Source organism: Marivita lacus (assembly GCF_014637725.1).
GTDB classification, from domain to species: domain Bacteria; phylum Pseudomonadota; class Alphaproteobacteria; order Rhodobacterales; family Rhodobacteraceae; genus Marivita; species Marivita lacus.
Genome location: NZ_BMFC01000002.1, coordinates 113,714 through 336,145 on the forward strand (window position 1 = coordinate 113,714; position 222,432 = coordinate 336,145).

225 protein-coding genes, 4 tRNA genes and 1 pseudogene (2 of these 230 only partly in view) are annotated in these 222,432 nt (G+C 63.1%); 138 read left to right on the forward strand and 92 right to left on the reverse strand.

Annotation, left to right across the window (positions count from 1 at the left end):
* Both IEV82_RS05200 and IEV82_RS05205 read left to right on the forward strand, forming a co-directional pair.
* Positions 1–237: the 3' portion of a hypothetical protein gene (locus IEV82_RS05200; RefSeq protein WP_188480917.1), read on the forward strand. 471 nt of this gene lie to the left of the window's left edge; only the last 237 of its 708 coding nucleotides appear in the window; the start codon falls outside the window, past its left edge; it ends in the stop codon at positions 235–237.
* A complete protein-coding gene (locus IEV82_RS05205) occupies positions 201–896 on the forward strand; it encodes an N-acetylmuramoyl-L-alanine amidase (RefSeq protein ID WP_188481408.1) in 696 nt (231 codons plus the stop codon). The genes IEV82_RS05200 and IEV82_RS05205 overlap by 37 nt, the downstream gene beginning before the upstream one ends.
* Positions 897–984: 88 nt before the next feature.
* Here IEV82_RS05205 and IEV82_RS05210 read toward each other — a convergent pair whose 3' ends face one another.
* Together IEV82_RS05210 and IEV82_RS05215 are read right to left on the reverse strand one after the other, a co-directional pair.
* Positions 985–2,382 carry a helix-turn-helix domain-containing protein gene (locus IEV82_RS05210; protein ID WP_188480918.1) on the reverse strand — a complete coding sequence of 466 codons (1,398 nt, stop codon included), beginning with the start codon at positions 2,380–2,382 and terminating at the stop codon, positions 985–987.
* A gap of 52 nt (positions 2,383–2,434) precedes the next feature.
* The gene (locus IEV82_RS05215) at positions 2,435–3,664 is read right to left on the reverse strand and encodes a multidrug effflux MFS transporter (RefSeq protein WP_188480919.1); all 1,230 of its coding nucleotides are present in this window, start codon (positions 3,662–3,664) and stop codon (positions 2,435–2,437) included.
* A 176-nt stretch (positions 3,665–3,840) separates the two neighbouring features.
* Here IEV82_RS05215 and IEV82_RS05220 point away from each other — a divergent pair, with 176 nt between their 5' ends.
* The 6 genes from IEV82_RS05220 to IEV82_RS05245 all read left to right on the forward strand — a co-directional run bounded on the left by IEV82_RS05220 (position 3,841) and on the right by IEV82_RS05245 (position 9,600).
* The gene (locus tag IEV82_RS05220) at positions 3,841–5,373 is read left to right on the forward strand and encodes an acyl-CoA carboxylase subunit beta (protein ID WP_188480920.1); all 1,533 of its coding nucleotides are present in this window, start codon (positions 3,841–3,843) and stop codon (positions 5,371–5,373) included.
* A gap of 40 nt (positions 5,374–5,413) precedes the next feature.
* Positions 5,414–6,133, forward strand: coding sequence for a DUF6497 family protein (locus tag IEV82_RS23535; RefSeq protein ID WP_229747687.1), 720 nt, complete (start codon positions 5,414–5,416; stop codon positions 6,131–6,133).
* A 214-nt stretch (positions 6,134–6,347) separates the two neighbouring features.
* Positions 6,348–6,494 (forward strand): lipoprotein, encoded by a 147-nt coding sequence (locus IEV82_RS05230; RefSeq protein WP_188480921.1) that lies wholly within the window; start codon positions 6,348–6,350, stop codon positions 6,492–6,494.
* Between the two features lie 63 nt (positions 6,495–6,557).
* Positions 6,558–6,920 (forward strand): hypothetical protein, encoded by a 363-nt coding sequence (locus IEV82_RS05235; protein WP_188480922.1) that lies wholly within the window; start codon positions 6,558–6,560, stop codon positions 6,918–6,920.
* A gap of 337 nt (positions 6,921–7,257) precedes the next feature.
* Entirely contained in the window at positions 7,258–7,473 is a 216-nt protein-coding gene (locus IEV82_RS05240; protein ID WP_188480923.1) for a hypothetical protein, read from the forward strand.
* Positions 7,474–7,599: 126 nt separating this feature from the next.
* A complete protein-coding gene (locus IEV82_RS05245) occupies positions 7,600–9,600 on the forward strand; it encodes an acetyl-CoA carboxylase biotin carboxylase subunit (RefSeq protein WP_188480924.1) in 2,001 nt (666 codons plus the stop codon).
* A gap of 75 nt (positions 9,601–9,675) precedes the next feature.
* Here the strand turns inward: IEV82_RS05245 and IEV82_RS05250 are convergent, their stop codons facing one another.
* Positions 9,676–10,152, reverse strand: a complete 477-nt coding sequence (locus tag IEV82_RS05250; RefSeq protein ID WP_188480925.1) for a DUF4174 domain-containing protein — start codon at positions 10,150–10,152, stop codon at positions 9,676–9,678.
* Between the two features lie 195 nt (positions 10,153–10,347).
* On the opposite strand from IEV82_RS05250, the gene scpA reads away from it, so the two are divergent.
* From scpA to IEV82_RS05280, 6 genes are all read left to right on the forward strand, one after another.
* Positions 10,348–12,477: a methylmalonyl-CoA mutase gene (gene scpA / locus IEV82_RS05255; protein ID WP_188480926.1), complete on the forward strand. Its 2,130-nt coding sequence runs from the start codon at positions 10,348–10,350 to the stop codon at positions 12,475–12,477.
* Between the two features lie 69 nt (positions 12,478–12,546).
* Positions 12,547–13,164: a VOC family protein gene (locus tag IEV82_RS05260; RefSeq protein WP_188480927.1), complete on the forward strand. Its 618-nt coding sequence runs from the start codon at positions 12,547–12,549 to the stop codon at positions 13,162–13,164.
* On the forward strand, positions 13,161–13,640 hold the full coding sequence (locus IEV82_RS05265; RefSeq protein WP_188480928.1) for a GNAT family N-acetyltransferase: 480 nt from the start codon (positions 13,161–13,163) through the stop codon (positions 13,638–13,640). Before IEV82_RS05260 ends, IEV82_RS05265 begins: the two co-directional genes overlap by 4 nt.
* A gap of 42 nt (positions 13,641–13,682) precedes the next feature.
* Positions 13,683–14,366, forward strand: a complete 684-nt coding sequence (locus IEV82_RS05270; RefSeq protein ID WP_188480929.1) for a molecular chaperone DjiA — start codon at positions 13,683–13,685, stop codon at positions 14,364–14,366.
* A gap of 10 nt (positions 14,367–14,376) precedes the next feature.
* The gene (locus tag IEV82_RS05275) at positions 14,377–15,408 is read left to right on the forward strand and encodes an endonuclease/exonuclease/phosphatase family protein (protein WP_188481410.1); all 1,032 of its coding nucleotides are present in this window, start codon (positions 14,377–14,379) and stop codon (positions 15,406–15,408) included.
* Positions 15,409–15,445: 37 nt separating this feature from the next.
* Complete coding sequence (locus tag IEV82_RS05280) at positions 15,446–15,811, forward strand: hypothetical protein (protein ID WP_188480930.1); 366 nt, start codon at positions 15,446–15,448, stop codon at positions 15,809–15,811.
* Between the two features lie 3 nt (positions 15,812–15,814).
* On the opposite strand, the gene IEV82_RS05285 is transcribed toward IEV82_RS05280, so the two are convergent.
* The 4 genes from IEV82_RS05285 to IEV82_RS05300 all read right to left on the reverse strand — a co-directional run bounded on the left by IEV82_RS05285 (position 15,815) and on the right by IEV82_RS05300 (position 20,896).
* Complete coding sequence (locus IEV82_RS05285; RefSeq protein ID WP_188480931.1) at positions 15,815–16,867, reverse strand: YeeE/YedE family protein; 1,053 nt, start codon at positions 16,865–16,867, stop codon at positions 15,815–15,817.
* A gap of 211 nt (positions 16,868–17,078) precedes the next feature.
* Entirely contained in the window at positions 17,079–18,059 is a 981-nt protein-coding gene (locus IEV82_RS05290; protein ID WP_188480932.1) for an ABC transporter permease, read from the reverse strand.
* Positions 18,052–19,089, reverse strand: a complete 1,038-nt coding sequence (locus IEV82_RS05295) for an ABC transporter permease (RefSeq protein ID WP_188480933.1) — start codon at positions 19,087–19,089, stop codon at positions 18,052–18,054. Before IEV82_RS05295 ends, IEV82_RS05290 begins: the two co-directional genes overlap by 8 nt.
* Positions 19,090–19,195: 106 nt before the next feature.
* Complete coding sequence (locus IEV82_RS05300; RefSeq protein ID WP_188480934.1) at positions 19,196–20,896, reverse strand: peptide ABC transporter substrate-binding protein; 1,701 nt, start codon at positions 20,894–20,896, stop codon at positions 19,196–19,198.
* A gap of 264 nt (positions 20,897–21,160) precedes the next feature.
* On the opposite strand from IEV82_RS05300, the gene IEV82_RS05305 reads away from it, so the two are divergent.
* The 5 genes from IEV82_RS05305 (at position 21,161) to IEV82_RS05325 (ending at position 27,712) form a co-directional block, all read left to right on the forward strand.
* Positions 21,161–22,981, forward strand: coding sequence for an ABC transporter ATP-binding protein (locus IEV82_RS05305; protein ID WP_188480935.1), 1,821 nt, complete (start codon positions 21,161–21,163; stop codon positions 22,979–22,981).
* Positions 22,982–23,011: 30 nt separating this feature from the next.
* A complete protein-coding gene (locus IEV82_RS05310) occupies positions 23,012–23,941 on the forward strand; it encodes an endonuclease/exonuclease/phosphatase family protein (protein WP_188480936.1) in 930 nt (309 codons plus the stop codon).
* Positions 23,942–23,950: 9 nt separating this feature from the next.
* Complete coding sequence (gene argE, locus IEV82_RS05315) at positions 23,951–25,117, forward strand: acetylornithine deacetylase (RefSeq protein WP_188480937.1); 1,167 nt, start codon at positions 23,951–23,953, stop codon at positions 25,115–25,117.
* Complete coding sequence (locus IEV82_RS05320; protein WP_188480938.1) at positions 25,114–26,463, forward strand: NAD(P)/FAD-dependent oxidoreductase; 1,350 nt, start codon at positions 25,114–25,116, stop codon at positions 26,461–26,463. Before argE ends, IEV82_RS05320 begins: the two co-directional genes overlap by 4 nt.
* Before the next feature lie 85 nt (positions 26,464–26,548).
* Entirely contained in the window at positions 26,549–27,712 is a 1,164-nt protein-coding gene (locus IEV82_RS05325) for a M20 aminoacylase family protein (RefSeq protein WP_188480939.1), read from the forward strand.
* Positions 27,713–27,980: 268 nt separating this feature from the next.
* On the opposite strand, the gene rsgA is transcribed toward IEV82_RS05325, so the two are convergent.
* Positions 27,981–29,015 (reverse strand): ribosome small subunit-dependent GTPase A, encoded by a 1,035-nt coding sequence (rsgA, locus tag IEV82_RS05330; RefSeq protein WP_188480940.1) that lies wholly within the window; start codon positions 29,013–29,015, stop codon positions 27,981–27,983.
* Between the two features lie 214 nt (positions 29,016–29,229).
* On the opposite strand from rsgA, the gene IEV82_RS05335 reads away from it, so the two are divergent.
* The 23 genes from IEV82_RS05335 (at position 29,230) to cysE (ending at position 48,852) form a co-directional block, all read left to right on the forward strand.
* Positions 29,230–30,036: a glycosyl transferase gene (locus IEV82_RS05335; RefSeq protein ID WP_188480941.1), complete on the forward strand. Its 807-nt coding sequence runs from the start codon at positions 29,230–29,232 to the stop codon at positions 30,034–30,036.
* Positions 30,037–30,249: 213 nt separating this feature from the next.
* Complete coding sequence (fabF, locus tag IEV82_RS05340; protein ID WP_188480942.1) at positions 30,250–31,512, forward strand: beta-ketoacyl-ACP synthase II; 1,263 nt, start codon at positions 30,250–30,252, stop codon at positions 31,510–31,512.
* Between the two features lie 3 nt (positions 31,513–31,515).
* Positions 31,516–32,676, forward strand: a complete 1,161-nt coding sequence (mltG, locus tag IEV82_RS05345) for an endolytic transglycosylase MltG (RefSeq protein WP_188480943.1) — start codon at positions 31,516–31,518, stop codon at positions 32,674–32,676.
* Positions 32,677–32,707: 31 nt separating this feature from the next.
* Positions 32,708–33,451 (forward strand): sulfite exporter TauE/SafE family protein, encoded by a 744-nt coding sequence (locus IEV82_RS05350; RefSeq protein ID WP_188480944.1) that lies wholly within the window; start codon positions 32,708–32,710, stop codon positions 33,449–33,451.
* A 245-nt stretch (positions 33,452–33,696) separates the two neighbouring features.
* A complete protein-coding gene (locus IEV82_RS05355) occupies positions 33,697–34,044 on the forward strand; it encodes a hypothetical protein (RefSeq protein ID WP_188480945.1) in 348 nt (115 codons plus the stop codon).
* Positions 33,926–35,329: a DNA-packaging protein gene (locus tag IEV82_RS05360; RefSeq protein ID WP_188481411.1), complete on the forward strand. Its 1,404-nt coding sequence runs from the start codon at positions 33,926–33,928 to the stop codon at positions 35,327–35,329. The genes IEV82_RS05355 and IEV82_RS05360 overlap by 119 nt, the downstream gene beginning before the upstream one ends.
* A gap of 147 nt (positions 35,330–35,476) precedes the next feature.
* Positions 35,477–36,652: a phage portal protein gene (locus tag IEV82_RS05365; protein WP_188480946.1), complete on the forward strand. Its 1,176-nt coding sequence runs from the start codon at positions 35,477–35,479 to the stop codon at positions 36,650–36,652.
* On the forward strand, positions 36,645–36,872 hold the full coding sequence (locus IEV82_RS05370) for a GTA head formation protein, RCAP_rcc01685 family (protein WP_188480947.1): 228 nt from the start codon (positions 36,645–36,647) through the stop codon (positions 36,870–36,872). The genes IEV82_RS05365 and IEV82_RS05370 overlap by 8 nt, the downstream gene beginning before the upstream one ends.
* A gap of 11 nt (positions 36,873–36,883) precedes the next feature.
* Complete coding sequence (locus IEV82_RS05375; protein ID WP_188480948.1) at positions 36,884–37,432, forward strand: HK97 family phage prohead protease; 549 nt, start codon at positions 36,884–36,886, stop codon at positions 37,430–37,432.
* Between the two features lie 29 nt (positions 37,433–37,461).
* Positions 37,462–38,643 carry a phage major capsid protein gene (locus IEV82_RS05380; protein ID WP_188480949.1) on the forward strand — a complete coding sequence of 394 codons (1,182 nt, stop codon included), beginning with the start codon at positions 37,462–37,464 and terminating at the stop codon, positions 38,641–38,643.
* A 167-nt stretch (positions 38,644–38,810) separates the two neighbouring features.
* Positions 38,811–39,404 carry a head-tail connector protein gene (locus IEV82_RS05385; protein ID WP_188480950.1) on the forward strand — a complete coding sequence of 198 codons (594 nt, stop codon included), beginning with the start codon at positions 38,811–38,813 and terminating at the stop codon, positions 39,402–39,404.
* Positions 39,401–39,739, forward strand: a complete 339-nt coding sequence (locus IEV82_RS05390; protein ID WP_188480951.1) for a head-tail adaptor protein — start codon at positions 39,401–39,403, stop codon at positions 39,737–39,739. Before IEV82_RS05385 ends, IEV82_RS05390 begins: the two co-directional genes overlap by 4 nt.
* On the forward strand, positions 39,736–40,146 hold the full coding sequence (locus tag IEV82_RS05395; protein WP_188480952.1) for a DUF3168 domain-containing protein: 411 nt from the start codon (positions 39,736–39,738) through the stop codon (positions 40,144–40,146). Before IEV82_RS05390 ends, IEV82_RS05395 begins: the two co-directional genes overlap by 4 nt.
* A gap of 46 nt (positions 40,147–40,192) precedes the next feature.
* Positions 40,193–40,609 (forward strand): phage major tail protein, TP901-1 family, encoded by a 417-nt coding sequence (locus IEV82_RS05400; RefSeq protein WP_188480953.1) that lies wholly within the window; start codon positions 40,193–40,195, stop codon positions 40,607–40,609.
* Between the two features lie 2 nt (positions 40,610–40,611).
* Complete coding sequence (locus IEV82_RS05405; RefSeq protein ID WP_188480954.1) at positions 40,612–40,932, forward strand: gene transfer agent family protein; 321 nt, start codon at positions 40,612–40,614, stop codon at positions 40,930–40,932.
* Positions 40,929–41,123, forward strand: a complete 195-nt coding sequence (locus IEV82_RS05410; RefSeq protein ID WP_188480955.1) for a rcc01693 family protein — start codon at positions 40,929–40,931, stop codon at positions 41,121–41,123. Before IEV82_RS05405 ends, IEV82_RS05410 begins: the two co-directional genes overlap by 4 nt.
* Entirely contained in the window at positions 41,116–41,766 is a 651-nt protein-coding gene (locus tag IEV82_RS05415; protein WP_188480956.1) for an RcGTA-type gene transfer agent tail tape measure protein, read from the forward strand. The genes IEV82_RS05410 and IEV82_RS05415 overlap by 8 nt, the downstream gene beginning before the upstream one ends.
* 12 nt (positions 41,767–41,778) lie before the next feature.
* Positions 41,779–42,411, forward strand: a complete 633-nt coding sequence (locus tag IEV82_RS05420; protein WP_188480957.1) for a DUF2460 domain-containing protein — start codon at positions 41,779–41,781, stop codon at positions 42,409–42,411.
* The gene (locus IEV82_RS05425) at positions 42,408–43,295 is read left to right on the forward strand and encodes a phage/gene transfer agent baseplate hub protein (RefSeq protein WP_188480958.1); all 888 of its coding nucleotides are present in this window, start codon (positions 42,408–42,410) and stop codon (positions 43,293–43,295) included. Before IEV82_RS05420 ends, IEV82_RS05425 begins: the two co-directional genes overlap by 4 nt.
* The gene (locus IEV82_RS05430) at positions 43,292–43,735 is read left to right on the forward strand and encodes an NlpC/P60 family protein (RefSeq protein WP_188480959.1); all 444 of its coding nucleotides are present in this window, start codon (positions 43,292–43,294) and stop codon (positions 43,733–43,735) included. Before IEV82_RS05425 ends, IEV82_RS05430 begins: the two co-directional genes overlap by 4 nt.
* 4 nt (positions 43,736–43,739) lie before the next feature.
* Positions 43,740–47,645, forward strand: a complete 3,906-nt coding sequence (locus tag IEV82_RS05435; RefSeq protein WP_188480960.1) for a baseplate multidomain protein megatron — start codon at positions 43,740–43,742, stop codon at positions 47,643–47,645.
* A complete protein-coding gene (locus IEV82_RS05440; RefSeq protein WP_188480961.1) occupies positions 47,642–47,968 on the forward strand; it encodes a DUF7742 family protein in 327 nt (108 codons plus the stop codon). The genes IEV82_RS05435 and IEV82_RS05440 overlap by 4 nt, the downstream gene beginning before the upstream one ends.
* Positions 47,969–48,042: 74 nt before the next feature.
* The gene (gene cysE, locus IEV82_RS05445; RefSeq protein ID WP_188480962.1) at positions 48,043–48,852 is read left to right on the forward strand and encodes a serine O-acetyltransferase; all 810 of its coding nucleotides are present in this window, start codon (positions 48,043–48,045) and stop codon (positions 48,850–48,852) included.
* A gap of 118 nt (positions 48,853–48,970) precedes the next feature.
* Here the strand turns inward: cysE and IEV82_RS05450 are convergent, their stop codons facing one another.
* The 4 genes from IEV82_RS05450 to pdhA all read right to left on the reverse strand — a co-directional run bounded on the left by IEV82_RS05450 (position 48,971) and on the right by pdhA (position 52,970).
* Positions 48,971–50,275 carry a pyruvate dehydrogenase complex dihydrolipoamide acetyltransferase gene (locus IEV82_RS05450; protein ID WP_188480963.1) on the reverse strand — a complete coding sequence of 435 codons (1,305 nt, stop codon included), beginning with the start codon at positions 50,273–50,275 and terminating at the stop codon, positions 48,971–48,973.
* A gap of 72 nt (positions 50,276–50,347) precedes the next feature.
* Positions 50,348–51,730 carry a pyruvate dehydrogenase complex E1 component subunit beta gene (locus IEV82_RS05455; RefSeq protein ID WP_188480964.1) on the reverse strand — a complete coding sequence of 461 codons (1,383 nt, stop codon included), beginning with the start codon at positions 51,728–51,730 and terminating at the stop codon, positions 50,348–50,350.
* Positions 51,730–51,957 carry a hypothetical protein gene (locus IEV82_RS05460; protein WP_188480965.1) on the reverse strand — a complete coding sequence of 76 codons (228 nt, stop codon included), beginning with the start codon at positions 51,955–51,957 and terminating at the stop codon, positions 51,730–51,732. The genes IEV82_RS05455 and IEV82_RS05460 overlap by 1 nt, the downstream gene beginning before the upstream one ends.
* The gene (pdhA, locus tag IEV82_RS05465; RefSeq protein WP_188480966.1) at positions 51,957–52,970 is read right to left on the reverse strand and encodes a pyruvate dehydrogenase (acetyl-transferring) E1 component subunit alpha; all 1,014 of its coding nucleotides are present in this window, start codon (positions 52,968–52,970) and stop codon (positions 51,957–51,959) included. The genes IEV82_RS05460 and pdhA overlap by 1 nt, the downstream gene beginning before the upstream one ends.
* Positions 52,971–53,261: 291 nt before the next feature.
* On the opposite strand from pdhA, the gene IEV82_RS05470 reads away from it, so the two are divergent.
* On the forward strand, positions 53,262–55,031 hold the full coding sequence (locus IEV82_RS05470) for a hypothetical protein (protein ID WP_229747688.1): 1,770 nt from the start codon (positions 53,262–53,264) through the stop codon (positions 55,029–55,031).
* A 51-nt stretch (positions 55,032–55,082) separates the two neighbouring features.
* Here the strand turns inward: IEV82_RS05470 and IEV82_RS05475 are convergent, their stop codons facing one another.
* Together IEV82_RS05475 and IEV82_RS05480 are read right to left on the reverse strand one after the other, a co-directional pair.
* Positions 55,083–55,385, reverse strand: a complete 303-nt coding sequence (locus tag IEV82_RS05475; protein ID WP_188480968.1) for an FtsB family cell division protein — start codon at positions 55,383–55,385, stop codon at positions 55,083–55,085.
* Between the two features lie 147 nt (positions 55,386–55,532).
* Positions 55,533–56,708 carry a phosphoglycerate kinase gene (locus tag IEV82_RS05480; protein ID WP_188480969.1) on the reverse strand — a complete coding sequence of 392 codons (1,176 nt, stop codon included), beginning with the start codon at positions 56,706–56,708 and terminating at the stop codon, positions 55,533–55,535.
* Positions 56,709–56,833: 125 nt separating this feature from the next.
* Between IEV82_RS05480 and IEV82_RS05485 the strand changes: the two genes are divergently transcribed.
* The 3 genes from IEV82_RS05485 to IEV82_RS05495 all read left to right on the forward strand — a co-directional run bounded on the left by IEV82_RS05485 (position 56,834) and on the right by IEV82_RS05495 (position 59,087).
* On the forward strand, positions 56,834–57,340 hold the full coding sequence (locus IEV82_RS05485; RefSeq protein ID WP_188480970.1) for a peptidylprolyl isomerase: 507 nt from the start codon (positions 56,834–56,836) through the stop codon (positions 57,338–57,340).
* Positions 57,333–57,881 carry a peptidylprolyl isomerase gene (locus IEV82_RS05490; RefSeq protein WP_188480971.1) on the forward strand — a complete coding sequence of 183 codons (549 nt, stop codon included), beginning with the start codon at positions 57,333–57,335 and terminating at the stop codon, positions 57,879–57,881. Before IEV82_RS05485 ends, IEV82_RS05490 begins: the two co-directional genes overlap by 8 nt.
* Positions 57,882–58,124: 243 nt before the next feature.
* A complete protein-coding gene (locus tag IEV82_RS05495; protein ID WP_188480972.1) occupies positions 58,125–59,087 on the forward strand; it encodes a DUF3179 domain-containing protein in 963 nt (320 codons plus the stop codon).
* A gap of 27 nt (positions 59,088–59,114) precedes the next feature.
* Here the strand turns inward: IEV82_RS05495 and tyrS are convergent, their stop codons facing one another.
* Positions 59,115–60,365: a tyrosine--tRNA ligase gene (tyrS, locus tag IEV82_RS05500; RefSeq protein ID WP_188480973.1), complete on the reverse strand. Its 1,251-nt coding sequence runs from the start codon at positions 60,363–60,365 to the stop codon at positions 59,115–59,117.
* A 97-nt stretch (positions 60,366–60,462) separates the two neighbouring features.
* On the opposite strand from tyrS, the gene IEV82_RS05505 reads away from it, so the two are divergent.
* Positions 60,463–61,515, forward strand: a complete 1,053-nt coding sequence (locus IEV82_RS05505; RefSeq protein ID WP_229747713.1) for an anhydro-N-acetylmuramic acid kinase — start codon at positions 60,463–60,465, stop codon at positions 61,513–61,515.
* A gap of 219 nt (positions 61,516–61,734) precedes the next feature.
* Here the strand turns inward: IEV82_RS05505 and moaA are convergent, their stop codons facing one another.
* A complete protein-coding gene (moaA, locus tag IEV82_RS05510; protein ID WP_188480975.1) occupies positions 61,735–62,739 on the reverse strand; it encodes a GTP 3',8-cyclase MoaA in 1,005 nt (334 codons plus the stop codon).
* Between the two features lie 80 nt (positions 62,740–62,819).
* On the opposite strand from moaA, the gene IEV82_RS05515 reads away from it, so the two are divergent.
* Complete coding sequence (locus IEV82_RS05515; protein ID WP_188480976.1) at positions 62,820–63,305, forward strand: hypothetical protein; 486 nt, start codon at positions 62,820–62,822, stop codon at positions 63,303–63,305.
* Here the strand turns inward: IEV82_RS05515 and IEV82_RS05520 are convergent.
* The 3 genes from IEV82_RS05520 to glmU are packed head-to-tail and all read right to left on the reverse strand — an operon-like array spanning position 63,294 to position 67,146.
* On the reverse strand, positions 63,294–63,977 hold the full coding sequence (locus IEV82_RS05520) for a DNA alkylation repair protein (RefSeq protein ID WP_188480977.1): 684 nt from the start codon (positions 63,975–63,977) through the stop codon (positions 63,294–63,296). The two genes, IEV82_RS05515 and IEV82_RS05520, sit on opposite strands and share 12 nt — an antisense overlap.
* Positions 63,974–65,791, reverse strand: coding sequence for a glutamine--fructose-6-phosphate transaminase (isomerizing) (gene glmS / locus IEV82_RS05525; RefSeq protein WP_188480978.1), 1,818 nt, complete (start codon positions 65,789–65,791; stop codon positions 63,974–63,976). The genes IEV82_RS05520 and glmS overlap by 4 nt, the downstream gene beginning before the upstream one ends.
* Before the next feature lie 5 nt (positions 65,792–65,796).
* Positions 65,797–67,146 (reverse strand): bifunctional UDP-N-acetylglucosamine diphosphorylase/glucosamine-1-phosphate N-acetyltransferase GlmU, encoded by a 1,350-nt coding sequence (gene glmU / locus IEV82_RS05530; RefSeq protein WP_188480979.1) that lies wholly within the window; start codon positions 67,144–67,146, stop codon positions 65,797–65,799.
* Between the two features lie 105 nt (positions 67,147–67,251).
* Here glmU and IEV82_RS05535 point away from each other — a divergent pair, with 105 nt between their 5' ends.
* Positions 67,252–67,914 carry an HAD-IA family hydrolase gene (locus IEV82_RS05535; protein WP_188480980.1) on the forward strand — a complete coding sequence of 221 codons (663 nt, stop codon included), beginning with the start codon at positions 67,252–67,254 and terminating at the stop codon, positions 67,912–67,914.
* A 48-nt stretch (positions 67,915–67,962) separates the two neighbouring features.
* Here the strand turns inward: IEV82_RS05535 and IEV82_RS05540 are convergent, their stop codons facing one another.
* Complete coding sequence (locus tag IEV82_RS05540) at positions 67,963–68,433, reverse strand: pyridoxamine 5'-phosphate oxidase family protein (protein ID WP_188480981.1); 471 nt, start codon at positions 68,431–68,433, stop codon at positions 67,963–67,965.
* Between the two features lie 138 nt (positions 68,434–68,571).
* Here IEV82_RS05540 and IEV82_RS05545 point away from each other — a divergent pair, with 138 nt between their 5' ends.
* The 35 genes from IEV82_RS05545 (at position 68,572) to gph (ending at position 101,195) form a co-directional block, all read left to right on the forward strand.
* On the forward strand, positions 68,572–69,735 hold the full coding sequence (locus IEV82_RS05545) for an isovaleryl-CoA dehydrogenase (protein ID WP_188480982.1): 1,164 nt from the start codon (positions 68,572–68,574) through the stop codon (positions 69,733–69,735).
* Between the two features lie 4 nt (positions 69,736–69,739).
* Positions 69,740–70,045, forward strand: coding sequence for a hypothetical protein (locus tag IEV82_RS05550; RefSeq protein ID WP_188480983.1), 306 nt, complete (start codon positions 69,740–69,742; stop codon positions 70,043–70,045).
* Positions 70,042–71,604: an AMP-binding protein gene (locus tag IEV82_RS05555; RefSeq protein WP_229747689.1), complete on the forward strand. Its 1,563-nt coding sequence runs from the start codon at positions 70,042–70,044 to the stop codon at positions 71,602–71,604. The genes IEV82_RS05550 and IEV82_RS05555 overlap by 4 nt, the downstream gene beginning before the upstream one ends.
* A gap of 8 nt (positions 71,605–71,612) precedes the next feature.
* Positions 71,613–72,089 (forward strand): lysozyme inhibitor LprI family protein, encoded by a 477-nt coding sequence (locus IEV82_RS05560; RefSeq protein WP_188480984.1) that lies wholly within the window; start codon positions 71,613–71,615, stop codon positions 72,087–72,089.
* A gap of 1 nt (position 72,090) precedes the next feature.
* Complete coding sequence (locus IEV82_RS05565; RefSeq protein ID WP_188480985.1) at positions 72,091–73,695, forward strand: carboxyl transferase domain-containing protein; 1,605 nt, start codon at positions 72,091–72,093, stop codon at positions 73,693–73,695.
* An 86-nt stretch (positions 73,696–73,781) separates the two neighbouring features.
* Positions 73,782–75,725: an acetyl/propionyl/methylcrotonyl-CoA carboxylase subunit alpha gene (locus IEV82_RS05570; protein ID WP_188480986.1), complete on the forward strand. Its 1,944-nt coding sequence runs from the start codon at positions 73,782–73,784 to the stop codon at positions 75,723–75,725.
* Positions 75,722–76,396 carry a glutathione S-transferase family protein gene (locus tag IEV82_RS05575; RefSeq protein WP_188480987.1) on the forward strand — a complete coding sequence of 225 codons (675 nt, stop codon included), beginning with the start codon at positions 75,722–75,724 and terminating at the stop codon, positions 76,394–76,396. The genes IEV82_RS05570 and IEV82_RS05575 overlap by 4 nt, the downstream gene beginning before the upstream one ends.
* Positions 76,397–76,444: 48 nt before the next feature.
* Positions 76,445–77,296: a hydroxymethylglutaryl-CoA lyase gene (locus tag IEV82_RS05580; protein ID WP_188480988.1), complete on the forward strand. Its 852-nt coding sequence runs from the start codon at positions 76,445–76,447 to the stop codon at positions 77,294–77,296.
* A complete protein-coding gene (locus IEV82_RS05585; protein ID WP_188480989.1) occupies positions 77,293–78,069 on the forward strand; it encodes a crotonase/enoyl-CoA hydratase family protein in 777 nt (258 codons plus the stop codon). Before IEV82_RS05580 ends, IEV82_RS05585 begins: the two co-directional genes overlap by 4 nt.
* A gap of 31 nt (positions 78,070–78,100) precedes the next feature.
* Positions 78,101–78,436 carry a hypothetical protein gene (locus tag IEV82_RS05590; protein WP_229747690.1) on the forward strand — a complete coding sequence of 112 codons (336 nt, stop codon included), beginning with the start codon at positions 78,101–78,103 and terminating at the stop codon, positions 78,434–78,436.
* Positions 78,437–78,798: 362 nt separating this feature from the next.
* On the forward strand, positions 78,799–79,164 hold the full coding sequence (locus tag IEV82_RS05595) for an NADH-quinone oxidoreductase subunit A (protein ID WP_188480990.1): 366 nt from the start codon (positions 78,799–78,801) through the stop codon (positions 79,162–79,164).
* Entirely contained in the window at positions 79,164–79,688 is a 525-nt protein-coding gene (locus tag IEV82_RS05600) for a NuoB/complex I 20 kDa subunit family protein (protein WP_085629851.1), read from the forward strand. The genes IEV82_RS05595 and IEV82_RS05600 overlap by 1 nt, the downstream gene beginning before the upstream one ends.
* Positions 79,685–80,290, forward strand: a complete 606-nt coding sequence (locus tag IEV82_RS05605; protein WP_188480991.1) for an NADH-quinone oxidoreductase subunit C — start codon at positions 79,685–79,687, stop codon at positions 80,288–80,290. The genes IEV82_RS05600 and IEV82_RS05605 overlap by 4 nt, the downstream gene beginning before the upstream one ends.
* Positions 80,290–81,519: an NADH-quinone oxidoreductase subunit D gene (locus IEV82_RS05610; protein WP_188481413.1), complete on the forward strand. Its 1,230-nt coding sequence runs from the start codon at positions 80,290–80,292 to the stop codon at positions 81,517–81,519. The genes IEV82_RS05605 and IEV82_RS05610 overlap by 1 nt, the downstream gene beginning before the upstream one ends.
* Positions 81,516–81,803: a hypothetical protein gene (locus IEV82_RS05615; RefSeq protein ID WP_188480992.1), complete on the forward strand. Its 288-nt coding sequence runs from the start codon at positions 81,516–81,518 to the stop codon at positions 81,801–81,803. The genes IEV82_RS05610 and IEV82_RS05615 overlap by 4 nt, the downstream gene beginning before the upstream one ends.
* 55 nt (positions 81,804–81,858) lie before the next feature.
* A complete protein-coding gene (locus IEV82_RS05620; protein WP_188480993.1) occupies positions 81,859–83,112 on the forward strand; it encodes an NADH-quinone oxidoreductase subunit E in 1,254 nt (417 codons plus the stop codon).
* A gap of 28 nt (positions 83,113–83,140) precedes the next feature.
* Positions 83,141–84,049, forward strand: a complete 909-nt coding sequence (locus tag IEV82_RS05625; protein ID WP_188480994.1) for a helix-hairpin-helix domain-containing protein — start codon at positions 83,141–83,143, stop codon at positions 84,047–84,049.
* Positions 84,050–84,068: 19 nt separating this feature from the next.
* A complete protein-coding gene (locus tag IEV82_RS05630; RefSeq protein WP_188480995.1) occupies positions 84,069–84,287 on the forward strand; it encodes a DUF5337 domain-containing protein in 219 nt (72 codons plus the stop codon).
* Positions 84,288–84,290: 3 nt separating this feature from the next.
* On the forward strand, positions 84,291–85,589 hold the full coding sequence (gene nuoF, locus IEV82_RS05635) for an NADH-quinone oxidoreductase subunit NuoF (RefSeq protein WP_188480996.1): 1,299 nt from the start codon (positions 84,291–84,293) through the stop codon (positions 85,587–85,589).
* Between the two features lie 173 nt (positions 85,590–85,762).
* Positions 85,763–86,095: a hypothetical protein gene (locus tag IEV82_RS05640; protein ID WP_188480997.1), complete on the forward strand. Its 333-nt coding sequence runs from the start codon at positions 85,763–85,765 to the stop codon at positions 86,093–86,095.
* Positions 86,096–86,196: 101 nt separating this feature from the next.
* Complete coding sequence (locus IEV82_RS05645; RefSeq protein WP_188480998.1) at positions 86,197–86,592, forward strand: DUF5333 domain-containing protein; 396 nt, start codon at positions 86,197–86,199, stop codon at positions 86,590–86,592.
* Between the two features lie 196 nt (positions 86,593–86,788).
* Positions 86,789–88,813: an NADH-quinone oxidoreductase subunit NuoG gene (nuoG, locus tag IEV82_RS05650; RefSeq protein WP_188480999.1), complete on the forward strand. Its 2,025-nt coding sequence runs from the start codon at positions 86,789–86,791 to the stop codon at positions 88,811–88,813.
* 14 nt (positions 88,814–88,827) lie between these two features.
* Positions 88,828–89,223, forward strand: coding sequence for a YNQ4 family lipoprotein (locus IEV82_RS05655; protein ID WP_188481000.1), 396 nt, complete (start codon positions 88,828–88,830; stop codon positions 89,221–89,223).
* A 7-nt stretch (positions 89,224–89,230) separates the two neighbouring features.
* Positions 89,231–90,259 (forward strand): NADH-quinone oxidoreductase subunit NuoH, encoded by a 1,029-nt coding sequence (nuoH, locus tag IEV82_RS05660; protein WP_188481001.1) that lies wholly within the window; start codon positions 89,231–89,233, stop codon positions 90,257–90,259.
* 11 nt (positions 90,260–90,270) lie between these two features.
* A complete protein-coding gene (nuoI, locus tag IEV82_RS05665; RefSeq protein ID WP_188481002.1) occupies positions 90,271–90,765 on the forward strand; it encodes an NADH-quinone oxidoreductase subunit NuoI in 495 nt (164 codons plus the stop codon).
* Positions 90,762–91,172, forward strand: a complete 411-nt coding sequence (locus IEV82_RS05670; RefSeq protein WP_188481003.1) for a carboxymuconolactone decarboxylase family protein — start codon at positions 90,762–90,764, stop codon at positions 91,170–91,172. Before nuoI ends, IEV82_RS05670 begins: the two co-directional genes overlap by 4 nt.
* A complete protein-coding gene (locus IEV82_RS05675) occupies positions 91,169–91,771 on the forward strand; it encodes an NADH-quinone oxidoreductase subunit J (RefSeq protein WP_188481004.1) in 603 nt (200 codons plus the stop codon). The genes IEV82_RS05670 and IEV82_RS05675 overlap by 4 nt, the downstream gene beginning before the upstream one ends.
* Positions 91,772–91,843: 72 nt before the next feature.
* Entirely contained in the window at positions 91,844–92,149 is a 306-nt protein-coding gene (gene nuoK, locus IEV82_RS05680; RefSeq protein WP_072777106.1) for an NADH-quinone oxidoreductase subunit NuoK, read from the forward strand.
* A 5-nt stretch (positions 92,150–92,154) separates the two neighbouring features.
* Complete coding sequence (gene nuoL / locus IEV82_RS05685; RefSeq protein ID WP_188481005.1) at positions 92,155–94,227, forward strand: NADH-quinone oxidoreductase subunit L; 2,073 nt, start codon at positions 92,155–92,157, stop codon at positions 94,225–94,227.
* Positions 94,227–95,771, forward strand: coding sequence for an NADH-quinone oxidoreductase subunit M (locus IEV82_RS05690; protein WP_188481006.1), 1,545 nt, complete (start codon positions 94,227–94,229; stop codon positions 95,769–95,771). The genes nuoL and IEV82_RS05690 overlap by 1 nt, the downstream gene beginning before the upstream one ends.
* 12 nt (positions 95,772–95,783) lie before the next feature.
* Positions 95,784–97,226 (forward strand): NADH-quinone oxidoreductase subunit NuoN, encoded by a 1,443-nt coding sequence (gene nuoN, locus IEV82_RS05695; RefSeq protein ID WP_188481007.1) that lies wholly within the window; start codon positions 95,784–95,786, stop codon positions 97,224–97,226.
* Between the two features lie 125 nt (positions 97,227–97,351).
* Positions 97,352–98,086, forward strand: coding sequence for a biotin--[acetyl-CoA-carboxylase] ligase (locus tag IEV82_RS05700; protein WP_188481008.1), 735 nt, complete (start codon positions 97,352–97,354; stop codon positions 98,084–98,086).
* 11 nt (positions 98,087–98,097) lie between these two features.
* Complete coding sequence (locus IEV82_RS05705; protein WP_188481009.1) at positions 98,098–98,871, forward strand: type III pantothenate kinase; 774 nt, start codon at positions 98,098–98,100, stop codon at positions 98,869–98,871.
* A gap of 3 nt (positions 98,872–98,874) precedes the next feature.
* Positions 98,875–100,542, forward strand: a complete 1,668-nt coding sequence (locus IEV82_RS05710; RefSeq protein WP_188481010.1) for a ribonuclease J — start codon at positions 98,875–98,877, stop codon at positions 100,540–100,542.
* The gene (gene gph / locus IEV82_RS05715; RefSeq protein WP_188481011.1) at positions 100,539–101,195 is read left to right on the forward strand and encodes a phosphoglycolate phosphatase; all 657 of its coding nucleotides are present in this window, start codon (positions 100,539–100,541) and stop codon (positions 101,193–101,195) included. The genes IEV82_RS05710 and gph overlap by 4 nt, the downstream gene beginning before the upstream one ends.
* 58 nt (positions 101,196–101,253) lie before the next feature.
* Here gph and IEV82_RS05720 read toward each other — a convergent pair whose 3' ends face one another.
* From IEV82_RS05720 to IEV82_RS05735, 4 genes are all read right to left on the reverse strand, one after another.
* A complete protein-coding gene (locus tag IEV82_RS05720; RefSeq protein WP_188481012.1) occupies positions 101,254–102,771 on the reverse strand; it encodes a DEAD/DEAH box helicase in 1,518 nt (505 codons plus the stop codon).
* A 222-nt stretch (positions 102,772–102,993) separates the two neighbouring features.
* Positions 102,994–104,748: a glycosyltransferase family 2 protein gene (locus tag IEV82_RS05725; RefSeq protein ID WP_188481013.1), complete on the reverse strand. Its 1,755-nt coding sequence runs from the start codon at positions 104,746–104,748 to the stop codon at positions 102,994–102,996.
* Positions 104,749–104,861: 113 nt separating this feature from the next.
* On the reverse strand, positions 104,862–106,469 hold the full coding sequence (locus tag IEV82_RS05730) for a peptide chain release factor 3 (protein WP_188481014.1): 1,608 nt from the start codon (positions 106,467–106,469) through the stop codon (positions 104,862–104,864).
* Positions 106,470–106,531: 62 nt separating this feature from the next.
* Complete coding sequence (locus tag IEV82_RS05735; protein ID WP_188481015.1) at positions 106,532–107,023, reverse strand: hypothetical protein; 492 nt, start codon at positions 107,021–107,023, stop codon at positions 106,532–106,534.
* Between the two features lie 137 nt (positions 107,024–107,160).
* Between IEV82_RS05735 and IEV82_RS05740 the strand changes: the two genes are divergently transcribed.
* Together IEV82_RS05740 and IEV82_RS05745 are read left to right on the forward strand one after the other, a co-directional pair.
* Positions 107,161–107,940, forward strand: a complete 780-nt coding sequence (locus IEV82_RS05740) for an SDR family oxidoreductase (protein ID WP_188481016.1) — start codon at positions 107,161–107,163, stop codon at positions 107,938–107,940.
* A 3-nt stretch (positions 107,941–107,943) separates the two neighbouring features.
* On the forward strand, positions 107,944–109,086 hold the full coding sequence (locus tag IEV82_RS05745; RefSeq protein ID WP_188481017.1) for a YhaZ family DNA alkylation repair protein: 1,143 nt from the start codon (positions 107,944–107,946) through the stop codon (positions 109,084–109,086).
* Positions 109,087–109,194: 108 nt separating this feature from the next.
* Here the strand turns inward: IEV82_RS05745 and IEV82_RS05750 are convergent, their stop codons facing one another.
* From IEV82_RS05750 to IEV82_RS05785, 8 genes are all read right to left on the reverse strand, one after another.
* The gene (locus IEV82_RS05750) at positions 109,195–109,887 is read right to left on the reverse strand and encodes a M48 family metalloprotease (protein WP_188481414.1); all 693 of its coding nucleotides are present in this window, start codon (positions 109,885–109,887) and stop codon (positions 109,195–109,197) included.
* A gap of 80 nt (positions 109,888–109,967) precedes the next feature.
* Positions 109,968–110,399 (reverse strand): OsmC family protein, encoded by a 432-nt coding sequence (locus IEV82_RS05755; protein ID WP_188481018.1) that lies wholly within the window; start codon positions 110,397–110,399, stop codon positions 109,968–109,970.
* A gap of 74 nt (positions 110,400–110,473) precedes the next feature.
* A complete protein-coding gene (locus IEV82_RS05760) occupies positions 110,474–111,067 on the reverse strand; it encodes a DedA family protein (protein WP_188481019.1) in 594 nt (197 codons plus the stop codon).
* Positions 111,064–111,408 (reverse strand): hypothetical protein, encoded by a 345-nt coding sequence (locus IEV82_RS05765; RefSeq protein WP_188481020.1) that lies wholly within the window; start codon positions 111,406–111,408, stop codon positions 111,064–111,066. The genes IEV82_RS05760 and IEV82_RS05765 overlap by 4 nt, the downstream gene beginning before the upstream one ends.
* The gene (locus tag IEV82_RS05770; RefSeq protein WP_188481021.1) at positions 111,405–112,589 is read right to left on the reverse strand and encodes a vWA domain-containing protein; all 1,185 of its coding nucleotides are present in this window, start codon (positions 112,587–112,589) and stop codon (positions 111,405–111,407) included. Before IEV82_RS05770 ends, IEV82_RS05765 begins: the two co-directional genes overlap by 4 nt.
* Before the next feature lie 85 nt (positions 112,590–112,674).
* Complete coding sequence (locus tag IEV82_RS05775; protein WP_188481022.1) at positions 112,675–112,842, reverse strand: hypothetical protein; 168 nt, start codon at positions 112,840–112,842, stop codon at positions 112,675–112,677.
* Entirely contained in the window at positions 112,839–114,209 is a 1,371-nt protein-coding gene (locus tag IEV82_RS05780) for a DUF2927 domain-containing protein (RefSeq protein ID WP_188481023.1), read from the reverse strand. The genes IEV82_RS05775 and IEV82_RS05780 overlap by 4 nt, the downstream gene beginning before the upstream one ends.
* Before the next feature lie 2 nt (positions 114,210–114,211).
* Positions 114,212–114,664 (reverse strand): GNAT family N-acetyltransferase, encoded by a 453-nt coding sequence (locus IEV82_RS05785; RefSeq protein ID WP_188481024.1) that lies wholly within the window; start codon positions 114,662–114,664, stop codon positions 114,212–114,214.
* A 287-nt stretch (positions 114,665–114,951) separates the two neighbouring features.
* Here IEV82_RS05785 and IEV82_RS05790 point away from each other — a divergent pair, with 287 nt between their 5' ends.
* Positions 114,952–116,070, forward strand: a complete 1,119-nt coding sequence (locus IEV82_RS05790) for a THUMP domain-containing class I SAM-dependent RNA methyltransferase (protein ID WP_188481025.1) — start codon at positions 114,952–114,954, stop codon at positions 116,068–116,070.
* A gap of 126 nt (positions 116,071–116,196) precedes the next feature.
* Here IEV82_RS05790 and IEV82_RS05795 read toward each other — a convergent pair whose 3' ends face one another.
* Positions 116,197–117,039, reverse strand: coding sequence for an AAA family ATPase (locus IEV82_RS05795; protein WP_188481026.1), 843 nt, complete (start codon positions 117,037–117,039; stop codon positions 116,197–116,199).
* 167 nt (positions 117,040–117,206) lie between these two features.
* Here IEV82_RS05795 and dksA point away from each other — a divergent pair, with 167 nt between their 5' ends.
* The 4 genes from dksA (at position 117,207) to IEV82_RS05815 (ending at position 120,936) form a co-directional block, all read left to right on the forward strand.
* The gene (dksA, locus tag IEV82_RS05800; protein WP_188481027.1) at positions 117,207–117,629 is read left to right on the forward strand and encodes an RNA polymerase-binding protein DksA; all 423 of its coding nucleotides are present in this window, start codon (positions 117,207–117,209) and stop codon (positions 117,627–117,629) included.
* 74 nt (positions 117,630–117,703) lie between these two features.
* Positions 117,704–118,891 carry an FAD-dependent oxidoreductase gene (locus IEV82_RS05805; RefSeq protein ID WP_229747691.1) on the forward strand — a complete coding sequence of 396 codons (1,188 nt, stop codon included), beginning with the start codon at positions 117,704–117,706 and terminating at the stop codon, positions 118,889–118,891.
* Positions 118,892–118,969: 78 nt separating this feature from the next.
* Entirely contained in the window at positions 118,970–119,938 is a 969-nt protein-coding gene (locus IEV82_RS05810) for an XdhC family protein (RefSeq protein ID WP_188481028.1), read from the forward strand.
* Entirely contained in the window at positions 119,935–120,936 is a 1,002-nt protein-coding gene (locus tag IEV82_RS05815; protein WP_188481029.1) for a molybdopterin-binding protein, read from the forward strand. Before IEV82_RS05810 ends, IEV82_RS05815 begins: the two co-directional genes overlap by 4 nt.
* A gap of 62 nt (positions 120,937–120,998) precedes the next feature.
* Here the strand turns inward: IEV82_RS05815 and infC are convergent, their stop codons facing one another.
* The gene (gene infC, locus IEV82_RS05820; RefSeq protein ID WP_444543188.1) at positions 120,999–121,565 is read right to left on the reverse strand and encodes a translation initiation factor IF-3; all 567 of its coding nucleotides are present in this window, start codon (positions 121,563–121,565) and stop codon (positions 120,999–121,001) included.
* Positions 121,566–121,737: 172 nt separating this feature from the next.
* On the opposite strand from infC, the gene IEV82_RS05825 reads away from it, so the two are divergent.
* Positions 121,738–122,097 (forward strand): hypothetical protein, encoded by a 360-nt coding sequence (locus IEV82_RS05825; RefSeq protein ID WP_188481030.1) that lies wholly within the window; start codon positions 121,738–121,740, stop codon positions 122,095–122,097.
* A gap of 77 nt (positions 122,098–122,174) precedes the next feature.
* Here IEV82_RS05825 and IEV82_RS05830 read toward each other — a convergent pair whose 3' ends face one another.
* The 6 genes from IEV82_RS05830 to cobA all read right to left on the reverse strand — a co-directional run bounded on the left by IEV82_RS05830 (position 122,175) and on the right by cobA (position 127,112).
* Positions 122,175–123,035: a ferredoxin--NADP reductase gene (locus IEV82_RS05830; protein ID WP_188481031.1), complete on the reverse strand. Its 861-nt coding sequence runs from the start codon at positions 123,033–123,035 to the stop codon at positions 122,175–122,177.
* A 117-nt stretch (positions 123,036–123,152) separates the two neighbouring features.
* Complete coding sequence (locus tag IEV82_RS05835; RefSeq protein WP_188481032.1) at positions 123,153–123,548, reverse strand: DUF934 domain-containing protein; 396 nt, start codon at positions 123,546–123,548, stop codon at positions 123,153–123,155.
* The gene (locus tag IEV82_RS05840; RefSeq protein WP_188481033.1) at positions 123,545–124,321 is read right to left on the reverse strand and encodes a phosphoadenylyl-sulfate reductase; all 777 of its coding nucleotides are present in this window, start codon (positions 124,319–124,321) and stop codon (positions 123,545–123,547) included. Before IEV82_RS05840 ends, IEV82_RS05835 begins: the two co-directional genes overlap by 4 nt.
* The gene (locus IEV82_RS05845) at positions 124,321–125,994 is read right to left on the reverse strand and encodes a nitrite/sulfite reductase (RefSeq protein WP_188481034.1); all 1,674 of its coding nucleotides are present in this window, start codon (positions 125,992–125,994) and stop codon (positions 124,321–124,323) included. The genes IEV82_RS05840 and IEV82_RS05845 overlap by 1 nt, the downstream gene beginning before the upstream one ends.
* 24 nt (positions 125,995–126,018) lie before the next feature.
* Complete coding sequence (locus IEV82_RS05850; protein ID WP_188481035.1) at positions 126,019–126,336, reverse strand: DUF2849 domain-containing protein; 318 nt, start codon at positions 126,334–126,336, stop codon at positions 126,019–126,021.
* On the reverse strand, positions 126,336–127,112 hold the full coding sequence (gene cobA, locus IEV82_RS05855; protein WP_188481036.1) for a uroporphyrinogen-III C-methyltransferase: 777 nt from the start codon (positions 127,110–127,112) through the stop codon (positions 126,336–126,338). Before cobA ends, IEV82_RS05850 begins: the two co-directional genes overlap by 1 nt.
* Positions 127,113–127,262: 150 nt before the next feature.
* Here cobA and IEV82_RS05860 point away from each other — a divergent pair, with 150 nt between their 5' ends.
* Positions 127,263–127,718, forward strand: a complete 456-nt coding sequence (locus IEV82_RS05860) for an Lrp/AsnC family transcriptional regulator (RefSeq protein WP_188481037.1) — start codon at positions 127,263–127,265, stop codon at positions 127,716–127,718.
* A gap of 135 nt (positions 127,719–127,853) precedes the next feature.
* Here IEV82_RS05860 and IEV82_RS05865 read toward each other — a convergent pair whose 3' ends face one another.
* Together IEV82_RS05865 and tpiA are read right to left on the reverse strand one after the other, a co-directional pair.
* Entirely contained in the window at positions 127,854–129,023 is a 1,170-nt protein-coding gene (locus IEV82_RS05865; RefSeq protein WP_188481038.1) for a cytochrome P450, read from the reverse strand.
* Between the two features lie 18 nt (positions 129,024–129,041).
* Entirely contained in the window at positions 129,042–129,779 is a 738-nt protein-coding gene (gene tpiA / locus IEV82_RS05870) for a triose-phosphate isomerase (RefSeq protein WP_188481039.1), read from the reverse strand.
* Between the two features lie 128 nt (positions 129,780–129,907).
* Between tpiA and IEV82_RS05875 the strand changes: the two genes are divergently transcribed.
* Positions 129,908–130,819 carry an isopenicillin N synthase family dioxygenase gene (locus IEV82_RS05875; RefSeq protein WP_188481040.1) on the forward strand — a complete coding sequence of 304 codons (912 nt, stop codon included), beginning with the start codon at positions 129,908–129,910 and terminating at the stop codon, positions 130,817–130,819.
* A 22-nt stretch (positions 130,820–130,841) separates the two neighbouring features.
* Here the strand turns inward: IEV82_RS05875 and IEV82_RS05880 are convergent, their stop codons facing one another.
* From IEV82_RS05880 to rimK, 8 genes are all read right to left on the reverse strand, one after another.
* The gene (locus IEV82_RS05880; protein WP_188481041.1) at positions 130,842–131,240 is read right to left on the reverse strand and encodes a HesB/IscA family protein; all 399 of its coding nucleotides are present in this window, start codon (positions 131,238–131,240) and stop codon (positions 130,842–130,844) included.
* 31 nt (positions 131,241–131,271) lie between these two features.
* Positions 131,272–132,006 (reverse strand): DUF3307 domain-containing protein, encoded by a 735-nt coding sequence (locus IEV82_RS05885; protein ID WP_188481042.1) that lies wholly within the window; start codon positions 132,004–132,006, stop codon positions 131,272–131,274.
* Between the two features lie 49 nt (positions 132,007–132,055).
* Positions 132,056–132,679 carry a MarR family transcriptional regulator gene (locus IEV82_RS05890; protein WP_188481043.1) on the reverse strand — a complete coding sequence of 208 codons (624 nt, stop codon included), beginning with the start codon at positions 132,677–132,679 and terminating at the stop codon, positions 132,056–132,058.
* 208 nt (positions 132,680–132,887) lie between these two features.
* Positions 132,888–132,998, reverse strand: a complete 111-nt coding sequence (locus IEV82_RS23540; RefSeq protein WP_229747692.1) for a TfoX/Sxy family protein — start codon at positions 132,996–132,998, stop codon at positions 132,888–132,890.
* 67 nt (positions 132,999–133,065) lie between these two features.
* Positions 133,066–133,428 carry an SUF system Fe-S cluster assembly protein gene (locus tag IEV82_RS05895; RefSeq protein WP_188481044.1) on the reverse strand — a complete coding sequence of 121 codons (363 nt, stop codon included), beginning with the start codon at positions 133,426–133,428 and terminating at the stop codon, positions 133,066–133,068.
* 124 nt (positions 133,429–133,552) lie between these two features.
* The gene (locus IEV82_RS05900) at positions 133,553–134,260 is read right to left on the reverse strand and encodes a methyl-accepting chemotaxis protein (protein ID WP_188481045.1); all 708 of its coding nucleotides are present in this window, start codon (positions 134,258–134,260) and stop codon (positions 133,553–133,555) included.
* Positions 134,257–134,694 carry a globin domain-containing protein gene (locus IEV82_RS05905; RefSeq protein ID WP_188481046.1) on the reverse strand — a complete coding sequence of 146 codons (438 nt, stop codon included), beginning with the start codon at positions 134,692–134,694 and terminating at the stop codon, positions 134,257–134,259. Before IEV82_RS05905 ends, IEV82_RS05900 begins: the two co-directional genes overlap by 4 nt.
* 114 nt (positions 134,695–134,808) lie before the next feature.
* Positions 134,809–136,242 (reverse strand): 30S ribosomal protein S6--L-glutamate ligase, encoded by a 1,434-nt coding sequence (gene rimK, locus IEV82_RS05910; protein WP_188481047.1) that lies wholly within the window; start codon positions 136,240–136,242, stop codon positions 134,809–134,811.
* Positions 136,243–136,312: 70 nt separating this feature from the next.
* On the opposite strand from rimK, the gene tgt reads away from it, so the two are divergent.
* From tgt to IEV82_RS05945, 7 genes are all read left to right on the forward strand, one after another.
* Entirely contained in the window at positions 136,313–137,443 is a 1,131-nt protein-coding gene (gene tgt / locus IEV82_RS05915; RefSeq protein ID WP_188481048.1) for a tRNA guanosine(34) transglycosylase Tgt, read from the forward strand.
* A gap of 72 nt (positions 137,444–137,515) precedes the next feature.
* A complete protein-coding gene (locus IEV82_RS05920) occupies positions 137,516–138,070 on the forward strand; it encodes a hypothetical protein (protein ID WP_229747693.1) in 555 nt (184 codons plus the stop codon).
* Between the two features lie 67 nt (positions 138,071–138,137).
* Positions 138,138–138,290, forward strand: a complete 153-nt coding sequence (locus IEV82_RS05925) for a hypothetical protein (protein WP_188481049.1) — start codon at positions 138,138–138,140, stop codon at positions 138,288–138,290.
* Positions 138,291–138,526: 236 nt separating this feature from the next.
* Complete coding sequence (gene lon, locus IEV82_RS05930) at positions 138,527–140,932, forward strand: endopeptidase La (protein ID WP_188481050.1); 2,406 nt, start codon at positions 138,527–138,529, stop codon at positions 140,930–140,932.
* Positions 140,933–141,122: 190 nt separating this feature from the next.
* The gene (locus IEV82_RS05935; RefSeq protein WP_229747694.1) at positions 141,123–141,530 is read left to right on the forward strand and encodes an HU family DNA-binding protein; all 408 of its coding nucleotides are present in this window, start codon (positions 141,123–141,125) and stop codon (positions 141,528–141,530) included.
* Positions 141,531–141,549: 19 nt separating this feature from the next.
* Positions 141,550–141,624: transfer RNA gene (locus IEV82_RS05940), tRNA-Val, on the forward strand.
* A gap of 114 nt (positions 141,625–141,738) precedes the next feature.
* Positions 141,739–141,814: transfer RNA gene (locus tag IEV82_RS05945), tRNA-Val, on the forward strand.
* A 31-nt stretch (positions 141,815–141,845) separates the two neighbouring features.
* Here IEV82_RS05945 and IEV82_RS05950 read toward each other — a convergent pair.
* Positions 141,846–142,658 (reverse strand): LytTR family DNA-binding domain-containing protein, encoded by an 813-nt coding sequence (locus IEV82_RS05950; protein ID WP_229747695.1) that lies wholly within the window; start codon positions 142,656–142,658, stop codon positions 141,846–141,848.
* Between the two features lie 443 nt (positions 142,659–143,101).
* Here IEV82_RS05950 and IEV82_RS05955 point away from each other — a divergent pair.
* Together IEV82_RS05955 and IEV82_RS05960 are read left to right on the forward strand one after the other, a co-directional pair.
* Positions 143,102–143,178, forward strand: a tRNA-Asp gene (locus tag IEV82_RS05955).
* 29 nt (positions 143,179–143,207) lie between these two features.
* Positions 143,208–143,284, forward strand: a tRNA-Asp gene (locus IEV82_RS05960).
* 14 nt (positions 143,285–143,298) lie between these two features.
* Here the strand turns inward: IEV82_RS05960 and IEV82_RS05965 are convergent.
* The 3 genes from IEV82_RS05965 to IEV82_RS05975 all read right to left on the reverse strand — a co-directional run bounded on the left by IEV82_RS05965 (position 143,299) and on the right by IEV82_RS05975 (position 146,210).
* Positions 143,299–144,159, reverse strand: a complete 861-nt coding sequence (locus tag IEV82_RS05965; RefSeq protein WP_188481052.1) for an alpha/beta fold hydrolase — start codon at positions 144,157–144,159, stop codon at positions 143,299–143,301.
* Positions 144,156–144,722 (reverse strand): hypothetical protein, encoded by a 567-nt coding sequence (locus IEV82_RS05970; protein ID WP_188481053.1) that lies wholly within the window; start codon positions 144,720–144,722, stop codon positions 144,156–144,158. Before IEV82_RS05970 ends, IEV82_RS05965 begins: the two co-directional genes overlap by 4 nt.
* 111 nt (positions 144,723–144,833) lie before the next feature.
* Positions 144,834–146,210 carry a M20/M25/M40 family metallo-hydrolase gene (locus IEV82_RS05975; protein ID WP_188481054.1) on the reverse strand — a complete coding sequence of 459 codons (1,377 nt, stop codon included), beginning with the start codon at positions 146,208–146,210 and terminating at the stop codon, positions 144,834–144,836.
* A gap of 283 nt (positions 146,211–146,493) precedes the next feature.
* Here IEV82_RS05975 and hemA point away from each other — a divergent pair, with 283 nt between their 5' ends.
* The 3 genes from hemA to ispG all read left to right on the forward strand — a co-directional run bounded on the left by hemA (position 146,494) and on the right by ispG (position 150,667).
* Positions 146,494–147,717 carry a 5-aminolevulinate synthase gene (hemA, locus tag IEV82_RS05980; protein WP_188481055.1) on the forward strand — a complete coding sequence of 408 codons (1,224 nt, stop codon included), beginning with the start codon at positions 146,494–146,496 and terminating at the stop codon, positions 147,715–147,717.
* 221 nt (positions 147,718–147,938) lie between these two features.
* A complete protein-coding gene (locus IEV82_RS05985; protein ID WP_308420404.1) occupies positions 147,939–149,432 on the forward strand; it encodes a helix-turn-helix domain-containing protein in 1,494 nt (497 codons plus the stop codon).
* Between the two features lie 107 nt (positions 149,433–149,539).
* Positions 149,540–150,667, forward strand: coding sequence for a flavodoxin-dependent (E)-4-hydroxy-3-methylbut-2-enyl-diphosphate synthase (gene ispG / locus IEV82_RS05990; RefSeq protein ID WP_188481057.1), 1,128 nt, complete (start codon positions 149,540–149,542; stop codon positions 150,665–150,667).
* Between the two features lie 102 nt (positions 150,668–150,769).
* Here the strand turns inward: ispG and IEV82_RS05995 are convergent, their stop codons facing one another.
* Positions 150,770–151,525: a DsbA family protein gene (locus IEV82_RS05995; protein WP_188481058.1), complete on the reverse strand. Its 756-nt coding sequence runs from the start codon at positions 151,523–151,525 to the stop codon at positions 150,770–150,772.
* A 19-nt stretch (positions 151,526–151,544) separates the two neighbouring features.
* Entirely contained in the window at positions 151,545–152,882 is a 1,338-nt protein-coding gene (locus IEV82_RS06000) for a M48 family metalloprotease (RefSeq protein WP_188481059.1), read from the reverse strand.
* Between the two features lie 56 nt (positions 152,883–152,938).
* On the opposite strand from IEV82_RS06000, the gene IEV82_RS06005 reads away from it, so the two are divergent.
* From IEV82_RS06005 to IEV82_RS06025, 5 genes are all read left to right on the forward strand, one after another.
* Positions 152,939–154,093 (forward strand): pyridoxal phosphate-dependent aminotransferase, encoded by a 1,155-nt coding sequence (locus IEV82_RS06005; RefSeq protein WP_188481060.1) that lies wholly within the window; start codon positions 152,939–152,941, stop codon positions 154,091–154,093.
* Between the two features lie 77 nt (positions 154,094–154,170).
* Positions 154,171–155,388, forward strand: coding sequence for an N-acetylmuramoyl-L-alanine amidase (locus IEV82_RS06010; RefSeq protein ID WP_188481061.1), 1,218 nt, complete (start codon positions 154,171–154,173; stop codon positions 155,386–155,388).
* 112 nt (positions 155,389–155,500) lie between these two features.
* Complete coding sequence (locus IEV82_RS06015) at positions 155,501–158,053, forward strand: penicillin-binding protein 1A (protein ID WP_188481062.1); 2,553 nt, start codon at positions 155,501–155,503, stop codon at positions 158,051–158,053.
* 98 nt (positions 158,054–158,151) lie between these two features.
* A complete protein-coding gene (prfB, locus tag IEV82_RS06020; RefSeq protein WP_188481063.1) occupies positions 158,152–159,276 on the forward strand; it encodes a peptide chain release factor 2 in 1,125 nt (374 codons plus the stop codon).
* A 159-nt stretch (positions 159,277–159,435) separates the two neighbouring features.
* A complete protein-coding gene (locus IEV82_RS06025) occupies positions 159,436–160,227 on the forward strand; it encodes a DUF2189 domain-containing protein (RefSeq protein ID WP_188481064.1) in 792 nt (263 codons plus the stop codon).
* 13 nt (positions 160,228–160,240) lie between these two features.
* Here the strand turns inward: IEV82_RS06025 and IEV82_RS06030 are convergent, their stop codons facing one another.
* The 3 genes from IEV82_RS06030 to IEV82_RS06040 form a co-directional block, all read right to left on the reverse strand.
* Entirely contained in the window at positions 160,241–160,474 is a 234-nt protein-coding gene (locus IEV82_RS06030) for a hypothetical protein (protein WP_188481065.1), read from the reverse strand.
* Positions 160,471–161,619, reverse strand: a complete 1,149-nt coding sequence (locus tag IEV82_RS06035; RefSeq protein WP_188481066.1) for an aromatic ring-hydroxylating oxygenase subunit alpha — start codon at positions 161,617–161,619, stop codon at positions 160,471–160,473. Before IEV82_RS06035 ends, IEV82_RS06030 begins: the two co-directional genes overlap by 4 nt.
* Positions 161,620–161,721: 102 nt before the next feature.
* Positions 161,722–162,516, reverse strand: a complete 795-nt coding sequence (locus IEV82_RS06040; protein WP_188481067.1) for a helix-turn-helix domain-containing protein — start codon at positions 162,514–162,516, stop codon at positions 161,722–161,724.
* 270 nt (positions 162,517–162,786) lie between these two features.
* Here IEV82_RS06040 and IEV82_RS06045 point away from each other — a divergent pair, with 270 nt between their 5' ends.
* Positions 162,787–163,152 (forward strand): hypothetical protein, encoded by a 366-nt coding sequence (locus IEV82_RS06045; RefSeq protein ID WP_188481068.1) that lies wholly within the window; start codon positions 162,787–162,789, stop codon positions 163,150–163,152.
* A gap of 58 nt (positions 163,153–163,210) precedes the next feature.
* Here IEV82_RS06045 and ilvN read toward each other — a convergent pair whose 3' ends face one another.
* The gene (gene ilvN / locus IEV82_RS06050; protein WP_188481069.1) at positions 163,211–163,771 is read right to left on the reverse strand and encodes an acetolactate synthase small subunit; all 561 of its coding nucleotides are present in this window, start codon (positions 163,769–163,771) and stop codon (positions 163,211–163,213) included.
* Positions 163,772–163,886: 115 nt separating this feature from the next.
* A complete protein-coding gene (locus IEV82_RS06055) occupies positions 163,887–165,641 on the reverse strand; it encodes an acetolactate synthase 3 large subunit (protein ID WP_188481070.1) in 1,755 nt (584 codons plus the stop codon).
* Positions 165,642–166,074: 433 nt separating this feature from the next.
* On the opposite strand from IEV82_RS06055, the gene IEV82_RS06060 reads away from it, so the two are divergent.
* From IEV82_RS06060 to IEV82_RS06075, 4 genes are all read left to right on the forward strand, one after another.
* A complete protein-coding gene (locus IEV82_RS06060; protein ID WP_188481071.1) occupies positions 166,075–166,356 on the forward strand; it encodes a hypothetical protein in 282 nt (93 codons plus the stop codon).
* A 290-nt stretch (positions 166,357–166,646) separates the two neighbouring features.
* On the forward strand, positions 166,647–167,732 hold the full coding sequence (locus IEV82_RS06065) for a TRAP transporter substrate-binding protein (RefSeq protein WP_188481072.1): 1,086 nt from the start codon (positions 166,647–166,649) through the stop codon (positions 167,730–167,732).
* Positions 167,733–167,839: 107 nt separating this feature from the next.
* Positions 167,840–168,751: a TRAP transporter small permease subunit gene (locus tag IEV82_RS06070; RefSeq protein ID WP_188481073.1), complete on the forward strand. Its 912-nt coding sequence runs from the start codon at positions 167,840–167,842 to the stop codon at positions 168,749–168,751.
* Positions 168,752–168,831: 80 nt separating this feature from the next.
* Positions 168,832–171,186, forward strand: coding sequence for a TRAP transporter large permease (locus IEV82_RS06075; RefSeq protein WP_188481074.1), 2,355 nt, complete (start codon positions 168,832–168,834; stop codon positions 171,184–171,186).
* 73 nt (positions 171,187–171,259) lie between these two features.
* Here IEV82_RS06075 and IEV82_RS06080 read toward each other — a convergent pair whose 3' ends face one another.
* The 5 genes from IEV82_RS06080 to IEV82_RS06100 all read right to left on the reverse strand — a co-directional run bounded on the left by IEV82_RS06080 (position 171,260) and on the right by IEV82_RS06100 (position 175,828).
* The gene (locus IEV82_RS06080) at positions 171,260–171,646 is read right to left on the reverse strand and encodes a cupin domain-containing protein (protein WP_229747696.1); all 387 of its coding nucleotides are present in this window, start codon (positions 171,644–171,646) and stop codon (positions 171,260–171,262) included.
* A gap of 86 nt (positions 171,647–171,732) precedes the next feature.
* Positions 171,733–172,545: an arginyltransferase gene (locus tag IEV82_RS06085; protein ID WP_188481075.1), complete on the reverse strand. Its 813-nt coding sequence runs from the start codon at positions 172,543–172,545 to the stop codon at positions 171,733–171,735.
* A gap of 74 nt (positions 172,546–172,619) precedes the next feature.
* Positions 172,620–173,201: a retropepsin-like aspartic protease family protein gene (locus IEV82_RS06090; RefSeq protein ID WP_188481076.1), complete on the reverse strand. Its 582-nt coding sequence runs from the start codon at positions 173,199–173,201 to the stop codon at positions 172,620–172,622.
* Between the two features lie 78 nt (positions 173,202–173,279).
* A complete protein-coding gene (locus IEV82_RS06095; protein WP_188481077.1) occupies positions 173,280–173,906 on the reverse strand; it encodes a MarC family protein in 627 nt (208 codons plus the stop codon).
* 68 nt (positions 173,907–173,974) lie between these two features.
* On the reverse strand, positions 173,975–175,828 hold the full coding sequence (locus IEV82_RS06100; protein ID WP_188481078.1) for an ABC-F family ATP-binding cassette domain-containing protein: 1,854 nt from the start codon (positions 175,826–175,828) through the stop codon (positions 173,975–173,977).
* 198 nt (positions 175,829–176,026) lie between these two features.
* Here IEV82_RS06100 and ndk point away from each other — a divergent pair, with 198 nt between their 5' ends.
* Positions 176,027–176,449, forward strand: coding sequence for a nucleoside-diphosphate kinase (ndk, locus tag IEV82_RS06105; RefSeq protein ID WP_188481079.1), 423 nt, complete (start codon positions 176,027–176,029; stop codon positions 176,447–176,449).
* A 49-nt stretch (positions 176,450–176,498) separates the two neighbouring features.
* On the opposite strand, the gene IEV82_RS06110 is transcribed toward ndk, so the two are convergent.
* Positions 176,499–176,837, reverse strand: coding sequence for a TfoX/Sxy family protein (locus tag IEV82_RS06110; protein ID WP_188481080.1), 339 nt, complete (start codon positions 176,835–176,837; stop codon positions 176,499–176,501).
* Positions 176,837–178,018 carry a pyridoxal phosphate-dependent aminotransferase gene (locus tag IEV82_RS06115; RefSeq protein WP_188481081.1) on the reverse strand — a complete coding sequence of 394 codons (1,182 nt, stop codon included), beginning with the start codon at positions 178,016–178,018 and terminating at the stop codon, positions 176,837–176,839. Before IEV82_RS06115 ends, IEV82_RS06110 begins: the two co-directional genes overlap by 1 nt.
* Before the next feature lie 235 nt (positions 178,019–178,253).
* Between IEV82_RS06115 and cysS the strand changes: the two genes are divergently transcribed.
* The 3 genes from cysS to IEV82_RS06130 all read left to right on the forward strand — a co-directional run bounded on the left by cysS (position 178,254) and on the right by IEV82_RS06130 (position 182,273).
* Entirely contained in the window at positions 178,254–179,732 is a 1,479-nt protein-coding gene (cysS, locus tag IEV82_RS06120; RefSeq protein ID WP_188481082.1) for a cysteine--tRNA ligase, read from the forward strand.
* 148 nt (positions 179,733–179,880) lie between these two features.
* Positions 179,881–181,500, forward strand: coding sequence for a citramalate synthase (gene cimA, locus IEV82_RS06125; protein WP_188481083.1), 1,620 nt, complete (start codon positions 179,881–179,883; stop codon positions 181,498–181,500).
* Complete coding sequence (locus IEV82_RS06130; protein ID WP_188481084.1) at positions 181,497–182,273, forward strand: squalene/phytoene synthase family protein; 777 nt, start codon at positions 181,497–181,499, stop codon at positions 182,271–182,273. The genes cimA and IEV82_RS06130 overlap by 4 nt, the downstream gene beginning before the upstream one ends.
* A gap of 1 nt (position 182,274) precedes the next feature.
* On the opposite strand, the gene IEV82_RS06135 is transcribed toward IEV82_RS06130, so the two are convergent.
* Together IEV82_RS06135 and IEV82_RS06140 are read right to left on the reverse strand one after the other, a co-directional pair.
* Positions 182,275–182,517: a YfiM family lipoprotein gene (locus IEV82_RS06135; protein WP_188481085.1), complete on the reverse strand. Its 243-nt coding sequence runs from the start codon at positions 182,515–182,517 to the stop codon at positions 182,275–182,277.
* A 97-nt stretch (positions 182,518–182,614) separates the two neighbouring features.
* On the reverse strand, positions 182,615–183,853 hold the full coding sequence (locus IEV82_RS06140; protein WP_188481086.1) for an MFS transporter: 1,239 nt from the start codon (positions 183,851–183,853) through the stop codon (positions 182,615–182,617).
* 76 nt (positions 183,854–183,929) lie between these two features.
* Here IEV82_RS06140 and IEV82_RS06145 point away from each other — a divergent pair, with 76 nt between their 5' ends.
* From IEV82_RS06145 to IEV82_RS06155, 3 genes are read left to right on the forward strand one after another with little or no spacing between them, the layout of a single operon-like run.
* Positions 183,930–184,670 (forward strand): precorrin-6A/cobalt-precorrin-6A reductase, encoded by a 741-nt coding sequence (locus IEV82_RS06145; RefSeq protein WP_188481087.1) that lies wholly within the window; start codon positions 183,930–183,932, stop codon positions 184,668–184,670.
* On the forward strand, positions 184,655–185,284 hold the full coding sequence (locus IEV82_RS06150) for a DNA-3-methyladenine glycosylase family protein (RefSeq protein WP_188481088.1): 630 nt from the start codon (positions 184,655–184,657) through the stop codon (positions 185,282–185,284). Before IEV82_RS06145 ends, IEV82_RS06150 begins: the two co-directional genes overlap by 16 nt.
* Positions 185,281–185,946 (forward strand): alpha/beta hydrolase, encoded by a 666-nt coding sequence (locus IEV82_RS06155; protein ID WP_188481089.1) that lies wholly within the window; start codon positions 185,281–185,283, stop codon positions 185,944–185,946. Before IEV82_RS06150 ends, IEV82_RS06155 begins: the two co-directional genes overlap by 4 nt.
* 6 nt (positions 185,947–185,952) lie before the next feature.
* Here the strand turns inward: IEV82_RS06155 and IEV82_RS06160 are convergent, their stop codons facing one another.
* A complete protein-coding gene (locus tag IEV82_RS06160) occupies positions 185,953–187,743 on the reverse strand; it encodes a glycosyltransferase (RefSeq protein WP_188481090.1) in 1,791 nt (596 codons plus the stop codon).
* Between the two features lie 83 nt (positions 187,744–187,826).
* Complete coding sequence (mnmA, locus tag IEV82_RS06165) at positions 187,827–188,966, reverse strand: tRNA 2-thiouridine(34) synthase MnmA (protein WP_188481091.1); 1,140 nt, start codon at positions 188,964–188,966, stop codon at positions 187,827–187,829.
* 144 nt (positions 188,967–189,110) lie between these two features.
* On the opposite strand from mnmA, the gene sciP reads away from it, so the two are divergent.
* From sciP to IEV82_RS23885, 5 genes are all read left to right on the forward strand, one after another.
* Entirely contained in the window at positions 189,111–189,383 is a 273-nt protein-coding gene (gene sciP / locus IEV82_RS06170) for a CtrA inhibitor SciP (RefSeq protein WP_188481092.1), read from the forward strand.
* Between the two features lie 117 nt (positions 189,384–189,500).
* Complete coding sequence (gene ctrA, locus IEV82_RS06175) at positions 189,501–190,211, forward strand: response regulator transcription factor CtrA (protein ID WP_188481093.1); 711 nt, start codon at positions 189,501–189,503, stop codon at positions 190,209–190,211.
* 183 nt (positions 190,212–190,394) lie between these two features.
* A complete protein-coding gene (gene ligA / locus IEV82_RS06180; protein WP_188481094.1) occupies positions 190,395–192,518 on the forward strand; it encodes an NAD-dependent DNA ligase LigA in 2,124 nt (707 codons plus the stop codon).
* A complete protein-coding gene (gene recG, locus IEV82_RS06185; RefSeq protein WP_188481095.1) occupies positions 192,515–194,605 on the forward strand; it encodes an ATP-dependent DNA helicase RecG in 2,091 nt (696 codons plus the stop codon). The genes ligA and recG overlap by 4 nt, the downstream gene beginning before the upstream one ends.
* Before the next feature lie 86 nt (positions 194,606–194,691).
* The gene (locus IEV82_RS23885) at positions 194,692–194,826 is read left to right on the forward strand and encodes a hypothetical protein (RefSeq protein ID WP_268236108.1); all 135 of its coding nucleotides are present in this window, start codon (positions 194,692–194,694) and stop codon (positions 194,824–194,826) included.
* Between the two features lie 207 nt (positions 194,827–195,033).
* Here IEV82_RS23885 and IEV82_RS06190 read toward each other — a convergent pair whose 3' ends face one another.
* Positions 195,034–195,486, reverse strand: coding sequence for an iron-sulfur cluster assembly scaffold protein (locus IEV82_RS06190; protein ID WP_188481096.1), 453 nt, complete (start codon positions 195,484–195,486; stop codon positions 195,034–195,036).
* Positions 195,487–195,554: 68 nt separating this feature from the next.
* Here IEV82_RS06190 and hisI point away from each other — a divergent pair, with 68 nt between their 5' ends.
* Complete coding sequence (gene hisI / locus IEV82_RS06195) at positions 195,555–195,917, forward strand: phosphoribosyl-AMP cyclohydrolase (RefSeq protein WP_188481097.1); 363 nt, start codon at positions 195,555–195,557, stop codon at positions 195,915–195,917.
* Positions 195,918–195,958: 41 nt separating this feature from the next.
* On the opposite strand, the gene gluQRS is transcribed toward hisI, so the two are convergent.
* The 12 genes from gluQRS to IEV82_RS06255 form a co-directional block, all read right to left on the reverse strand.
* Positions 195,959–196,804, reverse strand: a complete 846-nt coding sequence (gene gluQRS / locus IEV82_RS06200; protein WP_188481420.1) for a tRNA glutamyl-Q(34) synthetase GluQRS — start codon at positions 196,802–196,804, stop codon at positions 195,959–195,961.
* Positions 196,804–198,168, reverse strand: coding sequence for a methylenetetrahydrofolate--tRNA-(uracil(54)-C(5))-methyltransferase (FADH(2)-oxidizing) TrmFO (gene trmFO, locus IEV82_RS06205; RefSeq protein ID WP_188481098.1), 1,365 nt, complete (start codon positions 198,166–198,168; stop codon positions 196,804–196,806). The genes gluQRS and trmFO overlap by 1 nt, the downstream gene beginning before the upstream one ends.
* 36 nt (positions 198,169–198,204) lie before the next feature.
* Positions 198,205–198,822: a TetR/AcrR family transcriptional regulator gene (locus IEV82_RS06210; RefSeq protein WP_188481099.1), complete on the reverse strand. Its 618-nt coding sequence runs from the start codon at positions 198,820–198,822 to the stop codon at positions 198,205–198,207.
* Positions 198,815–199,684 carry a polyphosphate kinase 2 gene (gene ppk2 / locus IEV82_RS06215; protein WP_188481100.1) on the reverse strand — a complete coding sequence of 290 codons (870 nt, stop codon included), beginning with the start codon at positions 199,682–199,684 and terminating at the stop codon, positions 198,815–198,817. Before ppk2 ends, IEV82_RS06210 begins: the two co-directional genes overlap by 8 nt.
* Positions 199,685–199,734: 50 nt before the next feature.
* A complete protein-coding gene (locus IEV82_RS06220; protein WP_188481101.1) occupies positions 199,735–200,688 on the reverse strand; it encodes an alpha/beta fold hydrolase in 954 nt (317 codons plus the stop codon).
* Between the two features lie 9 nt (positions 200,689–200,697).
* Entirely contained in the window at positions 200,698–201,642 is a 945-nt protein-coding gene (locus IEV82_RS06225) for a homoserine O-succinyltransferase (protein WP_188481102.1), read from the reverse strand.
* A 3-nt stretch (positions 201,643–201,645) separates the two neighbouring features.
* Positions 201,646–202,512, reverse strand: a complete 867-nt coding sequence (locus IEV82_RS06230; RefSeq protein WP_188481103.1) for an ATPase — start codon at positions 202,510–202,512, stop codon at positions 201,646–201,648.
* Between the two features lie 134 nt (positions 202,513–202,646).
* Positions 202,647–203,972 carry an outer membrane protein transport protein gene (locus IEV82_RS06235; protein ID WP_188481104.1) on the reverse strand — a complete coding sequence of 442 codons (1,326 nt, stop codon included), beginning with the start codon at positions 203,970–203,972 and terminating at the stop codon, positions 202,647–202,649.
* 122 nt (positions 203,973–204,094) lie between these two features.
* The gene (locus IEV82_RS06240; RefSeq protein WP_229747697.1) at positions 204,095–204,991 is read right to left on the reverse strand and encodes a DMT family transporter; all 897 of its coding nucleotides are present in this window, start codon (positions 204,989–204,991) and stop codon (positions 204,095–204,097) included.
* A gap of 5 nt (positions 204,992–204,996) precedes the next feature.
* Positions 204,997–205,611, reverse strand: coding sequence for an SH3 domain-containing protein (locus IEV82_RS06245; protein ID WP_188481105.1), 615 nt, complete (start codon positions 205,609–205,611; stop codon positions 204,997–204,999).
* Entirely contained in the window at positions 205,611–207,182 is a 1,572-nt protein-coding gene (gene guaA, locus IEV82_RS06250; protein WP_188481106.1) for a glutamine-hydrolyzing GMP synthase, read from the reverse strand. The genes IEV82_RS06245 and guaA overlap by 1 nt, the downstream gene beginning before the upstream one ends.
* 75 nt (positions 207,183–207,257) lie before the next feature.
* Positions 207,258–207,434 (reverse strand): hypothetical protein, encoded by a 177-nt coding sequence (locus IEV82_RS06255; protein ID WP_188481107.1) that lies wholly within the window; start codon positions 207,432–207,434, stop codon positions 207,258–207,260.
* Between the two features lie 203 nt (positions 207,435–207,637).
* On the opposite strand from IEV82_RS06255, the gene IEV82_RS06260 reads away from it, so the two are divergent.
* Positions 207,638–209,182, forward strand: coding sequence for a trimethylamine methyltransferase family protein (locus tag IEV82_RS06260; RefSeq protein ID WP_188481108.1), 1,545 nt, complete (start codon positions 207,638–207,640; stop codon positions 209,180–209,182).
* Here IEV82_RS06260 and IEV82_RS06265 read toward each other — a convergent pair.
* Positions 209,175–209,486 (reverse strand): DUF6477 family protein, encoded by a 312-nt coding sequence (locus IEV82_RS06265; RefSeq protein ID WP_188481109.1) that lies wholly within the window; start codon positions 209,484–209,486, stop codon positions 209,175–209,177. The genes IEV82_RS06260 and IEV82_RS06265 overlap by 8 nt on opposite strands.
* A gap of 247 nt (positions 209,487–209,733) precedes the next feature.
* Between IEV82_RS06265 and IEV82_RS06270 the strand changes: the two genes are divergently transcribed.
* Positions 209,734–210,774 carry a DUF6456 domain-containing protein gene (locus IEV82_RS06270; RefSeq protein ID WP_188481110.1) on the forward strand — a complete coding sequence of 347 codons (1,041 nt, stop codon included), beginning with the start codon at positions 209,734–209,736 and terminating at the stop codon, positions 210,772–210,774.
* Positions 210,775–210,966: 192 nt separating this feature from the next.
* A complete protein-coding gene (gene lipA / locus IEV82_RS06275) occupies positions 210,967–211,917 on the forward strand; it encodes a lipoyl synthase (RefSeq protein ID WP_188481111.1) in 951 nt (316 codons plus the stop codon).
* Positions 211,918–211,944: 27 nt separating this feature from the next.
* Here lipA and IEV82_RS06280 read toward each other — a convergent pair whose 3' ends face one another.
* Positions 211,945–212,826 (reverse strand): c-type cytochrome, encoded by an 882-nt coding sequence (locus tag IEV82_RS06280; RefSeq protein ID WP_188481112.1) that lies wholly within the window; start codon positions 212,824–212,826, stop codon positions 211,945–211,947.
* Between the two features lie 8 nt (positions 212,827–212,834).
* Positions 212,835–213,299, reverse strand: a complete 465-nt coding sequence (locus IEV82_RS06285; protein WP_188481113.1) for a c-type cytochrome — start codon at positions 213,297–213,299, stop codon at positions 212,835–212,837.
* A gap of 97 nt (positions 213,300–213,396) precedes the next feature.
* On the opposite strand from IEV82_RS06285, the gene IEV82_RS06290 reads away from it, so the two are divergent.
* Complete coding sequence (locus IEV82_RS06290) at positions 213,397–214,272, forward strand: LysR family transcriptional regulator (protein ID WP_188481114.1); 876 nt, start codon at positions 213,397–213,399, stop codon at positions 214,270–214,272.
* A gap of 56 nt (positions 214,273–214,328) precedes the next feature.
* Here the strand turns inward: IEV82_RS06290 and hpt are convergent, their stop codons facing one another.
* The gene (gene hpt, locus IEV82_RS06295; protein WP_188481115.1) at positions 214,329–214,871 is read right to left on the reverse strand and encodes a hypoxanthine phosphoribosyltransferase; all 543 of its coding nucleotides are present in this window, start codon (positions 214,869–214,871) and stop codon (positions 214,329–214,331) included.
* A gap of 72 nt (positions 214,872–214,943) precedes the next feature.
* Between hpt and IEV82_RS06300 the strand changes: the two genes are divergently transcribed.
* Entirely contained in the window at positions 214,944–215,387 is a 444-nt protein-coding gene (locus IEV82_RS06300) for a type II toxin-antitoxin system RatA family toxin (protein ID WP_188481116.1), read from the forward strand.
* On the opposite strand, the gene IEV82_RS06305 is transcribed toward IEV82_RS06300, so the two are convergent.
* The 3 genes and pseudogenes from IEV82_RS06305 to ispF form a co-directional block, all read right to left on the reverse strand.
* The gene (locus tag IEV82_RS06305; RefSeq protein WP_188481422.1) at positions 215,378–215,854 is read right to left on the reverse strand and encodes a CinA family protein; all 477 of its coding nucleotides are present in this window, start codon (positions 215,852–215,854) and stop codon (positions 215,378–215,380) included. The genes IEV82_RS06300 and IEV82_RS06305 overlap by 10 nt on opposite strands.
* A 5-nt stretch (positions 215,855–215,859) precedes the next feature.
* Positions 215,860–216,348: a phosphatidylglycerophosphatase A family protein gene (locus tag IEV82_RS06310; RefSeq protein ID WP_188481423.1), complete on the reverse strand. Its 489-nt coding sequence runs from the start codon at positions 216,346–216,348 to the stop codon at positions 215,860–215,862.
* A pseudogene (ispF, locus tag IEV82_RS06315) lies at positions 216,348–216,827 on the reverse strand (2-C-methyl-D-erythritol 2,4-cyclodiphosphate synthase); the annotation flags it as partial. The pseudogene ispF and the gene IEV82_RS06310, both read right to left, overlap by 1 nt.
* Positions 216,828–217,007: 180 nt before the next feature.
* Between ispF and dusB the strand changes: the two are divergent.
* The 4 genes from dusB to IEV82_RS06335 form a co-directional block, all read left to right on the forward strand.
* On the forward strand, positions 217,008–217,991 hold the full coding sequence (dusB, locus tag IEV82_RS06320) for a tRNA dihydrouridine synthase DusB (protein WP_229747698.1): 984 nt from the start codon (positions 217,008–217,010) through the stop codon (positions 217,989–217,991).
* Positions 217,988–219,094: a two-component system sensor histidine kinase NtrB gene (locus IEV82_RS06325; protein ID WP_373285185.1), complete on the forward strand. Its 1,107-nt coding sequence runs from the start codon at positions 217,988–217,990 to the stop codon at positions 219,092–219,094. The genes dusB and IEV82_RS06325 overlap by 4 nt, the downstream gene beginning before the upstream one ends.
* On the forward strand, positions 219,094–220,464 hold the full coding sequence (locus IEV82_RS06330; RefSeq protein ID WP_188481118.1) for a response regulator: 1,371 nt from the start codon (positions 219,094–219,096) through the stop codon (positions 220,462–220,464). The genes IEV82_RS06325 and IEV82_RS06330 overlap by 1 nt, the downstream gene beginning before the upstream one ends.
* Positions 220,465–220,639: 175 nt before the next feature.
* Positions 220,640–222,432 carry the 5' portion of a sensor histidine kinase NtrY-like gene (locus IEV82_RS06335; protein ID WP_188481119.1) on the forward strand. The gene runs 430 nt beyond the window's last position, so the window shows 1,793 of its 2,223 coding nt (coding positions 1–1,793); the start codon lies at positions 220,640–220,642; the stop codon falls past the right edge of the window.

Below are 222,432 nucleotides of genomic sequence, written 5' to 3' on the forward strand. Positions count from 1 at the left end.
GTGGCCTACGCGCTGCAAACCACCAATCCCAAGGGCGCGCCGATCTATCGACGGTCGTCCTTCGCCACGGAAAATCGCCACCTGCGCAACTGCGCGGCATTTACCTCGGCGGATCTCGCGCAAGAGGCGTTTCTTGCGGGCGGCGGGCCTGATCGGGACCGTCAAAACCTCGATCCCGATGGCGACGGGTTCGCCTGCACCTGGGATCCGGCACCGTTCCGCGCGGTGCGCAACTGACGCCGATCTGGCATCCCTCCCCGAATTGCGGCCCGCGCCGCGGCGGCGCGCGGCCTGACCTGATCGTCCTGCATTACACCGCGATGGGCTGCGCGCAAAAGGCGCGCGACTGGCTCTGCCACGACGACGCGCAAGTCTCGGCCCATTACGTGCTCGCCCCCGATGGCACGACCTGGCACCTGGTGGACGAGGCGGACCGTGCCTGGCACGCGGGGGCAGGGGCCTGGGGCCCGATCGAGGATGTGAACTCGCGCTCCATCGGCATCGAGATCGCCAATACTGGCAGCACGCCCTTTGCGGCAAGGCAGATGGACGCGCTCGACAGCCTCGTGGCGGGCATCATGGAGCGACACGCGATCCCGCCCGAACGGGTGATCGGCCATTCCGACATGGCTCCGGGCCGCAAGATCGACCCCGGCGCGCGGTTCGACTGGCGGCGGCTGGCACGGCAGGGCCTGTCGATCTGGCCAGAAGCAAACGGCGCCGGCGATTTCACCGCCAACGCGCGCCGTTTCGGCTACACCGCAGATGTCCCCCTCGACACATTGCTGCACAGTTTCCGCCTGCGCTTTCGCCCCGCAGCGACAGGCCCGCTCGACGACACCGACCGCGCGATCATGGCAAATCTCGCAGACCGCTGGCCGGTCGCCGCGTCCTGAGCTTCTCTGGTTTCCAAATATCTCGGGGGTTTGGGGGCAGAGCCCCCAAGCGGTTCAACAGGCGATGCGTCGACGCATCGCCGCGCGCTCAATTCAACTCATAGGGCAAAATTCCACGCCGATGCGTCTGGATCGTCAGCTTGCGCTCCAGCGGTGGCACAGAGCGTTGATGACAATTCGACCGCTCGCAGATGCGGCAGGAAATCCCGATCGGCTCGAACGCGCCGTCGCGGGTCAGGTCCAGCCCGTCGGCATAGACCAGCGCGCCCGCGTGCTTGACCTCGCATCCCAGCGCAATCGCGTAGCGCCGTACAGGCGCGCCGAAATGCCCGCCGGTTTTCGACACGTCGCGGGCCAGCGAGATATAGCGCACCCCGTCCGGCGTTTCGGCCAGCTGCCGCAGGAACCGCCCCGGCGTCTCGAACGCCCGGTGCACGTTCCAGAGTGGGCAAGCCCCGCCGAAGCGCGCGAATTGCAACCGCGTGGCGGAATGGCGCTTGGTGATCGTACCCGCCTGATCGACGCGCACGAAAAAGAACGGGATGCCTTTCGCGCCGGGCCGTTGCAGCGTCGACAGGCGGTGGGCCACCTGCTCGATGGACGCGCCGAACCGCCGCGCCATCAGTTCCAGATCATGCCGCGTGTCATGCGCCGCCTGCAGGAACTGGCGGTAGGGCATGACCGCCGCCCCGGCAAAGTAGTTCGCCAGCCCCAGCCGGGCGATGTCGCGCGCGGAATCCGACTGGAACCGCCCCAGATCGAGCGTCGCATCCAGCAGCTTGCCATGCCGCGTCAGCGCCAGTTGCAGCATCATCTGGAAGGTCTGGGTCTCGGGTGCCGCAAGTGACGAGAGGGTCAGTTCCTGCCGCAGCTCGTCAAAGCGGCGCAGGTCGGGTACGTTGGCAAAGCGCACTTGCAGCCCTTCGTTCTCCAGACCCCGGATCGCGGCGCGCACGCGGTCGGTGCCGGTCAGCTTGGTCGCAACATGCTCGGCGGCCTTGTCCACCGCGTCGATGTAATTGTCGCAATAGTGGAAGAAATCGCGCACCTCTTCCCAGGGAGAGGGCTGCAATTGCGCGCCTTCACGGCCCAACGCCTCGTCCAGGGACGCCAGCCGTTCGTGGGTCTGGCGATAGGCGCGGTGCAGTTCGAGGAAGGCGCGCGCCAGCCCCGGCGCGTTCGAGGCGGTCAGGCGCAGATCGGCGATGGGGGGGGCTGCATCGGCAAAGACCGGATCGGCCAGCGCCTCGCGCATGTCCGAGATCATCCGTTCCGCATCGCCCTGACCCAGTTCCGTGACGTCGATGCCGAATTCCTGCGCCAGCGCCAGCACCACCGTGGTCGACAGCGGGCGCTTGTTGTTCTCCATCTGGTTCAGATAGGGCAGGGACACCCCCAGCTTGGCCGCAAAATCACGCTGGGTGATTCCCAGCCGGGTGCGAATCTCGCGCAGCTTGGCACCGGCATAGAGTTTCTGGGTGGGCATCGCATCCTCGGGGTTTGCAGCTTTGCAGTCGGTCAGACCCGAGTTTGCAAATTCACCCGGCGCTGTCCAGACCTCGCAGCTGCCGCGACCGCCATATGACAAGCTGGATCGCGACAATGGCGCAGACCGCCGTGACCAGCATGATCCACAAGAGCGGCCATGCGCCGGTGCCCTGCACCAGCAACGCGCCCGCCAGCGCCGACAGCGCAGCCCCACCGCCCAGCATGATCGCGCCGCCAAGCCCGGACGCCGTGCCCGCAAGGTGCGGGCGCACCGACAGCATGCCCGCCGTTGCGTTGGGGATGGTCATGCCGTTGCCAAGGCCCACGAAGGTCATGAAGCCGAAGAACGTCCATTGCGACCCGAGACCCAGCCAGAACACGCCCATCGACAGCAGGATGCCCGTGCAATTGATGAAGGTTCCCACCAGCACCATCCGATCGACACCGATCCGCGCCGAAAACCGCCCCGAGATGAAATTGCCGAGGAAATAGCCGATTGCGGGCGCGCCGAAGAAAAAGCCCAGAACGGCGGGGGACATGCCGAACACCTCGGTCCCCACATAAGGCGCGCCGCCGAGATAGGCGAAGAACGCGCCCGACGACATGGCCGCCGCGACGGCATAGCCCCAGAAGCGCGGGCTGGTCAGCAGTTCGGGATATTGCGCGAATTGCTGGCCCAGCGACAGGCCGCTGACGGTGGCGGTTTCGCCCAGATCGCGCCATGTCAGCCAGTAAAGGCCAAGCCCGAGGATCAGCAGCAGCCAGAAATTCGCCTGCCAGCCGAACACCTGATCCAGCACGCCGCCGAAGGCCGGGCCGATCATCGGCACCACGGCCATGCCCATGGTCACGTAGCCGATCATCGATGCGGCCTGATCCTGCGGGACGCAATCGCGCACGACGGCGCGGCTGAGCACCATCGCGGTGACGATCACCGCCTGCGCCATGCGGAAGCCGAGGAAGGTGTAGATGTCGGGCGCATAGATGCAGCCCAAGGTCGCCACGCAGAAGCCGCCGATGCCCCAGAGGATCACCGGGCGGCGGCCCATCTTGTCCGAGATCGGCCCGATCAGGATTTGCAGCACCGCGTTCACACCAAGATAGACCGCGACCGACAGCTGCATGATCCAGTATTCGGTCTGGAAATGGGCCGTCATGTTGGGCAGGGAGGGCAGGAAAATGTTCATCACCAACGCCGACAGCCCTGCGAGCAGGATCAGTGTGACAATATGCGGCGGTGTGGAGCGGTCGAGAAATCGAACCTTGGAGGCGTAACTCATTACGTATCGCTATGCCTGCGGTTGAGGAATGTCCATATGCGCAGGCGTAGCGATACAATTTGCAAATTTGCAATTTGCAAAACATGCTCTTTCCAGAGTTTGCAAATTTGCTCATTAGCGCTTGAGGCGGGGCCGCGCGTCGGTATGTTCGCCACACAGCGACAAGGGGACGGTTCATGAAAGATATTCTGCAAGAGTTGGAAACCCGCCGCGCGGATGCGCGCATGGGGGGTGGGCAGAACCGCATCGACGCGCAGCATGCCCGTGGCAAGCTGACGGCGCGCGAGCGGGTGGAGCTGCTGCTCGATGAAGGCAGCTTTGAAGAATACGACATGTTCGTCACCCATCGCTGTACCGATTTCGGGATGGAAAAGAACCGCCCCGCAGGCGATGGCGTGGTCACGGGCTGGGGCACGATCAATGGCCGCATGGTCTATGTGTTCAGCCAGGACTTCACGGTTCTGGGCGGCTCGGTCAGCGCGACCCATGCGATGAAAATCTGCAAGATCATGGATATGGCGATGCAGAACGGCGCGCCGGTGATCGGGATCAACGACTCGGGTGGTGCGCGTATCCAGGAAGGTGTCGACAGCCTTGCCGGCTATGGCGAGGTGTTCCAGCGCAACATCATGGCCTCGGGTGTGGTGCCGCAGATCAGCATGATCATGGGCCCGTGCGCGGGTGGCGCGGTCTACAGCCCTGCGATGACCGATTTCATCTTCATGGTCAAAGACAGCTCCTACATGTTCGTCACAGGCCCGGACGTGGTCAAGACCGTGACCAACGAACATGTGACCGCCGAGGAACTGGGCGGTGCCGTGACGCATACGCGCAAATCCTCGGTTGCGGATGGCGCCTTCGAAAACGATGTCGAAGCCTTGGCCGAAGTGCGCAGGCTGGTGGATTTCCTGCCGCTCAACAACCGCCAGCCCAGCCCGACGCGGCCGTTCTTTGACGATGTGGACCGTCTTGAGGAATCGCTCGACACGCTGGTGCCGGAAAACGCCAACACGCCCTATGACATGAAGGAGCTGATCCACAAGATCGCGGACGAGGCGGATTTCTACGAGATCCAGGAAGAGTTCGCCAAGAACATGATCACCGGGTTCATCCGCCTTGAAGGGCAGACCGTGGGTGTGGTGGCGAACCAGCCGATGGTTCTGGCCGGTGTTCTGGACATCGATTCTGCCCGCAAGGCGGCGCGCTTCGTGCGGTTCTGCGACTGTTTCGGCATTCCGCTGCTGACGTTTGTGGATGTGCCGGGGTTCCTGCCGGGGACAAGCCAGGAATATAACGGCGTGATCAAGCACGGGGCCAAGCTGCTCTTTGCTTACGGCGAGGCGACGGTGCCGAAGGTGACGGTCATCACCCGCAAGAGCTATGGCGGGGCCTATGTGGTGATGGCGTCCAAGCACCTGCGCGCGGATGTGAACTATGCCTGGCCCACCGCCGAGATCGCGGTGATGGGGGCGAAGGGCGCGACCGAGATCATCCACCGCGCCGATCTGGGCGATGCGGGCAAGATCGCGGCCCATGCGGCGCAATACGAGGACCGGTTCGCCAATCCGTTCGTGGCGGCGGAGCGGGGCTTTATCGACGAGGTGATCCAGCCGCGCAGCACGCGCAAACGGGTGGCCCGCGCCTTTGCCGCGCTGCGGTCGAAGAAACAAGAGATGCCGTGGAAGAAGCACGACAACATTCCGTTGTGAGGGGAGCCGGGCTGTAGCCCGGCCTACGAGTTAGGCAGAGATGGCACGGGATGGCTGGCATATTTTGCGCGATGAGGACGGGCTGACCTTGGCCCGGCATCTGCCTGCGCGCTTTGACGTGTCGGTGGAGGCTGAGGTTCCGCTCTGTGATGCGGGCCGTCTGGCGCGGCAGGTGCGGCAGGACATGTGGCGCGCGATGCAGCGGGTGCGGGGGTTTTCCCCGGTTGTGCGGGTGGAGCGTTTGGGCGATGTGATGCGCGTGTCGGCAGGGGGGCGTGTTCCGGCTGAGGCGCGGTCGGATGCGCAGCGCAAGATTGCGGATGTGCTGGAGGATGGCCGTTGTCGCGCGCGGTGGGTTCGGTGGGCCGGTGCGTGCAAGCACACATCCACCCTTCTCGCGCTGTTTCTTGCGGTGCCGGTCTTGGCGAGCGAGCCGCTCGAAGTGCCCTCGGGCCAGCCGGTCACGTTCCAGGAGATGCTTTGGGACAGGCCGGGAAGCGGGCTGGTCTACCGGTTCCGGTTCGTGGCGCCCGAAATCGGTCAGGAGGGGCGGGAATACGAGGATGTGGAGATCGACATGCACCATCTGTGCGAAACCTACGCGATTCCGCGGCTGTCCGATCTCGGGCCACAGCCCAGCCAGATCGTGATTTCCCTGAGCCGGGAAGAGACCGAATTCGGCGTCGCCCATGACGACGTCACCCAGTTTTTCGAGGCATACCGCGTCGAGGACGAGACCTGCATCTTGGAGTTTTTTTGATGCTTCCACAACATGTTGCGAGACGTCGTTCAGATCGGGCTCGGGTTGAGTCTTTTGCGTCACAGGGCCGCGATGTTGCGGACCGTGGATATCTTTCACCCCTGCTTTCGGGATATTCTTGGACCGACTGCACCCAAGCAGTCGTTACCTCGAAACGAGGACAGGCAGGACCATCCGGTCTTGTTGGTTCCTTTGAACCTGACAGGAGAACAAGATGTCCAAGAGCATCAAGCTTCTTGCCGCAGTCGGTCTTTTTGCAATTCTGGCCGCGTGCGGTCAGAAACAGACCAACGAAGAGTTTGTGGTTATCGACCCTGAGCCGATCAGCCACGAGCCCGTGCACACAGGCAAGTACAAGTAAACCTGAAACGGGGCGGGCAGAGGCGTCCGCCCCCTTTTCGGCGCTGCTTGGCGGGGGTGTCCCATGCTGAAGCATCGCGGCTTTCCGGGGCGTCTGCCGGGGTCAGATTACCAATTCGTCATCCGCCGGTCGAACCCCAAAGGGGTCACGCCGCTGATCAAGCGCGAGCGTTACCGCGACCGCCGTCCGCCCGACAAGCGCGCGGACCTGGCTTTCATGGCGGCGCTCTGGGCGCATTTCGGCACCGAACCCTTTGAGCGGGGCAATCTGGATGCGGGGCGGCTCAGCTGGCTCTTCGGGCGCGAGGTGCTGCCCTATGACGATCCGTTCGATCCCGAAAGCTACGAGGCGCTGTTGATCATCAACGAGCCGGTGGCACGGGCGTCGTTCCCCGAAGCCTTCGACGACAACGAGGATTGGGCGTGATGCCGCTGATCCTTTGCGGAAATGCGCGGGAAAAGGCCGACCGCTTGGGTTGTGTTGACGTAACGATTGACACGTCGTGCGGTTGTGACACTGTGGACATGTTCCTAGTGAAATGGCGTTTGCAGATCGCGCCATCTGTTCACCGTTACCCTTCCCCTGTCGGGCGTCTTGGTCACACCCCATGCCAAGCGCCCGACTTTTTACGTTTTGGATCAGAATGTTACAGGGATGGGCAAGGTTCTGCCCAATTCCCGCTATCGGGCGCTTCGCGTTGGAACAATGCGGTGATCCCAGTTGTTATTCCCCTGAGGTCAATAACCTGCAAGGGAGCAGACACATGCATATCCACAAGATCAAACCCGCATTCGCATTCGCCGTTGTTGCGCTGCTGGGCCTGTCGGCCTGTGGCGACACGCTGGGTGAACAGGCGCTTCTGGGCGGCGCGGCCGGTGCCGGCACAGCCGTCGCAACGGGCGGTGATGCTATCACCGGTGCGGCAGTCGGCGGTGCGGCCAATGTCGCCTATTGCCAGACCTATCCGGAACGCTGCTGACGCTTCAGCGCGCCCAAATCTCTCACGGAATTCGACCGTTCGGACCACGCGTCCGGGCGGTCTTTTTTATGCCATCGCCGCGGGATCGTTCCCCGGCCAAGAAAAGACTGACGGAAAGGGACAGACATGTTCGACAAGCTCCTGATTGCCAACCGCGGCGAGATCGCCTGCCGGGTCATCAAGACCGCCCGCAAGATGGGCATCAAGACGGTGGCGATCTATTCGGATGCCGACAAGCACGCGCTGCATGTCGAGATGGCGGACGAGGCGGTGCATATCGGCCCGCCGCCCGCGAACCAGTCCTATATCGTCATCGACAAGGTGATGGAGGCGATCCGCGCGTCCGGCGCGCAGGCGGTGCATCCGGGCTACGGCTTCCTGTCGGAGAACCCGAAATTCGCACAGGCGCTTGAGTCGGCGGGTGTGGCGTTCGTCGGACCACCCGTAAAGGCGATCGAGGCGATGGGGGACAAGATCACCTCGAAGAAGATCGCGCAGGAGGCGGGCGTGTCGACGGTCCCTGGTTACATGGGGCTGATCGAGGACGCGGACGAGGCGGTGAAGATCTCGAACGAGGTCGGGTATCCGGTGATGATCAAGGCCAGCGCTGGCGGTGGTGGCAAGGGCATGCGGATCGCATGGTCCGATGAAGAGGCGCGCGAGGGCTTCCAGTCGTCCAAGAACGAGGCGGCCAACAGCTTTGGCGATGACCGGATCTTCATCGAAAAATTCGTCACCCAGCCGCGCCATATCGAGATCCAGGTGCTCTGCGATGCGCATGGCAACGGGATTTACCTGAACGAGCGCGAGTGTTCGATCCAGCGCCGCAACCAGAAGGTGGTCGAAGAGGCCCCGTCGCCGTTCCTTGACGAGGCGACGCGCCGCGCGATGGGCGAACAGTCGGTCGCGCTGGCCAAGGCGGTGGGCTATACCAGCGCGGGCACTGTCGAATTCATCGTCGATGGCAACAAGAACTTCTACTTCCTCGAAATGAACACCCGCTTGCAGGTGGAGCACCCGGTGACAGAGTTGATCACGGGGGTCGATCTGGTCGAACAGATGATCCGCATCGCCAATGGCGAGCCGCTGTCGATCACGCAGGATGACGTCAAGATCAACGGCTGGGCCATCGAGAACCGGCTCTATGCCGAAGACCCGTATCGCGGGTTCCTGCCTTCCATCGGGCGTCTGACCCGCTACCGTCCGCCCGCCGAGGGTGCCTTGGGCAACGGCATCGTGCGCAACGACACCGGCGTCTTCGAGGGTGGCGAGATCAGCATGTATTACGACCCGATGATCGCCAAGCTGTGTACATGGGCCCCGACGCGGCTCGAAGCGATTGAAACCATGCGCAACGCGCTGGACAGTTTCGAGGTCGAGGGCATCGGTCACAACCTGCCCTTCGTGGCGGCGGTGATGGATCATCCCAAGTTCATCGCGGGCACCATGACCACCGCCTTCATCGAAGAGGAATATCCCGAGGGGTTTGAGGGTGTGACGCTGGGCGAAGAAGCGCTGAAGCGCGTCGCCGCCGCCACTGCCGCGATGAACCGGGTGGCCGAGATTCGCCGGGCGCGCATTTCCGGCACGCTCGACAACCACGAACGCCGGGTGGGCGAAGACTGGAACGTCGCGCTGCAGGGGCAGGATTACGACGTGACGGTCGCTGCCGATCATGACGGATCGACCGTACGCTTTGCCGATGGCAGCGACATCCGGGTGAGCGGCAACTGGACGCCGGGTGACCCGCTGGCTCGCATGACGGTCAATGGCGATCCGCTGGTGATGAAGGTCGGCAAGATCTCGGGCGGGTTCCGCATCCGCAGCCGGGGGGCTGAGCTCAAGGTGCATGTCCGCACCCCGCGTCAGGCCGAACTGGCCCGCAAGATGCCCGAAAAGGTGCCGCCGGACACGTCGAAGATGCTGCTCTGCCCGATGCCCGGCCTGATCGTGAAGATCAACGTCGCAGAGGGTGACGAGGTGCAGGACGGGCAGGCGCTGTGCACCGTCGAGGCGATGAAGATGGAAAACATCCTGCGCGCCGAACGCAAGGGCATCGTGTCCAAGATCAACGCGGCGGCGGGTGACAGCCTTGCCGTGGACGATGTGATCATGGAGTTCGAGTAGGTCAATGAAACTTGCGGCGGCGACCATCGCAGATGGGGGGCTTACCAGCTGCGGTCCTTCCGGGCCGGGTTGGTCTCACCATCCCCTCGGCAACCCGTCGGTGTTGTCTTTGATTTCCTGCTGGCGGGTCGGCATCTTGTCGATGGCGCGGGTGATTTCACGGACGCTCCACGGCAGGGGCTTGCGCTGCTTGACGCCGCCATCCTTGTCGATGATGGCCAGCATGAAGCCGCGCGGACGCAAGGCTTGGCGGAAGGATGAGCGGGCGGAGGGATCGGTGTCTGTGATGATCACCACGTCCCGCACATCGAGCGCGTTCAGCTCGCTCATCAGGAACTGCATCTGCTGGACGTATCGCGGATCGGCGGGGCTATCGGCAAAGACCACCACGGGCCGCTTGATCCACAGAAAATCCTCCAGCGTCACGTTTTCGGCCAACTGGATCATGTCGACGGATAGGTCGTCGACGGTCGGGCTGTCGTCCTGTGCCTGTCCCGAAACGGGAGAGCAGAGCAAAAGTGCAGCCAGCATCACGGGTAAAAGCTTCTTCATGCTTCGGAACATAGGGCGTGCAGATCACAATGCGAAGGCTCGAAGCGGTGTGACTGGCAAAAAAGTGACCGGCTTTCAGCAGGCCCATTCGCGGGACCGGATCAGACCCGCGGCCCGCCCCCAAGGACTTTCACCGCAGATCGCCGTGGCCCCAAGGGCTGCCGCGGCCGCGAAGACAAAAGGATAACCAGACCGATGACTGCCAAGAAAGACACATGGCGCACGCTTGCCGAAGCCGAATTGCGGGGCAAGCCGCTGGACACGCTCACCTGGAAGACGCTCGAAGGGATCGAGGTGCAGCCGCTTTATACCGAGGACGACGTGAAGGACCTGCCGCATCTGGGCACCATCCCCGGCGAAGCGCCGTTCACGCGCGGGGTGAAGGCGACGATGTATGCGGGCCGTCCCTGGACGATCCGGCAATATGCGGGGTTTTCGACGGCCGAGGAATCGAACGCCTTTTACCGCCGCAATCTGGCCGCCGGTCAGCAGGGGGTGTCGGTCGCCTTCGATCTGGCGACGCACCGGGGTTACGACAGCGATCACGAGCGGGTCACGGGCGACGTGGGCAAGGCCGGTGTGGCGATCGATTCCGTCGAGGACATGAAGATCCTCTTTGACGGCATCCCGCTGGATCAGGTGTCGGTGTCGATGACGATGAACGGCGCGGTCATTCCGATCCTCGCGAGTTTCATCGTCGCCGGCGAAGAGCAGGGGCACGACAAGGCGGTTCTGTCGGGCACGATCCAGAACGACATCCTCAAGGAGTTCATGGTCCGCAACACCTATGTCTACCCGCCCGAGCCGTCGATGCGGATCATCGCGGACATCATCGAATATACCAGCGCCGAGATGCCCAAGTTCAACTCGATCTCGATTTCCGGCTACCACATGCAGGAGGCGGGCGCGAACCTTGTGCAGGAGCTGGCCTACACGCTGGCGGATGGCAAGGAATACGTGCAGACCGCGATGGCCCGCGGCATGGATGTGGACAAGTTCGCAGGAAGGCTGTCGTTCTTCTTTGCCATCGGCAAGAACTTCTTCATGGAAGTGGCCAAGCTGCGCGCGGCGCGGATGCTCTGGTACCGGATCATGGATGATCTGGGGGCCAAGAACGACCGCTCCAAGATGCTGCGCACCCATTGCCAGACCTCGGGTGTGTCGCTGGCCGAACAGGACCCCTATAACAACGTGATCCGCACCGCCTACGAGGCGATGAGCGCGGTTCTGGGCGGCACGCAGTCGCTGCACACCAATGCGCTGGACGAAGCCATCGCGCTGCCGACCGAGTTTTCGGCGCGGATTGCGCGCAACACGCAGTTGATCCTGCAGGAGGAAACCGGCGTGACCAAGGTGATCGATCCGCTGGCAGGGTCCTATTACGTCGAAAAGCTGACCCATGATCTGGCTGAAGCCGCATGGAAGCTGATCGAGGAGGTCGACGAGATGGGCGGCATGACCAAGGCGGTGGCGAGCGGAATGCCTAAGCTGCGGATCGAGGAAACCGCTGCGATGCGGCAGGCGCTGATCGACCGTGGGCAGGACGTGATCGTGGGGGTCAACAAGTACCGCCGCGACACCGAAGACCAGATCGACATTCTGGATGTCGACAACGTGGCGGTGCGCAAGTCGCAGATCGCGCGGATCGAGACGATCCGTGCCACCCGCGATCAGGCCGCGTGCGATGCTGCGCTTGCGGAACTTGAGAAACGCGCGGCACAAGGCGGCAACCTGTTGGACGCTGCGGTCGAGGCCTGCCGCGCCCGCGCAACAGTCGGAGAGATCAGCATGGCGATGGAAAAGGTTTTCGGCCGCCACCGGGCCGAGGTCAAGACATTGGCGGGCGTCTATGGCGCGGCCTATGAAGGCGACGAAGGCTTTGCCGCCATCCAGCGCTCGGTCGAGGCCTTCGCCGAGGACGAAGGCCGCCGCCCGCGCATGCTGGTGGTCAAGATGGGGCAGGACGGGCATGACCGGGGCGCCAAGGTGATCGCCACGGCCTTTGCCGATATCGGGTTCGACGTGGATGTCGGCCCGCTGTTCCAGACGCCGGCCGAGGCGGCGCAGGATGCCATCGACAACGATGTGCATGTGATCGGGATCTCAAGCCAGGCCGCGGGACACAAGACACTGGCCCCCGAACTGGTCAAGGAGCTCAAGGCGCAGGGCGCGGGGGACATTCTGGTGATCTGTGGGGGGGTGATCCCGCAGCAGGATTACCAGTTCCTCTATGATGCCGGGGTCAAGGCGATCTTCGGGCCGGGGACCAACATCCCCGAGGCGGCGCAAGACATCCTGCGGCTGATCCGCGAGGCGCGCGAGTGAGTTGAAGGTGGGCGGACGCGCCCGCGCTTTTCCGTTGACGGAAAATCGCCCGCATGTGTGAATGGTGGCATGATGTTCGAACTGGATCATATCGCGGTTGCGGGGGAGACCCTCGACGAGGCTGTGCGCCACAGCGAAGAGGCGCTTGGCCTGCCCTTGGGCATGGGCGGGCAGCACGCGCATTACGCCACTCACAACCGCCTGTTGGGTCTGGAGCAGGACCTTTATTTCGAAGCCATCGCCCCCGATCCGTCGCAGCCGAAACCCGACTATCCGCGTTGGTTCGGTCTGGATGAGTTCGACGGTCCGGCGCAGCTCGACAAGTGGATTTTGCGCTGTCCCGATATCGACGCGGCGCAGCGGATGTTTCCAGAAGCGGGCGAACCGGTGCATCTGAGCCGGGGCGACCTGAGCTGGACGATGCTGGTACCGCCCGATGGCCGCTTGCCATACGGCGGGCAATTTCCCGCGATCATCCAGTGGCATACCGATACGCCGCCGGGGATGACGCTGCCCAGTGCGGGGCTGCGGCTCGAGGCGTTGACGATCTGCGGGCCGGATGTAGACGACCTGAGAACGCGGCTGGCCCCGGTGTTCGACGATGACCGCGTGATCTATCGCACCATTGCCGAGCGGATGATGCAGGCGGTGTTCCTGACAACCAGCGGGCGGCGCATCCTGACATGATCATCCGTCCCGCGCGTCCCGAGGATGCAGAGGCGGTGATGGCGCTGGTGAATGATGTCATTGCCAACACCACGATCACCTTCACCACCGAACTCAAGAGCCTGCAGACCGTGCAGGACGACATTGCGGCGCGGGGGCGTGCGTTTCTTGTTGTCGAGGTGGATGGCATTGCGGCGGGCTATGCCAGTTACTTTCCGTTTCGCGGCGGTCCCGGTTATGCGCGGACCAAGGAACATTCCGTCGCACTTGGACCTCAGGTGCGGGGGCGTGGTGCAGGGCGGGCGCTGATGGCGGAACTCGAGGCGGAGGCGCGCCGTGAGGGGGTGCATTCGCTGATCGCTGCCGTGAGCGGAGAAAACCCCGCAGGCCGTGCATTCCATGCCGCCATCGGCTTTGCCGAGATCGCCGTGCTGCCCGAAGTCGGGTTCAAGTTCGACCGCTGGATTGATCTTGTGCTGATGCAGAAACGGCTCTGATGCCGCACTGACAGAATCGGCGTTTTGGCCTAACTTGTGCACATGTCGATCTGGTCACGCATTGCGGATGCTTTATCTGCCCTCGCTTCTGGCGAGGGTCTTTCCGCCGTGTTCGACCGTCTGCGCACGCCGCCGGAAAAGACCATTGCTTTCACCATAGCCGTGATCGCCCTGTCGGCCAAGATGGCCAAGGCGGACGGGCTTGTCACCCGCGAGGAGGTGATGGCCTTTCGCGAGGTGTTCCACATTCCGCCCGAGGACGAAGAGGGCGCGGCGCGGGTGTTCAACCTGGCCCGGCAGGACGTGGCCGGGTTCGAGGAATATGCCAAGCGCATCCGCGTCATGTTCGGCGCGGATCAGGGCACGCTCTGCGATCTGATGGAGGGGCTGTTCCACATCGCCATGGCGGATGGCAGCTATCACCCCGGCGAGGATGCGTTCCTGGCGCGCGTCGCCGAGATTTTTGATCTGCCGGACACCGCGTTCCGCCGGTTGAAATCGCGGTTCGTGCCCGACGCAGAGCCTGATCCGTTCGATGTTCTGGGCGTCACGCCGGACATGCCGCTGGGCGAGATTCGTGCCGCGTGGCGGCAGCTTGTGCGCGACAGCCATCCCGACCGGATGATCGCACGCGGGGTTCCCGAAGAGGCGGTAAAGCTGTCGGAACGGCGGCTCATCGACATCAACCGCGCCTGGGAGGACATCTCGGCGCGGGCACATGCCTGATGCGGCCCGTGTGAGGATCGCCACCTACAACGTCGAATGGTTCGATGCGCTGTTCGACGATTTGGGTGGGCTGGTCTCGGACGGATCATGGTCGGCGCGGCATGATGTGACCAAGCTCATGCAAATCGAGGCGTTGGGGATCGTGTTCACCGCGCTGGATGCGGATGCGATCATGGTCATCGAGGCACCGGACACCAGCCGCCAGCGCGACACGATCCGGGCGCTGGAGAGTTTCGCCACCGCGTTCGATCTGCGGGCGCGCCGGGCGGTGATGGGGTTCAGCAATGACACCCAGCAGGAAATCGCGCTGATGTATGATCCAGACGCGGTGTCGGCGCGGCATGATCCCAAAGGGCTGGCCCCGCTGCCCGGTGTGCCGCATTCCGACGGCGCGCCGCGCTTTGACGGGGTGTTCCGCATTGATCTTGATATCGACGCGACCGAGGACAGGGTGGTGTTTTCGAAACCGCCGCTCGAGGTGGACATGACAGTGCACGCGACCGGGCAAGCGATCCGGCTGATCGGCGCGCATCTGAAATCCAAGGCGCCTCACGGTGCGACGACAAGCGACGAGGTGATGCGGCTGTCGATCTCCAACCGGCGCAAGCAATTGGCGCAGGCGATCTGGTTGCGGGCGCGGGTTTCGGAACATCTGTCGGCGGGGGATCCGCTGATCGTGCTGGGTGATCTCAATGACGGGCCGGGGCTGGACGAGTACGAAAATCTGTTTGGGCGCAGTTCGGTCGAGATCATCCTCGGGGACGGGGAGGCCGAACTCTATGATCCGCATGCCTCGAAAGCCCTGTTGCGGCGGATCGGGGCGCAGCCGACCACCGCGCGGTTCTACATCCCGAAAGACGACCGCTATCTGCAGGCTTTGTTGGATTACATCATGGTCTCGCCGGATCTGCGGGCCAAGGCGCGGCGCTGGCGCGTCTGGCATCCGTTCGACGATCCGGTCTGCTGGAACACGCCGGAATTGCGGGAGGCTTTGCTGACCGCGTCGGATCATTTCCCCGTCACGCTGGATCTTGATTTGTGATAGTGAAATCCGCAGCCGGAATGTCTATATTGCACTTATGAAACAGGTATACGCAGCGATATTGGCCTTTTCCCTGACCCCTTTTGGCGCGATGGCGCAGGAGGATGAGGGCAGCAGCCTGATGGAAGAGGGCGCAAAGCTGTTCTTTCGCGGACTGATGGAAGAGATGGAACCCGCGCTCCGGGAGCTGGACCGACTGGGCGAGGAAATCGAACCCGCGATCCGCAGCTTTGCCGAGGAAATGGGCCCCGCCCTTCGCGATCTGATGACCAAGGTCGAGGATTGGTCGGCCTACGAGGCGCCCGAGATCCTGCCAAACGGCGATATCCTGATGCGGCGCAAACAGGATGCGCCACCGCTTGAGGATCTCCGGTCCCCCGAAGAGGGCGAGATCGACATCTGACGCTTACTCCGCTGGTTGGGCGTATGCTGTCTGGCGCGAGGGCTTGAGTACCGCGTTGGTCGCAAGCGCGCCACCGGCGATGGAGGCGATGGCCAACAGCGCCGCGACGGATAGGGTGGGCACCCCGGCCAGACCCGCGCCCACAGTGCAGCCGCCTGCCAGAACGCCGCCCACACCCATGAGCACCGCACCGCCCGCATAGCGTCCGGTTTCAGAGGGCGCCGTAAAGGACTGCCACTGGAAGCTTCCGAACACCAGCGACGCCACCAGCGCGCCGAGTGCCGTGCCGCCGATCAGGCCGACGCCGAAATTCGCCGGGATCGAGGTGAAGGCGATGGTCCAGAACAGGGTGTCGGCATAGGGTGCGGTGAAGGACAGGCTTTGCAGCGCGACCGGGTCGAAATCGTCATAGAGCACGAAGCCCGTGCCGATCCAGCCCGCGGGTACCAGCGCGCCCAGAAGGGCGGCCATCAGCAGGGCGGATGCGCGGTTGCCCGACCGCAGGGCCACGGCCAATGCCGCCAGCGCGATCACCAGCGACCAGACCAGCGCGCCATCGGGCAGCGCGGTCAGGGACACGGTGTCACCGAGCGGAACAGTGAAAGAGCCCAGTGTGGTCCGAACCGGGGCCAGCACGCCCTTGAGCGTGGCATGTGCGGTGATCGCAAAGACCAGCAGGACAAACACGCCGCGCAGGTTGCCGCTGGCAGACAGCACGGTCAGGCGGGACACGCAGCCGCGTGTCAGAACCATGCCCGCGCCGAACATCAGCCCGCCCAGAACGATGGCGAGGATCGGCAGGTCGGCATCCATGAAGCGGTGATCGTCAAAGGTGATGAGACCGGACAGAACCCCGGCTTGCGTGCCCAGCACGGCCACGGCCAGCGCAGTCAGCCAGACACCCATGGCCTGCTTGCGATCGTCCCCGACAAGGCTGCGACGGAAGCAGAATTTCGTGCGCTCGGCCAAGAGGCCAAAAGCGGCACCAAGGATCAGCGCAAGACCGACCGCGACTTGCGGTGCGGTGAAGTTCTCAAAGCCAAGGGATTCGAACATGGGGCGCTCCTTCCGTCTGTCATGTGCCAGATGGCGGGAAAGTTTCCCTGGGGCAAGATGCTAGCAGTGCGGAATGCGGCGGTTTTCGGGAAAGTGATCGCTCGTAATGGGCCGAAACCGGAACACTATTCCGATTTCAGCCAGAACCCATGACGGGTGTTCAGGCGATGCCCGTCTGTCCGTGCCGATTGATCTTATTTCGGCGCGGCGGTCACCGTCCCCGGATGCGCGGATCAAGCGCATCGCGCAGGCCGTCACCAAGGTAGTTCACGCTGAGCACCGTGAGCGAGATCGCGATGCCGGGCAGGTAGACCCGTTCCGGGAATTGCTGCATCCGTTGCACCGCATCGGCGAGCATCTTGCCCCATGTCGGGAAGTCGGATGGGAATCCGACGCCAAGGAAGCTGAGCGCGCTTTCGGTGATGATCGCGGTGGCAAGGCCCAAAGTGGCCGAGACCATGATCGGTGACAGCACGTTGGGCAGCAGGTGGCGCTGCACGATACGGAACGGCTTGGTGCCGATGGAGCGCGCGGCGAGGATGAATTCGCGTTCCTTGAGGGCAAGGATATCGCCGCGCACGATGCGGGCGGTGGGCATCCAGCTGGTGATGGCGATGATACCGACGATCAGCACGAACATGCCGCCTTCGGGTCCGAAGGCCTCGCGCAGGGGTTGGCGGAAGAGCGTTACGGCCACCAGCAAGAGCGGCAGGATCGGCAGCGACAGGAAGAGATCCGTCAGGCGCATCAGCAGCCCGTCCGCCTTGCGCACAAAGCCTGCCATGACGCCCACCACCGTGCCGATGATGAGGCTCAGAACCATCGCGGCCCAACCCACGGCCATCGACGTGCGACCCCCCTGCAGGATTTGCGCAAGCTGGTCGCGGCCCAGTTGATCGGTGCCAAAGGGGCGGTTCCACGCGACCTTGGCGGTGCCGTCCCAAAGGGCGACCCAGATCGGGCGCATGTCCTTGTTGCGGATGTCGAGCTTTTGCGCATCCACCTGCCAGATATAGGGGCCCAGGATCACCGCCAGTGTGATGAACACGAGGAACCCGCCGCCGAACATCGCGCCTTTGTGCTTGCGCAACTGGTCCCAGACATCCCGCCACTGGCTGCGCGGCGGGGCCAGCGGGCCCTTGTCGGCCAGCGCCTCGATCGGGGTGGGGGTGGCTTGGAGGGGCTCAGTCATAACGGATCCTCGGGTCGAGAAGGCCGTAGAGGATATCGGCAATCAGGTTGAAGAGGACGATCAGCACGGCAAAGATGAAGGTGAGCGTCATCACCATCGGCAGGTCATTGGCAAACAGCGCCGTGATCAGAAGCTGTCCGATGCCGTTCACCTTGAACACGTTTTCCGTGATGATCGCGCCACCGAAGATCGAGGGCACGTTGAGCGCGATCACGGTGATCACCGGGATCATCGAGTTGCGCAGCACATGGACGGTGACCACAACCGCCTCGCTCAGCCCCTTGGCGCGGGCGGTGCGGACGTAATCCTGGTTAAGGTTGTCGAGCATCGACGCGCGCATGTAGCGGCTGATCTGCGCGGTGGTCTGCAGCGCCAGCACCATCACCGGCAGGATCATCTGTTGCAGTTGCAGTTTGAAGGCGGCCCAGCTGTCGACCACAAGCGTGGTGTCATAGATCGACGGGAACCATCCCAGTTGCACCGAGAAGATCACGATCAGCAGCGGCCCGGTGAAGAAGGGCGGGATCGAAAAACCGATCATGGTGATGAAGGTGCCCGATTGGTCAAAGACCGAATACTGGCGGTAGGCGGAATAGATGCCGATGGGCAGGGCGATCAGGATGCCGACGATGTAGGCCATGCCGACCACCCAGAGGGTCTGCGGGATGCGTTGGATGACGATGTCCATGACCGGGCTGCGGGTCTGCCACGAGATCACGCGCAACTCGCCCTGGTACAGCTGCGTGTCGGGCAGCCAGCCGAGCAGGCTGCTTGAACTGGTGAGCCAGTCGATGAACACCTTGGGTTCGATCCAGAACACCTGAACCAGCCATTTCCAGTATTGCACCAGCGGTGGTTCACCGACGCCAAGCGCCTGGCGCATCAATTCCTTCACCTCGGGCGGGACGGTCAGGGGAACCTGCGCCATCGGATCGCCGGGGGCGAGTTGCAGCAGCATGAAGATGACAAAACTGATGAACAGAAGCGTCGGAACGGCAAGGACAAGTCGTCGGACGGCGAAGGTCAGCATCGTGTAGCGCCTCGGGTCATGAGTCTTTGAAGGATGGGAATGTGCGTGCAAGCACGCACTCTACCGAAGGGGCGTAGGGTGCGTGATGTCACGCACCCCTTGCTGGTCAGTCGATGCGATACCAATCCGCAACGTTCCAAAGTTCGCTGTCCCAGACGTTCAGGACAACGCCGCCAAGGCTGTTGGAATGTGCCGAGAGGCGGCCACGGTGCACCAGCGGCATGATGCTGCCGTTGTTGACAGCCATCGCGCTGAGCTCACGACCGATGCGCTGACGCTCGGCCATGTCGGCGGTCTGTGTCAGCTCGGCGTGCAGGGCGTCATACTCTTCCATGCAGAAGCGCGAGATGTTCTCGCCCTGCCACTGGGTTTCGGGGCGCGGCGCGTTTTCGCACAGGCCGTTGCCCAGATAGGATTGAGGGTCGGTGCCGTTGAAGGTGTTGGCGTACATCTGCACGTCGGCATAGAACTTCTGGAACGTGTCCGGCGAGCCGGGGTCACCACCGAAGAAGACCGACGAGTCGACGTTGCGCAGTTCGACCTCAAAGCCGATCTGTTCCCACCATTCCTTGATCAACGCTTGGAAGTCCTGACGGACCGCGTTGGTCGATGTTTGGTAGAGCATCGAGAGCGGGACGCCGTTGTGCTCGCGCACGCCGTCACCGTCCGTGTCGACGATGCCCGCTTCGTCCAGCAGCGCCTTAGCACCTTCGATGTCCTGCGTTTCACATCCTTCGAATGTGGAGGCAAAGGCCTCGGGGGCCGGAACCCAGGAACAGCCGACCTTGCCCGCCTGGCCATAGCCGATTTCCACCAGCAGCGGACGGTCGATGGCCATCGACAGCGCCTTGTAGACCGCTGGTTCCTTCAGGTACGGGTGCGGGTGCATGGCGGTGGAGCGTTCGCCCTCGGGCAGGTCCGGGCTTGCGTCGGTCTGGTTCAAATGGATGCGCTCGAGCAGCGGTCCAAAGCCCGCCACGGCAACACCCTGGCCGCCGGCTTCCATCGCTGCGATCACGTCGGGCGCAAGCTGCAGGTTCCAGGCGTAGTCGAATTCGCCGGTTTCCATCACGGCCTGACCAGCCGCGCGGGCATCGCCGCCGCCCTTGAAGGTCACGCTCGCAAAGGCGGGCTTTGCCGGGTCGCGGAAGTTCGGGTTGGCCGACATGGTGATCACGTCGTTCGGCTTGAATTCATCCACGACGAACGGGCCGGTGCCGATCGGGTTGAAGTTCTGTTCGGTGCAGGTCGAGGCGGCAGCCCCAAGGCAGCCAGCAAACTGGGCCTTCTGCAGGATCGGGCTTTCACCGCCGACAAACGGGCCATAGGGGTTCGGGGTCGGACCATCGAAATTGACGATGACCGTCAGGTCGTCCGGTGTCTCGACGCTGGCCACGCCGTTGAATTTGGTGAGCTGCGCGCAGCCGCCCTCGGGATGGGTGCAGTATTCATGCGTGAACGCCACGTCAGCCGACGTGAAGGGCGTGCCATCCGACCACAGCAGGCCGGGTGTGATCTTCCAGGTGATCGTGGTCAGGTCTTCGCTGACGCCGCCATTGGCCACGGTCGGAATCTCGTCGACCAGCCACGGCACCAGTTCGCCCTGTTCGTTGTAGCGCGCCAGCGGCTCGAGAATCATCGACGCGGCTTCGACGTCCTTTGTGCCGCCGGACAGGAACGGCGTCAGGATCGAGGGCGCTTGCCAATAGATGATCTTGACCTCGCCATCGGAGCCACGCTCTGCGAAAGCCGCAGGCGCAAGGGCTACGGTCGCGGCAGCCCCCAAGAGTAGGGATTTGAGTCTCATCGGTCTCTCCTTGTTGGACACAGTTTACCCGTGCCGTTTTCCTTGGTGGCAAATCCTGACGCGATGTCGGTTCCGGTTGCGGTGCGAAAGCCCCGGGACCGCTCTGAAAACGCGCAGGTTTTTCCCCCTGTTTGTGCATCGAAACAGCTTTTGAGCAAAATGCAAGTCCCGTGGGAGCGTTACCACGGGCGACGTGGAGACAGCGTTTGACTCTGGCCCCGCGTCGGTTAGCGTTTGAGCAACGACAGCAAAAGGACCGCGCCCATGCCCGATGGCAGCATCGTAAAAATCGAGAATCTGCGGGTCGAGTTCCAGACGAAGGCCGGCACGGTGGTTGGAGTCGAGGACGTGTCCTTCGACATCAATCCCGGCGAAACCGTCTGTGTGGTGGGCGAATCCGGGTCCGGCAAGTCGGTGTCGTCGCTGGCGCTGATGCGGCTGATCGAATACGGCGGCGGGGACATCGCGGGCGGGCGGCTGCTGTTTGACCGCAAGGACGCGGGCACGATCAATCTGTCGGAAACCGATCAGGACCTGATGCGCACGATCCGCGGCAACGAGATCGGGATGATCTTCCAGGAGCCGATGACGGCGCTCAACCCGGTCTTCACCGTGGGCAAGCAGCTGACCGAAGGGTTGCGGCTGCACAAGAACATGAGCAAGGCGCAGGCCGAGGCGCGGGCGCTGGACCTGATGCGGCAGGTGCGCATTCCCGAACCAGAGCGGCGGCTGAAACAATATCCGCACGAATTGTCCGGCGGGATGCGGCAGCGCGTGGTGATCGCGATGGCGCTGGCCTGCGAGCCGCGCCTGTTGATCGCGGACGAGCCGACGACGGCGCTGGACGTGACCATTCAGGCGGAAATTCTTGCCCTGATGGACCGGCTCAAGCGCGAGACCGGCACGGCGGTCATGTTCATCACCCATGACATGGCGGTGGTGGCGCAGATGGCCGACCGCGTGGTGGTGATGTTCCGTGGCAACAAGGTGGAAGAAGGGACTGTCGAGGAAATCTTCGAGAATCCGCAGCACCCTTACACGAAGTCGCTGTTGGCGGCGGTTCCCAAGCTGGGCGAGATGACGGGCACCGATCTGCCGCGCCCGATGCGGCTTCTGGGGCGCGACGGGTCCGAGGTGCCGCCGATCACCGGGTCGGACGAGGTGCTGCTCGAGGTCAAGAACCTGACGACGCGCTTTGCGGTCAAGGGCGGGTTCCTGCGCCGCACCGTGGCCAATGTGCACGCGGTCGAGGACCTGTCCTTCAAGGTCAACAAGGGCCAGACGCTGAGCCTTGTGGGCGAATCCGGATGCGGCAAATCCACTGCGGGCCGGTCGATCCTTCGGCTGGTCGAGCCGATGCAGGGCAGCGTTTACCTTGATGGCAAGAACATCATGGCGCTGACCCAGCCGGAACTGCGCGAGGCGCGGCGCGACATGCAAATGGTGTTTCAGGACCCGTTCGCGTCGCTCAATCCGCAGATGCAGCTGTCCGATCAGGTGTCGGAACCGATGCGCAATTTCGGCATGGGATCGAGCGCCGAGATGCAGAAACGTGTCGAGATGCTGTTCGACCGGGTGGAATTGCCGCGCAGCTTCATGCAGCGCTATCCGCACGAACTGTCCGGCGGTCAGCGGCAGCGCATCGCGATTGCCCGCGCACTTGCGCTGAACCCCAAGCTGATCGTGTCGGACGAGGCGGTGTCGGCGCTCGACGTGTCGGTGCAGGCGCAGGTTCTGAACCTGATGCTGGAATTGCAGGCGGAACTGGGCATCTCGTACCTGTTCATCAGTCATGACATGGCGGTGGTCGAACGGGTCAGCCACCATGTCGGCGTGATGTATCTGGGCCGGATCGTGGAAATCGGCCCGCGCCGCGCGGTGTTCGAGAACCCGCAGCACCCCTATACGCAGGCGCTGATGAAGGCGGTGCCGATCGCCGATCCGCGCAAGCGCAAGTCGGAGAAGGATTTGAACTTCAAGCCGATTCCGTCGCCGATTCATGGGCTGGATTACGAGGCGGAACCGTCGATCTATCGCGAGGTCGAACCCGGTCACAAAGTGCTGATCACCGACAGTGGCTACTGATCTTTTCGATCAGCGCTGCTAGGGAGCATCATGGGGCGATTTTTCCGCTGGGTTTTCCGTGTGCTTGTTGGTGGCATCGCGTTGGTGACGCTGGTGGCCTGCGCGCTGCATGTCACCAACAGCGAAGGCGACGTGACCGCGGCGCCGCCAGAGGGCGACGCGATTCGGATTGCCAGCTACAACGTGCATTACATCGTTCTGAGCCAAGAGACCGGTGCGTGGTCGGTCGGCGACTGGGAGCGACGCAAGGGGCCTTTGGACAGCGCATTCAAGGCGTTGCAGGCCGATGTTGTGGCGTTCCAAGAGATGGAAAGCTGGCAGCGTGGCAGCGACGGGTCGGTGAACCTCGCCCGCGATCACCTTTTGGAGATGAACCCGGATTACGGTGTCGCCGCGACAGGTGATTGGCGGGAGTTTCCGACGACGCAGCCGCTTTTCTATCGGAAAGACGGGTTGCAACCCGTTGATCAGGGTTGGTTTTTCTTTTCAGACACACCAGACGTGATCTACTCGCGCACCTTCAACGGGTCGTTCCCGGCCTTTGCCACCTGGGTGCAGTTCGAGGACCGTGAGACCGGCGCGCGGTTCCGCGTGGCGAATGTGCATTTCGAATATTCCAGCCGGTCGAACCGGCGTTTGTCGGCTGCATTGGTGCGGGACCGGATCACGCCATGGACCCAAGCAGGCGAAATGGTGTTTCTGGTGGGCGACCTGAACGCGCTGCACGGGGCGCGGACGATGGATATTCTCGAAGAGGCGGGCGTGGTCTTTGACCGCACGCCCGGTGCCACCTACCACCTGAACAGGGGCGTGCATCTGCTTGGTGCCATTGACCATTTGGCGCGCACGCCGGATGTTGACCTGCGCAACGGGCCGGTTGTCGTGCAAGAGCGGTTTGACGGCGAATGGCCGTCGGACCATCATCCGGTCTATGCCGATTACCTGCTGCCCCAGCCATGAAGTGAGCCCATGCAAAACCGCCTGACCCCGCGCGCCATTCTTGACCAGTTGGTCAAATTCCCCACCGTCAGCCGCGACACCAACCTGCCGCTGATCGACTGGGTCGAGACCTATCTGACCGAGCACGGTGTGAGCAGTCACCGGCATGTGAAATCCGATGACCCTTTGAAAGCCGGGCTGTTCGCGCATGTCGGACCGGATGTCGCCGGTGGCGTGGTGCTTTCGGGTCACACGGATGTCGTGCCGACCGATGGCCAGCCGTGGAGCACCGATCCCTTCACGGTGACCGAGAAGGACGGCAAGCTTTACGGACGTGGCACCACCGATATGAAGGGCTTTGACGCGCTCGCCATCTGGGCGCTGGTCGAGGCGCAGCATCGCGGTGTGACGCGCCCCGTGCAGATCGCGCTGAGCTATGACGAAGAAATCGGCTGCACTGGCGCGCCGCCTTTGATTGAGGCGATGCAAGGTGTTGTTCCCCGCGCTGACACGGTGATCGTGGGTGAACCGACCATGCTCAAGGCGGTGACCGGGCATAAGGGCAGCGTCAGCTACACCATTCACGTTCACGGGTTCGAGGTTCATTCCTCGGTCCTGCATACTGGGGTGAGTGCGATCATGTATGGTGGCAAACTGATCGAATGGGCCAACCGCATGAACGACGAAAGTGCCGCCGCAACGCCCGCGCCGGTCGCGGCCATGTTCGATCCGCCTTACACAAATGTGCATGTGGGTGTGATCCACGGCGGCACGGCGCATAACATCACCGCGAAGGATTGCGAGCTTGTCATGACGATCCGCGTCGTTCCCGGTGAATCGCTGGAGGATTGGGACGACAGGCTGCGTTCCGCTGTGGCCGAGGTCGAGGCGCAGATGCAGGCCGTGCGCCCGGAGACATGGATCGAGATCACGCCGAACTCGGCCTTGCCTCCGTTCAAGTCTGACGATGCAGGCAGTGCCGAGACACTTGTGCGGCAACTGACCGGCGACAACGGCACGCAATATGTCTCCTACGGCACCGAGGCCAGCCATTTCCAGAGCGCGGGTTATTCGGTGGTGGTGTGCGGCCCCGGTGACATCGCCGTGGCGCATCAGCCGGATGAATACATCACCGTGGCACAGTTCATCGAAGGGCAGGCCTTCATGGAGCGTCTTCTGGATCATCTGTCGGCATGATTCCGTTCCCGATTTCCGACGCCAGCCCGATTGCCTTTGCCGGGCCGTTGCCCTCCGAGACCGACGTGGTGGTCATTGGCGGCGGCGTGATCGGCGTCTGCACCGCGCTCTTTCTCGCGCGCAAGGGGCGGCGCGTGGTGTTGCTGGAAAAGGGGCGCATCGCCGGGGAACAATCCTCGCGCAACTGGGGCTGGATTCGGCAGCAGGGGCGCGATCCGGATGAGCTGCCCATCATGGTGGAGGCGAATCGTCTCTGGACCGAGCTTGCCAGCCAGACAAATGTGGATATCGGGCTCAAGCGGTCGGGGGTGACCTATCTGGCCGAGAGCGACACCGAACTGGCCGGTTTTGCCGATTGGCTGCCCTATGCGACGGCGCAGGGGGTGGATACCGAGGTGCTGGACCGTGCCGGTCTCAAGGCGCGGTTTCCCGAGCTTGCCAAGGGTGGTTTCGCCGGTGCGTTGACCACGCCGTCCGACATGCGCGCCGAGCCTTGGGTGGCGGTGCCTGCGCTGGCGGGGATCGCACTGCGCGAGGGTGCCGTGATCGTCGAAGGCTGTGCGGCGCGCAAGCTGGACCTTGCGGCGGGGCGCGTCACCGGCGTGTTCACCGAGGCTGGGCGCATCGCGTGTTCGGATGTGGTTGTGGCCGGTGGGGCGTGGTCCTCGCTGTTCCTGCGGGCGCATGGCGTGGCGATTCCGCAACTGTCGGTGCGGGCCAGCGCGGGCGCGACAGACCCTGTTGCCCTGCCGCATCAGGGCGCTGCGGCAGGTGGCAAATTTGCCTTCCGCACGCGGGCGGATGGCGGGGCGTCACTGGCTGCGGGAGGCTTTCACGAGCTCTTCGTGGGGCCGGACGCGGTGCGGGCCTTGCCCAAGTTCCGCGCGCAACTGATGGCCGATCCGTTCGGCACGCGGTTCCTGCCCGCCGCGCCCAAGGGCTATCCCGATGCGTGGGGCACCAAACGGCACTGGGCCGAGGACGAGGTGACGCCTTTTGAAGCCATCCGCGTGCTGAACCCGAAACCCAATGCCGGCAAGCTGCGCAAGGTGGCCTCCGAGGTAGAGGCGCTGTTCCCCGAGGTCGGACCGATCCGCTACCGCGCCATGTGGGCGGGGATGATCGACACGATGCCTGATGTTGTCCCGGTGGTGGACCGGGTGGAGGCGATTCCCGGCCTGACCATCGGCACGGGGATGAGCGGGCACGGGTTCGGCATCGGGCCGGGCATGGGCCGGGTGCTGGCCGATCTGGTCTGCGGCGATGCTCCGGGGCATGATCTGCGGCGGTTCAGGCTGTCTCGGTTCAGCGATGGCAGCGTGATGGCGTTGGGTCCAGCGCTCTGACCTCTGCACCCCCTTGAAGCCCGGCGCGGTCTGCGCCACGTTCCGGGACAGAGACTCCATTCACTCAGATCAAAGGATGACCAAGATGCCGGTCAAGAACCGCTTTGCCGAATTGCAGGATGAAATCACCGCGTGGCGACGGGATTTGCACGAGAACCCCGAGATCCTGTTCGAAACACACCGCACCAGCGCTTTGGTCGCGGACCGGCTCAAGGAGTTCGGCTGCGACGAGATCGTCACCGGCATCGGGCGCACGGGCGTTGTCGGCGTGATCAAGGGCAAGACCGACACTGCGGGCAAGGTCATCGGGCTGCGCGCCGACATGGATGCACTGCCGATCCACGAGCAGACCGGACTGGACTACAAGTCCAAGACCGATGGCGCGATGCATGCCTGCGGGCATGACGGCCATACCGCGATGCTGCTCGGTGCGGCCAAGTACCTGAGCGAGACGCGCAATTTCGACGGCACCGTGGTGGTGATCTTCCAGCCCGCCGAAGAAGGTGGCGGCGGTGGGCGCGAGATGTGCGAGGACGGCATGATGGACCGCTTCGGCATCCAGGAAGTGTACGGCATGCACAATTGGCCGGGCCGTCCGGTGGGCAGCTTTGCCATTCGGCCGGGCGCGTTCTTTGCCGCGACCGACCAGTTCGACATCACGTTCGAGGGCAAGGGCGGCCACGCGGCCAAACCGCAGGAGACCGTGGATACGACCGTGATGGCCTCGCAGGCCGTTCTGGCGCTCCAGACGATTGCCAGCCGCAATGCCGACCCGATTGATCAGGTGGTGGTGTCGGTCACGTCGTTCGAGACCTCGTCCAAGGCGTTCAATGTGATCCCGCAGCGGGTGCACCTGAAGGGCACCGTGCGGACCATGTCCACCGGGATGCGCGATCTGGCCGAAACCCGGATCAAGGCGATCTGTTCGGGCATTGCCGCGACCTTTGGCGGGTCGGTCGAGGTGAAATACCACCGGGGCTATCCGGTCATGGTGAACCATGACGCACAGACCGAGTTCGCAGCCGAAGTGGCCAAGTCGGTGTCGGGTGCCTGCGAAGACGCGCCGCTGGTGATGGGGGGCGAGGATTTCGCCTTCATGCTCGAGGAACGTCCGGGCGCCTATATCCTGGTCGGCAACGGCGACAGCGCGGCGGTGCACCACCCGGAGTACAACTTCAACGATGACGCGATCCCGGCGGGCTGTTCCTGGTGGGCCGAGATCGTCGAGCGGCGGATGCCTGCGGCGTAACGCGCTGTACCGGGTTCGGGATGCGGCGGGCTGTGATGGCCCGCCGTTTTTTTGTCCTGACTCGCGGAACGAAGCGGCTCTCCGGCCTGCCAAGCAAAGCAATGCGACCGAACCGAGGGGTGGGCGAGAAGCGCCCGCCCCGTGGGGGCGGTTCGGGCGCTGCCCGTGCTTTGCACGGGCAATCAGGGCAGAAGTGACTTTCGACTCAAAGACCACCCGGTTGGACTTCAAAAATGCAAATAAGCCTCAAGGCCCGCCGTTCTCCTGTTCACTCCTCGTACCCGCGCTTGTGCTTGCTCTTGGCGACCGCCTCCTTGACGACGCGGCCAAAGGATTTCTGACGGGCGCGGGCGGCGGCGATGGATTCCGAGTTGTGCTGATCCTCGCGGCGCAGTTTCTGCCAGCGGTCCAGACGCGCCTGATCGAGCGCGCCCACCTTGAGGGCGGCCTTGACGGCGCAGCCGGGTTCGCTGGCATGGGCGCAGTTGGAGAACTTGCATTGCGCGGCAAGGGTTTCGATGTCGTCGAACAGTTCCTCCAGCCCGTCGCTGGTGCCCGAGAGCTGCAATTCGCGCATGCCCGGCGTGTCGATCAGCCAACCTCCGGCGAGGGTCGGGCGCAGCGCGCGGTGGGTTGTCGTGTGACGACCCTTTGCATCGTCTTCGCGCACGCCCTGCGTTGCCTCGGTCTCGCCGGTGAGCGTGTTGCGCAGCGTGGTCTTGCCGACACCCGACGAACCGAGCAGGGCAAGGGTCTGCGCGGTGCTGCACCACGCATTGAGGCGTTTGACGTCCTCGGGATCCTTGGCGTTGACGGTGATCGCGGTGAGCAGGGGCGACAGGCGTTCGGCCTGCCGTCTGTAGCTGTCGGGATCGTCGCAGAGATCGGGCTTGGTCAGGATCACCAGCGGCAGCGCGTTCGAGGCCAGCGTCAGCGCAAGGTACCGTTCGAGCCGCGCGATGTTGAAATCGGCGTTGCACGAGGTGACAAGGCCCACCGTGTCCACGTTGGCGGCCATGCGCTGCGCGCTCACGGCATGGCCGGCGGCACGGCGGTGCAGGTCGCTGACCGGATCGAGCCGTCGCAGGGCGCTGGTGCCGTCTGTCAGCACCCAGTCGCCCACTGCGTAGGCGCCGGCGCTTTCGGCGGGGATCAGGCGAAGTTCACCCGCCTCGGACAGGGCGACAAGCTGGCTGCGGTGCACTTCGGAGATGCGGGCGGGAAGAAGAATGGTGTCGTCATCGGTAATTTGACGGGCGAAGTGCTCGGACCATCCAAGGTCGGACAGGGAATGACGGGTCACGGGAGATACCCTGTCGCTTGATCCGCCAGGATTGGGCGCGCGATCGGGTGGGGCGCGGGGATCAGCCTGACACCCGCAGGGTTCGCACAATCTGCATCATGTCCTCCTGCATCCTTGGCTGCATCCCGGATCGGGCCGGAAACACCATAGCTTCCCCCGCAGGCCGCGCCAAGCGACATCTGGTCATTTGACCGAACCGTTGCTAAGCGGACGCATGACTATGCCATCACATGCCACTGTCGCCTGCATCAAGTGGGGCACGCTGTACGGGCCGGAATATGTCAACCGGCTGTATTCCGGCGTGCGGCGCAACCTGTCCTGCCCTGTGCGGTTCATCTGCATGACGGAACATGCCGAGGGGCTGCATCCGGAGATCGAGGTGCTGGACCTGCCGGTGGAGCCGTTCGCCGAACCGATGGCGGCCGCGCTGAAACTCGCCAACCGGCAGGGCGCGATGCGCAAGGTCTCGCTGTTTCGGCCCGGCCTGATCCCCGATCTGGAGGGGCCGGTGCTGGGATTCGATCTGGACGTGGTGATCACCGGGGCGCTGGACGATCTGCTGACGCTGGCCCCGGGGCATGTGGTGATGCGCCACGACTGGACCGAGGCGCGCAAGGGGCGGCCCACCGGGCACGGGTCGGTGTTCCGCTATGATCCGGCGCTTCACGGGTTTCTCTACGACGACCTGGCGGCGGAGGCCTACCGAGAGGTCGAGATCGCGCGGGGGTCAGAGCAGCGCTATACCTCGCACAAGGCGATGGAGAACAGGGTTTTCACATATATTCCGGGCGATTGGGTGGTGAGCTTCAAGTATGACTGCAATCCGTTTCCGGGAAATTACCTGCACTCGGCGCGTCTTCCCGAGGAGGCGCGGGTCGTGTGTTTTCATGGTCGTCCCAAGATGCCCGAGGCGATCGACGGCTATCGTGGATCGCTGATCCGCTTCGCCAAGCCGACGCCGTGGTTGCAGGAGCATTGGATTGACCGGGCAAAGGTCGATCTGGGAGAGCGCTGGGGATAGGGGGAGGATGCGTCGACGCATCCTCATGTTTCCGTTGACGGAAACACTGGGGTCGTCCATCGGGCGCCACTGGTTCAAGCCGAATGGACGACGCCCCAGACCCCGAGATATTTGAAAACCAGAGAAGAATGGACCGTGGTGCGGCTCGAGTCTTGCGGGTGCCGAGGCGAACGCGGTAAGAGCGGGCAAGAGCATCGAGAGAAGGGCAACACCATGCGTCGAGTAGTTGTGACAGGCTTGGGATTGGTGACACCGCTTGCGGACGGGGTCGAGGCGAGTTGGTCGCGCCTGCTGGACGGGCAGTCCGGTGCGGGTACAATAAGCAAGTTCGATGCGAGCCATCTGGCCACGACCTATGCCTGCGAAGTGCCGTATGGCGACGGCACGGACGGGACGTTCAACCCGGATGCCTATCTGGAGAAGAAAGAGCAGCGCAAGGTCGACGAGTTCATCCTCTTCGGCATGGCTGCCGCGCAGCAGGCGGTGACCGATGCGGGCTGGATGCCCGAGGACGAGGAAAGCCGCCTGCGCACCGGCGTGATGATCGGGTCGGGCATTGGTGGGCTGAGTTCGATTGCCGAAACCGCGCTGCTGATCCGGGACAAGGGGCCACGGCGGGTGTCGCCTTTCTTTATCCCCGGCGCGCTCATCAACCTGATCTCGGGGAATGTGTCGATCAAGTATGGCTTCAAGGGGCCGAACCACGCGGTTGTGACCGCCTGCTCCACCGGTGCGCATGCCATTGGCGATGCGGCGCGGCTGATCATGTTCGGGGATGCGGATGTGATGGTCGCAGGTGGGGCAGAGGCCGCGATCTGCGAGATCGGCATCGCCGGTTTCAACGCGTGCAAGGCCCTGTCGACCAAGCGCGGGGACGATCCCAAGGCGGCGAGCCGTCCCTATGATGCCGATCGCGACGGGTTCGTGATGGGCGAGGGTGCCGGTGTGGTCGTGCTGGAAGAATACGAGCATGCCAAGGCGCGTGGTGCCAAGATCTATGCCGAGGTCTGCGGTTACGGCCTGTCGGGCGACGCCTATCACATCACCGCGCCGTCCGAGGACGGTGAAGGCGGTGAGCGGTCGATGCGCGCGGCGCTGAAACATGCCGGGATCGAACCGGCGGACATTGATTACATCAATGCGCATGGCACCTCGACCATGGCGGATGTGATCGAGCTGGGTGCTGTTGAGCGGATGATGGGCGATGCGGCGGGCAAGGTCACCATGTCCTCGACCAAGTCGGCGACGGGGCATTTGCTGGGCGCCGCGGGCGCGATCGAGGCGATCTTCTCGATCCTGGCGATCCGCGACCAGGTGGTACCGCCGACGCTGAACCTCGACACGCCCGCAGTGGAGACAGCGGTGGATCTGGCACCCAAGGTCAAGCGCGAGCGGAGCATCACCTATGCGCTGTCGAACTCGTTCGGGTTTGGCGGCACCAATGCCAGCGTCGTTTTCGGAAAGGTGGATCGCTAGGTCATGTGGCGAAATCTTGCCTCCAACGCGCTGACCTTTCTGGTTGTGCTGTTTTTTCTTTTCGGCGGAGCGCTCATCTGGGCGCAGAATACCTATGTCTCGGAAGGCCCGCTGGAGCAGCCGATCTGCGTTCAGGTGGATCGCGGCACCAATTTTCGCAACGTGTCCGAGGATTTGGCGGCGGATGGTGCGGTGTCGAGCGCTGCGCTTTTGCGGATCGGGGCGGATTACGCGGGCAAGACGGCCGAGCTGAAGGCGGGGTCTTTCCTTGTGCCCGAGGGCGCGTCGATGGAGCAGATCGTCGACATCGTCACGCGCGGCGGGGCGAGCACCTGCGGCACCGAAGTGGTCTACCGGGTCAGCATTGCCCGCGCGACGGTGCAGGTGCGCGAGCTTGATCCGGCGACGGGACGCTTTGTCGAGGTGGCCGAGTTCAACCCGGCGGAAGAGGCCGAGCCTGCGGAATATACCGCCGTCAAGGCCGAGGCGGATACGCGCTATCGCGTGGCTCTGGCCGAGGGTGTGACCAGCTGGCAGATCGTGCAGGAGCTGGGGCAGATCGACATTCTGGAGGGCGAGATCGAGGAGATCCCCGCCGAAGGGACTCTGGCGCCGGACAGCTATGAAGTCAGCCCCGGTGACAGCCGCACGGACCTGCTGGCGCAGATGGCGTCGGCGCAGGAGCGTATCCTGGCCGAAGCCTGGGCGAACCGGCAGGACGGGTTGCCGTATGACAGCCCGGAAGAGGCGTTGATCATGGCGTCGATCATCGAGAAGGAAACCGGCACGCCGGATGAGCGGTTCCTTGTGTCGAGCGTCTTTGTGAACCGTCTGGAGCAGGGCATGCGCCTGCAGACCGACCCGACGGTGATCTATGGCATCACGCGCGGGCAAGGCGTCTTGGGACGTGGCATCCGGCAGAGCGAGCTGCGGGCGGACACGCCGTGGAACACCTATGTGATCGACGGGTTGCCGCCGACACCGATCGCAAATCCGGGGCGCGCCAGCATCGAGGCGGCGCTGGATCCAGCAGATACCGAGTACGTGTTTTTCGTGGCGAAAACGCTTGATCCCTCGGACGGGCATAATTTCGCGGTCACGCTGGCCGAGCATAACGCGAACGTGGCGGCCTACCGGGTGCTTGAAGCACAGCGGGAGAATTGAGCCTGTCCGTGCGTGATCCCAGGAGCGGCGCATGGACCTGATCGAGCTTCTTGCGATCGGTGCGGTGGTGTTCGTCATCGCCGGGTCGGTCAAGGGGATGGTGGGCATCGGCTTGCCGACGGCGGCGATCAGCATGCTGACCATGGTGATCGACCCGCGCTTGGCGATTGCGCTGGGGTTGGGACCGATCATCGCGTCGAACGCTTGGCAGATCTGGACGATGGGCGACCTGCGCGGCGCGATTTCGCGCTATTGGGTGTTCGCGATTTCGCTGGGTGTGAGCGTGTTTCTTACGGTCTTGCTATCTGCTGACGTGTCGGACCGGGTGATCTTTCTTGCGCTTGGCCTGTCCATCGTGTCTTTCGCAGTGTTGAACCTGCGCTTTGTCATGCCGCGCATTCCGAACCGGTTCGATATGCTTGCGCAGTTTGTCTTTGGCAATCTTGCGGGTATTCTGGGCGGGCTGTCTGGCGTCTGGATCGCGCCGGTCATCATGTATATGAGCGCGCGACAGGTGCCCAAGGACGAGTTTGTCCGGGCGACGGGTCTGTTGCTGTTCGTCGGTGGTGTGCCCTTTGCCGTGGCTTACGTGCAGCAAGGGCTCGTGACGCCCGAGACGGGTATGGTGTCGCTGCTGCTGATCCTGCCGACCCTGCTGGGGTTTTCGCTGGGCGCGCGGTTGCGGTCGCGGCTGTCGAACGAGAAATTCCGCAAGCTGGTGCTTTACGTGTTCCTTCTGCTGGGGCTGAACCTGTTGAGGCGCGGGCTTTTCTGAGGCTTGCGGCTTGTGCTTAACAAAACCTGAATCACTTTAATTTGTGTCCCGATCATGGGTTTTGGGGCTTTGGCGGGCAATGCTTGTCGAGGCGTTAACCCATCGCGCGCCGCGTTAGGCGGTTCTTTCCTGTCTTGATGCCTTTTGGTCGGTGCCTGCTAGGCATCAACAGGTTGCGGTGTGTTCCGTGGCCTGCCGGTGCGTCGATGGACGGAGATCCATTCAGCACAGGAGGCAGGGATCGCATGGTTCTGATCACTGCAGAAGAAACGGGCAGCGCGCTCGAGACCGAGCGCGATGCCATTGCGCAGGAATTGCGGACCATCCGCGAGACGGTGGCGGCGCTGCGCAGCAAGGTGGAAGCCGGAGAAACGGGCACGGCGGGTGAGGCGGCCAAGGTGCTGGCCGAACTGCGTGTCTGGCTGAAACACGCCAAGGAAACGGAGGTACAGATTGAAAGACATCGCCGAGAACATGCCGCCATCGACGGAGCTTACGGGCTTGACCTCGACGCGGCGCGGGCTGCGGTCAGGTGCAGACTTGATCGCCTCCGCACCTGTTGCCGAGAGGGAGGCGTTCCTGGACAGTCTTGACGAGGTGAAGGGGGCGCTTTTGGCGCTGCCCTACCTGTTCGAGTTCTGGGCGCATCCGCATCAGTTGCCACCCGAGGGCGATTGGCGCGCTTGGGTGATCCTTGGTGGGCGCGGCGCGGGGAAAACCCGCGCCGGTGCCGAATGGGTGCGGTCCATGGTCGAGGGATCGCGGCCAAAGGACAAGGGGCTGGCCCGACGCGTGGCGCTGGTGGGCGAGACTTTGGACCAGGTGCGCGAGGTGATGATCTTTGGCGACAGCGGGATCATGGCCTGTTCGCCGCCAGACCGCAGGCCGGAATGGCTGGCGACGCGGCGGATGCTGCGCTGGCCCAACGGGGCCGAGGCGGTGGCGTGTTCGGCGCATGACCCGGAATCGTTGCGCGGGCCGCAGTTTGACGGCGCGTGGGTGGACGAATTGGCCAAGTGGCGGCGGGCGCAGGAGGCGTGGGACATGTTGCAGTTCACGCTGCGGCTGGGATCGCATCCTCGGGTTTGCGTGACGACGACGCCCAGAAATGTGGGTGTCTTGAAGGATTTGCTGGCGGCGCCGTCCACAGTGGTGACGCGGGCGCCGACCGAGGCGAACCGGGCCTATCTGGCGTCGTCGTTCCTTGACGAGGTGCGGGCGCGCTATGCGGGCACTCGGCTTGGGCGGCAGGAACTGGACGGGGATCTGCTGGATCAGGCCGAGGGGGCGCTGTGGTCGATGGAGGCGCTGGAGGCGGCACGTTGTGCGGAGGTGCCGGTGTTTGACCGGATCGTGGTGGCGGTTGATCCGACGGCGAGCAGTGGCAAGGGATCGGATGCCTGTGGGATCGTCGTGGCCGGGGTGGTCACGGACGGGCCGCCGCAGGATTGGCGCGCTGTGGTGCTGGAGGATTGCACGGTGCAGGGGGTGTCGCCGCTTGTCTGGGCGCGGCGGGCGATCACGGCGATGGAGCGCTGGGGCGCGCATGCGCTGGTGGCCGAGGTCAATCAGGGCGGTGACATGGTGGAGGCGGTGTTGCGGCAGGTCGATCCGATGGTGCCGGTGGTGCGGGTGCATGCGTCGAAATCCAAAGGCGCGCGGGCCGAGCCGGTGGCTGCCTTGTACGAGCAGGGGCGCGTGGCGCATTTCGGTGTGTTCGACGCGCTGGAGGACGAGATGTGCCGGATGACCCGGCTGGGCTACCAGGGATCGGGATCGCCGGACCGTCTGGATGCGTTGGTCTGGGCGCTGACCGATCTGGTGATCGCTCGGGCGGCGGAATGGCGTGTTCCACGTGTTCGGACGTTGCGCCGCTGAGCGCACGGTATGGTTTCCAGCCGTTAACCTTTGGCCGGTAGGTTGGTTTCATCGAGAGACGGGTGCGTCTGGGGGTGGTCGGGACGGGTGGAGAGCCTGTCCCGGCCGCGCCGAAACCGAAACGGATTTGCGAGGAGCATGGGCAGCATGGTGTGGGATGTCTTTCGGCGGGGACGCAAGGATGTGGCCGAGGTAGAGGCCAAGGCCAGTGCAACCGGGCCGGTCGTGGCCTGGCAGAACATGGGGCGCGTGGCCTGGTCGGCGCGGGATACGGCGTCGCTGACGCGGACGGGGTTCACCGGCAACCCGGTGGGGTTTCGTGCGGTCAAGCTGATCGCGGAGGCGTCGGCGGCGATGCCTTTGGTGTTGCAGGATGCCGCACAGCGCTACGAGGTGCATCCGGTGCTGGACCTGTTGCGCCGCCCGAACCCGGCGCAGGGGCAGGCGGAGCTTTTCGAGGCGTTCTACGGTCAGCTCTTGCTGTCCGGGGACGGGTATTTCGAAGCGGTGGGCGCCGGTGGTGTGCCGGGCGAGCTGCATGTGTTGCGGTCGGACCGGATGAAGCTGGTGCCGGGGCCGGACGGGTGGCCTGTGGCCTATGAATACGGGGTCGGCGGCAAGTCGCACCGGTTCGAGATGGGGGACGGCGCGCGGCCTGTCTGTCATGTAAAGGCATTTCACCCGCAGGACGACCATTACGGGTTGAGCCCGATGGTTGCAGCGGCGCAGGCGCTGGACGTGCACAACGCGGCGTCGCGCTGGTCGAAGGGATTGCTGGACAATGCGGCGCGGCCTTCGGGGGCGATTGTCTATCACGGCGTTGATGGCGTTTCGGGCATGGGGACGGAGCAATACGATCGTTTGGTCGAGGAGATCGAGAGCCATCACATGGGCGCGCGCAATGCCGGGCGGCCGATGTTGCTGGAGGGTGGGCTGGATTGGAAACCGATGGGATTTTCGCCCTCTGACATGGAGTTCCAGAAAACCAAGGAAGCGGCGGCGCGCGAGATCGCGGTGGCGTTCGGGGTGCCTCCGATGCTGCTGGGCATTCCCGGCGAGGCGACCTTTGCCAATTACGCCGAGGCGCATCGGGCGTTCTATCGCCTCACGGTTTTGCCGCTGGTGACGCGGGTGACGGCTGCGCTGTCGGCGTGGCTGTCGGAGCATGCGGGCGCGGATCTGGTGCTCAAGCCTGACCTTGATCAGGTGCCCGCGCTGGCGGCGGAGCGCGATGCACAATGGGCGCGGGTGGCGCGGGCGGAGTTCCTGACTGCGGCGGAGAAGCGCGCGCTGCTCGGCCTGCCGGTGCTGGCCGATGAGTGACACGCGCGGGGGGTATGAGCCGTTCGATTGTGCGCCGGCCTTGCGGCTGGAGGCGCATGAACGGGTGACGCAGCTGCGGATCGAGGGGATCTCGGCGCGGCTGGACCGGATCGAGGGGCTGATCGAGCGGCTGGAGCGGCGGGTGTGGCTGGCGGTGTACGGCGTCGCGGCGGCGGTGTTGGCGGATGTGTTCCTGAAGTTCGTTCAGGTGACGCCATGAGGGGGATTGAGATGGATTTGGAACGGAAATTCTGCCGGTTCGATGCGGATGTGACGGTTACGGACGGCTGCGTGATCGAAGGCTATGCATCGCGGTTCGGGGATTGCGATCAAGGCAATGATGTCGTGGCATCGGGGGCTTATGCGGCGTCGTTGACGCGGTTGGCCGAAGCTGGCCGGGCGGTCAAGATGCTGTGGCAGCATGATCCGGCGCAGCCCATCGGAATCTGGGACGAGGTGCGCGAGGACGCCATTGGGCTTTACGTGAAAGGTCGGTTGCTGGAGACCGTGGCACGGGGCCGGGAGGCGGCGGCGCTGGTGGCCGCGGGTGCGATTGACGGGCTGTCGATCGGCTATCGCACCAAGGCCGCCACGAAGGACAAGCAGGGCCGCAGGGTCCTGATGGAACTGGAGCTGTGGGAGGTGTCGCTGGTGACGTTCCCGATGCTGCCCAGTGCGCGGGTTGCGGCCAAGGGGGAGACCCCGGTTGAGGCTGACCTGCGGGAGATGGCACGCCTGATCGAAGAGGCGCGCCGGACATTGGTGGACGGCTGGGGCTAGGGCCACCCTTCAGAGATGGGAAAATCGGGATGAGTGAGACCGGGACAACGTCGCGGAGCGGGGAAGATGTGTCTCCGTTCACCCAGGTGGGTGCGGCCCTTGCGGGGCTGGTCGGCGACATGCGCCGACAGCGCGACGATTTCGACAGAAAGCTACAGGAACAGGAAGAGCGAATGACCAGGATTGATCGAAAGACCGCCCTTGTGGGGCGTCCGGCGCTGGCCGGTGGTGTGAAGACCGAGGACGTCCATTACCAGGCGTTCGACGCCTATCTGCGTACTGGCGATGACGATGCGCTGCGCGGGCTGGAAATGGATGTGAAATCCATGTCCACAATGGTGAACGGCGATGGCGGGTTCCTGATCGACCCGGTGACATCGGAGACCATTCAGGGCGTGCTGAAAAGCAGCGCGTCGCTGCGCGCGGTGGCGTCGGTCGTGAATGTCGAGGCGTCGAGCTATGACGTGCTGATCGACCAGGGCAATGCGGGGGCGGGTTGGGCCGACGAGGCTGCGTCGCGGTCCGAGACCGGGACACCGACCATCGACCGCATCTCGATCAAGCTGCACGAGCTGAGCGCGATGCCCAAGGCGAGCCAGCGGTTGCTGGACGACACGGCGTTCGACATCGAGACTTGGCTGGCGGGCAAGATCGCTGACACGTTTGCACGGGCCGAGGCAGGCGCGTTCATCAACGGTGACGGCAATGACAAGCCCAAAGGGTTTCTGACCCATCCGGCGGTGGACAACGACGTCTGGGAGTGGACCAATATCGGCTATGTGCCGACAGGTATTGACGGGTCCATCGGCAATGGCGACGCGCTGATCGAGCTGGTCTATGCGCTGGGGGCGGAATACCGCGCCAATGCGGTGTTCGTGATGAACTCGAAGACTGCCGGGACGCTGCGCAAGCTGAAGGATGCGGACGGGCGTCACCTGTGGTCGGACGGTTTCACCAGCGGAGAGCCTGCGCGTCTGCTGGGCTATCCGGTGCTGGTGGCCGAGGACATGCCGGACATCGCGTCGGGGGCAAATGCGATTGCCTTTGGTGATTTCCGCGCGGGCTACACGATTGCCGAACGCCCTGACCTGCGCGTGCTGCGCGATCCGTTCAGCGCCAAGCCGCATGTGCTGTTCTACGCGACCAAGCGAGTGGGCGGGAACGTGAGCGATTTCGCCGCGATCAAGTTGCTGCGCTTCGCCACCGCCTGAGCGGTGATGGCGGACATGGGGAAGGCGGTGCGGGCCGTCTTCCTCATGGGGCGCGCGCCGGTGTGCCGGCGTTGTCTAGCCGCTCCCTCCGTCCGAGCAGCGGCGGCGGCGCGCGTCCGACAACTTACCGGCCTCTGAATGAGGGACAGGTTTGCGGGGAACACGAGATGTACTTGATTGAAGAGAGCCAGATTGATGACGCGGCCCTGCCGGTGGCGCGGTTGCGCGACCATCTGAGGCTAGGCAGCGGGTTTGTCGAGGACGGGCTTCAGGATGGCTTGCTGGGCGGGTTTTTGCGGGCGGCGATGGCTGCGGTCGAGGCGCGGACGGGCAAGGCGCTTCTGGTGCGCGATTTCCTGTGCAGTCTGCATCGTTGGCGGGACGTGACCGGCCAGGGGCTTCCGATTGCGCCGGTGCGGGCGGTGACGCAGGTCACACTGGTCGATGCGTTCGGGGCGGGCGCTGTGGTGGACGCGGCGCGCTATGCGTTGGTGGCGGATGGTGACGCGCCCAAGCTGGTGCCGATGGGGGCCTGTCTGCCGTCCATCCCCGAGCATGGGAGCGTTGAGGTTCGGTTTCGTGCGGGTATGGCGGAGGCGTTTGGCGATCTGCCCGCCGATCTGGCGCAGGCGGTGATGCTGCTGGCGGCGCATTACTACGAATATCGCGACGAGACCGCGCTGGGGCAGGGCTGCATGCCGTTTGGCGTCACCAGCCTCATCGCGCGCTATCGCCCTGTACGGCTGGGGTTCGGGACATGAGCGGGCCGCGGCTCACATCGAAGCTGGTTCTGGAGCGGCTGGAGTCGGTGCCCGATGGCGCGGGTGGGATGCATGAAAGCTGGGTCGCGCTGGGCGTGTTGTGGGGTGAGGTGAAACCTCGGTCCGGACGCGAGGGCGTTGGCGAGGCCGGGCAGGTTTCGGTGACCGGGTTTCGGGTCTTGGTGCGGGGTGTGCCGCAGGGGCAGTCTGCGCGGCCTTTGCCGGAGCAGCGGTTTCGGGACGGTGCGCGGGTGTTTCGGATCAATTCGGTGACCGAGGCCGATCCGGGTGGTCGGTTTCTGACCTGCCTCTGTGACGAGGAGGTGGCGACATGAGCTATGCGGTGGCGGCGGCGTTGCAGGGGGCTGTGTACCAGCGTTTGCAGGGCGATGCGGCGTTGACTGCGCTGGTGGGAAGCCGGGTTTATGACGCGGTGCCCAAGGGGCGGTTGCCGGAGCTCTACGTGGCGCTGGGCCCGGAGCGGGCGGTGGATGCCAGCGACAAGACCGGGCGCGGCGCGTGGCACGAATTCGCGGTGTCGGTGATCTCGGACGATGCGGGGTTTCAGACAGCCAAGGAGGTGTCGGCGGCGGTGTGTGACGCGCTGATCGACGCCGGGTTGGTGTTGGACCGGGGCCGCTTGGTGGCGCTCAACTTCAAGCGGGCGGTGGCGCAGCGGGAAAAGGCAGGGCGGCGGAGGGTTGACCTGACCTTTCGCGCGCGGGTCGAGGATGACGCCTGAGGGCGTTTCGGATTTCCAGGAAATTTCCAGACAGGGAGTGTGGGCGATGGGTGCTCAGAACGGGAAAGACCTTTTGATCAAGGTCGATTTGGATGGCAGCGGCACGTTCGAAACGCTGGCGGGGCTGCGGGCGACGCGGATCAGTTTCAACGCCGAAGCGGTGGATGTGACCTCGCTTGAGAGCGACGGCGGGTGGCGCGAGTTGCTGGCGGGTGCGGGTGTGCGCAGTGTCGCGATATCCGGTGCCGGGGTTTTCAAGGATGCCAGCACGGATGAGCGGGCGCGGCAGATCTTTTTCGACAGCCAGACGCCAGCGTTCCAGGTGATCATCCCGGATTTCGGCGTGGTGCAGGCGCCGTTCCAGGTGACGGGGCTGGACTATGCCGGGTCGCATAATGGCGAGGCGACTTATGAGTTGTCGCTGGCCTCGGCGGGTGTTGTGGCCTTCACGGCGGCGGTCTGAGCATGGCGAACCCCTGGCGCGGAGAGGTGACGCTGGTGATCGACGGGGAGCCGCATGTGCTGCGGTTGACGCTGGGGGCATTGGCGGAACTGGAGGCGGGTCTCAAGGCAGACACGTTGGTTGATCTGGTGGCGCGGTTCGAAGGCGGCGGGTGTTCGAGCCGCGATGTGCTGGCGTTGATCGTGGCCGGATTGCGCGGCGGGGGCTGGCGCGGGACGTCGGCGGATTTGCTGGCGGCGGAGATCGACGGCGGGCCATTGGCGGCGGCGCGGGTGGCGGCGGAATTGCTCGCGCGGGCGTTCGTGCCGGTGGGCGAGGGATGAGCCGGTTCGACTGGCCCGGGCTGTTGCGTGCCGGAGTGCGCGGGCTGGGGCTGCGCCCGGCGGAGTTCTGGGCGCTGACCCCGGCGGAGTTGCATCTGCTGCTGGGGGGCGGGTCAGCCCCTTTGGGGCGGAGCGGATTGGACGCGCTGATGGCGGCCTATCCGGACAAGCGGGGGGATCAGGATGATTGAGTTGGACAGCATGGATGGGTTCGAGGCGCAGGTGAGCGCCTTGGAAGAGGCATTGGCCGGGGCGTCGAGCATGGCGGGCGGGTTTCAGGCCGAGATGGCGAAGGTGCGGGAGTCTCTGGCGGAGACTGGCAAGGGCGCGTCCAAGCTGGAAGGTGCGCTGAACAGCGGTTTGAGCCGGGCGATTGATGGGATTGTCTTTGATGGAATGAAGCTGTCGGACGCGCTGGGCACCATTGCGCAGTCGATGATCGGCGCGACATACCGTGCTGCCGTTAACCCGGTGAAAGAGCATCTGAGCGGGTTGGTGATGCAGGGGATCAGCAACCTGCTGCCCTTTGCCAATGGAGCGAGCTTTGCGCAAGGCCGCGTGATGCCCTTTGCCGATGGCGGCGTGATCAGCGGGCCGACGACGTTTCCGATGCGGGGCGGTGTCGGATTGATGGGCGAGGCCGGGCCGGAGGCGATCATGCCGTTGGCGCGGGGGGCCGATGGCAAGCTGGGAGTGCGGGCTGGCGGCGGAGGGCGTGCGGTCAATGTGGTCATGAACATCTCGACCCCGGATGTACAGGGGTTCCGGCGGTCGCAAAGCCAGATCGCGGCGCAGATGGGCCGGGTGCTGGGTGCAGGTCAGCGGAACCTGTGAGGAGGGACGAGCATGCGGTTTCATGAGGTGCGGTTTCCAACAGCGCTGAGTTTCGGCTCCATCGGCGGGCCAGAGCGGCGAACGGATGTGGTCACGCTGGCGAGCGGGTTCGAGGAGCGCAACACGCCCTGGGCGCACTCGCGCAGGCGGTATGATGCCGGGATCGGGCTGCGGTCGATGGACGATATCGACACGTTGATCGCGTTTTTCGAGGCGCGGCGTGGGCAGATGTACGGCTTTCGCTGGAAGGATTGGGCGGATTTCAAATCGTGCAAGCCCTCGGCGCAGGTGTCGGCCGCGGATCAGGTCATCGGGTCAGGGGACGGCGTTGCGACCGCATTTGCGTTGCGCAAGGCGTATGCGTCGGGGGATGCGGTTTATCTGCGCCCGGTGGCCAAGCCGGCTGCGGGGAGCGTTGTCGTTGCCTTGGACGGCGTGGCGCAGGTCGAGGGGGTGGATTTTACCGTCGATGCGGCGACCGGAGTTGTGTCGTTTCTTGCGGCGCCGGCTTTGGGTGTTCCGGTGACGGCGGGCTTCGAGTTTGACGTGCCGGTGCGGTTCGACACGGATCGCATCCAGACCTCTGCCGCGACGTTTCAGGCAGGCGAGGTGCCGGATGTGCCGGTTGTGGAGTTGCGCGTATGAGTGGCGCGGACGCGCTGGCGGCGCATCTGGCCATTGGTGTCACGACTGTCGCGCGGGCCTGGGAGGTCCGGCGCAAGGACGGGCGGCGGTTCGGGTTTACGGATCATGACCGCGACCTGAGTTTCGGCGGTGTGGTGTACCGGGCCGATACGGGTATGAGTGCCGCGGCGGTGCAGCAGGGCACGGGACTGTCGGTGGACAATTCCGAAGCCATCGGGGCGCTGTCGGATGCCAGCGTGTCCGAGGCCGATATCGCCGCAGGGCGCTTTGATGGGGCCGAGGTGACGGCATGGCTGGTCAACTGGGCCGATGTGGCGGCGCGCAAGGTGCTGTTTCGTGGATCGCTTGGTGAGATCACCCGCAGCGGCGGCGCGTTTACGGCAGAGTTGCGCGGGCTGACGGAATGGCTCAACCGGCCTGTCGGGCGGGTGTACCAGGCGCCCTGTCTGGCAGTTCTGGGCGATGCGACCTGCGGGGTGAACACTGACGCGGTGACGATGTCGGCTGAGGCGACGGTGACCGGCGTCAGCGATCAGGGTGCGCTGGTATTGGCCGGAGCGTCGGGGTTCGAAGCTGCGTGGTTCCAGCGGGGGCGTTTGACGGTCCTCGATGGCTCTGCCGAAGGCTTGTGGGCTGCGGTCAAGCGCGATGTTCTGTTCGAGGATGGTGCGCGGCAGATCGAGCTTTGGGAGCCATTGCGGGCTGTGGTGGCCGTGGGCGACCGGGTCAGGTTGATCGTTGGCTGTGACAAGCGGTTCGAGACCTGTCGCGCCAAGTTCGACAATGTGGTGAATTTCCAAGGGTTTCCGGACATTCCGCAGGAGGAGTGGGTCTTGATCCCGCCAAGCTCTGCACGGTCGCGCGGCGGCGGGAGCCTGCGATGACGCGCGGCGAGGTTGTGACCGAGGCGCGGCGCTGGATCGGGACGCCCTATGTGCATCAGGCCAGTCTGATCGGTGCGGGTGCGGATTGTCTCGGGCTGTTGCGCGGGGTCTGGCGGACGCTTTACGGGGCCGAGCCGGGCGATGTGCCGGCCTATACGCCCGACTGGTCCGAACCGCAGGGGGACGAGGTGCTGTGGCGCGCGCTTGCGGCGCGGATGCCGGGCCGGGCGTTGGACGATGAGGCGGCGGGTGATTTGATCCTGTTCCGGATGCGCGACCGTGGCGTTGCAAAACATCTGGGCATTCAGACCCGGATCGGCGCGGGCGCGCGGTTCGTGCATGCCTATTCCGGGCACGGGGTTCTGGAAACCGCGCTCAGCGCGCCCTGGCAGCGGCGCATCGTGGCGCGGTTCGGGTTTCCCGACATTCAGGAAGGATAGACGGATGGCGACACTGGTTCTTTCGGCGGCAGGTGCTGCGCTGGGCAGCAGCCTTGGCGGATCGGTGCTGGGCCTGTCCATGTCGGCGGTGGGTCGGTTCGCGGGGGCGACGCTTGGCCGGGCCATCGACCAGCGGGTTCTGGGCGGCGGAGCGCGCAGCATCGAGACCGGGCGGTTGGACCGTTTGCGGCTGAGCACGGCGGGGGAAGGCCAGCCAATCCCGCAGATTTACGGGCGGATGCGGGTCGGCGGGCACATCATCTGGGCGACGCAGTTCAAGGAACACGTGTCGAAATCCGGCGGTGGAAAGGGCTTGTCCGCACAGCCGACGATCCGGGAATACAGCTATTCGGTGAGCCTTGCCGTGGCGCTGTGCGAAGGCGAGATCACCAGCGTGAACCGCATCTGGGCCGACGGGGACGAAGTGTCGGTCTTTGATCTGAACATGGTTGTCTATCCGGGTTCGCGGGACCAGATGCCCGATCCGAAGATGGAAGCGGTCGAGGGCGTGGGTGCGGTGCCGGCCTATCGCGGCACGGCTTACGTGGTGTTCGAGGACCTGGACCTGGAGCGCTTTGGCAACCGGGTGCCGCAGTTTTCCTTTGAGGTGACGCGCCCCGTGCAGGACGATCCCGAGGATGTGCCCTTCAACATCCGCGCTGTGGCGATGATTCCGGGGACGGGGGAGTATTCGTTGGCCACCGAGCCTGTTGTGCTCGATGGAGGTGCTGGCAAATCGACCACCATAAATGTCAACAGTCCGTCTGACCGACCGGATTTCGTCACATCCCTCAGGCATTTGCAGGACGAGGTGCCCGATTGCGGGGCGGTGTCGCTGGTTGTGAGCTGGTTCGGCAGTGACCTGCGCTGTGGGGATTGCGTGATCGAACCGAAGGTCGAGCAGAATGAGGTGGACAGCACCGGGATGCCTTGGGTGGTCAGCGGGCTGGTGCGCGCCGATGCCGGTTTGGTGCCTGTCGAGGAGGGGCGCCCGGTTTATGGCGGGACGCCCTGTGATGCATCGGTGATCCAGTCGATCCGCGACATGACGGTCAAGGGGCTGGAGGTTCTGTATTACCCGTTCATCCTGATGGAGCAGATGCCCGGCAACGGATTGCCCGATCCGTGGACCGGAGGGGTGGGTCAACCGAAGCTGCCATGGCGGGGGCGAATCACGGCGAGCGTGGCTCCGGGGCAAGCGGGTGATCCGACCGGGACCAGCGTGATCGATGACGAGGTGGCGGCGTTCTTTGGGTCGGCGTCGGTAGGGGATTTCGTGGTCGAAGACGGCTCTGTCACCTACACTCCCGAGGCGCAGGATTGGGGCTATCGCCGGTTCATCCTGCATCAGGCCCATCTTTGCGCCGTGGCCGGAGGTGTGACCGCGTTCTGCATAGGGTCTGAAATGCGCAGCCTGACGCAATTGCGGGGCGCGTCGGGATTTCCGGCGGTTGAGGCCATGCGGGTGCTGGCGGCGGAGTGTCGCGCGATCCTCGGGCCGGGCGTGAAGATCGGCTATGCGGCGGATTGGTCTGAATATTTCGGCTACCACCCTCAGGATGGCAGCGGGGACGTGTATTTTCACCTCGATCCGCTTTGGGCCGATCGGCATGTCGATTTCATCGGCATCGACAACTACATGCGCCTGTCGGATTGGCGGGATGGCGAAGACCATGCCGATGCGGGCTGGGGCGCGATCTACAACCTTGATTACCTGCGGGCGAATGTCGCCGGGGGCGAGGGGTATGACTGGTACTATCCGTCGCAAGAGGCGCGCGATCTCCAACAGCGCGCGCTGATCACCGATGGGGCGAATGACGAGCCCTGGGTGTACCGCTACAAGGACATCCGCAACTGGTGGTCGCAGCCGCATCACAACCGGATCGGCGGGGTGCGTCAGGTGGTTCCAACGGAATGGGTGCCGGAAAGCAAGCCGATCTGGTTTACGGAAATCGGCTGTGCCGCGGTCAACAAGTCCACGAACGAGCCGAACAAGTTTCTTGATCCCAAGAGTTCCGAAAGCACATTACCGTCTTATTCCAACGGGTTGCGGGACGAATTGATCCAGCATCAATACCTGCGCGCGATGCTGTCATACTGGGGAGATCCGGCGCATAACCCGGTGTCGGGGCTTTATGGCGAGCCGATGATCGACATGGGGCGGGTCTTTGTCTGGGCCTGGGATGCGCGGCCCTATCCGTGGTTTCCCAATGTGGACGAGATGTGGTCGGACGGGCCAAACTACCGGCGCGGGCACTGGATCAACGGGCGGGTGTCGGGGCGCACATTGGCCTCGGTGGTGGCCGAGATCTGTGAGCGATCGGGGCTGCGCGACTATGACGTGAGCGGGCTTTACGGCTTTGTGCGCGGGTATCTTGCGCCGGATGTGGCGGATGCGCGGCGGGCCTTGCAGCCTTTGATGATGGCTTACGGGTTCGACGCGATCGAACGCGACGGGGTGGTGGTGTTTCGCAATCGCAGTGGCGCGAGGGCGGTGTCGCTTGGGTTCGACCAGTTCGCGGCGCATGACGATCTGGGGGTCGAGGTTGTGCAGAGCCGCAGCTCCGAGGCCGAGATGTCGGGGCGCGTGCGGCTGAACTTTGTGGAGGCGGATGGCGACTACCGCAATATTTCCGAGGAATCGGTGCTGCCCGACGAAGGCACCCATGCTGTGGCGGAAAGCGAGGTCCCGCTTTTGCTGACGCGGCCCGAGGGGCGCCAAGCGGTCGAGCGCTGGCTGAGCGAGGCGCGGGTGTCGCGGGACGGGGTGCGCTTTGCGTTGCCCTTGTCGCAACAGGCGCTGGGCGCGGGCGATCTGGTTCGGCTGCCCAGTGAGGCAGGTGCGATGACGGTGCGCATCGACAGGGTGGAGCAGACCACGCACCTTTTGATCGACGCGGTGCGGGTCGAGCCCGGTGTGTATCTTCCGGCGGATTTCCCGGATGATCCGACACCGTCACAGCGCCATGTGTCGAGCGGGCCGGTCCTGCCGCTCTTTCTTGATCTGCCCTTGATGCGAGGCGACGAGGTGCCGCATGCGCCACATCTGGCGGTGACGGCGGATCCTTGGCCGGGGGATGTGGCTGTGTATGACGCGGCAGAGGATGCCGGCTATGCGCTGAACGGGCTGGTGGGCGTGGCCGCAACTGTCGGTGTCACGCGCACGGCCGTGTTGCGGGCTGCGTCCGGGCTGGTGGATCACGCGACGCGGATCGACGTGGCCCTGACCTCGGGCAGCCTGTCGTCGGTGAGTGAGGCCGGACTGCTGGGCGGGGCGAACCTTGCGGCCATCGGGACGGGTGATCCGGGCACGTGGGAGGTGATCCAGTTCCGGACCGCCGAGCTGATCGGACCGGGGGTCTGGCGGATCAGCGAACTATTGCGCGGACAGTTCGGGACCGATGCGCTGATGCCCGACATTCTGGAGGCGGGCGCGTATTTCGTGCGACTGGACGGCACGCCGCGCCAGATCGCTTTGGCAACGGCGCAGCGTGGGCAGGTGCGGCACTACCGGATCGGTCCGGCGGACAAACCCCATGATCATGCCGCCTACAGACACGAGGTGCAGGCGTTTGCCGGGATCGGGCTGCGGCCTTACAGCCCGGTGCATCTGACGGCACGATCCGTTGCGGGCGATCTGGTGGTGTCCTGGATTCGCCGTGCGCGGATCGAGGCGGATGGCTGGGACCTGCCAGAAATCCCGCTGGGTGAGGACCGGGAGGCCTATGTGCTGCGCGTTCTGGTCGGGGGCAGCGTCCTGCGCCACGTTGATCTGGGTGCCGCGGCTTGGACATACAGCGCGGTGATGCAAGCTGAGGACGGGGCCAATGGGGCGGTGGAGATCGAGGTCGCGCAGGTGTCTGACCGCTTTGGCGCAGGACCGGCTGTGCGGATCGCGGTGCTGCCGTGACGCCCGTGATCTACAACGATGTGCTGGCGGCGGTGTCGGTCGTGGCCGCCGTGCCGCCTGACCGGCAGGCAGAGGTCATTGCGGAACTGATCCATGACGCCGATCTGGCCGAGGCTTACCGTCTGAAGTATCGCGCCGCGCATCCGGTGTTTGGCGATGGCAGCCTGATCGCGGCAGCGCTGCGCCATGACCGGCACGACCGTTGTTCGTTTCAGAACATGGAGGGTTTGACCGCCTGGCTGTGCGTTCTGAGCGCACTTTTGGCGCGGTTGTCCGAAACCAAGGCCTCAGGACACGCGCAGGAGCGCCATTCTTTGCGGTGATCTTTGCGATCACAGCTTTGCGTTTTCGATCTTTGCGCCTATCTGCTAAACTCGTACTGTAAAGGAGATATGGCATGGCTGAAACGCGCGCAAAACTTGCTTCGGTAGATCCGGTCTGGGCCCGGATCGTCAGGGAAGCGGACGAGGCTGTGGCCAAGGAACCGCTGCTGGGTGGTATGATCCATTACTCGGTGCTGCACCATCCGAGCCTCGAACGGGCGCTGAGCTACCGGATTTCGCTGAAGCTCGCCAATGGCGAGATGACCGAGCAGATCCTGCGCGAGATTTGTGACGAGGCCTTTGCCTCTGACCCGCAGCTTGCCATGGCGGCGCGCGCCGATATCGTGGCGGTCTATGAACGCGATCCCGCCTGCCACCGGTTTTTGCAGCCGCTGCTGTTCTTCAAGGGGTTCCAGGCGATCCAGTGCTACCGGCTTGGAAACTGGCTTTGGCGGCAGGGGCGGACCGATCTGGCCTATTTCGTCCAGATGCGCTGTTCCGAGGCGTTCGGCGTCGACATTCACCCGGCGGCGAAGATCGGGCAGGGCATCATGATCGACCACGCCCATTCCATCGTGATCGGGGAAACGGCGGTTGTGGGCGACAACGTGTCAATGCTGCATTCCGTGACGCTGGGCGGAACCGGCAAGGAAGAGGAAGATCGTCATCCCAAGATCGGTGATGGTGTGCTGATCGGGGCGGGTGCCAAGGTGCTGGGCAATATCCGCGTGGGCAATTGTTCGCGCGTGGCTGCCGGGTCCGTGGTGCTGGATGAGGTGCCGCCCTGCAAGACCGTGGCCGGGGTTCCGGCGCGGATCGTGGGCGAGGCGGGCTGTGCGCAGCCGTCGATCAGCATGGACCAAATCCTGCGTTCGGGTGCGTGAGGTGAGGGTGGCGATGCGGTGACGCATCGCCTGTTTCCGGTGACGGAAACACGGGGGCGCTGCCCCCGTCGCCCAAGGGCGACTCCCCCGAGGTATTTCGGAACCAGAGAAGACCGGGTCAGGCGAGCATTGCCATCGGGTTTTCCAGGTTGTCCACGATCGCTTGGAGGAGTTCGGCGCCCAGTGCGCCGTCGATCACGCGATGATCCACCGACAGTGTCATGGACATCATTGTTGCAACGGTGAGCGTGCCATCCCCTCCCACCACCGGTTTTTTCATCCCCGCGCCGACGGCGAGGATCGCCCCATGCGGCGGGTTGATGACAGCGTCGAAATTCTCGATCCCGAACATGCCGAGGTTGGAGATGGCAAAGCTGCCGCCCTGATACTCATGCGGGGCCAGCTTGCGGTCGCGGGCGCTGGTGGCCAGATCCTTCATCTCGGCGGACAGCGCCGACAGGGATTTCTGGTGCGCGTCCTTGAGCACCGGCGTGAACAGCCCACCCTCGATGGCCACGGCCACGGCCACATCTGACGGTTCCAGTTGCAGGATGCGATCGCCCGCCCAGACGGCATTGGCGGCAGGCACCTGTTGCAGGGCCAGAGCACAGGCCTTGATGATGAAGTCGTTGACGCTGAGTTTCACGCCGCGCTTTTCGAGTTGGGCGTTGAGTTGCGCGCGGAACGCCATGAGCGGGTCGAGGGTCACGGACCGGCGCAGGTAGAAATGCGGGATTGTCTGTTTGGCCTCGGTGAGGCGCGCAGCGATGGTCTTGCGCATGCCGTCCAGCGGCACTTCGGTATAGGCGCGGCCTTCATACATGCGGGCCACTGCGCTGGCATCGACGGGCTTCGGGGCCGGGGCGGACGCGGGGACTTCGTCCTTGGTCGGGGCAGTGGCGCTCTGGGACGACGCGCTTTCGACATCGGCCTTGACGATGCGCCCACGGGGGCCGGAGCCCGTGATCTGGCTCAGGTCCAGACCCTTGTCGTTGGCGATCCTGCGCGCAAGCGGTGAAGCGAAAATGCGATCGCCGGATGCGGTCTTGGTCTGCGGGGCCTCACCGCGGCCATAGCCCTTTGCGGGGGTGGTTGCCTCCGAGGCCTCGGCCGGGCCGATGTTCGATGAGGCCGGGGCCTCTTTTGGCGCGGAGGGCGTGCCCAGATCATCGGCGCTTTCGCCATCTTCGAGCAGCATCGCGATGGGGGTGTTCACTTTGACGCCCTCGGTGCCTTCGGCGACCAACAGCTTGCCGATCACGCCGTCATCCACCGCTTCGAATTCCATCGTCGCCTTGTCGGTTTCGATCTCGGCCACGATGTCGCCCGAGGACACCACGTCGCCTTCCTTGACCAGCCATTTCGCCAGCGTGCCCTCTTCCATCGTGGGCGAGAGGGCGGGCATGAGGATTTCGATGGGCATGTCAGGTCTCCTCGATCAGGGTGATGAGGTCATGGGGCGCGCGCGGCTTCTTCCACGGCTTGAGCGTGTCGGTCATCGGTAGCAGACCTTTTTCGCCGCTTCGATCACCTCGGCGGTGGTCACAAGCGCAAGCTTTTCGAGGTTGGCCGCGTAGGGCATGGGCACGTCCTTGCCCGTCAGGTTCAGCACCGGTGCATCCAGGTAGTCGAAGGCGCGTTCCATGATCACCGCCGACAGGTGGTTGCCGATGGCGCCCACCGGGAAGCCTTCTTCGACGGTGATGCAGCGGTTGGTTTTCTGAACGCTTGCGATCACCGTGTCATAGTCGATGGGGCGCAGGGTGCGCAGGTCGATCACCTCGGCCTCGATCCCGTCTTTCGCAAGCTTTTCAGCGGCGTCAAGGGCGTAGGTCATGCCGATGCCAAAGCTGACGATGGTGAGGTCAGACCCCTCGCGCCAGACACGGGCCTTGCCGAACGGGACGGTGTAGGCGTCGCCTTCCGGCACCTCGAAGCTTTTGCCATAGAGGATCTCGTTTTCGAGAAAGATCACCGGGTTCGGATCACGGATCGCGGTCTTGAGCAATCCCTTGGCATCCGAGGCCGAATAGGGCATCGCCACCTTGAGCCCCGGGATATGCGCGTACCATGCCGCGTAATCCTGGCTATGCTGCGCGCCGACACGCGCGGCCGCGCCGTTCGGGCCACGGAACACCATCGGTGCACCCATCTGGCCACCGGACATGTAGAGCGTCTTGGCAGCCGAATTGATAATCTGGTCAATGGCTTGCATGGCGAAGTTGAACGTCATGAATTCGACGATGGGACGCAGCCCACCAAAGGCGGCGCCCACCGCGATCCCGGCAAAACCGTGTTCGGTGATCGGCGTGTCCATCACGCGGCGCTCCCCGAATTCGTCCAGCAGGCCCTGGCTGATCTTGTAGGCGCCTTGGTATTCGCCGACCTCTTCACCCATCAGGAACACGTCGCCGTCGCGGCGCATTTCCTCGGCCATGGCATCCCGCAAGGCTTCGCGGACGGTCATCTGCCGGGTCTTGGTGCCTTCGGGCCAGGGCGCTTCGGCCTTGGCGATGGCGCGGGCGGGTTCGGGATGGGACATGCCTGCACTGGGCTGATCTTCCGAGTTTTGCGCCTTGTCCGCTGGCGCGAGTGCTTGCGCCGGGGCCGTGGGTGCCGCGTCGTCGACGCTTTCGCCGTCTTCGATCAAGACGGCGATGGGGGTGTTCACCCGCACGCCTTCGGTGCCTTCGGGGATCAGGATCTTGCCGACGATCCCTTCGTCCACGGCTTCGAATTCCATAGTCGCCTTGTCGGTTTCGATCTCGGCCATGATGTCACCGGCTCTGACGGTGTCGCCTTCCTTGACCAGCCATTTGGCCAGCGTGCCCTCTTCCATCGTGGGTGAGAGGGCGGGCATGAGGACTTCGGTCGCCATCACTCTGCCTCCGTCAGATCGAGGCGGCGTTCGATCCGCTCCAGCCGTTCCATCAATTCCGCGATGCGCGTGTCTTGCACCACCTCGTTTGCCATGAAACTTGCCATATGGCCTTTCACACTGCGCATGTCATTTGCCATGACGTGAATATCGCTCCGTATCGCTTTCTGGTCATCGCGGATTTCCTTGAGCAGGTTCCAAAGCAAGGTCTGGTCAATATCTGCCATCACACGGTCTCCTCGGCATAGATATCGGTCCAGAGTTCCTCCAGGCTGGGTTCCGGGCTTTCGCGGGCGAAATCGGCGCTGGCGTTGACGACGGCCTTGATCTCCTTGTCGATGGACTTGAGATCCTCCTCGGTCGCATGGCCGCCCTGAAGCAGCATCTCGCGCACATGTTCGATGCAGTCGCGTTCCTCGCGCATCTTCTGCACCTCCTCGCGGGTGCGGTACTTGGCCGGGTCGGACATGGAATGGCCGCGATAGCGGTATGTTTTTATTTCAAGGATATACGGCCCCTTGCCGGATCGGCAGTGCTTGACCGCCTTGTCCCCCGCCGCCTTCACGGCCAGCACATCCATGCCGTCGACCGCTTCGCCGGGGATGCCGAAGGCTGCGCCGCGTGTGTGCAGATCGGGGGTCGAGGTCGATCGGCGCTGCGCGGTGCCCATGGCGTATTGGTTGTTCTCGATGACAAAGATCACTGGAAGCTGCCAGAGGGCGGCCATGTTGAAGGTCTCGTAGACCTGACCCTGGTTCGCCGCGCCATCGCCGAAATAGGTGAAGGTCACGCGATCAGTGCCCTTGTACTTGTCGGCAAAGGCCAGACCGGCACCCAGCGGCACCTGCGCCCCGACGATGCCGTGCCCGCCGTAGAAATGTTTCTCTTTGGAGAACATGTGCATGGAGCCACCCTTGCCCTTGGAATACCCCCCCTCGCGCCCGGTGAGTTCGGCCATCACTCCGTTCGGATCCATCCCGCAGGCCAGCATGTGACCGTGATCGCGGTAGGATGTGATGCGCTTGTCGCCTTCCTCTGCGGCGGCTTCCAACCCGACAACCACGGCTTCCTGACCGATATACAGGTGACAGAACCCGCCGATGAGGCCCATGCCGTACAATTGGCCCGCCTTTTCCTCGAACCGGCGGATCAGCAGCATGTCGCGGTAATAGGCGGTCAGGTCCTCTGCCGAGACATTCGGCAGGCTGTCTGCCTTGGCCGATGTTTTCCGTGCCGCCATGGGCGCCTCCCTGGAAGAAGTTTAGCGTTAAACCTTTTCCGAAAGCCTACGATCAACGTTCCGTCAAAGGCAAGGGGCGATCTTGGCCATGCGCAGGACGAATAAGGCCGATTCGACAATTTTGCAAATCGGGACACCCCAACTGGCAAGACAATTGCAGGGAAGACGTACGCACTGTTCAGGCCAACCCAACAATAACGGCTGAAATGAGGCGCATTTTAACAAGCCTAGAGACATCTGGGCAAAAATGAGGAGAGATTATGACTACCTGCTCATTCGGATGCCGCATTTATGCCTGAAATTACATCTTTTGGATTCATGGGATCGCAAGCCTCGCAAGGGCTGTTCGGCGCCAACGTGCTTGCCACGCGGTCCACATTGGAACAGGGCGGGGATTATGACCGCCTGATCGAAGAGCTGGGTGTGGGATCGTTCCGCTATCCGGGCGGGTCGCTCACCGAACGCTACTTCGACATCACCGATCCCAATGCCTCGGTCGTTGCAGACCGGGACACCGGCGAATTGCGCAATTTCATCCCATTGGACGAAGCTTTGGGGTATGCAACCGACGAAGGGCTGTCCGTCACCATCGTGATCCCGACGCGCAACCTCTTGTCCGAGACAACAGACGCCAATGGTGACCGCTTTGCCGCCATCGACGAAGACGCATTGCGCGGCTTCGTCCGCGATGTGGTCAGCGGTGTGCACGGCGATGCCGAGATCGAAGCCTTCGAGCTGGGCAATGAATACTGGGGCAGCGGCCAGATGTCGTCGGTCGAATATGGCCGTCTTGCCAGCGAAATGGCCGTCATCGTCAATGACGAACTCAGCCTGCAGAACTCGGATGCCGACATCATCGTGCAATCCGGCACCAATTTCGATTTCGCGCGCCTGTCGGATCAATATGCGGCCGACATGGCGGGCACCGATATCCTTGCCGACCTGAACGCCACCTATGACCTGAGCCTTGGCGAAGACAGCCTGTTCAGCTCTGGCGCGGTCAACTGGACCAATGTCGCCAATGAAATGATCCTGTCCGAATTCGACACCGAGGCAGAGCGCGAGGCGGTCGACCAAATTTCCGTGCACGTCTATTCGCGCGGGCAGGTCAACGAAAGCCAGCGCAGTTTTTTCCTCAACAACACCGACGAGGCATGGGCTGACGTGATCCCCGATGCCCGCATCGCGGTGACCGAATGGAACACCGCCGGGAACAGCGGGTCTCTGGATCGCTCCAGTGATTTTGGCCTGTTCCAGTCACACGAGATGATCAACATCATGGAGGAATTCCTCCGCTATGATGTGCAATCCGCGCATGTCTGGCCGTTGATCCAGAACACCCCCAACACGCTCAGCGTCGATGACGGTCAGGCGACCCTCACGCCGGGCGGCGCGATGTTCAACATGATGCAAGAGGCGCTGCCGGGAAAGGTCGCGCTTGATCTGACACCTGACTCCGGCGCCGATACCGAGGTCGAGGAAGACGGGATTTCCCTGCACGGCTTCTGGGAACCGAACGAACTGCTGTTCTACGTCGCCGCAACCCAGGAAGGCGGCGCGGACACGGTTGTGGATTTCTCGGGTCTGGTGACCGACGCGGGCCGGGTCGAGATTTCGATCCTCGGTGTGGCGGATGGTGCTCCCATCGGGTCCAACAACTCGGATGCTGTGGTCGAAGCCATTGATCCCGCGTTGGTTCTGTCGGGCACTGACCTGTCCGTGCAGATGGATCTGGGCGAAATCATGCAGGTCCGCATGTTCGACTTCATCCCCTCGCAGGGCTTTCAGGACGTGATCTCGAACGAGTCTCCCGAGTCGCTGCCCGATCCGCTGATCGACGATTTCGCGGACGAGACAGAAGCGATGGACCCTGCGCCTGCTCCTGCCGGCATCGACTTTCCCACCGTCGCCGCAACTGCGGGTGCTGCGGAAACCCTTGCCTTCGAAGAGGCGCAGGCTGTCGCGGATACGGAGGCCGAAGAAGAGGATGATGATGCCGGCGGCATGGCCGACCTCATGATGTTCCTTCCATTCCTCGGCATTCTGGCGATGTTCATGTGACCGGGTGGGGGCCGTAATGGCGCGGCCCCGGTTCCCACGTCAGGGTAAATCTCAGCGCACGACGATTTCATCGGTGCGGATCATCCCCAGCATGTCGCGGGCGCGTTCATCCAGCAGATCGAGGTCCAGATAGGTGTCCGACAGGCGGCGGGTGAGGTTCTCCATCCGCACCAGTTCGACCTGCAACTCCGCAAGCTCGGCTTCGAGCGTGCGGGTCTCGACGACGATTTCGGCGCGACGGAACACACCGTAATCACCCTGCACGGCGGCAAAGATGAAATAGGCACCGACGCAGAACGATCCTGCGAAGAACACAAGCCCTCCAAGGGCCGGTCGTGTGCTGTTTTGGGTCATCATCTGCCTCTGATCGTGCCTCTTGTCGGGCACGTGTCTCCACCCTGTCACAGGGGATTTGCCAAGGGAATCCCCTGTTTTCATTTTTCTGCAAAACCCGCAGGAAACCGCGCAGCTGTTGCCGCGCGGACTCGCCTTTGGGGCAGGTCAGCCGAGTGCCGCGACACCCGGCAGGGTCTTGCCTTCCATCCACTCGAGGAACGCGCCGCCAGCGGTTGAGATGTATGTGAAACCCGCCGCCGCATCCGCCTTGTTCAGCGCCGCAACCGTATCTCCGCCCCCCGCGACCGAGACCAGCTTTCCGGACCGGCTCAACCCAGCCGCATAGGCCGCCGCTGCATTGGTCGCAGCATCGAAGGGCGCGATTTCGAACGCCCCCAAAGGCCCGTTCCAGATCAGCGTTTTCGCCCGATCGAAGGCCTGGCAGATATGCGCGACGCTGTCCGGTCCTGCGTCGAGGATCATCGCGTCCGGTGGGCAGTTCTCGGTCTTGACCACCTCCGACGCGGCACCCGCCTTGAACTCGCGCGCCACCACCACGTCGCGCGGCAAGAGCAGTTCGCAGCCGGTGGTCATGGCTTTTTCGGCAATGGCGCGGGCAGTGTCGGCCAGATCGTGTTCACACAGCGACTTGCCCACATCCACGCCCTGCGCCGCCAGAAATGTGTTTGCCATGCCGCCGCCGATCACAAGGATGTCGACCTTTTCCACGAGGTTCGACAACAGGTCGAGCTTGGTCGAGACCTTCGCGCCGCCGACCACAGCCACCACGGGACGCTCCGGATTGCTCAGCGCCGCTTCGAGCGCGCGCAGCTCCGCCTCCATCAAACGCCCTGCGCAGGACGGCAAAAGATGCGCCACGCCGGTCGTCGAGGCATGGGCGCGGTGTGCGGCGGAAAACGCGTCATTGCAGAACACATCGCCAAGCCCGGCCAGCGCCTCGGCCATCTTGGGGTCATTCGCCTCTTCCATCGGGGAAAAGCGGGTGTTCTCCACCAGCACCACGGAATTTTTCGGCAAAGCGTCGATATCGGCGCGCGACGGGCTTTCCATGAAAACCACCTCGCGGCCCAGTGCCTCTTCCAGCGCGGGCTGCACCAGACGCAGGCTCATTTCGGGATCGGGCTTGCCCTTGGGCCGCCCGAAATGCGCCAGCAGGATCGGCGTGCCGCCTTGGTCAAGGATATCCGTGATCGTCGGCACGATGCGGGTGATCCGGGTGTCATCGGTGACCACGCCGTTTTCCAGCGGTACGTTGATATCGACCCGCGTCAGCACGCGCTTGCCCGCAAGGTCCATGTCGTCGAGCGTTTTCCAGGTCATGTGCCCCTCCTGTTTGGTCTGCCCACCGTGATGGCGGGGTGCGACGCCGAGGTCAATGCGGTCCTTGGCAATCGGCGAGCCGCGCTTTAAGTCTTGCGACGACTTTTCAATTCAAGGAGCACGGCATGGCCGAGATCAAAGACCCCGAGAACACGATCCTGATGGAGCTCAAGGACGGAACCGTCACCATCGAACTGCTGTCCGACGTCGCGCCCAAACACGCGGAACGGATGAAGGAGTTGGCACGCTCGGGTGCCTATGACAATGTCTGCTTTCACCGGGTGATTGACGGCTTCATGGCGCAGACCGGCGATGTCGAACATGGCGACATGGAAAACAGCTTCAATATCCGCCGTGCGGGTACGGGTGGGTCTGACTTGCCGGACCTGCCGGCCGAATTCTCCAAGCTGCCGCATGACCGTGGCACGCTGGGTGCGGCCCGGTCGCAGAATCCGAATTCCGCCAATTCGCAGTTCTTCATCAACTTCTCGGACAACCATTTCCTCAACGGTCAGTACACGGTCTATGGCCGCGTGATTTCCGGCATGGAGCATGTCGACGCGATCACCCGTGGTGAGCCGCCCGCGAGCCCGGACCGGATGATTTCCGTCAAGGTGGCCGCAGATGCGTAAGCTGGCGATTGCCTTTTCCCTGCTGGCGTCCCCAGCATTGGCGACGGGTTTGCAGATCGAGGTCGCAGGCGAGGCCAATGGCACCGTGACCATCGACCTGTTCGAGGACGTGGCACCGCAGCATGTGGCGCAGATCACCGCGCTGGCGGAAGAGGGTGCCTATGACGGCGTGGTCTTTCACCGCGTGATCGACGGCTTCATGGCGCAGACCGGCGATGTGGAATTCGGCAAGCTCGATGGTGGCGACATGGCGATGGCCGGACGTGGTGGATCGGATCGCTCCGACCTGCCGGCCGAGTTCTCTGACCTGCCGTTCGACCGGGGTGTCGTCGGCATGGCGCGGTCGCAGAACCCGAACTCGGCCAATTCGCAGTTCTTCATCATGTTCGACGCGGGCTATTTCCTGAACGGGGAATACACCGTTGTCGGCACGGTGACCGACGGCATGGATGTGGTCGACGCCATCAAGCGCGGCGACGGTCGCAACGGCGCGGTGGTCGGCCAGCCCGATGTCATGTCGGATGTGAGCGTCATCGAGTAAGAAAAATGTGCGCGGCCCTTCGGGGCCTCGCGCAGGGTCGCGCCGCCGCCGCCCTTGGCGGCAGCGACAGTGCGCTTTTCGAACGGCGTTGCCCCTGATCCGGCAATTTGCAGCTTTGCAGCGCTGCGTTTGCATATTTGCAAAAAGAAGAAGCAGCGGTCGCGCGCTGTCACAGCTGCGTGTGCCGGGCTGTGCACACGTGACGCTTTGCGGCACAATACGCGCAACAGGGGAGGATTTCCGATGCGTGTTGCCTTGTCGTTTCTTTTTGCAGTGATCCTGTCCACGTCGGCGCTGGCCAGTCCCGAGTTCTGGCGGCATGAATGGCCGCAGACGAATTTCGAGAAAACGACCGTGCCAAACTGGATCGAGATCATCTCGGGTGGTCCGCCCAAGGACGGCATTCCCGCGATCAGCGATCCGTCTTTTGTGCGTGCCTCGGGCAAAACGGGGATCGATCCGACCGAGCCGGTGATCACCCTCGAGATGGGCGGCGCGGCGCGCGCTTATCCCATTCGCTACCTGACATGGCATGAGATCGTGAACGATGTCGTCGCGGGCGTGCCGGTGGCGGTGACGTTCTGCCCCTTGTGCAATTCGGCGCTGAGTTTTGACCGGCGGGTGGATGGCAGGGTGCTCAGTTTCGGTGTCTCTGGCAAGCTGCGCCATTCGGACATGATCATGTATGACCGTGAAACCGAAAGCTGGTGGCAGCAGGCCATTGGCGAGGCTGTCGTCGGGGAGTTGACCGGGGCGGAATTGACCACCTTGCCCAGCTGGATGGAAAGCTGGGCCGAGTTCACCCAACGCCATCCTGACGGGCTGGTGATGGCGGAACCTGCGTTCAATCGCGATTACGGGCGCAATCCGTATCAGGGCTACGACACGTCGGGGCGGCCGTTCCTCTATTCCGGCGAATTGCCGCCGCATGGCATCGACGCGCTGGCCCGCGTGGTGCGGGTTGGTGACCGGGCCTGGCCGATGGAGCGTCTGGCCCGCGAAGGCGAAGTGCGCGAGGCGGGCGTGGTGATTTCGTGGCGAGCCGGTCAGGCGTCAGCACTGGATACGGCACGGATCGGCGCGGGACGTGATGTGGGCTCGATCCGGGTGCGCGACGGGCAGGGGCGGGATCTGCCGCATGACCTGATGTTCGCCTTTGCCTATCACGCCTTCTGGCCGGACGGGGCCTGGATGCTGGGGAACTAGACCGGCGCGCGCGGCGCCGGTCCGGTCTCAGCCGAGTTTGACGAGCGCGTGGCGTTTCTTGCCCGCGCTGAGCTTGATCGGTTGGGCAAGCGCTGCGGCGTCGATCATCAGACCTGCATCGGTGAGCGGTGCATCGTCGATCCGCGCGCCGTTTTCCGCGATCAGGCGCTTGGCTTCCTTGCCGGTCTTGGCGAGGCCCGTGCGCACGATCAGTTGCACGATGGAAATGCCCTCGCCAACCTCGTCATGGCTCAGCGCCACAGTCGGCAGGTCATCCCCCACACCGCCCTTTTCGAACACTTCGCGCGCGGTCGCCTCAGCCGCAGCGGCAGCCTCGGCCCCGTGGCACAGCGTTGTCACCTCGTTGGCGAGCACGATCTTGGCGTCGTTGATCTCGGATCCTTCGAGCGCACCAAGGCGCATGCATTCCTCGACCGGCAGTTCGGTATAGAGCTTGAGGAACCGACCCACATCGGCGTCGGTGGTGTTGCGCCAGAACTGCCAGAACTCGTAAGGGCTCAGCATATCGGCATTGAGCCACATCGCCCCGCCCTGGCTTTTGCCCATCTTCTTGCCGTCGCTGGTGGTCAGCAAGGGCGAGGTCAGACCGTAGATCTCGTGATCGAGCACACGGCGGGTGAGGTCGATGCCGTTGACGATATTGCCCCACTGGTCCGATCCGCCCATCTGCAACAGGCATTCGTAGCGGCGGTTCAGTTCGAGGAAGTCGTAGGCCTGAAGGATCATGTAGTTGAATTCGAGAAAGCTCAGCGACTGCTCGCGGTCGAGGCGCGATTTCACGGACTCAAAAGACAGCATGCGGTTGACGCTGAAATGCCGCCCGATGTCGCGCAGGAAATCGAGGTAATTCAGCTGATCCAGCCATTCGGCATTGTTGAGCATGATGGCATCGGTCGCACCGTCGCCATAGGTCAGGTACTTGGCAAAGACCTGCTTCATGCCGTCGATATTGTCGTCGATCTGGGCAGGCGTCAGCAGCGGGCGCTCATCGGCGCGAAAGCTGGGATCACCCACTTTCGTGGTGCCGCCACCCATCAGGGTGATCGGCTTGTGCCCGGTCTTTTGCAACCAGCGCAGCATCATGATGTTCAGCAGATGACCCACATGCAGCGATTTTGCGGTGGCATCATAGCCGATATAGGTGGGCACCACCCCGTCGATCAGCGCGTCGTCAAGGCCCTGATAATCGGTGCAATCGGCCAGAAAGCCACGCTCCATCATGACGCGCATGAAGTCCGATTTGGGATGGTAGGTCATTGGGTTGCCTCGTTATAGATAAGTATGGGCAGCTATACGCAGGGCAGGGCAAAAGGTGAAGGGCAAGTTGGCAGATCCGGTCTGGGCCTTGGGCGCGATGTCGGGCACGTCGCTGGACGGGGTCGATGCAGCCCTGGTGCTGACGGACGGGGTGACGATTTCCGAGTTCGGCGCGTCGGGCTACCGGGGCTATTCGGACGCGGAGCAGGCGGTGCTGCGCGCGGCCTTGGGCAAGTGGCCAGGCGACGATCTCGAGGACGCGGCGGCGGTGGTGCTGGAGGCGCATATCGCGACGCTGCGGGGCTTCGACGCGGATGTGGTCGGGTTTCACGGCCAGACGCTGGCGCATGAACCTCAGGGGCGCGGCACGCATCAACTGGGCGATGGCGCGGCCTTGGCCGAGGCGCTGGGGCGCACGGTCGTCTGGGATTTCCGGTCCACGGATGTGGAACTGGGAGGCCAGGGCGCGCCACTGGCGCCGTTCTATCACTGGGCCTGTGCCAAGTGGATCGGGGCGGATGCGCCGGTGGCGTTTCTGAACCTTGGGGGGGTGGGCAACCTGACATGGGTCGATCCCGCGTCCGACAAGCCGGATGCGCCAGGCGCTTTGCTGGCTTTTGATACCGGGCCGGCCAATGCGCCGATCAATGACCTGATGATGGAACGGCGCGGGCTGGCCTATGACAAGGGCGGTGCCTTGGCGGCGCAGGGGCAGGTGGTGGACGGGGCGCTTGAGCTGTTCCTCGAGGAAGGGTATTTCCGCAAGATGCCACCCAAGTCTCTGGACCGGAACGACTTTTCCCTGATGCTCGATCTGGTGCGGGAATTGGACGATGCCGATGCGGCGGCAACGATGACCGCGATGGCTGCGGCGGCGGTGATGCAGGGCATGGAGCATTGCCCGGTGGTTCCGCAGCGGCTGCTGGTGACGGGTGGCGGACGGCACAATCCGGTGATGATGGCGATGCTGGGCTCGGCGCTGGACTGCGCGGTCCAGCCGGTCGAAGCGGTGGGGCTCGATGGCGACATGCTGGAAGCGCAGGCCTTTGCCTATCTGGCGGTGCGGGTGATGCGCGGCTTGCCGACGTCGGCCCCGGAAACCACAGGTGTTCCCGCGCCTGTGGGCGGCGGCCGGATTTCGCGGGTTTGAGGATGATGAGTGCCTTCGTCGCGCTTATTTGGCTTGCCACGCCTGCGGCGCAGCAAGCGGTTGGGGCTCTGCCCCAAACCCCGCGGTATTTGACAACCGGAGAATACCAGGACGCAGCACCCTGCCGGTCAGCGCCTGTCATGAGCGCAGGGTCCCTGCTTCTCTGGTTTCAAAATACCGCGGGGAGCGCGAGGGGCTGGCCCCTCGCTGCGTGACATTTCAGCCGCCGGTGTGGCTCATGTGGCGCGAGACGCGTCCATCCACGGTCTGGCGCGAATAGTCGAAATCGTGGCCCTTGGGTTTCAGCGTGATCGCATTGCGGATTGCCTGTTCCAGCGGGGCGTCGCTGCTCGGGTGGTTGCGCAGGGCAGAGCGCAGGTCGGCATTGTCTTCCTGTCCGAGACACATGAACAATTCGCCGGTGCAGGTCAGGCGCACGCGGTTGCAGCTTTCGCAGAAATTATGCGTCAGCGGCGTGATGAATCCGATTTTCTGGCCCGTTTCCTCGACCCGGACGTAGCGGGCGGGGCCGCCGGTGCGTTCGGGCAGGTCGGTCAAGGTATACTCTTTCCTCAGCGCGTCCCGCAGGTCGCTGAGTTTCCAGTATTGGCCCAGACGGTCCTCGTTGCCGATATCGCCCATGGGCATGACCTCGATGAAGGTCAGGTCCATGTCGCGGCTCCTGCACCATTCGGCGAGGGTGAAGAGTTCGTCCTCGTTGAAGCCCTTGAGCGCCACGGTGTTGATCTTGACCCGCATGCCAGCCTTTTGCGCCGCGTCGATGCCCTTGATCACCTGCGGCAGGCGGCCCCAGCGGGTGATGTCGGCGAATTTCTGCTCGTCCAGCGTGTCGAGCGAGATGTTGATGCGGCGCACCCCTGCGGCGTAGAGATCATCCGCGAAGCGATCCAGCTGCGAGCCATTGGTCGTCAGCGTCAGTTCCTTGAGCGTGCCTGCCTCGAGGTGGCGCGTCATCGACCGGAAGAAGGTCATGATATCGCGGCGCACCAGCGGCTCACCACCGGTGATGCGCAGCTTTTCCACGCCCAGCCCGATGAACGTCGAACACATGCGGTCGAGCTCTTCCAGCGTCAGGAGTTCCTTCTTGGGCAGGAAGGTCATGTTCTCCGACATGCAGTAGACGCAGCGGAAATCGCAGCGGTCGGTGACGGAGACGCGCAGATAGGTGATCGCGCGCTGAAATGGGTCAATAAGCGGTGTCATGCCGGGGAGCCTAGCCTTTCGGGTCGGACTGGGCAAGTATGGCGGGGCAATGAAATTCAAGACGAAGGTCGGAGATGCAGATGCGAAAGACGGTTGGAGTTCTGGGCATTTGCGGTGTGCTGGCGGGGTGTGGAGCATTGCAGGTCACGCCTGCCGCCGTTCCCGCGGACAGCGAGGGGCAAACCCGCCCGCAATCGCGACCCGACGGGGTGCAGACAGAGGTGCAGCGCCCGCCCAGCACGGCGCGCACGGCGGACGAATTCGACACAACCTCATCCGAACAGCGCGCGGTGGCTGCGGCCGCGGCACCAGAGAGCGCAGAGCGCGCCCTTGGCAGCACGATCGTCTCGCTGGGCAATGCGGCGCAGCCGGGCTTCTGGCTCGAGACGCCGCTTGTGACCACGCCCGGGTCGGGTCGGGTCGTCTATCCCGAGACCGGCAAATCCGTGCAGGTCGATCTGATCCCGGTTGCGGATGGTGGCAGCCGCCTGTCCTTGCCGGCAATGCGGTTGATCGGCGTGCCTCTGACCGGGTTGGCCGAGGTGGAGGTGTTCTCAGCCGGGTAACTGCCGCGCGGCTTCCTTGCGGGCAAAGGGCTTCATCTGGTCGCCATGGGCGGCCAGAAAGCCGCGGGTGCGGTCGGGATCATGCTTGGAAAGCTCGCGCAGCCACCATGCGACGGATTTCTGGATGAACCAGTCGGGGTCGGTCACGTAGCCCGCCGCCCAGCCAAGGATGCGCTCGCGGGCGGCGGTTTCCTGGGCGCTGGGGTGGTTCTGCTTGGTCCAGGGCAGGGTGATGACGAGCGCCGCGCGCCGTGTCCACATGTGTTCGCTCGTGGTCCAGCCCTCGACAGAGTCGAGGCGGGACGGATCGGCGGTCAGGCGGCGTTGCCCGGCCATGCAGGCGTGGTCGGCGATGGCCCAGCTGTCGAATTCGGGCACCCAGGACGTGATGAGGTGCCAGGCCCCTGCGTCCGACGGTTTGATCCTTGCCTGAGTCAGCAGTTTGGCCGCCGCGACGCGGGCCTCGAAGATATTGGTCTGCCACAGGTCACGAGCCAGCGTCAGGCGTGTTTCGAGGTCCAGCGCCTGCCGCCAGTCGCGCACGAGGATATCCGTGTCGGGATTGGCGACGCCCAGATAGGGGCGGTCGACCTTGTGATAGGCCGCCATCTGTTCCGCACGGGCCGGGTCGGCCTTTGCGCGCAACTGCTCAAGTGCGTCGTCGCGCGTCATTCGACGGTGACGGATTTGGCAAGGTTGCGCGGCTGATCCACATCCGTGCCCTTGGCGATGGCGGCGTGATACGCGATCAACTGCGCAGGCAGCGCGTAGAGCAGCGGCGACAGGACCGGGTCCACGGTGGGCAGGATGATCGTGCGCCAGACATCCTCACCGGCCTCTGCGGCGCCCTTGGCATCTGTGACAAGGCAGACCTTGCCGCCGCGCGCCATGACTTCCTGCATGTTGGATACGGTCTTTTCAAAAAGCGCGTCGCGTGGGGCCATGACGATCACCGGCACGTTCTTGTCGATCAGCGCAATGGGGCCGTGCTTCAGTTCACCTGATGCATAAGCTTCAGCATGGATGTAGCTGATTTCCTTCAGTTTCAGAGCGCCTTCCAGCGCAAGCGGATACATCAGCCCGCGCCCGAGGAAGAGCACATCCCGTGCCTCGGCAATCTTGTGGGCGGCGTCTGCCATGGCCGCGTCCCGCTCCAGCGCGATGTTGAACAGACCGGGCAGGCCGCGCAAATGCGCCAGCTTTTCCGCCAGTTGATCCTGCGTCATCACCCCCCGCGCCACGGCGGCATGCAGGGCCATCAGGAGAAGCGTGTTGAGCTGGCAGGTGAAGGCCTTGGTCGAGGCCACGCCGACCTCGACACCGGCATGGATCGGCAGGGCCACGTCGCTTTCCCGCGCAATGGAGCTTTCGGCGACATTGACCGCCGAAACGATGCTGTCCGCGCGGCCCTTGCAATAGCGCAGCGCGGCCAGCGTGTCGGCGGTTTCGCCGGACTGGGACACGAACAAAGCCACGGTGCGCGGGGTGATCGGCGGTTCTCGGTAGCGGAATTCGGACGCGATATCGACCTCGACCGGGAGCTGTGCGAGCTGTTCGAACCAGTATTTCGCGGTCAGGCAGGCATAGAACGCAGTGCCGCAGGCGACCATGGTCAGGCGGTCGACCTTGGTGAAATCGGGCAGCGTGCCGGGGAACACGATGGTGTTGCCATCCAGATAGGCGCGCAGGGCATCGGCAAGGACGGTGGGCTGTTCGGCGATTTCCTTGGCCATGAAATGCTTGTAGCCCGCCTTGTCGACACGGCTGGCGTCGGTGTTGATGGTGCGGCTGGGGCGGGTCACCTTTGCACCGCTTTCGTCAAAGACATCAAGCGTTTGCCGGGTCAGGATCGCGCAATCGCCCTCTTCGAGATAGGTGATCGTGTCGGTCATCGGCGCGAGCGCGATGGCGTCCGATCCGACGAACATTTCGCCGTCCCCGTGGCCGATGGCCAGAGGGCTGCCGCGGCGCGCGGCGACGATCAGATCGTCTTCGCCATCGAACAGGAAGGCCAGCGCAAACGCACCCTCGAGCCGGGCCAGACAGGCGCGGGAGGCGTCGACATGGGTCATGCCCTGCTGCATGTAGTGATGTGTCAAAAGCGCCACGGTCTCTGTGTCCGTGTCGGTTTTCGGGGTGATCTGGTGACTGGCCAATTCGGCGCGCAGATCCTTGTAGTTCTCGATGATGCCATTGTGCACCACCGCCACCGGCCCGGATTGGTGCGGGTGGGCGTTGTTGGCATTGGGTGCGCCATGGGTCGCCCAGCGGGTATGGCCGATGCCGGATTTGCCGGGCAACGGGTCGTGCACCAGCAGGTCGGACAGGTTCACCAACTTGCCCACGGCGCGGCGCCGGTCGAGCGTGCCGTTGTTGACGGTGGCGATCCCGGCGCTGTCATAGCCGCGATATTCCAGCCGCTTGAGCGCCTCGACCAGAAGCGGGGCAGCCTCGTGTTGCCCCAGAACACCAACGATTCCACACATGTGACTTAACCTTTTGCCTGCTTGGCTTTCTTGGCGCGCAGCATGCTGAAGAGCTTGCGCGCGAATCCCGGTTTGTTGTTTTGCTCGGCGCGGCTGATGGCCATTGCGCCGTCCGGCACGTCCTTGGTCACGGTTGTCGCGGTTGCCGTCATCGCCTCGTTGCCGACTGTCACGGGTGCGACAAGCATCGTGTTCGATCCGATGAACGTGTCGCGTCCGATGGTGGTGCGGTGCTTCATCACGCCGTCGTAATTGCACGTGATGGTGCCCGCGCCGATATTGCTGCGCGCGCCGATCTCGGCATCGCCGATATAGGTGAGGTGGTTGACCTTGGCACCCTCGTCGATCGTGGCGTTCTTGATCTCGACGAAGTTGCCGATATGCACATGTTCGGCCAGTTCCGCGCCGGGGCGCAGGCGCGCGAAGGGGCCAACGATGGCACCCCGGCTGACATGGGCGCCTTCGAGGTGGGTGAACGCCCGGATGCGTGCACCGGATTCGACGGTGACGCCGGGGGCGAAGACCACATTGGGTTCGATTTCGGCATCGCGGCCGATGATCGTGTCGAAGGACAGGAACACCGTGTCGGGGGCCTGCATCATCACACCGTCCTCGATCATCTCGCGGCGCTTGGCCTGCTGGAACAGGGCTTCGGCTGTGGCAAGTTCGACACGCGAATTGATGCCCAGAGTTTCGGCCTCGGCGCAGGTGACGGCTGTGGTTTTCAGGCCACGTGTGTTCGCGATGCCCACGATGTCGGGCAGGTAGTATTCGCGTGCTGCGTTGTTGTTGTCGACCGCGTCCAACAGATCGAACAGCGTTGCTGAATCAGCACAGATCACGCCGGAATTGCAAAGCGTTACCGCGCGTTCCTCATCGGTCGCATCCTTGAATTCCACAATCCGCTTGAGCGATTTGCCGTCCATGATCAACCGGCCATAGCGCCCGGCAACTGCCGCCTCGAAGCCCAGTACGACAACGTCATGCGCGGCGCGGGCGGCGATCATCTGGTCCAGCGTGTCGGTGGTGATGAAGGGCGTGTCGCCGTAGAGGACGATCACGTCACCGTCGAAGCCGTCGAGCGCGGAGCGCGCCTGCCTGACCGCGTGGGCCGTGCCCAATTGCTCGGGCTGGCGGACCGCGATCACGTCAGGGTCGAAGTCCTGCGCCGCCGCTTCGACCAGTTCCGCGCCATGCCCGGTCACGACAATGGTGCGGTCCGGCTCCAAGGCCGAGGCCGACAGCATCGCGTGGTGCAACAGAGGCGCGCCACCGATCTTGTGCAGCACCTTGGGAAGGTCCGATTCCATGCGGGTGCCCTTGCCTGCTGCAAGTATGATCAGTGCTGTGCTCATCCGGTTTCTCTTTGTCTTTTGCCTGCGGTCCTTTTATCGGTCTGGTTGAATGCCGCAAGTCGCGTGATTTCACACATGGTTGCGGGATGTGACAGGAGAAACGCAGTGCGGACAGTGATTTTCGACCTCGACGGCACCTTGGCCGATACCAGCGGCGACCTGATCGCGGCGGCAAACCATTGCTTTGGCATGATGGGGATCGAGACACGTCTTGATCGGCAGGCGGATGCGGGCACGGCGCTGCGTGGCGGGCGCGCGATGCTGACGCTGGGTCTGGAACGGGCTGGGCAGTATTCCGCCGATCTGGTCAATCAGTATTATGCCGAGCTTTTGCTGGCTTACGGCGATGCGATCGACACGCACACCGTGCTCTACCCCGGTGCGATCGAGGCGGTCGAGGCATTGAGATCAAACGGGATGAAAGTGGGCATCTGCACGAACAAGCCCGCCGCCCTGGCCGAAACGCTGATGACGCGGCTGGGGGTGCGGGATGTGTTCGGGTCACTGGTGGGGGCGGACACGCTGCCGACGCGCAAACCGGATGCCGCGCCCTACATCGCGGCGGTCGAACGGGCAGGCGGCGCGGTGGCGCAAAGCTGCCTGATCGGGGACACGGTGACCGACCGCGACACCGCACGTGCGGCCAAGGTGGCCTGCGTGCTGGTGGGGTTCGGCCCGTCGGGCGAGGATATGGCCGCGCTTGAGCCGGATGCGATCATCCAGCATTTCGACGAATTGCCGGATGTCGCTGTGCGGCTTCTGGGGTAGGTCTGGGGTTTCGGATGACGTTGTGGCGCCGTGTTGCCGCCACTGCCCTCAGAAATCCAATGTACCGTAGTCGCCGGTGTCGGGCGTGTCATCGGTGAAGTTCGCCTTGATCGTTTCATAGAGATACCTGGCGGTGCCGTCGCTGGCCCAGATCTCGGCCTTGGTCGGGGTGTATTTCATCAGCCGCACCGCCTCGTCGTCGCGGCCTTTCTCGAACCAGGCGGCGGCCATCGGGGTCCACAACTCGTCCAGCTTGTTGCTGTCGGACGAAGCCGACAACGTGCCCTTGATCGTACCGTACAGGCTCGCACCCGAATCGCAGAGGAAGATTTCGGCCGTCTGGCTGGACTTCGCGGCCTTGAACGTGTCGTGATCGGCGGCCGTGATGAACCAGATCGCGCCGTCGTCCTGTCGGGTGAGCGGCACCATCGGTACCGGTGTTCCGCCACCCGCACCCAGCAAAACGACCTGCACCTTGCTCATCTTGTTCCAGAATGTCTCTTTCAGATTCGTGCTCATGGCATGTCCTTTCACCATAAATGTGCTTCGCGACCCCAACGTCCGATGCACCTGACGGTTCCTTGCGCTTGACCTGTCATGGGGGTTTCCTCTAGGATTTGAACAAGTGTTCAATAAATCCGCTTTGGGGAGAGGCGAATGTTCAACGCGACCATGCAGTTCGATCTTGGTGAAGACGTCAATTCCTTGCGCGAGATGGTGCATCGCTGGGCGCAGGAGCGCGTCAAGCCGATGGCGGCCGAGATCGACCGATCAAACACGTTCCCGCCCGAGCTCTGGACCGAGATGGGAGAACTTGGGCTTCTGGGCATCACCGTAGACGAAGATCATGGCGGTGCGGGAATGGGATACCTCGCGCACACCGTCGCCATCGAAGAGATCGCCCGCGCCTCGGCGTCGGTGTCCTTGTCCTATGGCGCGCATTCAAACCTTTGCGTCAACCAGATCAAGCTGAACGGCACCGAGGATCAAAAGACGAAATACCTGCCGGGGCTGATTTCAGGCGAACATGTGGGCGCGCTTGCCATGTCGGAGGCGGGCTCCGGGTCGGACGTGGTGTCGATGAAGCTGCGCGCGGAAAAGCGGAACGATCACTACCGTCTGACCGGCAACAAGTACTGGATCACAAACGGGCCGGACGCGGACACGCTGGTGGTCTATGCCAAGACCGACCCCGATGCCGGGTCCAAGGGGATCACCGCCTTCCTGATCGAAAAGACGATGAAAGGCTTCAGCACCTCCCCGCATTTCGACAAGCTGGGGATGCGCGGATCGAACACCGCCGAGCTGATCTTCGACGATGTGGAAGTGCCGTTCGAGAACGTGTTGGGCGAAGAGGGACGGGGCGTACGTGTTTTGATGTCGGGCCTCGATTACGAACGTGTGGTGCTGGCGGGCATCGGCCTTGGCATCATGGCCGCCTGTCTAGACGAAATCATGCCCTACATGGCCGAGCGCAAGCAGTTCGGACAACCCATTGGCAGCTTCCAGCTGATGCAGGGCAAGATGGCGGATATGTACACGGCAATGAACTCGGCCCGCGCCTATGTCTACGAAGTGGCAAAGGCCTGCGACCGGGGCGACGTGACCCGTCAGGATGCCGCCGCCTGCTGCCTTTATGCCAGCGAACAGGCGATGGTGCAGGCGCATCAGGCGGTGCAGGCGATGGGTGGCGCGGGCTTCCTTGCCGATGCGCCGGTCGCGCGGATCTTCCGCGATGCCAAGCTGATGGAGATCGGGGCGGGCACCTCCGAAATCCGGCGGATGCTTGTCGGGCGCGAGATGATGGCGGCGATGGGTTAATCCGATGCCGCGCTGGGTCTGGTGGGTGCCGTTGGGGGTTGCCACGCTGATCGGCGCTTTGCTGGCGTTCCGCTATGGCTGGATCGCCGCGACGATAACGGAGACCGATGTGATCAACGCGATGGCCAATCGTTACATGACCCAGGATGGCGGCGCGGAGGCGCAGGTCACGGATTGCTTTGGGCTGGCCGGGCAGATTGACGGCGCTTGGATCACCGTGCGCTGCGGCGCGTTTTCCTATCACGTGAACCGTTTCGGCAGGCTGATCTCGATTGGGGACGCCGTGGGATTTGAAAGGCCATCGACATGACGACACGTCCGATGCTGCGCCCCGCGCCTTATGACACGCTGTGCAAACGGTTCGACTGGGATCTGCCCGGATCGCTGAACATGGCGCATCAGGTCTGCGATGGCTGGGCGGCGACGGACCCGGACCGCATCGCGATCATCGAGGTGACGCCCGAGCGGGTGCGCCCGGTGACCTATGGCGATCTGTGGTACCGGTCGCGTCAGGTGGAGACCGCGCTGATCGAACGTGGTGTGATGCGTGGCGACCGGGTGGGCGTATTGCTGTCGCAATCGCCGCTCTGTGCTGCCGCTCATATCGCGGCGTGGCGGCTGGGGGCGATATCCGTTCCGCTGTTCAAGCTGTTCCGCGCCGATGCGCTTCGGGCCCGGATCGAGGATGCGGGACTGGGGGTCGTGGTGACCGACCTCGAAGGCATGGTGCAGGTCGCGGGGCTGGGTGTGGCGACAATCACACGCAGCGATCTGGGGGCCTCTGCAGGCACCCGCGCGATGGTGGAAACCGGGCCGGATGACGCGGCGGTGCTGATTTACACCAGTGGCACAACGGGCACACCCAAGGGCGCGCTGCACGGGCACCGCGTGCTGACCGGCCATCTGCCGGGGGTCGAGATGAGCCACGACTTCCTCGGTCAGGACGGCGATGTGATCTGGACGCCTGCGGACTGGGCGTGGATCGGTGGGCTGTTCGATGTGCTGATGCCGGGTTTGGCCCTCGGCGTGCCGGTGGTCGCCGCCCGCATGCCCAAGTTCTCGGTGGAGGAATGTGTGAGGATTGTCCGGGAAGGCACTGTGCGCAATGTGTTTTTCCCGCCCACCGCGCTGCGGATGATGCGCGCGGCAGAAGGCCGGATCGACGGGTTGCGCTCGGTCGCGTCGGGCGGTGAGCCGCTTGGGGCGGAGATGCTGGATTGGGGGCGCAGCGCGTTTGGTGTGACGATCAACGAATTCTACGGCCAGACCGAGTGCAACATGATCGTGTCGTCCTGTGGCGCATCCTTTGACGCGGTGCCCGGGTCGATGGGCCGTGCAGTGCCGGGGCATCAGGTGGCGGTGATCGGGCCGGACGGGTTGCCTTGCGAGGGTGAAGGCGACATCGCCGTGCGGCGCGGATCGGCGTCCATGATGCTGGAATACTGGCGCAAACCCGAGGACACCGCTGCAAAGTATCGCGGCGACTGGATGTTGACCGGTGATCGCGGCGTGCAAAAGGGCGATACGCTCACCTTTCTGGGACGAGAGGATGACGTGATCACCTCGGCGGGCTACCGGATTGGCCCGGCGGAAATCGAGGATTGCCTGCTGACCCATCCCGCCGTCGCGACGTGCGGCGTGGTCGGCAAGCCCGACGCGCTGCGCACCGAGATCGTGAAGGCGTATGTGGTGCTCAGGGAAGGTGTCAACGCCTCGGCAACGGATCTTCAGTCTTGGGTGAAGGATCGTCTGGCAAGCTATTCGTATCCAAGGGAAATCGAGTTTCTGGACGAATTGCCGATGACTGTCACCGGCAAGGTGATCCGCAAGGAACTGAAGGCGCGTGCCGGCAAGGAGGGCCAGCCATGAGGCAGGGAATGATGGTTGCTGTTTTGGTCTGCACGGCGCAGGTCGCTGCGGCGCAAGAGCTGTCGGTTGACAGGCAGATCGTCCGCCAATGCTTTGAAAACACGGAGATCGGCGCGCTTTACCCGCCCTGTCTGGGGCAGGCTTCGGGGCAATGTCAGGACCAGCCGGGCGGATCGACCACCATCGGGATCACGGAGTGCATTCTGGCGGAAACCGCCGAGTGGGATGCGATCCTGAACGAGGAATACAGGGCAACGCAGCAGGCCAACGAGGCGGCGGACACGGGCGGGCAATCGCCGGTCATGGACCGCTCGGACGCGCTGCGCGATGCGCAACGGGCGTGGATCGCCTTTCGAGATGCAGATTGCGGGGCGCGCTATGCGATGTGGCAGGACGGCACTATCCGGACCATCGTGGGTGCCAATTGCACTCTGACGATGACAGCACAGCGCGCCATAGATCTGCGCGACATGCGGGGAAATTGAGATGAGACTACGATCGCAGGTCATTGCGTCTTCGGAGCAGTTCAAGACCAACATCGCCGCGCATGAAGCGGCGTTGCGGGTGGTGCGCGACGCGGCTGAGATGGCTGCGGCTGGCGGCGGCGCGCGGTCTCGTGAGCGGCATGTCTCGCGCGGCAAGATGCTGCCCCGCGACCGTGTGGCCAACCTGCTCGACCCCGGATCGCCCTTTCTCGAGGTCGGTGCGACGGCGGCGCATGGGCTTTACGACGGGGCCGCCCCCTGCGCCGGGGTGATCGCCGGGGTGGGCCGCGTCATGGGCCGTCAGGTCATGGTGGTGTGCAACGACGCCACGGTGAAGGGCGGAACCTATTACCCGATGACCGTCAAGAAACACCTGCGCGCGCAGGAGATCGCCGAGGAAAACCATCTGCCCTGCATCTACCTTGTGGATAGTGGCGGCGCGAACCTGCCCAATCAGGACGAGGTGTTCCCGGATCGCGACCATTTCGGGCGCATCTTCTACAATCAGGCGCGCATGTCGGCCAAGGGCATCGCGCAGATCGCCGTGGTCATGGGGTCGTGCACGGCGGGTGGCGCCTATGTGCCCGCCATGTCGGACGTGACGATCATCGTCAAGGAACAGGGCACGATCTTTCTGGCCGGACCTCCTCTGGTCAAGGCGGCAACCGGCGAGGTGGTGACGGCCGAGGATCTGGGCGGCGGCGATGTGCACACGCGCCTGTCCGGTGTGGCGGATTACCTGGCCGAGGATGACGGGCATGCACTGGCGCTGGCGCGTCGCGCCGTCGGGTCGTTGGGCGGTGCGTGCGGAGCACACACCCTACGGCAGGCGGCGGAGGCTCCGGCCTATGATCCGGACGAGCTCTTCGGCGTTGTGCCGGGCGATCTGCGCACGCCCTATGACATCCGAGAGGTGATCGCGCGGGTGGTGGACGGATCGTATTTCGACGAGTTCAAGCCGCGTTTCGGTGAAACGCTGGTGACCGGCTTTGCCCATGTCGATGGCTGGCCGGTGGGGATCGTCGCCAATAATGGCGTGCTGTTTTCCGAGGCCGCACAGAAGGGCGCGCATTTCGTCGAGCTGTGTTCGCAGCGCAAGATCCCGCTGGTGTTCCTCCAGAACATCACCGGCTTCATGGTGGGCAGGCGCTACGAGAATGAGGGCATTGCACGGCACGGGGCCAAGATGGTGACGGCTGTGGCTTGCACGAGCGTGCCCAAGATCACCATGCTGGTCGGCGGGTCGTTCGGCGCGGGCAACTACGGCATGTCGGGGCGGGCCTACCAGCCGCGTTTCCTGTGGACCTGGCCGAATTCGCGCATCAGCGTCATGGGCGGTGAACAGGCGGCAGGCGTGCTGGCGACCGTGAAGCGTGACGCGATGGAACAGCGCGGCGAGACATGGTCAGCCGAGGATGAAGCGGCCTTCAAGCGGCCCACGGTCGAGATGTTCGAAGAGCAGGCGCATCCGCTCTATGCCTCGGCCCGGCTTTGGGATGACGGGATCATCGACCCGCGCAAGACACGCGCGGTGCTGTCGTTGTCGCTGGAGGCAGCGTTGAACGCGCCCATCGAGGAGACGCGCTTTGGCGTGTTCCGCATGTGACGGGGGCGCTGCCCCCGTCCGCCTGCGGCGGACTCCCCCGGAGTATTTGGGACAAGAAGAAGAGATGAGCTTGGTAAGGGACTGCGATGTTTGACACGATCCTGATAGCCAACCGGGGCGAGATCGCCTGCCGGGTGATCGATACCTGCCGTCGTCTGGGGGTGCGCAGCGTGGCGGTGCACTCGGATGTGGACGCGGATGCGCGCCATGTGCAGATGGCCGATGTTGCGGTGTCTCTCGGTGGGGCCTCGCCTGTCGAGAGTTACCTGCGCGGCGATGCGATCATCGCGGCAGCGCGGGCCACGGGCGCGCAGGCGATCCATCCGGGCTACGGGTTCTTGTCGGAAAACCCCGGTTTCGTCGATGCGGTCGAGGCGGCGGGGCTGGTGTTCATCGGCCCATCGGCATCGGCGATCCGCGCAATGGGGCTCAAGGACGCGGCCAAGGCGCTGATGGCAGAGGCGGGCGTGCCGGTCGTCCCCGGGTATCAGGGGGCCGAACAGGCGCCGGAGTTGCTGGCGGCGGAGGCCGAGGCGATCGGCTATCCGGTGCTCATCAAGGCGGTCGCGGGCGGTGGCGGCAAGGGGATGCGGCTGGTGGAGCAGCCAAGGGCCTTTGCCGATGCGCTGGCCTCGGCCCAGTCCGAGGCGAAGACCGCCTTTGGAAATCCCCATGTGCTGATCGAGAAATACATCACCAGCCCGCGCCATATCGAGGTGCAGGTGTTCGGCGACGGCACGCGCGCGGTGCATCTGTTCGAGCGGGATTGTTCGCTTCAGCGCCGTCATCAGAAGGTGATCGAGGAAGCGCCGGCACCCGGCATGACGTTCGAGATGCGTGCCGCGATGGGGCAGGCGGCGGTGCGCGCGGCCGAGGCCATCGGGTATTCCGGGGCGGGGACTGTCGAGTTCATCGTCGATGGGTCGGACGGGCTGCGCCCCGACGGGTTCTGGTTCATGGAGATGAACACGCGGTTGCAGGTGGAGCATCCGGTGACCGAGGCGATCACCGGCGTCGACCTTGTGGAATGGCAGTTGCGTGTGGCGTCGGGCGAGCCCTTGCCTTGCGCGCAGGAAGATCTTTCGATCACCGGGCACAGTTTCGAGGCGCGGCTCTACGCCGAGGATGTGCCGGCGGGGTTCCTGCCCGCCACGGGCCGTCTGTCGCATCTGGCCTTCCCGGCAGGGGCGCGCGCGGATACCGGTGTGCGGACGGGAGATGTGATCAGCCCGCATTACGATCCGATGATTGCCAAGGTGATCGTGCACGGGTCGTCGCGGGCGGTTGCCCTGCGCAAGCTGCGGCGGGCCCTGGCAGGCACGCAGGTGGCGGGCACGGTGACGAACCTGGCCTTTCTCGGGGCATTGGCGCGGCACGAAGGCTTCTCGAACGGTGAGGTCGATACCTGGCTGATCGGGCGTGACCTCGAGGCGTTGACGGCGGTGCCGGACCCTGCGCCTGCCGCGATCGCGCAAGCGGTGATGGTGCTGACCGGACTGGACCGGGCACCTGCGCCGCTGGACGGGTTTGCGCTTTGGCAGGCTTTGGCGCAGGATGTGACCGTCGCGATTGGGGACGAGAGCCATGTCTGCCGGGTCGTGTCGTATGGACCGGGCAAGATCGACGTGGTTGTGGGCGAGACACCCGTCGCCGCGCGGTTCGGGGCGAATGGCTGGCGCTTTGACGGGCAGCCCGCCCGTGCTGCGCGTGTCGAGGGAGCCCGCGCCACGATCTTTGGCGATCCGACACTCGTGGTCACGTGGATTGATCCGCTCGACGTCGAAGCCGGGGCCGGGGCGTCAAGCGATCTGGTCGAAGCGCCGATGCCCGGCCTTGTCCGGCAGGTCTTTGTCAGCGCCGGGGACGCGGTCTCCAAGGGGGACAGGCTGGCCGTCCTGGAGGCGATGAAGATGGAACACAGCCTGCTGGCCGCCCGCGATGGCATCGTGGCCGAAGTGATGGCCGAGGCGGGATCGCAGGTCGAGGCAGGCGCGGTGCTGATCCGGCTGGAGGAAGAGGACGAGACATGATCCGGTTGCATCATTGCCCGCAGACCCGGTCGATGCGGACGCTCTGGCTCTTGTACGAGCTGGAGGTGCCGTTCGAAGTGGTGCTGCACGCGTTCGACAAGTCGCTGCGCGATCCGGAATACCTGTCGCTGTCGCCTGCGGGCCGCGTGCCCGCGCTCGAGATCGACGGCGAGCGCATGTTCGAAACGGGCGCCATCACGGAATACCTGTGCGAACGCTTTCCCGAAGCCAACATGGGCCGGGGCCCGAATGATCCGGATCGCATGGCCTGGCTGGTCTGGGTGCATTTTGCAGAAACCATCAGCCAGCACGCAGCGGCGCTGACCCAGCAGCATATCATACTTTATGAGGACACGATGCGGTCGCCTGTCGTGATGAAGCTCGAGGCGGCGCGGCTGGGCAAATGCTATGACGCGCTGGAGGCCCGGTTGTCGACCCCGGTGGAGAACCGCGATTATCTGCTGACCAGCGGGTTTTCGGCGGCGGATGTGTCTGTCGGTCAGGCGGTCTACATGGCGCGGCATTTCCGGCGGCTGGACGATCATCCGGCGGTGGCCGACTGGTACGAGCGCATCACCGAGCGGCCGGAGTTCGAAAAATCCCTGCCCGATGGTCGGGAGGCGCGGCTTTACCGTCAGGACTTCTACCCGGCCTGGGAGACGGGCACCTGAGCGCTGTGCCGGAGTATTTGGAACAAGAAGAAGCAGGGGGATGACGCGTTGGTCGAACGGGTCGAGATTTTCGAGGTGGGGCCGCGCGACGGCTTGCAGAACGAGGCGCGGCTGATCCCGGTGTCGGAAAAGGTGGCGCTGGTCGATTGCCTGAGCCGCGCGGGTTTCCGGCGGATCGAATGCGCCAGTTTCGTCAGCCCGAAATGGGTGCCGCAGATGGCGGGTTCGGGCGCCGTGCTGGCAGGCATCACGCGGGAGCCGGGCGTGTCCTATGCGGCATTGACCCCGAACATGCGGGGTTTCGAGGATGCGGTGGCGGCGGGGGCCGACGAGGTGGCGATTTTTGGCTCGGCCTCGGAGGGGTTTTCCCGCGCCAACATCAACGCGACGATTGCCGAAAGCCTCGAGCGGTTTGCGCCGGTGGCGGCGGCGGCGCGGGAAAAAGGCCTGCCGGTGCGGGGCTACGTGTCCTGCGTGGTGGAATGTCCCTATGACGGGGCGGTTGCGCCCGCGGATGTGGCGCGGGTGGTCGCGGCGCTGCGGGACATGGGGTGCTACGAGGTCTCGCTGGGCGACACGATCGGGCGCGCGACACCCGAGGGGATCGTTGCCATGCTGGACGCGGTGCTGGGCGAGATGCCAGCGGAGCGGCTGGCCGGGCATTATCATAACACCGGCGGATTGGCCTGCGACAACATCGAGGCGTCGCTGGGCCTTGGGCTGCGGGTGTTCGACGCGGCGGTCGGTGGTCTTGGGGGGTGCCCCTATGCGCCGGGAGCGGCGGGCAATGTGGCAACCGAAGCGGTGGCCGCACGGGTTGCGTCGCTGGGGTATGCGCACGGGCTGGACATGGATGTGGTGGCCGAAGCGGCCAAAATGGCGCGGAGGATGCGGGGATGAGTGTGATCAATGTCGAGGTCGATGCGCGCGGTGTTGCAACGCTGACGCTGGCGCGGTCCGAAAAGCACAATGCGCTGTCGGCCGAGATGATGACGGAGCTTGAAGCGGCGGCGCGGGATCTGGCGATGGATCGCGCGGTGCGGGTGGTTGTGCTGGCCGCCGAGGGCAGGAGCTTTTGCGCAGGTGGCGATCTGGCCTGGATGCGCGCGCAGTTCGACATGGATGTGGACACGCGCCGGGTCGAAAGCCGCCGGATCGCCACCGTTCTGGGCGCGCTCTACGATCTGCCGCAGCCCCTGATCGGGCGTGTGCAGGGCAACGCGCTGGGGGGCGGTGTGGGCCTCGTGTCGGTCTGTGACGTGGCGATTGGCGTGACGGGCGCCAAGCTGGGCTTTACCGAAACGCGGCTTGGGCTGATCCCGGCCAATATCGGGCCTTACGTTCTGGCGCGCATGGGTGGCACGCGCGCCTCCGAGGTGTTCATGTCGGCGCGGGTGTTCGATGCGGATGAGGCCGTACGGTTGAACCTGCTGAGCCGCACGGTCGAGGCGGACGGACTGGACGCAGCGATCGAGGCCGAGGTTCAGCCCTACCTGTCCTGTGCGCCGGGGGCCGTGGCCGAGGCCAAGGCGCTGATGCGCGACTTGTCGGGGCGGGTGACTGCGGCCCAGGTCGACAGGGCCATCGACGCGCTGGCCGCGCGGTGGCAATCGGACGAGGCGCGAGAAGGCGTGGGCGCGTTCTTCGACAAGCGCGCGCCCGGTTGGCAGTGACGGTCCAGATCGCGCATCTTTACGCCACGGCGTGCCTCGCCATCGTGTTCTTCCAGATCGCGCTGATCGCGGGTGTGCGCTTGGGCGATTACACGCAGGGCGGCAGGTATCGTGGCGCCTTGCCCCTGTCGGGGCGCATCGTTGCGGCGGTGTCGATCCCGGTTTTCTGTTCCAGGCGCTGGCGATCCTGTCGGCGGCGGGGTTTCCCGGGCTTGGTTGGCCGCGCTGGACCGGCTGGGCGGCGTTTGCGGCGCAAGTGGCAAGCACGGTTTTCAACTGGATCACACCGTCGAAACTGGAACGTGCGGTCTGGGGGCCGGTGACGTTGGTCATGTCGGCCATGGCAGTGGTGGTCATGACGGCCTGATCCATTTGATCTGATCGCGTTTGCCTGAGACTGGCGTTGATCGCAGCGGCGCGATGCCGGGCGAGGAGTGACCTCTGACACCGAACCTCTGACCGGGGATCCCGCTCTTTGCGCAGCCGCGTGGCAGATGCCGCGACGCAACGGCGCGGTGCGGGGACGGGTCGGGAGCCGCCGGAATGCCGCATGTCCTTCTAATCATGTATGAAATCGGGGCATTTCCAGTGATTTTCACCAGATATCCAAGGGTCACAAGATGTCGTCGCGCGGTTGACCCTTCCGGGGTACGGGAGTACATCACCCCACAAGTCAACCTCGCCACTTGACGACGCGTTCAGGTGCGCGACGGGAAAAGGAGCCTCGTCTTGGAAGACATGCTGCGGGAATACCTGCCGATCCTCGTGTTTCTGGCCATTGCCATCGGGTTGGGCCTTGTGCTGATCCTTGCCGCGGTGGTGATCGCGGTGCGCAACCCGGATCCTGAAAAGGTTTCGGCCTATGAATGCGGCTTTAACGCGTTCGACGACGCGCGCATGAAGTTCGATGTGCGGTTCTACCTCGTGTCGATCCTGTTCATCATCTTCGATCTGGAGATTGCGTTCCTGTTCCCGTGGGCAGTCGCGTTTCAGGACATCAGCATGACGGCCTTCTGGTCGATGATGGTGTTCCTTGGCGTCCTGACCATCGGCTTTGCCTATGAGTGGAAAAAAGGAGCGCTGGAATGGGAGTGATGGCTGGCGCGAATACCGCAGGGGCGGACAAGGAGCACGCGACTCAGGCGTTGAACGCACAGCTTGCGGACAAGGGCTTTCTGCTGACCTCGACCGAGGACATCATCAACTGGGCGCGCACAGGGTCGCTGCACTGGATGACCTTCGGCCTGGCCTGCTGTGCGGTCGAGATGATGCACACCTCGATGCCGCGTTATGACCTCGAACGCTTCGGCACCGCGCCGCGCGCAAGCCCGCGCCAGTCGGACCTGATGATCGTCGCGGGCACGCTGACCAACAAGATGGCGCCTGCCTTGCGCAAGGTCTACGACCAGATGCCGGAACCGCGTTACGTGATCTCGATGGGGTCCTGTGCCAATGGCGGGGGCTATTATCACTACAGCTACAGCGTTGTGCGCGGCTGTGACCGGATCGTGCCGGTCGATGTCTACGTGCCGGGCTGCCCGCCGACCGCAGAGGCGCTGCTGTATGGCATCATGGCGCTGCAACGCAAGATTCGCCGGACAGGGACGATTGTACGATGAGCGATGCGCTGAACGAACTGGGGCAACATCTCGAGGCGCGCCGCTCAGGCTGCGTCATCGCGTGGGACGTGACCCATGGCGAGTTGAATGTCGATGTGGCCCCATCGAGCATTGCGGCCTTTGTCGAGTTCCTCAAGACCGACCAGACCTGCAAGTTCTCGTCGCTGGTGGACATCACGGCGGTAGATTACCCTGCGCGGCCCAAACGGTTCGACGTGGTCTACCACTTCCTGTCGATGTACCAGAACCACCGCATCCGTCTGCGCGTCAGCATCCGCGAAGACGAGATGGTGCCGTCGATCACGTCGGTGCATTCCAGCGCCAACTGGTTCGAGCGTGAGGTGTTCGACATGTTCGGCATCCTGTTCTCGGGTCACCCGGACCTGCGCCGTATCCTCACGGATTACGGTTTCCGCGGCTATCCGCTGCGCAAGGATTTCCCGACCACGGGCTATACCGAAGTGCGCTATGACGAAGAGAAAAAGCGCGTGGTCTACGAGCCGGTGAGCCTTGTTCAGGAATACCGGCAGTTCGATTTCATGTCGCCCTGGGAAGGCGCGCAATACGTGCTTCCGGGTGACGAAAAGCAGGAGGCGAAATGATGGACGGCTCCAAATTCGACGATGGCAGCATCGACGCGGTCTCTGGCGAACAGAGCATCCGCAACTTCAACATCAACTTCGGCCCGCAACACCCGGCGGCGCATGGGGTGTTGCGCCTCGTGCTTGAACTGGACGGCGAGATCGTGGAGCGCTGCGATCCGCATATCGGTCTTTTGCACCGTGGCACCGAAAAGTTGATGGAAAGCAGGACGTACCTGCAGAACCTGCCGTATTTCGACCGGTTGGACTACGTGGCTCCGATGAACCAGGAACATGCGTGGTGTCTGGTGATCGAAAAGCTGACCGGGGTCGAGGTGCCGCGCCGCGCGTCGCTGATCCGGGTGCTTTATTCCGAGATCGGCCGCATCCTGTCGCACCTGCTGAACGTGACGACGCAGGCGATGGACGTGGGAGCACTGACGCCGCCGCTCTGGGGGTTCGAAGAGCGCGAAAAGCTGATGATCTTCTACGAACGGGCTTGTGGCGCGCGTCTGCACGCGGCCTATTTTCGGCCCGGTGGGGTGCATCAGGACCTGTCTGCCGATCTGATTGACGATATCGACGCGTGGTGTGACAGCTTCCCCGGCGTTCTGGACGATATCGACGGACTGCTGACGGAAAACCGTATCTTCAAGCAGCGCAATGCCGATATCGGTGTCGTGACCGAGGAGGAAATCCTTGATTGGGGTTTTTCCGGTGTGATGGTGCGCGGCTCGGGTCTTGCGTGGGATTTGCGTCGTGCGCAGCCCTATGAATGCTACAACGAGTTCGAGTTTCAGATCCCCGTGGGCAAGAACGGCGATTGCTATGACCGCTACCTTGTTCGCATGGCCGAGATGCGCGAAAGCCTGAAGATCATGAAACAGGCCATCGAAAAACTGCGCGCGCCCGAGGGCCAGGGCGAAATTCTTGCCCGTGGCAAGATCACGCCGCCGAAACGCTCGGAGATGAAGACCTCGATGGAAGCGCTCATTCACCACTTCAAGCTTTATACCGAAGGCTTTCACGTGCCCGAGGGCGAGGTCTATTGCGCGGTCGAGGCGCCCAAGGGCGAGTTCGGCGTGTATCTGGTGGCTGACGGATCGAACAAGCCGTACCGCGCCAAGCTGCGCGCGCCGGGGTTCCTGCATTTGCAGGCGATGGATCATGTCGCCCGTGGGCACCAGTTGGCCGACGTGGCCGCGATCATCGGGACGATGGACGTGGTGTTCGGAGAAATCGACCGATGAGCCTGCGCCTTGTGCTGCCCTTGGCGGGACTGGCCCTCGTGGCCGCCTGCGCCATGCCGCCCGAAGGCGTGACGCCGCAGGACCTCGCCGCTTTCGACGAGGCGGTGGCTTCGGTTGGGTGCGCGCTTGTCGGCGAAAGCGATTACCTCCCGGTAGAGCTGCAGACCGGTCTGACGCGCGAGCAGGTGATCCAGACCGCCGCGTATCGCGTTGCGGCCGAAGAGGCCGTCCAGCTCGAAGGCGGGGGTGTCCGCCTCATCACTGGGGCATGCGCGCCGGCATGATCCGCACCATGCCCGATACCAATGTTGTCTGTGTGATGACGCAATAGGATCCGATATGCTACGACGCCTTCATTCCGAACAACCGCAAAGCTTTGCCTTCACCTCGGCCAATCAGGCCTGGGCCGATGCGCAGATCACCAAGTATCCCGAAGGGCGTCAGGCCAGCGCGATCATCCCGCTGCTCTGGCGGGCGCAGGAACAGGAAGGCTGGCTGACCCGTCCGGCGATCGAGGCGATCGCGGACATGCTGGGCATGGCCTATATGCGGGCGCTCGAAGTGGCGTCGTTCTACTTCATGTTCCAGTTGCAACCGGTTGGCAGCGTTGCGAATATCCAGATTTGCGGCACAACGTCCTGCATGATCTGCGGGGCCGAGGATCTGGTGGCGGTGTGCCGCGAAAAGATCGCCGCCAAGCCGCACACCCTTTCGGCTGACGGCAAGCTGAGCTGGGAAGAGGTCGAATGCCTCGGCGCCTGTGCCAACGCACCGATGGCGCAGATCGGCAAGGATTACTACGAGGACCTGACCACCGAGCGTTTCGCCGAAATTATTGACGAACTGGTCGCGGGAAAGGTGCCTGTGCCGGGTCCGCAGAACGGGCGCTACGCGGCAGAGCCGAAATCCGGCCTGACCAGCCTGGCCGAGTTCGCCTCCGACAGGCACCGGTACAATGCGTCGGTTCAGTTGGCGACCGATCTCGGCGACACGGTCAAGCGGATCGACGGCACCGAAGTGCCCCTGATCACGCCGTGGAAGGGAAAGGCGGCGAATGCTGCAAACCCGCCCAAGCCGGGACCCGATGCGATGATGCCGCCCGAAGGCCCCGATGGCGCGCAGGGCGGACGTGGCAAGGGCGAGGCACCGGCACCGCGCAACATTGGCGACGCCTCCGACAAGCGCTCCGAAGCGCCGGGGCAGGCACCCGATGTGGAAGCGATGGCAAAGCCCAAGGCTGACGTGACAGCGGCCAAGACCGCAGACGTCGCTGAGTGGTCTGGTTCGGATGCTGCGCCCGGTCTGAAGCCTGTCACGATGGATGCGCCGAAAGATGGCAAGGGCGACGACCTCAAGCAGATCAAGGGCATCGGTCCGAAACTGGAGAAGGTCTGCAACAAGCTGGGCTTTTTCCATTTCGACCAGATCGCAAGCTGGACCGACGAAGAAGTGGCCTGGGTCGATCAGAACCTCGAAGGGTTCAAGGGCCGCGTTTCCCGCGATAATTGGGTCGAACAGGCCAAGACACTTGCCTCAGGCGGCGAGACAGAGTTTTCTGCACGTGTCAAAAAGGGTGATGTCGATAACGAATGACATCTGAACACGGACGGGGAGAATACGCATGCAACAACAGAATACTGGCATAGGCTGCCAGCTGGGATCATGGGCAATGGCTGCGGGGGCTGGGCTTCTTGTCTTTGTCCTGCTGCTTGTCATCGGCGACTGGGGTCTCCTCGGGGCCATCTTCGTGGCTGGCGTCGCATTCCTGGTGCTTGGCCTCGCATTCAGCTGGCTGTTCTGCCGTGAGATGCCCGAGGCGCGCGGTCCGGGCAACATCGACACATCGGGTGCTCGCAGCACGTCCGTGCCCGCACCCAAGGCTTCGGCGCCCAAGGCCGAGGCACCGAACGCTGCGCCGGTTTCTGCTGCAACCGCTCCCAACGCGACGGCGACGACCACAAGGTCCACGCCCGCCGAGGATGCAGCGGCCACAACCACGCCCGGGTCGGATTCTCTGCCCGATGTGCAGACCGCAACTGCCACCGCCGATGCCGAAGCGGGCGCGCAGGTGAAGCCCTCGGCGCGTCTGGCCGGTCAGGAAGAGTTGGCTGCGCGCAAGGGCGAATGGAAATACGAGGGCGGGGACGATCCCAAGCCCGGCAAAGCCACCGTGCCCGGCCCGTCGGCAGTCGAGGCGACGCCCGACTATGATGGCGACGGCAAGGCAGAAGACACCGAGGAAGGCTCCAAGCCCGCGACGCTGACCGCAGCCCGCGAGGGTGGTCCCGACAACCTCAAGGAAATCAAGGGTGTGGGTCCAAAGCTGGAACAGCTCCTGCATTCGATGGGCTTTTACCATTTCGACCAGATCGCCAACTGGAGCGCGGACGAGGTGGCATGGGTGAATGCCAATCTTGTGGGGTTCAAGGGCCGTGTGAGCCGCGACAACTGGGTCGAGCAGGCGAAAATTCTCGCCTCCGGCGGGGAAACGGAATTCTCCAAGCGCGTTGACGAAGGTGACGTGTACTGACGGGGGTTGAGACCAGACCATGAGCCGGGATTCAGACGAGGCCCGCAAGGGGCGGCGCATCGCGCTGTTCATCGCAGGCGTTGGCCTTTTCTGGATTCTGGTGACCGCCATCGGATCCCAATATGGCTGGAGCCAGCGGATCCGGGCGCTGTTCGACCTCGCCGCCATGGTGGGGTTCGGAGCAGGACTTTGGATGACATACCAACTCTGGCGTGCGCGCCAGGCTGACAAGGATTGAGCAATGCTGAGCGATCAGGACCGGATCTTTACCAATATCTACGGGATGCATGACCGGACCCTCAAGGGGGCGCAGGCGCGCGGCCATTGGGATGGCACGGCCAAGCTTATCGAAAAGGGCCGCGACTGGATCATCGACGAGATGAAGGCGTCTGGTCTTCGGGGCCGGGGCGGTGCGGGCTTTCCCACGGGTCTCAAGTGGTCGTTCATGCCCAAGGAAAGCGACGGGCGGCCCAGCTATCTTGTGGTGAATGCCGACGAATCCGAGCCGGGCACCTGCAAGGACCGCGAGATCATGCGCCATGATCCGCACACGCTGGTCGAAGGTTGCCTGATCGCCAGCTTCGCGATGCAGGCGCATGCCTGCTACATCTACATCCGTGGCGAATACATCCGCGAGAAAGAGGCGTTGCAGCGCGCCATCGACGAGGCGTATGACGCCGGGCTGGTGGGCAAGAACGCGGCAGGGTCAGGCTGGGATTTCGACATCTACCTGCATCACGGTGCCGGTGCCTATATTTGCGGCGAGGAAACCGCGCTTCTGGAAAGCCTCGAGGGCAAGAAGGGCATGCCGCGCATGAAGCCGCCGTTCCCGGCGGGAGCGGGGCTTTATGGCTGCCCGACCACGGTGAACAACGTGGAATCCATTGCCGTGGTGCCGACGATCCTGCGCCGGGGCGGTGAATGGTTTTCCAGCTTTGGACGTCAGAACAACGCGGGCACCAAGCTGTTTGCGATCTCGGGCCATGTGAACAACCCGTGTGTCGTTGAAGAGGCGATGTCGATCTCGTTCGAAGAGCTGATCGAAAAGCATTGTGGCGGCATTCGCGGCGGCTGGGACAACCTCAAGGCGGTGATCCCCGGCGGCTCGTCCGTGCCCTGCGTGCGCGGCGAGAACATGAAAGACGCCATCATGGATTTCGATTACCTGCGCGGTGAGCTGGGGTCTGGCCTTGGCACTGCGGCGGTGATCGTGATGGACAAGGACACGGACATCATCAAGGCGATCTGGCGGCTGTCGAAATTCTACAAGCATGAAAGCTGCGGCCAGTGCACGCCGTGCCGCGAAGGCACAGGCTGGATGATGCGCGTCATGGACCGTCTGGTGCGCGGCGAGGCCGAGGTCGAGGAGATCGACATGCTGTTCGATGTCACCAAGCAGGTCGAGGGGCACACCATCTGCGCGCTTGGCGATGCCGCGGCATGGCCGATCCAGGGTCTGATCAAGAACTTCCGCGACGAGATCGAGGACCGGATCAAGGCGCAGAAGACGGGTCGTGTGAGCGCGGTGGCGGCGGAATAGGCGGCTTGCCCGCGTGGCTTGCGAGCCGCAGGGGAGGCCGGTCGAACGGCATTGGATCGAGGCGCGATGACGCGCCTTTTTCCGTTTCAAGCGGGCGGAAACCGGTCTCGGGGCTTGCATGCGCGACGCATCCAAGCGCATGGTGCGGCCAAGAAATTCCATGAGGTGTCTCCATGAAATCAGGTTGGGTCTTTGCGTCGGGTCTGTGCCTGCTGGCTGCCTGTGGCCAGAACGAGCGTGATATCGTGACTTTCGAAGGTGCGCGCTTTGAGGGTGACCTGCGGTCCGAGCGCGGGGATCGCGCCGCGTTTGTCGCATCCGGCGGCCCGGCCTCTGTCAGCCTCGAAGGAGCCAAGCAGGCCGCGCAATACCAGGTGGTTCAGCATTGCATCGCCTATCTGGGCACCTCGGATGCGGCATGGGTCAATGGCCCCGATGTGCCGGATGCAGAGCTGGTCGTGACCGACAACAGGGTGGTTCTGACCGGGCGCTGCGTCGAGCCGTAAAGCGCCGAAAACGCGACGAATTTGCCAAAGACTTGCGCCACGTTATTGAATAGCCCTGGTCGTCGCCCCCATATTCACTCCAGACCCAACCAGGTGAGACCATGCGGATTCTGACGGCCCTGTTGATCATGACGCTGTCCTTTGCAGGGGCGGCCTCTGCCAAGCCCCCCTTGCGCGAGGTGGCCGAGATCGACAACGGCTTGATGGCCGTGGCCATCGCCGATGCGATCCGCAAATCCTGTGACGCCATCGATGCACGCCTGATCCGCGCCTATACGGAACTGAACCGGCTGAAAGCGGTCGCGCGTGACCGCGGCTATACCGCGGAAGAGGTCGAGGCCTATGTCACGTCGAAGTCGGAAAAAGACCGGATGAAGGACAAGGCCGAACAATTCCTGCAGGCCAACGGCGTGCCGCCGAACGACATTCCTGCGCTCTGCCGCTTTGGCCAGTCGCAGATCCAGTCGCAAAGCCAGATCGGCCAATTGCTCAGATAAGCGGCGTGCGGCACGGAAAATCAGGGTTTTTGTGCAGGTGCAGCATTCAGCATGCCGCGTCGATATTTCCCGCATCTTTTTGCCTGAACATCTGGCCTATTGGTTTGAGCCACGTTAGAAGGCGGGCGACGTCAGCCGATCGCCGGATTGCCACGGCATCGACTGCGCCAGCCGAATGGGAACAAAGGGCTCGGGCATGTCTGACTTGCGCAAGATCATCATTGATGGAAACGAAGTTGAGGTAGAAGGCGCGATGACGCTGATTCAGGCTTGTGAACAAGCCGGGATCGAAGTGCCGCGTTTCTGCTACCACGAACGTTTGTCCATCGCGGGCAATTGCCGGATGTGTCTTGTCGAAGTGGTCGGTGGCCCGCCCAAGCCCGCCGCAAGCTGCGCGATGCAGGTCAAGGATCTGCGTCCCGGCAAGGATGGCGAACCGCCCGTGGTCAAGACCAACTCTCCGATGGTCAAGAAGGCCCGCGAGGGGGTGATGGAGTTCCTGCTCATCAACCACCCGCTCGATTGCCCGATCTGCGATCAGGGCGGTGAATGCGACCTGCAGGACCAGGCGATGGCTTACGGCGTCGATTTCAGCCGCTTCCGCGAACCCAAGCGCGCGGTCGAGGATCTGGACCTTGGCCCGCTGGTCGAAACCCACATGACGCGCTGCATTTCCTGCACCCGCTGCGTGCGCTTCACCACCGAGGTGGCGGGCATCAGCCAGATGGGCCAGACCGGCCGGGGCGAGGACAGCGAGATCACGTCCTATCTGGGCGAAACGCTGGACAGCAACCTGCAGGGCAACATCATCGACCTGTGCCCGGTGGGCGCGCTGGTCTCGAAACCCTATGCCTTTACCGCCCGTCCGTGGGAGCTGACCAAGACCGAATCCATCGACGTGATGGACGCTTTGGGCAGCAACATCCGCGTCGACACCAAGGGTCGTGAAGTCATGCGGTTCCTGCCGCGCAACCATGACGGCGTGAACGAGGAATGGATTTCCGACAAGACGCGCTTTGTCTGGGACGGGCTGCGTCGTCAGCGTCTGGACCGGCCCTATGTGCGCGAAAACGGCAAGCTGCGCCCGGCCAACTGGCCCGAAGCGCTGACCAAGGCCGCCGAGGCGATGAAGGGCAAGAAGCTGGCCGGTCTCGTGGGCGATCTCGTCCCGACCGAGGCGGCCTATGCGCTGAAAACGTTGATCGAAGGTCAGGGTGGCCATGTCGAATGTCGCACCGATGGCGCGAAACTGCCTGCGGGCAACCGGTCGGGCTATGTCGGCACCGCGGCGATCGAGGATATCGACGCGGCGGACATGATCCTGCTGATCGGCACCAACCCGCGCGATGAGGCACCGGTGCTGAATGCGCGCATCCGCAAGGCCTGGGCTGCGGGAGCACAGGTTGCCGTGATCGGGGAGCCGGTTGACCTGACGTATGAGTATCACCACGCTGGCAAAGGGCGCTCTGCATTGCAGGCGATGATCGACAAGGGTGTGTCGGAAGAGACACGTGATGAAAAGAACACCATCGTGATCGTCGGGCAGGGTGCCCTGCGTGAGTCCGATGGCGCGGCAGTTCTGGCGGCGGCGCAGAAGATGGCCGAGATTTCGGGCGCAGGGTTCATGGTGCTGCACACCGCCGCTGCCCGCGTTGGCGCGATGGATGCGGGTTGCACCACCGAAGGCGGCATGGACAGCGCCATCGACGGGGCCGAGGTGATCTACAATCTGGGGTCCGACGAGGTCGAGATCGCGAAGGGTGCCTTTGTGATCTATCAGGGCAGCCATGGCGACCGGGGCGCACATCGTGCCGACATCATCCTGCCGGGCGCCGCCTATACCGAGGAGCAGGGCCTGTTCGTCAACACCGAAGGCCGTCCGCAAGTGGCGCTGCGCGCCAGCTTTGCGCCGGGTGAGGCCAAGGAAAACTGGGCGATCCTGCGGGCGCTTTCGGCGGAGCTTGGTGCGACACTGCCCTTTGACAGCCTGGCGCAGCTGCGTCAGGCGCTGGTCAAGGACGTGCCGCATCTCGCGCAGATCGACACGGTGCCGGAAAACGAGTGGCGGGCAGAGCCGACCGGCGAGCTGGGGGATGCGGATTTCCGCAACGCCCTGCAGGATTTCTACCTGACCAACCCGATCGCACGGGCCAGTGTCCTGATGGCGGAACTGTCAGCGGGCGCCCGCGCCCGCAAGGACACCAAGATCGCGGCGGAGTGAGCAGGGTGCGCCACATGGCGGTGATAACACCTGTTGCGCTGGTGGTGATGCTGGGCGGCTTGTCCGGCTGTGATGCCGCGGAACCCGAGGTCACGCGGTTCGCACCTGAGTATCAGGGCGTCGAAACCACGCTTCTGGACGGGGACCTGGTCAAGTTCGATGTGACGATGCGCGGGGCGCGCGCGGCCACGGATGTTGAAGATTATGCCGAATGTGCAGCGGCGCAATATGCCCTGATCCGGGGCTATGGATTTGCGCGGCATTTGCGCACGAATGTCGACGAAGAGGCTGGCCTCTGGCGAGGAGATGCGGTTTACACCATCTCGCCGGCGCTGCCCCGTGGGGTGCGGACCATCGACGCCGAAGTCGTGACCGCCTCCTGCGTTGAAAACGGAATACCGATGGTTTGAGGACGTGATGGCTGACTTCTTTACCACAACTGCCGGGATCGGCGTGATCATCGTGGCACAGTGCCTTGCCGTACTGGGTTTCGTGATGATCAGCCTTCTCTTCCTCGTCTATGGCGACCGGAAAATCTGGGCGGCTGTCCAGATGCGGCGCGGACCCAACGTCGTGGGGGCCTACGGCCTGCTGCAGACGGTGGCCGACGCGTTGAAATATGTCGTCAAGGAAGTGGTGGTGCCTGCGGGTGCCGACAAGCCGGTGTTCATGCTGGCGCCGCTGACGTCGTTTGTGCTGGCGATGATGCTCTGGGCGGTGATCCCGTTCAACGATACCTGGGTGCTTGCAGACATCAACGTGGCCATCCTGTACGTCTTCGCGATCTCGTCGCTCGAGGTGTACGGCGTCATCATGGGCGGATGGGCGTCGAACTCGAAATACCCGTTCCTCGGCTCGCTGCGGTCGGCGGCGCAGATGATTTCCTACGAGGTGTCGCTGGGTCTGGTTATCATCGGCATCATCATCTCGACGGGATCGCTGAATTTCGGCGATATCGTGCGGGCGCAGGATGGCGATTTCGGGTTCTTCAACTGGTACTGGCTGCCGCATTTCCCGATGGTGTTCCTGTTCTTCATCTCGGCGCTGGCCGAAACCAACCGTCCGCCTTTTGATCTTCCCGAAGCGGAATCCGAACTGGTGGCGGGCTACCAGGTTGAATACTCGTCCACGCCGTTCCTGCTGTTCATGGCAGGGGAATATATCGCGATCTTCCTGATGTGTGCGCTGATGTCGCTGCTGTTCTTCGGCGGCTGGCTGTCGCCCATTCCGGGTCTGCCCGATGGCGCGCTGTGGATGGTCGGCAAGATGGCGTTCTTCTTCTTCCTGTTTGCCATGGTTAAGGCGATCACGCCCCGCTACCGCTACGACCAGTTGATGCGTCTCGGCTGGAAGGTGTTCCTGCCGTTCAGCCTCGTCTGGGTGGTCTTCGTGGCCTTTGCGGCGAAATTCGACTGGTTCTGGGGCGCATTTGCGCGCTGGGTATAAGGAGAGCAACGATGACGCAGATCGACTATGCACGCGCCGCCAAGTACTTCCTTTTGCAGGACTTTTACCAAGGCATGAAGCTTGGCCTGAAGTATTTCTTTGCCCCCAAGGCGACGATCAACTACCCGCATGAAAAAGGCCCACTGTCCCCGCGGTTCCGCGGTGAACACGCGCTGCGCCGCTATCCCAATGGCGAGGAACGCTGCATCGCGTGCAAGCTCTGCGAGGCGATCTGCCCGGCGCAGGCGATCACGATCGATGCGGAACCCCGCGATGACGGATCGCGCCGCACCACGCGCTATGACATCGACATGACAAAGTGCATCTATTGCGGCTTCTGCCAGGAGGCGTGCCCGGTCGATGCGATTGTCGAAGGCCCGAATTTCGAGTTTTCGACAGAAACGCGCGAAGAGCTGTATTACGACAAGGCCAAGCTCTTGGACAACGGCGACCGCTGGGAAGCCGAGATCGCGCGCAACCTCGAGCTGGACGCGCCGTACCGATGAGCGATGCGAAAACCCCCTTCGAGCTGATGATGCAGCAAGCCCAGGAGATGGCCAAGGCCTTCAACCCGTCGCTGTCGTCATTCGATCCCAAGGGCTTCGAAAAGATGTGGCCGACCATGCCGAAAGACGCCATGGAGATGTGGTTCGGCAAGGGGATCAGCAAGAACGGTCTGGATGCCAAGACTCGGCTTCTTTTGACACTGGCGGGCCTGACGATGCAGGGCGCGCAGGCAGACACGCAACTGCGCATGACAGTGCGCCACGGCATCGAAGCGGGCGCCACGAAGGACGAGATTGCCGAAACCATCGCCCAGATGTCGATGTTCGCCGGTATTCCAGCCATGACCCGCGCGATGGAATTGGCGCGCGATGTCATGGAAGACGACAAAAAGGATGACGAGACATGAGTGTCTTTGCCTTCTATCTCTTCGCGATTTCGACGATTGCCGGCGGGCTCTTGACGGTGATCAGCCGGAGCCCGGTTCATTCGGTGCTGTGGCTGATCCTTGCCTTCCTGTCGTCTGCCGGGTTGTTCGTGCTTCTGGGGGCCGAATTCGTGGCGATGCTTCTCATCATCGTCTACGTGGGCGCGGTGGCGGTGCTGTTCCTGTTCGTCGTGATGATGCTCGACGTCGACTTCTCGGAATTGAAGGCCGAAATGGCGCGCTACATGCCGCTGGCCCTGCTTTTTGGCGTCATCATCCTGATGCAGTTCGCGATTGCCTTTGGCGCGTGGGAAAGCAACGCGGCGGCCGAAGGTCTGCGCGCGCAGGTGATTCCGGTGGACCGGCACAACACCGAAGCCCTGGGCATGATCCTTTATGACCAGTATTTCCTGCTGTTCCAGCTTGCCGGCCTGATCCTGCTCGTGGCGATGATCGGCGCGATTGTTCTGACGCTGCGCCAGAGAACCGACATCAAACGCCAGAACGTGCTGGCGCAGATGTACCGCGATCCGGCCAAGGCGATGGAACTGAAAGATGTGAAGCCGGGACAGGGCTTGTAAGAGATACGCTCCGGACATGGTTCGGGACGCTGTGAAAAAGACAAACGACGGGGCACACCCCGGAGGGACGTGATGATAGGACTTGAGCATTACCTGACAGTGGCAGCGGTGCTGTTCGTGATCGGGATTTTCGGGCTGTTCCTGAACCGCAAGAACGTGATCATCCTGCTGATGAGCATCGAACTGATGCTCTTGGCGGTGAACATCAACTTGGTCGCGTTCTCGAGCTTCCTTGGCGATCTGGTGGGGCAGGTGTTCACCCTGTTCGTACTGACCGTCGCGGCGGCCGAAGCAGCCATCGGGCTTGCTATCCTCGTCTGTTTCTTCCGCAACCGTGGGTCCATCGCGGTTGAAGACGTCAACGTGATGAAGGGCTGACGATCATGGAAACGCTCATCCTGTTTTCCCCGCTTGTCGGCTCGATCCTTTGTGGGTTTGGCTGGAAATTCATCGGCGAGACCGCTGCGCAATGGGTGGCCACGGGCCTTTTGTTCTTTGCCTGCGTGCTCTCGTGGATCGTCTTCCTGACCCATGATGGCGTGACCGAGACCATCGACATCCTGCGCTGGATCGAGTCTGGCACTCTCAGCACCGAATGGGCCATTCGTCTGGACCGTCTGACCGCGATCATGCTGATCGTTGTCACGACCGTGTCGGCGCTCGTGCATCTGTATAGCTTCGGCTACATGGATCACGACCCGCAGTGGCGCGAGGGCGAGGTCTACAAGCCGCGGTTCTTTGCCTACCTGTCGTTTTTCACCTTCGCCATGCTGATGCTGGTGACGTCCGACAACCTTGTTCAGATGTTCTTTGGCTGGGAAGGCGTGGGCGTCGCGTCCTACCTGCTGATCGGGTTCTACTACCGCAAGCCCTCGGCCAATGCTGCCGCGATCAAGGCGTTCGTCGTCAACCGGGTTGGCGACTTCGGCTTTGCACTTGGCATTTTCGCTCTGTTCTTCCTTGTGGACAGCGTGCGTTTCGACGACATCTTTGCCGCCGCACCCACGCTGGCGGAAACGCAGCTGACCTTCCTCTGGACTGAATGGAACGCGGCCAATTTGATCGCATTTCTGCTTTTCATTGGCGCAATGGGGAAATCGGCGCAATTGTTCCTGCACACATGGTTGCCTGACGCGATGGAAGGCCCGACGCCGGTGTCGGCGCTGATCCACGCGGCGACCATGGTGACGGCGGGTGTGTTCCTGATCTGCCGCATGTCGCCGGTGATGGAATTTGCGCCCGAAGCGATGGCCTTCGTCACTTTCCTCGGGGCCAGCACGGCCTTTGTCGCGGCGACCATCGGTCTGGTTCAGAACGACATCAAGCGCGTGATCGCCTATTCGACCATGTCACAGTTGGGTTACATGTTCGTCGCCGCGGGCGTCGGCGTCTATTCGGTGGCGATGTTCCACCTGCTCACCCACGCTTTCTTCAAAGCGATGCTGTTCCTTGGTGCCGGATCGGTGATCCACGCCATGCATCACGAGCAGGACATGCGGAACTATGGCGGTCTGCGCAAGAAAATCCCCTATACGTTCTGGGCGATGATGATCGGAACACTGGCCATCACCGGTGTGGGTATCCCGCTGACGGGCTGGATCGGTTTTGCCGGATTCGCCTCAAAGGATGCGGTCATTGAGTCGGCCTATGCCGCTGGCCCGATGGGCTACGCCTTCTGGATGCTGGTCATCGCGGCGCTGTTCACCAGCTTCTATAGCTGGCGGCTCATGTTCCTGACCTTCTACGGCAAGCCGCGCGGCGACAAGCACACGCATGAGCACGCGCACGAGTCGCCGATGATCATGCTGATCCCGCTGGGTGTGCTGAGCATCGGGTCGATCTTTGCCGGTGCGATCTGGTATTCGAGCTTCTTTGGCAAGGTGAACGAGGTCGTATCGTTCTTTGGCGGTGCCTATGGCGAACCGACGGCCGAACTGGTCGAACAGGTGGCCGAGCGCAGCCCGAACGCGTCCGAGTTGAATTACGTGATGGAAAGCGCTCCCGGTGAGGCAGCGATCTACATGGCGCCCGAGAACACCATCCTACACGAGGCGCATTATGTGCCGACATGGGTGAAACTCAGCCCGTTCATCGCGATGCTGATCGGGTTTGGCACGGCGTGGATGTTTTATATCCGCGATCGGTCGCTGCCCAAGCGGCTGGCCGAAAACCAGCGCCCGCTTTACGAGTTCCTGCTGAACAAGTGGTATTTCGACGAGATCTACAACTTCCTGTTCGTGCAGCCTGCCAAGGGTCTGGGCCGTCTGCTGTGGAAGCGCGGTGATGGCAATGTCATCGACGGGTCGCTCAATGGCGTGGCCATGGGCTTTATCCCGATGCTGACGCGGCTCGCCGGCAAGGCGCAGTCAGGTTACATATTTACCTATGCCTTCTACATGGTGATCGGCATCGCCGCGCTTGTCACCTGGATGACGCTGAGCGGAGGAGCAAACTGATGGATAACCTGCTTTCCATTGTCACGTTCCTGCCTGCACTGGCGGCACTGATCCTGCTGGTCTTCCTGCGCGGCGATGACGAGGCGGCGAACCGCAACGCCAGGTGGCTGTCGCTGATCGCGACCAGCGCGACCTTCCTGATCTCGCTGTTCATCCTGTTCCAGTTCGATCCGCAGAACACCGGCTTCCAGATGGTCGAAGAGACCGAGTGGCTGCTGGGCCTGCAATACAAGATGGGTGTCGACGGGATTTCGGTGCTGTTCGTCATGCTAACCACCTTCATGATGCCGCTTGTCATCGCGGCAAGCTGGGATGTGAGCCACCGCGTCAAGGAATACATGATCGCCTTCCTGGTGCTGGAGACGCTCATGCTGGGCGTGTTCATGGCGTTGGATCTCGTACTGTTCTACCTGTTCTTCGAAGCGGGCCTGATCCCGATGTTCCTGATCATCGGCATCTGGGGCGGCAAGAACCGCATCTACGCGTCGTTCAAGTTCTTCCTCTACACCTTCCTCGGGTCGGTGCTGATGCTGGTGGCGATGGTGGCGATGTTCTCGGATGCGGGCACCACCGATATCGAGCAATTGCTGGTGCACCAGTTCGGGTCCGAGACCTTCTCGATCCTCGGGGTGCAAATCGTCGGCGGTCTGCAGACCCTGATGTTCATCGCGTTCTTCGCCTCCTTCGCGGTCAAGATGCCGATGTGGCCGGTCCACACCTGGTTGCCGGACGCGCACGTGCAGGCACCGACCGCAGGGTCGGTGGTTCTGGCGGCGATCCTGCTCAAGATGGGGGGCTACGGTTTCCTGCGGTTCAGCCTTCCGATGTTCCCCGTGGGCGCGGATCTGCTGACGCCGCTGGTGCTGTGGATGTCGGCCATCGCCATCGTCTATACCTCGCTGGTGGCGCTGGTGCAGGAAGACATGAAAAAGCTCATCGCCTATTCGTCGGTCGCCCATATGGGTTACGTGACCATGGGTATTTTCGCAGCCAACCAGCAGGGGATCGACGGTGCGATCTTCCAGATGATCAGCCACGGCTTCATCTCTGGCGCACTCTTCCTGTGTGTCGGCGTGATCTATGACCGGATGCACACCCGCGAGATTGACGCCTATGGCGGCCTTGTGAACCGGATGCCGGCCTATGCGCTGATCTTCATGCTGTTCACAATGGCCAATGTCGGCCTGCCGGGCACATCGGGCTTTGTCGGGGAATTCCTGACGCTGGTGGGCATCTTCCAGGTCAACACATGGATCGCGGCCATCGCCACATCTGGTGTGATCCTGTCGGCAGCCTATGCGCTCTGGCTTTACCGCCGGGTGGTGATGGGCGATCTGATCAAGGAAAGCCTGAAGACCATCAAGGACATGACCCGCCGCGAACGCGCGATCTTTGCGCCGCTGGTGGTGGTGACGATCCTCTTTGGTGTCTACCCGGCCCCGATCCTCGACACGATCGGGCCGTCGGTCGAGGCGCTTGTTTCCAATTATCAAGTCGCGCTTGCGGCGGCGGATGCCGCTGTCCAAGTCGCGGCGAACCAATAAGGGGGCGAGGCTATGCTCTCGGCTGATCTGGGTATCATCCTGCCGGAAATCGTGCTGGCGGTCTATGCGATGGTCGCACTTCTGGGCGCGGTCTACACCGTCAAGGACGGCGCGGCATCGTTGCTGGTCTGGACGACCAGCGGCCTCTTCCTGTCGCTTGCGGTGTGGATCGGGCTGAACGGGTCGGGGACCAACGTGGCCTTCAACGGCATGTTCATCGACGACGGCTTCGCCCGCTTCGCCAAGGTGGTGATCCTTGTCTCGGCGGCGGCGGTTCTGCTGATGTCCGAAGCCTACATGACCCGCCGCGGGCTCTTGCGGTTCGAATATCCGCTGCTGATCGCGCTGGCGGTTGTGGGCATGATGATGATGGTGTCGGCAGGCGATTTGATGTCGCTTTACATGGGGCTCGAGCTGCAATCGCTGGCTTTGTATGTCGTGGCCTCCCTGCGCCGGGACAGCCTGAAATCCACCGAAGCGGGTCTCAAGTATTTCGTGTTGGGTGCGCTGTCCTCGGGTCTGCTGCTTTACGGTGCATCGCTAGTCTACGGCTATTCAGGCACGACGCTGTTCTCGGGCATCATCCAGACGGCAACCGAGGGCGAGGTGTCGCTTGGCCTGCTGTTCGGTCTGGTGTTCCTGATCTCGGGCCTTGCGTTCAAGGTCTCGGCGGTGCCGTTCCACATGTGGACGCCGGATGTCTACGAAGGCTCACCCACGCCAGTCACGGCGTTCTTTGCCACGGCCCCCAAGGTGGCGGCGATGGCGCTTTTCGCCCGCGTGATGCATGACGCCTTTGGCGGTGCAGTCAGCGACTGGAGCCAGGTGATCGCGCTCTTGTCGGTCCTGTCGATGTTCCTTGGCGCGATTGCCGCCATCGGCCAGACCGACATCAAGCGGCTGATGGCGTTCTCGTCCATTGCCCATATGGGCTACGCACTGATGGGTCTGGCGGCGGGCACCGCGTTCGGCGTGCAGGCGATGCTGATCTACATGGCGATCTACGTGACGATGAACGTGGGCACATTCGCCTTCATCCTGTCGATGAGCCGCGACGGCCAGCCGGTGTCGAACATCGCGTCGCTGAACATGTATTCCAAACGCGAGCCGGGCAAGGCGCTGGCGATGCTGGTGCTGCTGTTCTCATTGGCCGGCGTGCCGCCGCTGGTCGGCTTTTTCGGCAAGCTCTACGTGCTGCGCGCGGCTTATGATGCTGGGCTGGCATGGCTGGCGATTGCCGGTGTGGTCGCGTCGGTGATCGGGGCGTTCTACTACCTGCGCATCGTCTTCTACATGTATTTCGGCGAGGAACGCGACGACGCGCTGGATCGCAGCAAGTCCCCCATGCTCTGGGGCATGTTGATGGCGAGCGCGGTGATCATGGTGGTTGGTGTCGTGAACCTTTTCGGGATCGAAGGTGCTGCGGCAGCGGCGGCGGCCACCCTTGTCAACTAGGCAGTCTTGTTCCGTGACACATCGTGACGCGCCCTTGGCGCGTCGCTTTGTTTTTTGCGCCCCGCTGCGCGGGACGCGGTGCCTCCGGCGGGAGTATTCAGAACAAGAAGAAGCCGGGGTCGCGCATGGCTGACTGGCCTTTGGGATATGGGCGGCAGGTTCTGACCGAAGTGGACAGCACCATGCTCGAGGCGGCGCGACAGGCGGTGGACCTGTCGGGACCGACCTGGATCTGTGCGCTGCACCAGACGGCGGCGCGGGGGCGGCGCGGGCGGGTCTGGGTCAATCCCAAGGGCAATTTCGCGGCGACGCTGGTGATACCGACCGCCGATGCACCCGACCGGCGCGCGCTGCGCAGTTTTGTGGCTGCACTGGCGCTGTTCGATGCTCTGGTGGCGGTGTCGGGTCGCGTCGACGGGTTGGCGCTGAAATGGCCCAATGACGTGCTTTTGACCGGAGGCAAGGTGGCGGGTATTCTGCTCGAAAGCCTTGGATCGCATCTGGCCATCGGCATCGGCGTGAATCTTGTCACGGCACCGGATGCAGCGGAGGTCGAGGCGGGCGCGGTGCCGCCGGTTTCGGTCGTGTCGGCGCTGGGGGTCGAAGTGGGGCAGGAGGTGTTCCTCGACATGCTGGCCGCCGCCTTTGCCCGCCACGAGGCGCAGTTCGTGACCTACGGCTTCGCGCCGACCCGTGAGGCGTGGCTGTCGCGCGCGGCACGGCTGGGCGAGGTGGTGACGGCGCGGATGGGTGACCATGACGTCACGGGGACCTTCGAGACTGTAGACGCCGATGGGCGGATCGTCCTAAACACCGCGTCAGGCCGCCAAGCCATCGCGGCTGCAGATATTTTCTTTTGAGGGGCAGGGCCATGCTTCTGTGTATCGACTGCGGCAACACCAACACCGTGTTCTCCATCTGGAACGGGGAGCGGTTCCTGTGCACGCTGCGCACCTCGACCCATCACGGGCGCACCGCGGATGCCTATTTCACGTGGTTCTCGACGCTGATCACCCATTACGGGATCGAGCCCGACATCACCGATGTGATTGTCGCCTCCACCGTGCCGCGCGTGGTGTGGAACCTGCGGGTGTTCTCGGACCGGTTCTTTGGCGTGCGGCCCATCGTGGTGGGCAAGCCCGAATGCCTCTTGCCGCATCCGCCGCGCGTCGATGCGGGCACGGGGGTGGGGCCGGACCGTCTGGCCAATGCCGCTGGCGCCTTCGACCGGCATGGCGGCGACGTTGTGGTGGTGGATTTCGGCACGGCGACGAATTTCGATGTGGTGGCCGAGGACGGTGCCTATGTCGGCGGCGTGATCGCGCCCGGCGTGAACCTGTCGCTCGAGGCGCTGCACCAAGGCGCGGCGGCGCTGCCGCATGTGGACATCTCGCAGCCCGAGCGCGTGATCGGCACCAACACGGTGGCCTGTATCCAGTCGGGCGTCTTCTGGGGGTATGTCGGGCTGATCCAGGGGATCACGACGCGCATAAAGGCTGAATATGGCCGATCCATGAAGGTGATTGGAACCGGCGGCCTTGCTCCCTTGTTCGCTCAAGGGGAACTGCTATTTGACACAATCGAAGATGACCTGACCATGCACGGTCTGACGGTCATACATGCATATAACACAGAAAACGGATAAAACATGAGCGGTGAACGGATCATCTACCTGCCTCTTGGCGGGGCCGGCGAAATTGGCATGAATGCCTATGTCTATGGCTACGGCAAGCCGGGTCAGGAAAGGCTGATCCTCGTGGATCTTGGCGTGACCTTTCCGGACATGGACGGCACGCCGGGCGTTGACCTGATCCTGCCCGACATCAGCTGGCTCAAGGAACGTCGCAACCGGCTCGAGGCGATCTTTATCACCCATGCCCACGAGGACCATGTGGGGGCTGTCGGGCATTTCTGGGAAGACCTTGGTGCGCCGATCTATGCGCGGGCCTTCACGGCGCATATCGCGCGGCTCAAGATGGAGGATGCGGGGCAGTCGCCGGAAACCGTGCGCACCGTGTCGCCCTGGCCGGAAACCGTCGAGGCCGGACCGTTCAAGGTGGGTTTCGTGCCCATCTCTCACTCGATCCCCGAAAGCTCGGGGCTGGTGATCGACACGCCGCAGGGACGGCTGGTGCATTCGGGCGATTTCAAGATCGACGAGACACCGATGGTGGGCGAGGCCTTTGACCGGGCACTGTGGGAGGAGATCGGCAAGCCGGGCGTCAAGGCGCTGGTCTGCGATTCGACCAACGTCTTTTCGCTTCATGAGGGGCGCTCCGAGGCGACCGTGGGTCCCGAGATCGAAACGCTGGTGCGTGACGCCAAGGGCATGGTCGTGGCGACCACCTTTGCGTCGAACGTGGCACGGGTGAAGACGCTGGCAGAAGCGGCTGTACGGGCCGGGCGGTCCGTCTGTCTCTTGGGTCGTGCAATGCGGCGGATGATCGAGGCGTCGATCAAGACCGGTGTTCTGGCGGATTTTCCAACCGTGGTCAGCCCGGAAGAGGCGACGCAGATCCCGCGCGAGAACCTGATGCTGATCGTGACCGGGTCGCAGGGTGAACGGCGCGCCGCGTCGGCGCAGCTTGCCCGCGGCAAGTTTCAGGGCCTGACCATGGCCGAGGGCGATCTGTTCCTCTTCTCGTCCAAGACGATCCCCGGCAATGAGCGCGGCGTGATCAGCATCATGAACGCGTTTTCCGAACAGGGTGTTGACGTGGTCGATGACAGTTCGGGCAAGTATCACGTGTCGGGCCACGCGAACCGGCCCGATCTTGAAACCATGCACACGCTGGTGAACCCGCAGCTTGTGATCCCGATGCATGGCGAACACCGGCATCTGCGCGAGCATGTCAAGGTTGCGGCCTCGTTGGGGCGCAAGGGCGTTGTGGCGGTCAACGGCATGATGATGGACCTGTCGGGCAATGACCCGAAAGTGGTCGAATACGTGGAAACCGGGCGCACCTATCTTGATGGATCGGTCAAGATCGGCGCGCTGGACGGGATCGTCCGGGACCGCATTCGCATGGCGCTGAACGGCCATGTGATCGTGACCGTCATTCTGGATGAGGATGACGAGATGCTGGGCGAGCCGTGGTGCGAGGTCATGGGGCTGTCGGAACTGGGCCGCAGCAATGCGCCGCTGGTGGATGTGCTGGAGGAAGACCTGTCGCAATTCATCGGGCGGGCCGGGGCCAAGACGCTAACCGATGACGACAAGCTGGAAGACGGGCTGCGCCGGATCACGCGTCAGACGACGCAGAACGAGATCGGCAAGAAACCCGAAGTGACGGTCGTCATCAGCAGGCTTGCATGACACGCGGTGTCGTCTTCGATCTGGACGGCACGCTGATCGACAGCCTGCCCGACATCGCGGCGGCGGCGAATGCGCTTTTGGCAGATCACGGGCTGGACCCGCTGCCAACGGCGCAGATCGGCAGTTTTGTCGGGATGGGCGAACGGGTGTTTCTGGATCGCCTCATCGCGGCGACGGCGCTGGACGCGGATCAATATGACCCGCTGATGGACCAGTTCATGACGCTTTACAAAGCGAGCACCGGGTTGACGACCGTGTTTCCCGGTGTTGTGGACGCGGTGATGCGTTTGAAGGTCGAGGGCTTCAAACTGGGCATCTGCACCAACAAGCCGGGTGGCCCGCTTGAGGCGGTGCTCGAAGCGGTCGATCTGGGGAAATGGTTTGACGTGATCATCGCCGGTGACAGCTTGCCAGTGCGCAAGCCGGACCCGGCACCCTTGCGCCTCGCGTTCGAGCGGATGGCTGTGACAGAAGGGGTCTATGTCGGGGACAGCGATGTGGACGCGGAAACGGCGCAGCGGGCAGGGGTGCCTTTTGCGCTGTTCACCGAAGGCATCCGGACCAAGCCGATCGACGCAATCCCGCATGACCGGGCGTTCGAGCGGTTCACGGATTTGCCCGACCTCTGCCGGGTCTTGATCCGTCCGATCTAGGAGGGCGATGCGTCACCGCATCGCCTGTTTCCGTTGACGGAAACAGACGCGCAGGAACTTAGCCCGCGCGCCGTTCGTCAAAGCTTTTGGCGATGAAGGACGGCATGTGGTCGCCCATGCCCACAACATTGTTGTCACGTCCGCCGCCGCCACGATCATTGCGGCGGTTGTTATTGCGCGGGGCATTGGTGTTGCGCGACGTGTCCTGTTCGGTCTTCGGTGCTTCCTCGCGCGGCGCGCGGGTTGGGGCGCTTTCCTTCACAGCCTCGACCACGGGTGCCTCTACCGGCGGCTCTACCGGGGCCTCGGCGCGGCGGTCCTGAGCGGTGTCCGACGGCTTGGAGCGGCCACGACCACTCCGCGAGCGGCGGGACTTGGTGTCCGACTTGTCGTCAGCGGTTTCGGACGGCGCCTCGAAATCGGTCTGGCCCAGCGGGTTTTCCAGGCGGGGGATCGGTTTCTGCAACAGTCGTTCGATGGCATCGAAGTTCTTTTCATCCTTCGGCGCGCAGATCATCATCGCCTTGCCCTTGCGGCCGGCGCGACCGGTGCGACCGATGCGGTGGACGTAATCCTCGGCATGGCTGGGCACGTCGAAGTTGAACACGTGGCTGACCGCCGGAACGTCCAGCCCGCGTGCCGCCACGTCGGAGGCTATGAGGAAACGCAACGTGCCTTCACGGAACCCGTCGAGGGTTTTCGTGCGTTGGGACTGGTCCAGATCACCATGGATCGGTGCCGCGTCCAGCCCGTATTTCTTGAGCGATTGCGATACGATATCCACGTCGGACTTGCGGTTGCAGAAGATGATCGCGTTCGAGCAGGCATCGCCTTCGCCCTCGATCATCTTGCGCAGCAGCGCGCGCTTTTCGGTGCCTTCGCGGTCGCGCTTGGAGGCCTTGAACATCACGACACCCTGTTCGATGGTCTCGGATGCGCTGGACTGCCGCGCCACCTCGATCCGCGCGGGCGCCGACAGGAAGGTGTTGGTGATGCGTTCGATCTCGGGTGCCATGGTGGCCGAGAAGAACAGCGTCTGCCGGGTGAAGGGCGTCAGCGAGAAGATGCGTTCGATATCGGGAATGAACCCCATGTCGAGCATGCGGTCGGCCTCGTCCACCACCATGATCTGCACGCCGGTCAGCAGCAGCTTGCCGCGTTCGAAATGATCGAGCAGGCGGCCCGGCGTGGCGATCAGCACATCGACACCCTTGTCGATGAGCATGTCCTGTTCCTTGAAGCTGACACCACCGATGAGCAGCGCCTTGGTGAGCTTCACATATTTGGAATAGGTGTCGAAGTTTTCCGCGACCTGGGCGGCCAGTTCGCGCGTCGGGCAGAGCACGAGGCTGCGCGGCATGCGCGCGCGGGCACGTCCACGGGCCAGCAGCGTGATCATCGGCAAGGTGAAACCGGCAGTCTTGCCGGTGCCGGTCTGGGCGATGCCCAGCACGTCGCGTCCTTCGAGAGCCGGGGGAATGGCGCCTGCCTGAATGGGGGTCGGCGTATCGTAACCCGCCTCTTCGACGGCTTTCAGAACTTTCGGGTTGAGGTTCAACTCAGAGAATTTTGTCATGTGTATCCGTTGTTCACGGACTGACTGCGCCCGTGCGTCTGTTGTGATCCGACCCGTTTGGCCCTGTGTTTTTCCACAATTAAGATCTGGGTGCTATGTAATGGCGGAATGGTCGCGGGTCAATGCGGCGCGACACACCTGCGCGGAAGTGGCATTTTGCAACAGGCTTTGGTGGCGGTGCGGCAACAATCGCCGGTTTCGCGCCACAGTGTTGCAATCCGGTCAACCGGACAGTGACACGCCGAACACATTTTCGATTGCCGCATCGGGGTCAAACTTTGGCACCAGCAGCAGCTTGTGCTTTTTGAGCCGCGCCCGCAGATCCGCGCTGTCCTCGCACATTTCGGTGAAGAAGTGGCGCAGCCCGTCCTCGCCTTCCTCGTCGTGCAGAAATTGCAGGAGATGACCGACATTCTTGAGAGCGTCGTCCGATTTCACACGGTACGACCCTTTGGACTGGCGGAATTCGAGCTTGGTCAGAAAGCTGTCCCAATCGGGCGCGTGCAGGTGTCCGACATAGGCCCCTTCGACCGTCGCGGTGTTGAGAACATCCTCCCCCTTGAGCCTGAGGCGGTGGATCGCCAACCGAATTTCGCCCAGACCGGTCCGGGCAAAGACCTTGCCCGCCAGGTGGCTCAGAAAGCCACCCCGCAGGTAGCTGCCGAAGGTCGGATAGATATCGGTGGCCGCTGATGCCGAAACCCCGTCACCCGTGGTGCGAAGCTTGAAATGCCTGGGCATTTCGCCTGCGACAGGGCTGGCGAGTGCCTCGGCTGGGTAAAGGCGCGCGCCTGCCATGTCGTCGGGCACCGCCTTGAGAAGCGTGGACAGCTTTTTCGGGCTCAGGATGAATTCGTCGGTGTCGATATGGCCCAGCCAATCCACCTGATCTCTGGCCAGCCGCAGCGCGCGCGTGGCGTTGAAGGTCTGGCGCAGCTGGTGCGCGTCGGGGCGGTTCTTTCCCATTCCCTTCCAATAGGCGTCGTCGCAGACCGTCAGCGTGACCTGCGGATGGTTTTGCAGCAGCCCGGTGACATCCGGATCGGGCGCGTCGAGATAGAGGTGGATATGGTGCGCGCCAATATCGAGGTGATGCGCCACAAATCGTGCCACGTCGAGCAGCGGCGCGTTTGTGGTGCAGACCAGCCCCCATGTCGGGGTTTTTGCGGGAACGGCGGGCACGGGTACGGTGACGCCGGTTTCGGCAGTGCTGGCGGCGTTCTGTTCGTTGCGGCGCTGCTTGCGCACGCGCATGCGGTGCAGGCGGCGGAACACCGTGCGCGGATCGTCGATCAACCGGTGCAGCATGTCCTGCGCGAGCGGTTTGATCACCGCGTCAGCCTCGGCTTCCTCCCAAAGGCGTCCGATCATGTTCACGTCCAGCCCGCCATCGGCCAGAGTGTAGGCGTTCATCTCCAGCGGCAAGGGGCCGCTGGCCCGCCCGTCGAGGGTAAAGGGACGGACGGCTTCGCGGCTGGAATACAACCGCTCGCTTTCATACAGCTTCATCGCGCCGAACAACGTCGACAGCGCCAGCCCGGTGCTGCGTTGCGCGGGTGTCCTGCCGTGATCGCCGAAGGTGGTCAGGCTCGAGACCTTCCAGCGCAGGTCCATCTCGCGCAGCAGCAGATCAGACTGTTCGGTCCAGAGCCGCAGGAACAGGTCCGCGGTGTGGGCCGGTTGGCTGCGCTTGCGCAAATGCGCGATCAGCAGCGCGTTGAGATGCAGCAGCGCGTTCTGCCCGGTCAGTTCCCGCGCGATGTCGCGGCTTTTGCGGGCATGTTCTGACAGCTTGCGCGTGTCGTCCTCCGGCAGCTCGACCCGCGTTTTGGCCAGTTTGTCCAGATCGCAGTCAAGTGGCGGCAGTGCTTCGCCCTTGGCAAAGCTCAAGGGCGTCCGCCGTGCATTCATCTGTTTCAGGATGCCCGCCAGCCCGGTTGGATAGGCCGGGTTCGGCGGCGATTTTTGACTGCTCATGGGACCAGAGTGCCGTGTCGCTGCGGTTCGATCAACGAAAAAGGCATTGTGAAATGCCGTGGTTCAAGCCTGCCGCAAGTCCCGTGCCAAAGCCTTGTTTGGCGGGCCTTGGATCACACCATCATTTCCTTGGTCGCCGACAGGGTCACGTCGGGATAGTCGCGCCCGATCCGGTCGATGTCCCATTGCAGGCGGGTGAGGTAGACGACGTCGCCGTCATTGTCCTCGGCCATGTGCTGCTTGTTGGCGTTGACCAGCTTTTCCACCGCCGGTTTGTCGCCATGCACCCAGCGGGCCGAGGTGAATTGCGACGGCTCGAACCGGACGGGCAGGCCGTATTCCAGCTCGATCCGGCTGCCCAGCACTTCGAATTGCAGCGCGCCCACGACGCCGACGATAAAGCCCGAGCCGATCATCGGCTTGAACACCTTGGCGGCACCTTCTTCGGCAAACTGCATCAACGCCTTTTCCAGATGCTTGGATTTCAGCGGATCGCCCGCGCGCACGGTTTGCAGCAGTTCGGGGGCAAAGGAGGGGATGCCCGTCACCTTGAGCGCCTCGCCCTCGGTCAGCGTGTCACCGATGCGCAACTGGCCGTGGTTCGGGATGCCGATGATGTCGCCGGCCCAGGCCTCTTCGGCCAGTTCACGGTCCGCGGCCAGAAACAGCACCGGGTTGGTGATCGACATCGGCTTTTTCGACCGCACATGGGTCAGTTTCATGCCGCGGTTGAAATGCCCCGAGGCCAGCCGGACAAAGGCCACGCGGTCGCGATGCTTGGGATCCATGTTCGCCTGCACCTTGAAGACAAAGCCGGAAACTTTTGTTTCTTCAGGAAGAATTTCGCGCGGAGTGGCTTTCTGCGGCTGCGGTTCCGGCCCGTAGGTGCCGATCCCGTCCATCAGTTCCTTGACGCCGAAGCTGTTGATCGCAGAGCCGAACCAGATCGGTGTCATATGCCCTTCGAGCACCGATTGCGGGTTCAGCGTGGGCAGCAATTCGCGCGCCATCTCGATCTCTTCTCGCAGCTTGGTCAGCAGCTGTGCGGGCACGTGTTGCGCCAGCTTGGGGTCATCAAGCCCATTGATTTCAATGCTTTCCGCAACCTTGTTGCGGTCGGCGCGGTCCATCAGCTCCAGCCGGTCGCGGATCAGGTCATAGCAGCCCACAAAATCGCGTCCGACACCGATGGGCCAGCTGGCCGGGGTCACGTCGATGGCAAGATGTTCCTGAATCTCGTCGATGATATCAAAGGTATCGCGGCTTTCGCGGTCCATCTTGTTGCAGAAGGTCAGGATCGGCAGGTCGCGCAGGCGACACACTTCGAACAGCTTTTGCGTCTGGCTTTCCACGCCTTTCGCGCCGTCGATCACCATGACCGCCGCATCCACCGCCGTCAGGGTGCGATAGGTGTCTTCGGAAAAGTCAGAGTGGCCGGGTGTGTCGACAAGATTGAAGCGGAAGGCCTTGAAATCGAAGGACATGGCCGATGCCGAAACCGAGATGCCGCGATCCTTTTCCATCTGCATGAAGTCCGACCGCGTGCGCCGTGCCTCGCCCTTGGCACGCACCTGTCCGGCCATCTGGATCGCACCGCCGTAGAGCAGGAATTTTTCGGTCAGCGTTGTCTTGCCCGCATCGGGGTGCGAGATGATGGCAAAGGTGCGCCGCCGGGCGATTTCGGCAGGCAGGTCAGGGCGATTTGAGGGCGTGTCCAGCATGGCCGCGCGTATAGGCGGCGCGGCGCGGCTTGTCCATATGACGCTTGCGGCGGGCGGTGTGCTCAGCCGATCAGACGCAGTGTCGCAATCGGGCGTCGTGTGGAGGCTGCAAAGGCGGGATGCACGGTCTGGACCTCTTGCACCGGGGTGATTTGCGGTGCCACGGTCTCGGTGCGATTGCGGATGTCGATCAGGACATATTCGACCGTCACCTGGAACACCGTGTCCGACACGAAATAGAGATCGCCGTCGCTGATCGCCGCGAACACGTCAAGCCGCTGGCCGGTGGTGGTCATGAAGACCAGTTCGGCGATGATCGACAGGGTCTGGTTTGGCAGATTCGCCGCGCGGTCGAGGATGAACATGTCCTGGGTCCGGTCGTCGCGGCTCACCGAGACCCATTTGGCGTCGCGTTTCGGCAGAAACGTGTCCCCGAGGATCAGGTCCTGGATATGGCGGATCGGGTCGCCCCGGCAGACTCCGAATTCGGCGCGCACCCCGTCGGCGGGACAGGCTTTGAAGGTGGAGGGCAGTTGAAACATAGCAGCAGACATGACCGTTTACTCTTTCGCAGACCGGAATTGAACATACACGCACCGGCATGGCTTTAAGATCGTTTGGAAATGTGGCACCTCTGTGGGCAGGTCGTGGCTTTTCACGGACGATTTTGACCAAATTAGGGAGTGTTTGAATGGATCTCGGGATCAGCGGAAAGAGGGCGCTTGTCTGCGCGTCGAGCAAGGGTTTGGGGCGTGGCTGTGCGGAGGCGCTTGCAGAGGCAGGGGTCAACCTCGTGATGAATGCGCGGGGCGCCGAGGCGCTGGAAGCCACCGCAGCAGAGATCCGCAGCACCTACGGGGTCGAGGTTGTGACCGTTGCCGCGGATATCGTCAGCGAAGAGGGCCGCGCAAAAGTGCTCGAGGCCGCCGGTGACGTGGACATCCTCGTGACCAATGCGGGTGGTCCGCCCCCGGGCTCGTGGGCCGACTGGGGCCGTGAGGATTTCATCAAGGCGCTGGACGCCAACATGCTGACACCGATCGCGCTGATGACGGCTCTCATGCCGGGGATGATCGACCGGGGCTGGGGCCGGGTGGTCAACATCACGTCGCAATCGGTCAAGGCGCCGATCCCGGCGTTGGGTCTGTCCAACGCGGCACGCACCGGCCTGACCGGGTATGTGGCAGGCACCGCGCGGCAGGTGGCCGAACATGGCGTGATCGTCAACAACCTCTTGCCGGGCATCCATGCCACTGACCGCGCCGACCAGCTGGATGGTGGTGTGTCCAAGGCGCAGAACATCTCGGTTGAAGAGGCGCGCAAGAACCGTCAGGCCACCATTCCCGCGCGGCGCTACGGCACGCGGCAGGAATTCGGCGCGACCTGCGCGTTCCTGTGTTCGCAGCATTCGGGGTTCATCGTCGGTCAGAACGTGCTGATCGACGGCGGTGGCACCAACGCAACGATCTGAGCAATGGCGCGCGGTCCCGACGGGGCAGGGAAGACGCAGGGGTTTTCCCTGAAGGACCAGCTGTTCAACGCCAACACGATTGGCGATCTGGCAGCCGAATACGCCGCACTGCCGGGCTTTGATGCCGCGCGCTTTACATCGGAGGCTCTCGCGGGGTTGGCCTCGCGGGGGCTTCTTGAACGGCTTGACTGGCTGGCCGATTGCGTCGCCGCGCAATTGCCTGGCTCGTTTCCTGCAATGGCCGACGCGCTGGAGGCGGCGATGCCGCTGCCTCTGGACCCGGCCAAAACTGATGATGATTTCGGCCGCTTCATCCATGCCGTGCCCGGCATCCTTGCGGTGCGGCACGGGCTGGACGAGCACCGCGACCGCGCGCTGGACCTGCTGGAGCTCGCGACACAGCGGTTCTCGATGGAGTTCTACATCCGCCCCTTCCTCAACCGCTGGCCGGACGAGACTCTGGCGCGGCTTGAGCACTGGTGCGCGCATGACAATTACCACGTCCGGCGGCTTGTCAGCGAAGGCACCCGCCCGCGATTGCCCTGGGCTGCCAACATCACGCTTGATCCGCTGGTGCCGCTGCGGTTCCTCGATGCTCTCCACGCCGATCCCACGCGCTATGTCACGCGGTCGGTGGCCAATCACATGAACGACCTGAGCAGGATCGCGCCGGACCGGGTGACCGGTCTGCTGCAGGACTGGCAGGGGGCGAACCGGCAGACGCCGAGGGAACTGGACTGGATGACCCGCCATGCGTTGCGCACCGCCGTCAAGCGTGGCGAGGCAGGCGCGCTGGCGCTGCTGGGCTACGCGCAGGACCGCGACATCGCGGTGTCACTGAAGGTGGCCCCGAACCCGGTGGCGATCGGCGACGCGCTGCGGATCGACGTGACATTGACCTCGCCCGAGGCGCTTCGGGTGATGGTGGATTACCGCATCCGGTTCCACCGCCCGAACGGTCGCGTAGGCGAAAAGGTCTACAAGCTGAAGGCGGCAAAGCTTGCCGCGGGTGTGCCTTTGAGCGTCAGTAAATCGCATCTGTTGAAAGACGGCGCGTCGACCTTCACGCTGCATCGAGGGCCGCATCAGGTGGTTGTGCAGGTCAACGGACAGGACCGGGCAGAGGCTTTGGTGGAGTTCGTTTAAGGGGTGCCGGGCTGAAGCCCGGCCTGCGGGGACAGCCTAGGCTGGGCCTATGGTCAGCCTTCGGCCTGTGGCAGTTGTCGCCTTGGCATATTTGGAAACAGAAGAAGATCAGGTCGGCAGGTTGGTCCAGCGGGATTCCAGCTTTTCCAGCGCAGCGATGCGTTCTTCTGTCTTGGGGTGAGACATCAGCCATGCCGGCATCACCCCCGAGCGCGACCGGGTCAGCGCATCAAGCTTGTGAAACAGGGATTTCTGCGGCCCGATGCCGATACCGGCCTTGTGCAGGAGGGCCGCCGCATAGGCGTCGGCCTCGTACTCATCGCCGCGCGACAGGCGGGCTGCCAGAAGGGTCGCCACCGCGTTGGCGATCCACACACCGATGCCCGGAAGGAAGCGCGACAGCACCATCGCAAGTGCTGTTCGCAACGCGTTCTGGCCGGAAAAGTCGATCATCCGGCGGCGCGTGTGACCCAAGGCCACATGGCCCAGTTCGTGCGCGATGACGCTGGCCATCTCTTCGCCGGTGACTTCGCCGTTCTGGTACTTGCGATAGAACCCGCGGGTGATGAAGATCCGCCCGTCCGGTGCGGCAAGCCCGTTCACCGGGTCGATCTCGTAGATATGAACGCGGATGCGGTCCAGATCGAGCGCTGCGGCCAGTCGGTCGGTCAGGCGCTTGAGGCGCGGATCGGCGAGTTCGGTCGAGCGCGAGTCAAGCTCGCGTTTCGTGCGCCAGACCGAGAAATGGTACATGGCCAGCGCATAGAGAATGGCGAGTATGATCGGGGTGAGTTTCAACATGCCCAAGATATGGGGCGTCCGGGCCGCCACGGCAAGCACGGCGCGGGGGTTTCCGGCGCGCCGTGCCATAATGACTGGGGTCAGCTTTCGAGACTGGCCTCCATCGTGATCTCCGCCCCGGCCAGCACCTTGGAGACGGGGCAGTTTTCCTTGGCCTTCTTGGCGGCCTCCTGGAAATTCTCTTCGCTGATGCCGGGGATTCTCGCCGTCATGTCGAGGCGCACATGGGTGATGGCAAAGCCGTCGCCCTGCTTTTCGAGACTCACCGTGGCCTTGGTGTCGATCGCATCAGGCACGGCATCGTAATCTCCGAGGATCATCGAGAAGGCCATGGAGAAGCAGCCGGCATGGGCCGCGCCGATCAGTTCCTCGGGGTTGGTGCCGGGGAGGCCTTCGAAGCGGGTGTTGAAGCCGTAGGGCTGCGCGTCCAGCGCGCCGGACTGGGTCGACATGCGGCCTTTCCCGTCCTTGAGGCTGCCGGCCCAATGGGCGCTTGCGGTTTTCTTGATCATGGGAAAGCTCCTGCAGTTGCATTTCGTCATGGCGGAAACGATCCGCGCCATTGCTTTGTTCCACGACGTATCGGTCAGTGTCGGTGTCGTGCGGCGCGCAGCAGCATGCGCCCGAGCAGGACAGCCACAAAGGCCGCGGCCAGCGCTGCGGTGATGTTGCCCGAAAGCTCTGCGACCATCTCGATATTGCTGGCGAAGGCCCAGCCCAGCCCGGCATAGATCGTCACCCAGACCAATTCACCCGCCGCACTTGCGAGGGAAAACCGCGACCAGGAAAACCCGGTGGCCCCGGCCGCGAGGTTCACATAGGGTCCAAGCGGGCTCATGAGCCAGCGCGTCAGGAATACCGTCACACTGCCGTTGCGCGACAGCCGCAAGGTGGCGGCGGTCATCATGCGCGCGGCCCCGGCCTTGTGCGCCATCATCCGGGTGATCGGCTGTTGTGCAAGGCGCGCTGCGGCATACCCGGTCTGATCGCCCAGCACCGCCCCGAGATAGGAAGCCAGCACAACCGAGATGATCGGCAAGTCGCCTCCGGCTGCAAAGGCACCCGCCGCCAGCATCATCAGCGAGGAGGGGACAGGCACCATCAGGCAGCTCAGGAAGGTGGTCACGAAAAGCAGCGGCACACCGGTGCTGACCAGCCCTGCGAGCAGCCAATCCGTCATGGCTGCTGTGCGTTCAGAAACAGGGTAAGCTCGGCAATCAGGGTCTCGACAGGCTTGCCCTGGGCGGCGGCGATATCGTCAAGCGTCTGCCCGCGCGGTGCCGCGTCGGGGTCAAGGCCAAGCGCCGTTGCCAGCGCCTGCGGTGACACCTGCCACGAGCGCGCGACATAACCCGGTGTCATCCAGCGCTCCGGTGGCTGTTGCAGATGCGCGGGGTCCGACCAGTAGAGCGTGGCCAGCGCCAGACGCAGCGCGAAGAACAGTGTCAGCAGAACCGCCAGCCCGAAGGCGATCACCAACAGCCGGTGATGCGCCCAGAGATGGCGGATCGTCCCGATCACTTGGCCAGCGCCTTGATCCCGCGGCTGATGCCCTCGAGGGTCATTGGCACCATTGCCTCCTCGAAGATCTCGCGGATCATCTGGATCGACTGGGTGTACTGCCAATGGTGTTCTGGCGTCGGGTTGATCCAGAGGTGATGCGTCCAGTGCTGTCGCGCGCGCTGAAGCCAGACCTGGCCGGCCTCGGCATTCCAGTGCTCATTGGCGCCCCCGGCATAGGCGATCTCGTAGGGTGACATGCTGGCATCCCCGACAAAGATGCATTTGTAATCCGCCCCGTAGGTGTTGAGCACATCCATCGTCGAGATCTGCGCGTCCCAGCGGCGGCGGTTGTCTTTCCAGACGCCTTCGTAGAGGCAGTTGTGGAAATAATAGTGTTCGAGATGCTTGAACTCGGCGCGCGCGGCCGAGAACAGCTCTTCCACCACTTTCACATGCGGATCCATCGACCCGCCCACATCGAGAAACAGGATCACCTTGACCGCGTTGCGGCGCTCGGGGCGGGTCTGCACATCGAGATAGCCGTGCTCGGCGGTGGCGCGGATCGTGCCGTCGAGGTCCAGTTCTTCGGTGGCACCGTCGCGCGCCCAGCGGCGCAGGCGTTTGAGCGCCACCTTGATGTTGCGCGTGCCCAACTCGACGCTGTCATCGAGGTTGCGGAACTCGCGCTTGTCCCAGACCTTGACCGCGCGCTGGTGGCGGCTTTCGTCCTGCCCGATGCGCACGCCTTCTGGGTTGTAGCCATAGGCACCAAAGGGCGACGTGCCTGCCGTGCCGATCCATTTGCTGCCGCCCTGGTGGCGTCCCTGCTGCTCCTTGAGGCGCTCCTTGAGAGTCTCCATGAGCTTGTCGAACCCGCCAAGCGCCGCGATCTCGGCCTTTTCCTCGTCGCTGAGGTGCTTTTCGGCCATCTTGCGCAGCCAGTCCTCGGGGAGGTCGAGCGCGTTCAGCACGTCGTCACTGCTCAGGCTCTCAAGCCCCTTGAAGGCCTGGGCAAAGGCGCGGTCGAAGCGGTCGATATGACGCTCGTCCTTCACCATCGCCGTGCGGGCGAGGTAATAGAAGCCTTCGGGGTCATAGGTCACGAGACCCGCGCGCATGGCTTCGAGAAAGCTCAGGTACTCCCGCAGGGACACGGGAACGCCGGTGGATCGCAGGGTGTCGAAGAAGGGAACAAACATGCCCCTGATCTAGCAAGCGCGCCGCGGCCTGACCAGACGCCAATCGGTTCCGTCACCGGAAACGGACGATGCGTCGTCGTGCCTGTCAGAACACCAGTTTTTCGATGGCGATGGTCAGGACCAGCCCGCCAAGTGCAAAGGCGATCGCGTAGGCGGTCCCGTATTGCCACATATCGGCCCGGTTGCCTTTGCGTTTCTTCGCCGTCATGGCCCCGATGATGGCCCCGAGAAGAGCCCCTGCAAGAACGATCATAAGCTGCCTCTGGCCCTTTTGAGCGGGTTCAGCGAACTGATCTCGCGCAGCTTTGCCCGCACCGACCAATCCGAGCCGAACCCGTAGCGCGCCCATCCCAGACTGTCCAGACGCACATCGGTCCCGGCGGAGACCCGGCCCGCGAGATCCAGCGCTTCGGCGCGCAGCATCAGCAGGGTCGACAGCAGGGCTGCGTTCTCATGTCGCGCCGCAAGGTCGATGGACACACCCGTCAGGTGGATCGCCGCCTCGGGGTCGTTCTCGGTCAGCGCATAGGCCGCCAGCTGCGAGGCCACGTAGGCGCGGTGCAGCTCGGCATGCGGCGTGCGGGCGAAATAGAGGTCGGCCTCAAGGAACTGCGCGCGCGCGGCCTCGGGATCGGTGCCCTGCAGGATGCGGCCCATGGCGTAATGGGTGAAACCGCGGCGGTGGTCCTCCCATCCCATGGCGGAGGCGATGCTCAGGGCCTCGGTCGCCGCGGCGCGGCGCGCGATCGGCGAGGCACCGGGCCCAAGCGCCGTCTGGATGGCGTCGATCCACGGGCGCGGCGTGCGCGCAGCGCGGCGGGCGGGCAGGAACTCGCCCTCGGGGTTGAGCCGCGCAAGGATGCCGGGGATGCGACCCATCACCTCGGAGCGCGACATGCCGTTGCGCAGGGCCGGGTCGTAATAAGCCCGCAGGATCAGCATGTCATAGCCGGTCAGAACCGTGTGCACATTGTCGTCGTTGAACACTGAATCCGGCAGGCGATAGAGGTCATTGAGCGGCCCAATCGCCTGTGCCAGTTCCTCGTGCATGCAATCGCGGGCCTCTTGCGGGCTGGAATCATTGGGCAGGAAGATGGCGAGCCGGGTGCGGGTGGTGATCCGCGCCCAGTTCACGCGGGCCGAGCGCCGGGCCTGCCGGTACTCGGACAGCGTCGAGACGTTGGGCACGACGAAACAGGCGGCCTGCGGCAGGAAGCGCTGAATATCGGCGCGGCTGACCGCGTTGATCGTGATGTTGGCATCAGGGGCGGCGGTGGAGCGAATGTCGATCCCCGCCTCGGTGCGCAGGCGGTGCAGCAACCGGTCCAGATCGCTGGGCACGCTGGGCTGCACGCTGCCGGTGAGGCGCACGGTGATCGGCCCTTCGAAACGGGTGAACACCTCAAGTTCGCGCCCGGATTCAAGTGCCATGGCCAGTTCCATGAAATCGCGGGACAAATCGGCATTCGAGCTGCGCACCGGCTGCGGGCGCGGCACGGAAAACACCTTCATCGCGGGCAGACTGGAGTCGACAAAGGCCGCGCGGGTGGCGGGTTCTGATTGCGACACCGGCATACAGGCACCAAGCAACAGGTAAAGCGGCAACAGGAACCGGCGCATCCTCAGCTCCGCTGGTACTTGATGAACGGTGTCAGCCGACCGATCCGGTCATACAGCTGGCGCGCGGTGTGATTGTAGTCCTGCGTGGTCCAGTAGACCGAGGGCGCCCCGGCGGCATCCGCCGCGGCATAAACCGCCTCGATCAGCGCGCGACCCACGCCTGTGCCACGGGCGGCGGGGTCGGCATACAAATCCTGCAGGTAACAGACATTCTCGATCTTCCAGCAATGACGGTGAAACAGGTAATGCGCCAGCCCGACCGGCGTTCCGTCTCGTTCGGCCAACAGCCCGGAATAATCCTGCGGGTCATCCCCCAACAGGCGGGTAAAGGTCGTCTCGTACACGTCCTGCGGCACCGACGTTTCATAGAACGTCAGGTACCCGCGCCACAAGGCACACCACGAAGCGTAGTCGTCCGCACGCAAGACGCGCACGTTCAGTTCGGTTTGGGACACGTATGAAGCCTGCCTGCTCGTTGCGGATGCTTTGTGATCCGCGGTTTTTTTGTCCTCTGTGGGGACAGCTTACGGCGAAAAGGTGGTTTTTGCCTAGGCCGAACGAATCGGGACGAATCACTTTTTTCCAGTCTGCGAATCGAATTCGGAAAAATGAGCGATTACAAAGTCTTGATCTGTGCAAACCGGCAACAGGCAGGTGCGGGACGCCAAGTGTGGCGGCGTCACAGCGCGTCTCGTGCAGGCGGTGGCTACCGGAGCGCGCCAAATCGCGGTAAGTCGCGGCCATGACACAGGATGCACCGCTTGAAATCTTCCTCTCCGGCACGCCGGGGCTGGAACACCTGCTGCGCGACGAGGCGGCGGAACTGGGATTCGCCAACCCGCAGACCGTACCCGGCGGGGTCACCTGCGACGGCGACTGGCCCGAGGTCTGGCGCGCCAATCTCATGCTGCGCGGGGCAGGGCGCGTGCTGGCGCGGGTCGCGCGGTTCCGGGCGATGCATCTTGCGCAGCTCGACAAGCGGGCGCGCAAGCTCGAATGGGCGGCGCTGCTGCGCGCCGACATCCCCTACCGGGTGGAGGCGACCTGCCGCAAATCCCGCATCTACCATGCCGGGGCCGCCACCGAACGTGTCGAGAACGCCATCGCCGATGCGCTGGGGGTGAAACCCGCCGAAAAGGCGTTGCTGACCGTACGCGTGCGGATCGAGGACGACCTGTGCGAGATCAGCCTCGACACCTCGGGCGAGGGTCTGCACAAGCGCGGCCACAAGCTGGCCACCGGCAAGGCTCCTATGCGCGAAACGCTGGCTGCGCTCTTTCTGCGCGGCTGCGGGTATGATGGAACCGAGCCGGTGATCGATCCGATGTGCGGCTCGGGCACCTTCGTGATCGAAGCCGCCGAGAGGGCGATGGGCCTTGCGCCAGGTCGTGCGCGCCGCTTCGGCTTCGAGGATCTTGCCTCCTTCGATGCTGCCCGCTGGGACGAGTTGCGCGCGGCGATGCCGTCTCCGACCTCCACCGCTCTGCGCTTTCACGGCTTTGACCGCGACGCGGGTGCCGTTGCCAACGCCACAGCCAATGCCGAACGGGCTGGCGTCAACGACATCACCGGGTTCATCCACCAGGCGGTGACCGATCTCATCCCGCCCGCAGGCCCGCCGGGTCTCGTGATCGTCAACCCGCCCTATGGCGCGCGGATCGGCAACCGCAACCTGCTCTTCGCGCTCTACGGCAGTTTCGGCACGGTGATGAAAGAGCGGTTCAAGGGCTGGCGCGTCGGCATCGTCACGTCGGACAAAGGGCTGGCGCGGGCCACGGGGCTGAATTTCCGCAATGTCAGCGCGCCGATCCCGCATGGCGGACTGAAAATACAACTCTTCCAGACGGGCCCGCTGAAATAGGCGCGGCCCCCAGGCTTCTCTGGTTCAAAAATACCTCGGGGGAGTCCGCCGCAGGCGGGCGGGGGCAGAGCCCCCACTGTTTCCGCGGGCGGAAACATCCAGATGCGTCACCGCATCTGCCGCCTCTTACCGCCGCTCGCGCCTGGCCATGAAGGCCAGCCGTTCGAACAGGTGCACATCCTGCTCGTTCTTGAGCAGCGCGCCATGCAGCTTGGGCAGCGCGTTCACGCCGTCGCGCTTGAGGTCATCGGCGGTCATGTCCTCGGCCAGCAGCAGCTTCAGCCAGTCCAGCACTTCCGAGGTCGATGGCTTTTTCTTCAACCCCGGCTGTTCGCGCAGCTCGTAAAACTGGGTCAGCGCGGTGGTCAGCAGCGCCTCTTTCAGACCCGGATGGTGCACTTCGACGATGCGGCGCAGCGTGTCGGGATCGGGAAAGCGGATGTAGTGAAAGAAACACCGCCGCAGGAACGCGTCCGGCAGTTCCTTTTCGTTGTTCGAGGTGATGATGACGATGGGCCGCTGGCGCGCGCGCACGGTCTCGCCGGTCTCGTAGACATGGAACTCCATCTTGTCGAGCTCCTGAAGCAGGTCGTTCGGGAACTCGATATCCGCCTTGTCGATCTCGTCGATCAACAGCACCACCTTTTCATCCGCGTCGAACGCCTGCCACAGCTTGCCCTTGCGGATGTAGTTCCGCACGTCGTTGACCCTTTCGTCGCCCAGCTGGCTGTCCCGCAACCGGCTCACCGCGTCGTATTCATACAAGCCCTGCTGCGCCTTGGTGGTGGACTTGACGTTCCACTCGATCATGCGCAACCCCAGCCCCGCCGCCACCTGCCGCGCCAGTTCGGTCTTGCCGGTTCCCGGTTCGCCCTTGACCAGAAGCGGGCGTTCCAGGGTCACGGCGGCGTTCACCGCGATGGTCAGGTCGTCGGTCGCCACATAGCTGTCGGTGCCTTCAAATCTCATGTCTGTTCTGCCTTCTTGTTTCTTTGTACCAACTCAATGAAATCACCGGTTTGTGCTGCTATTCGGTAGTGACAACCACTGGGCCTTCGGTTAAGTGCTGCCCTCAGGGGTGCCAGATATCTAGGGGAATTTCTATGACAGATACTGGCGTAGACAAGGGGACCAAGATGAAAGCCGAAACTTTCCTGCCCGACGATTACAGACCCGCTGAGGATGAGCCCTTCATGAATGATCGCCAGTTGGAGTGGTTCCGTCGGGAACTGCTGGAACAGCGCAGCGAGCTTCTGAGCGACAGCAAATCCACCATCGCAGGTCTGCAGGACGGCACACGCAACATCCCGGATGTGGCCGACCGCGCCTCTGAGGAAACCGACCGCGCATTGGAGCTGCGAATCCGCGACCGTCAGCGCAAGCTGGTGTCCAAGATCGACGCGGCGCTGCGCCGGATCGACGAGGGTGAATTCGGGTTTTGCCAAGCCACCGGAGAGCCGATTTCGCTGAAGCGTCTTGTGGCCCGCCCGACCACCACCCTGAGCCTCGAGGCGCAGGAACGCCATGAGCGCCGCGAGAGGGTGCACCGCGACGATTGACGCGCGGCTTTTGAGATCAAGATTGGCGCGCCGGGGCACATGCTCTGGCGCGTTTGCTTTGAGGGACTGGGTTTGTGGATCTGAACGCTTTGGACATCACCGTGATCGGCGGCGGCATCGGCGGGCTCAGCTGCGCGCTTGCGCTGCGCAAGCGTGGTGCGTCCGTCACCGTTCTCGAACAGGCGCAAGCGATCACCGAGGTCGGCGCGGGCATCCAGGTGTCCCCCAACGGGCTGCGGGTCATCGAGGCGTTGGGTCTGGGCGCGGCACTGGCCGAACGGTCGGTACAGGGGCAGGCGGTGTCGCTGCGCAATGGGGGCACCGGCGCCGAAGTGGCACGGCTCGACCTGACGCGCCTGCCGCCCGACCAGCGCTACTTTTTCGTCCACCGCGCCGATCTTGTGGATCTGCTGTCCGCTGCCGCCCGCGATCAGGGCGTGGCGGTACGGCTCTTGCAACGGGTCGACACCGTCACGCAGGGCGACGACCGCCCGCGCATCGTGCTGGCCACTGGCGACACGCGCGAGACCGATCTGGTGATCGGGGCCGATGGCATCCATTCTGCCGTGCGCCCGGTGCTCAACGCGGCGCAGAAGCCATTCTTTACCGGGCAGGTCGCATGGCGCTGCATCGTGCCCAACACCATCGGGCATCCCGCCCATGCGCGGGTCCATATGGGACCGGGGCGGCACATGGTGACCTATCCGCTGCGTGACGGGTCGGTGCTGAACGTGGTGGCGGTCGAGGAACGCGCGCAATGGGCCGCTGAAAGCTGGTCAAAGCAGGACGATGCCGACAATCTGCTCCGCGCCTTTGCCGGGTTCGATGCCGAGGTGCACCAGATCCTGTCACAGGCCGAGGCGCCGGGTATCTGGGGGCTGTTCCGCCATCCCGTCGCGGCAAGCTGGCACGGGCAGGGCACCGCGCTTCTGGGGGATGCCGCGCATCCGACGCTGCCGTTCCTGGCGCAGGGTGCGAACATGGCGATGGAGGATGCCTGGGTGCTGGCAGATGCGCTGGCGCAAGCGCCCGACATGGACAGCGGGCTGTCCGCCTATCAGCAGCGCCGCCGCGCGCGGGTCAGCCGGGTGATCGACGCGGCCAGCAAGAACGCCCGCAACTACCACCTGTCGCCGGGGCCGTTCCGCTTTGCCGCCCATACCGCGCTGGGTCTGCTCAGCCGGGTGTCGCCTGGGCGGATGCTGGGGCGGTTCGACTGGCTTTACGGGCATGACGTGACAAGGATGACATCCGCAGGCTGAGACGTACCACCATCGCAGGGGGAGACAGCGCCACGCGGCGTGATAGTGTCGCCGCAAGCAGGCAAGGAGGCCACGACAATGGACCGGTTCGACAAATGCCCGGAGACGGCCCTCGACTGGCACCGCGCAGGCAAGGGCGCGGTTCTGGCCACGGTGATCGAGACATGGGGCAGCGCGCCGCGCCGCGTGGGCTCGCAACTGGCAATCTCGGGCGAGGGCGAGATCGAAGGATCGGTCTCCGGTGGCTGTGTCGAGGGTGCGGTGGTCGTCGAGGCGATGGATGCGCTGGCCGATGGCAAACCGCGCGAATTGGAATTCGGGGTCAGCGATCAGGATGCCTTTGCCGTGGGTCTGGCCTGTGGCGGCACCATCCGCGTGCTGGTCGAACCGGTGGGCGCCGTGCTGCCCGAGGACATTCTTGACCAATTGGTAAAATATCGCGCCGCGCGGCAGCCGGTGGCCTATGTCGTTGATCTTGATGCAGGATCCCGCAGCCTGACCCTGGACGGCCAGGATCACGCGTTCCGGATGGACCGCTCGGGCTTTGTCCCGGACAGCCGGACCTTTGTGGCCATCCACAACCCGCCCTTGCGGCTGATCGTCGTGGGGGCCGTGCATATCGCGCAGGCGCTGGTGCCGATGGCGCGGATCGCGGGGTATGACCCCACGCTGATCGACCCGCGCGAAGCGTTCGGATCGGACAGCCGCTTTCCCGGCGAAACCATCCTGCACGACTGGCCGGACGAGGCGATCGCCCAGCTGGGGCTCGATGCCCGCACCGCACTGGTGCTGCTGACCCATGATCCCAAGCTTGACGATCCGGCACTCGAACAGGCGCTGAGGGCGAACTGCTTTTACATCGGCGCGCTGGGATCGACCCGCACCCATGCCAAGCGGGTGGAGCGGCTGACGGCGGGTGGCTTTTCCGAGGCCGAGATCGGGCAGATCCACGGTCCCATCGGCTTGGATATCGGCGCATCCGGCCCGGCGGAAATCGCGGTGTCGATCCTTGCCGAGATGACCCGCGTCCTTCGGAAGGGCGCATGAAGTTCGGCGCGGTTCCGCTGGCCGAAGCCGAGGGCGCGATCCTTGCGCATTCGGTGGCTTTGACCAAGGGACGGTTGCGCAAGGGTGTTGTGCTGGACCCGCCCGCGCTTGCCAAGCTGACAGCGGCAGGGGTGACGCAGGTGACCGTGGCCCGGATGGAGCCGGGTGACATGCACGAGGACAGCGCCGCCGAACGGCTTGCGCAGGCGCTGGTGCCCGATCCGGCGGCGGTGAACCTGCGGGTGGCACCGGCCAGCACCGGGCGTGTGAACATTTACGCCACCACGACGGGCGTGGCCGCCATCGACGCCGCCCGGATCAACGCGGTCAATGCGGTGCACCCGATGGTGACCGTGGCCACCGTGCCCGAATGGCACCGCATGGCGGCACGTGGCATGGTGGCCACGGTCAAGATCATCTCCTACGCCGCCCCGAGTGCCGCTGTGGAGTCTGCCTGTGCCGCGGGTCAGGACGCGCTGGCTGTGCGCCCGGTGGCCCGCACACGCGGGCTCCTGATCCAGACCAGCGTGGGCGGGCGCGATGACAGCGCCAAGGGGCAACGTGCGATGGGCCAGCGCTTTGACCGGATGGGTGTTGCGATGGGGCCCAAGACGGTCGTGCCGCATGAAACCGAGGCGCTGCGCCGCGCGCTGACTGAGGCCGGGCCAGACTATGACATCATCTGCGTCCTGACCGGGTCGGCCACGTCGGACCTCCATGATGTCGCGCCCGAGGCAGTCCGCGCCGCAGGGGGCACCGTGGCGCATTATGGGATGCCGGTCGATCCCGGCAATCTGCTTTTCTGGGGCCACCTGGGCGAAGTGCCGGTGATCGGCCTGCCGGGCTGTGCGCGCTCACCCGCGTTGAATGGTGCGGACTGGGTGCTGGAGCGGTTGCTCTGCGATGTGCCGGTGATGCCACAGGACATCATGGGAATGGGGGTCGGCGGGCTGCTCAAGGAACCGCCCTCGCGCCCGGTGCCGCGCGACACGGCGTGACGCGGGCATGAAAAAAGCGACCCGGAGGTCGCTTTCAAAATCTTCAAATGAATGCGGCGCGATTATTTCGAAATCGGGCCGATCATCATGACCATCTGACGGCCTTCCATCTTGGGCATGTTTTCGACCTTGCCATGCTCCTTGGTGTCCTCGGCCACCCGCTCCAGCAATTCGCGTCCCAGGTTCTGGTGCGCCATCTCGCGACCACGGAACCGCAGCGTCACCTTGACCTTGTCGCCATTCTCGAGAAACTTGAACACGTTGCGCATCTTGACGTCGTAATCGTTCGTGTCCGTGTTCGGGCGGAACTTGACCTCTTTGATCTCGATGATCTTCTGCTTCTTGCGCGCCTCGGATTCGCGCTTCTGCTGTTCGTATTTGAACTTGCCGAAATCCATGATCTTGACGACCGGCGGTGTCGCGTTGGGCGAAATCTCGACCAGATCCAGACCGGCTTCCTCGGCAAGCTGCATGCCACGCTCTGGCGTGACAACGCCGACGTTTTCGCCGTCCGCGCCGATCAGGCGGATTTCAGAGCCCCGAATGCGTTCATTTATGCGGGGGCCGGTTTCGCGCGTTGGGGGCGCGTTATGAGGTCTGCGGGCTATGGTGTCACTCCTTTGGTGCAGTTCAAATCAGGGATGTAAAGTAGACGGCATGCCGTTTTCTTTCAAGCGGCTTTTCGGCGGAACCGGGCCATTTGGCAGGGGTTTTCCCCATGTATCGACGCAATTGTGCAAGCGCAGCGCGGCACTGATCGGAAACGGGTCGGAAAAACCATATCCAAGGGATTCTGAAGCAGTGAAATATCTGGTCATTCTGGTGGTGTTGACCGCTGTCTGTACGGGCCTTTGGCTGGGGGCGCAGCGCGATCGCGCGCCTGACGCGCTGTCCAAAACCGCCGAGGTGCTCGGGACGGCGGTCGACACCGCATCCGTCACGGCGCGGGCGGCACTGGGCGACGCGAAAGAGGCCGCCGAAGCGCTGATCGTCCACGGGTTCGATCATGACCGGATGGTTGCCTATATCAACGGGTCTGACCTGTCCGCGTTCAACAAGACCTCGACCAAGGCTGCGCTGGATGGGGCACGCAATGAGCCCGACCAGCTGCGCGTCGTGCTGGACAGGCTGCGCGATCGGCTTGGAGTGCCGGCACCTTGAGACGGAAAAAGTCGCGCAGAAAATCCCCTGCGCGGCTTTTCCAGCAATGCCTTATGCGTCGTACCTGATATTTTGCCTTAATCGAGAAACGCCTTTTCGACCACGTAGGTCTTTGGGTCGGAATTGGCGCCTTCCTCGAGCCCGAAGCCTTCGAGCATCTCCTTGATCTCGAGGTTGAAGGCGAGGTTGCCGCAGACCATCGCGCGGTCGGCTTCGGGCGAAATGACCGGTACGTTCAGATCAGCAAAACATTCACCCGATCGCATCAGGTCGGTGATGCGGCCCATCTTGGGGCTCTCTTCGCGGGTGGTGGTCGGATAGTAGCGCAGCTTGTCGGCAAAGCCTTCGCCGATCAGTTCGGCCAGCAAGTCGTCCGACCGGATCGTCTCGATCAGGTCCTTGCCGTATTGCAGCTCTCCGACCTCGCGGCAGGTGTGGGTCAGGATGACCTCGTCGTAATCCTCATAGGTCTGCGGATCGCGCAGGAGCGATGCAAACGGCGCGATGCCGGTGCCGGTGGCAAACAGCCAAAGCCGTTTGCCCGGCAGCAGCGCGTCATGCACCAATGTGCCCACGGGTTTGGGGCGCAGGATGATTTCATCACCCGGCTGGATATGCTGCAACCGGCTGGTCAGCGGGCCGTCCTGCACCTTGATCGAGTAGAATTCCAGTTCTTCGTCCCAGGACGGCGACGCGATGGAATAGGCGCGCAGCAGGGGCTTTTCGCGGCCGGTCTTTTCATCCGTCTGCATCAGGCCGATCATCACGAACTCACCCGACCGGAACCGCAGGGAGGCGGGCCGCGTGACCCGGAAGGAAAACAGCCGGTCGGTCCAGTGGGTGACCGATGTCACGGTCTGCGCATCGGGGACTGCAAGGGTCCTGGCGGCGGGGGCCTTGGTGGCTGTGGCGTCTGTCACGGGCGTCATCTCTGTCATGGTGTCCATCCCGGTTTCAGTAAACCGGTCCCTTACATCTATCTTTGATTTACATCAGACGAAACCCGCCCATGGTCGCAGGGACCGGGCGGGTGGTCTTTGGGTCGCAGTTTTGGATCAGGCGGCGAGGCCGCGCAGGCGCGCCTGGTAGTCATGCGCCTGCCAGTTCGCGCGGGCCAGCCATTGGTCCTCGGGCTGACGCGCGGCCAGATCGTCGCTGATTTCGACATCGTCAAAGCCTGACCTGCGCGCCATGGCGTATTGGTCGGCGATGACATGGCCTTGTGCCCGCAGCCATCCCTTGTAGCCCTGCTGACGGATCAGCCGGGCCAGCGTGAAGCCACGCCCGTCGGAAAAGGCGGGAAACGCGATGCGCACCAGTTCCTTGCCGATGAGCAGGCAGCGGAGCCGCGCCGGATCGGTGTCAGAGGGCAGGTCGATCCGCGCTTCGGGGTCGATCCAGCGGGTGGGGTCAATGGTCAGAAAGCCGGTGTCGTTGATGAGAACGGTCATATCGCGTCTCCTGTGGGTGTGGGTGTGGGCGTGTGAAGGCCGCATTCCGTTTTGCCTAATCCGCGCCAGCGTCCGGCGCGGGGGTCTTCGCCCTGCGTCACACGGGTCGTGCAGGGGGCGCAGCCGATGGACGGGTAGCCGCGTGCCACAAGCGGGTGGCGGGGCAGGTCGTGCGTGTCGAGATGCGCTTTGAGGCGCGCCGGTTTCCAGTCGATCAGCGGGTTGATCTTGATCCGGGTGGAGCCTTGGTCGAGGTCGAAATAGCCAAGGGTCTTTCGCGTGTCGGCCTGATGGCGTTTGCGCCCGGTGATCCAGCCGTCGTAGCCGTGCAGCGCATCATCAAGCGGTTGGGTCTTGCGCAGGGTGCAGCAGGCGTCGGGATCGCTGAAGCGCAGGGCACCGTACGGATCGACCGCCTCAACCGTGCGGTCCGTGGCGCGGATCACCTGCACATTGGTCAGGCCAAGATGCTCTGCGAGGTCTTGCTGGTAGCTTAGCGTTTCCTCGAAGAGCAGCCTTGTGTCGATGAAGAGCACGGGCAGGGTCCGGTCGATCTGCGCGATCAGATGCAACAGCACAGCCGAATCTGCGCCAAAGCTGGACACCATGGCGACCCGGTCGAAAATCCCGCGCGTCAGAACGGCCTCCAGCAGGGAGGACGTGCCGAAATGGCGATACCGCGTGTTCAACTCACCCACATGGTCCCGCGCGGCCATACGCTCATCAAGCGCGGGCGCGCTGTCTTCGCTATTTTGGTGCGACAGGTGAAGCATCACGCGGCCTGCTGCTTTTTCTCGCTCTCGCCGTAAAGCGCGGTCTTGAACGGGGCCATGCCGACGCGGGCGAAGGTGTCGATGAATGCCTCGTCGGCGCTTTCGCGTTCCGACAGGTAGGTGTCGACGATCCGTTCAATCGCAGGCACGATCTCGCCCGCGGAAAAGCCCGGCCCGGTGCGCTGACCGATGGCGGCGTTTTCGGTGTGATTGCCGCCAAGCGTGATCTGGTAGTTCTCCACGCCTGCACGGTCGAGGCCAAGGATGCCGATATGGCCGACATGGTGATGCCCGCAGGCGTTGATGCAGCCCGAGATCTTGATCTTGAGGTCGCCCACCTCGTGTTCCAGCTTCAGCTGGTCGAACCGGGTTGCGATTTCTTGCGCGATCGGGATCGACCGGGCGGTGGCCAGCGCGCAGTAATCCATGCCGGGGCAGGCGATGATGTCGCTGATCCTGCCGATATTGGCGGTGGCGAGGCCAGCGTCGTTCAGCGCCGCGTGGATCGCGGGCAGGTCAGCCTTGTGAACATGCGGCAGCACGATGTTCTGCTCATGGCTCACGCGCAATTCGTCATGGCCATAGCGCGCAGCAAGATCGGCCATCACCCGCATCTGGTCGGATGTGGCGTCGCCCGGTGTCGCGCCATGCGCCTTGAGGCTGATCTGCGCGATGGCATGACCCGGCGCGCGGTGGGCGCTGAGGTTGGTGTCGGCCCAGGACCGGAATACGGGGTCGTTCGCGTAAGCCTGATCGAAGGGCGCAGTGTCGCGGTCCTTGAAGGCGGGCGCTTCAAAGTCGGATTTGATTTGCGCAAACAGCTGTTGATCGACGCCGCTAAAGGCGGGACGCAGGAAATCGAACCGTTCTTCGACCCGCGCGCGGATGTCGTCGATCCCATGCTCGTGCACGGTGATCTTGATGCGGCTCTTGTACTTGTTGTCGCGGCGGCCCAGCAGGTTCCAGACGCTGACCACGGCTTCGAGATAGGGCAGCAAATCCGCCTCGGGCAGGAAGTCGCGCACGACCTTGCCGATCATCGGGGTACGGCCAAGGCCACCGCCGATGATGACCTCGAACCCCGGTTCGCCCGCATCGTTGCGCACCATGCGCAGCCCGATGTCATGCGCCTTTGTCACGGCGCGGTCATTGGGTGAGCCTGTGACAGCGATCTTGAACTTGCGCGGCAGGAACTGGAACTCCGGGTGGTCGGTGGACCATTGGCGGATCAGCTCGGCCACCGGGCGCGGATCGGCGATCTCGTCTGCGGCAGCGCCTGCGAAATGGTCGGCGGTCACGTTGCGGATCGTGTTGCCAGAGGTCTGGATGGCGTGCATTTGCACCTCGGCCAGCGCGTCGAGCATGTCGGGCACGTCGCGCAGCGTGGGCCAGTTGAACTGGATGTTCTGGCGCGTGGTGAAATGGCCATACCCCTTGTCCCATTTGTCCGCGATGAACGCCAATTGCCGCATCTGGGCGCTGCTGAGCGTGCCATAGGGCACGGCCACGCGCAGCATATAGGCGTGCAGTTGCAGGTAGAGCCCGTTCATCAGGCGCAGCGGCTTGAACTCGTCTTCGGTCAGGCTGCCGTCAATGCGGCGCTCGACCTGTGCGCGGAACTGGGCATTACGCTCGGCCACGAAAGCGGCGTCGAAATCGGTATAGCGGTACATCATGTGTCTCCTGCGCGTTTGGGATCAGGTCCGGGGCGGAGTTGCGGGTTCGGCCTGTTTGCCGTGTGCGTAGTTCGATGGGCCGCGCATGCGGAACGCCTCGCGAAAATGGGCGGGCTTTGGGCCGTTCTGGTCGGGGGTCACATCTGCGAGGTAGACGCCAACCACCTCCCCGCTGCGGGAACTGGCGTCGATCAGGCGGATCTGCGCGTCGGCCTCATCTGTCAGGACATCGGCTTCGGCAAGATGCCGGGACCATGTGTCGGCTTCGGTCAGATAAACCACGTCGCCTTCCAGCAGCGCGTTGGCGGTGACGACCTTTGGGGTGAAGGATGCGGGCATCAGATCATCTCCTGGATTTGGGGCAGGGCGGCACGGGCGGCGTCGCGCGGGGCAAGGCCATACATCAACAGCGCGGGGCCGGTCATGTCGGCCTCTGCCAGAATGGCGGGCAGGGTGGCGAGCGTGGCGGCGACGATGCGCTGATCGGGGCGCGAGGCGTTTTCCACGATGGTCACGGGCGTGCCGGGTGCCGCGCCATGCATGAGCAGACGCCCCTGGATAAAGCGCGCCGCCTTCTTGGCCATGTAGATCGCGGCCACTTCGCCGTCGCGGGCAAGCGCGCGCCAGTCGTGGTCGGCATAACCCTGCATGTCGTGCCCGGTGATCAGCCGCACGGCGGTGTTGCGCCCGCGCTTGGTGAGCGATTGACCAAGGGCCGCAACCGCGGCAGAGGCAGAGGTGAGACCGGGGATGATGCTGTAGTCGAGACCTGCCTCGAGGATCGCATCGAGTTCTTCGTCCAGACGGCCGAACACGGTGGGATCGCCGGATTTGAGCCGCACAACCCGCGCGCCGCTCAGCGCCTCGTCTACGATCATGTCGTTGATCGCACCCTGGGTCAGCGACGGGCCGAACCCTTCCTTGCCGGCGTTGCGCAGCCGCGTCTGCGGTCCGACCAGCGCGAGGATCTCGGTGCTGACCAGACGGTCATGGATCACCACGTCGGCGGTTTGCAGCGCGCGCAGCGCCTTGAGCGTCAGAAGGTCGGGGTCGCCCGGTCCCGCACCCACGAAGGCGACGGGCGAAGGCGTGATCTGGTGCAGGTCGCGTGGCATCGGGATGTCCTTTTCGCCGCGTTTCTTGGTCTATAGATAGAATTTTATTCCGGTATTTTGCCAGTACCTTGCGGAAATAAGGAAAATTGTTCTATGTGGGGCGTGACGAGGGACAGATGATCCTCGAAATCGGCAGAAAGCGGAACAGTGATGAAAATAGACGACACGGACCGGAAAATTCTTGTCGAGTTGCAGACCGACGCGGCGCAATCGCTCGATGATATCGCCCGCAAGGTTGGCTCTTCGAAGACGCCCGTGTGGAACCGGATTCGCAAGATGAAGGAGGCCGGGATCATCGGCGCGCAGACGGTGCAGCTCGATGCCGAGGCGCTGGGATACGAGGCGTGTTTCTTCGTGCTCATCCGCACCAGCGAGCACGAGGCGGAATGGCAGCGCGCGTTTCTCAAGGCGCTGCAGGACCGCCCCGAGGTGCAGGAGGCGCACCGGCTGGCGGGGGATATCGACTACATCCTGAAAGTGCGCGTCAAGAACGCCCGCGCCTATGACGCCTTTTACCAGGCGCTGATCGCGGAGGTGCGGGTGCACAACGTGACCGCTCTCTTGTCGATGGAAGAGATCAAGTCGACCACGGCGCTGCCCTTGTAGGGGCGCACCTGAGCGGCGGTGCGCCTTTGGCTGCTGATGTGCAGGAGTATTTGGAACAAGAAGAAGCAGGAGCGCGCGCCTGTTCTTCTTCTTTTTCCAAATATGCAAACACGCGGGTGCCGTCCCGTGACACCGTCAGGGGGGTTGCACCATCAAGCGCTCCAGCCCGTGAAAATGGTAGGTGTTGGCATAGCGGGGCGTCTCCGCGATACGCAGCGTTGGGCAGCGGTCCCACAGGATCGGCAGGGCGATCTGCAACTCGAGCCGGGCGAGCGGTGCGCCGACGCAGAAATGCAGCCCGCCGCCGAAGCTGGTGTTCTGCGTGACCGCGCGTGTCGGCTCGAACCGGTCAGGTTCAGGCCATTGGTCTGGGTCGTGGTTGGCTGAGGCCAGCAGCAGCGCGACCTGATCGCCGCGTCGGAAGGTGTGACCGTACAGCGTGATCTCTTCGTAGGCATGGCGCGTAAACATGTGCAGCGGCGGGTCGTAGCGAAGGATTTCCTCGACTGTGCCCTCGTCGATCTGCCGCGTGCCGGTCTCCAGCAGCGTCTTTATGCCGTTGCCCAGCGTGTGCACCGTTGCCTCGTGACCGGCGTTCAGAAGCAGGATGCAGGTGGTGATCAGCTCGTCGGTCGACAGTTTTTCGCCTTCCTCCTCGGCGGCGATCAGGTGGGTGATCAGATCGTCGCGGGGATCGGCGCGGCGGGTGTCGATATAGTGCCGCAGAAAGTCGGAGAAGTCGGCGGCGGCTTCGGCGGCGGCGTCCTCGGTCCTGCGGGTGCGGCTGGCCTGGTACATGGCGACCATGGCGTTGGACCAGCGCAGCAATTGCGGCGCCATGTCGTCGGGGACACCCAGAAGCCGGGCGATGACAACCACCGGGATCGGCTGACAGAAGGCGGTCAGGATGTCGAACGGCGTGCCGCGCGGGAAGGCGTCGATCTTTTCGTGGGTCAGCGCGGTGATCTCAGGCTCCAGCGCCTTGATCCGGCGCGAGGTGAAGGCGCGCAGGACAAGCCCGCGCAGACGGGTGTGACGCGGTGGTTCCAGCTCCAGCATCGAATGGGCCTCGACCTTGTAGAAGCGGGCGAGGTGGTCGGGGATCGTCGGTGCCAGTTCCGGCGGCACTTCTCGGCCAAAGCGGCGGTCGCGCAAAATGGCGTGCACGGCGCGGTGGCTGGTGGCGCAGGGCATGGCGTACTCGTCCCACCACGCCAGATCGCCCGCCGAGCGCAGGCTGTCGTAGAACGGGTAGGGATCTTGCACAAAGGCGAGGTCGGTCGGGGGGTGCGAAAATCGCTGCATTGTCTGGGGGCGCGTCCGTCAGCCGTTGAGCGCATTGACGATGGGGGCGAAATCGGCCGCGGTGAGGCTGGCGCCTCCCACCAAGGCTCCATCCACATCTGCGACGGCGAAAATCTCGGCGGCGTTGGACGCCTTGACGCTGCCGCCATAGAGCAGGCGGATCGCGCCTGCGGTGTCCTTGCCGAAGCGGGCTGTCAGGGCCTCGCGCAGGAAGCCGTGCACCTCGGCGATCTGGTCGGTGGTGGGCACTTTGCCGGTGCCTATGGCCCAGACGGGTTCATAGGCGATCACGGTGTTCGCGCCGCTCACGGCGTCGGGCAGGGAGCCTGCAAGCTGCGTTCGGACAAGGTCGATCGTCTGGCCGGCTTCGCGCTCGGCCAGCGTTTCGCCGACGCAGACGATGGCGGTCAGGCCGGCGCCCCACGCGGCGCGGGTCTTGTCGGCGACCTGTGCGTTGGTCTCGCCATGGTCGGCGCGGCGTTCGGAATGGCCGAGGATCACGCAGGTCGCGCCTGCATCCTTGAGCATGTCCGCAGACACGTCGCCCGTGTGGGCGCCGGAGGCGTCGCTGTGGCAGTCCTGTGCGCCGATGGCGATGCGCCCGGCTCTGGCGACGGCTTGTGCGATCAACGTGGCTGGCGGGCAGATCAGAACCTCAGCCGCGCCTGTGGCTGCGTCCTGCAGCGCGTCCAGTTCACTCAGGGTGGCGGCGGTCCCGTTCATCTTCCAGTTTCCGGCGGCGAGTTTGCGGCGCATGGGGTGGCTCCTGCTGGGGGTCTGTCTGTTGGCGGGCATCATCGCGTCCATGGGGGCGGCGTCAAGGGTGGTTGCGGGTCGGAGGACCAAGTGGCACAAGGCCGCCCGTCAGGACAGGAGGACAGGTCATGATCCCGAGACTGGATGCGCAGGCCTTGGTGGCGGGCGATGCGGATGCGCTGGCGCAGATGCGGATCGCGGTCGAAGAGGTGGGGTTCGCCACGGTGTACAACACCAAGTTCACCTCGGCGCGGATGCGGTTCGTGCTGGCGGCCTATCGCGCGTTCTTCGATCTGCCGAACGAGGTCAAGGACCGGGTGAACATGGCGCGGACCGGGTCGAACCGGGGCTGGGGCGCGCCGCAGTCGGAACAGGTCGATCCGGATGCGAACCCGGATTACAAGGAAGTCTTCGACTGCGGTTTCACCCTGCCCGAAGGCGATGCGCGCGCAGCCCTGTCGGTCTATGCATCGAACCATTGGCCGAAGGAGCCGGCGGGATTCGAGACGGTGATCCGGGCCTACTATACGCAGGCGCTGGAGGTGGCGCGGGGCATCCTGCGCGGGATCGCGATGTCCATCGGGTCGGACGCGGATTTCTTCGAGGACAAGTTCGACTGCCCGATGGCTTTGCTGCGGGGCAATTACTACCCGCCGCGCCCGGACTGGGCGGGGGACAAGGATTTCGGCATCGGCGCACATACCGACTACGGATGCCTGACGCTTTTGGCGACGGATGGTCAGCCGGGACTGGAAGTACAGGCGCGCGATTGCGGCGACTGGTTGCCTGTGCAGGCCCCGCCGGGGGAGTTCATCATCAACTTCGGCGAGATGCTCGAGATGTGGACCGAGGGCCGTGTCGTGGCGACGCTTCACCGGGTCAAGGGCGGTGCGGAGGAACGGATTTCCGTGCCGTTGTTCTTCAACCCGAATGTGGAGACCAACGTCGCGCCGCTTGGGTCAAGCAAGCTGATCCGGGCGGGGGATCATCTGACCAAGCGATATGCCGAAACCTATGTGCACTTGCAGGGGATAGGATAGGCGGTGCGCGTGAACACGCACCCTACGCCTTGAGGTTCGGCGCGCCGTTCGCGTGTTCGGTGGCCAGTTCTTCGACGTCCTTGAACTTGATCGACTCTCCGCATCCGCAGGCGTCGACGACGTTCGGGTTGTTGAAGTGGAAACCGGATTCCAGAAGCGATGTCTGGTAGTCGATCTCGGTCCCGAAGAGGAACATCTGCGCCATGGGCGCGATCATCACGGTGGCGCCGTCCTGTTCTACAACTTCGTCATTGGGATCGGGCTGGTCGACGAAGTCCATCGTGTATTCCATACCCGCGCAGCCGCCCTTCTTGACGCCGATACGCAGGCCTGCATGGCCCTTGGAGTCCATGAGCTTGCGCACCTGTGCGGCGGCTTTGGGGGTGAGGGTGACGGCTTGCTTGCCGGGAATGCCGAACATGGGGTGTCTCGCTTTCTCTGTTATGCCTAACCTAGGGGCTTGCGGCTGCGATCTCAAGAAGGGAAAGCGTCGCGTATCCCGACGCCAGCCCCCAGCCGAACGAGGCCAGCGTGCCGATGATGACATATTCGCCCGCCTTTTGGCCCTTGGATGCGGTATCAAAACGCAAGACGGACTTTGCAGCGATCAGGAAGCCTGTTGCAGTTGTCTCGCCGACGCAGAGAAAGAGAAAGATCAATCCCCGTTCCAGTTTTCCGATCATGCGGCCTGCATTTTCGAGTCCTTCGAGGCTTGGACCGGGATCATCGTTGCTGAACTGGTCGGTGTAGGGTTTCATCAGAAGACCAACGGCATAGCCACCCGCCCAGACCGACACGATCGCGCCGGAGATAAGGATCGCCGGGCTGCGCAGGTCAGCGATGTGATCGGCCCATATCCCCGTGGAGACGGCATCCGGCATCAGGAACGCTGCTGCGGCCAGCGTGGCAAAATGCGCGATCTGGTCGCCCATGAAAGCGGGCAGGCTGTCACGCCAGTTTTCCGGCAACGCCCATGTCTTGATCGCGTCAATGACCAGATGTGCTGCTGCCACCCACAATGCGAGTTCCCAATTGCCACCCAGCGCGATCCAACTCAGCACGCAGACCATCGCGATGTGCAGGAGCAGGATCGCGGGTTCGGTCTTGCGTCGGATCATCGCATCCGGTTGGGCGAGGAAATCCGCGACCACATGGGCCAGCAGGAGCGCAATGAACACATCGATCATGTCACATACCGCAAGTCTTGGGGCTTGCTTTGACTTGAAGAAAGCGGTTTCACTTTCCCATTTCCCGTTCAATGGCTTGCAACGCGTCATCAAGTGCCGGGTAACCTGCGGACCAGAGCGATTGGTTCACGGCCTGTCGTGTGATGCCAAAGGCTTTTGCGACCTCAATTCGTGGTGGAGCGTTCGGCGCCAATTGCGATGCGACCGCGCGCGCCTGTGCCTGCGTCCAACCGGATGCGATATGGTCGGCAAGGCGGGTTGCGGCGTGGGTCGCGCCGCCGTCTGCATGGGCCATCAAAGCATGTCCTGACAAGGTCGTGAGCAGCCGACCGGATGCTACGAATACCGGGCCATGCGCCGCGTTCAAATCCGCCGTTTCAGGCAAGGAACCGGTGCCCGCTGCCAATGCAATGCGGGTGACGGTCGCTGCATTTTCACGTTTGAGGCAGGCCTGAATGTACAGGGCTGCGCGGAGCGCGAGGGATGGGGCGTCGATCGCGACTTGCCAGCCATCTCCGCCGCGTCGCGCGAAGCGGGTGATCCGTTTGGGGCTGTGCCAGTCGGATATTTCGGTCGCAGCGGTGTCGATTGTGACAAGAGCCGCGTCCACAGCCTCGGGAGTGAGGTCAGAGGAGGCGACAAGATCGCCGGTGAGGACGCAAAGCGGTATCATGGGGAAATCAATATCACTTTCTTTGCGTAAAAGAAATTGATTTCAATTTACATGTTGATCAGGCGCTTTCCAAAAGCGCGCCGCGCCCAAGCGAAGGCTTCCTCGGGGTCGTCGAGAGCGGCGCCGGGGAATGTCCAATAGGCGTGACGGACGGTTTGCCCGAATTGCCCTTATGGGACCAGTGCTCGCAGGCGTCTGTGGCCAAGTCTTAGGACAATTGTCCGCGCGACTTGATCAACAGCGCCTCATGAGGGCCGATCACGGCAAAGGTAGAGCCCTCGGAATAGATGCCGAGACCACCAAACATCTTGCGTGTCATGATGGCATGCAGTCCGGCGAACAGATCGCTGACAAAAGCGATTTGTTCGCCGGATACGGCGAAAAATTTACATGAAGCCGAGTTCGAGACGCGCCTCGTCGGACATCATGTCCATGCCCCAGGGCGGTTCCCAGGTGAGTTCGACATCGACATGCTTCACACCGGCCAGCGGTTCGATGGCCTCGGCCACCCAGCCGGGCATTTCACCGGCCACGGGGCAGCCCGGTGCGGTCAGGGTCATGATCACGCGGACGTCGTTTTCGTCACTGATCTCGAGCGTGTAGACAAGCCCGAGGTCATAGATGTTGACCGGGATCTCGGGGTCGTAGACAGAGCGGCAGGCCTCGACCACCTGATCATACAAGGGATGATCGGTGCTGGAGGGGGCAATCAGCGGTGCGCCTTCGATTTTGGGGCTGGCGTCGTTCATGTCGGTCCTTCCCGTCAGTTCCTGACCAAATATATAGGGAACACCGCAAGAGGGGTAAAGGGGCGGAAATGCCGAACCTGTGTGTGAGATGCTTTTGGTCCTCGCTCCTGCCCACCCCTCGGGTCTATCGGGTACCCTCGTAATCCGCCCGCAGCGACGAAATGACCTTGTTCGCGGCCTGGCTGAGCCCGCGGATTTCCGTTGCCACGGCGGAAAATCCGCGACCGGCCTCGCCGACACGGGACGCTTCGATGGAGGCGTTGACCGAGATGATCATGATCATCCGGCTGATCTTTTCGAGCTCCGTGATGGACGACTGGATCATCCTCGTCTGCTTGCCCGACTGGGACTGACGGTGGGACACGACGTGATCCAACGCCCGGCCAATGCCGTCGACGATGGCGTTGAGCGTGTCCAGCAGGGTGGTCGTGACGAAATCGGCAAGCGCCTCGATGGGCTGGGTCAGGGTCGCGCTGCCCGGTGCGGTCAGGCGGTGCTGTATGGACCGGGCGGTCGAGACGAAGCGTGTGAGGTCTTCGGCCTGGGACGGGCTGACGGCGTTCACCTGATCCAGAACGCGCTTCAAATCCCTGGGCAAGGTCGATGTGGCCGAACCGGGCAACACGTCTGCCGCGATCTGCGAGAATTCGAGCAGGTTCTTCTCAAGGCCCTCCAGTCCCTTGCTGCAGGGCGTTTCCTTGCGGCTCTGCAGCAACAGGGTCACGACGACCCTGTGGGACAGCATGCGCATCTTGCCGCAGCGGTTGATGAGAACGCCAAGAACGGCTTCCTCGTTGGGCTGGGTATCGGTCGTTTCGACAAGCAAAGTCATTGCGTCAGGACGGTCTTGTCCGAAGTCGCCGCTGCACCGTCCAGCATTGTCTGCGCGATGAAGGTCAGGGCATCGGACCAGGCCTGTGCGTGATCCTGGGTCCATGTCGGTCCGACGGCATCTTCGAGACATTCGACCAGCGTCTCCGCAACAGCCGTGTAATGCGCGGTTATCGCACCGTACTCGGCGTGTTTGACCCCGAGCGCGCGCAGCGGCTCGACCAAGGTTTCAAGAGTGTCGAGTTTCTGCACGGCCAATTGCAGGATGGCGGCCAGTTTGCCGGATTGTGCCGACATGTCATCGGCGAACATGCTGCGCACCGACGGTGCCTTGGTAAAGAGCCTCTCGTAGAACTCGAGGACAAGGGTCTGGCGGGTGGACAGCGCTGTCGCAAACGAGGTCTGGATGAGGTCGACTTGGGGGGAGGTCAGCATGTCTGGTCCTTGACGTTGATCACATGCTTGTCACAACGACGGGTCCCGCAGAACTTTAAGCCTTTTTCCCCAACCTTTTTGAAACCGGTGAATTCCGGGTCCAGGCCAACCTTTTCAGAGCGGTTTCTTGCGGCGCGGGACCGGGGTGGGGCGGACCTTTTCCTCGATCGCGTCATAGAGCAGACCGGCGATGTTTTTTTCGCTGGCCAGTTCGATGCCTTCGAGACCGGGTGAGGAATTCACCTCGAGCACCTTGGGGCCGGAATGCGAGCGCAGGATGTCCACTCCGGCAAAGCCCAGTCCGAAGACGCGGGCGGCGCGGACGGCGGTGTCGCGTTCTTCCTTGGTGATGCGGACCTTCTGCGCGGTGCCGCCCCGGTGAAGGTTGGAGCGGAAATCGCCCTCGGACCCGGTGCGCTTCATCGAGGCCACCACCTTGCCGTTGACCACAAGACAGCGAATGTCCTCACCTGCGGCTTCCTTGATGAAATCCTGCACGAGAAAGTTGGCCTTGAGGCCCCGGAACGCGTCGATCACCGATTCCGCGGCTTTCTTGGTCTCCGCCAGCACGACGCCTTTGCCTTGTGTCGATTCCAGCAGTTTGACGATCAGCGGTGCAGTGCCCACAAGCCCTATGAGGTTCGACGTGTCCTTGGGCGAATTGGCAAACGCGGTGGGCGGCATGCCGATGCGGTGGCGGGCCAGAAGCTGATGCGCGTGCAGCTTGTCCCGGCTCGAGGTGATGCCTGCGCTGCCATTGACCACGTAGGTGCCGATCGATTCGAACTGTCGCACCACGGCTGTGCCATAGGGCGTGATCGACGTTCCGATCCGGGGGATGACCGCGTCATAGCGGGGCAGGCGCTTGCCATCGTAATAAACGTCGGGGGCCATCGCGTTGATCGCCATGTAGCAGCGGGTGGTGTCGATCACCTCGACCGAGTGACCGCGCTTTTCGCCTTCTTCGACAAGACGGTTGGTGGAATAGTTGTTTTCCCGGCTGAGCACCGCAACACGCAAAGCCCGGTTCGGCGCGATGCTGCGCACCCTGCGGGTGTGGTAGACCTCGAAATCCAGTTCGGGCTGATGGAAGCGTTCGCTGGGCACGATGTTGACGTGATCCTTGAGCGCCTGACGGCCCAGCAGCATGCGATTGCTCATTGTTCCGCGGTCGGTCAGCGTGACCTCGATTTCCCAGGACTGGCCGCCAACGGTCATCTGGGTTGCGATCACATAGCGGCTTTCGGTCTCGCCATTGGACGAGGTGACATCGCGCCGGTCGATGATCGGGGCCGAGCAGGGGATGATCAGGTCTTCGCGACCGGGAATGGGATGCACGGCAAAACGCACACGGGGTTTGTTGGTCGAGCCGAACACCTCGATATCGGCGGCATGCAGCGCCGAGGTGCGCGCGCCGGTGTCGATCTTGGCGCGGATCGCGGGCAGGCCGAGGTCAGGCAGGCTGACCCACTCCTCCCATCCGAAGGTCAGCAAGGTGTCCGGACCCGTGCCCTTGGGCGCGGGAGGATCAGATGGTGTGTCGGACATGGAATCGCGCCTCCTTGGCAATTCGGGTGATTTGGCGCACAAGGGCGCGCTCTGCAAGTAAGGCCCGAATATGACAGTTTCTTCTTCCTTCGCCCTGCACGCCACCGATGGCACGGCCCGGACCGGGGCCATCACCACGCCGCGCGGGACAATTCGCACACCCGCCTTCATGCCGGTGGGGACGGCGGCGACCGTCAAGGCCATGATGCCCGAGTCGGTGGCCGCCACGGGGGCGGATATCCTGCTGGGCAACACCTACCACCTGATGCTGCGGCCGACGGCGGAGCGCATCGACCGGCTGGGCGGGCTGCACAGGTTCATGAACTGGAACAAGCCGATCCTCACGGATTCCGGCGGGTTCCAGGTGATGAGCCTCGCTGATCTGCGCAAATTGACAGAAAAGGGTGTGACCTTCAAATCGCACATCGACGGGTCGCGCCACGAGTTGACGCCGGAACGGTCGATGGAGATCCAGCGCTTGCTGGGGTCGGACATCGTGATGTGCTTTGACGAATGCCCGGCACTTCCCGCTGACCGCGATCGGATCGCGGACTCGATGCGCCTGTCGATGCGGTGGGCCGAGCGGTCGAAAGATGCGTTCGGGGACCGGCCCGGCCACATGCTCTTTGGTATCCAACAGGGCGGGCTGGAGCAGGATTTCCGCGAGGAATCGGCCAAGGCGCTGCGGGCCATCGGCTTCGACGGCTATGCCATTGGGGGTCTGGCGGTGGGCGAGGGGCAGGAGGCGATGTTCACCTGTCTGGATTTCGCGCCCGGCCAACTTCCCGAGGACAAGCCGCGCTACCTGATGGGGGTGGGCAAGCCCGACGATATCGTGGGCGCGGTCAAGCGCGGGGTGGACATGATGGACTGCGTGCTGCCATCGCGGTCAGGGCGCACCGGGCAGGCGTGGACGCGCCGCGGTCAGGTCAACATCAAGAACGCGCGCCATCAGGATGATCCGCGCCCGCTGGACGAGACCTGCAGCTGTCCGGCCTGCCGCACCTACAGCCGCGCCTATCTGCATCACGTGTTCCGCGCGCAGGAAATGATCTCGGGGATGCTGCTGACCTGGCACAACCTTCATTACTACCAGGAACTGATGCAGGGGATGCGCGACGCCATCGCCGCCGGGCAATTTGCAGCGTTCGAGGCGCGGTTCCACGCGCAGCGCGCCGAGGGGGACATTCCGCCGCTCTAGGGTCCGCATTCTGTTGATGCAAACATATTCGAATGTGCATATGATGAGGCGGACACTGACCGGGAGCCTGTCATGAGATCGTGGATCGCAACCGCAGCATTGATGATCGCGCTGGCAGGTGTCCCTGCTGCGGCGCAGATGATGGGCGGCGGGCACATGCACGGGCAGGGTGGCATGGGCCATGACATGTCGCGCATGCCGGGTTTGCAGGGCGAAAACGCCACTCCCGAGGAAAGCACCGAGCTGGCGCTTATGTTTCGCGGTTTCCAGACGATGACCCGCGAAGTTGAAAACCTGCCCAACGGCATCCGCACGGTCACCCGCTCAAGCGACCCGCAGGTGATGGACGCGCTGATCAGCCATACGGTGGGCATGATCGACCGGGTGGGGCGCAAGGACGATCCGAAGATCCGCATCCAGAGCCCGACGCTCGATCTGTTCTTTCTGCGCGGGGACCGCATCCTGTCCCAGATCGACGTGACCGAAGACGGTATCGTCGTCATCCAGACCTCGGACGACCCCGAACTGGTGACCGCGCTGCAGGTGCATGCCGCCGAAGTGACCGCAATGGTCGAGCAGGGGATGCATGCGGTTCACACGATGATGATGCAGCGCGCGGCGAACTGAACCTTGCGGCCATGCGCGGCTTGGGGCAAAGCTGCACAATCGCCCGCGACGGGCGCAGGAGCCTGACATGGATTACGGAAAGACCGGTGCCTCGAAGCCCAGCAAGGACGCGCCGAAATTCGACCGGCACAAGACGACGCCCAAGGGCAAAGCCGATGACGCCAAGGCGGCGCTTGTCGCACGGATGAAGGCGGCGGCCGAGAAGAACAAGGACGACTGACCGTCGCCCCTGAAGATGCGCGCAAGGCCACGGCCTTGGCGCCCACGACCCCGATACGGTTTACTTTGGTTCGAAAAGCGACCTTGCAGGCATGACGCATCGGGATATGGTGGGAAAGCCGGAGCAAGGTTGAAACCTGCGGGGGTCAGACCCACCTTATAGCTCCATGACCGGAGATGGTCAGCGCTGCCGCCGAGCGGGGCCGGTACCATCTTGCCAATGATAAGGATACGAGCATGCAAGAGCCTCTTAACGCCTCCTACCCAGTGTTGCCGCTGCGGGACATCGTTGTCTTCCCGCACATGATCGTCCCGCTGTTCGTGGGCCGTGACAAATCGGTGCGCGCACTGGAAGAAGTGATGGCGGACGACAAGCAGATCCTGCTTGCCAGCCAGATGGACCCCTCCGAGGACGATCCGCAGACCGACGGGATCTACCGAGCCGGGGTGCTGGCCAATGTGCTGCAACTTCTCAAGCTGCCCGACGGCACCGTCAAGGTGCTGGTCGAAGGCCAGAAGCGTGTGCGCATCACCGAATATCTTGAGAATGACAGCTTTTTCGAGGCGCGTGCAGAATACCTGACCGAGATGCCGGGCGATCCGGCGGCGATCACGGCGCTGGTGCGCACCGTGGGCGAAGAGTTTGAACGCTACGCCAAGGTCAAGAAGAACATCCCCGAAGAAGCGATGGGCGCTGTGTCGGATGCCGATGCACCGGCCAAACTGGCCGACCTTGTCGCGGGTCATCTGGGCATCGAGGTCAACCAGAAGCAGGAGCTTCTGGAGACCCTTTCGGTGAGCGAGCGTCTGGAAAAGGTCTATGGCCTGATGCAGGGCGAAATGTCCGTGCTGCAAGTCGAGAAAAAGATCAAGACACGTGTCAAGAGCCAGATGGAGCGCACGCAGCGCGAATATTACCTGAATGAGCAGATGAAAGCCATTCAGCGCGAACTGGGTGATGGCGAGGACGGCCAGAACGAGGTTGCCGAACTGGAAGCCAGGGTAAGTGCCACCAAGCTGTCCAAGGAAGCGCGCGAAAAGGCCGATGCCGAGATCAAGAAGCTCAAGAACATGAGCCCGATGAGCGCCGAGGCAACGGTTGTGCGCAACTATCTTGACTGGATGCTGTCGATCCCGTGGGGCGTGAAATCCCGCGTCAAGAAGGATCTTGGCCGGGCCGAGCGCATTCTGGACGAGGATCACTACAGCCTTGAAAAGGTCAAGGAACGGATCGTCGAATATCTGGCCGTGCAGCAGCGCAGCAAGAAGCTGAAAGGCCCGATCATGTGCCTTGTCGGCCCTCCGGGTGTCGGCAAGACGTCGTTGGGCAAGTCGGTCGCCAAGGCCACGGGGCGCGAATTCATCCGCATCTCGCTGGGCGGCGTGCGCGACGAATCCGAGATCCGTGGCCACCGCCGGACCTATATCGGCTCAATGCCGGGCAAGATCATCCAGGCGCTGAAAAAGGCCAAGACGACGAACCCGCTCATCCTGCTCGACGAGATCGACAAGATGGGTCAGGATTTCCGGGGTGACCCGGCGTCGGCTATGCTCGAAGTGCTTGATCCGGAACAGAACAGCACCTTCGTGGACCACTATCTCGAAGTGGAATACGACCTGTCGAACGTGATGTTCCTGACCACGGCGAACTCCTACAACATGCCGGGACCGCTGCTGGACCGGATGGAGATCATCCCGCTGTCGGGCTACACCGAGGATGAAAAGGCCGAGATCGCGAAGCGTCACCTGACCTCCAAGCAGGTCAAGAACCACGGCCTCAAGAAGGGCGAGTTCGAGCTGACGGACGAGGCGCTGACGAACATGATCCGCTACTACACCCGCGAAGCCGGGGTTCGGAACCTTGAGCGCGAGATTTCCAAGCTGGCGCGCAAGGCGGTGACCAAGATCGTGAGGAAGCAGGAAGACAAGGTGGTCATCACACCCGACAACCTGTCCGATTTCCTTGGCGTTCGGAAACATCGCTACGGTCTGGTCGAAGAAGAGAACCAGGTCGGTGTCGTGACCGGGCTGGCCTATACCAGCGTGGGCGGCGATCTGTTGCACATCGAGGCGCTCAAACTGCCGGGCAAGGGTCGGATGAAGACCACGGGCAAACTGGGTGACGTGATGAAGGAATCCATCGACGCGGCGGCCAGCTATGTCCGCTCCATCGCGCCTGCGATCGGGGTGAAACCGCCGAAGTTCGACAAGATGGACATTCACGTCCACGTGCCGGATGGGGCGACGCCCAAGGATGGCCCCTCTGCAGGTCTGGCGATGGTGACCTCCATCGTGTCGGTGCTCACGGGTATTCCCGTGCGGCGTGACATCGCGATGACCGGTGAAGTGTCGCTGCGCGGCAATGCGATGCCCATCGGCGGCCTGAAGGAGAAACTGCTCGCGGCCCTGCGCGGTGGCATCAAGACGGTGTTGATCCCGCAGGAAAACGAAAAGGATCTGGCCGAACTGCCCGACAACGTGAAGAACGGGCTCGAGATCATCCCGGTTTCACACGTCTCGGAAGTGCTCAGACTGGCGCTGGTGTCGAAACCCGAGCCGATCGAATGGGACGAGGCCGCGGAAGAGGCCGCAGCCCAGACCCTGAGCAAGGACAGCAGCGGCACCTCGGCCATCGCACACTGATCCAGCCGATTTCTACAATGCGACGCCGTCCCGGTTCGGGGCGGCGTTTTTTGTTGCCCTGAGTTCAAAACGCCACCCGAACGCCTATCTGGTGGCGATTTCGGATCAAAACACTGGATAAAGTGTCCGTCCTTGCTATGGTGAGCCAAAATTCGCCGGTAAATGTCAGAGCAGACAAAGGATGAAAACGATGGCGACGACCAAGAAGACACCGACCCAAGCCAAGACTCTCAAGGTGCCTGAAACGGCACCCGCGATGGCACCGAAAGGGACGGCAGCGGGCGCCGAACCCGAAGTGGTGGTGACCGAATCCCCGACGATCGTCGGGCCGGAGCTGAAGAAAAAGGAATTGATCGACATCATCGTGGCGCGGAGCGGCGTGAAGAAACGCGACGTGAAGCCGGTGGTCGATGCCATGCTGGCCGTGCTTGGGGAAACGATCTCCGACGGGCGCGAAATGAACCTCGCCCCGCTGGGCAAGCTCAAGATCACGCGCATGAAAAAGACGACCAAGGCGCATATCATCACGACGCGCCTGCGCCGCACCGACCCGCAGCCCACGGATGCGCCGGACCCTCTTGCACAGGCTGCCGAGTGACGCTAAGACCACGCCCAACGGGTGATTAGCTCAGTGGTAGAGCGCTTCGTTCACATCGAAGATGTCAGGGGTTCAAATCCCTTATCACCCACCATTCTTCCAGACACGCGGCCTTGAACGGGCTGCGTGTCTTGCGTTTGGGGCGGGGGAAAACGGCAGCAAAAAGCGCTTGCGCCGGTCAGTGGCCTTGTCTAAACGACACGCCAGCGGGTGATTAGCTCAGTTGGTAGAGCGCTTCGTTTACACCGAAGATGTCGGGAGTTCGAGTCTCTCATCACCCACCATCCAGCCAGATAAATCGTTCTGAATGACGCCTCACCGGCCAGGATTGGCATGGTTTTCCAGCCATTCCAGCACGTCTTCGACGCGTGTCCGGGCGACAGGGACTTCGGTGTCGTCGCGCAGGCGCAGGATCAGGCGGCCATTCCGGCGCTCGGTGCGGATTGCCGGATCGCGGGCGACCCACCAGGACCGGTGCGGTTGCATCCCGTCCTCCGCGCTGGTTTGCGCGACGATGTCGCCCAGACGGGCGCGGGCGAGCGATTTGGCGTTCTCGAAGGTCAGGTGCACGTGATGTTCGCGCGCCTCGATATGAAGAAGCTGCGAAAGATCGACCTGCTCACCGCCGATCACGAGGTGACGGCTTGGTTTCTCGGCTTCGATCTCAGCGCGGACCCCCGGCAGGATGAACCGGTAGAACACCGTTTCGAGCCCCTGAACCGACAGGAAATAAAAGATCAGCTGGTCGGACACGTCATAGGGAAATTCCCCGTCGCTCATGTAGATGACCGCGCTTCTGCAAACATAGACCGTGGGCAGCAAAGCCACGAATCCGACAAGGGGCGTCGGCATGCTGAGCCAGCTGAAACGCCGGGTCAGCGCGGCGAGTGACAGCAATTGTGCGTGGTACACGATGAGGTAGAAGGAAAACGCAACGGGCCAGAGGATGATGGCGAACCACATCGGTACGAAATTCCGCGATCCCGACGGGTCAGCCGCAACAAAGGTCAGCAGGGCCAGGAAGACGAACAACAAGGTACGTTGATGCGTCAGCACCCGAAAATAATGCGCCGTGTCGATAGATACGCGCCCACCCAGCAGGTCCCACAGAGTCAACTCTGTGTTCAAAAGCCTCTGCATAAACGTGACAACCCCAACTCGTTTTGCATCGGAGAATATGAACGTTTGCGGACCGAGCAATTGGAACTTGGTCGTGGTCTGAACAATCACCTACCGATTGACGCTATATAGCATCACTTTTGTATCAATTTTGCGGATTCTGGCGTAAGGGTAATTTTTTCTTTCTGTCTCCGTGCCGTGGTCGAAACCGCGTGGCCGGTGCGGTCCAGCACTTTCAGAACATCCCGAAAGCCATGCAGGGCGGTGCAACTGCGATGCTTGGACCACCTGTCTCATCCTTTGTCGGTGTCTGTGATCAGGCACCGCACGAGGGCATTGCTTGCATCGATTCCGGCGCAGAATTTTTGCTTCAGAAAACCGCGCGAAAGCGCTTGACGGGGCAGGGCGCTGACCATAGAACCCGCGTCACGCCCAGATGCGGGCGGCAGTGAGCGGTTGTAGCTCAGTTGGTTAGAGTACCGGCCTGTCACGCCGGGGGTCGCGGGTTCGAGCCCCGTCAACCGCGCCATCACTGCCCTTAGCATCTGCGTGAAATGCGCGGTTGTAGCTCAGTTGGTTAGAGTACCGGCCTGTCACGCCGGGGGTCGCGGGTTCGAGCCCCGTCAACCGCGCCATTTCTCCTTCTTCTTCACAAAGAGTTGATGAAGCCCAGCAGCGCGTCTGTTGTGGCTTTTGGCGATTGATCCGGAAAGAAATGCCCGCCCTCGATGGTGGCGTGGCGCATGTGCGACAGCCTGTCCCGCCACGTGGCAGGCACATCCAGCAAATGCGCCATCGCCCCGTCTGCACCGTAGAGGACCAGCGCAGGGCAGGTGACGCTGCGGCTCAGGTCGGCACGGTCATGTTCCCAGTCCACCTCTATGGCGGCGCGGTAGTCGTGGCACATGGCGCGGATGCAGTCGGGGTCGCGCCATGCCGCGCGGTAGATCCCGAGCAGGTCGGCATCGAAATCGCTCAGGCTGGCTTTGCCGAATCCCAGAAGGCACCGTTCGAAATAGGCATCCGGGTCATGACCGATCATGGTTTCCGGGAAGGGGTAGGGCTGCGCAAGGAACAGCCAGTGGTAATAGGACTTGGCGATCTCGGTGGTCATGTTGGTCAGCAGGTGCTCTGTGGGCACAATGTCCATGACCGTGAGGCTGCGGACCGCCTGCGGGTGATCCAGCGCCAAGCGGTGCGCCGTGCGCGCGCCACGGTCGTGACCAACGGCATGGAAGCTGTCGAACCCCATTGAGCCCATCAGCGCGCCCATGTCCTGCGCCATCAGGCGAAAGCTCATTTCGGGCATGGTTGCGGGTTTGCTGCTGTCGCCGTAGCCCCTCAGGTCAGCGGTGACGACGGTGAATTGGTCGGCAAGCGCGGGCACAAGGGGACGCCACATGGCGCGGGTCTGCGGAAAGCCGTGCAACAGCAAAAGAGGCGGTCCGTTTCCGGCCACCTCGTACGCTATGATCTGGTCATTGTTCGTAAATGTGTCTGCCTGGCTCATTTTGGCGAGGATGACACCGCCACCACGCTTGTCCAGTCGATATTCGCGAAATCCGAGGTCTTGGCCTGTGCAAAGGTCAGAACATCCGCCGGGCTGTCGAAGCCCGCATATTGCAGGCCAGTCTGCAGATGGCGCTCGTCCATTTGACTGAACGCGATGGCCGCGATCGCACCGGTGACAAGGCCCACCGCATTGCCGCGACCCATCACACCCGGCTTCACGATGCGGATGACATTGGCGAGGTAGAACAGGATCACCCCGATGATCAGCGCCGTGACGCCGTGCATGGCATAGCCCACGAATTGCAGCGGCCAGCCGAAGCGGACCAGAAGCGCCTGAACCGTTTCGGGATTGTTGGCCGAGAACAGGGCCGCGAGGGCAAGCGCGAAGCCCAGACCCGTCATCATGACGGGACTGCTCGACTTGCGCGAAGACGCTGCGCCCATTTCCCAAGGCTGTCGCGTGTCGCGGACACTGGCGGGTGTTGCTGCAAACGCCGGGTCCAGCCGCTGGATGCGGGCGTTGAAATCGTTACGATCTTGTTTTTTCAGAACTCGTTTCATGCGTTAACCATTGGCCAAAAAATGTGTCGAGATTTGGAACCGCGCGTGGCCAACTTGAGAAAGTTCGCTTGAATTTTAGAAATCCAGCATTCCTCGGTTTTGTCGTCGTTCCTATTCCTTGGTCAAGGCCTGCAAGATCCGTGCCCAGCTTCTTGTGCCCTTGTGAAAGCTTTCGATGTCGTATTTCTCGTTCGGGCTGTGGATCTGGTCGTCATCCTTGCCATAGCCGATCAGCATGGATTCGGTGCCCAGCAGGGTTTGGAAATATCCGGCCACGGGAATCGACCCGCCGCTGCCGATGAATGCCGCCTCATCCGGCCATTCCTCGCTCAGCGCGACGCGGGCCTGTTCGAAGGCCGGGTTGTCGATCGACATGACCGAGGCTTTCGAAGCGCCGTGCCCCTTGAACGACACCTTGCAATCCTTCGGGGTCAGATCGGCGATCATGGTGCGCAGGCTGTCACGGATGGCGTGGGGGTCTTGCTGGCCGACGAGCCTGAAGCTGATCTTGGCGCTGGCCTTTGACGGCAGCACGGTCTTGAAGCCTTCGCCCTGGTAGCCGCCACCGATGCCGTTGACCTCGCAGGTGGGACGCGACCAAATCATTTCCAGCGCGCTGCGCCCGGCTTCACCCGCCAGATCGGCGAGGCCGACATCGCCGAGGAACGCCTTGTGATCGAACTCAAGCGCCTCCCATTGCTGCATGACATCGGCCGGGATGTCGGGCACGCCCTCATAAAAGCCCGGAATGGTGACACGCCCCTGGTCATCATGAAGCAACGCGATGATGCGGCTCAGGACGCGGATCGGGTTCATCGCGGCGCCGCCATACATCCCTGAATGCAGGTCGCGGGTCGGGCCGGTGATGGTGATTTCCTCCTGCAGCATGCCGCGCAGCATCGTGGTGATTGCAGGAACCCGGCTGTCGAACAGGCCTGTGTCGCAGATCAGCGCGATGTCCGCTTTCAACTCTTCGGCGTTTTCTTCGAGAAACGGCACAAGCGATGGTGAGCCTGATTCCTCTTCACCCTCGAAGAAGAACGTGACCTTGCAGGGCAGGCTGCCATGTTCCGCGATCCACGCCCGGCAGGCTTCGACAAAGGTCATCAACTGGCCCTTGTCGTCAGAGGTGCCGCGTCCGCGGATCACCTTGCCCTTTGGCGTGTCCTCGATCTGCGGATCGAACGGATCGTTGTCCCACAGGTCCAGCGGATCAACCGGCTGCACATCATAGTGACCGTAGAACAGCAGATGCGGACCGGGGCCGTCAATCGTGCCGACCACCATCGGATGACCGGGGGTCGGGCGCTTTTCGGCCTGCACCCCCATCGAGCGCAGATCGGCGACCAGCCAGTCGGCGGCGCGGTCACACTCGGATTTGTAGGCGGGGTCTGTGGAGATCGACGGGATGCGCAGGAATTCCTTCAGACGCTCCAGGCTGTCCGACAGGTTGGAATCAATGCGATCGAGTACGGGACCTACGGACATTTTCAGCTTCCTCTGCATGTTTTACCGAAGCCTACCACCGCGCGACACACTGTCCAGAGCCGCAAATCGGAAGGAAACCCCCGCCAATGATGTGGGGAAAATACAGATTTTCCGGACAAAGCCGCGGTGGGCCCGGCGAATTTGACCTAGATCAAGGCTGCGACGGTTGGTCGTTCCTTAAGCACATTGTCATGGGGATATGCGATCTATATCCATTCTAAAATGTGAATGCGACGCGGGGCGCCGGAACTCCCCCGAAGATCGCAGACTGAAGGAGACGCCGGTGCACTACTCAGACAAACTCGACGAAGCCCTGAATCGTTTGCACGAAGAGGGACGCTATCGGACATTTATCGATATCGAGCGTCAGAACGGTCAATTCCCCCATGCTGTCTGGCGCAAGCCCGATGGGACCGAGCAGGACATCACCGTGTGGTGCGGCAATGATTATCTTGGCATGGGCCAGCACCCCGTCGTTCTGGCCGCGATGCACGAGGCATTGGACGCCACTGGCGCGGGTTCCGGCGGCACACGCAACATTTCCGGCACAACCGTTTATCACAAGCGCCTTGAGGCGGAACTGGCTGACCTGCACCAGAAGGAAGCGGCGCTGCTGTTCACCTCGGCCTATATCGCGAATGACGCGACGCTCTCGACGCTGCCCAAGCTCTTTCCCGGCCTGATCATCTATTCCGACGCGCTGAACCACGCGTCGATGATCGAAGGCGTGCGCCGCAATGGCGGGGCCAAGCGCATCTTCCGACACAATGACGTGGCGCATCTGCGCGAATTGCTGGCGGCGGACGATCCCGAGGCACCCAAGCTGATCGCGTTCGAATCGATCTATTCGATGGATGGCGATTTCGGCCCGATCAAGGCGATCTGCGATCTGGCCGACGAATTCGGCGCGCTGACCTATATTGACGAGGTGCACGCGGTCGGCATGTACGGCCCGCGCGGCGCTGGTGTTGCGGAACGCGATGGCCTGATGGACCGCATCGACATCATCAATGGCACATTGGCCAAAGCTTACGGCGTGATGGGCGGCTATATCGCGGCATCGGCAAAAATGTGCGACGCGATCCGGTCCTATGCGCCGGGCTTCATCTTTACCACGTCGCTGCCGCCTGCGGTGGCGGCGGGGGCGGCGGCATCCGTCGCGCATCTCAAGACCGACCAGACCTTGCGCGACCAGCATCAGTTGCAAGCCCGTATCCTCAAGATGCGCCTCAAGGGTCTGGGTCTGCCGATCGTCGATCACGGAAGTCATATCATCCCGGTCATCGTGGGCGATCCGGTTCACACCAAGCAGATGTCCGACATGATGCTCGACCGGTTCGGAATCTATGTGCAGCCGATCAATTATCCGACCGTGCCGCGTGGCACGGAACGCCTGCGGTTCACGCCCTCTCCGGTACACGGTCCGCAAGAGATCGACAAACTCGTGCAAGCGATGGATGAACTTTGGGCACATTGTGCGCTGAATCGCGCCGAGCTCAGCGCGTAACACTTGGAATCAGTGCATTAAACCTTGTCGTATGGTAATTAACGAGTAATAAAATGCGCGACCCGACTCACCTGGTACGCGCGACGCAGGCAGCGTGTAGACGGTTGGTACGGCAAGGGGCAGCGAGTATGATTGGGCGGAAATCCCCAAAGCTTTCGCAGGACATATCCGAACCTAAACCAAGGAGCTTCGATGATTTCGAACTCCGTCTCGGGGATGTCATGCGCGGGGAACGCGCAACATTGGGCAAGTCCTTGCTGGACGTGCAGCGCGAATTGCGCATCAAGGCCAGCTATATCGCCGCAATAGAAAATTGCGACCCGACAGCCTTTGACACACCCGGTTTCATCGCGGGCTACGTGCGATCCTATGCGCGTTACCTTGGCATGGACCCGGACGACACCTATGCCGTATTCTGCGCCGAAAGCGGCTTCGAGACAGCGCATGGAATGTCTGACGCGGCGTCCTCGCGCAAGAAATCCGAGATTGCGCCTGTCGCGGCCAAGGTGTCGCCCCGCGATCCGTTCTCGCAGCCGGCCCTGCCGTTTGCACCCGGAGACGATTCGCTCCTGTCCCGGATCGAACCCGGAGCGATTGGCTCGACGCTTGTGCTGGCACTGTTGCTCGGCGGGCTGGGCTATGGCGGATATGCGGTCCTGCAAGAGGTGCAGCGCGTGCAGATGGCCCCGGTCGACCAGACGCCGGTTGTCCTGAGCGATCTCGACCCGTTGCAGACCTCGATTGAGACAGCCGACTCTTCCGCGACCAGAGCGGATACCGGCGGCGCTGCTGCGGGTGTGTTCACACCGCCCGCGACCGTCGAGGCGTTTGATCGCCTTTACCGCCCGCAAGCGTTGGACGTGCCGGTCCTGATCGCACGCGATGCTCCGATTTCATCGCTCGATCCGAACAGCGTCGGGGCTTTTGCGCAGGTGGCCACGCAGAATCTTCCGAACGTCGATCTTGAGCCGGCCGCATTCAGCCCCACAGGGCCGTCCACCTTGCCTCAGGATGGGGTGACGGTGATTGCAGCGCGGCCCGCCTGGGTGCGGATTCGCGGTGCCGACCGGTCGGTGATTTTCGAACGGGTCATGGCCGCCGGGGAGACTTGGACCGTGCCCGCATCGGAGCCCGACGCATTGCTCAATGTCGGGGAAAGCGGTGCTGTCTATCTTGCCGTCAATGGGCAGACGATCGGTCCCGTGGGGCCTTCGGGCACCGTGACCTCGGACCTGCCGCTGGACGGCCCGACGCTTGCCGCGGCGCTGGAGCCTGCGGACCTGCAAAACGATCAGGATTTGTCCCGCGTGCTGGCTGAACTCGGCACCGACCAATCGCAGCCGACCATCGGGCAGCCGAAGATTCTCGAGGACAGCGCGCCGGGTGTGACACTCGTGGCTGTGCGTCCGGCCTGGATTCGGGTGCGCGCGGCGGATGGCACGGTGATCTACGAGACCATCATGAACGCGGGCGACACCTACGAAGTGCCGATCACCGAGGAGCCGCCGACCCTGCGTGTGGGCGAATCCGGTGCGGTCTATTTCGCGATGAACGGCCAGACCTACGGCCCGGCAGGGGCACGCGGATCAGTCACGTCGAACCTCGCGCTGTCTGTGGACCAGCTGAGCCAGACCTACTCGGTCGCGTCGTTCGAAGCGGACAGCGATCTGGCCCGCATCGTTGCCGAACTGGAAATCCAGCAACCCGCGGACTGATCCTCGCACCTCGTGCAGAAGGCTTGCAGACCCGCCTCAGCGGGCCTAGCTATAGGCATGAATAATCTGTACCGTTTGGTTGACACTTTCCGCGACAGGAGGGCTGCATGAGCCTCAATCACATACGCCCGTGGCGCAACATCTACCGCCGCAAGTCGCGCCAGATCATGGTGGGCAATGTGCCGGTCGGGGGGGATGCGCCGATCACAGTGCAGACGATGACCAACACGCTGACGCCGGATGTGAAGGCGACACTGGCACAGGTGCAGGCGGCGGCGGATGCCGGGGCCGACATCGTGCGGATCTCGATCCCTGACGAGGACAGTTCCCGCGCGCTCAAGGAGATCGTGCGCGAAAGCCCGGTACCGATCGTGGCGGACATCCATTTCCACTACAAGCGCGGCATCGAGGCCGCCGAGGCAGGTGCCGCCTGTCTGCGCATCAACCCCGGCAATATCGGGTCCGAGGCGCGGGTGAAGGAAGTCATCAAGGCGGCCCGCGACCACAATTGTTCGATCCGCATTGGCGTGAACGCCGGATCGCTGGAAAAGCACCTGCTCGAAAAATATGGCGAGCCGTGCCCCGATGCGATGGTCGAGTCGGGTCTGGATCACATCAAGATCCTGCAGGACAACGATTTCCACGAGTTCAAGATCAGCTGCAAGGCGTCGGACGTCTTCATGGCCGCCGCCGCCTATCAGCAATTGGCGGATGCGACAGATGCGCCGATCCATCTGGGCATCACCGAGGCGGGCGGCCTGATGACGGGCACCATCAAATCCGCAATCGGTCTTGGCAACCTGCTCTGGATGGGGATCGGCGACACGATCCGGGTGTCGCTGTCGGCGGACCCGGTGGAAGAGGTCAAGGTCGGCTACGAGATCCTGAAATCCCTGGGCCTGCGCCATCGCGGCGTGAACATCATCTCCTGCCCAAGCTGTGCGCGGCAAGGCTTTGATGTGATCAAGACGGTCGAGGCGCTGGAAAAACGGCTGGAGCACATCAAGACCCCGATGAGCCTGTCGATCATCGGCTGCGTGGTGAACGGGCCGGGCGAGGCGTTGATGACCGATGTCGGTTTTACCGGCGGCGGCAACGGGGCCGGGATGGTCTATCTTGCGGGCAAGCAGAGCCACAAGATGTCGAACGACCAGATGATCGAGCACATCGTCGAGGAAGTGGAAAAGAAAGCCGCGGAACTGGACGCCGAAACGGCTCAGGAAGCGGCGGAATAGCGCAAGATGCTTTGAAACGGTTTGGTGACAACACGTTACAACGTGCTGTCATTCGGTTTGCAAACCGCATTTTGCAAGTTTGCAAACCGCCTTGTGCCCGGTTCAGCGCGCCTCGGCGATGATCTCCTGCATCGCGTCCAGCGGCACATAGCCCCGGATCAGCTGATCGCCCATCACGAAAGACGGTGTGCCGTTGATCTGGAGCGCCTGCGCCAGGGCGCGGGTCGAAGCCAGTTGCTCTGACACGCTGTCGCTGTCCATCGCCGCGATCACCGCGTCGGCATCCAGTTCCAGCGTCTCGGCCAACCGCCGCAGCACGGTGTCGTCAAGATCGCCGTTCAGCACGATCAGCGCCTCTTTCGCGGCCTCGTAAGCCGCATCCCCGCCAACCTCGCGCGCGGCGAGGGCGAAGCGGGACGAGATCACCGAGTTTTCACCGAGGATCGGCAGTTCCTTGGCGACGTAGCGGATGTTGCCATCCAGTTCGAGCAGTTGCGCCACCTCGGGATGGGCGCGACGGCAGAAGCCGCAGCGATAGTCGAAGAACTCCACGATGGTCACGTCCCCGTCGGGGTTGCCGCCGACCCAGCTGTAGCCGTCGTTGAAGATGGCCTCGGCGTTGTTCTCGATCAGCGCGACATCGCCCTGCGCCTGTTCGGCGGCCTGCCGCTCTTCGAGAACCTGCACGGCCTCCATGATGACCTGCGGGTTTTCCAGCAGGTAGGCGCGCACCTGCGCCCCGAAGGCAGCGCGGTCGGCGTCGGACATGTTGTCCAGGTCAAGATCGGCAGCCTGCACACCGGTGGCCATCAGAAGGGCAAGAACGGATGAGGCAAGAAGGCGGGGTTTGGACATCATGGGTCTCCAGTCATCGATTTCATCGCTGCAAGGCGCGTTGCGCTGCACTTAACACATCCTGCGCCCGTTGCCATGGGCCGGATCCGCGCGGCAATGCGCCTTCGGCTCGCGTGGCGTGGATCGCGGCATCCTTCAACTGGCCCTGAACGGCATAGCGTTCTGCCGTTGCCAGCGACGCCATCGCGTTCTGGCCGGTCTTGGCATAGGCCGTGGCAAGGTCGCGCAGGATGCGGGTGTCGCTGAAGTCGCGCCCGCGTGCGGCCTCCAGCGTGCGCAGTGCGTCCTGCGGCTTGCCATCGGCAAGCTGTGCCCGACCCAGCCCGCCAAGGATCAGAGGCTCGCGCGGCGCGAGCCGGGCGGCGGCGGAATAGACCTGGACCGCATCCGAGGCACGGCGCGATTCCAGCAGGATCTGGCCCTTGAGGTCGCGCAGGTACGGATCGTTCGGGCGCGCGGTGATCGCGGCGTCAATATGGCGGATCGCGCGGCCAAGGTCGCTCTGGCGGTGATAGGCCACGGCCCTGCGCATCTCCGCGATATCCGGCGACAGGCTGTCATCGGCACGGCGCAGCGTCCAGCTCGGTGCGCGGGTGAAGGCGGTCAGCTTGCCCTTGGCGCGGTCGAACCAGTAATCACCAGTGGGGTCGGGCGCCGTTCTTGCCGAGGCACCTGCGACGAGCCCCTGGAGCGCGCGCAGACGGTCGCGCGACAGCGGGTGCGACCGCATGTAGGGATCCTGACGGGTTTCGGCCAGGGCTTCCTGCCCCCGGAACAGTTCCTGCACCTCGATCGCGCCCTGAGGGTCGATCCCGGCACTGACGAGGTAGCGGATCGAACTGATATCGGCCGAGGCTTCCTCGGCGCGGGTATGGGCGAGGAAACTGCGCAGGTTCGAGGATTGCAGACCGATCCCGAGGCCCACAGCGGCGCGTCCCGCGCCCGAAGCTGCAGCCGCCACGGCCAGCGCCATGCCCAGACCCGCGGTGGTGCGGGCGCTTTGCATGTTGCCCAGGCGGCGCGAGATATGGCCGTTGGCGATGTGCGCCGCCTCATGTGCGATCACGGCCTGCAACTGTGCGGCCGTTTCCAGTTTGGTCACGAGGCCGGAATGGATGAAGATATGCTGCGTGTCGATGATGAACGCGTTGAGCGTGCTGTCGTCGATCAAAAGGATGCGCACCTGGTTTGGGCTGAGACCCGCTGCGCGCAGAACCGGCGCGCCAAGCTCTTTGAGCGCGTGCTCGATATCGGCGTCGCGCAACAGCGTTGCCGCCCGCGCAGGAGCAGCGGCGATGAGCGCGGTCAGGCACAGGACAAGTCCGATGGCCCTGAAAAGGTGCAGCGTCGCGTGATACATTGACCTTGCCCCGTGTTCGCCCCTAGGTCTGCCCCCAGCAGTGTACGGAGAGAATGATGCGGAACTCAAGCCGTGGGGCGGTTGATCCCTTTATCGTGATGGATGTGATGGAAGCGGCGCGGCAGGCCGAGGACGCGGGTCGGCACATCATCCATATGGAAGTGGGTCAGCCGGGCACTCCGGCCCCCGTTTTGGCGCGCAATGCACTGGTCCGCGAGATGGGCGACAATCCGCTGGGCTATACCGTCGCGCTGGGTCTGCCCGCTTTGCGCCAGCGGATCGCGCAGCTTTATGGCGACTGGTACGATGTCGATCTGGACCCGGCGCGCGTGGTTGTGACGCCCGGATCGTCGGGCGGGTTCATCCTTGCCTTCACCGCGCTGTTCGATGCGGGTGACAGGATCGCGCTCGGGGCGCCCGGCTACCCGTCCTACCGCCAGATCATGAAGTCGCTCGATCTTGTGCCGGTCGAGGTGCAGACCCGCGCCGAGGCCCGGTACCAGCTGGAGCCCTCCGATCTGGAGGGGCTCGATTATCAGGGCATGATGGTCGCCTCTCCGGCCAATCCCACGGGCACGATGCTGGGCCGGGACGCGCTTGGTGCGCTGATCGGCGCGGCGCAGGACAAGGGGGCCGCGTTCCTGTCGGACGAGATTTACCACGGGATCGAGTACGACCACAAAGCCGTGACCGCGCTTCAGATCAGCGACGATGTTTGCGTGATCAACTCGTTTTCCAAGTATTTCAGCATGACCGGCTGGCGGGTCGGCTGGCTGGTGTTGCCGCCGGGCAATGTGCGGCAGGTCGAACGGCTGGCGCAGAACATGTTCATTTGCGCGCCTCATGCGGCACAGATCGCGGCGCTGGCTGCGATGGATGCGCCGGAGGAGCTTGAGGCGAACATGGCCGTCTACCGCGAAAACCGCCGCCTGATGATCGAAGGTTTGCCCAAGGCCGGGTTCGACAGGATCGCGCCGCCGGACGGGGCGTTCTATGTCTATGCAGACATCTCTCATCTGACCGAGGACAGCCGCGCCTTTGCCCGTGCCATCCTCGACGAGGCCGGGGTGGCGGTGACGCCGGGGCTGGATTTCGACCCTGAGCGGGGGGGCGGCACGCTACGCTTTTCCTACGCGCGGGCAACTGCGGACATTCTCGAAGGGCTGGTCCGGCTGGAACGCTTCATGCGGGCGCAGGGCCATATCGCCTGAGCGCATCCGGACTGTCCCTGAAGAGCAAAATCCGGTACTGTTGCCGCAAAGGCCCGATCAGAGGCCGGGGTGAGCGAATGAGTGGTGTCCTGAATTCGATTTTGGCGGTTCTGCTGTCGGCTGTGCTGGCCGGTCCTGCCTTGGCGCAGGACCTTGGAGCCTTGGCGCGTTTTGAAACCGGCACGGTGCAGGACACGCGGCGCGGGGCAGAGCTGCGGCTCGAGATCAGCCAGGGCGTGCCGTGGCGGCTGTTCACCCTGACCGAGCCCAACCGGCTGGTCATGGATTTCCGCGAGGTCCAGTGGGGCGATGCCGCCGCCGGTGCCTTTGCCGGGACTGACCGGATCGCAGGTGTGCGGATGGGGGCCTATCGGCCAGGATGGTCGCGGCTGGTGGCCGATCTGGCCGAGCCGATGGTGGTGAAAAGCGCAGAGCTTGTGACTGACACGCTGGACGGCGGCGCGACTATCACCGTGCAGCTTGCCAGCGGGGAGCAGACGGAGTTTGACTTGGTGTCAGGTGCGCCGCGCGATCCGCGCTGGGATTTGCCAGCCCCTGCACAGGTCGCTGCCGTGCCGCCGCGCGATCCGAACCGGGTGCGGATCGTGCTTGATCCGGGCCATGGTGGCATTGATCCGGGGGCCGAACGCGACGGCATCACCGAGGCGAACCTGATGCTGACCTTCGGGCGCGAATTGCAGGACGTGCTGCGACGGGCAGGCGGGTTCGACGTGATCCTGACCCGCGATGGCGATTATTTCGTCTCGCTCGAGGCGCGGGTGGCGCTGGCGCGCGATGCGGGCGCGGACCTCTTCGTGTCGCTCCATGCCGATGCGCTGGCCGAGGGAGAGGCACGCGGCGCGGCCGTCTATGTACTGTCGGACGACGCGTCCGATGCGGCCTCTGCGGCGCTGGCAGAGCGCCACAACCGCGACGACCTGCTGGCGGGTCTGGACCTGAGCCAGTCCGATGATCGGGTCGCCAATGTGCTGATGAGCCTTGCGCGGCTGGACAATGCGCCCCGCAGCGAGGCGCTGGCCAAACATATGGTGGACGGCATCCGCAATGCGGTAGGCCGGGTCCACAAACGCCCGCTGCGCAGCGCCGGATTTTCGGTGCTCAAGGCGGCGGACATTCCGTCCGTGTTGCTGGAGGTGGGGTTCCTGTCCACCGATGAAGACCTGCGCAACCTGAGCGATCCGATCTGGCGGCAAGGCATGGCGGCAGGCATCCGCGATGGCATCATCGCGTGGCGCGACGAGGATCGCGCGCTTGCGCCGCTCAGGCGGAACTGATCCTCGCCCGTGACCCTGCGTCATAGGCAACTGACTGCCGGTTCGAACGGCAATGTGTTTTGACGAAGTGCCCCTGATTTTGTAGGGGTATGGAACTGTAAAGGGACACGCCGTGCTCAGATTCATCCTGTCATTCTTCGGAGGCATCTTCACCCTCATCACCATGGGCATGATGATGGTCGCGCTTGGCGTGGGCGGCGTGCTCTGGATGTACAGCCGCGATCTGCCCAGCCACGAAAGTCTTGCGCAATACACGCCGCCGACCATCAGCCGGATTTATTCGGGCGAGGGACGGATCATCGACGAATTCGCGCAGGAACGCCGCCTGTTCACACCCGCCAATGAAATTCCCGATCTGGTCAAGCAGGCGTTCATTTCGGCGGAAGACAAGAACTTCTATACCCACAGCGGGTATGATCTGCGCGGCATCGGTGCCGCCGCGTTCGACGCGGTCGCGTCGCGCGGGCAGGATGTGCGCGGTGCGTCCACGATCACCCAGCAGGTGATGAAGAATTTCCTTCTGTCCGGTGACCGGCAGGTGGAACGCAAGATCAAGGAAATCATCCTTGCCTCGCGGATCGAGGAAACGCTGTCCAAGGAGAAGATCCTCGAACTCTACATGAACGAGATTTTCCTCGGCCAGAATTCCTATGGTGTGACGGCTGCGGCACAGACCTATTTCAACAAATCGCTTGTGGAACTGGCTCCACACGAGGCCGCAACACTTGCGTCGATGCCCAAGGCACCGTCCGATTTCCATCCCGTCCGTCGCAAGGAGCGTCTGCTCGCACGGCGCGACTTCGTGTTGGAAGAGATGTACGAAAATGGCTACATTGATCGCCAGACGTACGAGACCGAGGTGGCGATGCCGCTTCGCTCGGTCCAGAACGGCGACTATGATCACTTCCGCGATGCGCTGCCGCCCCGCAACTATTTCACCGATGAAATCCGACGCCAACTGAGCGAGGATTTCGGCGAGGGCGAATTTTTCTCGGGCGGATTCAGCGTGCGCGCCACGCTCGATCCCGAATTGCAGGTCGAGGCCGAGGTTGCGCTGCAGCGCGCTCTCGAAACCTATGACCGGTCGCAAGGCGTCTGGCGGGGGACCGGTCTGACACTCCCGCCAGAGCAGTTGACCGACACCGCAACCTGGCGCGAGGCGCTCTTGTCAATGGATATCGCGCGCGACGTTCAGCTTGAAAGCCCGTGGTATCCCGCCGTGGTGCTCGAAGTCGGGCAGAATGACGCGCGCATCGGTATCGAAGGGGTCCCGGAGGACGAGGACGGTCACTGGATACCGGCAAGTGATGTGCAATGGGCGCGCAAACTCAATGCGGACGGATCGCTGGGCCGCAAAGGCGAGGTGGCCGGAGATCTGCTTGCCGTCGGTGACGTCGTGCATGTGCGCCGCATGACTTCGGACAGCGATGGCAGCTTTATCCGTTGGACGTTGCGGCAGGCGCCAGAGGTGCAGGGCGCGTTCATGGCGATGGACGTGAACACCGGCCGCGTCATCGCGATGCAGGGCGGATTCAGCTACCAGCATTCGGTGTTCAACCGCGCAACGCAGGCGCAGCGTCAGCCGGGGTCGAGCTTCAAGCCCTTCGTCTTTGCCGCCGCTCTGGACAGCGGCTATTCGCCCGCCACGATCGTTGTCGACGCGCCGATCGAGATCGACACGCCGCAGGGCGTCTGGCGGCCGCAGAACGCGTCGAACAAGTTCTATGGCCCGACACCGCTGCGCACCGGGATCGAACAGTCGCGGAACCTCATGACGATCCGCCTTGCGCAGGAAGTCGGCATGGATGTGGTCGCGCGTTACGCCGAGAAGTTCGGCGTCTATGACAACATGGGACGCGTTCTGGCCAACTCGCTCGGGGCGGATGAAACCACACTTTACAAGATGGTCGCGGCGTATGCGATGTTCGCCAATGGCGGTGAACGGGTCGAACCCACATTGGTCGACCGCGTTCAGGACCGCTATGGGAACACCGTCTACCGCCACGACCAGCGCGTCTGCGAGGATTGCACGCTGCCAAACCTGCAACCCGGGCGCGGCCCCACCGTGACCAGCGACCGCGAGCGCGTGATGAATGCCGTCACAGCCTATCAGCTGACCTCCATGCTGGAAGGCGTGGTCGAACGCGGCACAGCACGCAGTTCGGTCAACCTGCCGGTGCCGACGGCGGGCAAGACCGGCACCACCAACGATGCCAAGGATGTCTGGTTTGTGGGCTTCACCTCGAACATCGTCGCGGGCTGCTATATCGGTCATGACCAGCCCCGCAGCCTTGGTCGTGGTGCGTCGGGTGGCGGCATGTGCGGGCCGGTGTTTAACTCGTTCATGCAAAAAGCCGTGGCGAAATACGGTGGCACCGCATTCCGTCCGCCCGAAAACTGCCAGTTCATCAAGATCGACCGAAACACGGGCGCGCGCCTGTCGGATGATGCTAGCGGCGACAACGTCGTGGCCGAGTGTTTCCGCGAAGGCGAAGAGCCGATCTTCGGCATCCAGTTCGACGGCGGCTTTGCAATGGGTTCGAATTTCGAACTCTACAGCTCAAGCGACCAACCCTCCAAGCAGGTCACCACCTCCAGCGGGGGTACCGCTATCGTCGGGCCCAAAGCGTCCTTCGGCACGCTCAGCTCGGGTGGGCTTTACTGACCATCACGCCCGTTTCGCACCGGTTGCGCCGCCTTGAAGGGGCGGCGTGGCTGGTCTATCACCACGTCTGACCAAGGCCCGAGCATACAGGACCGCCAATGCGCGCAGAAATCCAGAACACCGTTGAGCAGATCGAGAAATCCCTCAAGCTGCTGGCCCAGAGATTGAATTGGGACACCGCCCAGCACCGGCTGGAGGAATTCAACGCGCGTGTCGAGGACCCGAACCTGTGGGACGATCCCGCCGCCGCCCAGAAGCTGATGCGCGACCGGCAATTGCTGGTGGACGCGATCGAAACCTACAGCTCGATCAAGCAGGACCTCAGCGACAATGTCGAGATGATCGAACTGGGCGAGATGGAGGGCGACAAGGAAGTCATCACCGACGCCGAAACCGCGATCAAGGCACTGGCCGAGAAGGCCGCCAAGAAAGAACTCGAGGCGCTGCTGGACGAAGAGGCCGACGGCAACGACACGTTCCTTGAAATCAACTCCGGGGCAGGTGGCACCGAAAGCTGCGACTGGGCCAACATGCTGGCGCGGATGTATGTCCGCTGGGCTGAACAGCACGGCTACGAGGTCGAGCTGCAATCGGAAACGCCGGGTGAAGAGGCGGGGATCAAGTCCGCCGCCTACAAGATCTCCGGCCCCAATGCCTATGGCTGGCTGAAATCGGAATCGGGCGTGCACCGGCTTGTGCGGATCTCGCCCTTCGACAGTGCCGCCAAGCGTCACACCTCGTTCTGTTCGGTCTGGGTCTACCCGGTGGTCGACGACAATATCGAAATCGAAGTGAACCCGTCCGAAATCCGCATCGACACCTACCGGTCCTCCGGTGCCGGCGGTCAGCACGTCAACACCACCGACTCGGCGGTGCGGATCACGCACATGCCCACAGGGATCGTCGTGACCAGTTCGGAAAAGTCGCAGCACCAGAACCGCGACATCGCGATGAAGGCGCTGAAATCGCGGCTCTACCAGATGGAACTGGACCGCCGGAATGCGGCGATCAACGCCGCGCACGAGGCCAAGGGCGATGCGGGCTGGGGCAATCAGATCCGGTCTTACGTCCTGCAACCCTACCAGATGGTCAAGGATCTGCGCACCGGGCACGAGACCTCGGACACCAAGGGGGTGCTGGATGGCGATCTCGATCCGTTCATGGCGGCGACACTGGCGATGAACGTGTCCGGCAAATCCCGCGCCGACGCCCGCGCCGATTAAGGCACGCGGCCTGCCAAAATGCAGGCCGTTTTCCGTTGACGGAAAACCGGCGATGCGTCGACGCATCGCGGCCTCTGACTCGGCGCAACGAATATGTTGCCAAACCGTCTGTCAGCCGCTTTCATGCAAAACTGTGAATATCAATCCGCGGAGGATGGCATGCGGGATACCCCTGAACTTGGCGTGCCGGATCTTGAGCCGGTGACGGTGGATACGCTGCGCACTGCTTTGCGGCGGGGCTGGCGCGACCTGACCCGCGCGCCGGGCTACGCGCTGTTCTTCGCCGGGGTCTACGTGCTGGCCGGGTGGGGGATTTCGGCGGTCACGCTCTGGACCGGGACAACCTACTGGCTCGTGCTGGCTGCGATCGGGTTTCCGCTGATCGGACCTTTCGCCGCCGTGGGCTTCTACGAAGTCAGCCGCAGGTTGGAGAGCGGCGATCCGATGGTCGCCTCCGAGATTCTGGGCGTGGTGCTGCACCAGTCGCGCCGCCAGTTGCCGTCGATCTGCGTCATCATCATCATGGTGTTCCTGTTCTGGTTCTTTCTGGCGCACATGATCTTTGCCCTGTTCCTCGGCCTCAGTACGATGACCAATGTGTCAAGTTCGCTCGATGTCTACCTCTCCGCCAATGGGTTGATGATGCTGACCGTGGGCACAATCGTCGGGGCTCTGTTTGCCATCCTGCTGTTCAACATCACGGTGATCGCGCTGCCGCTGCTCCTGGACCGCGAGGTGGATTTCGTGACCGCGATGATCACCTCGTTCCAATATGTCATGGCCTATCCGGTGCTGATGCTGGGCTGGGGCGCGTTCATCGCGCTTGTGACATTTCTGGCGCTTGTGCCGGGATTCCTGGGATTGTTCATCGCCTTGCCGGTCTTGGGACACGCGACATGGCACCTGTATGACCAGTTGCGGCAACCACCCATGACAGCCGATCCCGCCTGATTGCATCGCCGGGTCAGAGATCGGGTGGGGCAGGGATGTCGCGCCCCAATCGGACCAGCGCGTCCTTCAGGAACGACGCGCGATCATCGCCCGCTTCCAGCGCGAAGACATAGGCATGGGTCAGGAAGAACCCGGTCGCCTGTTCGTCCTGCGCGGTCTCTGCCGCCTCATGATACAGACGGATCAGGGCACTTGTGTCGCCCCGTGCATGTGCATCAAGCAAGGCCTGATCCAGCGGATTGGTCATGCTGGCGAACGATGCCGCGCGATCCGGCCCGCCGCCCATTTGTGAAAGCAATGCGTCGGCCCGTCCATCGCCGGAGAAAACCGCCCGCCATCAAAGCCCGGCGCACGGCGTCCGAGCTGCATGCCTTCGACGACAAAAATGTCTTCTTCGAAGACCAGTTTCCATTGTTCTGCATTTCGCGCACGCAGGTCTGCGTCGCTGTCCGGCGTGGCATAGTACAGATGTACGTATTCTTCGGTCCGGTTCGGACCATCAGGGCGCAAGATGATCGCAAAGGCGTGGTCGCGGTGCACCCCCAGCAGAACGTTGGGGTAGATCGCAAGATATTCCGCCCCGGCGTCCCATTTCGGATCAAGCCCCGCAAAATCCGGAAACACCGCGCCGGTCTCTCCGGTCAGTTGCCGATAGACCAGCGTGCCCTGTCCCGAAGTCACGCCGTCCTGTTCGATGTTGTAGTGATCCTCCAGCCGCGAATAGCTGTTCAGGCCGGGATGCACCCAGGGCAAGTGATAGCTTTCGCAGTAATTCTCGACTGCCAGTTTCCAGTTGCTCTCGACCGTCAGGGTAAAGCGGCTGTCGTCGCCGCCGTGATACATGGGCTGTTCGAAATCCGCCCAGCGGGCGATCACGTCCGCCATCGCGTCTTCGAAGGGTGGGGCGGTGCCCGACAGGTTGATCCAGACCACGTCGCGCCAGACATGGCTGCGCGTTTCGATCAGGCCCAGCGATGGTCGGTCGATGTCCTTGTGCGTGTTGAAACCCGGACCCCCGACATGCGGCGTCGCCACAAGTTGGCCCTGCGTGCTGTAGCACCAGGAATGATAGGGGCACCGGATCGCGCCTTCGATCCTGCGCGGCGCATCGACAAGGATCATGCCGCGATGACGACAGATGTTCTGGAACACGCGCACCACGTCATCGCGCCCCCGGATGAGCAGCAGCGGAATGTCCAGAAAGGTGATCGGCACCGCGTCACCGATCTCGGCCACATCCGAGGCCACGGCAAGCCCGGCCCAGCCCGACCCGAACAGCGCGTCACGCTCTTCTGCAAAGAACTGCGGGTCGGTGTAATGCGCGTTGGGCAGTCCTCGCGCCTGCGCCGTCGGTTTCTGCACGTCAGCCAGCCAGGGATCAAGTGCCGTCATCGCAACCTCCAGACCATCGGGGTGTCTGCGATGCTGGGCGTGCGGCTCTGCACGGTCGCGTCAGATTGCGACATCCGCTGTCGCCTCCTGCCGATCCGCGGCCTAGAAGAACGGCGCGTCGATCCGCAACTGGTTGCGTTCGTAAGGCATAAGGTCGTCGGCCCGACACAGCCCCGCGCCGCGCGCAACCGCGCGCACGCGTGATCCGTCCTGCCCGAGATACTGGTAGACCAACCGCGTGATGCGCGATCCGGCGATGTTCTCGCGGACCGTGCGCGCGGTGTAGCCGACCCAGTAATCGTTCCGGAAAGATGGCACCTGCGTGAGAAAGTTGAACGAGGTCGTCAGCGTGTTGCGCCGACTGACCAGCCCGGCGACACCGCCCTCCTGCGCCAGAAGCACGCCGCGGAATTCCCGGCTGATCGCATCGTCGGGCAGCCCTTGTTGCATCATCACCTGCTTTGTTTCGTAGCCACGCAGAAAGGTTGCGCCGTCAACCCGATAGACATACACCAAACCTTGTACGAACATCGTGTCATCGAGGAAACTGCGTCGTACGAACTTGTAGAAGCCGGCGGGAAAGAAAGTGTCCTGCAATTGTGCCACGCCTCCCGAAAGAAACTCGCTTATTTCGGGATGGCTCAGTAACGATTTCGATCCCAAACCGATGTCAGACAGGGGCTCCAGAATGATCCGGGCATCCACTTTGAAATATTGGCAGATCCGAAACAGCACATCCGGTCGTGGGAAGCTTTCGCCCGACAGGTACCTGTTGAACTGTGTTCGGTTGATCCCGAGATCGCGGCACAGGGCCGAGATCGAGTCGGTCGATTTGGTCAATGCGCGGAGGTTGGCCCCAAGAGTGTTGCGCAATTCGGAGGGGCTGGGGCGTGTCACGTCGAAATGCTTTCAGATCCAGAAAACGTCTAAATGCCAGTCACCTTGTTAACAAATTCACACGTAACACACAAAGGCTGGCAACGGGTCCGGGCTGTCTTTCGAAGTGCAATCCGGTCATATGTGATGCTAACCAGTATCAATGGTGACGCGAGACCGCGTCAGGGTCAATCACCGCTGACACAAATTTTTGATGCCCGACGCAGAGTTCGGGATGTCCTGACGTGAAAAAAATTAACACAGTGGACGCCTAAGATGGGGAACCTTACTATGAAACCGCAGAATATGTTTGGTGTTGTGCTGTGGTCAGACGCAGCCGCGCAAAAAGCTGTGATCTGGTGCGAAGACCAAGGCGAACTTGCATTCTACACGCCGGCAGACGGGAGCATCCATGATGCGCCGGTGCTGGATGCAGGTGATCTCATCCGATTTGATGTGATTGTCGAGGAGAACGTCCGCACAGCGCGCAATCCACAGGTGCTCATGCCGTCGCATTCGCCTGATCTGCCGGGCAAGCTCCGTGCGGGAACCCGGGAGACTGCCAACAAGGCAGCACCGCGCGAGTCCCAGAAGGTTGTGCACCTTGCGCAGTATTTCGACATGGACACGCCCGTCAAAATCGCCTGTTCGGGGTAAGTTCGGACCAATATCCTGTCGGGGAGCAGTCCCTCCCCGACAGGGACGCCATAAGCGCTCAGGCGCCGCGTGACAACGCGGCAACGCCTGTGCGGGCCACTTCTACAAGGCCAAGCGGGCGCATGAGATCGACAAAGGCGTCGACCTTTTCGGGTGTGCCGGTGATCTGGAACACGAAGCTGTGCAGCGTGCTGTCCACGACCTGGGCCCGGAAGATGTCGGCAAGGCGCAGCGCCTCGACGCGCTTGTCGCCTGTTCCCTCGACCTTGATCAGCGCAAGCTCTCGTTCGACCGACGCCCCTTCGACAGTAAGATCGTGCACCTCGTGGACCGGCACGATCCGGCCCAGTTGTGCCTTGATCTGTTCGATCACCTGGGGTGTTCCGGTGGTCACGATGGTGATGCGGCTGGTGTGGCCCTCGTGATCCACTTCGGCGACGGTCAGGCTGTCGATGTTGTAGCCGCGCCCGGAAAACAGCCCGATCACGCGGGCCAGCACACCGGGTTCGTTCGCCACAAGAACCGCGAGAGTGTGGGTTTCCTGCACGTCGGAGAAATTCGACCGCAGGTTATACGCGGAATGCTTGGTCGAGCCTTTTTTGATGTTCAGCGGAGACATGATCTTCTTCTTTTTCCAAATATGCCGGGGGGTGTGGGGGGCTGGCCCCCCACTGAAAGGGCGGTGTGGGCAATAGCCCGGAACGGATCGGACCGGCGTCAGCCGGTCCGAAAGCCTAGACCATCACCGCGCCCTTGGAGCCGATGGCGTCCTTGGTCTTTGCCTCGCCCAGAAGCATCTTGTTGTGCGGCTCGCCCGACGGGATCATCGGGAAGCAGTTCTCGTGCTTTTCGACCAGGCAGTCAAAGATCACCGGACCGTCATAGGCCAGCATCTCCATGATCGCATCGTCGAGATCGTCGGGGTCCTTGCACAGGATGCCCTTGCAGCCGAAGGCTTCGGCCAGCTTGACGAAATCGGGCAGGGCTTCGGACCAGCTGTGCGAATAGCGCTCGCCATGCAGCAATTCCTGCCACTGGCGCACCATGCCCAGACGTTCATTGTTCATGATGAACTGCTTGACGGGCAGACGGTACTGCACCGCGGTGCTCATTTCCTGCATGTTCATCAGCCAGGACGCTTCGCCCGCCACGTTGATCACGAGGGCATCCGGGTGCGCCACCTGCACACCGATCGAGGCCGGTGTGCCGTAGCCCATCGTGCCCAGACCGCCGCTGGTCATCCAGCGGTTGGGGTCTTCGAAACCAAGGTATTGCGCGGCCCACATCTGGTGCTGGCCGACTTCGGTGGTGATGTAGCGGTCATAGCCCTTGGTCAGCTGTTCCAGCCGGTCGATCGCGTATTGCGGGCGGATCGACTTTTCCGACGGCTTGTACTTGAGGCAATCCACGGCGCGCCATTGTTCGATCTGGTGCCACCACTTCTGCAGGCCTTCCTTGTTGACCTTGCGCCCGCGCGCTTTCCAGACCTTGAGGATATCCTCGAGCACATGACCCACATCGCCGATGATCGGCATGTCGACGCGGATCACCTTGTTGATCGACGACGGGTCGATGTCGATATGGGCCTTTTTCGACTTGGGGCTGAACGCATCAAGCCGCCCTGTGATCCGGTCATCAAAGCGCGCGCCCACATTGATCATCAGGTCACAGCCATGCATGGCAAGGTTGGCCTCGTAGAGACCGTGCATGCCCAACATGCCCAGCCAGTTCTTGCCTGATGCAGGGTAGCAGCCCAGACCCATCAGGGTCGAGGTGATCGGAAAGCCTGTCGCTTCGACCAGTTCGCGCAGAAGCTGGCTGGCTGCCGGGCCCGAATTTATGACGCCGCCGCCGGTGTAGAACACCGGGCGTTCTGCGGTTTCCAGCGCCTCGACCAGTTGGGTGATGGTTTCCATGTCGCCTTTGACCTGCGGCTGGTAATGGCTGACCTTGGCCTTGGCTTTTTCGGTATAGGTGCCGGTGGCGAACTGAACGTCCTTGGGGATGTCCACAAGAACCGGGCCGGGGCGGCCCGTTGTGGCGACGTGGAACGCCTCGTGGAGGACGCCGGACAGCTTGTCGGTGTCCTTGACCAGCCAGTTGTGCTTGGTGCAGGGGCGGGTGATGCCCACGGTGTCGGCCTCCTGAAAGGCATCCGAACCGATCATGAAGGTCGGGACCTGTCCGGTCAGAACCACAATCGGGATGGAGTCCATCAGCGCATCGGTCAGGCCGGTGACCGCGTTGGTCGCCCCCGGACCCGATGTCACGAGAACCACACCCGGCTTGCCGGTCGAGCGTGCATAGCCTTCGGCGGCGTGAACCGCGGCCTGTTCGTGGCGAACAAGGTAGTGGCGGATGCCATTCTGCTGAAAAATCTCGTCGTAAATCGGTAGCACAGCGCCACCGGGATACCCGAATACTGTGTCCACACCCTGATCCTTCAGGGCCTGAACCACCATTTTCGCTCCGGTCATTTGACGTGTCATCGCTTTGCTCCGTTTACAGACACTTCTGTTCATTACGCGAAAAAAAACCCCCGATGTTCAGTCGGGGGCGCATGGGGATCTGGTCTGGTTCCGTTACCGGCCCATGCGCGCTTTCTCTACAATGACTAGTACTCGTGCCATCTTGGCTCTCCTTCACGTGGCGGGACATTATGTGCAGCCTTCGGGGGCGTCAACATCGAAAGCCAAGAAAAAAGTATCCGGAAGCAAGAAAATTTTGTCATTTATTACCCAAGAGGGCGGTCGTGGCGAAATTTTGCTAAAATCAGGGTGCTCTTGCTGTGCTTTCGAGCCGAGTCGCGGGGTGCTGGACACATGCCATGTGCACAAACGCGCGAAGATGTGAGTTGCGCGATGTGCCTCTGCCCGCCTAGGTTGAACCGAACAGTTCACGTGCAGACAAACGGAGGCTCAGATGTTTGGAAAACGTAATCATCGCATGCGGGCTTTCTCGACATGCCATGCGGCTGTGCTGGCGGTCTTCATCGTGCTCGCGCATTTGCTTTCGCTCGTGTCGCCAGGCGCGCGGCTGCAGGCGTCCGATCAGAACGTCAATGTGCCGGTCCATCCGGCAAACGCAGTTCCGTGTGAGCAGACCTCGGAGTCGGTATCGACTGAGGGCTGTGTGGTTCTTCTGAAGACCACGCAGGACGAGGCTGACCGCCTTGTACCACTCCGCTTCGGTCTGCGTCTCTGAGGCACAGCGACAAGCGCGCAGGTTTGCGAGGGGTATCGGCGTGTTGCGTACCCTCAAGACCGCTTCGAGATAAACCATTTTCGCTGCGCATCAACCTTTGCTAGCGCTATCATCTCGTCAGGGTGGAAACCTCGGAAATTCTGAGGTTTTTGCCTAAAATTTATACGTCTGTAAGCGACGTTAATTATTTGCATTCAGTTTTTTTTCTGATTACCGTCCGCTCCACTAAATGATCCGCGCAAACAGCGGACTGGCTGTTTTTGTGCATCCAATTCCAGGGGAGGAAATACATGGATCGTCGTTCATTCTTGCGGACGTCTGCTGTAGGTGCAGGCGCTGCTGCCGCTACAACACTTGCGGCACCGGCATACGCGCAGGGCAATCGTACACTGACCATGGTCACATCGGTGCCGGACGGCTTTGCCGTGTTCGACGATGCGGCCCAGCTTGCCATCGACTACATCACCGCCATGACCGATGGCCAGATTTCGTTCAACAAGATGCCCGCAGGTTCGCTTGTTGGCGCGTTCGAAGTGTTCGACGCCGTGTCCTCGGGACAGGCGGACGTGTATCACTCGGCTGAATACTACTTCCTTAACCAGCACCCCGCGTTTGCCTTCTTCACCGCCGTGCCCTTCGGCATGACGGCGCAGGAAATGGCGAACTGGTACTACCGTCGCGGCGGTCAGGAACTGCACGACAACCTGTCGAGCCTGTTCAACCTCAAGCCGCTGATGTGCGGCCAGACGGCGATGCAGCCCGGCGGTTGGTTCAACAAGGAAATCAATTCGGCGGACGACCTTCAGGGTCTGCGCTTCCGTATGCCGGGCCAGGGTGGTCAGGTTCTGGGTCGTCTCGGCGCCTCCGTGCAGAACATCCCCGGCGGTGAAATCTACCAGGCGCTGGCGTCCGGTCAGATCGACGGCGCAGAATGGATCGGGCCGTATGCGGACGAGCGCATGGGCTTCCAGGAAGTCACCAAGACCTACTACGCAGCTGGTTTCCATGAGCCGGGCTCGACCCTGTCCATGGTGTTCAACCTCGAGATCTGGGAATCCCTGACGCCTCAGCAGCAGACGATCTGCAAGGTCGCCTGCGAAGCTGCGCACGCGCAAAACACTGCGCTGTCGCTGGCCGAGAACGGCGCGGCTCTGGCCCGTCTTCAGGCTGGCGGCGTTCAGGTCCGTCAGTTCCCCAATGACGTCTGGGATGCCTTTGGGCGTGCCTCGTTGGAAGTTCGCGAGGAAAGCATGGGCGATCCGATCTATGCCGAGATCGCCAACAGCGTGGCCGCGTCGATGAAGGAATCGTCCGACTGGTACGAGATCGCCGATGGCGAGTTCATGCGCCAGCGTAACCGCGTGAACGCAGGCTAAGCGTTTAACCTACAGGAACCCCGTTCGGATCATTTGTCCGGGCGGGGTTTTTGACTGCTCAATAACCAAATATGCCGCCCCGGGAAGGGGCATTCAGGGGGCTTTGCATGATCGACTTCATCCTTTGGGTGCTACAGAACATTGTCTTGGCCCCGTATAATTTACTGGTGGCGCTTATCAACCCGGGCGCTTGGCTGAACTGGTCCAACCCCGAAGCCGTGATGCGCTTCATCTACTACGGCGCATCCGTCGAACTGTTCTTCGTGGCCTTCACGACCTTTCTTGTCATCACGGTGCTCGGCCTTGTCTGGAAGCGGGAAATCCTCTGGGGATCGGTCCTTGGGCTGGAAACCATGGCAAACGGGATCGGACGCGTCGCCGCTTGGGCGGGTCTGCTGATGGTGCTGCAGCAGGTCATGATCGTGTTCCTGCAGCGCATCTTTCGCGTGGCTGAAATCCAGATGGGACCGATGGGCACCGCGTTTGCGCAAGACCTGAGCTGGTGGGCCGAAGAGCTCAAGCTCTACAACGCCGCCGTGGTCGCGCTCTGCGTCACCTACACCTTCGTCCAGGGCGGCCATGTCCGCGTGGACCTGTTCTATTCCAACATGAAATACGGCACCAAGCGCCTTATGGACATGTTCGGATGCATGTTCTTCATGCTGCCTGCCGCAACCATCACCTATCTCTATGCGTGGTTCTTCATGTGGCGTCACCTGATGACGCCTTCCGTGACCGCGACCAGCGATCTGGACCGGATGCTGATGCAGTCGCGCATTTTCCGCTGGAACGTGGAAACCATCGGCTTCAGCCCAAACGGCTTCAACGCGTATTTCCTCTTCAAGATCCTCATCGTTCTGTTCTGCGTGCTGACCTTCGTGCACGCGATGGCCTTCTTCTGGCGGTCGCTTCTGGAATACATCGAGGGCGAGGAAAGTGACGGCAAGTACCTTGATCGGGATGGGTTCTCGAGCGAGGCCGAAGAGATCGAACACGCGATCCACACCGGATCGACCTGAACCGATGATGAAGCACAAGACAATGACGCAACAACAGACAATGATGCCGGCAACGGCACGTAGCGGGGGGGCCGCATAACATGCCTTTCGGATTGGACGGAGTCGAGGTTGGTATCCTCATTGTCTTCCTGACGCTTTTTGCCGGGATCATGACGGGGTTCCCGGTGGCATTCGCCATCGCCGGCGCCGGCGTGATTTCCTTTGCCATCATCGCGGCGCTGGATTCGGCAGGGTTGCTGATCCATCAGGCGATCGACACGTCGACAGCCGAGTATTCCGCGCTGGTCGCCGAAGGCATCGCCCGCGACGCAATATCCGTGTTCCGATACCCGGACTTGCCGCGTGTCGAAGAGGCGCTGTTCCCCGGTGGCTGGGAACAGGCGATGGAGCGCAACATCTCCTTCATCGTGAACCGCATCAACGAACGGGTGATCGCGGGTCAGTCGATCGAAACGCTTCTGGCAGTTCTGATGTTCGTGATGATGGGCATCACGCTGGAGCGTTCGCGGATTGCCGAAGACCTGCTGACCTCGATGGCGCGGGTGTTCGGCCCGCTGCCGGGTGGTCTGGCCGTGTCCATCGTGATCGTGGGTGCGTTCCTTGCCGCATCGACCGGCATCGTCGGCGCGACCGTGGTGACCATGGGTCTGCTGGCCCTGCCGACCATGCTGCGCAACAACTATTCGCCGGAGCTGGCAACCGGGGTCATCGCGGCGTCCGGCACGCTGGGTCAGATCATCCCGCCTTCGATCGTGATAGTCCTTCTGGGCACGCTGGTGGGCGACCTCTATGCCACCGGTCAGGAAACCCGCGCTCAGCTTGCCGGGTGTGGTGACGCGCTGACCTTCCTGGGCGAACCTGCGGTTCTGTCGGTCGGCACGCTGTTCCAGGCGGCCCTGCTGCCGGGTCTCTTCCTTGCGCTGCTTTACGGTATCTATGCGTTCGGCTTTGCCCTTCTGCGTCCGGCCAGCGCACCGCCGGTGGAAATGGCAGGCTCCACGGGTGAAGTGGTCACGCGCAACGAGGCGCTGACCTGGTACCTTGCAGCACCTTTGGGGTTCATTGCGGCAATCGTGATCGGTTTCAGCGCGGGTGTCATCGGCTCGCAGACCATCTCCGTGTCGGATTACGCCGAACGGGCTGACGGGCCGACCCTGCGGACAAACGTTTCCGAACAGTGCCAGGCAGCGATGATCGACCTGCACGGTCAAGAGGCGTGGGACGAATCCGTTGCCCAGCGCGCCGCGATGACCGCTGCCGGTGATACCGGGGCCGTTGTCGAACTGACCGAGGAAGAACGCGCTGAAGCTCTTGTGCAGGCACGCGAGAACGCGGCACCGATCGGCACGGGCGTTGCCACGATCTTCACTCTGCTGGGTCTGGTGCTGATCCTTGCGCGCGGCGTGTCGCCGTCGTCGAACCCGTTGCCGTTGATCATCGGCGGGATCGGTGTGGTGCTCGCCTTCCTTGCGGATGTGGTCTTCATCTTTCCGCGCACAGGATCGGGAGCGACCTTCCTGATCATGGCAATCCCGATGGTGCTCACCATGTTCGGCGTCTGGATCGCCATGGGACGATTGTCGCAAAACGAACTTCTGCGCGTGGTGTTCCCGCCGCTCGTTCTGATCGTTGCGGTGCTTGGCTCCATTCTTGGCGGCATCACCAACCCGACCCCGGCGGCGGCACTTGGGGCGGCGGGCGCGATCATGCTGGCGGCCTATCGCAAGCTGAAAGAAGAGCAGGGCGCAGCCAAGATCATCATCTGGGCCTCGCTCGCGCTGATCATCATGATCCTGCTGGGCGTGAATTTCGATTTGCGGATCACCCGCGAAAGCATCCCGGTCGAAGACTGGATCGCCTATGTTCTGGCGCAGATCGCCTACCACTTCGCGTTCTTCGGCCTGCTCTACAGCTGCTGGGTGCTGTTCCGGACCAACATCCTCGGGCCGGTGGTGCGTGAAACCGCCAAGGTCACGTCGATGGTGTTCACCATCCTCATCGGCTCGCAATTGCTGAACCTCGTGCTGATTTCGTTCGGCGGGGAACATTACATCCAGCAGTTCCTGCGGTCCTTCGACAATGAAACCATCGTGTTCCTTGTCGTGATGCTGATCCTATTCGTCCTGGGCTTCGTGTTGGACTTCCTCGAGATCATCTACATCGTCGTGCCCATCGTCGGGCCAGTGATCTATGGCGGAACGCTCGATCCGGCATGGGTGACGATCATGATCGCGATCAACCTGCAGACGTCGTTCCTGACGCCACCTTTCGGATTTGCGCTGTTCTACTTGCGGGGTGTTGCCCCGAAAGAGGTCACGACGGGGCATATCTATCGCGGTGTCATTCCCTTCGTCGGCATCCAGGTTCTGGCGCTTGCGCTGCTCTGGATATTCCCGGGGATCGTGACGATCCTGCCGGACCTGATCCAGAACTGACCGGATCTATATCCGAACCAACAAAGGCCGCCCTGTTTCGGGGCGGCCTTTCTCGTTGGTTGGGGGCAGGGCGTCAGTCTTCGTTGGGGTCGGCTTCGGCCTCTGCCTTGTCGTCATGTTCCGTCCCCGGAGCGTGCTCGGGTGGGGAATAGGTGGTGTAGAGGCGCATCATGCCGGTGCCGGTGTTCTTGAAATTATGATACTGGCCCGCGGGCACGATCGCCACGTCGCCCGCCGAGATCTGCATCTCGGCATCGCCGATCCGGCCATGGCCCATGCCGTCGACGAAATACAACAGCTGTTCATGGCCCTCGTGGACCTCGCCACCGATCTCGCCGCCTTCGGGAATGGCCATCAGCACCAGCTGCGTCTTGTCGCCGGTCCAGACCACGTCGCGGAATTTGTCGTTGCTGCGCGCCATCTTTGCGATGGGCATGACCAATGTTTCATGTTCCGACATGTCGGGGTGCTCCTTTGTCCTTGCGACAAGGGAACGTGTCGAGACGCGATCCGTTCCAAAGGGCAGAGGTCGGGACCGTCCGGCTGTCAGCTGCGCAGATCGGGAAGCGAGATATTGGCGACCTGTTCGGCAATCGGGTCGGTCGACATCGGGTGTGTGTCCGCCGAATAGCTGTCGGGCTTGCGGAATTTCTCCCAAGCGCCGTGACGGTACAGCTCGAGGCCCGAAAAGGCCGATTTGTACCCCATCTTGGCGCTGCCCGGCACCCAGTAGCCAAGGTAGACATAGGGCAATCCCGCCTCGCGCGCGATCTCGACATGGTCGAGGACCATGTAGGTGCCAAGGCTCTGCGCGGGCACGTGGGGACTGTAGAAGGAATAGACCATGCTCAGCCCGTCATCGAGCACATCCGTCAGGCAAACCGCTTTCAGCTTGCGGGTTTCATGATCGGTATATTCGATGACGCGCGACCGGATCGGCGTTTCCTCGACCATTGCGGCGAAATCGAACACGTCCATATCCGCCATGCCGCCATCCGCATGCCGCGCGTCGAGATAGGTGCGGAACAGCTCGTACTGGTCCTCTGTGGCCCAGGCGCTGGTGGCATGCCGCCGCAGAGTCGCGTTGCGCTTGATCGTGCGCTTCTGGCTTCGGGAGGGGCGAAAATCCTTGATCGAGATTCGCGCCGAGAGGCAGGCCGAACAATCCGAACAGGACGGGCGATAGAGCACGTTCTGCGACCGGCGGAAGCCCTGTTTCGACAGGCTGTTGTTCAGCTTGTCCGCGGCATCGCCCTGCAACGCCGTGAACAGCTTGCGTTCCATCCGACCAGGAAGGTACGGACAGGGTTGGGGCGCAGTTACGTAAAACTGCGGCGCAAGTGGCAGCGAGTGGCGCATCGTGTACTCTTCGTCGATATTCGCAGACCGTAACCCAAGGCTTCACGTCCGCCAACCCCCCAGAACCGGTGGGGTCAGCGTTCGAGGATCAGGCGGCCATTGTTGATCTCGAGCCGGGCAAACCGGCTGAGATAGTCCATCCCCAAAAGCGATTTCGTCATCTCGCCCTCGTTCACGAAGGCCCGGACATTGCGATCATGGAACGGTCCGAGCGCCACATCGTCCAGACGGACAGGTGCGGTGCGCACAACGCCGTTCGCGGTCATCGCCTCGGAATAGAAGATCACGTCTTGCTCACCCAGACCGACACGCGCGGCGTCTGCCTGTGTCAGCACCATGCTGGTGGCACCGGTATCGACGACGAACCGCACGGGCGCATCGTTGATGGCCAGCGTGAGGTAATAATGCCCGTCCGGCGCGCGTGGCACCTCGACGCGCCCGGTGTCTGACATGACCAGCTGTTGCGGCTGCACCGTCTGGCGGATGTCACCCCAAAGCCCGACGGCGGCGATCACACCCAGAAAGATCAATCCCCACACAGCACCCTGTTGCATCGTCTTGTTCAGGCTTTGCCGGTTCTGGATGAAGAACCAGAACACGAGCACCACCGCAAGCAGCACCAGGTAGGCCAGGTTGCCATACTCCATCCCCGACATCGTCACTCCTTAAATTCGACATGACGGGTATGTAGGTCGGCGCAGGTGCGTTTTGTAGTGTCGTTTGCCGGTCAGGGATCACCCGCCAAGAACCAGGCCGAAGCCGCGAATCCCGTCCAGAACGAATTGCACCGACAGCGCCGCCAGCAACATGCCCAATAGCCGTGTGACCACCACGATCCCGGTCTTCCCAAGCGCCCGCTCGATTGGTGACGCGCTCAGGAACAGCAGGAAGACGATGGCCAGAACACCCACCATCACACCCAGCACAGAGGCCATGCCGACGGGCCCGTCTGCCTGACCAACCAGCAGGATGATCGACGCGATGGCACCCGGCCCGGCAATCAGCGGGATGGCGATGGGAAAGACCGACGGGTCGGGCAGGTCGTCTTCGACATCCGCCTTGTCCTCGCGCCGCTTGGTGCGCCGTTCGAACAGCATGTCCAGCGCCGTCAGGAACAGCAGGATACCCCCGGCGATGCGAAAGGCAGGCATGGAGATGCCGATGAATCCAAGAACCTGCTCACCCAGAAAGGCGAAGAGAAACAGCAGCCCCGCCGCGATCACCGTGGCACGAATGGCAATGGCGCGCCGCTGCTGCACCGTCATGCCAAGAGTCAAAGCGATGAACACCGGCGTCAGCCCGATCGGGTCGATGACCACAAACAGCGTGACGAAGGCCGAGATGAGAAAGGCAGGATCCATGACAGATCGCTACACCGACCACGTGCAAGGGACAACCCGTAGGCCGGGCATCTGCCCGGCACTTCGCGTCACGCGGTCTCTGCCACTTCCAGTTTCTGCAACGCCGCTTCCCACAGCGCCTCTGCGCGGTGCAGCCCGTCCATCACCTCGCCGTATTTCTTGTTCCAGGTCTCAAGCTCACCCTTGCGCCCGGGTTCATACAGCGCCGGATCGGCCAGCTTTTTCGCCAATGTCTCGCGCATCTGTTCGATCTTCTCGACCCGCGCCTCGCATTTGCGCACTTCGGCCTTGAGGGCCAGCATCGTGTCACGGTCGGGCCGGGCAGGGCGCGCGGGCTTGGGCTTCTCGGCCTTTGCGGGTTTGTCCGAGGCCAGCAGCATGGCGCGGTAATCGTCCAGATCGTCCTCGTAAGGCGTGACGTTGCCATCCTTCACAAGCCACAGGCGGTCCGCGACCATCGACAAGAGATGCATGTCGTGGCTCACCAGGATCACCGCGCCGGAATAGGCGGTCAGCGCCTCGACCAGCGCCTCGCGGCTTTCAATGTCAAGGTGGTTGGTCGGCTCGTCGAGGATCAGCAGATGCGGCGCGTCGATGGTCGCCAGCAGCAGTGACAGCCGCGCCTTCTGTCCGCCCGACAGCTTGCCCACGACCGTGTCCGCCTGCGCCGCCATCAGGCCAAAACCCGCCAGCCGCGCCCGGTGACGCGTCGGCATCTCGTTCGGACGCGCGCGCCGCAGGTGTTCCAGCGGTGTCTCGTCGATATGAAGCTCGTCCACCTGGTGCTGGGCAAAGAACCCGATGCGCAGCTTGGAGGACCGCGTGATCCGACCGGACATCAGCGGGAGCCGGTCCGAGAGCAGCTTGGCCAAAGTGGATTTGCCCTGACCGTTCTTGCCCAGCAGCGCGATCCGGTCGTCCTGGTCGATCCGCAGGTCAAGCTTGCGCAACACCTCGGTCTCGCCGTAACCGGTCACGCCGTTCTCGACCCGGATGATCGGCGGCGACAGCTCGTCGGGTTGCGGGAAGCTGAACACCCGCTTGGCGATCTCTTCGGGCGCGCTGACCATGTCCATCCGCTCGATCATCTTGAGCCGCGATTGCGCCTGCTTGGCCTTGCTGGCCTTGGCGCGGAACCGGTCGACAAAGCTTTGCAGATGCGCGACCCGCGCCTGCTGCTTCTTGGCCACCGCCGTTGCCTGAGCGCGCCGCTCGGCCCTTTGCCGCGCGAACTGGTCATAGGGACCCTGGTAGAAGGTCAGTTGCCGCTCTTCCAGATGCAGGATCGCCCCCACCGCACGGTTCAAAAGGCCCCGGTCGTGGCTGATCACGATCACCGTATAGGGGTATTTCGCGAGGTAGCTTTCCAGCCACAGCGCCCCTTCAAGGTCAAGATAGTTGGTCGGCTCGTCCAGCAGCAACAGGTCAGGCTGCGCAAAAAGCACCCCGGCCAGTGCCACCCGCATCCGCCAGCCACCGGAAAAGGCACTGCATGGCATACGCTGGTCGGCATCGTCGAAGCCCAGACCCTTGAGGATCGCAGCCGCCCGCGCCTCTGCCGACCAGGCGTCGATATCGGCCAGACGGGTCTGCACCTCGGCGATGCGCGCGCCGTCCGTGGCGCTCTCGGCCTCGGCCATCAGCGCCGCGCGCTCGGTATCTGCGGCGAGCACAGTGTCGATCAGCGACACCGACGATCCCGGCACTTCCTGGCTCACCCCGCCAACCCGCGCGCCGCGCGGCACCGAAATCACGCCGCCTTCCAGCGCCAGCTCGCCCCGGATCAACCGGAACAGGGTTGTCTTGCCCGCGCCATTGGGGCCGACAAGGCCCACCTTGTGCCCATCGGGAATGACCGCACTTGCGCCCTCGAACAAGGGACGCCCGTCAACCGCGTAGGTGATATCTTCAATCTTCAACATGGCACGCCCATATCAACGCCCGAAAGGACAGACCAGCGTCCTTGTCTTCTCTGGTTCAAAAATATCTCGGGAGTTTGAGGGCAGAGCCCTCAAATCCCTGCATGGCAGGGATCGAAAGCCCGTCCAAGGGCTTTCCAACGTCAGACCTGCATGCTAACCGGCGCTCCAAACACACACCCAACTTACGGAGCGACCAAAATGGCCCTCGAACGCACCTTCTCGATCATCAAACCCGACGCCACCCGCCGCAACCTGACTGGCAAGATCAACGCCAAGTTCGAAGACGCGGGTCTGCGCATCGTGGCGCAAAAGCGCATCCACCTGACCAAGGCACAGGCCGGCACATTCTACGCCGTGCATTCCGAACGCCCGTTCTACGACGAGCTGTGCGAATTCATGGCGTCCGAGCCGGTTGTGGTTCAGGTTCTCGAAGGTGAAAACGCCATCGCCAAGAACCGCGAAGTCATGGGGGCCACCAACCCCGCAGACGCGGCCCCCGGCACCATCCGCGCCGAGTTTGCAGAATCCGTGGGTGAAAACTCCGTCCATGGCTCCGACGCGCCGGAAACAGCGGCCGAAGAAATCGCGTTCTTCTTCTCGGGCCTCGAGCTCGTCGGCTGAGCCACCTCTTCGACGTCACATGACTGCGTAGGCCGGGCTTCTGCCCGGCTTATTTTTTTGCAACCACGCCGATCTGGTCCAGAAACCGTTCGATCCCCGTGGGCACAGAATCGCTGCGACCTGCCATTTCTGCCTTGAGTGCATCGAACCGCACCCGAAGCGCGGTCTTCTCGGCGCCCTTGCAATCGTTCCAGGGCCGTCCCTGCAATCCCATGACCAGAACGTAGTAGCCGATGAAATGCGGCCGCATCCCCGAGAGCAACAGTCGCCGGTACGCCTCGTCCGCACCCATTTCGCGCAGCGCTTCGGCCGAACCGATCCCCGCCTTGGCGCAGGCCTCCTCCATCGCGGGCCCGAGGTTGCGGATGGAAGAGACCGGCTCGGACATCACGCGGCTTGTGCCAAACCGGCGGCAAAGGAGCACAGCCTGTGCAGCGCCGCCTCGAACTGGCTGTCCTCCAGCGTCATCGCCACCCGCACATGCCCCGCCGCCGATGTGCCAAAGCTCTCGCCCGGCATGACCGCGATGTGATGCGCATCCAGCAGCGCATTGGCGAAACCCTCGCCGCTCAGCCCGGTGGCCCGCACATCCAGCATGACATACATCGCGCCCTGCGCCGGGATCATCCGAACCAGGTCCTGTTTCGCCAGCACCCGTTCGGCGATGGCGCGCCGACGCTGGAACGGCTCGGCCACCTGCAGCTCCAGCTCGGCACCTGCCCGCAAGGCGAAGAGGGCGGCGTCCTGGATATAGCCCGGCACGCCGTAGGTGGTGTTGGTCGCCAGATCGACAAGGCAGGTGATGACCTCTTCCGGCCCGACGATCCAGCCGATCCGGCTCCCGGTCATGGCGTGGCTTTTGGACATTGACCCGATCACCAGAGTGCGCTCGGCCATGTGGGGCAGGGCGCGCGGGCTCAGATGGGCGCCCTCCCAGACCTGGCTGTCATAGACCTCGTCCGAGATCAGCCACATGTCCCGCACCGTCACCACGTCCGCAATGTCCTGCAAGGTGTGACGCGGATAGACCGCCCCGGTGGGGTTGTTCGGCGTGTTGATCAGCAGCGATGCAGCCCCTTCGCTGGCTTGCTCCAGCGCGGCGCCTTCGGGCAGGAACCCCTGCGAAGAGCGCGTGGCCACCACGCGCGGCACGGCCCCCGCCGACCGCACGACGCCGGGATAGGTTGCGTAATAGGGATCGACGATCAGCCCCACATCGCCCGGGCTGCACACCGCCATGTGCGCCGCGAACAGCCCCGCCTGACCCCCCGGCGTGATCAGCACGTTCTCGCGCGAGGTGGGCACGCCCGATTGCGCCTCGATTCTTGCGGCAACCGCGTCGCGCAAGGCGCTGACGCCGGGGACGATCGCATAGCCGGTATGGCCGCCCCTTGCACTGTCATACATCGCGCGCAGGATCGACGGATCGGTGCCGATGTCATGCTCGCCTATGGTCAATTCGGTCACCGGCACACCGGCCGCGATCATGGCGCGGGCGCGGTAGAACACGTCCCACCCGTCCGATCCGTCCCCGTTGAGCGTGGTGATGCGTTGCGACAATGCTGGCATGGAGCCCTCCGACCGGTTCGGTCAACACCTGCCAGAGCCGGTGGCACAAAGTCCAGATCGAAGCGCTGCCATTCTTGACGGCGCGCGCCAAATCTGGCTATCTCGTCTGCATGACCCGTATCGCAACATGCCTCTGCTGCATCATCCGCTAATCCACCTGGCGGGCCGGTCTTCTATTCCAATATCGAAGTGAAGTTGCTACTCCCGCCGCAATCCCGGCCCGCGAGGAGCATCCATGACGATCCACCTGACCAACACCGCCACGCGCCAGAAAGAGCCGTTTGTCCCGCTCGACCCGGACAACGTGCGGATGTATGTCTGCGGGCCCACCGTCTATGACCGCGCGCATCTTGGAAATGCGCGCCCCGTCATCGTGTTCGACGTGCTCTACCGTCTGCTGCGCCATGTCTACGGCGTGGATCACGTCACTTACGTGCGCAACTTCACCGATGTGGATGACAAGATCAATGCGCGCGCGGCGGAGTCCGGGCGCAGCATCGGCGACATCACCGACGAGACGACGCAATGGTATCTGGAGGACATGGCCGCCGTCGGTGCGCTGGAACCCTCCATTCGCGGGGCGAACCACGACAAGGCCATGCCCCGCGCCACCGCCTATATCGCCGAAATGATTGCGATGATCGAGGACCTGATCGCCAAGGGTTTTGCCTACACTGCACCCATTAGCTTCGGGCATAATTCCAAAGCGGTTTATTTCAATGCCGAGAAAGCTCCGGAACATGCATTCTTCGAAGTTGAAAAATACTCCAGATACGGAGTGCTATCAGGGCGCACCGTTGATGAAATGATATCGGGTGCTCGATCAGAACGAGGAGAGGGCAAAAGAAGCCCAATGGATTTCGTCCTCTGGAAGCCATCAACAATCGACCAACCTGATTGGGAAAGTCCCTGGGGACGAGGACGACCCGGCTGGCATATCGAGTGCTCTGCTATGGCTAAGTCGCTCTTGGGTAGTACCTTCGACATCCACGGCGGCGGCAACGACCTGATGTTCCCGCACCACGAAAACGAGATTGCCCAGAGCTGCTGCGCCAATGGTACCGAAAAGATGGCAAACTTCTGGCTGCACAACGAGATGTTGCAGGTCGAGGGCAAGAAGATGTCCAAGTCGCTCGGCAATTTCTTTACCGTACGGGATTTGCTGGATCAGGGCGTGCCGGGCGAGGTGATCCGGTTCGTGTTCCTGTCGACGCATTATCGCAAGCCGATGGATTGGACGGCTGAGAAGGCACGAGAGGCTAAAGACACTTTGCAAAGCTGGTACAATTTGACTGATGGAGTGCAGTCATCGGGAAAAGCTAGCTTTCAATTGATTGACGCGCTTTCTGATGATCTAAACACACCTCTCGCGCTTTCTATCCTCCATGAGATCGCAAGGAGTGGTTCCGCGAAAGAGCTTAAGCTGGGTATGCAACTGCTTGGCTTCACCAATCCCGAACAACTTGATTGGTGGCGGACAGAAACGGTCTTTCTGCCCGGGACATTTTCAAGTGGTTCTACCCCGCTTTACCTGAATGAAATCGTTCCATTTTTGCGAAAGTGGCAGGATCTGCGATTGGCAAAGGACTACGTCGCTGCTGATGCACTGAAAGTGAAATTGGAAAAAACAGGTCTCAGGATTTCAAATTCGACTTCTGGTCCAACGGCGGTTGTTCCGTATGGCTTTGACCCATCGAAACTGGAAGACATCTGATGTCCCTCCGTTCTAACCACTGCGCCCGGCGGCACGCCGGGCAGCCCCCGACCGCCCCGTTTTGCCGAAGGCAAACCTTCGGTTTGACGGGCGGGGGCTTCTCCCCCGCCCGCGGTCGGGGACTGCCCTCTGATCACGAGAACCTGCAATGACCAAAACTCGCCTCACCCTCTACGATACAACGCTGCGCGACGGGCAGCAGACGCAGGGCGTGCAGTTCTCGACCCCCGAGAAACACCGCATCGTCGCCGCGCTCGATGCGCTTGGCATCGACTATATCGAGGGCGGCTGGCCCGGTGCGAACCCCACCGACAGCGCCTTTTTCGACGAGGTCGGTCACACCAAAGCCACCGTCACCGCCTTCGGCATGACCAAGCGCGCGGGTCGGTCGGCAGAGAATGACGACGTTCTGGCAGCGGTCATGAACGCGGGAACCAAATCCGTTTGCCTCGTCGGCAAGACGCATGATTTCCACGTCACCACCGCCCTTGGCATCACGCTGGACGAAAATGTCGAGAACATCCGCGCCTCGGTGGCGCATGTCGTGGCGCAGGGGCGCGAGGCGCTGTTCGATGCGGAACACTTCTTCGACGGCTACACCGCCAACCCGGATTACGCTCTGACCTGCCTGCACGCCGCTTATGAGGCAGGCGCCCGCTGGGTCGTGCTCTGCGACACCAATGGCGGCACACTGCCTGCCGAGGTGGGCCGGATCACCCAAGCCGTGATCGCCTCCGGCATCTCCGGCGACCGTGTCGGCATCCACACCCACAACGACACCGAAATGGCCGTCGCAGCGACGCTCGCTGCCGTCGATGCGGGCGTTCGGCAGATCCAGGGCACGCTGAACGGGCTGGGCGAACGCTGCGGCAACGCCAACCTGACGGCGCTGATCCCGACGCTGCTGCTCAAGGAACCTTACGCCAGTACCTACGAGACCGGTGTGACGCTTGAGGCACTGGAGGGCATGACGCAGATCAGCCGGATGCTGGACGAGATCCTGAACCGCGTGCCGCTCAAGCAATCGGCCTACGTCGGATCGTCCGCCTTTGCCCACAAGGCGGGGCTGCATGCCAGCGCGATCCTCAAGGACCCGACGACTTACGAACATGTCGAGCCCGGTCTGGTGGGCAACCGCCGCATCATCCCGATGTCGAATCAGGCGGGGCAGTCGAACCTGCGCCGCCGTCTGGCCGAGGCGGGGATCGAGGTGCCGGACAAGGACCCTGCACTGGCGCGTATTCTGGACCGGATCAAGGCGCGCGAGGCCGAAGGCTATTCCTACGACACCGCGCAGGCGAGTTTCGAACTTCTGGCCCGCGACGAGCTGGGCCAATTGCCCGAGTTCTTCGAGGTCAAGCGCTACCGCGTGACGGTGGAGCGGCGGAAGAACAAGTACAACACCATGATCTCGCATTCCGAAGCGGTCGTCGTGGTCAAGGTTGGCGACGAAAAGAAGCTGTCGGTCAGCGAATCGATGGACGATCTGGGCAATGATCGCGGCCCGGTGAACGCGCTGTCCAAGGCGCTGGCCAAGGATCTTGGGCCGTATCAAGAGGTGATCGACGATCTGCGGCTGGTCGACTTCAAGGTGCGCATCACCCAAGGTGGCACCGAGGCCGTGACCCGCGTCATCATCGACAGCGAGGACGGGCAGGGGCGGCGCTGGTCCACCGTGGGGGTGAGCGCCAACATCATCGACGCGTCCTTCGAGGCGCTTTTGGATGCCGTGCGCTGGAAACTGGTGCGGGATGTGCAGCCGGAATGAGTTTCGATGCCGACCTCATCGCCTGCGCGCAGCTGGTCGAACGGGGTGATCCGGACCGGTTTGCCGCAACGATGGCGGCCTCGGTCGAGGCGCGCAAGGTGCTGTTCCCGATCTACGCCTTCAACGTCGAGGTGTCGCGCGCGCCGTGGCTGACGCAGGAAGCGATCATCGCCGAGATGCGCTTGCAATGGTGGACCGACGCGCTGGAAGAGATTGCCTCGGGCGGTCTGGTGCGGCGGCACGAGGTTGTGACCTCGCTTGCGCATGTGCTGGATGCGAACTCCGCGCGGCAGTTGCAGCGTGTGACGCAGGCGCGGCTCTGGGATGTTTATCGCGATCCGTTTGAAGATCAGGCGGCATTTTCAAGATATATCGAAGACACATCCGCGTCCCTTCTGCTGGCCGCGTCGCAGGCCCTGGGCAATCAGATGCCTGACGCCTTGACCGATCTTGGCTATGCCACGGGGCTCGCGCAGTTCCTGCGCGCGGTGCCCGAGCTGGAACGTTTGGGGCGGCGGCCCCTGGTGGATGGTCGGCCCGACGCGGTGCGTGCGCTTGCGGCGGAAGGATTGGAGCGTTTGGCACAATCCCGACGCGCCCGGTCACAGATCCCGGCCAAGGCCGGGCCCATCGCGCTGACGGCATGGCAGGCCGGACCGATCCTGAAACAGGCGCGATCCGATCCGCGACGCGTGGCGGATGGTACGCTTGGTATGCCCGAAGCGCACAAAAAACTGCGCCTTATGTGGCAGGCCGCAACCGGCCGTTGGTAACTCAGAACGCAAGCGCCACGCTGCATCCCAACCCGGTGGCGAGGATATCCGCCGGATCGCCGACATCATCGACCAGTTCCTTGAGAACCCCGACACCGATCGCGGCCAGACAGCCCGCCGCCGGGTTGCCGGTTTCCTTAGTCACGACATGGGACACCGCCGCACCAACCGCGAAATGCGCGGCCTTGTCGTAATGTTGGCATCCGGCAAGCAGGGGCAGGGTGAAGAGCAGACATCGAAACATGGCAGGCACCGTTCTGGTGAAAGAGGCCTTCACCATGCGCCGCAGGTCTGAAGGCCGCGTTACCTGCGCCCAAGCAAACTCCGTTGCATTTTAACGATCAGATCGACCGTTCCCTGGGCTGGAACATCAGCCAGATCAAGGCACCACCGGCCAGCACCAGGAATGGCGCCATCGCCATGTTCACGGCACTCCAGCCTTCGACCGGGGTGCCGCCCGAACAGTTCAGCAACCCGCCAGAGGCCAATGACGCGATGGTCACACCGCCGAAGACCAGAACGTCGTTCATGCCCTGCACACGGCCTCGCTCGTGCGGTTCATGTGCTGCGGTCAGCATGGCGGTGGCGCCGATGAAGCCGAAGTTCCAGCCAAAGCCCAGCAGGATGAGCGCGATGTAGAAGTTCGCGATATCAACGCCTTGCAGGGCGACAGCCCCCGCAGCGGCAAGGATCACCAAGCCGGTGGCGACGATCTTTTCCACGCCGAAGCGCACGATCAGATGGCCTGTAAAGAAGGATGGCGCGAACATTGCCAGCACATGCGCCGACACGATGTCGGCGGCGTTCCCGGCGGTATAGCCGCAGCCAACCACGGCCAAGGGTGTCGAGGTCATGACGAGGTTCATCAGCGCATAGGTCACCATCGCGCAGATGATCGCCACGGCGATGCGCGGTGTCTTGAGCAGCTCGAGCCGGGTGCGTCCCTTGGGGTCGTCGGCATGGGGCGCCTTGGGTTTCGGGATGTCGAGGAAGAGAAACAACGTCGCGCCGATGACGTTCAGCGCAATCGCCGCAAGGTAGGTGCCGAGGAACGGCACGACATACCAATCCGCCGTTCCCTTGACCAGTTGCGGCCCGATCACCGCAGCGGCGAGCCCCCCGGCCATGACATAGGAAATCGCCTTGGGGCGAAATTCGTCCGTGGCCGTGTCTGCTGCGGCGAAGCGGTAAAAGCCCTGTGCCGACATGTAGATGCCGGTCAGGAAGCTGCCCAGCAGGAAGACCGGGAAGGACGCGATATAGAGCCCGTAGGCCCCGATCGCCCCGCCCAGCGCGCCGCCCAGAGCACCCACGGCGAACCCGGCGCGGCGGCCGTATTTCTGCATGAAGGCGGAAATCGGCGTGGCCGTGACCATCGACCCCAGCACGATCAGCGAGATCGGCAGCGTGGCGAAACAGATGTTCGACGCCAGCGACTGCCCGGCCAGACCGCCCACCGTGAACAGCATCGGCATCTGTGCGCCAAGGATGGCTTGGGCCAGAACCAGGACAAACACGTTGCGCTTGGCGCGGCGGTTTTCGGTGGCGTCGTCGGGGGAGGCGTGGTCAATTGTGCTCATGTCGCAAGCCGTATGCCCAAATTCAAATTCCTGCAAGTGTGCCTGCGCCCGAATGGCGGTTTTGTAAGCGGCTGGAATGACGGTTTTCGACGGCTCAAATTCGGCGAACTATGGCTCTGTGACGATCCTTGGCGGATCGGCTGAAGCACGTGATCTGGCAGCACATCTGGGTGCGCGGGCGCGGCTCTGGCTGCCTGCGCGGGACCGGATGACCGGGCAGGGTGGATCTGACCTCGCAACCTTGTCCGAGCTTGTGCACGCGGCAGAGGCGCTGGTGATCGCGCCACATCCTTGCGATGTGGACAGTCTGACATTGGGTGCGCGTGTGGCCGCACAGAGCGCCGTGCCGCATGTCACGCTGGCGCGTCCGGAATGGCGGGCCACGCGGCGGGATCGCTGGATCATCCTGCGCTCTGCACGTGACGCGGCGCGGGCGATTCCCGCAGGGTCTCGCGTGCTGGTCACCCTGGGCCGGCCTGCGCTGCGCGAGATGCGGGCGCTGCGCCACGCGCATCTCTTCGTTCGGCAACTGACGGCCCATTCCGATCCGTTCCCGCTGGCGCATGGCCGCTACCTGCACGGGACAGCCCCCTTTACCGTGGCGCAGGAGATCGGACTGATGCGCAGGTTCCGGATCGACGCTGTGCTGACCCGCAACGCAGGAGGGCCGGGTGGCTGGCCGAAGATCGCCGCGGCCCGTGCGTTGGGCCTGCCGGTCTATATGGTGGCACGGCCGCGCATCACCTCCGGGCCTGTGGTGGCCTCGGTCGACGCGGCACTGGATTGGATGGGAGAGCGCCTGTGGTTGGACGGCTGATCGAAACGGAGGCTTGCGTGGCCGAAGGCGCCGACTGGCTGGCGCGCACCGAGCCGCGCTTTGCCCATGCGCTGGAACAGACCGGTCCGCTGCCGCTGCGGCGCAAGCCGGACGGGTTTGCGCAATTGCTCAGTGCCATCGTCAGCCAGCAGGTCAGCGTCGCCTCGGCCCGCGCGATCTGGGGCAAGCTGGAGGAGGCGGGCGCTGTGACGCCCGACGCGGTATGGGCGTGTGGACAGGACGGCTTGCGCGATCTGGGCCTCAGCCGTCAGAAAGCACGCTATGCCTGTGCGCTTGCCGAAGCATCGATCGACTATGACGCGTTGCGCGATGAACCCGATGACGAGGTCATCAAGACACTGACCGCCGTGACCGGCGTCGGCGTCTGGACCGCCGAGATCTACGCCATGTTCTCGCTTGGCCGGGCGGATGTGTTCGCGCCGGGAGATCTGGCCCTGCAGGAAAGCGCCCGCATGCTGTTCGATCTGCCCGAACGGCCAAAGGAAAAGCCGCTCCGCCAGATGGCCGAGGCATGGAGCCCTTGGAGATCGGTTGCGGCGCGCGCGCTCTGGGCCTACTACCATGTCGCAAAGGATCGAGAGGGGATCGCATGACACGGGTGTTGAACGCAGGTCGCAAGGAACCGGTTTCCGGTGAAATCCGCTCTGCCGTGGTGTTTCTGCACGGCTACGGGGCCAATGGCGCGGACCTTCTGGGGCTGGCCGATCCGATGGGCGAACACCTGCCCGACACGCTGTTCGTGGCGCCCGATGCGCCCGAGGCCTGCGCAGGTGCGCCGTTCGGGTTTCAATGGTTCCCGATCCCGTGGATCGACGGGTCGTCGGAAGAGGAATCCATGTCTGGCATGGCCAGCGCGGTCAACGATCTGAACGCGTTTCTCGATGCGCTGATGGTGGACGAGGACCTGTTGCCGGAACAGGTGGTGTTGTTCGGCTTCAGCCAGGGTACGATGATGGGCCTGCATGTCGCGCCGCGCCGCGAAGACCCGATTGCCGGGATGGTGGCCTTTTCCGGACGGTTGCTGGCACCGGAACTGCTGGCCGACGAGGTGGAGAGCCGCTTTCCGATCCTGCTGGTGCATGGCGATCAGGATGACGTGGTCCCGCCGCAAGCCCTGCCAGACGCGGCAGAAGCGCTGCAGAACGCGGGTTGGGAAGACGTGTTCGCCCATATCATGAAGGGCACCGCGCATGGAATCGCGCCCGATGGTCTGTCGGTGGCGCTGGCCTTCATGCGGGACAAGTGCAACCTCTGACGCGGCTCAGGCCAGACCGTCCACCAGTTCGAGGAAATCCGGATACCGCGTGACGAACTGCGCGTGCTGGTCGGGAAATCGCTCTGCGAACAGATCCAGATGCGCGCGGCATTCCACCGGGCGGCCCAGACGGCGGGCCAGCCAGATGCAGCGCACAATCGGGCGCTGGTCGCGGGGGTGCAGCGCGATCTTCTGCTGGAACCCGTGATACATCCCGCCCAGATCGCGGCTCAGGTGACATTGGTGGATATAGACATCCAGCAGCCTGTCCCTGTGCTGCGCCGAAGCCTTTTCCAGCGCGCGCAGGGCCTCGGCCTTGAGGTCGCGGGCAGACAGGTCGAAAAAGAATCGGTTTGAGATCAGATCGTCGATCAGACGGTGATAGCGGTTGCGGTACCTGTCGAAGGAATAGTGCTCGACCGAGGCGGCACAGCCCGCTGCGTAGCGGTCACGGGAGTGATGCAGCTCGAGGATGGCCGCCGCGATGGCGTCGATATCGCCGGGCTGCACCAACTCGCCATTTTGCCCCGGCCGGATCAATTCCCGCGGCCCGTAATCCACGTCATAGCTGATGACCGGGCAGTCGCAGCTCAGCGCTTCGAGCAGCGCGAGGCCGAAGCCTTCGGTCATGGTCGGCGCAAGCGAGAAGAGGCTTTGGCTGAACACCTGAGCGGCGTTCGCGGTGTGGCCCATCAGGTGCACCCGGTCGCCGCACTCATGATGGTCGATCAATTGCTGCAACCGCGCCTCGCCCAACCCCGAGCCGTAGATCAGGTAGTTGGTGTCCGGGATCCGGTGCATCACGCGCACGAAGGCCTCGATGCACTGGTGGATCGGCTTGCCCGTCAACTCGAGCCGCGACACGGTGCAGATATGGGCACGAGGGCCGATGGCGGTAAGGCGCGCGTTGGTGAAATGTGGAATCACGCGGATCGGGGCCTTGTGCGCAACCTCCGACTCCAATCGCGCCTTGTGCACAGTCGTCGCCGTGATGATCGCATCGCCATCGAACGCTTCGATCAACCCGCGTGACCGGGGCACGATCTTTCCCGAGGGGTTGCGGTGATCGGCATGCAGGAAGAGCACCTTGCGCGCCGGGATCGGCCGCGACAGGTAGGCCGATGTCACACCGTCGATGAACACGATCGCGTCTTCCGGGAAATGCCGCAACACCAAGGCGCGGTGATGGGCGACATCCTCCCTGAAGGTGCGGCCCAGCGAGAAATCCTCGATCTCGACCAGCGCCCCGTGTTCGCGCAATGCCCGGCAGCGGGGCCTTCCACCGACAAAGGCCGTCCGGTCGACGCACCCGTCGCCATGGGCGTCGCGGCTTTCGATCAGATGGTCGTCAATGTATTTCAGCCGGATGTCGCGGGTCGGGTCCGTCAGGATATGCCGCGTGGTCATCACTCCGGCGGCGGTCTGCTCTAGGCTGTCGCGCATCACGGGCGCGCCGTCCTTGAGGTAGGTGATGCGCTCCTTCCGGCCTGTCTTGATCTTGCTGTCGTCCCATTCGGGCAGGGCAGGCGCGTCTTGCAGTGGCAGGCCTTCCGGCGCGCAGATCTCGTAGATCGACTGCTGGGTGATCCGCGGGTCCAATCGCCCCGCCGCGACCAGTTCGGCAAAGGCGATCTTCTGGTTGCAGCCATGTTGCAGGTTGAGCAGCGTCACCCGCGTTCCGTCGCGATCCGCCAGCAGGTTCATCCGGGTGAAGACCGCGTTGATCTTGCCGCCACCCACATTGGCGCCCAACTTGGGCAAGATACAGATGACATGGGCGCTGGCGGGGTCAGGCATCGGGGACGGGTCTTTGTGCTGCTCGCCCTCAGCGTCGATCAAGCGCGGCCCGGACGCAATGATTTTCGGTCAGCGGCGTCCTGTCAGCCGCGCCAGATCCATCCACCGCCCAAAATGCGGCTGCCGTCGGTCTGGTAGAACACGCAGGCCTGACCCGGCGACACCCCTTCCTCGGGGGTCAGCAGTTCCACCTCGGCTTCGGTCGCAGACAGGGGCCGTATGATCGCCTCGCGCGGCGGGCGGGTCGAGCGGACCTTGACCGACACATGCCACTCGGGCCGGCTGTCAAAGGGGGTGTCGCCCAGCCAGTTGATCTCGCGCACCGGGATCGTGCGGGTGGACAGCAAGTCTTTCGGCCCGACGATCACCTGCTTGGCGTCCACATCCAGCCTGACCACGTAAAGCGGCTCGTCCAGCCCGCCGATGCCAAGCCCCCGGCGCTGGCCGATCGTATAGTGGATCACGCCGTTATGCGTGCCCAGAACGCGACCATCGGCATGTACGATTTCGCCGGGTTCCGCCGCACCGGGGCGAAGTTTCTCGATCACCTGCGCGTAGTTGCCGTTCGGCACAAAGCAGATGTCCTGGCTGTCGGGCTTGTCGGCCACCTGCAGGCCATATCGCGCCGCCAGTTCGCGGGTCGCGTCCTTGGAGGGCAGGTGGCCCAGCGGAAAGCGCAGGTAATCAAGCTGTTCCGGCGTGGTCGAGAACAGGAAATAGCTCTGGTCGCGGTTCGCATCCTCGGCGCTGTGCAGCTCGGGGCCGTGTTCGCCCATCTTGCGCTGGATGTAATGCCCGGTCGCCATGCAGTCTGCTTCAAGGTCCTTGGCGGTCTCCAGCAGGTCCTTGAACTTCACGCGCTCGTTGCAGCGGATGCAGGGCACAGGTGTCGCGCCCGCCAGATAGCTGTCGGCGAATTCGTCGATCACCGCATCCTTGAAGATATTCTCGTAATCCAGCACGTAATGCGGAAAGCCCATATCCTCGGCCACGCGGCGCGCATCGTGGATGTCGAGGCCGGCGCAACACGCGCCCTTCTTGGCCAGCGCCGCGCCGTGATCGTAAAGCTGCAACGTCACGCCGACGACATCATAGCCTTCCTCGGCCAGTTGCGCTGCGACAACCGAACTGTCCACGCCGCCCGACATGGCCACGACCACGCGGGTTTCCGCAGGCGGCTTGGCGAATCCAAGCGAATTGAGGGTCGGCACATCGAGGGCCATTGGGGAGTCTCCGGTCGGTGAGGCTGATCGCGCGAAATATAGGCAAATCCGACATACTCTCAACCCTTGGCTTCACGTCACATTAAGGCTGACCCCGCAAAAGTTCCCGAAAGCTGAAATTCAGGGCTTGGAAAGGGCCGGAACATGTATCTCAAGAAAGCAAACGGCCCCCGCACGGTCACGCTTGCCGATGGCACGATCCTGTCGCGCGCTGATCTGCCGCCGCCCAACACCTATCGCTGGGTGGCATCGCGCAAGGCGATTGTCGTCGATGCGGTGGTGCACCAGTTGCTGTCCCGCAAGGAAGCAATGGCGCGCTACGATCTCAGTGACGAGGAACTCGATGCGTGGATCGCCGCATCGCTCTTGCACGGACGCGATGCGCTCAAGGCGACAGCGGTGCAGAGGTTCAGGTGAGCGCTGCGTGTTTAGACAATCTTAAGTTGTTTTTCTTCTGGTGTGCATGCTAACCTAAGGTTAACCTTTTGCGTCCAGAGTGACTGGTGCCGGACGTTGACATTGCGGAGAAACTGGATGCGCGTACTCTTGGTCGAAGACGACCCGACGACGTCGAAAAGCATCGAATTGATGCTGGGTAATGCCAATCTGAACGTCTATTCCACCGATCTGGGGGAAGAAGGCATCGATCTGGCCAAGCTGTATGACTATGATTTGATCCTGCTTGATCTGAACCTGCCCGACATGAACGGCTTTGATGTGCTGCGACAATTGCGCCTTGCACGTATCGAAACGCCGATCCTGATCCTGTCGGGCAACGATGCCAGCGAGGACAAGATCAAGGGATTCGGTTTCGGGGCCGATGACTACCTCACCAAACCGTTTCACCGCGAGGAACTGATCGCACGGATTCACGCCATCATCCGCCGGTCCAAGGGGCATTCCCAGTCGATCATCCGCACCGGCAAGGTCGAGGTCAATCTCGACGCCAAGACGGTGCAGGTCGAGGGCAACACGGTGCACCTGACGGGCAAGGAATACCAGATGCTCGAACTGCTGAGCCTGCGCAAGGGAACCACCCTGACGAAGGAGATGTTTCTCAACCATCTCTACGGCGGCATGGATGAACCCGAGTTGAAGATCATCGACGTGTTCATCTGCAAACTGCGCAAGAAACTCTCCGAAGCGACGGGTGATGGCAGCCATATCGAAACCGTCTGGGGCCGTGGCTATGTGCTGCGCGACCCCGAGGTTGAGGAAAACGGGCGCATCGCCATAGGGGCGTGACGCCCGGGTGACGCCGGGTGACACTGACAGGGCAGTCCTCCGTCTGATGCAGGCGGCTGTGCCCTGTTCCCGAAGTGCCAATCCCAAAGCCGCAAGTTCTGCCGGTGCATGTCGTTTCAAATCTGGACGCTGTCCGACCCCGGGCCTATCACTCTGTCCAGGACACGAGGCCAAGGGGATCACATGGCAGAGCAGGAGATCGCGGTCAAAGACCTGTCCGAGGCGGATGCCCGCGTCGAACTGGAACGTCTGGCCACCCTTCTGGCAGAGGCGAACACGGCCTATCATACCGATGACGCGCCGGAGTTGTCGGATGCCGACTATGACCTGCTGAAGCGCCGCAATGCCGAGATCGAGGCGCGCTTTCCAACCCTGAAACGCGCCGACAGTCCCAGTGACCAGGTTGGCGCACCGGTGGCCGACGGCTTTACCAAGGTCCGCCACGAGGTGCGGATGATGTCGCTGTCGAATGCGTTCGAAGATGCGGACATCACCAGCTTTGACCAGAGCATCCGGCGCTATCTGGGCCTGTCGGACACCGACCCGCTGGCCTACACGGCAGAACCCAAGATCGACGGGCTGTCGCTTTCCCTGCGCTATGAGCAGGGCAAACTGGTGCAGGCTGCCACGCGGGGCGATGGTGCTATGGGCGAAAACGTCACCGCCAATGCCCGCACCATCAACGACATTCCCGAAACGCTCACCGGTGCGCCCGACATCCTCGAAGTGCGCGGCGAGGTCTACATGAGCCACGCCGATTTCGCGGACCTCAATGCACGGCAGCAAAGCAGGGGTGCAAAAACCTTCGCCAATCCGCGCAACGCTGCCGCCGGATCGCTGCGGCAACTGGATGCCAACATCACGAAGGACCGCCCGCTGCGGTTCTTTGCGTACTCATGGGGTGCGCTCAGTGCACCGCTCGCGGACACACAGACCGGCGCGATAGCGCGCCTTCAAGAACTGGGCTTCCAGACCAACCCGCTGACGCAACGCTGCGACGGCCCGGACGACATGATCGCGCATTACAAAAACATCGAAGGGCAGCGCGCGACATTGGGCTACGACATCGACGGCGTCGTCTACAAGGTCGACGACCTTGGCTACCAGTCGCGTCTCGGTTTCCGCTCCACCACACCCCGCTGGGCCATTGCGCATAAATTCCCCGCCGAACTGGCCTGGACCCGGCTTGAATCCATCGACATTCAGGTCGGCCGCACCGGCGCGCTCAGCCCCGTGGCGCGGTTGACGCCGGTCACAGTGGGCGGTGTCGTGGTGTCGAACGCCACGCTCCACAACGAGGATTACATCGCAGGGCGCGACGCCAATGGCGTGCCGATCCGGGGGGGCAAGGACATTCGCGTCGGTGACTGGGTGCAGGTCTACCGCGCGGGCGACGTGATCCCGAAAGTGGCGGATGTGGACCTCGACAAACGCCCCGACGATGCGCAGCCCTATGAGTTTTCAAAACTGTGCCCCGAATGTGGGTCCGAGGCGATCCGCGAGGAGGGCGACGCGGTCCGGCGCTGCTCTGGCGGCCTGATCTGCCCGGCGCAGGCGGTGGAAAAGCTCAAGCATTTTGTCTCGCGCGCCGCCTTCGACATCGAAGGTCTGGGCGCGAAACAGGTGGAACAATTCTACACCGACGGCTGGATCACTGAACCCGCCGACATTTTCACCCTGCGCGACCGCTATGGCAGCGGCCTCCAGCAGCTCAAGAACCGCGAAGGCTGGGGCGAGAAATCGGCACAGAACCTGTTCGATGCCATCGACGAAAAACGCGCCATCCCCTTGGGAAGGCTGATCTTTTCGCTGGGCATCCGCCATGTGGGCGAGGTGGTCGCGAACCTGCTCGCGCGCTCCTACGGCACTTGGGTCGCGTTCCAAGACGCCATCGACGCCGCGCAGGACACCGACGGCGACGCATGGGCAGGGCTGATCGGCATCGACGGCATCGGCACGGTTGTCGCCAAATCATTGGTGAACAGTTTCGCGCAGGAGGCCGAACGCGCGTCGATCAACCGGCTGGTGGCGCATCTGGAGGTGCAGGAGGCCGAACGCCCCCGCACCGAAGGCAGCCCGGTCGCGGGCAAGACGGTCGTGTTCACCGGCACGCTCGAACGCATGTCCCGCGCCGAGGCCAAGGCGCGGGCGGAATCGCTGGGGGCCAAGGTGTCGGGGTCGGTGTCGGCCAAGACCGACCTGCTGGTCGCCGGGCCGGGGGCCGGATCGAAAGAGACCAAGGCGCGCGATCTGGGGGTGCAGATCATCGACGAAGACGGCTGGTTCGACCTGATCGAGGGCGCATGAGCGGCAGGCCGGAAATCCTGTTTCCGCTTTTCGGCGATCTGGCCGGTCTCAAGGGAGTTGGCCCGAAAACCGCCGAAACCTTGGGCCAGATGGGCATCGAGGCGCCGCGTGACCTGCTTTACACGCTGCCGCATTCCGTTGTCGACCGCCGCTTGCGCGACACGGTGCAGGGGGCGGACCTGCCCGCAACGCTCACCGTCGAGGTGCAGATCGGCCAACACCGCCCGCCACGCACCAAGGGCGGCGCCTACCGCGTTCAGGTTGAGGATGCGCAGATTGCCTTCCAGATCGTGTTCTTCCACGCGCGCGGCGATTATGTGTCGCGCATCCTGCCGTTCGGCGCGCGCCGCATCGTGTCGGGCAAGGTCGAGTTCTTCGACGGAATGGCCCAGATGGTGCATCCGGATCACGTGCTGATGCCCGACGAGGCGGATACGCTGCCCGAGTTCGAGCCGGTCTATCCCCTGACTGCGGGCGTCACGCAAAAGACCATGGTCAAGGCCGCGACCGATGCTTTGACCCGTGCACCTGATCTGGCGGAATGGGTCGATCCCCGCCTGATGGAGCGCGATGGCTGGCCCAGCTGGCACGAGGCGATGCATGCCGCACATGCGCCGCAAGGCACCGGTGCGCTGTCGCTCGACAGCCCGGCGCGGCGGCGTCTGGCCTATGACGAGTTGATGGCGCACCAGTTGACGCTGGCGCTCGCACGGGCGCAGAAGCGGGCGAAACCGGGGATCGAAACCTCGGGCAACGGCCAATTGCGCCACAAGGTGCTGACCGCGTTGCCGTATCGCCCCACCGGCGCGCAGATGCGGGCTGTGGACGAGATCACCGATGACATGGCCAGCCCGCACCGGATGAACCGTCTGCTGCAAGGTGATGTCGGCTCGGGTAAAACGCTCGTGGCCTTCATGGCGCTGCTCACGGCGGTCGAGGCGGGCGGGCAGGGCGTCATGATGGCGCCCACGGAAATCCTTGCGCGGCAGCATCTCGAAGGGTTGCAACCGCTGGCCGAGGATGCGGGCGTCGCGCTGGAACTGCTCACGGGGCGCGACAAGGGGGCCGATCGCGCGGCCAAGCTGGCGGCGCTTCAACGCGGTGATATCCGGATTCTCGTGGGCACCCATGCGGTGTTTCAGAAGGACGTCGAATTTTCCGACCTGCGGCTGGCGATCATCGATGAACAGCACCGGTTCGGCGTGCGCCAGCGGCTCGAACTGGGGCGCAAGGGCATGGCCGTGGACGTGTTGGTGATGACGGCAACGCCGATCCCGCGCTCGCTTGCGCTGGCGCAATACGGTGACATGGACGTGTCGATCCTGGACGAAAAACCGCCCGGTCGGACGCCGGTGAAAACGGCCCTTCTGTCCAACGAACAGATGGACGGCGTGGTGGATCGTTTACGCCAAGCAGTGGCCGAGGGGCGGCAGGCCTATTGGGTCTGTCCGCTGGTGGACGAAAGCGAGCTGTCCGACCTGACGGCGGCGGAAGAGCGGTTCAAGCGTCTGCGCGCCATCTTGGGTGAAGGCGTTGTGGGGCTGGTGCATGGCCAGATGCCACCCGCCGAGAAAGACGCGGCCATGGCGCGCTTCGAGTCTGGCCAGACCGGCGTGTTGGTGGCGACCACGGTGATCGAGGTGGGGGTCAACGTGCCCAACGCGTCGATCATGGTGGTCGAACGGGCGGAAACCTTCGGGCTGGCGCAGTTGCACCAGTTGCGGGGTCGAGTCGGGCGCGGGGCTGCGGCCTCGACCTGTCTGCTGCTCTACCAGCCGCCCCTGTCAGAGACCGGGATGAAACGCCTGACGACGCTGCGCGAGACCGAGGACGGGTTTCGCATTTCCGAGGTCGATCTCGAGATGCGCGGGGCAGGCGATGTTCTGGGCACCGCACAGTCCGGCTTGCCGCGCTTTCGAATTGCCGATCTGGAGCGGCAGGCCGGTTTGATGGCGACGGCGCAGGACGATGCGCGCAAACTCCTGCTGGACGATCCAACGCTGACATCGGACCGGGGAAAGGCGGCGCGGGCGCTGTTGTACCTGATGAAGCAGGATCAGGCGATTCAGCTGATTTCGGTGGGCTGACCCCTTTTGTTCTCAAATGTTCTCAAAAAGTTCTTTACAGAGCGATCTGGTTATGAGAACAAAAGAGCAACAAGGAGGACATTACCATGATGCAACGGATCAAAACCTCTCTTCATGCGGCCAAAGCCCAGACCAATACAGCGCTTCTCGAAGACGCGCTGGGGGCTGTGTCGCTGGTTGTCATGCTGGTTGCGGCGCTGCATCTTCCGGTGCTTGTCTGACTTTGTTTTCTGCCTGCGTGTTTCGCCTGAACGCTCATCCGCATCCTGTCCCAAAAGATGCACCTGTCCCAGAAGGTAGCCTGCCTTCCGAGCGATGATGGCCCCAAAGAACACGTCACTTCACCGCCGCCTTCTTTCGAAGCGCGGCGGTTTTTTTATCATCTGGTAAAATTTTGCGATCGGGTGGGCGGTATCAGGCGGTCGGCATCACGCAGATTGGGTCTGGGCAAGCTGTGTGACAGCATCCGATGCCGCCTCGAGTGTCAGCAGGATCGATGCGTGGCGGTTCTTGAACGCGACCGCAGGGCGCAAGACCTCAAGCCCGTCAAACGGTGCCGCCGGTGTGGGGCCATCTTCCTTCAGCATGGTGCGCAATTCGTCCCTGGCATGGGTGATCTGGTCTTGCGTACAGCCAAGGATCGCACTGCCCACAACAGACGCCGCCGCCTGACCCAGCGCGCAGGCTTTGACGTCCTGCCCGAAGGCCGCGACCTTGCCATTCTCGAGTGTCAAATCCACCGTCACAGTCGATCCGCAGAGCGGCGAGCGTTTCTTGACCGTGGCCCCGGGCGCGTCGAGCCGTGCGTGATACGGTATGTCCGCCGCCAGTTCGAGGATGCGGCCGGAATAGAGCTTGATCAGGTCGGTGTCGCCGGACATGGCTTTCCCTTTTGCGGTTCACCTCATAAATAGGCGGCGATGCGACAGATGCAAAAAGGTTTTTCTCCATGCGCTTTGATCCTGCGACTTTGGTCTATAACGAGGCAGGCCTGATCCCGGCGATTGCACAGGATGCGGCGTCCGGCGAAGTGCTGATGATGGCCTGGATGAACGCCGACGCGGTGGCCCGCACGCTTGAGACGGGGCGCGTGACCTATTGGTCACGGTCGCGTCAGGACTTCTGGATCAAGGGTGAAAGCTCGGGCCATGTGCAGGAACTGGTTGCGATGCGGGTCGATTGTGACCGCGATTGCCTGTTGGTGAGCGTGAACCAGACCGGACCTGCCTGTCACACCAACCGGCGGTCCTGTTTCTACACCGAAGTGCAGGACGGCGCGGAAGTGGAGATCATGGCGCCTGTGGAGGCGTAGATTTTGCATATTTGGAAAAAGAAGAAGCAGGGGGGCATTGCCTAGAGCCCGACCATCATCCTGATGTCTTGGGGGGTTGCCCCTTCGTCGCGGTAGAGCGCGATGGCACGGGCGTCGTCGCGTTTTGCAAGGCGTTTGCCGTCCTCGTCGCGGATCAGCCGGTGGTGGTGGTAGGTCGGTATGGGCAGGTCCAGCAGCGCTTGCAGAAGCACATGGATCGGTGTGGCGGTGGCAAGGTCCTCGCCCCGGATCACATGGGTGATGGCCTGTGCCGCGTCATCGACGACGACGCTGAGGTGATAGGCGGCGGTCTTGGTGTCGCGGCGGGCAAGGACGATGTCGCCGACCTCCTCGACCAGATGGGCGCGCGTTAACCTTAACGCAGGGTGACGGCCGGTCTCGGTATATTGCGGCAGGTCGGTCAGGTGATCGACAGCGCGGGCCATGTCGAGGCGCACGGCGTCTGTGTTCGTGCGATCTTCCCATGGTCGGTGGCGACAGGTGCCGGGATAGATCAGCCCGTCCGGGCAAAGCAGCGGCGCGCCTTCCTGCGGGGCAGACGCGGCGCGGCGGATGTCGCCACGGGTGCAGGAGCACGGGTAGAGCAGCCCCATTTCGCCAAGGCGCGTGAGGGCGGCCTCATAGGCTTTGGTGTTGTCGGATTGCCGCAACACGGGGGTTTCCCATGTCAGGCCGAGCCAGGCCAGATCGTCATGGACCTGTGCCTCGAACGCCGACGTGCAGCGCGCGGTATCGGTGTCTTCGATCCTGAGCAGGAACCGCCCGCCTGCTGCCCGTGCCGTGTCATGCGCCAGCAGCGCGGAATAGGCGTGGCCCAGGTGCAACGGCCCTGTCGGGCTGGGTGCGAATCGCGTGACGAAGCCCACTATTCCGCTGCGGATTGGATGGGCTCCTGTGCGGCGAGCCAGTCGGACCATGCGTCCTTGGCGCGGTCGGTATAGGCCTTGTAGCGGTCCTTGCGGCCCCGCCTGCCGCCCTTGAGCCCGTCGACGGGGCGGAACAGGCCGAAATTGACGTTCATCGGCTGGAAGGTCTTGGCCTCGGCTCCGCCCGTGATGTGATAGATCAGCGCGCCATGGGCGCTGTCCTGCGGCACGGTGGGCAGCGACGCGCCGGTCATTTCGGCTGCGGCCATGCGCCCGGAAAGAAGGCCCATCGCAGAGGATTCGACATAGCCTTCGACACCGGTGACCTGACCGGCAAAGCGGATATTGGGTTTCGAGCGCAGGCGCATCTGGTCATCGAGCAGCGTCGGGCTGTTGAGGAAGGTGTTGCGGTGGATGCCGCCAAGGCGGGCAAAGCTGGCATTCTCCAGTCCGGGAATCGTCCGGAATACATCGGCTTGTGCGCCGTACTTCATCTTGGTCTGGAAGCCGACGATGTTGTAGAGAGTGCCAAGCGCGTTGTCACGGCGCAGCTGGACCACCGCCCAGGGTTTGACATCGGGTGCGTGCGGATTGGTCAGGCCCACGGGCTTCATCGGGCCGTGGCGCAGGGTTTCGCGGCCGCGTTCGGACATCACCTCAATGGGCAGGCAGCCGTCGAAGTAACCCGCGGTCTCGCCCTCGTGGAATTCGGTCTTGTCGGCGGCCAGCAGCGCGTCGATGAACGCGTCATACTGGGCCTTGTCCATCGGGCAGTTGATATAGGCGCGCTGTTCTTCCTCGGTCTCGCCCTTGTCGTAGCGCGATTGCAGCCACGCCTTGGACATGTCGATGCTGTCGAAATAGACGATGGGCGCGATGGCGTCGAAAAAGGCGAGCCTGTCGGTCCCGGTTTCCCTCTGGATCGCCTGACCAAGGGCCGCGCTGGTCAGCGGACCGGTGGCGAAGATCCAGTACCCGTCATCCGGCAATTCCGTGACTTCCTCGTGGCTTACACGGACATTTGGATGTGCATGCAGCCGGGCGGTGATCGCCGCGCTGAAGGCGTCACGGTCGACAGCCAGAGCGCCACCTGCGGGCAGGCGGTGCTGGTGCGCGGTGGTGATGATCAGTCCGCCCGCTTCGCGCATTTCCCAATGCAGCAGCCCTACGGCGTTCTGTTCATGATCGTCCGAGCGGAACGAGTTGGAGCACACCATCTCGCCCAGATCGCCGGTCTTGTGCGCGAAGGTTTCGACCTTGGGGCGCATCTCGTGGATCACCACGGAAATGCCCCGGTTTGCGGCCTGCCAAGCGGCCTCGGATCCGGCCATGCCGCCGCCGACGATATGAAGTTCCTGTGTCATGGGAGGCATGTAATCCGTCGCACGGCGTTTGTCACGTCACTGATCCGCCGGAAGCAGGCCAAGTCCGCGCAGGTAGATGCCGATGCCGGTTTCCAAAAGCTGTTCCGGCGGAAAAGGCGATGCGGTGCCGGGGGAGTTGCGGGCAAAAAGCTCCACCACACCATGGCTCATTGCCCAGATATGGGCCGAGAACATCGAGGCAGGCGGGCGTTTTTCAGGCGGAATATGTTGCGACAGGTCCTCTGCGGCGCGTTCCAGCACGGCGCGGGCGCGGGCAGAGACAGCGGCCAGATCGGGCGTGCGGTTCACCGAGATGCCGCTTTCGAACATTGCGATGTAGTGGCCGGGATATTTGCGTGCAAAGGCCAGGTAAGCGCGGCCCGTTGCCTCGAACGCGGCGAGCGCCGAGGGTTGGCCGCTGTCATAGGCGTATTGCATCACGTCGGCGAACACCTCGTAACCCTGAAGTGCCGCTTCGGCGATCAGGTCTTCGCGGCCTTCGAAATGGCGGTACACGGCGGCAGGTGTGACACCCGCCTGTTTCGCGGCCTCGGACAGGGTGAACCCTGTCGGGCCCTTTTCGGTGATCAACTCGAGCGCTGCATCGACAAGGGCCTGCCGCAGATTGCCGTGATGGTAGCCCCGTTTAGGCATCCCAGATGTCCGGACCGCCGCACACCTTGGGATCGACCTGTCCCAAGCCCTTGGTATCCTTGCGGGAATAGTCGAGCTGCGTCAGGACGCTGCGGATGGCGTTGATCCGGGCGCGGCGCTTGTCGTCGGAGCGCACGATGGTCCAGGGGGCGTGATCGCTGTGGGTCTTGGTCAGGGTTTCCTGAATGGCATCGCTGTAGGTCTCCCATTTCTTGAGGCCCTCAACGTCGATCCAGCTGAGTTTCCATTGCTTTAGCGGGTCTTTTTCACGGTCCAGAAAGCGGCGCAGCTGTTCGGCGCGCCCCACATTGAGCCAGATCTTGAAGAGGTGGATGCCATCATCGACCAACATTCTTTCAAAATCAGGAGTTTGGCGGAAGAAGTGCATGCGCTGATCGGGGGTGCAAAACCCGAAAACATGCTCGACCACGCCGCGATTGTACCAGCTTCGGTCATAGAACGCGATTTCGCCAGCGGCGGGCAAGTGATCGATATAGCGCTGGAAATACCATTGCGTCGCTTCGACGTCCGACGGTTTGGGAAGTGCGACGACGCGCGCTCCTCGGGGATTAAGATTTTCCCGGAAGCGTTTGATCGTGCCACCTTTTCCGGCAGCGTCGCGACCTTCGAACACGATGGCGATGCGCGCGCCAGTTTCGCGCGCCCATGTCTTCATCTTGACCAGTTCGATCTGCAGTGCTGCCAGTTCCTTGTCATAGGCCTTGCCGGGCATGCGTTCGGAATAAGGGAAATCCGGGTTGATGATGTCGTCCTTGTCCGCGCGCTTGATCGCGTTGCGAATGTCTTCGGGTGCATCGTTTTCGAAAAAGGCGCTGATCGCACCATCAAAGGGAAGGTCCATACCGGGCCCTTTCTGTCATCTGTTGATCTGAATATGGGATGTTAATGCGATTAACGCAAACCCGCACGTTGTGCCGCGCGGTCGATGGCATCGATGACTTCGGGTTCGGCGGCGTGGTGCGGCATGTGGCCGATGCCTTCGAGAACGGTCAGGTTGGCACCCTTGATCTGCTTGGACAGGGGGATCGAGTGGATCGACAGGCCCACGGTGGTGTCGGCATCGCCATGCACGATCTCCGTCGGCACGTCGATGACGCCGTAGCGGGTGTGCAGTCGCTTGATCTCGTCCAGAAGGTTCGCGCGCTGTTTGGCGTTGGCGCGCAGGGTCTGGCGGCGCAGGGTCAGGGGCGCCCCGATATGGGCAGCGTAGCCTTCGGGTTCCTCCTGCGGTGCAAAGACGCCTTCGATGGCCGCGTCGACAACGGGGGTCGGAACGAAGGCCGTGAGCATGGGCACAACCGTGGCAGCGCCCAACTCGCTGGCGGTGACCTTGTAGAAGAGGTCGAGATCGCTGCTCCAGGGGTTTGAGGCGGCGGCGAGCAGGATCAACGCCGACAGGCTGTCGGGGCGTTCCACCGCCCAGGCCAGTGCAACGGCACCACCGTAGCTTTGACCCAGAACCATCGGTTTTTGCAGGCCAAGTTGCTCAGACGCGTCCGCGAGCAGGATCGCCTGTTCGATCAGTGTCGTGCCTTCGGGATTGACCCGCTCCGTATAGCCGAGCCCGGGGCGATCGAATGCGGTGACGCGGTAGCGGTTGGCCAGCTTGTCGACCAGCGAGAAGGTGAAATCGCGAAGGTTGCCGCTGGCACCGTGGATCAGGACAATGTCCGGCCCCGTGCCCTTGGTGACGTAATGCACCTGCGTGCCGTTGACGGTAAGGAAGTCCCCCTCGGGCGGGAACCGCTGTTCGGCAAGGTCTTCGCGGTAGGAGGCCGTGCAGGCCGTCGTCAGCACCAGTGCGGCCGCGCATCCCAGCAGCACACCCAATCCCTTTAGCGACAAAACGGCCTCCTAACTGTTGCGCAGATCCGTGCTTGATGCGCCGATCTGCTCTATATCGAACGGAGTTGTCAGGTAGATCTCTGACACCCAGTTGCCATAGAGAAGATGTGCATGACTGCGCCAACGGTTCTGCGGTGGCTGGCCGGGATCGTTGTCGGGGTAGTAATTGGCGGGCACGTTGATCGGTGTGCCTGCCTCGACATCGCGGTCATATTCGTCTTTCAGCGTGTTGCTGTCATACTCGAAATGGTTGAACACGTAGAGCGCGCGGTGGGCGGGATCCTCGACAATGCAGGGACCGGTCTCGGTGCTGTCGATCAGGATCGGCAGGCCTGCCTGTTCAACATCCTCGCGGCGAATCTCTGTCCAGCGGCTGACCGGGATCACCATGTCGTCGGAAAATCCGCGCAGATAGGGCGAGGCTGGTGCGAGGTTGCGGTGCCGGATACAGCCGAACGCCTTATGCGGCAGCGCGATCTTGGGCACGCCGTGGAAGTGGTTGATCATCGCCATCCCGCCCCAGCACACGCCGAAGGTGGAATGCACATGGGTCTGGGTCCAGTTCATCACTTGGATGAGCTCATCCCAGTAAGTCACCTCCTGAAAGGGCAAATGTTCAATCGGCGCGCCGGTGATGATGAGCCCGTCGAATTTCTCTCCGCTCTGGGCCACCTCGGCGAAGGGGCGGTAGAAGCTTTCCATGTGTTCGGCGGCGGTGTTCTTGGTCTGATGCTCGGTCATGCGGATCAGGTTGAATTCGATCTGCAGGGGTGTGGCGCCGATGAGCCGGGCAAACTGGTTCTCTGTCTGGATCTTCTTGGGCATCAGGTTGAGCAGCGCGATGCGCAGCGGGCGGATGTCCTGCTGGCTGGCCAGTTCGTCGGGGATGACCATGACGCCTTCGCGCTTGAGCACGTCATAGGCGGGCAGGTTGTTGGGCAGTTTGATCGGCATGTCTTACGGTCTTTTCTGCTCTAGCGCGGTTGCGATCAGCGCGTCGAAATTCTGCGGCGTGGCGTCGGCCATCAGGTCATGGGCGTCGATGGTGACGCCCCATTGATCCGCCATCATCTGGTAGCGGGGCTGGCGGTGCGCAAGCGCCTGCGCATAGGTCCAGCGGATGAAGGTGTCAGGATCAACATCGTCCGTCTTCACGTTGTTTTCGCTCAGATATTGGGTCCAGACACGGGTCAGGAACTCGGGCTGGTAGGCCATCGGCTTGGGAGCCTTGTCGAAGCGGCGGATCAGGTCCTGGGTGTGGGCGGCATCTCCCTTGATCCACACCAGAAGCGCATGTTTCGAAAGCTCGGTCATGATCGGATCATGCGGATCCGCGGGATCGACCCATTCGCAGATCGACCCGCCAGTGTCACAGATAAAATGCGGATAGCCATAGAGGTCGATGGCGCGGTCGATGAAGTAGCCGGTGTCAAGCAGCGCCGCCATCTCGGCGCGGCGGAACTGGTCCTGTCGTTTGCGGTACTCGTCGATGGGCATGCCGCCGCGCGCCGGATCGCCCGGTTTGCCAAGATAGGCCGAGACGGGGGCAAGATTGTCGAAGGTGAGGTTCGATCCGATATAGATCGAATCCGACATCAGCAGATCGCGCAGGAACGGCACTTTCATCGCCTCGCGCTTGGCGTTGTCTGCGATGTATTCCCCCATGTAGCGGGTGCCGATGCGGTAATCGATGGAATAGTGAAACCAGTCGCCGGTGTCGCGCAGCAGGGTCGAGAGATGGGTCTTGCCGAGGCCGGACATCGCAAAGAGCACAACCCGCTTGTGCGGCGCGTCCAGCCAGTCCCGTGCAGAGGTGTAGATCATTTGCGCTGTTCCATGTCACAAAACCCGTCGCTTGGAAGTAACGGTGCCGTGCGGGGGCGTCAAACGGTTGTGGATGGGCAACGGCAAACCCCGCCGAAGGTGATCCGGCGGGGTACGTGTGTGAAAGGGGTCGATCAGAAATCGACGGTCAGGGACAGGCCGACGCCAAGTGCCGTGTTGTCGTCGAACTTGACACCCGATGCGTCTTCGGCTTCGCCGATCCACGCGTATTCGAGCCCGCCGCGCAGGGTCATGTTGTCCATCTTGTACTGGCCGCCGACACCAAGGCTGACAAAGCCGTCGCGCGGGGCAAGGCGGGACACGACATCGCCGTTCTGGGCCTCGTAGGAGACCTGCACAAAGCCCGACAGGTCTTCGGTGAACGCACGGCCAACGCCGAGTTTCCATGTGGTGCGGTCGTTTTCAAAGCTGGTGACGTTGCCGCCTGTCACACCTTCGTATTCCGGGGTGCGGACCTCCCATTTCGACCATTCGACCCATTTGACCTGACCGAACAGCAGCGTGCCCTGAGCGATACCGGTCTGGAAATCCAGCGCCACGGCTTGCGGCATGGTCACCTTGGTGTCGCCGCCCGTCGCGTCGATGCCAAGACCCGCGAGGGTTTCGCCCGTGCTGAACGTATGGGTGATCTCGCTTTGCCACGAGAGCGCGACGCGCAGCGCGATATCGGGAATTTCGTAGGCCACGCCAAGGATCGCGCCCCAGTCACCGACGCGGCGACCGCTTGCGTTGTATTCCATCGAGGTGCCGAAATCCTGAGCCGCAGCACCCAATGTCTGCGCGCGGGCGCCAAGCGCCTGTGCCTGCGCCCCGAGAGCCTGTGCCTGTGCGCCCAGTTCCTGAGCCGTGGCAAGATCACCTGCTGCACCTGCCGCCTGTGCCTGCGCGCCAAGCGCCTGTGCCTCGGCACCCAGTGCCTGCGCCTGTGCGCCGATGCCTTGGGCGTTGCGGCCCACCGCGCTGCGCACCAGAAGGTCGGGGATGGTGATATCCGCCTGGCTTTCGACATAGCGCGCGCCGCCAAAGACCGACACGCGGTCGCCGACGCGGTACTTGCCGACCAGCGCGATCTGGTCGCTGTCCCAATCGGCGGTGAGACCTGCATAGATGCCTTGGGTGTATTCTGCACCAGCGCCGTACGGGTTGTTCACATACATCCCGAAGGTCAGTTTTTCGGTAAAGTCGTTTTTGTAGGCGATGCTGTAGTTGTTGTAATCTGTCAGCATGTTGCCGGTGCTGCTTTCACCGCCGCCGGCAGCGGTGAGTTCCGGAGTATAGGTGCCGGAAAGTTCGGGCATCACGTGCGAAAAGCTGAGCTGAAGCTGATCGTTCTGAGTGAACAGAAATCCGTAATCATTGTTGGAGCGCTCGATGCCCCCTGCCTGTGCCGTGCCTGTTGCAACGGCAAGCGCCATTGCGCTTGTCATCAATCGTGTCATGTGTCCCTCTTCCCTTGGATAAGTCTGGTGCTCCTCTGCAAATGGCGTACCCATCTGACGACGGACTGGTCAATTTTGACCATACGTCAGCATAGGGCTTGTGCCGTAGCGTCACATTCCCGTTACTTACGGGTGGATGACCAGATATTGAAGTAATTCGCACCAAAGATCAGGACCGCTCCGAGCAGGACAAACGGATCCAGCGCTTCGGCGTAGATCAGCATTCCGACGATGGCGATGACCGGCAATCGGGCAAAGTCGATGGGCATCACGATGGTCGCAGGCGCCAGCGACAGCGCTGTGGTCAGGCAGAAATGCGCCACCAGACCGGCCACGGCGATCACCACCACCCACGGCACGTTCGCCGCTGTTGGCAGCGCGATGTCGCCGTCGAACCCGGCAAAGGCGATGCCCATGAGGGCCTGCATGACCGTCAGGTAGAAGAGGATGCAGGTGATCGTTTCGGTCCGGGTCAGCTTGCGGGTGAACACCGCCGATCCGGCAAAGCCTATTGCGGCCAGCGCCGCGGTCACCAGTCCGATGTGAAAGGTCTCGGGGCTCGGGCGGGTGACGATCAGGATGCCGACAAAGCCGATCACCGCCGCGATCACCTGCGTCTTGGTCAGCCGTTCGCCCAGCACGAACGGCGCCAGCAGCATCACCCAGAGCGGCGATGTGAATTCCAGCGCAAAGACCTGCGCCAGCGGGATCACCGTGATCGAATAGAACCACAGGTTCTGGCCCGCAAAGTGGCTGATATTGCGGATGAAATGCAGCCCCAGCTTTTGCGCGCGCACCTGCTGCAACGTCCCTGCGGCGGTTGCGATGCTGATCACGATCACGACGCCGATCAGGCTGCGATACATCATGATCTCGAACGTATCGAGATCGAGGCTGACCGCACGGCCCGCGATCGCCATGGACGTGAAGGACACGATGGCCCCGATCATCCAGAGGCAGGCGCGGATTGTCGGTGACAGGGGGACCAAGGCACCCCCGGTGTTTGGCTGTTGGGACATGTTGCCTAGTCCCGCGGCAAGTGGCAGCAGCCGGACAGGAACCGCCGCTCCCCAAGCGCGATGCGTTGCAACGTGACGGTCCAGCCATAGGACCGGTCGCTCATTCCGTCATTGCAGGACGCACCCGAGAGTGTTGCTTCGATCACCGTGTCGTCTTCGGTGGCCAGCATGACAAGGGCAGGGCTGCCCAACCGTCCTTCGGCAACCATGATGGTCTCGTACGCGAAATCCGTGTCGCCATCGGTGGGGTGCGAATAGCGCGCGTCCTCGCCGTAAAGGCCCAAGGCCCAGAACGGTTCGGTGCCGCCGCAGGTCAGGCCTTGTGGGATCGTGGAGATGCCCAACGTGGCGACCTCGTCGCGGGTCAGAAAGCGCGTCGCGACCCAGCCGTCACGTTCGTTGAGCGCGATGCGCGCCCAATTGCCGGTAGAGTCGAACTCGAACACCTCGACCTGCCGCGCATCATGCGCCAGATCGCCGATATCGGCGCTGCTGGCCGACGGCTCGGCGCGCACGTTCAGCGTGTCATTCGCGGCCACATCGATCACGCGGTGATAGCTGGGCTCGGCCATCGCCAGACCGGGAAGGGCCAGCGACAGGGCCAGAAGGCTTGCCCGCATCACTCCCATTCGATCGTGCCCGGCGGTTTGGAGGTGATGTCATAGGTCACGCGGTTGATGCCCTTGACCTCGTTGATGATGCGGGTTGCCGTCTCGCCAAGGAACTCATGGCTGAACGGGTAATAATCCGCCGTCATGCCATCGACCGAGGTGACCGCGCGCAAGGCACAGGCGAAATCATAGGTGCGCCCGTCGCCCATCACACCCACGGTGCGGACCGGGAGGATCGCGACAAAGGCCTGCCAGATCTCGTCATAAAGGCCGTGCTTGCGAATCTGGTCGATATAGACCGCGTCCGCCTTGCGCAGGATCTCCAGCTTTTCGCGGGTGATCTCGCCGGGGCAACGGATCGCAAGGCCGGGGCCGGGGAACGGATGACGCCCAATAAAGCTGTCGGGCAGGCCCAGTTCTCGGCCCAGTGCGCGCACCTCGTCCTTGAACAATTCGCGCAGCGGTTCGACCAGCTTGAGGCCCATCTTTTCCGGCAGACCGCCCACGTTGTGGTGGCTCTTGATCGTCACCGAAGGACCGCCGCTGAAGGACACGGATTCGATCACGTCAGGATAGAGCGTGCCTTGCGCGAGGAATTCCGCGCCTTCGATCTGGTTGGCGTATTTCTGGAACACGTCGATGAACAGGCGGCCAATGATCTTTCTCTTGGTTTCCGGGTCACTTACTCCGTCAAGCTCACCCAGAAACAGTTCCTGTTCCTGCGCATGGATCACCGAAAGGTTCATGTGGTCGCGGAACATCGCGACGACCTCGTCCGCCTCGTTCATCCGCAGCAGACCGTGGTCGACGAAAACGCAGGTCAGCTGATCGCCAATCGCCTCGTGCAACAGCGCTGCCGCGACCGAAGAGTCGACGCCGCCTGACAGGGCGCAGATGACCTTTTTGTCGCCCACCTGATCGTTGATCTTGCGGATCGCTTCCTCGCGGTAGGCGTCCATGGTCCAGTCGCCGGTAAAGCCTGCCAGTTTCACGAAATTCTGATACAGCGTCTTGCCGTTCGGGGTGTGGTGCACCTCGGGGTGGAACTGCACCGCGTAGAAATGGCGCGACCGGTCCGCGGTGATCGCGAAAGGCGCGCCGGGGGATGTGCCCAGAACTTCGAAACCCGGAGCGATTTCAGACACATGGTCGCCGTGGCTCATCCAGACCTGTTCGCGGCCCGACCCGTCCATGAACCAGCCCTGCAACACCTCGTCACGGGTCTCCGACGGCTTGACCCAGGCGCGGCCAAATTCGGCCGTGGCGTGTTCGCCCGCTTCGACCTTGCCGCCCAGATCGTGCATCATCACCTGCTGGCCGTAGCAGATGCCAAGGATCGGCACGCCCATCGCGTAAGCCTTTTGCGGCGGACGGGGTGAGCCGTCGCGCATCACGCTGTCCGGACCACCGGAAAAGATGATCGCCTTGGGGGCGAAATCCGTCAGAAAGTCATCCGTCACGTTCTGGAACGGATGAATTTCGCAATAGACATTCAGTTCGCGCAGGCGGCGCGCAATCAGCTGCGTGACCTGGCTGCCGAAGTCGATGATGAGAAGTCGGTCATGTTCTGGTGTGCTCATGGCTCCTGATAGGCAGAGCCATGGAAAATGGCAATATTCCCGATGCCGCCTGGGTCAATTCCGGCAAGGGGGCTGTCACTCCGCGCGAAACGCCATGTGCACGATCCGCGCACCGACGATCCAGACAAGGAAACACAGGACGATCGACAGCCCGAATGGAATGACCTGACCGGCAAAGCCCAGCAGGATGATTCCCAACCCGGCACACAGAACCGCCAGCATGGCTGCGGTTTTCTTGGGGGCAAAACGCATGGCGGCACTCCTCGGCAACTACCAGTGTCAAACTGTCCGGACTCTCGCTTGGTTCCCGCGCCGTGCCGTCGCGCGGTGCGGTGTCAAATGTCGCTTTCGCCACGCACAGGACGTTTACCGTCGTTGGAGGCTTCCTGTCTCATACTATGAGGTGTCCACCGGACGCTGGACCGGGCCCAATTGAATCCGCACGGAGTTGAATCATGGCAGAGGCAGAGACACGCAAACGGTCACGTGGCGGCGGCGGTGCGGCGCGACGCGCAGAACGCACGGCGGTTTCAGTCGAAACAGCAAAGTACATCCAGCGCAACATCCCGAATTTCGAGATCCTGAACGAAGAAGCGCTCGAGATCATCGAGGCGAATGCGGATACGGTGCTGGCCGAGATCGGCGTGAACTTCGTCAACAACCCTGCTGCGCTGGATCTCTGGCGCGACGCCGGGGCCGAAGTGATTGGCGAACGCGTGCGAATCCCCCGCGGATTGGCCCGCAAGCTGTGCAGCACCGCGCCCTCGACCTTCACGCAGCATGCCCGCAACCCGGACCGCGCTGTGGAGATCGGCGGGCGGAACCTCGTTCTGGCCCCGGTCTACGGCCCGCCCTTCGTGCATGACGCCAAAGGCGGCCGTCGCTATGCGACCATGGCCGATTTCGAGAAATTCGTGAAGCTGGGCTACATGTCCAAGTGGCTGCACCACTCGGGCGGCACCGTGTGCGAGCCGACAGACATTCCGGTGAACAAGCGTCACCTCGACATGCTGATGGCGCATATGATACTTTCGGACAAACCGTTCATGGGGTCGGTGACCGAGCCCAGCCGCGCACAGGACAGCGTGGACATGTGCGAGATCCTTTTCGGTCGGGAATTCGTTCAGAACAACGCCGTGATGACCTCGCTCATCAACATCAACTCGCCGATGACCTTTGACGACGTGATGATGGGCGCTCTGGAAGTCTACGCGAAGAACAACCAGGCCTGCATCATCAGCCCGTTCATCGTCGGCGGCGCGATGGCACCGGTCTCGGTCATGGGCACGCTCACACAGGTTCTGGCCGAGGTCATGGCCGGCATCGCCTACAGCCAGCTGGTGCGCCCCGGCGCGCCGGTGATCTTCGGTGCCTTCGTGACCTCGATCGACATGAACTCCGGCGCACCGACGTTTGGCACCCCCGAGGCCAGCCAGATCACCTACGGTGCCGGTCAGCTGGCCCGCCGCATGGGTCTGCCGTTCCGGTCCGCAGGCAGCTTTACGGGATCGAAACTGCCCGATGCGCAAGCCGCCTATGAAACCGCCAACAGCCTGAACATGGGTCTTCTGTCGGGTGTGAACTTCATGCTGCATGCGTGCGGCTGGCTCGAAGGCGGTCTGGTGTCTTCCTTCGAGAAATTCGTCATGGATGCCGACCAGCTTGGTGCACTGCACAAGATGGCGCAGGGCATTGCCACAGACGAAGAGGCGCAGGCGATGGGCGCGATTGCCGAGGTGGGGCCGGGTGGGCATTACCTTGGGTGCGAACACACGCAGGCGAATTTCAAATCCGCCTTCTGGCGGTCCGAGATCTTCGACTTCAAACCATACGAGACATGGTCCGAAGAGGGTGCGCGCGACACCATGGCGCTGGCGACCGAACGGGTGCAGCGGATGATCGACACCTATCAGCAGCCGCATCTCGATCCGGGCATTCACGACGCCCTGACCGAATACGTGGCCAAGAAGAAAGCGTCGATGCCCGACGCCTTCATGTGATCGCGGCGGGCCCGGCGATCTGCGTCTGAGCGCGCAGAAGCTGGGATTCGCCCATGATCGCGATCAGAAGATCGACATGCACGGCGATGCTGTACCCGGCATCGCCGTTTTCACGTCTGTCGTTCATCTCGGCCTCCAGCGCCATCAACCGCATCAGCGTCGGTCCAAGCCGCAGCGTGACACCGTATCCCAGAAGCCGCGGAAGCCTGGCCTCGCGCCGGTAGGTTTGCGCTCCGATCCGGGCCGCACGGATCAACAGGCGCGGGCGGCGCAGGGCAGCGATTTGGGTCAGCAGATCTTGCATGGTCTGGTCCTTTTCCTGGCTGGCGAAGTGCGTTCTCGTGGCAGGACCATGACACAACCCAAAGATGTGTTGCGTCGCAGGTTGAGTTGCGAACGGTGCCGCTCCAATTTGTTTACCATTTGGAAACAAAAGCTTGAAAACCGGCAAACGTTAACAAATCAGAAACAAATACACTTATAGGTTGATTGCTGTTTGTGGATAAATCTGTGGATTTCTTCACGGGACCGTCTGAATTTGGGGGATTTCAATGACTGACCTGCAACATGTCAAAAGCCATCCTGGACTGACCGCATTGTGGCCCGAAGAGGCGCGCCGCTATCTTGCACACACCGCTGACGGGCGGCCGCTGCGCGAGATCGCACGCGAAGCCGGGTGCCACCCGTCGACCATCCTGCGGCAGGTGCGCAAGCTCGAAACCTTGCGGGACGACCCGTTGGTCGACCGCGTTCTGGGCGGGTGTCCCGCCGATCCGGAGAACCCCGCGGCCAGATCTGCGGGGATGGATGCCGTGACCGAGGCGATGCGCCTTCTGTGCCAGTCTCGGGCGATGATGCTCTACCGCGACGGGGTCCGACAGGCGGCGATCGTCAAGACGCTGGGCGAAGGCGACACGATTGTGCTGGGGGCGGTCGATCTGGATGTCGCGGCAGCCCTTGTCCTGCGCAACTGGATCGCACCCGAGGGTGGCACCGCGCTGAAGCGCTACCGGATCACCGATGAGGGGCGCGGCATCCTGCCAAGGCTGGTCGCGGCCCGCGACGCCCGCGCGGCCCGTCCGCAGGACGAGGGCCAGAGCCTCTTTCCCATGTCCGAACCGGATCGCCGCTCGCGCGACCGGTCCCTGTCAAACGGTCCCGGTTTCGAAAGCCCGCTTTCGGTTCTGGCCCGGCGGCGTGGTCCGGACGGCAAGCCGTTCCTGCCTGCCGATTTCGTTGCCGCGGGCGACCGGCTGCACGAGGATTTCGCCATCGCGGGCTTTGCCAAATCCGATCTTCTGGGATGGGACCGGCCCGAGGCTCTGCAGCATCTGTATGCGCGGACCGAACAGATCACCGATATCCGGCGCTGCGAAGCGGTGGACCGCACGCTCGACGCGGTGCGGGATCTGGGTCCGGGGCTGAGCGAGGTCGTGCTGCGGTGCTGCTGCCTGCGCGAAGGGCTAGAGGCCACGGAAAAGCGGCTGGGCTGGTCTGCGCGGTCAGGCAAGGTGGTGCTGCGCATCGCGCTTCAACGGCTGAGCCTGTTTTACGCCAGAACCCGTGCGCGCGACCGCGTTCTGATCGGGTAGGGACGATCCACCGCAGGGCAGGGTGACGCGGCGGGGTGTGGCCGGAATGCCGCTCTGGGTTGGATAAGGTGCAGGAGGTACTCGTTACATTTGGGAATTTGAAAGCTGCATTGCAGCTATGCAACACTGGTACTACCTCCTGCTGCCTTCTATGTTAAACGGAGCGAAACCTGAAAGAGCGGGGAAAAACCGTTGCGCGACCTCAAGATCCCAGAACAGCGTCATCCCGAAAAGGCGCATCGCCCGGACAACGCCCAGCCGAAGAAACCCAGCTGGATAAGGGTCAAGGCGCCGGGGGGCGAAGGCTATAACGAGACCCGCCGCATCATCCGCGAACACAAGCTGGTCACCGTCTGCGAAGAGGCGGGCTGCCCCAATGCCGGTGAATGCTGGAGCCAGGGTCACGCGACCATGATGATCATGGGCGACATCTGCACGCGCGGCTGTACCTTCTGCAACATCGCCACCGGACGGCCCAGCACGCTGGATGCGTTCGAGCCGGGCCGCGTGGCGGATGCCGTGCAGAAACTCGGGCTGAACCACGTTGTCATCACCTCTGTGGATCGCGACGATCTGGACGATGGCGGGGCCGAGCATTTCGCCCAGACGATCCGCGCCGTGCGGCACCGCTCGCCCGAGACCACCATCGAGATCCTGACACCCGATTTCCTGAAATGCGCGCCCGATGCGCTTGAGGCCGTGGTCGCGGCACGCCCCGACGTGTTCAACCACAACCTCGAAACCGTGCCGGGGCTTTATCCCGAAGTGCGCCCCGGTGCGCGGTACTTCCATTCGCTGCGCCTCTTGCAGCGAGTCAAGGAAATCGACCCGTCGATCTTTACCAAATCGGGCATCATGGTGGGCTTGGGCGAAAACCGGCAATCCGTGATGCAGGTCATGGACGACATGCGCGCGGCGGATGTGGATTTCCTGACCATCGGACAATATTTGCAGCCGACCCCGAAGCACCATGCGGTTGACCGCTTTGTCACGCCCGAGGAATTCGCGGGCTACGAAAAAGCGGCATATGGCAAGGGCTTCCTGATGGTGTCGGCCACGCCGCTCACCCGGTCGTCCTATCATGCGGGGGATGATTTCGCCCGTCTGCGCGCCAATCGCGAGGCGAAGCTGGCCAAGGTCTGAGGCGGCGATTGCCGCCTCGCGCTTTGGTCAGGGCAGCGCCTTGAGATAGGCAGCCACGGCGGCCCGGTCGGTTTCGGGCAGCTTGGCGAAATTCTCGACCACCGCGACCATGTGGCCGCCGACGCTGTCGAATTCAGGAGTAAAGCCGGTCTCGAGGTAATAGGCGATCTCGATAGGCCCCCAGCTCAGATCATCCGGCCTGAGCGACGGGATGGTGCCTTGCCCGGTCGGGTTCGGTGCGCCGCCCAGCCAGTCGTCGCGGTCCAGGCCACCCAGCGCATCGCGGGGTGTATGACATTCGCCGCAATGGGCCAGCGCCTCGACCAGATACCGCCCGCGTTCGATCTCGGGCGTGTCAGCCGAGGCCAGCACCCAGTCCTCTGTGACGTAAAGCTGTTTCCACACGCCGACCGACCGGCGGATGTTGAACGGAAATCCGATTTCGTGCGGCTGGCTTGGCGTCGCATCTAAGGGCAAGGTCTGCCAATAGGCCCAAAGATCGACCACGTCCTGATCGGTCATGTTCACATAGGATGAATAGGGAAAGGCCGGGTAATAGTGCTGCCCCTCGGGCGACACGCCTTTCTTGACCGCGCTCGCAAATCCTTCAAGCGTCCAGTCGCCGATCCCCGCTTCGGGATGCATCGAGATGTTGGGCGCAATGAAGGTGCCGAAATCGGATGCGAATTTCTGACCGCCTGCAAGGATCAGTTTGGCATCGTCTTCGGCGTCAGGGGCGTAATGGCACGACGCACAGCCCGCCGCGATGAACACCGTTTCACCCTTCGCCGCATCGCCCTCGCGCCCGGCAAGGGATGTTGTATCGATGGGCGTGGCCCGGGTGACTGCCGATCCGGCCGCCGCTCCGGCAGCAAGGACGACAACACCAAGAATCAGACCACGCCGCATCGTTCAGCCTAGTTCGCCGGAGCGCGGTGATTGTCGTGGCACGCCGAGCAGGCGTTACCGACCTGGCCCATCACCGGGCCGAGACCTTCAACGCCGCCCGCGGCTGCCGCTTGAAGGGCCAACGCCGCGGTGCCGAAATCGCCCCATTTGGCAAGAAAGTCGTCGTTCTGTTCCCAGATCGACGGCTGCGCGCGTGTGCCCTCGATCGCCATGTCGTCGGAACCGGCGGGCCACATCGGCGCTTGCTGGATCATCGAAACCGCGACCAGCGTATCGGCTGCGGCCTGCGCTTCCTCGGCGTTGTACTCGGTCTTGCCCTGCGCCATGCCGCCCAGAATGCCGAGGTTGATCGCCATGATGCGGAACTGACCCTGACGGGCCTTCAATTGTGCGGTGAAATCGTCTTGGGCATATGCCGCTGTTCCGCAACCAAGGGCTGCAAAGGCGATTGCGAACGTGAGATGCTTTTTCATGAATGTGAACTCCCTGAGACCTTTATGACTTAAGCGTGAGTATGCAACGCGCGTTTGACAATTTAATTGTTAGATAATGCAAAGAGGGTCCACATCCATGCACAAGCTCAACTGGGACGACCTGCGCTTCGTGCTCGCGGTGGCGGAAACCGGCTCTGTCAACGCGGCGGCAAAGGTGCTTGGCGTCAACCATGCAACGGTTTTGCGCCGCATCGCCTCCTTCGAAGAGACCTGCGGCGGACCGGTGTTCGAACGCGATCGCAGCGGCTACCGGCTGCGCCCCAATCGCGCACCTGTGATCGAAGCGGCGCGTCTTGCGGCCCAACATGTGCAATCCGCAGAGACATTGATGCAGGACCGCGCCGGTCATTCGGGCAAAACCGTGCGGCTGACCTCGACCGACACGTTTTGCCAGACCGTGCTTGCGTGGATCTCGCCCGCCTTGGCGCGGCGGATTCAACCGGACCGGCTGGTGTTCCTGTCATCCAACGCGCATCTCGACATGGCGCGGCTGCGCGCCGACATCGCGTTGCGCCCGACGATCAGCCTGCCGGATGATCTGACAGGCAGACACATTGCCGACATGCGCTTTGCGGTCTATCGGCGCGCATCGGCCACCGAAAGCGCGACATGGCTGGCCCTGACCGGCGCGCTTGAACGCTCCGGCCCGGCGCAATGGATGGCGCGCGAGATCGATCCGCTTCAGATCACTGCCGGTGCAGACAGTTTCTGCGTGCTGACCCAGATGGTGGTCCGGGGCAATTGCAATGCGATTCTGCCTTGTATCCTTGGCGACGCCGCGCCGGACCTCGTGCGGGTGCCCTCCGCCGCGCCGGATTTCGTCGTGCCGGTCTGGGTGGCCTGTCACCGCGATCTGGCGGGCAGCGACCGGTTGCAGGGCGTGATGGGGGCGGTGGAAAAACTGCTGCAGCCGCATCTGGCGGCCCTCGCCGGAGACCTTGTGTCGGAATAGGACAATCCTGCCGTCTCAGCGCACCGCATGCGCCATCCGGACAAGAAGGAACCAGTTCACGCCTCGGGAAACCGCACCTTGCCGATATAGGGCAGGTTGCGGTTGCGTTGCGCGTAATCGATGCCGTAGCCGACCACGAACTCGTCGGGGATCGAGAACCCGATCCAATCCGCCGCCACATCGGTTTCGCGCCGCGACGGTTTGTCCAGCAGCGCAATGGTCCGCAACCGCCCCGGATTGCGCGATTCGAGCAACCCCACCACGTGTTTGAGCGTATGCCCGGTGTCGACGATGTCTTCGACCACCAGCACATCCCGGCCTTCGATCTGGCCGCGCAGGTCCTTGAGAATCCGCACCTCTCGGCTTGATTCCATCGCGTTCCCATAGGAAGACGCCTCAAGGAAATCGACCTCGACCGGCAGGTCCAGTTCGCGCACCAGATCGGCGATGAACACGAAACTGCCGCGCAGCAGGCCAACCACGATCAGCTTGTTGGTGTCGCGGAATTCTTCGGTGATGGCATTCGACAATTCCTCGATCCGGGCGGCAATCGCCTTGGCCGAGATCATTTCATCGATGACATAAGGACGCTCTGACATAGGTTTCCCTTGATTTTTCGCGCGCACAATACGACATCCCCCGCCACTGTCACGGTCAAAACAAAAGAGCAGATGCCCATACATTCAGAAACCCGCACCCTGCCATACACGGCGCAACAGATGTATGATCTGGTGGCGGATGTGGCGAATTACCCCAAGTTCCTGCCCTGGACAGCCGCCGCGCGCATCCGCTCGCGCGAGGATCGGGGCGATCACGAGGAAATGCTGGCCGATCTCGTGATCAGCTTCAAGGTGTTCCGCGAACGGTTTGGCAGCCGGGTGGTGCTGTGGCCGGAACAGATGAAGATCGACACCGAATACCTGGACGGCCCGTTCCGTCACATGCATTCCAACTGGGCTTTCCGCGATGTGGAAGACGGGGTCGAAGTGACGTTCTTCGTGGATTTCGAATTCAAGAACCGCATCCTGCAAGGAGCGGCGGGCATGTTCTTTTACGAGGCCATGCAGCGGATCGTGCGTGCCTTCGAGCGGCGCGCGGCACAGCTTTACACCTGACGGTCTCGCAGCGCGGACACCAACAGGTCCAGCGCTTCATCCCGCGCGGCTGCCCGCACCTCTGCCCGGCCAATCGCACCGAACTCCACGGTTTTGGTCTGGACAGAATCGCGCGTGGCCAGTCCGAAGCAGACACGTCCCTCGGGCTTGAACTCTGACCCGCCCGGCCCGGCGATGCCGCTGATCGACACCGCGACCGTCGCATGTGCCGCCTGCAGGGCACCCACTGCCATCTCGCGCGTGACCTCTTCGGACACCGCGCCATGCACCTCCAGCGTGACGGGCGACACGCCCAGCAGGTCGGTCTTGGCCGCGTTCGAATAGGTGACGAAGCCCCGCTCGAATATCTCTGACGACCCTGCCACATCGGTGATCGCCGCTGCCACCATCCCGCCGGTGCAGCTTTCGGCGGTTGTCACCGTCGCCCCGGACGCGCGCGCCAGCTCCAGCAGGGTTTCCGCGCGCAACCCGCTCACATCAGCACCAGATGAAACAGCGCCGCCAACGCGATGACGCCAAGTGCGGCGAACACGCCCGCGATCACGTCGTCCAGCATCACCCCCAGCGCGTCACCGCGCGCGTCCGCGCGGCCCACGAGCCACGGTTTCCAGATGTCGAACAGCCGGAACAGCACAAAGGCCGCGATCCAGCCAGGGTAAAGCGCCAGCAGGTCCGCCGACATCATCATCGCGCCGTAAGCCACTGGAAACAGGGCAATCCACTGGCCCACAACTTCGTCCACCACGATATGCGAGGGATCGGGGTCGGCCTGTCCGCGCGTCATCTCTCGGGTGGCGATCCAGCCCGACATGAAGACAAAGAAGGTCAGGTTCAACAGCAGCCAGAACCCGCCAAAGGACAGCACCGCATAAGCGACGGGCAGGGCGGCCAATGACCCCCATGTGCCCGGCGCAGGCCGCAGGTAGCCGACGCCGAAGAAGGTAGCGATCAGCCGGTACATCATGACGCCACCAATGCCGCCGTGGCCAGCGCCGCGATGCCCTCGCCGCGCCCGGTAAAGCCCAGCTTTTCCGAGGTGGTCGCCTTGACCGACACGTCCTCGACCGGCAGGTCCATGATATGCGCGAGGGCCGCGCGCATCGCCTCGGCATGCGGCCCGATCTTGGGGTATTCGCAGACCAGGGTGCAGTCGACATTGCTGATGACGAATCCCCGGTCGCGCGCCATCTGCACCGCGTGTCGCAGGAAGATTTCGCTGGCAGCACCCTTCCACTGCGGATCGGAGGGCGGGAAATGGCGTCCGATGTCTCCTGCCGCCAAAGCGCCGTAAAGCGCGTCGGTGATCGCGTGCATGCCGACATCCGCATCGGAATGGCCCACAAGCCCCTGATCATGCGGCACTTTCACGCCACACAGCACGACATGGTCGCCCGGCCCGAACTTGTGAACATCATACCCATTGCCCAGCCGCACTTTCATATGCACATCCCTTGAAGTGATGCGGCTTGTCTAAGGTTTGTCCGGTGGTTGTGCAATCGCTCCGGCGTACCTGCCTAATTATTAGGCAGATGCGTTTTGTTGGTCTGTTTTTCAGGCTATTTTCATTGAACGGCGCGCGGGCACAGCGTAGCTCAAACTCATCAATCAAGGATTGCAACGGTGACACCGTCGGTTCCACACAACTTAATTTCTCCACCCGTGCTGCTGGCCCCACTCGCAGGCATCACGGATCTGCCGTTCCGCACGCTGGTGTCCCGCTTTGGCGCGGGGCGCGTCGTGTCCGAGATGATCGCCAGCGGCGAATTCCTGACCGCGCGGCCCGGAACACGTGAAAAGGCGGAACTGGGGGCTGGCATCGCCAACACCTCGGTGCAGCTGGCGGGCCGCACCCCCGACGCGATGGCCGAAGCCGCGCGCATGGTCGAAGGCATGGGCGCGCGGGTCATCGACATCAACATGGGCTGTCCCGCGAAAAAGGTGGTGGGCGGCTATTCCGGCTCGGCGTTGCTGCGCGATCTCGACCACGCCTGCCGGTTGATCGACGCGGTTGTCGGCGCGGTGACTGTGCCGGTCACGCTCAAGACCCGGTTGGGCTGGGACGATGCCTCGCACAATGCCGCAGACCTTGCGCAACGGGCCGAAGCTGGGGGCATCGCGATGATCGTCATTCACGGCCGCACCCGCTGCCAGTTCTACAAGGGCCGCGCTGATTGGGCCGCCATCCGCCGGATCAAGGACGCGGTGTCGATCCCGGTGATCGCCAACGGCGACATCATCGACACGGCGTCCGCCCGCACCGCATTGGCGCAAAGCGGTGCCGATGGCGTGATGGTCGGACGCGGCGCGCAAGGCCGCCCTTGGGTGCTGGCCCAGATCGCCGCTGACATCTACGGCACCGCCAGACCCGCGATTCCAAAGGGCCACGCGCTTGTCGATATGGTCGCAGGTCATTACGAGGCGATGCTCGATTTCTACGGCCCCGATCTTGGCCTTCGCGTCGCGCGCAAGCACCTTGGCTGGTACATGGATGTCGCGCAAACGGACGCGATCCTGCGCAAGGCGATCCTGACGGCCAAGACACCGGCCGCCGTCCTGTCGGCACTCCCCGATGCCCTGGTGACCGATGTGAGGCAGGCTGCATGACCGACAGCACCGACGAACCCAAGATGGTGGATGAACGGCTGATCTGGTCCTCGCTGCCGGTGCCCGCGATCATCATCGACGAGGATGAAAACATCCTCGACATGAACCCCGCTGCCGAGGGTTTCATGAACAACTCGGCCAAGTGGCTGCGCGGTCAACCGATCTGGGACCGGCTGACCGTCGATGCGCCGATGGAAAACAGCCTTGCCCGCGCACGGGAACACGGAACGCTGCTTTTCGTGAACGACGTGGATGTGGGCACCGGCAACCGTCCGCCGCTGGTCTGCAACCTGCAACTCGCCCCGGTGCAGGGCAAGCCCGGTTGCATGATCCTGCTGATCAGCCCGCGCGAACTGGCAAGCCGCGTCAACCAGAGCCAGTCGGTCAAATCCGCCGCGAAATCCGCCATCGGCATGGCCGAGATGCTGGCCCACGAGATCAAGAACCCGCTGGCGGGCATCACCGGTGCCGCCCAGTTGCTGAGCATGAACCTCACCAATGACGATCTGGAGCTTACCGATCTGATCGTCGAAGAGACCCGCCGCATCGTCAAGCTGCTGGAACAGGTGGAACAGTTCGGCAACCTGTCCGCTCCCGAACGCAAGCCGGTCAACCTGCATGACGTGCTGGACCGCGCCCGCCGCTCGGCGCTGCTGGGCTTTGGCGCACACATGAAGATCATCGAGGATTATGACCCTTCGCTGCCGCTCGCGCTTGGCGATTCCGACCAGTTGCTGCAGGTCGTCCTGAACCTCATCAAGAACGCGTCCGAAGCGGCGGATTCCTCGAAAGGTGGCACGATCCGCCTGCACACCTATTACGAACACAGCTACAGCCTGCGCCGCGCCGATGGCTCGGGCCAGTCGCTGCCGCTTCAGGTCGAGGTGATCGACGACGGCCCAGGTCTGCCGCCCGACATCAGGGGCGACGTGTTCGATCCCTTCGTGTCGGGTCGTGAAAACGGCACCGGCCTTGGCCTCGCACTGGTGAGCAAGATCATCTCGGATCACGACGGTTGGGTCGCTGTCGACAGCGTGCCCGGCAAAACCCGCTTTCGCATCTCGTTGCCGCAAGCGCCGCGCAAACAAAAGGAGTCAAACTGATGGATGGTACGGTACTTGTCGCGGATGATGATCGCACGATCCGCACGGTTCTGACACAGGCGCTGACGCGGGCTGGGTGCAAGGTGCACGCGACCTCGTCGCTGACCACGCTGATGCGCTGGGTGGCCGAGGGCAAGGGCGACGTGGTGATCTCGGATGTCATCATGCCCGATGGCAACGGGCTCGAGATGCTGCCCAAGATCAGCCAGGATCGCCCCGATCTTCCGGTGATCGTCATCTCGGCGCAGAACACGATCATGACCGCCATTCAGGCGGCCGAGGCCGAGGCCTATGATTACCTGCCCAAACCCTTCGATCTGCCCGACCTGATGAAGCGCACGGCCAAGGCGCTTGATTCCCGCAGTCGTGTGGCGCGCCCGGCACCCAGCCGGGTGATTGACGACGCGCCCGACGACCTGCCGCTGATCGGCAAGACCCCCGCCATGCAGGCGCTCTACCGGCTCGTGGCCAAGGTGATGAACACCGATCTGCCGGTGCTGATCTGCGGCGAATCCGGCACCGGAAAATCGCTCATCGCCCGCGCGCTGCATGATTTCTCGGACCGGCGATCCTTGCCCTTCGTCACCGTCACTGCCAGCGACCTGTCCGACATCGAAGGCCCGGCGCGCATTCTGGCGCGGGTTCGCGGCGGAACGCTTCTGATCGACGAGCTGTCCGATGTCCCCGACGAGGTGCAGGCCCGCATCGTGCGCATGATGGACGGGCCGGGCGACAACGTGCCCCGCTTCATCGCCACCAGCCAGTCCGATCCGGGGCAGGGCATTTCCGACAGCGGCGTGCGCGAAGACCTCTATTATCGCATCAGCGGCGCGACCATTTCCGTGCCGTCCTTGCGCGAACGCGTCGACGACATCGCGCTGCTCTGCGAACATTTCCTGACCCGCGCCGAACGCGATGGCGGGGCAAAACGCTGGCTGTCGAACGACGCAGCCGATCTCTTCCGCGCCTACAGCTGGCCCGGCAACGTGCGCCAGTTGGAAAACGTGGTGCGCCGCCTCAGCCTGACCTCGCGCGCCGACGAGATCACCCGCGCCGAGGTGGAGAATGTTCTGGGCAACCAGCCCGAGACCGGCCCCGTCCTGCGCGGTGGCGACAGCGAGAAACTCAGCACCTCGGTCGCGCGTCATCTGCGCCGCTATTTCGACCTGCACGGCACCATGTTGCCGCCGCCGGGCCTGTATCCGCGAATCCTGCGCGAAATCGAAGCGCCGCTGATCGAAATCGCGCTGGAGGCAACGGGCGGAAATCAGGCGAAATGTGCCGATTTGCTGGGAATTAACCGAAATACCCTCAGAAAGAAGATCACCGAACTCGATATTCAGGTGACACGCCGCCGTAAATTGATGTAAAACTGCCACATAATAGTGCTCCGGCGGTGACGCAGTTGATCGGAGACACAAAATATAGCGGTAGCCGGGCTGCGCGGCACATCACGGCGGGGGGTTGGCTGTGGCCACCTGGACACGCTCCTTGAATTGGGCCCGGTTGGACCGGGTGCGTCGTCGTCGGCGCTATCAGAACGCCATGACCCTCGGTCTGGTGCTGCTTGGCCCCATTCTGGCCATTGCCACGATTCTCGTGCTCGGCCCGCTCGACGCCGGGACCGGCGCGCAGTTCAACCTGCGACTCGTCCTGCTGGCCGACCTGATCTACGTGCTCTTGCTCGCAGCGATGGTTCTGCGCCGCGTCGCCAACCTGATCGCTGCGCGCCGCGCCAAATCCGCCGGGTCGCGGCTTCACCTCAGGCTCACCGGCGCGTTTGCGCTGATGGCGTTGCTGCCGACGATCACCGTGGCGGTGTTTGCCGTGCTGACGATCAATATCGGGCTCGAGACATGGTTTTCCGACCGCGTCCGCAACGTGGTCGGCGCGTCGCTTTCTGCTGCCGAAGCGTATGAGCAGGAACACCGCGAAGGGCTGACGCAGGATGCCGAGGCACTGGGAGCGTTTCTGGACGCCAACCGCCGCGCGACCTTCATCATGGATGATGGCGAATTGCGCCAGGCGCTCAGCCAGGGGCAATCGCAGATCCAGCGCGGGCTGCGCGAAGCCTATGTCATTGATGGCACGGGAGAAATCCGCGCGCGTGGCGAAGGGTCGTACCTGTTCGATTTTGAACGCCCCGGCCCCGAGGTGATCGCAGAGGCCGACGAGATCGGCCTCGCGCTGGTGCAGGATTGGGACAATAACGAATTGCGCGCGCTTGTTCCGCTGCGCGCCTTCACCGACCGGTATCTGTACATCACCCGCGAGGTGGATGGCCAGATCCTCAACTTGCTCGACGAGACGCAGGAAACGGCGCGTTTCTACCAGCAGCAGGAAAACGACCGGGGCCGCGTCCTGTTCGATTTCGCGCTGCTCTACCTTGGCTTTGCGTTTCTGCTGATCCTTGCTGCCATCTGGCTGGGCCTGTGGTTCGCAGAACGGCTCAGCCGCCCGGTGGGCCGTCTGACCGGTGCCGCCCAACGTGTGGGCGCGGGGGATCTGGACGTGAAGGTGCTCGAAGAAGACGGCGACGACGAAATCGCCATGTTGGGGCGCTATTTCAACCAGATGACCCGGCAGCTCAAGGGCCAGCGCGAAACGCTGCTGGACAACACCCGCCAGATCGAACGGCGGCAGCGGCTGTTCGATTCCGTTCTGACCTCGGTGACCTCGGGGGTTGTCGGGCTGGATGCCGGTGGCCGCGTGACATTTGTGAACCGCTCGGGTGAACGGCTGCTGGCATGGCAGGAGAACCAGCGCAGCGTCGAGATCACCATGGCGGTGCCCGAGTTCGGGCCTCTGTTCGACCGGCTGCGCGAGCAGGGGATCGAGACCGCGCAGGAGGAGATCAAGGTCAGCCGCGCGGGTCGCCTCGAAAACCTGCTGGTCCGCCTGTCGACACGGCGGCGCGAGGATGGCGGGCTCGAAGGCTACGTGATCGCCTTTGACGACGTGACCGACCTTGTCAGCGCGCAGCGCATGGCCGCATGGGGCGACGTGGCCCGGCGCATCGCGCATGAGATCAAGAACCCGCTGACGCCGATCCAGCTTTCTGCCGAACGTATCCGCCGCAAGTTCCACCGTCATCTGGGGACGGAAGACGCCGAGAGCCTCGAGCAGTTGACCGAAGTCATTGTGCGTCAAACCAATGACTTGCGGCGCATTGTTGATGAATTTTCCAAATTCGCCCGGATGCCGGAACCGGACCGCAAGCCTGAAGACATCGTAGATATCCTGCGCAGCGTGGTCCTGCTGCAGGAAGCGGGACAGCCCAGCGTGCGGTTTGTTGCGGAGATGCCACAGACCGGCATTCCTGCGGAGATCGACGCGAC

Bases quoted from the DNA above. Each gene is read 5' to 3' on its own strand.
- IEV82_RS05210 (WP_188480918.1), bottom strand. From the start codon at position 2,382: ATGCCCACCCAGAAACTCTATGCCGGTGCCAAGCTGCGCGAGATTCGC.
- IEV82_RS05215 (WP_188480919.1), bottom strand. From the start codon at position 3,664: ATGAGTTACGCCTCCAAGGTTCGATTTCTCGACCGCTCCACACCGCCG.
- IEV82_RS05220 (WP_188480920.1), top strand. From the start codon at position 3,841: ATGAAAGATATTCTGCAAGAGTTGGAAACCCGCCGCGCGGATGCGCGC.
- IEV82_RS23535 (WP_229747687.1), top strand. From the start codon at position 5,414: ATGGCACGGGATGGCTGGCATATTTTGCGCGATGAGGACGGGCTGACC.
- IEV82_RS05230 (WP_188480921.1), top strand. From the start codon at position 6,348: ATGTCCAAGAGCATCAAGCTTCTTGCCGCAGTCGGTCTTTTTGCAATT.
- IEV82_RS05235 (WP_188480922.1), top strand. From the start codon at position 6,558: ATGCTGAAGCATCGCGGCTTTCCGGGGCGTCTGCCGGGGTCAGATTAC.
- IEV82_RS05240 (WP_188480923.1), top strand. From the start codon at position 7,258: ATGCATATCCACAAGATCAAACCCGCATTCGCATTCGCCGTTGTTGCG.
- IEV82_RS05245 (WP_188480924.1), top strand. From the start codon at position 7,600: ATGTTCGACAAGCTCCTGATTGCCAACCGCGGCGAGATCGCCTGCCGG.
- IEV82_RS05250 (WP_188480925.1), bottom strand. From the start codon at position 10,152: ATGAAGAAGCTTTTACCCGTGATGCTGGCTGCACTTTTGCTCTGCTCT.
- scpA (WP_188480926.1), top strand. From the start codon at position 10,348: ATGACTGCCAAGAAAGACACATGGCGCACGCTTGCCGAAGCCGAATTG.
- IEV82_RS05260 (WP_188480927.1), top strand. From the start codon at position 12,547: ATGATGTTCGAACTGGATCATATCGCGGTTGCGGGGGAGACCCTCGAC.
- IEV82_RS05265 (WP_188480928.1), top strand. From the start codon at position 13,161: ATGATCATCCGTCCCGCGCGTCCCGAGGATGCAGAGGCGGTGATGGCG.
- IEV82_RS05270 (WP_188480929.1), top strand. From the start codon at position 13,683: ATGTCGATCTGGTCACGCATTGCGGATGCTTTATCTGCCCTCGCTTCT.
- IEV82_RS05280 (WP_188480930.1), top strand. From the start codon at position 15,446: ATGAAACAGGTATACGCAGCGATATTGGCCTTTTCCCTGACCCCTTTT.
- IEV82_RS05285 (WP_188480931.1), bottom strand. From the start codon at position 16,867: ATGTTCGAATCCCTTGGCTTTGAGAACTTCACCGCACCGCAAGTCGCG.
- IEV82_RS05290 (WP_188480932.1), bottom strand. From the start codon at position 18,059: ATGACTGAGCCCCTCCAAGCCACCCCCACCCCGATCGAGGCGCTGGCC.
- IEV82_RS05295 (WP_188480933.1), bottom strand. From the start codon at position 19,089: ATGCTGACCTTCGCCGTCCGACGACTTGTCCTTGCCGTTCCGACGCTT.
- IEV82_RS05300 (WP_188480934.1), bottom strand. From the start codon at position 20,896: ATGAGACTCAAATCCCTACTCTTGGGGGCTGCCGCGACCGTAGCCCTT.
- IEV82_RS05305 (WP_188480935.1), top strand. From the start codon at position 21,161: ATGCCCGATGGCAGCATCGTAAAAATCGAGAATCTGCGGGTCGAGTTC.
- IEV82_RS05310 (WP_188480936.1), top strand. From the start codon at position 23,012: ATGGGGCGATTTTTCCGCTGGGTTTTCCGTGTGCTTGTTGGTGGCATC.
- argE (WP_188480937.1), top strand. From the start codon at position 23,951: ATGCAAAACCGCCTGACCCCGCGCGCCATTCTTGACCAGTTGGTCAAA.
- IEV82_RS05320 (WP_188480938.1), top strand. From the start codon at position 25,114: ATGATTCCGTTCCCGATTTCCGACGCCAGCCCGATTGCCTTTGCCGGG.
- IEV82_RS05325 (WP_188480939.1), top strand. From the start codon at position 26,549: ATGCCGGTCAAGAACCGCTTTGCCGAATTGCAGGATGAAATCACCGCG.
- IEV82_RS05335 (WP_188480941.1), top strand. From the start codon at position 29,230: ATGACTATGCCATCACATGCCACTGTCGCCTGCATCAAGTGGGGCACG.
- fabF (WP_188480942.1), top strand. From the start codon at position 30,250: ATGCGTCGAGTAGTTGTGACAGGCTTGGGATTGGTGACACCGCTTGCG.
- mltG (WP_188480943.1), top strand. From the start codon at position 31,516: ATGTGGCGAAATCTTGCCTCCAACGCGCTGACCTTTCTGGTTGTGCTG.
- IEV82_RS05350 (WP_188480944.1), top strand. From the start codon at position 32,708: ATGGACCTGATCGAGCTTCTTGCGATCGGTGCGGTGGTGTTCGTCATC.
- IEV82_RS05355 (WP_188480945.1), top strand. From the start codon at position 33,697: ATGGTTCTGATCACTGCAGAAGAAACGGGCAGCGCGCTCGAGACCGAG.
- IEV82_RS05360 (WP_188481411.1), top strand. From the start codon at position 33,926: ATGCCGCCATCGACGGAGCTTACGGGCTTGACCTCGACGCGGCGCGGG.
- IEV82_RS05365 (WP_188480946.1), top strand. From the start codon at position 35,477: ATGGTGTGGGATGTCTTTCGGCGGGGACGCAAGGATGTGGCCGAGGTA.
- IEV82_RS05370 (WP_188480947.1), top strand. From the start codon at position 36,645: ATGAGTGACACGCGCGGGGGGTATGAGCCGTTCGATTGTGCGCCGGCC.
- IEV82_RS05375 (WP_188480948.1), top strand. From the start codon at position 36,884: ATGGATTTGGAACGGAAATTCTGCCGGTTCGATGCGGATGTGACGGTT.
- IEV82_RS05380 (WP_188480949.1), top strand. From the start codon at position 37,462: ATGAGTGAGACCGGGACAACGTCGCGGAGCGGGGAAGATGTGTCTCCG.
- IEV82_RS05385 (WP_188480950.1), top strand. From the start codon at position 38,811: ATGTACTTGATTGAAGAGAGCCAGATTGATGACGCGGCCCTGCCGGTG.
- IEV82_RS05390 (WP_188480951.1), top strand. From the start codon at position 39,401: ATGAGCGGGCCGCGGCTCACATCGAAGCTGGTTCTGGAGCGGCTGGAG.
- IEV82_RS05395 (WP_188480952.1), top strand. From the start codon at position 39,736: ATGAGCTATGCGGTGGCGGCGGCGTTGCAGGGGGCTGTGTACCAGCGT.
- IEV82_RS05400 (WP_188480953.1), top strand. From the start codon at position 40,193: ATGGGTGCTCAGAACGGGAAAGACCTTTTGATCAAGGTCGATTTGGAT.
- IEV82_RS05405 (WP_188480954.1), top strand. From the start codon at position 40,612: ATGGCGAACCCCTGGCGCGGAGAGGTGACGCTGGTGATCGACGGGGAG.
- IEV82_RS05410 (WP_188480955.1), top strand. From the start codon at position 40,929: ATGAGCCGGTTCGACTGGCCCGGGCTGTTGCGTGCCGGAGTGCGCGGG.
- IEV82_RS05415 (WP_188480956.1), top strand. From the start codon at position 41,116: ATGATTGAGTTGGACAGCATGGATGGGTTCGAGGCGCAGGTGAGCGCC.
- IEV82_RS05420 (WP_188480957.1), top strand. From the start codon at position 41,779: ATGCGGTTTCATGAGGTGCGGTTTCCAACAGCGCTGAGTTTCGGCTCC.
- IEV82_RS05425 (WP_188480958.1), top strand. From the start codon at position 42,408: ATGAGTGGCGCGGACGCGCTGGCGGCGCATCTGGCCATTGGTGTCACG.
- IEV82_RS05430 (WP_188480959.1), top strand. From the start codon at position 43,292: ATGACGCGCGGCGAGGTTGTGACCGAGGCGCGGCGCTGGATCGGGACG.
- IEV82_RS05435 (WP_188480960.1), top strand. From the start codon at position 43,740: ATGGCGACACTGGTTCTTTCGGCGGCAGGTGCTGCGCTGGGCAGCAGC.
- cysE (WP_188480962.1), top strand. From the start codon at position 48,043: ATGGCTGAAACGCGCGCAAAACTTGCTTCGGTAGATCCGGTCTGGGCC.
- IEV82_RS05450 (WP_188480963.1), bottom strand. From the start codon at position 50,275: ATGCCCATCGAAATCCTCATGCCCGCCCTCTCGCCCACGATGGAAGAG.
- IEV82_RS05455 (WP_188480964.1), bottom strand. From the start codon at position 51,730: ATGGCGACCGAAGTCCTCATGCCCGCCCTCTCACCCACGATGGAAGAG.
- IEV82_RS05460 (WP_188480965.1), bottom strand. From the start codon at position 51,957: ATGGCAGATATTGACCAGACCTTGCTTTGGAACCTGCTCAAGGAAATC.
- pdhA (WP_188480966.1), bottom strand. From the start codon at position 52,970: ATGGCGGCACGGAAAACATCGGCCAAGGCAGACAGCCTGCCGAATGTC.
- IEV82_RS05470 (WP_229747688.1), top strand. From the start codon at position 53,262: ATGCCTGAAATTACATCTTTTGGATTCATGGGATCGCAAGCCTCGCAA.
- IEV82_RS05475 (WP_188480968.1), bottom strand. From the start codon at position 55,385: ATGACCCAAAACAGCACACGACCGGCCCTTGGAGGGCTTGTGTTCTTC.
- IEV82_RS05480 (WP_188480969.1), bottom strand. From the start codon at position 56,708: ATGACCTGGAAAACGCTCGACGACATGGACCTTGCGGGCAAGCGCGTG.
- IEV82_RS05485 (WP_188480970.1), top strand. From the start codon at position 56,834: ATGGCCGAGATCAAAGACCCCGAGAACACGATCCTGATGGAGCTCAAG.
- IEV82_RS05490 (WP_188480971.1), top strand. From the start codon at position 57,333: ATGCGTAAGCTGGCGATTGCCTTTTCCCTGCTGGCGTCCCCAGCATTG.
- IEV82_RS05495 (WP_188480972.1), top strand. From the start codon at position 58,125: ATGCGTGTTGCCTTGTCGTTTCTTTTTGCAGTGATCCTGTCCACGTCG.
- tyrS (WP_188480973.1), bottom strand. From the start codon at position 60,365: ATGACCTACCATCCCAAATCGGACTTCATGCGCGTCATGATGGAGCGT.
- IEV82_RS05505 (WP_229747713.1), top strand. From the start codon at position 60,463: ATGTCGGGCACGTCGCTGGACGGGGTCGATGCAGCCCTGGTGCTGACG.
- moaA (WP_188480975.1), bottom strand. From the start codon at position 62,739: ATGACACCGCTTATTGACCCATTTCAGCGCGCGATCACCTATCTGCGC.
- IEV82_RS05515 (WP_188480976.1), top strand. From the start codon at position 62,820: ATGCGAAAGACGGTTGGAGTTCTGGGCATTTGCGGTGTGCTGGCGGGG.
- IEV82_RS05520 (WP_188480977.1), bottom strand. From the start codon at position 63,977: ATGACGCGCGACGACGCACTTGAGCAGTTGCGCGCAAAGGCCGACCCG.
- glmS (WP_188480978.1), bottom strand. From the start codon at position 65,791: ATGTGTGGAATCGTTGGTGTTCTGGGGCAACACGAGGCTGCCCCGCTT.
- glmU (WP_188480979.1), bottom strand. From the start codon at position 67,146: ATGAGCACAGCACTGATCATACTTGCAGCAGGCAAGGGCACCCGCATG.
- IEV82_RS05540 (WP_188480981.1), bottom strand. From the start codon at position 68,433: ATGAGCACGAATCTGAAAGAGACATTCTGGAACAAGATGAGCAAGGTG.
- IEV82_RS05545 (WP_188480982.1), top strand. From the start codon at position 68,572: ATGTTCAACGCGACCATGCAGTTCGATCTTGGTGAAGACGTCAATTCC.
- IEV82_RS05550 (WP_188480983.1), top strand. From the start codon at position 69,740: ATGCCGCGCTGGGTCTGGTGGGTGCCGTTGGGGGTTGCCACGCTGATC.
- IEV82_RS05555 (WP_229747689.1), top strand. From the start codon at position 70,042: ATGACGACACGTCCGATGCTGCGCCCCGCGCCTTATGACACGCTGTGC.
- IEV82_RS05560 (WP_188480984.1), top strand. From the start codon at position 71,613: ATGATGGTTGCTGTTTTGGTCTGCACGGCGCAGGTCGCTGCGGCGCAA.
- IEV82_RS05565 (WP_188480985.1), top strand. From the start codon at position 72,091: ATGAGACTACGATCGCAGGTCATTGCGTCTTCGGAGCAGTTCAAGACC.
- IEV82_RS05570 (WP_188480986.1), top strand. From the start codon at position 73,782: ATGTTTGACACGATCCTGATAGCCAACCGGGGCGAGATCGCCTGCCGG.
- IEV82_RS05575 (WP_188480987.1), top strand. From the start codon at position 75,722: ATGATCCGGTTGCATCATTGCCCGCAGACCCGGTCGATGCGGACGCTC.
- IEV82_RS05585 (WP_188480989.1), top strand. From the start codon at position 77,293: ATGAGTGTGATCAATGTCGAGGTCGATGCGCGCGGTGTTGCAACGCTG.
- IEV82_RS05600 (WP_085629851.1), top strand. From the start codon at position 79,164: ATGGCTGGCGCGAATACCGCAGGGGCGGACAAGGAGCACGCGACTCAG.
- IEV82_RS05605 (WP_188480991.1), top strand. From the start codon at position 79,685: ATGAGCGATGCGCTGAACGAACTGGGGCAACATCTCGAGGCGCGCCGC.
- IEV82_RS05610 (WP_188481413.1), top strand. From the start codon at position 80,290: ATGGACGGCTCCAAATTCGACGATGGCAGCATCGACGCGGTCTCTGGC.
- IEV82_RS05615 (WP_188480992.1), top strand. From the start codon at position 81,516: ATGAGCCTGCGCCTTGTGCTGCCCTTGGCGGGACTGGCCCTCGTGGCC.
- IEV82_RS05620 (WP_188480993.1), top strand. From the start codon at position 81,859: ATGCTACGACGCCTTCATTCCGAACAACCGCAAAGCTTTGCCTTCACC.
- IEV82_RS05625 (WP_188480994.1), top strand. From the start codon at position 83,141: ATGCAACAACAGAATACTGGCATAGGCTGCCAGCTGGGATCATGGGCA.
- IEV82_RS05630 (WP_188480995.1), top strand. From the start codon at position 84,069: ATGAGCCGGGATTCAGACGAGGCCCGCAAGGGGCGGCGCATCGCGCTG.
- nuoF (WP_188480996.1), top strand. From the start codon at position 84,291: ATGCTGAGCGATCAGGACCGGATCTTTACCAATATCTACGGGATGCAT.
- IEV82_RS05640 (WP_188480997.1), top strand. From the start codon at position 85,763: ATGAAATCAGGTTGGGTCTTTGCGTCGGGTCTGTGCCTGCTGGCTGCC.
- IEV82_RS05645 (WP_188480998.1), top strand. From the start codon at position 86,197: ATGCGGATTCTGACGGCCCTGTTGATCATGACGCTGTCCTTTGCAGGG.
- nuoG (WP_188480999.1), top strand. From the start codon at position 86,789: ATGTCTGACTTGCGCAAGATCATCATTGATGGAAACGAAGTTGAGGTA.
- IEV82_RS05655 (WP_188481000.1), top strand. From the start codon at position 88,828: ATGGCGGTGATAACACCTGTTGCGCTGGTGGTGATGCTGGGCGGCTTG.
- nuoH (WP_188481001.1), top strand. From the start codon at position 89,231: ATGGCTGACTTCTTTACCACAACTGCCGGGATCGGCGTGATCATCGTG.
- nuoI (WP_188481002.1), top strand. From the start codon at position 90,271: ATGACGCAGATCGACTATGCACGCGCCGCCAAGTACTTCCTTTTGCAG.
- IEV82_RS05670 (WP_188481003.1), top strand. From the start codon at position 90,762: ATGAGCGATGCGAAAACCCCCTTCGAGCTGATGATGCAGCAAGCCCAG.
- IEV82_RS05675 (WP_188481004.1), top strand. From the start codon at position 91,169: ATGAGTGTCTTTGCCTTCTATCTCTTCGCGATTTCGACGATTGCCGGC.
- nuoK (WP_072777106.1), top strand. From the start codon at position 91,844: ATGATAGGACTTGAGCATTACCTGACAGTGGCAGCGGTGCTGTTCGTG.
- nuoL (WP_188481005.1), top strand. From the start codon at position 92,155: ATGGAAACGCTCATCCTGTTTTCCCCGCTTGTCGGCTCGATCCTTTGT.
- IEV82_RS05690 (WP_188481006.1), top strand. From the start codon at position 94,227: ATGGATAACCTGCTTTCCATTGTCACGTTCCTGCCTGCACTGGCGGCA.
- nuoN (WP_188481007.1), top strand. From the start codon at position 95,784: ATGCTCTCGGCTGATCTGGGTATCATCCTGCCGGAAATCGTGCTGGCG.
- IEV82_RS05700 (WP_188481008.1), top strand. From the start codon at position 97,352: ATGGCTGACTGGCCTTTGGGATATGGGCGGCAGGTTCTGACCGAAGTG.
- IEV82_RS05705 (WP_188481009.1), top strand. From the start codon at position 98,098: ATGCTTCTGTGTATCGACTGCGGCAACACCAACACCGTGTTCTCCATC.
- IEV82_RS05710 (WP_188481010.1), top strand. From the start codon at position 98,875: ATGAGCGGTGAACGGATCATCTACCTGCCTCTTGGCGGGGCCGGCGAA.
- gph (WP_188481011.1), top strand. From the start codon at position 100,539: ATGACACGCGGTGTCGTCTTCGATCTGGACGGCACGCTGATCGACAGC.
- IEV82_RS05720 (WP_188481012.1), bottom strand. From the start codon at position 102,771: ATGACAAAATTCTCTGAGTTGAACCTCAACCCGAAAGTTCTGAAAGCC.
- IEV82_RS05725 (WP_188481013.1), bottom strand. From the start codon at position 104,748: ATGAGCAGTCAAAAATCGCCGCCGAACCCGGCCTATCCAACCGGGCTG.
- IEV82_RS05730 (WP_188481014.1), bottom strand. From the start codon at position 106,469: ATGCTGGACACGCCCTCAAATCGCCCTGACCTGCCTGCCGAAATCGCC.
- IEV82_RS05735 (WP_188481015.1), bottom strand. From the start codon at position 107,023: ATGTCTGCTGCTATGTTTCAACTGCCCTCCACCTTCAAAGCCTGTCCC.
- IEV82_RS05740 (WP_188481016.1), top strand. From the start codon at position 107,161: ATGGATCTCGGGATCAGCGGAAAGAGGGCGCTTGTCTGCGCGTCGAGC.
- IEV82_RS05745 (WP_188481017.1), top strand. From the start codon at position 107,944: ATGGCGCGCGGTCCCGACGGGGCAGGGAAGACGCAGGGGTTTTCCCTG.
- IEV82_RS05750 (WP_188481414.1), bottom strand. From the start codon at position 109,887: ATGTTGAAACTCACCCCGATCATACTCGCCATTCTCTATGCGCTGGCC.
- IEV82_RS05755 (WP_188481018.1), bottom strand. From the start codon at position 110,399: ATGATCAAGAAAACCGCAAGCGCCCATTGGGCCGGCAGCCTCAAGGAC.
- IEV82_RS05760 (WP_188481019.1), bottom strand. From the start codon at position 111,067: ATGACGGATTGGCTGCTCGCAGGGCTGGTCAGCACCGGTGTGCCGCTG.
- IEV82_RS05770 (WP_188481021.1), bottom strand. From the start codon at position 112,589: ATGTTTGTTCCCTTCTTCGACACCCTGCGATCCACCGGCGTTCCCGTG.
- IEV82_RS05775 (WP_188481022.1), bottom strand. From the start codon at position 112,842: ATGATCGTTCTTGCAGGGGCTCTTCTCGGGGCCATCATCGGGGCCATG.
- IEV82_RS05780 (WP_188481023.1), bottom strand. From the start codon at position 114,209: ATGCGCCGGTTCCTGTTGCCGCTTTACCTGTTGCTTGGTGCCTGTATG.
- IEV82_RS05790 (WP_188481025.1), top strand. From the start codon at position 114,952: ATGACACAGGATGCACCGCTTGAAATCTTCCTCTCCGGCACGCCGGGG.
- IEV82_RS05795 (WP_188481026.1), bottom strand. From the start codon at position 117,039: ATGAGATTTGAAGGCACCGACAGCTATGTGGCGACCGACGACCTGACC.
- dksA (WP_188481027.1), top strand. From the start codon at position 117,207: ATGAAAGCCGAAACTTTCCTGCCCGACGATTACAGACCCGCTGAGGAT.
- IEV82_RS05810 (WP_188481028.1), top strand. From the start codon at position 118,970: ATGGACCGGTTCGACAAATGCCCGGAGACGGCCCTCGACTGGCACCGC.
- IEV82_RS05815 (WP_188481029.1), top strand. From the start codon at position 119,935: ATGAAGTTCGGCGCGGTTCCGCTGGCCGAAGCCGAGGGCGCGATCCTT.
- IEV82_RS05830 (WP_188481031.1), bottom strand. From the start codon at position 123,035: ATGACAGAGATGACGCCCGTGACAGACGCCACAGCCACCAAGGCCCCC.
- IEV82_RS05835 (WP_188481032.1), bottom strand. From the start codon at position 123,548: ATGACCGTTCTCATCAACGACACCGGCTTTCTGACCATTGACCCCACC.
- IEV82_RS05840 (WP_188481033.1), bottom strand. From the start codon at position 124,321: ATGCTTCACCTGTCGCACCAAAATAGCGAAGACAGCGCGCCCGCGCTT.
- IEV82_RS05845 (WP_188481034.1), bottom strand. From the start codon at position 125,994: ATGTACCGCTATACCGATTTCGACGCCGCTTTCGTGGCCGAGCGTAAT.
- IEV82_RS05850 (WP_188481035.1), bottom strand. From the start codon at position 126,336: ATGCCCGCATCCTTCACCCCAAAGGTCGTCACCGCCAACGCGCTGCTG.
- cobA (WP_188481036.1), bottom strand. From the start codon at position 127,112: ATGCCACGCGACCTGCACCAGATCACGCCTTCGCCCGTCGCCTTCGTG.
- IEV82_RS05860 (WP_188481037.1), top strand. From the start codon at position 127,263: ATGAAAATAGACGACACGGACCGGAAAATTCTTGTCGAGTTGCAGACC.
- IEV82_RS05865 (WP_188481038.1), bottom strand. From the start codon at position 129,023: ATGCAGCGATTTTCGCACCCCCCGACCGACCTCGCCTTTGTGCAAGAT.
- tpiA (WP_188481039.1), bottom strand. From the start codon at position 129,779: ATGCGCCGCAAACTCGCCGCCGGAAACTGGAAGATGAACGGGACCGCC.
- IEV82_RS05875 (WP_188481040.1), top strand. From the start codon at position 129,908: ATGATCCCGAGACTGGATGCGCAGGCCTTGGTGGCGGGCGATGCGGAT.
- IEV82_RS05880 (WP_188481041.1), bottom strand. From the start codon at position 131,240: ATGTTCGGCATTCCCGGCAAGCAAGCCGTCACCCTCACCCCCAAAGCC.
- IEV82_RS05885 (WP_188481042.1), bottom strand. From the start codon at position 132,006: ATGATCGATGTGTTCATTGCGCTCCTGCTGGCCCATGTGGTCGCGGAT.
- IEV82_RS05890 (WP_188481043.1), bottom strand. From the start codon at position 132,679: ATGATACCGCTTTGCGTCCTCACCGGCGATCTTGTCGCCTCCTCTGAC.
- IEV82_RS23540 (WP_229747692.1), bottom strand. From the start codon at position 132,998: ATGACACGCAAGATGTTTGGTGGTCTCGGCATCTATTCCGAGGGCTCT.
- IEV82_RS05895 (WP_188481044.1), bottom strand. From the start codon at position 133,428: ATGAACGACGCCAGCCCCAAAATCGAAGGCGCACCGCTGATTGCCCCC.
- IEV82_RS05900 (WP_188481045.1), bottom strand. From the start codon at position 134,260: ATGACTTTGCTTGTCGAAACGACCGATACCCAGCCCAACGAGGAAGCC.
- IEV82_RS05905 (WP_188481046.1), bottom strand. From the start codon at position 134,694: ATGCTGACCTCCCCCCAAGTCGACCTCATCCAGACCTCGTTTGCGACA.
- rimK (WP_188481047.1), bottom strand. From the start codon at position 136,242: ATGTCCGACACACCATCTGATCCTCCCGCGCCCAAGGGCACGGGTCCG.
- tgt (WP_188481048.1), top strand. From the start codon at position 136,313: ATGACAGTTTCTTCTTCCTTCGCCCTGCACGCCACCGATGGCACGGCC.
- IEV82_RS05920 (WP_229747693.1), top strand. From the start codon at position 137,516: ATGAGATCGTGGATCGCAACCGCAGCATTGATGATCGCGCTGGCAGGT.
- IEV82_RS05925 (WP_188481049.1), top strand. From the start codon at position 138,138: ATGGATTACGGAAAGACCGGTGCCTCGAAGCCCAGCAAGGACGCGCCG.
- lon (WP_188481050.1), top strand. From the start codon at position 138,527: ATGCAAGAGCCTCTTAACGCCTCCTACCCAGTGTTGCCGCTGCGGGAC.
- IEV82_RS05935 (WP_229747694.1), top strand. From the start codon at position 141,123: ATGGCGACGACCAAGAAGACACCGACCCAAGCCAAGACTCTCAAGGTG.
- IEV82_RS05965 (WP_188481052.1), bottom strand. From the start codon at position 144,159: ATGAGCCAGGCAGACACATTTACGAACAATGACCAGATCATAGCGTAC.
- IEV82_RS05970 (WP_188481053.1), bottom strand. From the start codon at position 144,722: ATGAAACGAGTTCTGAAAAAACAAGATCGTAACGATTTCAACGCCCGC.
- IEV82_RS05975 (WP_188481054.1), bottom strand. From the start codon at position 146,210: ATGTCCGTAGGTCCCGTACTCGATCGCATTGATTCCAACCTGTCGGAC.
- IEV82_RS05985 (WP_308420404.1), top strand. From the start codon at position 147,939: ATGCGCGGGGAACGCGCAACATTGGGCAAGTCCTTGCTGGACGTGCAG.
- ispG (WP_188481057.1), top strand. From the start codon at position 149,540: ATGAGCCTCAATCACATACGCCCGTGGCGCAACATCTACCGCCGCAAG.
- IEV82_RS05995 (WP_188481058.1), bottom strand. From the start codon at position 151,525: ATGATGTCCAAACCCCGCCTTCTTGCCTCATCCGTTCTTGCCCTTCTG.
- IEV82_RS06000 (WP_188481059.1), bottom strand. From the start codon at position 152,882: ATGTATCACGCGACGCTGCACCTTTTCAGGGCCATCGGACTTGTCCTG.
- IEV82_RS06005 (WP_188481060.1), top strand. From the start codon at position 152,939: ATGCGGAACTCAAGCCGTGGGGCGGTTGATCCCTTTATCGTGATGGAT.
- IEV82_RS06010 (WP_188481061.1), top strand. From the start codon at position 154,171: ATGAGTGGTGTCCTGAATTCGATTTTGGCGGTTCTGCTGTCGGCTGTG.
- prfB (WP_188481063.1), top strand. From the start codon at position 158,152: ATGCGCGCAGAAATCCAGAACACCGTTGAGCAGATCGAGAAATCCCTC.
- IEV82_RS06025 (WP_188481064.1), top strand. From the start codon at position 159,436: ATGCGGGATACCCCTGAACTTGGCGTGCCGGATCTTGAGCCGGTGACG.
- IEV82_RS06030 (WP_188481065.1), bottom strand. From the start codon at position 160,474: ATGACCAATCCGCTGGATCAGGCCTTGCTTGATGCACATGCACGGGGC.
- IEV82_RS06035 (WP_188481066.1), bottom strand. From the start codon at position 161,619: ATGACGGCACTTGATCCCTGGCTGGCTGACGTGCAGAAACCGACGGCG.
- IEV82_RS06045 (WP_188481068.1), top strand. From the start codon at position 162,787: ATGAAACCGCAGAATATGTTTGGTGTTGTGCTGTGGTCAGACGCAGCC.
- ilvN (WP_188481069.1), bottom strand. From the start codon at position 163,771: ATGTCTCCGCTGAACATCAAAAAAGGCTCGACCAAGCATTCCGCGTAT.
- IEV82_RS06055 (WP_188481070.1), bottom strand. From the start codon at position 165,641: ATGACACGTCAAATGACCGGAGCGAAAATGGTGGTTCAGGCCCTGAAG.
- IEV82_RS06060 (WP_188481071.1), top strand. From the start codon at position 166,075: ATGTTTGGAAAACGTAATCATCGCATGCGGGCTTTCTCGACATGCCAT.
- IEV82_RS06065 (WP_188481072.1), top strand. From the start codon at position 166,647: ATGGATCGTCGTTCATTCTTGCGGACGTCTGCTGTAGGTGCAGGCGCT.
- IEV82_RS06070 (WP_188481073.1), top strand. From the start codon at position 167,840: ATGATCGACTTCATCCTTTGGGTGCTACAGAACATTGTCTTGGCCCCG.
- IEV82_RS06075 (WP_188481074.1), top strand. From the start codon at position 168,832: ATGCCTTTCGGATTGGACGGAGTCGAGGTTGGTATCCTCATTGTCTTC.
- IEV82_RS06080 (WP_229747696.1), bottom strand. From the start codon at position 171,646: ATGTCGGAACATGAAACATTGGTCATGCCCATCGCAAAGATGGCGCGC.
- IEV82_RS06085 (WP_188481075.1), bottom strand. From the start codon at position 172,545: ATGCGCCACTCGCTGCCACTTGCGCCGCAGTTTTACGTAACTGCGCCC.
- IEV82_RS06090 (WP_188481076.1), bottom strand. From the start codon at position 173,201: ATGTCGGGGATGGAGTATGGCAACCTGGCCTACCTGGTGCTGCTTGCG.
- IEV82_RS06095 (WP_188481077.1), bottom strand. From the start codon at position 173,906: ATGGATCCTGCCTTTCTCATCTCGGCCTTCGTCACGCTGTTTGTGGTC.
- IEV82_RS06100 (WP_188481078.1), bottom strand. From the start codon at position 175,828: ATGTTGAAGATTGAAGATATCACCTACGCGGTTGACGGGCGTCCCTTG.
- ndk (WP_188481079.1), top strand. From the start codon at position 176,027: ATGGCCCTCGAACGCACCTTCTCGATCATCAAACCCGACGCCACCCGC.
- IEV82_RS06110 (WP_188481080.1), bottom strand. From the start codon at position 176,837: ATGTCCGAGCCGGTCTCTTCCATCCGCAACCTCGGGCCCGCGATGGAG.
- IEV82_RS06115 (WP_188481081.1), bottom strand. From the start codon at position 178,018: ATGCCAGCATTGTCGCAACGCATCACCACGCTCAACGGGGACGGATCG.
- cysS (WP_188481082.1), top strand. From the start codon at position 178,254: ATGACGATCCACCTGACCAACACCGCCACGCGCCAGAAAGAGCCGTTT.
- cimA (WP_188481083.1), top strand. From the start codon at position 179,881: ATGACCAAAACTCGCCTCACCCTCTACGATACAACGCTGCGCGACGGG.
- IEV82_RS06130 (WP_188481084.1), top strand. From the start codon at position 181,497: ATGAGTTTCGATGCCGACCTCATCGCCTGCGCGCAGCTGGTCGAACGG.
- IEV82_RS06135 (WP_188481085.1), bottom strand. From the start codon at position 182,517: ATGTTTCGATGTCTGCTCTTCACCCTGCCCCTGCTTGCCGGATGCCAA.
- IEV82_RS06140 (WP_188481086.1), bottom strand. From the start codon at position 183,853: ATGAGCACAATTGACCACGCCTCCCCCGACGACGCCACCGAAAACCGC.
- IEV82_RS06145 (WP_188481087.1), top strand. From the start codon at position 183,930: ATGACGGTTTTCGACGGCTCAAATTCGGCGAACTATGGCTCTGTGACG.
- IEV82_RS06155 (WP_188481089.1), top strand. From the start codon at position 185,281: ATGACACGGGTGTTGAACGCAGGTCGCAAGGAACCGGTTTCCGGTGAA.
- IEV82_RS06160 (WP_188481090.1), bottom strand. From the start codon at position 187,743: ATGCCTGACCCCGCCAGCGCCCATGTCATCTGTATCTTGCCCAAGTTG.
- mnmA (WP_188481091.1), bottom strand. From the start codon at position 188,966: ATGGCCCTCGATGTGCCGACCCTCAATTCGCTTGGATTCGCCAAGCCG.
- sciP (WP_188481092.1), top strand. From the start codon at position 189,111: ATGTATCTCAAGAAAGCAAACGGCCCCCGCACGGTCACGCTTGCCGAT.
- ctrA (WP_188481093.1), top strand. From the start codon at position 189,501: ATGCGCGTACTCTTGGTCGAAGACGACCCGACGACGTCGAAAAGCATC.
- ligA (WP_188481094.1), top strand. From the start codon at position 190,395: ATGGCAGAGCAGGAGATCGCGGTCAAAGACCTGTCCGAGGCGGATGCC.
- recG (WP_188481095.1), top strand. From the start codon at position 192,515: ATGAGCGGCAGGCCGGAAATCCTGTTTCCGCTTTTCGGCGATCTGGCC.
- IEV82_RS23885 (WP_268236108.1), top strand. From the start codon at position 194,692: ATGATGCAACGGATCAAAACCTCTCTTCATGCGGCCAAAGCCCAGACC.
- IEV82_RS06190 (WP_188481096.1), bottom strand. From the start codon at position 195,486: ATGTCCGGCGACACCGACCTGATCAAGCTCTATTCCGGCCGCATCCTC.
- hisI (WP_188481097.1), top strand. From the start codon at position 195,555: ATGCGCTTTGATCCTGCGACTTTGGTCTATAACGAGGCAGGCCTGATC.
- trmFO (WP_188481098.1), bottom strand. From the start codon at position 198,168: ATGACACAGGAACTTCATATCGTCGGCGGCGGCATGGCCGGATCCGAG.
- IEV82_RS06210 (WP_188481099.1), bottom strand. From the start codon at position 198,822: ATGCCTAAACGGGGCTACCATCACGGCAATCTGCGGCAGGCCCTTGTC.
- ppk2 (WP_188481100.1), bottom strand. From the start codon at position 199,684: ATGGACCTTCCCTTTGATGGTGCGATCAGCGCCTTTTTCGAAAACGAT.
- IEV82_RS06225 (WP_188481102.1), bottom strand. From the start codon at position 201,642: ATGCCGATCAAACTGCCCAACAACCTGCCCGCCTATGACGTGCTCAAG.
- IEV82_RS06230 (WP_188481103.1), bottom strand. From the start codon at position 202,512: ATGATCTACACCTCTGCACGGGACTGGCTGGACGCGCCGCACAAGCGG.
- IEV82_RS06235 (WP_188481104.1), bottom strand. From the start codon at position 203,972: ATGACACGATTGATGACAAGCGCAATGGCGCTTGCCGTTGCAACAGGC.
- IEV82_RS06240 (WP_229747697.1), bottom strand. From the start codon at position 204,991: ATGTCCCAACAGCCAAACACCGGGGGTGCCTTGGTCCCCCTGTCACCG.
- IEV82_RS06245 (WP_188481105.1), bottom strand. From the start codon at position 205,611: ATGCGGGCAAGCCTTCTGGCCCTGTCGCTGGCCCTTCCCGGTCTGGCG.
- guaA (WP_188481106.1), bottom strand. From the start codon at position 207,182: ATGAGCACACCAGAACATGACCGACTTCTCATCATCGACTTCGGCAGC.
- IEV82_RS06255 (WP_188481107.1), bottom strand. From the start codon at position 207,434: ATGCGTTTTGCCCCCAAGAAAACCGCAGCCATGCTGGCGGTTCTGTGT.
- IEV82_RS06260 (WP_188481108.1), top strand. From the start codon at position 207,638: ATGGCAGAGGCAGAGACACGCAAACGGTCACGTGGCGGCGGCGGTGCG.
- IEV82_RS06265 (WP_188481109.1), bottom strand. From the start codon at position 209,486: ATGCAAGATCTGCTGACCCAAATCGCTGCCCTGCGCCGCCCGCGCCTG.
- IEV82_RS06270 (WP_188481110.1), top strand. From the start codon at position 209,734: ATGACTGACCTGCAACATGTCAAAAGCCATCCTGGACTGACCGCATTG.
- IEV82_RS06280 (WP_188481112.1), bottom strand. From the start codon at position 212,826: ATGCGGCGTGGTCTGATTCTTGGTGTTGTCGTCCTTGCTGCCGGAGCG.
- IEV82_RS06285 (WP_188481113.1), bottom strand. From the start codon at position 213,299: ATGAAAAAGCATCTCACGTTCGCAATCGCCTTTGCAGCCCTTGGTTGC.
- IEV82_RS06290 (WP_188481114.1), top strand. From the start codon at position 213,397: ATGCACAAGCTCAACTGGGACGACCTGCGCTTCGTGCTCGCGGTGGCG.
- hpt (WP_188481115.1), bottom strand. From the start codon at position 214,871: ATGTCAGAGCGTCCTTATGTCATCGATGAAATGATCTCGGCCAAGGCG.
- IEV82_RS06300 (WP_188481116.1), top strand. From the start codon at position 214,944: ATGCCCATACATTCAGAAACCCGCACCCTGCCATACACGGCGCAACAG.
- IEV82_RS06310 (WP_188481423.1), bottom strand. From the start codon at position 216,348: ATGTACCGGCTGATCGCTACCTTCTTCGGCGTCGGCTACCTGCGGCCT.
- IEV82_RS06325 (WP_373285185.1), top strand. From the start codon at position 217,988: ATGACCGACAGCACCGACGAACCCAAGATGGTGGATGAACGGCTGATC.
- IEV82_RS06330 (WP_188481118.1), top strand. From the start codon at position 219,094: ATGGATGGTACGGTACTTGTCGCGGATGATGATCGCACGATCCGCACG.